Genomic DNA, 230,686 nt, shown 5'->3' with positions numbered 1-230,686 from the left:
GGGCATTCGTTGCTCGGGGCGGCCGTGGAGCTGGCCGACGAGAGTTCCTGCCTGTTGACCGGGCGGCTGTCCGCACAGTCGCCGTCGTGGCTGGCCGAGCACGTCGTTGCCGGCAGCGTGTTGGTGCCCGGGGTGGCGCTGGTGGAGTGGGCGCTGCGGGCCGCGGACGAGGTGGGCAGCGGTGGGTTGGACGAGTTGGCGCTCCAGGTGCCCCTGGTGTTGCCCGCCTCCGGTGGCGTTCGGGTGCAGGTCGTGGTGGGGGAGGCCGGCGCCGACGCGCGGCGGGACGTACGGATCTACTCGCGTCCGGACGGTGAATCCGCCGACCCCTGGCTGTGCCACGCCGAGGGTGTGCTCGGCCCGCCGGCGGATACGGCGGCGCGGGGCGAGGGCCTGGGCGGCGTCTGGCCGCCGGCCGGCGCCGAACCGGTGGACCTGACCGACTTCTACGAGCGGTCGGCGGCTGCTGGCTACGCCTACGGCCCGGCGTTCCAGGGACTGCGGGCCGCGTGGCGGATGGGGGAGGACCTGTACGCGGAGGTGGAGCTGCCCGAGGCGGCGGGGGAGCGCGACGGGTTCAACATTCACCCGGCGCTGCTCGACGCCGTCATGCAGCCGACTCTCCTGTTCGACGCCGCCGATACCGCCCCCGACGCCGCTGCCGGAGAAGGTCAGGTGTGGATGCCCTTCTCCTGGAGCGCGGCGTCCCTGTGGGCCGCCGAGGCCAGCTCCGTACGGGTGCGTCTCTCGCCGCGCCCGGGCGGCGCGCCGGGGGAGCGGTCGCTGGGCCTGACCGTGGCCGACGCCGTGGGCGCGCCCGTGCTCAGCGCCGACTCCGTGGTGCTGCGGCACGCCGACGTCGGCCAGGTGCGCGCCGCGCGCGACCGTGGCGCGGACGACCTGTACGCGCTGGAGTGGACCCCGCTGCCGGTGCCGTCCGGGACACGGCCGGAGGCTCCCGCGCTGGCCGTACTCGGTGACGACCCGTACCAACTCGCCAACCTGCGCTTGCCCGACGGCGGGTTGCCCGTGGCGTACGACGACGTCGCGGCACTGGTGGCGCGGTGCGAGGCCGGCACGCCGGTGCCCACGGTCGCGCTGCTCAGCGTCCCCGCCTCCGGCGCGGAGGGCGTGAAGGGCGCGGATGGCCTGGAAGGCGCTGACGCGGGGCTGGCCGCGACGCGCCGGGTCCTGGAGGTCGCGCAGGAGTGGCTGGCCGCGCCGCGACTCGCCAACGCGCACCTGGTCGTGGTGACGCGGGGCGCGGTCACCGAAGGTGAGCCGGGCGGCGGCAGCGGGGCCGTGGACGAGCGGTGGGTGGACGCGGCCGGCGCCGCCGTGTGGGGCCTGGTGCGCAGCGCGCAGGCCGAGAACCCCGGCCGACTGCTCCTGCTCGACCTGGCTCCGGACGTCGCGGTGGCCCCGGACGCCGTGGCGGGCGCCGTGCGGGACGCGGCGGCCGGTGGCGAGTGGCAGGTGGCGCTGCGCGCCGGCCGCGTGCTCGTGCCCCGCCTCGTACGGGCCGACGCGGCCAGCGAACTGGTGCCGCCGGCCGGCGAGCGGGCCTGGCGGCTGGCCGCCCACACCACCGGCACGGTGGAACACGTGACGGCGGCGGCCTGCCCCGAGGCGCTGGCGCCGCTCGCGCCGGGACAGGTGCGCATCGACGTACGCGCCGCCGGCGTCAACTTCCGTGACGCGCTGATCGCGCTGGGCATGTACCCCGGCGGCGCGACCTTCGCGGGCAGCGAGGGCGCGGGCGTCGTGGTCGAGGTCGGCGACGGCGTCACCGGGTTGGCCGTGGGCGACCGGGTGCTCGGCCTGTTCGAGGGCGCGTTCGGCTCACTGGCCGTGGCCGACGCCCGCACGGTGGCGGCCATGCCCGACGAGTGGAGCTTCCCGCAGGCGGCCTCGGTACCGGTCGCGTTCCTCACGGCCTGGTACGGGTTGGTGGAGTTGGGTGGGTTGGCCGCGGGTGAGTCGGTGTTGGTGCACGCCGCGGCTGGTGGGGTGGGGATGGCGGCGGTGCAGGTGGCGCGGCATGTGGGGGCGGAGGTGTACGCGACGGCCAGTCCTGGCAAGCACGAGGTGTTGGCGGGGATGGGTATCGACGCGACGCATCGTGCCAACTCGCGCTCGTTGGACTTCGAGTCGGCCATCCGGGACGCGACGGGTGGTCGGGGTGTCGATGTCGTCCTGAACAGTCTGGCCGGCGAGTTCGTGGACGCCTCGCTGCGGCTGCTCGCCGACGGCGGGCGGTTCGTGGAGATGGGCAAGACCGACCTCCGCGACCCCGAGCAACTCGCCGCGGACCACCCTGGCGTGCGCTACACCCCCTTCGACCTGCTGGCCGACGCGGGCCCGGACCGCATCGCCGCGATGCTGGGCACCCTGCGCAAGCTGTTCGCCGACGGCGCGCTGTCCCCGTTGCCGTCGCGGGTGTGGCCGTTGGCGCGGGCTCGGCAGGCGTTGCGGCATCTGAGCCAGGCCAAGCACACGGGCAAGCTGGTGTTGGACGTGCCGGCCACTCTGGACCCCGAGGGCACGGTCCTGATCACCGGCGGCACGGGCACCCTCGGCGCGCACGTCGCGGAGCATCTGGCGCGTACGGGTCGGGCTCGGCACCTGTTGCTGGTCAGCCGTAGTGGCCCGGAGGCGCCGGGCGCCGGTGAACTGGTCGAGCGGTTGGCCGCCGCCGGTGCATCGGCCCAGGTGGTGGCGGCCGACGTCACGGACCGGGAAACGGTCGAGAGCCTGGTCGCTGGCGTCGACCCGGCCCACCCCCTCACCGGCGTCATCCATGCGGCGGGCGTCCTCGACGACGCGATGTTCCCGTCCCAGGACGCGCAGCGACTGGCCCGCGTCTGGGCGGCCAAGGCCGCCGCCGCGGCCCACCTGCACGCCGCGACCCGGGATCTGCGGCTGGGCATGTTCGTCCTCTTCTCCTCCTTCGCCTCCGCCCTGGGCACACCCGGGCAGGCCAACTACGCCGCGGCCAATGCCTTCTGCGACGCGCTGGCCGCCCACCGCAGGGCCGTCGGGCTGCCCGGCCTCTCGGTCGCCTGGGGCCTGTGGGCCGATGCCAGTGGGCTGACCGCCCGGCTCGACGCCGCCGACCACGCCAGGATCGGCCGCCTCGGCATCAAGGCCAACAGCACCGAGCAGGGCCTGACCATGCTGGACGCCGCCTGTGCGCACGGGCAGCCGCAGCTCCTCGCGCTCCGCCTGGATCGGCGGGCCCTGGCCGGCCAGCCGATCGAGGGGTTGCCGACCCCGTTGCGGGCGCTGGCCGCGGCCGGCGCCGGCACCCCGCGCCGGGCAGCCGCCGCCGCCCACGCCTCCGCCGACCTGGCCGGCCAGCTCCGTGGACTGCCCGCCAGCGAACAGCACCGCACACTGCTCGGCCTGGTCCGTACGCACGCCGCCACGGTCCTCGGGCACGCCGACTCCGGAACGGTGCGGCCGGACACCTCCTTCAAGGAACTGGGCTTCGACTCGCTGACCGCCGTGGAACTGCGCAACCGCCTGGCAGCCGCCACCGGCCTGCGGCTGCCCGCCGCCCTCGTCTTCGACCACCCCGAGCCCGCCGCGCTGGCCCGCCACCTGCTCGACCAGCTCGACCTGGGCGGCGCGCCACCCACCACGGGCGACGCGGGCGACGCGGGAGGCCCGCTGTTCGCCGAACTCGCCCGGCTGGAGGGCGCGTTGACCGGCGCGGCCGTCGCGGGCCTGGACGCGGGCGCGGTCACGGCCCGCCTGGAGACGCTGCTGGCGAAGTGGAAGGCCAGGAGCGCTCCCGTCGAGGAGGAGGCCGCGGCGGACATGCTGCACACCGCGTCGGCGGACGAGTTGGTGAACTTCATCGACAACGAACTTGGCCTGTCATGAATTACTTGGGCGCGCATATCGCTGAAAGCCGGGTGACCCTCCGTGGTGAATGAAGAAAAGCTGGTCGACTATCTGCGCCGGGTGACCAGTGACCTGCACAGCACGCGCACTCGCCTGCGCGAGGTGGAGGAGCGGTCCCAGGAGCCGGTGGCCGTGGTCAGCATGGCCTGCCGCTATCCGGGCGGGGTCGCGTCACCGGAGGACCTGTGGCGCCTGGTGCGCGCCGCCAAGAACGCGATCGGGGAATTCCCCACCGACCGCGGCTGGGACCTGGACGGCCTTTTCCACCCGGACCCGGACCACGCCGGTACGAGCTATGCCAGGCAGGGCGGATTCCTCTACGACGCGGCCGAATTCGACCCGGAGTTCTTCGGCATCAGCCCGCGCGAGGCGCTGGCGATCGACCCGCAGCAGCGGTTGCTGCTGGAAACGTCGTGGGAGCTGTTCGAGCGGGCCGGCATCGACCCGCAGACGTTGAAGGGCTCACCCACCGGCGTGTACGCGGGCGTCGCCCTGCCCGGTTTCGGCACCCCGCACATCGAGAAGGACGCCGAGGGCTACCTCGTCACCGGCAACGCGCCGAGCGTGCTGTCCGGGCGGGTCGCCTACACCCTGGGCCTCGAAGGCCCGGCGGTGACGGTGGACACCGCCTGTTCCTCGTCGCTGGTGGCCATGCACCTCGCCGCGCAGGCGCTGCGGCAGGGCGAGTGCACCCTCGCGCTGGCCGGCGGCGTCACGGTGATGAGCATCCCCAACGTGTTCACCGAGTTCGCCCGGCAGCGCGGCCTGGCCGCCGACAGCCGCTGCAAGGCGTTCGCCGCCGCGGCCGACGGCACCGCGTTCTCCGAGGGCGTGGGCCTGGTGCTGCTGGAGCGGCTCTCGGACGCCCGGCGCAACGGGCACGAGGTGCTCGCCGTGATCCGTGGCTCCGCCGTCAACCAGGACGGCGCGAGCAACGGTCTCACCGCCCCCAACGGGCCGTCCCAGCAGCGGGTCATCAGCCAGGCGCTGACCAACGCCAGGCTCGCGCCGGGCGACATCGACGCGGTGGAGGCGCACGGCACCGGCACCCGGCTCGGCGACCCCATCGAGGCCCACGCCCTGCTCACCACCTACGGGCCCGACCGCCCCGTGGACCGGCCCCTGTGGCTGGGCTCGGTCAAGTCCAACATCGGACACACCCAGGGCGCGGCCGGCGCCGCCGGCGTCATCAAGATGATCATGGCGTTGCGGCACGAGGAGCTTCCCCGCACCCTGCACGTCGACGCGCCCACGCCCCACGTGGACTGGTCCGGCGACGCCGTACGCCTGCTCACCGAGCCCGTGCCGTGGCCACGCGGCGAACGCCCGCGCCGGGCGGCCGTCTCCTCCTTCGGCATCTCGGGCACCAACGCCCACCTGATCCTGGAACAGCCACCCGCCACCGAGCCCGCCGAGCCCCAGAGCGCCCCCACCGCGCCCCGGTCCGACGGCGCCCCGCTGGCCTGGGCGCTCTCCGGCCGCACCGAACAAGCCCTGCGCGACCAGGCCCAGGCGCTGGCCGCCCACCTGGCCGCCCACCCCGACCTGTCCGCGTCCGACGTCGGCTGGTCGCTGGCCACCACCCGCTCCGCCTTCGAGCATCGGGCCGTGCTCATCGACGTACACCGCGAGCGGCTCACCGACGCCCTGCGCGCGCTCGCCGACGGCCGCTCACACCCCGGCCTGTTCCGAGCGGAGTCACCCGCGCGGCCCGGCGGGACCGCCTTCCTGTTCACCGGGCAGGGCAGCCAGTACCCGGGCATGGGACGCGAACTCTACGAGCACTACCCGGTGTTCGCCGCCGCCGTCGACGCGGCCTGCGCCCACTTCGACCCGCTGCTCGACCGCCCGCTGCGCCCGGTCCTCTTCGCCGACGAGACACCAGCCGGACCCGAGGGTGACGGCGCCCAGGACCACCCCCTGCACCAGACGGGCATCACCCAGGCGGCGCTGTTCACCCTGGAAACCGCGCTGTACCGGCTCGTCACCTCCTTCGGCGTCACCCCCGACTACCTCACCGGGCACTCCGTGGGCGAACTGGTCGCCGCGCACGTCGCGGGCGTCCTGTCGCTGGCCGACGCCTGCACCCTGGTCGCCGCCAGGGGGCGGCTGATGCAGGCGCTGCCGGCCGGCGGCGCGATGATCGCCGTCGAGGCCACCGAGGAACAGGTGAGCGAACTGCTCGCCGGGCACACCGACCGGGCCGCGCTGGCCGCGATCAACGGCCCCACCGCCGTCGTCGTCTCCGGCGACCTGGAGGTCGTCCACGAGATCGCCGCGACCCTGCGCGAGCGGGGCCACAAGACCAAGCGGTTGCGCGTCAGCCACGCCTTCCACTCGCCCCGCCTGGACCCGATGCTCGCCGACTTCCGCGCGGTCGCCAGCGGCCTGACGTACCACGCCCCGCAGGTCCCGGTGATCTCCAACCTGACCGGGGAACTCGTCGGCGCCGAGCACCTGACCGACCCCGAGTACTGGGTGCGCCACGTGCGCGAGCCCGTACGGTTCCACGACGGCCTGCGCACCCTCCAGGGCGAGGGCGTCGTCCGCTACCTCGAACTGGGCCCCGACGCCGTCCTCGGCACCATGGCCCGGGCCGCCATCGACGGCGAGGCGGGCCAGGGCGAGCCCGTGTTCGCCGCCGTGCTGCGCAAGGGCCGCGACGAGCCGCGCACCCTGCTCACCGCGCTCGCCCACACCCACATCGACGGCGCCACCGTCGACTTCGGCGCCACCGTGCCCGGCGGTGGCCGCACGGTGCCCCTGCCCACCTACCGCTTCCAGCGGCAGCGCTACTGGCGGCCGATCCCCGCCACCACCGGCGACGTGCGCGCCGCCGGCCTCGGCAGCACCGCGCACCCCCTGCTCGGCGCCCTGGTCGAGCCCGCCGACGGCGGCCTCCTGCTCACCGGGCGGCTCTCCCTGCACACCCACCCCTGGCTGGCCGACCACGCCATCCAGGAAACGGTCCCCCTGCCCGGCACCGCCTTCCTCGAACTGGCCCTGCTGGCCGCCGCGCAGGCGGGCTGCGACGTGGTCGAGGACCTCACCCTGGAGGCGCCGCTCATCCTGCCCGCCACCGGCGCGGTGCAGGTCCAACTCGCCGTCGGCGCCCCGGACGCCACCGGCCGCCGCACGGTCACCATCCACTCGCGGCCGGCCGACGACGACGCCACCGGAGGCAGCGGCCCCGACTCCTGGCACCAGCACGCCGCCGGCCTCATCGCCGAGGCGGCCAACGCCACCCCGCCCCACACCGCGCCGACCAGCACCGCCCCGGCAGAGCCGTGGCCGCCCACCGGCGCCGAGCCCATCGACGTGGCCGACCTGTACGCCCGCCTGACCGACCAGGGTTACGCCTACGGGCCCGCGTTCCGCGGCCTGCACGCGGCCTGGCGGGACGGCGACGACATCGTCGCCGACGTGCGCCTGAGCACCGAGCAGCGCGCCGACGCCACCGGCTACGGGCTGCACCCCGCCCTCCTGGACAGCGTCCTGCACCCGCTCGAGGAGCTGTGGGGCACCGGCCGCGACCAGGCCACCGACCCCACCGGGGAACAGCCGCCGCGCACCGTGCGCCTGCCCTTCACCTTCGGCGGCGTACGGCTGCACGCCACCGGCGCCACCCGGCTGCGGGTACGCATCACCCAGACCGCTGCCGACCAGGTCAGCCTGGAGCTGACCGACACCGGCGGCGCCCCCGTCGCCACCGTGCGCCACCTCGGCGTGCGGGAGATCCCCGCCGAGCAGTGGCGGGCCCAGCGCGCCGCCGTCGACGACACGCTCTACCGACTCGACTGGCAGGCCCACGCGGAGGGCGCCGACCAACCCGAGGCAACCGGCCACTGGGCCGTCGTCGGAGCGACCGACCTCGGCCTGCCCGCCGCGACCAGCGACGCGGTCAGCGTCAGCGCCCACCGCGACCTGGCCGAGCTGCGCGCGGCCGTCGCCGCCGGCACCGCCGCCCCGGACACGATCGTGCTCGCCGCACTCGACCGGGCCGACGGCGACGACGTACCCACCCAGGTGCGCGGCAGCGCCCACCGCCTCCTCGCCGACCTCCAAGGCTGGCTCGCCGACGACGCGTTGGCCGCCGCCCGGCTCGCCATCGTCACCCGCGGCGCGGTCAGCACCGACGCCAGCGAACCGCCCGCCGACCTGGCCGGCGCGCCCCTGTGGGGCCTGGCCCGCTCCGCGCAGGCCGAACACCCCGGCCGCGTCCTGCTGCTCGACACCGACGGCAGCCCCGCATCCCAGCAGGCCCTGCCCGCCGCCGTGGCCACCGCCCTGGCGGGCGACGAGGAGGAACTCGCTCTGCGCGTCGGCACGTTGCGCGTGCCGCGACTGGCCAGGTTCCGCCCCGACCCGCAGGCCACCGCGCCGGCGCTCGACCCGCGGGGCACCGTACTCATCACCGGCGGCACCGGCGCGCTCGGCCGCCAGATCGCCCGGCACCTGCTCACCGCCCACGACGCCCGGCACCTCCTGCTGGTCAGCCGTACCGGCCGGGAAGCCCCGGGCGCCGCCGAACTCGCCGCCGAGCTGACCGACCTCGCCGAGCAGACCGGACACCCGGCCCAGATCACCATCGCCGCCTGCGACACCAGCGACCCGCGAGCCCTGGCCGCCCTGCTCGACGCCATCCCGCCGGCCCACCCGCTGACCGGCGTCGTCCACACCGCCGGCGTCCTCGACGACGGCGTGGTCAGCGCGCTGACCCCCGCCAGGCTCGACGCCGTACTCGCCCCCAAGCTGGACGCCGCCTGGCACCTGCACCAGCTCACCCGCGAGCTGGACCTGGCCGTCTTCGCCGTCTTCTCCTCCGCCGCCTCCCTGGTCCGCAGCGCCGGCCAGGCCAACTACGCGGCGGCCAACGCCTTCCTCAACGCGCTCGCCGAACACCGCCGCGCCCAGGGCCAGGCCGCCACCTCCCTCGCCTGGGGCCTGTGGGGCCACTCCGGCGGTATGACCGACCACCTCAGCGACGCCGACCTGGCCCGCATGACCCGCTCCGGCGTCGCCCCCGTCCCCCCGGACCAGGCGCTCGCCCTGTTCGACGCGGGGCTCGCCGCCCCGTACGCCACCGTGCTCCCCGCCCGCTTCGACCTGGCCGTCCTGCGCGCCCAGGCCCACACCGGACCGCTGCCACCCGCGCTGCGTCGCCTGGTGCCGGCCGCGCCCCGCGCCGGGCAGGCGCCGGCCGACGCCGCCGCGTGGAGCACCCGACTGGCCGGACTGCCGCCAGCCGAACAGGAGGCCGCGGTCGCCGACCTGGTACGGGAGCAGGTCGGCACGGTCATCGCGCACCCCGCGCCGGAGACCATCGACCTCGGCCGGGCCTTCCAGGACCTGGGCTTCGACTCGCTCACCGCGCTCGACCTGCGCAACCGGCTCAGCGCCAGCACCGGAATCCGGGTCCCGGCCACCGTCATCTTCGACTACCCGACCCCCGACGCCCTCGTCCGCCACCTGCGCGACGAACTCATCGGCGCGGCCCCGAGGCGCCCGGCCCCCACCCCGGCCCCGACGGTCACCGACGACGACCCGATCGTCATCGTCGGCATGGCCTGCCAGTACCCGGGCGGCGTCGGTTCGCCCGACGACCTGTGGGACCTGGTCTCCTCAGGGACCGACGCCATCGGCGCCTTTCCCACCGGCCGCGGCTGGCCGCTGGGCGAACTCTTCGACCCGGACCCCGACCACGTCGGCACCAGCTACGCCAGCGAGGGCGGCTTCCTGCACGACGCCGACCGCTTCGACGCCGCGTTCTTCGGCATCAGCCCGCGCGAGGCCGTCGCCACCGACCCCCAGCAACGGCTGCTCCTGGAGACCGCCTGGCAGACCTTCGAGTCCGCCGGCATCGACCCCGCCAGCGTGCGCGGCAGCCGGTGCGCGGTCATCACGGGCGTGATGTACGACGACTACGGCAGCCGCTTCCTCGGCCGCACCCCCGAGGGCGTCGAGGGGCGCCTGATGACCGGCAGCACCCCGAGCATCGCCTCCGGCCGCGTCGCCTTCACCTTCGGCCTCGAAGGCCCGGCGCTGACCGTGGACACCGCCTGCTCGTCCTCGCTGGTGGCCATGCACCTGGCCGCCCAGGCGCTGCGCCAGGGCGAGTGCACCCTGGCCCTGGCCGGCGGCGTCACCGTCATGGCCACCCCCAACACCTTCGTGGAGTTCTCCCGGCAGCGCGGCCTGGCCGCCGACGGCCGCTGCAAGCCCTTCTCGGCAGCCGCCGACGGCACCGGCTGGGGCGAGGGCGTGGGCCTGCTGCTGCTGGAGCGGCTCTCGGACGCCCGGCGCAACGGGCACCGTCCGCTGGCCGTCGTGCGCGGCTCGGCCATCAACCAGGACGGCGCCAGCAACGGCCTCACCGCCCCCAACGGCCCCGCCCAACAGCGCGTCATCGCCCAGGCACTGGCCAGCGCCGGCCTGACCACCGCCGACGTGGACGCGGTCGAGGCCCACGGCACCGGCACCACCCTGGGCGACCCGATCGAGGCCCAGGCCCTGCTCGCCACGTACGGCCAGGACCGACCCGACGACCAGCCCCTGTGGCTGGGCTCCGTCAAGTCCAACATCGGCCACACCCAGGCCGCCGCCGGCGTCGCCGGCGTGATCAAGATGGTGCAGGCCATGCGGCACGGGGTGCTGCCCGCCTCGCTGCACGTCGACACCCCGTCGCCGCACGTCGACTGGGAGTCCGGCAGCGTCCGCGTACTGACCGAGCAGGTCGAGTGGCCCGGTCGGGAGCGCCCGCGCCGCGCGGGCGTGTCGTCCTTCGGCATCAGCGGCACCAACGCCCACATCATCCTGGAGCAGGCACCGCCAGAGGCGCGGCGACAGCCCACCGAGCCCGTCCCCGCCGGCGAAGCCGGCCAGGCCCAGACCCCCGCCGAGGCCATCGTGCCCTGGGTCGTCTCGGCCCGTGGCCCCCAGGCACTGCGCGACCAGGCCGCCGCACTCGCCCGCCGGGTGATCGCCGACCCCGCACTCGACCTGGCCGACGTCGGCTGGTCGCTGGCCACCACCCGCGCGCTCTTCGAGCACCGCGCCGTCATCGTCGGCCAGGACCGCGACGAACTCCTGGTCGGCCTCCAGGCACTGGCCGCCGGCGAGACCTACCCCGGCGTCATCGGCCCCGACACACCCCCGACCGGCGCCACCGCCGGCGGCCCCGTACTCGTCTTCCCGGGTCAGGGTTCGCAGTGGGTGGGCATGGGCGCCGGGTTGTTGGAGTCGTCTCCGGTGTTCGCGGCGCGAGTGGGTGAGTGTGAGCGGGCGCTCGCGCCGTACGTGGACTGGTCGCTGGCCGAGGTGTTGCGGGGTGGGGTGGGCGCCGCCGACCTGGGCCGGGTCGATGTGGTGCAGCCGGTGCTGTGGGCGGTGATGGTGTCGTTGGCCGCGGTGTGGGCTGATCAGGGTGTGACGCCCGCCGCCGTGGTGGGTCACAGCCAGGGTGAGATCGCGGCTGCCGTCGTCGCCGGCGCGTTGTCCCTGGAGGACGGCGCGAAGGTGGTGGCGTTGCGGAGCAAGGCGCTGCGCCGGCTCGCCGGTGGCGGTGCCATGGCCTCGTTGGCGCTGCGCGAGGACGCGGTCGTCGAACTCCTGGCCGTCCTGGGCGAGGCGACGGCGGGCGTGGGCATCGCCGCCGTCAACGGCCCCGGTTCCGTCGTCATCTCCGGCCCCGCCGAACAGGTACGGCACGCCGTCACCCACTGCGAGGAGAGCGGCGGCCGGGCGCGGCTGATCGACGTGGACTACGCCTCCCACAGCCCACAGGTCGACGAGATCGCCGACGAACTCCGCGACCTGCTCGCCGGCATCGAGCCCGGCCCGGCCAGCGTGCCGTTCTACTCGACCGTCACCGCGGAACGCCTGGACACGACCGAGCTGACCGCCGCGTACTGGGTGACCAACCTCCGCGAACGGGTCCGCTTCGCCGACGCCGCGGGGCGGCTCCTCGCGGCGGGCCACCGGGTGTTCATCGAGGCCAGCACCCACCCCGTGCTCACCGTCGGGCTCCAGGAAGCCTTCGAGGAGGCCGGCCTCACGGGCGTCACGGTGCCCACACTCCGCCGCGACCAGGGCGGTCCCGCCCAGCTCGTGCGCGCGGTCGCGCAGGCGTTCACGGCGGGTGTCGCGGTGGACTGGACCCGCTGGTTCGCCACCGACCCCACGCCCCGCGTCGTCAACCTGCCCACGTACGCCTTCCAGCGCGAACGGTACTGGCTCGACGGCGACACCGGCCGCGGCACCGATCCCACCGACCTGGGCCTGACCACCGCGGACCACCCCCTGCTCGGCGCGGCCATGGAACTCGCCGACGGCAGCACCCACGTGCTCACCGGCCGCGTCACCGCCCACGCGCACCCCTGGCTGGCCGAGCACGTGGTGGCCGGAGCCGTCCTGGTGCCGGGCGCCGCGCTGGCCGAGTGGGCGCTGCGCGCCGCCGACGAGGCCGGCTGCGCCGGCGTCGAGGAACTGGCGCTCCAGGCGCCGCTGGTACTCCCCACGGACGGCGGCGTCCGCGTCCAGGTCGTCATCGACGCAGCGGCGGACGACGGCCGGCGCGAGGTACGGATCTACGCACGCCCCGACCACGACGCCGGCACCTGGACCCGCCACGCCGAAGGCGTCCTCGGCCCATCGGCCCCCGCCGGGCCGGACCTCGGCACGAACTGGCCCCCGGCCGGCGCCGAACCCGTGCCCGTCGACGCCTTCTACGAGCAGGTCGACGCCGCCGGCTACGCCTACGGGCCGGCGTTCCAGGGCCTGCGGGCCGCCTGGCGGCACGGGCCCGACGTGCTCGCCGAGGTCACCCTGCCCGACGCCGCCGGCGCCCCCGACGGCTTCGGACTCCACCCGGCCCTCCTCGACGCCGCCCTGCACCCCGCCCGACTCGTCGACTGGCCCGCCGAAACCCCGGACGCCGAGGCGGACCCGGCCGACCAGTTGTGGCTGCCCTTCTCCTGGCAGGGCCTCGCCCTGTGGGCCGCCGACGCCCGCACGCTCCGCGTCCGGCTCACCCCGCTCCCGTCGAACAGCGCGGGCGAACGCGCGCTGCGGGTCGCGGTGGCCGACGCGGCGGGCCAACCCGTACTCAGCGCCGACGCCCTCGTTCTGCGCCCCGCCCGCGCGGACCAACTCCGCGCCGCGGACGCCCCCGGCGTCGACGGCCTCTACACGCTGGAGTGGACGCCCGTCTCCGCGCCGGCCGACGCCGACACCCCCACCCGGCGGTCGGCAGCCGGCGGCTGGGCCGTACTCGGCGACGACGCCTTCCAACTCGCCGGGCTCCCGGTGCCGGACGGCACCACCGTCGCCCGCTACCCGGACGTCGCCGCGCTGTCGGCCGCCCTGGACGCGGGCGCGCCCGCCCCGACCACCGCCCTGCTCAGTGTCGTACGCACCACACCCGCGACCGAGACGGCCCACGACGACCCGGCCGGCGCCGGCCTCGCCCTGGCCCAGCACGTGCTGGCCGTGGCGCGCGACTGGCTGGCCGAGCCCCGCACCAACGACTCCCGGCTCATCGTCGTCACCCGCGGCGCCGTCACCACCGACGACGCCGACCCCGGCCGCGTGGGAGCCGCACCGACCACCCGCGACACCGACGTGGCCGCGGCCGGCGTCTGGGGCCTGATCCGCAGCGCGGAGGCCGAGAACCCGGGCCGCTTCGTCCTCCTCGACCTCGACCCCGCGCCGGAGCAGCCCGCCAAGGCACCGGTGGAGACCGTGCTACGCGCCGTGGACCTGAACGAGCCGCAGCTCGCGGTGCGCGCCGGCCGCGTCCTGGTGCCCCGCATGCGACGGGCCGGCGCGCTCGGCGGCGAACTCGTCGGCCCGGTCGCCGCCCCCGCCTGGCGGCTGGCGTCCGAAGGCACCGCCACCCTCGACAGCGTCGTCCCCCGCCCCTACCCGGAGGCCCTGGAGCCGCTCGCCGATGGCCAGGTTCGCGTCGAGGTGCACACCGCGGGCATCAACTTCCGCGACGTACTGATCGCCCTCGGCATGTACCCGGGCAACGGCGTCTTCCGGGGCAGCGAGGGCGCCGGAGTCGTACGGGAGACCGGGCCCGGGGTGACCGAACTGGCGCCGGGTGACACCGTGTTCGGCCTCTTCGAGGGTGCCTTCGGGCCGCTCGCCATCGCCGACGCCCGCCTCGTCACCCCACTGCCGGACGGGCTCGACCCGCGCGAACTCGCGGCCGTGCCCACCGTCTTCCTCACCGCCTGGTACGGCCTGGTGGACCTGGGCGGCCTGGCCCCGGGCGAGTCGGTACTCATCCACGCGGCCACCGGCGGCGTGGGCATGGCCGCCGTGCAGATCGCGCGGCACCTGGGCGCCGAGGTGTACGCGACGGCCAGCCCCGGCAAGCACGGCGTGCTGGAGGAGATGGGCATCGACGCGGCCCACCGGGCCAACTCCCGCGACCTGGACTTCGAGACCACGATCCGGGAGGCCACCGGCGGGCGGGGCGTCGACGTCGTACTCAACAGCCTGGCCGGCGAGTTCGTGGACGCCTCGCTACGCCTGCTCGGCGACGGCGGACGGTTCGTCGAGATGGGCAAGACCGACATCCGCGACCAGGACGCCATCGCCGCCGCCCACCCCGGCGTGCGCTACCGGGCCTTCGACCTGGTGCCCGACGCGGGCCCCGACCGCGTCGGACAGATCCTGCGCACCGTACGCGACCTGCTGGTCTCCCACGACCTGCGGCCCGCCCCGGTCCGCCGGTGGCCCCTGGCCCGGGCCCGGCAGGCGCTGCGCCACCTCAGCCAGGCCAAGCACACCGGCAAGCTGGTCCTCGACGTACCCGCCGCGGTGAACCCCGACGGCACGGTCCTGATCACCGGCGGCACCGGCACCCTCGGCGCCCTGGTCGCCGAACACCTGGTACGCACCTGGGGCCTGCGCCACCTGCTCCTCGTGAGCCGCCGTGGGGCCGAGGCACCCGGCGCCGACGAACTCGCCGACCACCTCGCCGGCCTCGGCGCCGACGTGCGCGTCGCCGGCGCCGACGTCACCGACGCGGCAGCCGTCCGCGACCTCGTCGCCGGCATCGACCCGGCCCACCCACTCACCGGCGTCATCCACGCCACCGGAGTCCTGGACGACGCCGTACTCGCCGCCCAGACACCGCAGCGGCTGGCCAGGGTGTGGCAGGCCAAGGCGACGGGCGCGGCCCACCTGCACGCCGCGACGAAGGACCTGCGACTCGGCATGTTCGTCGTCTTCTCCTCGGCCGCGGGCACCCTGGGCGGCCCCGGGCAGGCCAACTACTCGGCCGCCAACGCCTTCTGCGACGCGCTCGTCGCCCACCGCCGCGACCTCGGCCTGCCCGGCGTGTCCATCGCCTGGGGCCTGTGGGCCGACGCCAGCGGCATGACCGGCCACCTCGACGCCGCGGACCTGGCCCGCATGGCACGCTCGGGTGTCAACGCCCTCACCACCACCCACGGCCTCACCCTCCTCGACGCCGCCACCCAACACGGCGCCCCCCACCTGATCGCCGCCGACCTCGACCCACGCACCCTGTCGGCCCAGCCGAGCGACACCCTGGCCGCCCCCCTGCGCGGCCTGACCAGCCCGGCCACGACGAGCCGCCGACAGCGCCGCACGGCCAGCGCCACGAGCGAGCCACACACCGTCGACTGGGCCACCCGCCTCGCCGGCCTGACCGCGGCCGAACAACACCGCACGCTGCTCACCCTGGTCCGCACGCACGCCGCGACCGTGCTCGGCCACCCCGACGTGGACGCGGTACCCGCCGACGCCAGTTTCAAGGAACTCGGGTTCGACTCGCTGACCGCGGTGGAACTACGCAACCGCCTGTCGGCCGCCACCGGCCTGCGGCTGCCCGCCGCCCTCGTCTTCGACTACCCCGAGGCGACCGTACTCGCCGACCACCTGCTGCAACGCGTCGCCCCCGGCGAGGCCGAGGCCCCCGGGCCGGACGCGGCAGACCCCGTACTGGGCGAACTGGCCCGACTGGAACACACCCTCGGCGTACTGACCCTGGACGACGAGGGCCGCCAACGCGTCGCCAAGCGCCTGACCGGGCTGCTCAGCAAGGTCAACGAACGGACCAGCGAGCGCACCGGCGGACACGACTTCAGCGACCTCGACACCGCGTCGGACGACGAGATGTTCGCCCTGATCGACCGCGAACTGCCCTGATGGAGGAGCAAGAACTGATGTCGGACACGGAAGACAAGCTCCGCCAGTACCTGAAGCGGGTCACGGTCGACCTGGGCGAGACCCGGCAGCGGCTGCGCGACGTGGAAGAGCGCCTCAACGAGCCGATCGCCGTGGTCAGCATGGCCTGCCGCTTCCCGGGCGGCATCGACTCGCCGGAGGACTTCTGGGAACTGGTCGCCACGGGCGGCGACGCCATCGGCGAGTTCCCCACCAACCGAGGGTGGGACCTGGAAAGCCTGTACCACCCCGACCCCGACCACCCCGGCACCAGCTACGTCCGCCGCGGCGGATTCCTGGACGACGCCGACCAGTTCGACGCCCCCTTCTTCGGGATCAGCCCGCGCGAGGCGCTGGCCATGGACCCCCAGCAACGACTGCTGCTCGAAGTCGCCTGGGAGACCCTGGAACGCGCCGGCATCGACGCCGCCACGCTCAAGGGCACACCCACCGGCGTGTACGCCGGCGCCGGCATCCTCGGCTTCGGCACCCCGCACATCGAGCGCAGCGCCGAGGGTTACCTGCTGACCGGCAACACGCTCAGCGTCGTATCGGGCCGCGTCGCCTTCACCCTCGGCCTTGAGGGTCCCGCGGTCACCGTGGACACGGCCTGCTCCTCGTCCCTGGTCGCCATGCACCTGGCGGCCCAGTCGCTGCGCCAGGGGGAGTGCACGCTCGCGCTGGCCGGCGGCGTCACGGTCATGCCCAACGCCAACCTGTTCACCGAGTTCTCGCGCCAGCGCGGCCTGGCCCCCGACGGCCGGTGCAAGCCGTTCGCCGCCGCGGCCGACGGCACCGGCTTCTCCGAGGGCGCCGGCATGGTGCTCCTGGAACGGCTGTCCGACGCCCGCCGCAACGGCCACCGCGTGCTGGCCGTACTCCGCGGCTCGGCGGTCAACCAGGATGGCGCGAGCAACGGGCTCACCGCTCCCAACGGGCCGTCCCAGCAGCGCGTCATCCGCCAGGCGCTGGCCAACGCCGAACTCTCCACCTCCGAGGTGGACGCCGTCGAGGCACACGGCACCGGCACCACGCTCGGCGACCCCATCGAGGCCGACGCCCTCCTCGCCACCTACGGCCAGGACCGCCCCGACGACCAGCCACTGTGGCTCGGCTCGGCCAAGTCCAACATCGGCCACACCCAGGGCGCGTCCGGCGTCGCCAGCGTCATCAAGATGGTGCTGGCCATGCAGCACGGCGTCCTGCCGGCCTCCCTGCACATCGACGCGCCCACCCCGCACGTCGACTGGAGCGGCGGTGGCGTACGCCTGCTGACCGAGCCCGTCGACTGGCACCCCGGGCGCCCCCGCCGGGCCGGCGTCTCCGCCTTCGGCATCTCCGGCACCAACGCCCACCTCATCCTGGAACAGGCCCCCGAGCCCACCCACGACGACCCCGCGACCACCCCGGCCGACGCGACGCCGGCCGCCAACGCCGTGGTGCCCTGGGTGGTCTCGGCCCACAGCGACGACGCACTGCGCGCCCAGGCCCAGGCCCTGACCACGCGCCTGACGGCACACCCCGAACTGACCCCCACCGACGTGGGCTGGTCCCTGACCACCACCCGCACCACGCTCGACCGCCGCGCCGTCGTGACCGGCCAAACCCGCGACGACCTCCTCGCCGGCCTCACCTCCCTGGCCGCCGGCGAGCCCCACGCCCACGTCGTGGACCCCGGCCGCCCCACCACACCGACCGGTGTGGGCCCGGTGTTGGTGTTCCCGGGTCAGGGTTCGCAGTGGGTCGGGATGGGTGCGGGGTTGTTGGAAGCCTCGCCGGTGTTCGCGGCGCGGGTGGCGGAGTGTGAGCGGGCGTTGGCTCCGTATGTGGACTGGTCTCTGAGCGAGGTGCTGCGCGGTGGGGTGGACGCCGCCGACCTGGGCCGCGTGGATGTGGTGCAGCCGGTGCTGTGGGCGGTGATGGTGTCGTTGGCTGCGGTGTGGGCTGATCAGGGTGTGACGCCTGCCGCTGTGGTGGGGCACAGTCAGGGCGAGATCGCCGCTGCTGTCGTCGCTGGCGCGCTGTCGTTGGAGGACGGGGCGAAGGTGGTGGCGCTACGGAGCAAGGCACTGCGCCGCCTTGCCGGCGGCGGGGCGATGGCTTCGCTGGCGTTGAGTCAGGACAAGGCCGAGGAGTTCCTGGCCGGGCTTGGTGACAGCGCGGCGGGCGTGGGGATCGCGGCCGTCAACGGGCCCGGCTCCGCCGTGGTCTCCGGACCGCCCGAGCAGGTTCAGCACGCCGTCTCCGCACTGGAGGAATCAGGCGGCAGGGCCCGGTTGATCGATGTGGACTACGCCTCCCACAGCTCACAGGTTGATGAGATCGCCGACGAGTTGCACGAGGTGTTGGCCGGTATCAGTCCGACCCAGGGTGAGGTGGCGTTCTACTCCACCGTCACCGCTGAACGTATCGACACCAGCACCTTGGACACCGCGTACTGGGTGACCAACCTGCGCGAACAGGTCCGCTTCGCCGAGGCCGTACGCCACCTCCTGGCCGACGGCCACCGCGTGTTCATCGAGGCCAGTACCCACCCCGTCCTCACCGTCGGACTCCAGGAAGCCTTCGACGAAGCCGGAATCGAAGCCGCTGCGGTGCCGACCCTTCGCCGGGAGCATGGCGGGTTGGAGCAGTTGGCGCAGTCCGTGGCGGCGGCCTTCGCCGCCGGGGCCCCGGTGGACTGGACGCGCTGGTTCCCCAGCGACCCCACGCCCCGCGTCGTGGACCTGCCCACCTACGCCTTCCAACGCCAGCGCTACTGGATGAACGGAACCGGTGGGCACGGTGGCGACCCCACACACCTGGGGTTGACCGCGCCGGGGCATCCGCTGCTCGGGGCCGCGGTCGAGATCGCCGACGGCAGCGTGCACCTGCTCACCGGGCGACTGTCGGCCCAGTCGCACTCCTGGCTCGCGGAGCACGTGGTGGGTGGCACGATCCTGGTGCCGGGCGCGGCGCTGGTGGAGTGGGCGTTGCGCGCGGCCGACGAGGCGGGCTGCGGTGGCGTCGAGGAGCTGGCGCTCCAGGTGCCGCTGGTGTTGCCGGCGACCGGGGCGGTACGCGTACAGGTGGTTGTCGGGGCCGCCAGCGATGACGGACGACGCGATGTGCGGGTCTACTCGCACCCGGAGCGGGACGCGGCCGACGAGGACTGGGTGTGCCATGCCGAAGGCGTGCTGAGCCCGCCCGCGACGGACGTCGAGCGGGCCGGGGAACTCTCCGGCACCTGGCCGCCGGCCGGGGCTGATCCGGTGGACCTCTCGGAGTTCTATGACCGGACCACCGCCGCCGGCTACGGCTACGGGCCGGCCTTCCAGGGACTGCGGGCGGCCTGGTGGCACGGTTCCGACGTGTACGCCGAGGTGGAGTTGCCCGACGCGGCGGGGGAGCGGGCCGGCTACGGCATCCATCCCGCCCTGCTCGACGCCGCCCTACAGCCCGCGCTGTTGTTGACCGAGCCCGATCCCGTGGCCGGCGAGGGGCGGGTGTGGCTGCCGTTCGCGTGGAACGGGGTGGCGCTGTGGGCCGCCGAGGCCGGCACGGTCCGGGTCAGGCTCTCCGCGTACCAACAGGACGCAGCCGACGAACGCGCCGTGCGGGTGACCGTGGCCGATGCCGTCGGAGCCCCCGTACTCACGGTGGACTCGGTGGTCACCCGACCGGCCGCTGCCGACCAGTTGGGAGCCGCCGAGCGCGCGGCCGACGGGCTGTTCACCATGGAGTGGGTCCCGGCGCCCGACGGCGCACGGGACACCGGTGCCACTACCGGGCCGGCCGACTGGGCGGTCGTGGGCCCCGACGTGTGGGATCTGGCCGACGCGCTGCCGGGCTCGGGTCGGGTGTGGAGCGACCTCGAAGCGCTGGCGGCGTCGGTGGGGGAGGACGGCTCGGTGCCGTCGGTGGTGTTGGCTGGCGTGCGCCCGGAGGGCGACGGAGGGCCGGCGGCTGCTGGGCTGCGGGCGGTCGAGGGTGTGTTGGGGTTGGTGCAGGGTTGGTTGGCGGAGCCGCGGTGGGCGGACGCGCGGCTGGTGGTGGTGACGCGCGGCGCGGTGGTGGCCGGCGAAGCCGCCGCGACGGACGGGCCGGGTGTGGACGTGGCGGCGTCCGGCGCGGGGGTGTGGGGCCTGGTGCGCAGCGCCGAGTCGGAGAACCCGGGGCGCTTCCTCCTGCTCGACCTGGAGCCGACGGGCACCGAGCCGGGTGCCGGGAGCGTGGCGGACGGGCTGCGCGCGGCGCTGGCCGTCGACGAGGCGCAGGTCGCCCTGCGGGGTGGCCGGGTGCTGGTGCCGCGGCTGGCGCGGGCGCGGGGCGAGGCGCGCACGGCGGCCCACCCCCCGCTCGACCCCGAGGGCACGGTCGTGATCGTCGGCGGCACCGGGATGCTGGGTGGCCTGGTCGCCGAGCACCTGGTACGGAACTGGCGGGTGGGGCATCTCGTACTCGCCAGCCGGCGCGGCACCGAGGCCCCCGGTGCCGACGAACTCGCCGCACGCATCGAAGAGTTGGGCGCGACCGTACGCATCGTCGCGTCCGATGTGACCCGCGCCGACGACGTGGCCGAACTGATCGCCGGCGTGGACCCCGAGCACCCGTTGACCGGTGTGGTGCACGCGGCGGGCGTTCTGGACGACGCCGTTCTGACCTCGCTGACACCGGAGCGGCTGGCGCCGGTGTGGGCGGCGAAGGCCGCGGTCGCGGCGCATCTGCACGCCGCGACCGAGGGGCTGGACCTGGGCCTCTTCGTCACCTTCTCCTCGGCCGCCGCCGCCTTCGGCAGCGCCGGGCAGGGGAACTACGCGGCGGCCAACGCCTTCTGCGACGCGCTGGCCGCGCACCGCCGCGCCCGCGGACTGCCCGGTGTCTCCATCGCCTGGGGCCTGTGGGCCGACGCCAGCGGCATGACCGGCCATCTGACCGAAGCCGACCTGGCGCGCATGACGCGCTCCGGCATCCGCGCGATGCCCAGCGAGCATGCGCTGCGACTCTTCGACGCGGCCTGTGGTCTCGCCGACCCGCAGCCGGTCGCCGTGGACCTGGACCTCGGCGCGCTCTCCCGGGCCGACGACGTGCCCCCCGTGCTGCGCGGGCTGGTCGCCCGCACCCGCCGCAGGGCCGCCGACGCCGATGCCCAGGGGCCGGCCCTGGCGTCGCGGCTGACTGGCCTGGACGCGGCCGAGCGGCTCGACGCGGTGGTGGGTGTGGTCCGCGAGGCCGTCGCGGTGGTCCTGGGCTTCGCGTCCGCGTCCGACGTGCGGGCCGGGGCGACGTTCAAGGAGTTGGGCTTCGACTCGCTGACGGCGGTGGAGCTGCGCAATCGCCTGTCGGCGGCCAGCGGCTTGCGGCTGCCGGCGACGATGGTCTTCGACTACCCGACGCCGCGCGTGCTGGCGGAGTTCGTCCTCGCGCGGCTCGGCGGCGAGGCGGCCGGACCGGCGCGGGTGTTGGACGTGACGGGCTCGGACGAACCGGTGGCCATCGTCGGGATGGCGTGCCGCTTCCCGGGAGGCGCGAACTCGCCGGAGGGCCTGTGGGACGTGGTGGCCGGCGGGCGCGCGGTGCTGGGGGAGTTCCCGGAGACCCGGGGCTGGGACCTGGCCGGGCTGTTCCACTCGGACCCTGACCACCCGGGGACGAGCTACGCGCGGCAGGGCGCGTTCCTGTACGACGCGGACCGCTTCGACGCGGGGTTCTTCGGGGTGAACCCGCGAGAAGCCCTGGCCACCGACCCGCAGCAGCGGTTGCTGTTGGAGGCGTCCTGGGAGGTGTTGGAGCGGGCCGGCATCGACCCGGTGTCGCTCAAGGGTTCCGCGACGGGTGTGTACGCGGGCGTCATGTACCACGACTACGCCGCGGGCCTGTCGAGCGCGGGGGACGCGAAGCTGGAGGGTTACGCGATGCTGGCCGGCTCGGGCAGCGTCGTCTCGGGACGCGTCGCCTACGCGCTGGGCCTTGAGGGACCGGCCGTGACCGTCGACACCGCGTGCTCGTCGTCGCTGGTGGCGATGCACCTGGCCGCCCAGGCACTGCGCCAGGGTGAGTGCACCCTGGCGTTGGCCGGCGGCGTGACGGTGATGGCGACCCCGGAGGTGTTCACGGGCTTCTCGCGGCAGCGCGGCCTGGCCCCCGACGGGCGGTGCAAGCCGTTCGCCGCGGCGGCCGACGGCACCGGCTGGGGCGAGGGCGTGGGAGTGCTGCTGCTGGAGCGGCTGTCGGACGCGCGGCGCAACGGGCACCGCGTCCTGGCGATGGTACGGGGCTCCGCGGTGAACCAGGACGGCGCGTCCAACGGCCTGACCGCTCCCAACGGCCCGTCCCAACAGCGCGTTATCCGGCAGGCGTTGGCCAACGCGGGCGTCTCCCCGGCCGAGGTGGATGCCGTGGAGGCACACGGCACGGGAACCACCCTCGGCGACCCGATCGAGGCCCAGGCGCTCCTCGCGACGTACGGCCAGGAGCGCCAGGGAACCGAACCGCTGTGGCTGGGCTCCATCAAGTCCAACATCGGACACACCCAGGCGGCAGCCGGTGTGGCCGGCGTCATCAAGATGGTCAAGGCCATGCAACACGGCGTACTCCCGCCGTCCTTGCACATCGACGAGCCCACACCCCACGTGGACTGGGAAGCCGGCGCCGTACGGCTGCTCACGGAGCCGGTGCGGTGGCCGCAACACACCCACCCGCGGCGGGTGGGCGTATCGTCCTTCGGTGCCTCGGGCACCAACGCCCACGTCATCCTGGAACAGGCCCCCGACCTGCCGGAACCCGCCGCCGGGCCGGAAGCCGAGGGCCCGCTGCCCTGGGTGCTGTCAGCCCGTGGCACCGAGGCGTTGCGCGGCCAGGCGGCGGCCCTGGCCGACCACTTGACGACCACACCTGACCTCACCCTCACCGAAGTGGGTTGGTCCCTGCTGACCACCCGCACGCTCTTCGAGCACCGGGCCGTTGTCGTGGGTGACGACCGCGATGCGCTCCTGGCCAGCCTGCGCGCGCTCGCCGAGGGCGACACCCACCCCGCGCTCATCACGCCCACCCCCCGGCCCACCACCGGCGACACGGTGTTCCTCTTCAGTGGCCAGGGCAGCCAGCGCCCGGGCATGGGCCGCGAGCTGTACGACCGCTTCCCCGCCTACGCCGAGACCTTCGACCAGGTCTGCGATCTCCTCGACCCCTACCTGGACCACCCCCTGCGCGACGTGGTCTTCACCGGTGGGCCTGACGACCTGCTGAACCACACCACCTACGCGCAGGCAGGGCTGTTCGCGCTCCAGGTCGCCATGGCACGACTGCTGGAGACGCTGGGTGTACGGCCGGACGCGGTGATCGGGCACTCCATCGGCGAGGTCGCCGCAGCCCACATTGCCGGCATCCTCGACCTCCCCGATGCCTGCCACCTGGTCGCTCAACGCGCCACCCTCATGGGCAGCCTCCCACCCGGCGGCGCCATGGCCACCCTCAACGCCACCCCCGAAGAACTCCAACCCCACCTCACCACGTACGAGAATCAGGTCAGCATCGCGGCCCTGAACACCCCCGGGAACACGGTCATCTCCGGGCCCACCGAAGCCGTCGAAGCCATCCGCACCCACTGGGCCGAACAAGGACGCAAAACACGGTCCCTGACCGTCAGCCACGCCTTCCACTCACCCCAGATGGACCCCATCCTCGACCCCTTCACCCAGTCCATCAGCACCCTGACGTTCCACGCGCCCGTCATCCCGCTGATCAGCAACCTCACCGGACAGCCAGCCGATCCGGACTTCATCACCACGCCCACCTACTGGGCGCAGCACATCCGCCAACCCGTCCACTTCCACCAAGCCATCACCCACACCGCCCCCACCACCCACACCTACCTCGAACTCGGCCCCGACCCCACCCTCACCACCGCCACCCAACACACCCTGGACCAGGGGGACGGCGAGGCGGACGCGGCGGGTGGCGCGCAACCGTTGACCGTCGCGGCGCTGTCCCGCAAGCAACCGGAGGCGCAGGCGTTCGCCCAGGCGCTGGGCAGGTTGCACGTCGCGGGGGCCGAGGTGGACTGGGCGCACTGGTTCCCGGCCGACCCGCCGCCGCGCACCGTCGACCTGCCGACGTACGCCTTCCAGGGCGAGCGCTACTGGCTGATTCTGGGCGACAGGGTCGGGGACGTGGGGGCCGCCGGCCTGCAGCGGGTCGAGCACGCGCTGCTGCCCGCCGCCGTGGCGTTGGCCGACGGCGGGTTGCTGCTGACCGGGCGGCTCGCGCCGGGGGGCGCCGATCGAGACTGGTTGGCGCAGCACGTGGTGGCCGGGTCGGCGCTGTTGCCGGGCGCGGCGTTGGCCGAGTGGGCGCTGCGCGCCGCCGACGAGGCGGGCTGCGCGGGGGTGGAGGAGTTGTCGCTCCAGGTGCCACTGGTGCTGCCGGCCAGCGGCGGCCTACGCATCCAGCTCACCGTCAGCGCGGCCTTCGACGACGGGCGCCGCGACGTACGGATCTACTCCCGGCCCGATCGCGACGCCGACCTCGGCGCTGACGCGGACTGGGTGTGCCATGCGGAGGGTGTGCTGAGCCCGCCCCCGCAGGACGCCGAGCAGCCCGCCGGGCTGGGCGGTGCCTGGCCGCCGGCCGGCGCGGAGCCGGTGGACGTCGAAGGGTTCTACGCACGGGTGGGCGCGGAGGGTTACGCCTACGGCCCGGCGTTCCAGGGGCTGCGGGCCGCCTGGCGCGACGGCGAGGACGTGTACGCGGAGGTGGAGCTGCCCGAGGCGGCGGGGGAGCGGGACGGGTTCGGCATTCACCCGGCCCTCCTCGACGCCTCGCTGCACGCGGCACTGTTGCTCGCACCGGACGCGCGGCCCGAGGCCGCGGCCGAGCGCGTCTGGCTGCCGTACGCCTGGCACGGCGTGACCCTGTGGGCCGCGCAGGCCGCCACCGTACGCGTGCGCATCTCCCCGAACCCGCAGGTGGCGACGGACGAGCGGGGACTGCGGGTGACCGTGGTCGACGCGGTCGGCGCGCCGGTGCTGACGGTGGAGTCGCTGGCGATGCGGGCCGCCACCGCCGATCAGTTGCGGGCCGTGGGTGGCCAGGGCGCGGACGGCCTGTTCGCGCTGGAGTGGACCAACCTCGCTGCGCCCGCGTCCGAGGCGCCCGGTGGCGCCTGGGCCGTGTTGGGCCAGGACGATCCGTACGGACTGCGCGACGCGCGCCTGTCCGACGGTGCTCCGCAGCCCTTCGCCGACGTGGCCGCGCTGGTCGTCGCCCTGGACGACGGCGCGCCGGCGCCCTCCGTCGCGCTGCTCCCGGTGGTGGGCGGCGACGCGGGAGAGGACGCGGCCGACGCGGGGCGCGTGGTGGCGGAGTGGTTGCTGCGCCAGGCGCAGGAGTGGCTGGCCGAACCGCGGCTGACCGACGCCAAGCTCGTCGTCGTCACCCGTGGGGCCGTTCCGGCGGCGGAGTCGCCCGACGACGGCGCCGTCACCGACGCCTGGGTGCGGCTGCCGGCCGCCGGCGCGTGGGGCCTGATCCGCAGCGCGCAGGCGGAGAACCCCGGGCGCTTCCTGCTGCTCGACCTCGACCCCGTGGCCGAGAGCGCGGACGCGCCGGCACCCGACGGCACCGACGTCGCGCAGGCCGTGGCGCTGGCCGTCACGGCCGACGAACCGCAGGTGGCGCTGCGTACCGGGCGGGTCCTGGTGCCCCGCCTGGTGCGCTCGGGCGCGGACGGCGGCGGGATCGTCGGACCGGTCGGGGAGCGGGCCTGGCGCCTGGAGCTCCAAGGCGCGGCCACCGTCGACAACGTCGTTCCGGTGCCCTGCCCGGAGATCCTTGAGCCGTTGGCCCCGGGGCAGGTGCGCGTCGAGGTGCGCGCCGCCGGCGTCAACTTCCGGGACGCCCTGCTGAGCCTGGGCATGGTCCCGGGCCAGGTGGGGCTCGGCGGTGAGGGCGCGGGCGTCGTGACGGCCGTCGGTGCCGGTGTCACCCACGTCGCCGTCGGCGACCGGGTGCTGGGCATCTTCGACCGCGCCTTCGGGCCGATCGCCCTGACCGACGCCCGCATGGTGGCGCCGATGCCCGAGGGTTGGACCTTCCACGAGGCGGCTGCCGTCCCCACGGTCTTCCTCACGGCCTGGTACGGGTTGGTGGAGTTGGGTGGGTTGGCCGCGGGTGAGTCGGTGTTGGTGCACGCCGCGGCTGGTGGGGTGGGGATGGCGGCGGTGCAGGTGGCGCGGCATGTGGGGGCGGAGGTGTACGCGACGGCCAGTCCTGGCAAGCACGAGGTGTTGGCGGGGATGAGTATCGACGCGGCGCATCGTGCCAACTCGCGGTCGTTGGACTTCGAGTCGGCCATCCGGGACGCGACGGGTGGTCGGGGTGTCGATGTCGTCCTGAACAGTCTGGCCGGCGAGTTCGTGGACGCCTCGCTGCGGCTGCTCGCCGACGGCGGACGCCTGCTGGAGATGGGCAAGACCGACCTCCGCGACCCGGAGGCTGTCTCGGCCGCGTACCCCGGAACCCGCTACCAGGTCTACGACCTGGTCACCGACGCGGGCCCGGAGCTCATCGGGCAGATGCTGGCCACCCTCAGCGACCTGTTCAGCCGCGGTGTGCTGACTCCGTTGCCGTCGCGGGTGTGGCCGTTGGCGCGGGCGCGGCAGGCGTTGCGGCATCTGAGCCAGGCCAAGCACACGGGCAAGCTGGTGTTGGACGTGCCGGCCACCCTGGACCCCGAGGGCACGGTTCTGATCACCGGCGGCACCGGCACCCTCGGTGCCCTCGTCGCGGGGGATCTGGTGCGTACGGGTCGGGCTCGGCACCTGTTGCTGGTCAGCCGTAGTGGCCCGGAGGCGCCGGGCGCCGGTGAACTGGTCGAGCGGTTGGCCGCCGCCGGTGCATCGGCCCAGGTGGTGGCGGCCGACGTCACGGACCGGGAAACGGTCGAGAGCCTGGTCGCCGGCGTCGACCCGGCCCACCCCCTCACCGGCGTCATCCACACCGCCGGCGTCCTCGACGACGCGGTCCTCACCTCGCAGACCCCGGACGGACTGGCCCGGGTGTGGGCGGCCAAGGCCACGGCCGCCGCCCACCTGCACGCCGCGACCAGGGACCTGCGGCTCGGCATGTTCGTCCTCTTCTCCTCGTCGGCCGCCACCCTCGGCAGCCCGGGGCAGGCCAACTACGCCGCCGCCAACGCGTTCTGCGACGCGCTGGCCGCCCACCGACAGGCGCTCGGCCTGCCCGGCGTCTCCATCGCCTGGGGCCTGTGGGCCAACGCCAGCGGCATGACCGGCAACCTGGCCGACGCGGACCTGGCCCGCATGGCCCGCTCCGGCATCGGCGCCATGACCAGCGAACACGCCCTGAGCCTGCTGGACGCGGCCATCCAACACGGCGGCCACCACCTGGTAGCCGCCGACATCAACCCCCGGGCCCTGGCCGCGCAACCCGCCGACACCCTGCCCGCCTCGCTGCGCACCCTGGTCGCCACCAGCGGCGGCAGCACCCGCGCCCGGCGCACCGCGACGACCGGCGGCGGCCAACCCGAGAACTGGGCGAGCCGACTGGCCGGACTCTCCCCCGACGAGCAGCTACGCACCCTGGTCACCCTGGTGCGCGGCAACGCGGCCACCGTGCTCGGGCACGCCGACGCGGACGCGGTCCACGCCGAGGCCAACTTCAAGGACCTCGGCTTCGACTCGCTGACGGCAGTGGAACTGCGCAACCGCCTGGCAGCCGCCACCGGCCTGCGGCTGCCCGCCGCCCTCGTCTTCGACCACCCCGAGCCCACCGCGCTGGCGGAGTTCCTGCTCCAGCGGATCGCGCCCGCGGGGGCACCGGCCAGCGGACCGGACGCCGTCGATCCGGTGCTCAACGATTTGGCCCGGCTTGAGAGCACCTTGATACAGCTTGATCTGGAGGACGGCGATTCCGGTGCGGTGACGGCTCGGCTGGAGAGCCTGCTGGCGAAGTGGAAGGCGGCACGCAAGCCCGCGCACGAGGGCAGCGCCGTGGAGCGACTGGACTCCGCGTCAGCGGACCAGGTCCTCGACTTTATCGACAACGAACTTGGCGTGTCCTGAATGCACGGGACCACACCATCGCTCAGGCCGGGGGATACCTCATGGTGAACGAAGAGAAGCTGGTCGAGTATCTCAAGCGCGTCTCCAAGGACCTGCACGAAACGCGGCTGCGCCTGCGCGAGGTGGAGGAGCGCTCCCAGGAGCCGGTGGCCGTGGTCAGCATGGCCTGCCGGTTCCCGGGCGGCGTCGCCTCGCCCGAGCAGTTGTGGGAACTGGTCACCTCGCGCACCGACGCCATCGGGGACTTCCCCACCGACCGGGGCTGGGACCTGGACGGCCTGTACCACCCGGACCCGGACCACCCGGGCACCAGCTACGTCACCCAGGGCGGGTTCCTCTACGACGCCGACCAGTTCGACCCCGCCTTCTTCGGGATAAGCCCGCGCGAGGCACTCGCCACCGGCCCCCAACAGCGCCTCCTCCTGGAGACCGCGTGGGAGGCCATCGAACGCGCCGGCATCGACCCGGTCTCCCTCAAGGGCAGCCAGACCGGGGTGTACGCCGGCACCGCCACCACCGGGGGAACCTCACAGGGCGAGGCCCCCCAGCAGGGCTCGGAGGGTTACGCGGGCAACGCCCCCAGCCTGCTGTCCGGCCGGGTCTCCTACACCCTTGGCCTCGAAGGCCCGGCCGTCACCGTGGAGACCGCCTGCTCCTCGTCGCTGGTGGCCATGCACCTCGCGGCCCAGGCGCTGCGCCAGGGTGAATGCTCACTGGCCCTGGCCGGCGGCGTCACCGTCATGGCCACCCCCGAGGTCTTCACCGGTTTCTCCCGACAGCGCGGCCTCTCGCCCGACGGCCGCTGCAAGGCGTTCGCGGCCGACGCCGACGGCACCGGCTGGGGCGAGGGCGTCGGGCTCGTCCTGTTGGAGCGCCTGTCGGACGCGCGGCGCAACGGACACCGGGTGCTCGCGGTGCTCCGCGGCTCGGCCATCAACCAGGACGGTGCCAGCAACGGCTTCGCCGCCCCCAACGGGCCGTCCCAGCAGCGCGTGATCCGCCAGGCCCTGGCCAGCGCCCGGCTGTCGCCGTCCGAGGTGGACGCGGTCGAGGCGCACGGCACCGGCACCCGGCTCGGCGACCCCATCGAGGCCGACGCGCTGCTTGCCACCTACGGTCAGGACCGAGCCGAGGACCAACCGCTGTGGCTCGGCTCGGTCAAGTCCAACATCGGCCACACCCAGGGCGCCGCCGGCGTGGCCGGCGTCATCAAGATGGTGATGGCGCTCCAACGCCAACACCTGCCGGCCTCCCTGCACCTGGCCGAGCCCACCCCGCACGTGGACTGGAGCAGCGGCGGCGTCCGGCTCCTGACCGACCCCGTGCCCTGGCCGGCCGGTGCCCGCACCCGGCGCGCGGGCGTCTCGTCGTTCGGGATCTCGGGAACCAACGCACACGTCATCCTCGAAGAGGCGCCGGCGCCCGTGGACGAGGCACAGTCCGCGACCCAGCCGCCACACCACCCCACGACCCACCCAGTCCCCGCCGCCACCCACGTACTGCCCTGGGTGGTCTCCGGCCGCGGCGCGGACGCGCTGCGCGGCCAGGCGGCGGCCCTGCTCGCCCGCCTCACCGACGCCCCCCGACACTCACCCGCCGAGATCGGTTGGTCCCTGGTGACCACCCGCTCGACCTTCGAGCACCGCGCCGTCGTCGTCGGCCAGAGCGAGGACGAACTGCTGGGCGGCCTCCGGGCGTTGGCGGACGGTGCGGACCACCCGCACGTCATCGCCCCGGGCACCCCCGCCGCCACGACCACCGGCCCCGGTGGCGTGGGCCCGGTACTCGTCTTCCCGGGTCAGGGTTCGCAGTGGGTGGGGATGGGTGCGGGGTTGTTGGAGTCGTCTCCGGTGTTCGCGGCGCGGGTGGCGGAGTGTGAGCGGGCGCTCGCGCCGTACGTGGACTGGTCGCTGAGCGAGGTGCTGCGGGGCGGGGTGGACGCCGCCGACCTGGGTCGGGTCGATGTGGTGCAGCCGGTGTTGTGGGCGGTGATGGTCTCCCTGGCCGCGGTGTGGGCTGATCAGGGTGTGACGCCTGCCGCTGTGGTGGGTCACAGTCAGGGTGAGATCGCGGCTGCCGTCGTCGCCGGCGCGTTGTCCCTGGAGGACGGGGCGAAGGTGGTGGCGTTGCGGAGCAAGGCGCTGCGCCGCCTCGCCGGCGGCGGGGCGATGGCCTCGTTGGCGATGCGTGAGGAAGAGGTCGCCGCGTTCCTGGCCGGCCTGGGTGAGGCCGCGGCGGGCGTGAGCGTCGCGGCGGTCAACGGGCCCGGCTCCGTGGTGGTGTCCGGACCGCCGGAGCAGGTACGACACGCCGTGGCCGCGCGCGAGGAGGCCGGTGGGCGAGCCCGGCTGATCGACGTGGACTACGCCTCGCACAGCCCACAGGTTGACGAGATCGCCGACGAGTTGCACCAGGCACTCGCCGGGATCAAGCCCACCCGTGCCCCGGTGGCCTTCTACTCCACGGTGACGGCCGAGCGCATCGACACGGCTACCCTCGACACCCCGTACTGGGTGACCAACCTGCGCGAACGCGTACGCTTCGCCGACACCATGGGCCGCCTCCTGGCCGACGGGCACCGCGTGTTCATCGAGGCCAGCACCCACCCCGTGCTCACCGTGGGCATGCAGGAGTCCTTCGACGAGGCCGGCATCCAGGCCACCGCGGTGCCGACCCTTCGCCGAGAGCACGGCGGGTTGGAGCAGTTGGCGCAGTCCGTGGCACTGGCGTTCACCGCCGGCGCCGACGTGGACTGGGCCCGCTGGTTCCCGAGCGACCCCACGCCCGGCGTGGTGGACCTGCCCACGTACGCCTTCCAGCGCCAGCGCTACTGGCCCGCGCCGAGCGCCGCCGTGGGCGACGTCGGCGCGGCCGGCCTCCAGCGGGTGGAGCACGCGCTGCTCCCCGCGGCCGTCGGGCTCGCCGACGGCGGCCTGGTGCTGACCGGCCGCGTCGCGGCGCAGGCGCAACCCTGGCTCGCGGAGCACGTGGTGGGCGGCACCGTCATCGCGCCCGGCGCCGCCCTCGTGGAGTGGGCGCTGCGCGCGGCCGACGAGGTGGGCTGCGGCGGCGTCGAGGAGCTGACGCTCCAGGTGCCGCTCGCGCTGCCCGCCACCGGTGGCGTACGCGCCCAGGTGGTCGTCGGCGCCGCCGCCGAGGACGGCCGGCGCACCCTGCGCGTCTACTCGCGGCCCGACCACGACACCGACCTCGGCGCCGACGCGGGCTGGGTGTGCCACGCCGAAGGCACCCTGAGCCCGCCCACCCCCCACCCCGACACACCCGGGCCACTCGACGGCACCTGGCCGCCCGCCGGGGCCCAGGCCGTGGACCTCACCGGCTTCTACGAGCGGGCCACCGAGGCGGGATACGGATACGGCCCGGCCTTCCAAGGTCTCAAGGCCGCCTGGCGGCACGGCTCGCACGTCTACGCCGAACTCGAACTCCCCGAGGCTGCCGGCGATCGTGAAGGGTTCGGCATCCACCCCGCGCTGCTCGACGCCGCCCTGCACCCGGCGCTGCTGACCGAGGAGCCCGCAGCGGCGTCCGAAGCGGAACAGGTGTGGCTGCCCTTCGCCTGGAGCGGCGTCGCGCTGTGGGCCGCCGAGGCCGGCTCCGTCCGCGTCCGCGTCTCCTCCGACCAGGCCGCCACCAGCGGAGAACGCTCGCTCCAGGTCACGGTGGCCGACGCCGTCGGCGCCCCGGTGCTCACGGCCGAGGCGGTCACCATGCGCCCCGCCTCCACCGAGCGGCTCAAGGCCGCCGGACACGGGGCGGCCGGGCTGTTCGCGGTGGAGTGGACACCGCTGACCGGCGTCACGTCGGGCAGCGGCGCGGTCACGGAAGCGGCGGACTGGGCGGTGCTGGGCACCGATGTGTGGGGTCTGGCCGAAGAGTTGCCGGGTTCGGGACGGGTCTTCGGGGACGTGGACGCGTTGCTGGACGCGGTGGGTGAGGACGGCGAGGTGCCGTCGGTGGTGTTGCTCGGCGTCGCGACCCCCGACGGCGAGGGCGCGGGGCTGGCGGAGGCCGGCCTGAGCGCGACCGTGGGCGTGTTGGACGTGATGCGGGACTGGTTGACACGGGAACGGCTGGCGTCGTCGCGGCTGGTGGTCGTGACGCGCGGCGCGGTGGCCACCGAAGGCGCGGACGTGGCGACGCCGGGCGCCGGCGTGTGGGGCCTGGTACGCAGCGCCGAGTCGGAGAACCCGGGGCGCTTCCTCCTGCTGGACCTCGACGCGGCGGCCGAGACGCCAGTGGGCGGGCTGACGGCCGGGGTGCTGGCGGCCCTGGCGGCCGACGAGTCGCAGGTTGCGCTCCGGGACGAGCGCGCGCTGGTGCCCCGGCTCGTACGGGCCCCGGCCACCGCACCCGACAGCGCGTCGGACGCACCAGGCCAGGAGGGCGAGGCGAGTGGGCTCGACCCGGACGGCACGGTGATGATCGTGGGCGGCACCGGCATGCTCGGCGCCTTGGTGGCGACACACCTCGTGCGGACGTGGCGGGTCAGGCACCTGGTACTGGCCAGCAGGCGCGGCCCGGAAGCGCCGGGGGCCGCCGAACTCGCCGAGCACCTCGGCGAGTTCGGCGCCCAGGTGCGCGTCGTGGCGGCGGACGTCACGAACGCCGACGAGGCCAACGAACTCATCGCGGGCATCGACCCGGAGCACCCGCTGACGGGCGTGGTGCACGCGGCGGGCACGCTGGCCGACGGCGTGGTGACCTCGCAGACGGCGGAACAGGTTGGGCGGGTATGGGCGGCCAAGGCCACCGTCGCGGCACACCTGCACACCGCCACGGCCGGCCTGGACCTGCGCATGTTCCTCATGTTCTCCTCGGCCGCCGGCGTCGTGGGCAACGCGGGCCAGGCCGGCTACGCGGCGGCCAACGCGTTCGTCGACGCCCTGGTCGCCCACCGGCGCGGCCTCGGACTCCCGGGACAGTCGGTGGCCTGGGGCCTGTGGGAACAGGCCAGCGAGATGACCGGCCACATGGGCCAGGCCGAGCTGGCCCGGCTGCGCGGCATGCGCCCGCTCACGGCCGAGCGCGGCCTGAGCCTCCTCGACGCCGCCCACCGGTCGACGCGACCGCTGCTCGTGGCCGTCGACCTGGACGTGCACGGCCTCGCCGGCGCCACCGACCTGCCGCCCGTGCTGCGCGGCCTCGCCGGACGCACGCGGCGCAGGGCGACCGACGCCGACGCCTCGGGCGCGGCGGGCCTGACGGCACGGCTGACGGGCCTGGACGCGGACGGGCAGCGGGCCGAGATCCTCGACGTCGTGCGCGGCGGCGTGGCCGCCGTGCTCGGCTTCGCCTCGGCCGCCGACGTGCGACCCGACTCCGCGTTCAAGGAGCTGGGGTTCGACTCGCTGACGGCGGTGGAACTGCGGAACCGCCTGTCGGCGGTGAGCGGTCTACGACTGCCGGCGACCCTGGTCTTCGACTACCCGACGCCGCGCCTGCTGGCGGCCTACGTACTGTCGCGGTGGAGCGGCGGCGCGGGCACGGACGCCGCGCGGACCTCGGCGCGGGCGTCGGTGGGTGTGGGTGCGGACGAGCCGGTCGCGATCGTCGGCATGGCCTGCCGGTTCCCCGGGGGAGCGGAGTCGCCGGAGGGCCTGTGGGACCTGGTGGCGAGCGGGCGCGCGGTGCTGGGGGAGTTCCCGACCACGCGAGGCTGGGACGTGGACGGCCTCTTCCACGCGGACCCGGACCACTCGGGGACGAGCTACGCGCGTGAGGGGGCCTTCCTGTACGACGCGGACCAGTTCGACGCGGGCTTCTTCGGCGTGAACCCACGAGAGGCGCTGGCAACAGACCCGCAGCAACGGTTGTTGCTGGAGGCGTCCTGGGAGGCGCTGGAACGGGCCGGGATCGATCCGGTCTCGCTGCGGGGTTCGGCGACGGGTGTGTACGCGGGCGTGATGTACCACGACTACGCGGCGGGACTGTCGCGCGGCGGCGACCCGAAACTGGAGGGTTACGCCATGCTGGCCGGCTCGGGCAGCGTCGTCTCCGGCCGCGTGGCGTACACGCTGGGCCTGGAGGGCCCGGCGGTGACGGTCGACACGGCATGCTCGTCGTCGCTGGTGGCCATGCACCTGGCGGCGCAGGCACTGCGCTCGGGCGAATGCGCGTTGGCGCTCGCCGGCGGTGTGACGGTGATGGCCACCCCGGACGTGTTCACCGGGTTCTCGCGCCAGCGCGGCCTGGCACCGGACGGGCGGTGCAAGCCCTTCGCGGCGGCGGCCGACGGCACCGGGTGGGGCGAAGGCGTGGGAGTGCTGCTCCTTGAGCGGCTCTCGGACGCCAGGCGCCAGGGACACCGGGTGCTCGCGCTGGTACGCGGCTCCGCCGTGAACCAGGACGGCGCGTCGAACGGGATGACGGCCCCCAACGGGCCGTCGCAGCAGCGCGTGATTCGGCAGGCATTGGCCAATGCCGGGCTCAGCGCCTCCGAGGTGGACGCGGTGGAGGGCCACGGTACGGGAACGCGACTGGGCGACCCGATCGAGGCACAGGCGCTGATCGCCACGTACGGGCAGGAACGGGAGGAGAACGACCCGCTGTGGCTGGGCTCGGTGAAGTCGAACATCGGCCATACGCAGGCCGCCGCGGGAGTGGCGGGCGTCATCAAGATGGTGCAGGCCATGCACCACGGCGTCCTGCCCCAGTCCCTGCACATCGACGAACCGACGCCCCATGTGGACTGGGACGCGGGAGCGGTGCGACTGCTGTCGGAGCCGGTGGAATGGCCACGGAAGGACCGCCCCAGGCGAGCGGGCATCTCGTCCTTCGGCGCCTCGGGCACCAACGCGCACGTGATCCTCGAGCAGGCGGCTCCGGAGGTCGCCGACACTTCCGAGGCGCCCGAGGTCTCCGCGGGGTCCGAGGCCGGCGGCGTGGTGCCGTGGGTGTTGTCGGGGCGGGGCGAGGAGGCGCTGCGGGGCCAGGCGGTGGCGTTGGCCGAGTGGGTGGAGAGCCGGCCCGGGTTGTCGTCGGGCGAGGTCGGTTGGTCGTTGGTGAGGTCACGCTCGTTGTTCGAGCGGCGTGCGGTGGTGGTGGGACGCGATCGGGAGTCGCTCCACGCGGGATTGTTGGCGTTGGGGGCGGGCGAGGCGCATCCGGGTGTGGTGACGTCGGACGCGGCCCCGGGTCTCGATGGCGATGGTCCGGTGCTGGTCTTCCCGGGTCAGGGTTCGCAGTGGGTGGGGATGGGCGCGGGGTTGTTGGAAGCCTCGCCGGTGTTCGCGGCGCGGGTGGCCGAGTGCGAACAGGCACTCGCTCAGTATGTGGACTGGTCGCTGAGCGAGGTGCTGCGGGGTGGGGTGGGCGCCGCCGACCTGGGGCGGGTTGATGTGGTGCAACCGGTGCTGTGGGCCGTGATGGTGTCGTTGGCCGCGGTGTGGGCTGATCAGGGTGTGACGCCTGCCGCCGTGGTGGGTCACAGTCAGGGTGAGATCGCGGCTGCTGTCGTCGCGGGTGCGCTGTCGTTGGATGATGGTGCGAAGGTGGTGGCGTTGCGGAGCAAGGCGCTACGCCGGTTGGCTGGTGGCGGGGCGATGGCTTCGCTGGCGTTGAGTCAGGACAAGGCCGAGGAGTTCCTGGCTGGGCTTGGTGAGAGTGCGGCGGGTGTGGGCATCGCGGCCGTCAACGGGCCCGGCTCCGCCGTGGTCTCCGGACCGCCCGAGCAGGTCCAACACGCCGTCTCCGCGCTGGAGGAAAGTGGCGGCAGGGCTCGCCTGATCGACGTGGACTACGCCTCCCACAGCTCACAGGTTGATGAGATCGCCGACGAACTCCACGAGGTGCTAGCCGGTATCAGTCCGACCCAGGGTGAGGTGGCGTTCTACTCCACCGTCACCGCCGAACGCATCGACACCAGCACCCTGGACACCGCCTACTGGGTCACCAACCTGCGCGAACAGGTCCGCTTCGCTGAGGCCGCACGCCACCTCCTGGCTGATGGCCACCGCGTGTTCATCGAGGCCAGCACCCACCCCGTCCTGACCGTCGGACTCCAGGAATCCTTCGACGAAGCCGGGATCGAGGCTGCCGCGGTGCCGACCCTTCGCCGGGAGCATGGCGGGTTGGAGCAGTTGGCGCGGTCCGTAGCCCGGGCGTTCACCGCCGGCGTGAGCGTGGACTGGACCCGTTGGTTCCCCGACGACCCCACGCCCCGCGTCGTGGACCTACCCACCTACGCCTTCCAGCGTGAGCCCTACTGGCTCGTCTCGCAGAGCAGCGTCGGTGACGTGGGCGCCGCGGGGTTGCAACAGGTCTCGCATGCGCTGTTGCCGGCCGCCGTGGAGTTGGCCGATGGTGGCCTTTTGCTGACCGGTCGGCTTTCGGCGGGGAGTGGCCGGGGTTGGTTGGCCGAGCATGTGGTGGCGGGCTCGGCGTTGTTGCCGGGCGCGGCGCTGGCCGAGTGGGCGTTGCGGGCCGCCGACGAGGCCGGGTGTGCGGGCGTGGAGGAGTTGGCGCTTCAGGTGCCGCTGAAGCTTCCGGCCTCCGGGGCGCTGCGCGTACAGGTGGTCGTCGGAGCGCCCGCGGCTGACGGTTCGCGGGACGTACGGATCCACTCGCGCCCCGAGGACGAGCCCGGCGCGGACGCCACCTGGGTGTGCCACGCGGAGGGTGTGCTGAGCCCGCCGTCCGACACGGCCGACCAGCCCACGGGGCTGCTGGGCGCGTGGCCGCCGGCGGGGGCCGAGTCCGTGGACGTCGACGGGTTCTACGCGCGGGCTGCCGCCGAGGGGTACGGCTACGGCCCGGCGTTCCAGGGGCTGCGGGCCGTGTGGCGACAGGGCGAGAACGTGTACGCCGAGGTGGAGTTGCCGCAGGCGGCGGGGGAGCGGGACGGATACGGCATCCACCCCGCCCTCCTCGACGCGGCGCTGCACCCGGCGCTCCTGATCGACCAGACCGATGCCGAGGCCGCTGCCCCGAACAGCGACACCGATACCGACACCGACGCCAGCGGTGAGGGGCGCGCCGGTGAGGGCGCTGCGGGGTCCGGGGCGCGGTCGGCGGCTTCCCGGGCGGACCGGGTGTGGCTGCCCTTCGCGTGGAACGGTGTGTCGCTGTGGGCCACCCAGGCCGGCAGCGTGCGGGTTCGCATCTCTCCCGGGCCGCGGGGTGGAGACGACGAGCGGGCGCTGCGGCTCACCGTGGCCGACGCCGTGGGCGCGCCCGTGCTGACGGTCGACGCGGTGGCGATGCGTGCCGCCGCGCCCGACCAGTTGCGCGCGGCCGGCGGCCGTGGGGTGGACGGACTGTTCGCGCTCGACTGGACCCCGTTGCCCCGGCCTGTCGTCGGCGACGCGGACGGGTCGGCGGACGGCGCGGGTGACTGGGCCGTGCTCGGCCAGGACCCGTTCCGACTCGCCGGGTTGGAGCTGCCGGACGGCGCGAGCCCCGAGTCGTACGCCGGCGTCTCCGCGCTGGTCGAGGCGTTGGAGGCCGGAACCGCGCCGCCGGCCGTGGCGTGCGTCGGCGTGTCACCCACGGTCGTCGGCGAAGGAATCACGGCGGGTGAAGGGTTGGCGGACGCCGGCCGGCGCGCCGTCGAGCACGTGCTCGACCTGGTGCGGAGCTGGCTGGCCGAACCACGGCTGGCCGCGAGCCGACTGGTGGTCGTCACCCGGGGCGCGGTCGCGGCCGGTGAGGGCGAGGACGGCACGGTGGAGCTGGCCGGAGCCGGCGTATGGGGGTTGCTGCGGAGCGCGGAGTCCGAGAACCCCGACCGCTTCCTCCTGCTCGACCTCGACCCGGACGTCGCGGCCGACGCCGCTCACCCGGGTCTCGTGGCCGGTGTACGGCAGGCGATCAGCGCGGCTGAGACACAGGTCGCGGTGCGCGGCGGTCAACTCCTCGTCCCCCGGCTGGTGCGCGGCGGGACCGCGGTCGGCGGCGTGGTCGGCCCGGACGGGCGCTCCGCCTGGCGCCTGGACACCGACGGCAGCGGCACCCTCGAAGGCGTCGCTCCCGTGCCGTGCCCGGAGGTCATGGAGCCGCTCGCCGAGGGGCGGATTCGGGTCCAGGTGCACGCTGCGGGCGTCAACTTCCGGGACGTGGTCGTCAGCCTGGGCATGGTGCCCGGACAGACCGGACTCGGCGGCGAGGGCGCGGGCACCGTCGTGGCGGTGGGGCCCGGGGTGAGTGGCGTGTCCGTCGGCGACCGGGTGATGGGCGTCTTCGACCGCGCCTTCGGGCCGATCACCCAGACCGACGCCCGACTCGTCACACCCATCCCCGAGGGTTGGACCGATCAGCAGGCCGCCGCCGTACCGATCGCCTACCTCACCGCCTGGTACGGGCTCGTCGAACTCGGCCGAGTACAGCGGGGTGAGCGGGTGCTCATCCACGCGGCCACCGGTGGCGTCGGCACGGCCGCCGTCCAGATCGCCCGCCACCTGGGCGCCGAGGTGTACGCCACGGCCAGCCCGGGCAAGCACCCGGTCCTCGGCGCGTTGGGCATCGACCAGGCACACCGGGCCAACTCCCGGGACCTGGACTTCGAGGCGACCATCCGGGAAGCGACCGGGGGGCGCGGCGTGGACGTCATACTCAACAGCCTCTCCGGCCCGTTCGTGGACGCCTCGATGCGCCTGCTCGGCGAGGGCGGCCGGTTACTGGAGATGGGCAAGACCGACATCCGGGACGCCGACCACCTGGCCACCGCCTACCCGGGCGTCAGCTACCAGGCGTACGACCTGATCACCCATGCCGGGGCCGACCGGATCGGCGACATGCTCGACACCCTGCGGGAGATGTTCCGCGCCGGCACGCTGCAACCGCCACCCGTCAGGAGCTGGCCGCTGGCCCGGGCCCGGCAGGCGCTGCGCCACCTCAGCCAGGCCAAGCACACCGGCAAGCTCGTCCTCGACGTGCCCGGCACGGTGGACGCCAACGGCACGGTCCTGATCACCGGCGGCACCGGCACCCTCGGCGGTCACGTCGCCGAACACCTCGCTCGGGCCTGGGGCATCCGGCACCTGGTGCTGGTCAGCCGGCGTGGCGCGGAGGCGCCCGGCGCGGACGCCCTGCTGGCACGACTGGCCGACGCGGGGGCCGACGCGCGCGTCGTCGCGGCCGACGTCACCGACGGGGCCGCGGTCGCCGACCTGGTCGCGGGCATCGACCCCGCGCACCCGCTCACCGGCGTCGTTCACGCCGCGGGTGTGCTCGACGACGCCATGGTCACCTCCCAGTCCGCCGAGCGACTGGCGCCCGTGTGGGCCGCCAAGGCCAACGCCGCGGCCCACCTGCACGCCGCGACGAAGGATCTGCGGCTCGGGATGTTCGTCCTCTTCTCCTCCGCGGCGGCCACTCTCGGCAGCCCCGGGCAGGCCAACTACGCGGCGGCCAACGCCTTCTGCGACGCGCTGGCCGCCCACCGTCGCGCGCTCGGCCTGCCCGGCGTGTCCATCGCCTGGGGCCTGTGGGCCGACGCGAGCGGCATGACCGGCCACCTCGACGCGGCGGACCTGGCCCGGATGAGCCGCTCGGGCATCAAGGCCATGCCGAACGAACACGCCCTGCGCCTGCTGGACGCCGCCTGCCGGCACGGCCACGCCCAACTCGCCGCCGCACACCTGGACCTGCGCGCCCTGGGCGCGCAACCCGCCGACACTCTGCCCGCGCAGCTCCGGGCGCTGGTCGGCACCGCCACCGCGCGCCGCGGCGCGGCCACCGACCAGGCGGCGGCCACCAACTGGGCCAGCCAACTCGCCACCCTGCCCCCCGAGGAGCAGCAGCGCACGCTGCTCAACCTGGTACGCGGCAACGCGGCGGCCGTCCTCGGCCACGCCGACCCCAACGCGGTGCACAGCGACGCCCCGTTCAAGGACCTCGGGTTCGACTCGCTGACCGCCGTCGAACTCCGTAACCGGCTCTCGGCCGCCACCGGGCTGCGGCTGCCCGCCACCTTCATCTTCACCTACCCCACCCCGGCGGCCATCGCCGAGGAACTGCGCGAACAGCTCTGCCCCGCGGCGGCCGACCCAGCGGCGCCCCTCTTCGAGGAGTTGGAGAGGCTGGAGGCGGCGATGGCTCGGGTCGACGCCGGCGACGACGCGCGCGGCAAGCTCACCAAGCGGCTGGAGACGCTGCTGTGGCGCCTCAACGACAGCGGGCCGGACCACGACACGCCCGGCGCGGAGACCGCGGACAGCACCGCGGTGGACGCGGCGTCGGACGACGAGCTGTTCGCCCTCATCGACCGCGAACTGCCTTCCTGATCAGGAGCGAGAACTGATGTCGGACACCGAAGAGAAGCTCCGCCAGTATCTGAAGCGGGTCACGGTGGACCTCGGCCAGGCGCGCCAGCGGCTGCGCGAGGTGACGGAGCGGTCCCAGGAGCCGGTGGCCGTCGTCGGCATGGCCTGCCGCTACCCGGGCGGCGTACGAGGCCCCGAGGACCTGTGGAACCTCGTCGCCTCGGGCACCGACGCCATCACGCCGTTCCCCACCGACCGCGGCTGGGACCTGGAGAGCCTGTACCACCCGGACCCGGACCACCCCGGGACCAGCTACGTGCGCGACGGTGGCTTCCTCGACGGAGCCGACCGGTTCGACGCGGAGTTCTTCGGGATCAGCCCGCGCGAGGCGCTGGCCATGGACCCGCAACAGCGCCTGCTCCTCGAAGTCGCCTGGGAACTCCTCGAACGGGCCGGCCTCGACCCCGCCCAGCTCAGGGGCTCGGCCACCGGCGTGTACGCGGGCGTGTCCAGCCAGGACTACCTCTCGCGCACCCCGCACATTCCCGAGGGCTTCGAGGGGTACGCGACCACCGGCAGCCTCACCAGCGTCGTCTCGGGGCGCGTCGCGTACTCCTTCGGGTTCGAGGGGCCCGCGGTGACCGTGGACACGGCCTGCTCGTCGTCGTTGGTGGCCATGCACCTGGCGGCCCAGGCCCTGCGCCAGGGCGAGTGCGCGATGGCGCTGGCCGGCGGCGTCACCTCGCTCACCACCCCGACCGCCTACGCGGAGTTCTCCCGGCAGCGCGGCCTGGCCCCCGACGGGCGGTGCAAGTCCTTCGCGGCCTCCGCCGACGGCACCGGCTTCTCCGAGGGCGTCGGCCTGGTCCTCCTGGAACGCCTCTCGGACGCCCGGCGCAACGGCCATCGCGTGCTCGCCGTCCTCCGTGGCTCGGCCATCAACCAGGACGGCGCCAGCAACGGCCTCACCGCCCCCAACGACGCGGCCCAGGAACGGGTGATCAGGCAGGCGCTGGAGAACGCGCGCCTCGCCCCCGACCAGGTGGACGCCGTCGAGGCGCACGGCACCGGTACGTCGTTGGGTGACCCGATCGAGGCACAGGCGCTGCTCGCGACGTACGGTCAGGACCGTCCCGATGACCGGCCGCTGTGGCTGGGCTCCGTCAAGTCCAACATCGGACACACCCAGGCCGCCGCCGGCGTGGGCGGCGTTATCAAGATGATCATGGCGCTGCAACGGGAAACGCTCCCCGCGACCCTGCACGTCGACCACCCGACCCCGCACGTGGACTGGGAGGCCGGCGGCGTACGCCTGCTGACGGAGCCCGTCACCTGGCCGAACGGCGAGCGCCCCCGCAGGGCGGGCATCTCGTCCTTCGGCATCTCGGGTACGAACGCGCACGTCATCCTGGAGCAGGCGCCGGAGGCGCCCGTGGAGGAGTCGGCGCCTGTCGCTCCCGGGCCGGTGATGGCCACCGGTGGTTACGTCCCGTGGGTGCTGTCGGCCCGCAGCCACGCCGCGCTACGCGGTCAGGCCCAAGCGCTGCTCGAACACCTGGCGACGGCCCCGGCTGCCTCGATCACCGACATCGGCTGGTCCCTGACCACCACCCGCACCATCTTCGACCACCGAGCAGTCCTCACAGGCCAAGACCACGACACGCTCCTCGCCGGCCTCCACGCACTGGCCACCGACACAACCCACCCCACCCTCACCAGCCCCGGCACCCCAACACTGCCCGGCGACCTCGGCCCGGTACTGGTCTTCCCAGGCCAGGGCTCGCAGTGGCTGGGGATGGGCGCGGGGTTGTTGGAAGCCTCGCCGGTGTTCGCGGCGCGGGTGGCGGAGTGTGAGCGGGCGTTGGCTCCGTATGTGGACTGGTCGCTTGCCGAGGTGTTGCGGGGTGGGGTGGACGCCGCCGACCTGAGCCGCGTGGATGTGGTGCAACCGGTGCTGTGGGCGGTCATGGTCTCGCTTGCCGCCGTGTGGGCGGACCAGGGAGTCAAGCCGGCTGCCGTGGTAGGTCACAGTCAGGGCGAGATCGCGGCTGCTGTCGTCGCCGGAGCGCTGTCCCTGGAGGACGGCGCGAAGGTGGTGGCGCTACGGAGCAAGGCACTCCGCCGCCTTGCCGGCGGCGGCGCCATGGCTTCGCTCGCGTTGAGTCAGGACAAGGCCGAGGAGTTTCTGGCCGGGCTTGGCGACAGCGCGGCGGGTGTGGGCATCGCTGCCGTCAACGGGCCTGGGTCAGCGGTGGTCTCCGGCCCGCCTGAGCAGGTGCAACACGCCGTCTCCGCACTGGAGGAAAGTGGCGGCAGGGCTCGCCTGATCGATGTGGACTACGCCTCTCACAGCTCACAGGTTGACGAGATCGCCGACGAACTCCACGAGGTGTTGGCCGGTATCAGTCCGACCCAGGGTGAGGTGGCGTTCTACTCCACCGTCACCGCCGAACGTATCGACACCAGCACCCTGGACACCGCCTACTGGGTCACCAACCTGCGCGAACAAGTCCGCTTCGCCGACGCCGTACGCCACCTCCTGGCTGATGGCCACCGCGTGTTCATCGAAGCCAGTACCCACCCGGTCCTGACCGTCGGACTCCAGGAATCCTTCGACGAAACAGGGATCGACGCTGCCGCGGTGCCGACCCTTCGCCGGGAACACGGCGGGTTGGAGCAGTTGGCGCAGTCCGTAGCCCAGGCGTTCACCGCCGGCGTGAGCGTCGACTGGACCCGTTGGTACCCCAACGACCCCACGCCCCACGTCGTGGACCTACCCACCTACGCCTTCCAACGTCAGCGCTACTGGCTCCCCGACATGCTGCCCGATCTTGCCGCTCCCGGTGGGCAGGACGGCGAGGCCGCGTTCTGGGCCGCCGTCGAGCGGCAGGATCTGGGAGCCCTCGCGGAAACCTTGCGGGTTGGCGATGGCGATGGCGATGGTGGGGGCGCGGCCGGTGAGGGTGCGCGTGCGTCGCTCGGTGCCGTGCTGCCGCTGTTGTCGGCGTGGCGGCAGGCGGGGCATGCGCGGTCGGTCGTGGACGGCTGGCGGTACCGGGTGGAGTGGCATCGGCGTACGGACCTCGGGACGCTGTCGGGGCCGGCGGAATCGTGGCTCGTGGTGTGCCCGACGGGGGCCGCCGACAAGTGGGTTGAGCTGTGCACCCGTACGTTGGGGGCGGCCGGTGACCAGGTGCGTCGGTTGGCGGTCGGGGAGTCCTGCGGGCGCGCCGAGCTGGCCGCCGCGCTGCGGGACGCGTACGCGGACGAGGCCACCGCACCGACCCATATCCTCTCGCTCCTCGGGCTCGATGAGCGCCCGTACGCAGATCACGAGGGTCTGACCAGCGGCGTTGCCGGGACCCTCGCGCTGGTGCAGGCGCTGGTAGACGCCGAGGTGCACAGCCCCCTGTGGTGTGTCACCCGGGGCGCCGTGGCCGTCTCAGCCGACGAGAGCGTGGTCTCGCCCACGCAGGCCCAGATCTGGGGGCTTGGCCGGGTGGCGGCGTTGGAACACCCCGCGCTGTGGGGTGGGCTCGTGGACCTGCCACTCGCGCCGGACGACGTCGACCCTGGCCCGCTGCGCGCCGTTCTCGGCGGAGCGTCCGGCGAGGACCAGGTGGCGCTGCGCGAGGGCGGGGTGTGGGGCCGCCGACTCGTACCGGCAGGGCTCGGCGAACGAGAGCCGGAGCACCCCTGGCAGCCCCGTGGCACCGTGCTGATCACCGGCGACGCCGATGGGCCCGCCGCGTACACCGCCCGTTGGGCGGCCGAGCGCGGCGCCGAACGTGTGTTGCTGCTGGGACGCGGCGGGGCCGACGCCGCCGGCGTGGCGGAGCTGTCGGCCGAGCTGGAGGAACGCGGGGCCGTCCTGGAGGTGGCTGACTGTGCGCCGATCGACCGGACGGCCGTCGCACGCCTCGCGGCCCGCCTTGCGGACGAGGGGGCCAGGATCGGCACGGTCATCCACACCTCGGCCACCGGGGACCTGGCGCCGCTGACCGACCTCTCGCCCGCCGACCTCGCCGAGGTCGTCGCCGCCAACCTGGTGGACGGCGGGCCACATCTGGACGAGCTGTGCGGCCTGGGGCCGGACGACACGGTGGTGTTCTTCTCCACGGTGGCCGCCTCCTGGGGCAGCAAGGACCACGGCGCCTACGCCGCGGCCACCGCCCACCTGGACTCGCTCGCGCGGCAACGCCGTGCGGCGGGCCGCCGGGTCACGTCGGTGACCTGGGGGCTCTGGGACCTGGCCGCGCCCGGTGCGGCTGCCGGGTCGAGCCCTGAACTCGGCCAGTACACGGAGCGGCTGCGCCGACAGGGCCTGACCCCGCTCGACCCCGTGCTGGCCACCGCCGCCCTCGGCCGGCTGCTCGACCACGACGACCCGCACCTGGCCGTGGCCGACGTGGCGTGGGACCGGTTCGCGCCGCTGTTCACGATGGCTCGGCCGAGCGCGCTGCTCGACGGCGTGCCACAGGCGAGGCGCGCGCTCGACGCCGCCCGCGAACCGGATGCCGGCGCGCCGGGCGACGGCGCGGCTGCCCTACGTGAGGAGTTGACCGCCCTGCCCGCGCCGGACCGCACCGAGCGGCTGCTGACGGTCGTACGCGCCCAGGTGGCGTCCGTACTGCACTATCCGTCGCCGGACGCGGTGGACCCCGACCGACCCTTCAAGGAGCTGGGGTTCGATTCCATCGCGGCCGTGGAACTACGCAACCGGTTGCGTGGCGCGACGGGACTCACCCTGTCCACGACGCTGGTCTTCGACTACCCGACCCCCAGCACGCTGACCGAGTACCTGCTCAGCCAACTCCTGCCCACCGACGCGGACCAGGCACACCCGGCGCTCGGCCGCATCGACGAGGTGGAGGCCGCGCTCGCCGAACTGCCCGCGGCCGACCCGCGCCGTACGGGGCTGGTGAACCGACTCCAGGCGCTGCTGTGGAAGTACTCGACCACGACGACCGACGCGACACCTCAGAACACGGCCGACAAGGACCTCGCCGGCGCCACGGCCGACGAGGTCTTCGCCCTCATCGACGAGTTGGGCGCGTAGTAACCCTCGCCGCCCCTGCCGCCGGTTGGCCGTGGCCTGGCGTGCGCCGTCCGGCGCCCGGATGATCCGGTGGCAGGGGGCGGGACCGCAGGAGCCTTGTCCTCGGCGAGGGTTCGCCGGTCGCGGACCGATAGCTGGCGCTGTGATCGGGAACGGGCCCCGGGGCCAGCTTGGTCAGTCCGATCGTGCTGCTTCCCACCTCCACGAGGTCCGGCGAGGGATGCCGTCGAGTTCTCCGCGGCCGGTGCACCAGAGGAGCACCTGGGTGGGGTCTCCGGGCGGGGCGGCGGGGAAGAGCCGGTTGAGTACTGCAGCGCTCAGCTGTGCTGGTGGCAGCCAGTCCACGGACAGTCCCCGTGCGATGTCGTAGGTGTGCAGCAGCGTTTCGGCAACGCCCATCGCCGCGAACCCTTCGGGGTCGCACGGGCCCCAGTGCCAGGCACGCAGGGTCGGCTTGGCTGTGACCAGGGCGCTGCTGAGCAGTCCGCCGCAGGCGGTGACGGCCTGGAGTACTTCGGCCGGCGAGGCAGCGGGGCGAACGTTCAGATCGATGGGAAGGTAGGCGTTGACGGGCTGAGCTGCCAGCTGCCCTGCGTAGGCCAGCAGGTCGTGGCCGATGTGGGCTGCTGTTTGCCAGCAGGTCCATTCGAGCGACCCCGCCGGCACCATCCAGTCCTCGGCGGTATGGGGGCCAAGCACCCGCAGCATCTCTGCCACGGCGGCGTCGACGTCCTGGCGGTCCATGAAAACTCCTCGCGGTCCGTGTTGTGAGGCGGGGCCGGTTGTCAACCCTTCACGCCGCCGGGCATCCGGCACGTCCGCCCCGTCGGCTTGGACCAGCTGGGCGATCACCGGAACCCGGTTGCCGCCGGCGGTTGCCAGCAACGTCATCGCTCACCGGTAGCGCACCGAGCTGGTACTGCCCCGGCGCACCACCTGCTGCAGCTTCTGCACTTCCTGATCGGTCAGTCTGCGCATCCGCACAGGCTCAACCACCACACCTCCAGCGATCGGAACGGACGTCACCGCCCACCCGACCGCCCGACCACCAACCCGGCGAACCTTCCCGGTCACAGCATGCGGCGAACGCGTGCAGACCGGCCACCGCGAGGGTCTGCTCCGCGCCATGGGCCTCGAACGTGCCGACGGGTTGGAAGCCGAGGCGGGTGGCGAGCCTGCGGGAACGCTCGTTGGCCGTCTGGGTGACCACCAGGACCGGCTGCTCCGGCAGTTCGTCGGCGGCGGCACGCAGCAGGCCCGTGGTGGCCTCGAACGCCAGCCCCGCCCCCCAACCGCTGCGTCGGAGCAGGTAGGTGAGCTCCAACTCCCCGCCTTCCTCGGTGACGTGGCCGGGGAGGTCGGCGGAGCGCCGGTCGAGCACCAGCGTCCCGACGCACGCGTCGGATTCCCGGTCGGCGATGACGTACGTGCCGGCCTTTCCCGCGATGGCGCTGACGCCGTTCGCGGCGAAGTACCGCACGACGGCGTCGCGGGGCCGCGCCCCGCCAAGGTGCGCGCGGACCCGCGGGTCTGTCTGGAGTTCGATCAGGCCGTCGATATCCGCGTCGTGTGCCGTGCGCAGCCGGAGGCGGGCGGTGGTGATCTCCGGGGCGGAGAGCGTGGGCCATGCGTTCATGCGCTCCATTGTCCCTGGTCACCGCGGTGGAACGGTGGGCTCAGCGGCGGCGTGCGGGCACCAGGCGCGGACGCCTCCCGGGCAAGGCCGCGTAATGGTCGCGGCTTTCGTCCCTCGCGGGGGGCCTGCCCGTGCCCCCGCGCCCGCCGTCCGCGCTCGTGGCTGGCAAAGCCTTTGCGTACGTCACCGCCGGATGTTGGGCTGGCCCGGTGACCAAGCACGACGAGGCGGCGACCGTCCGGCCCTTGACACGGGCCTGAGTGAGCGGGCACCTGGAGGCGGGGGAGCGGATCACCAGGGTCGAGGCGCTACGCGGCGGCATCACGGCCGAAACGCGGAGGCTGACCGTGGGCAGGCGTGCTGGCGGTACCCGCGCCCTGGTGCTGCGGAGCTTCGTCTCCCCGTACGCCGTGGAGCGCGCCGATGACTGGCTCGGGAGGGAGGCCGGCGCCCTGACCCAGCTCGCGGGGACCGGTGTGGCGGCTCCCGAGTTGGTCGCGGTTGACCCGACCGCCGCGCACGGTGAGTATCCGTCGCTCCTCATGACACACCTGGCCGGCCGGACCGTCCTCGCCGATGAGGGGGTGGAGACCCGCGTCCGGCTGCTGGCCCGCCGACTCGTGGTGATCCACGCGGTGCGACCCGCCGAGCGGCCCCCGGCGTACGTGGCGTTGACGACCGCCGACAGCGTCGTGGTCCCACGGGGCGCCGACCCGGCGGCGTGGGCAGCGGCGATCGACGTGATCCGCAGGCCGCCACCGCCGTACGAGGGATGCTTCCTGCACGGGGACTTCCAGCCCGGCAACGTGCTGTTCGACATGGACCCCGCACGGCCGGCAGCCGCCCGGATCACGGGGGTGGTCGACTGGGCAGCGGCCTCCTGGGGCCCGGCGGACCTCGACGTGGCGCACTGCTCGACCAACCTCGCGCTCCTGCACGGACCAGCGTGGGGTACGCGGTTCGCCGAGGCGTACGAGGAGGCCGGTGGGGTGCTGGCCGCGGACGCGGGCGAGCGGCTGTACTGGCGGGTGCGGGACGGGCTGGCGGCCTCCGAGGAAGTGCGGCAGGTGTCGCGGCCGTGGCGGGAGGCGGGCAGGACCGACCTGACACCGCGCGTGGTGGAGGAGCGGTTGGCTGACTACGTCGCCGCCGTGATGGCCGGGCCGGGATGACGACTCGGAGCGGCCGGCACGCGATCACGGTGGTCGGCGCTGGGCCGGCCGCCCGCGGTCGTCGGCCTGGAGGAGGGTGGCTCGATCACCAGGAAGCGGACGCGGTGTCGCCTGCCGCCGGCTCACCCCGCGTCGCGTGCCAACTTCAGGAGATCCGCGGCTACTTGGCCGGGGCGCTGCACGTGCAGGTCGTGCTCGGAGTCGGGGTACTCGCGCAGCGTGGCGTGGCGTAGGGGGGCCGTGGTGTTCTGCACGCGGGTGCGGATGCGGTTCGCCAGCGGGGGCAGCGCGCCCTTGGGGATGGCGACCATCAGCAGCGTGGGCACGTCGACGTCGGCGTACCAGGGGACCGGGGGCTCGCCCCAGATGCTACGCAGGATCGACATGTGCTGGTCGTGTGTCATGCGCTGGGTGAGCGTGCCGTCCGGGTGGACGCGCATGGTGGCGACCGCCGCGTCGATGGCCGCCGGTGACCAGTCGGGGTGGATGGTGCGGAAGTAGGAGCTGATGCTGTCCACGGTGGCCCCGTCGAGAGCGCCGGGGCGCAGGGCCGCCACGAACGCCTCCCAGGAGGCGAATGCCGCCGACGGTTCGAGCCAGCCGCCGTCCACCAGGGCGAGGGCGGAGACCAGGTGCGGGTTCTCGGCGGCGAAGCGCACCGAGACGTTGCCACCCCAGGAGTGCCCCGCGACCACCACCCGCTCCAACCCCAGGAACGCGCAGGACGCGACCAGGTCGGCCACGGCCGTGCGGGTGTCGTAGCCGGTTTCGGGTGTGTCGGATTCGCCGTGGCCGCGCAGGTCCACCGCGTACACCGGATGGCCCGCGGCGGCCAGGTGGTCGGCGACCTCGTCCCAGAGCTGTGCGTTGGAGGCCATGCCGTGCACCAGGAGGAACGCCGTGGCCGCGGTTCCCGGCCGGTGCCGGAAATGCAATTTCACGTCATCGGTTACGGGGACGGAGAGATCCATGACAGAAAGCCTAGCGTGCGAATAGGCCGCCATTCGAGCCCCGTTGGCATTACGGTTCCCTAAATTACCGGCAAATTAGCCGCGCTTAAGCGAGAGAGGCGATGCTGTTCCCTGCTGGACCGCCGAACGCAGCAGGTTCCGTGACGACGGTGTAAGTAGCTCCACCCGGAGTCTATCGGAATTCCCAACCGCAGACATAGTGTCGGCATTCCCCTTCCCGAGTGCTCGGAAAGCAAGGCAGGGCTTTCCGGTCGGAGCGATGACGTCGCAGTGCGCTTCCCCGCCTGCGGCGATTTCGTGTTTCCGGCGACTTTCTTTGCAAGCGGTGCGTGCGCGCCGGAGGCTGGGAAAACGCGCCCCTTCTCCCGCGCGATCTGGTCGTCCTTCCCCGACCTTTCACTTCGCGCGAAACGAGGCGCCATGTATCCACCCGTCTCCAGGTTCGACGACGTCGCCAAGATCAACCTCACGGACCTCGCCTTCTGGTCGCAGCCGTTCGGTGACCGCGACGCGGCCTTCGCTGCGCTCCGCAGGGCGCCGGGTCCGATGCACTTCCGTGAGCCCGCGATGCCGGGGTATCCGCACGGGGCCGGCTATTACGCGCTGGTGCACCACGCCGACATCGCTGAGGTGAGTCGACGGCCGCAGGACTTCTGCTCGGCGCCGACCGGGATCAGCATCGTGGACCTGCCGCAGGAGTTCAACAACTTCTTCGGCTCGATGATCAACATGGACAATCCGCAGCACGCCCGACTACGCCGGATCGTCTCCCGGGCCTTCGGACGCGGCATGGCAGCGGAGTTCGAGGCGGCCTCGCGGAAGGCGGCCCGGCAGATCGTCGACGACCTCATAGCCACCGGCCCGTGTGACTTCGTACGTCAGGCCGCCGCCATCATGCCCATCGCCGTACTGAGCGGAATGATGGGCATTCCGCCCAGTGACTACGAGTTCATCTACGACCGCTCGAACATCATCGTCGGCACCTTCGACCCGGAGTACGTCCCCCGCCTCGACCAGGCGACGCCGGCCCTGCTGCGCACCTCGCGGGAGCTCGGCAGCTACATCGCCCGGCTCGCCGCCGACCGGGTGAAGAACCCCACCGACGACCTCATCACCCGCCTGGTGCACGCCGAGATCGACGGCGAGCGGCTGACGCCCGAGGAACTGTCCTCCTTCTTCATCCTCCTGGTCATCGCGGGCATGGAGACCACCCGCAACGCGCTCTCCCGTGGCCTGGTGCTGCTGACCGAACACCCGGAGCAGCGGGAGTTGCTGCTCTCCGACTTCGACGCGTACGCGCCGCGCGCCGTCGAGGAGATCCTGCGCATGGCGACCCCCATCAACTGGATGCGCCGGACGGCGGCCCGCGACTGCGAGGTGGGCGGACACACCTTCGCCAAGGGTGACAAGGTCCTGCTCTTCTACTGCTCGGCCAACAGGGACGAGAAGGTGTTCGCGGACCCGTACACGTTCGACATCACCCGGGACCCCAACCCCCACCTGACCTTCGGCTCCGTCGGGCCGCACTTCTGCCTCGGCGCCCACCTGGCCCGCATGGAGGTCACCGTCTTCTTCCGCGAACTCTTCGGCCGGCTGCCGCACATCCGCAGCGAAGGCGAGCCCCGGCGGCTGGTCGCCAGCTTCGTGGAGGCCATCAAGCACGTGCAGTGCGTGTTCTAGGCGCCGCCGCGCGGGCCCGGCGCCACGCGGCGGCGCCGGGCGGCCGACGGCAGGCGTGCGGCGGGTCGCGCGCGGTGGGACGCGCGCGTGGGTGGCTCCTGGCCGCGTCGAGTGCTGGTGGCGGGATGGCGACGCGGGCAGCGCCGTGACGGCCCGGAGCCGATCGCGAGGCACCCGCGGCGCCAGGACCCGTACGGGGAGCGGCCCGCCGGCCTGGCTTCCTCAAGCGTCCGGCGCGGCCTCGCCGCCCAGCAACTGGTCCGCGAGCGGCGTGCGCCGGTACAACACCTGCCGCCCGTGGCGGGCCCTGGTGACGAGCCCCGTCGCGAAGAGAACGCGCAGGTGTTGGGAGACCGCGCTCGGCGTGACCCGGAAGCGGCGCGCGAGTTCCACCGTGGCCAGCGGCTCGGCCAACTGCGCGAGCAGCCGCGCCCGCACCGCCCCGACCAGCTCCGCGAGGGCCCCCGGCGGCGCGGCGGGCGGGGCCTCGGCCCACAGCGTCGCCACCCCGCGACTCGGGTAGGCCAGCACCGGTGCGACGTGCTCCGTCACGGGTGGCGCGGGCTTGTGCGCGAACACCAGGGGGACCAGCAACAGCCCCCGCCCGGCGGCCCGGGTGCGGAAGCCGTCGCCGATCATGCCGCGCATCTCCAGCACGCCGTCCCGCCAGCGCACGTCGGGGTGGAGGTCGGCGAACAACAGCCGCGCCCCACCGGTGGCCAGTTGGCGCGCCCGGTAGGTCATGTCAGCTTCCAGCACGAGTCGGATGCGCGGCCACCACGGCTCGACGGCCGCGCTCCAGTAGCCGTCGAGCAGGTCGCAGACTGCCTCGCGGAGGGCGACCACCTCGGCGTCGGTGCCGTTCGCCGCGGCCCGCAGCGGCGCGGGCAGCGGATCGGGAGCGTGCGTGTCGCGCAGGTCGCGGCGTACGAGGGCGGGGGGAGTGCGCCGTACGACGGCCAGTTCGTCGGCGAAGGACGCGAAGTGGGTGGCCGGCCGTGGGGTGAGGAAGTCCGGCAGGGTGTGCCGCCGCGCGACCAGCGACAGCAGCAACTCCGTGTCCAGCGCGCCCAAACCGTCGATGACCGCCCGGCGCCAGGGCAGGTGCAGCGCGGACAGCCCGGGCTCGCGCAGCACGCGCAGGCTGCACACCGTCTCGGCCAGCGGCGACAGCGCGAACCGGGTGTCGGCGAGGTCCTCGACCCCCATCACGAAGCTGATCATTAAGGCATACGCTACGTCGTTTCCGCCCGGCCCCACAGGGCCGTGGAATGCCCGACATGACAGCAGCGCCGACGCCCCCGCCCGACCCCGTCCTGAGCCGGCGGTTCCTCCTCCTGCTCGCGCTCACCTGCGCGGCGGCGGTGGGCAATCTCTACTTCGCGCAGGCACTGACCCCGCTGGCGGCCGAGGGGCTCGGCGTCTCCACGGGCGCCGCGACGCTCGCGGTCACCGCCACCCAGGTGGGGTACGCGGCCGGCAACTACCTCCTCGTACCGCTGGGCGACCGGTTTCCACACCGACGCCTGCTGACGGTCCTGCTCTGCCTGACCGGCCTCGGACTGCTCGTGGCTGGCCTGGCCCCCGGGTTGCCGGTGCTCGTCACCGCATCCGCCGCCGTGGGCCTGACCAGCGTCGCCGCGTCCGTGGTGGGCCCGCTCGCGGCCGGGTTGGTCGCGCCCGGCCGGCGCGGCGAGGTGTCCGGGATGCTGGCCAGCGGCGCCATCGGCGGGATGCTGCTGTCGCGCGCGTTCGGCGGCTCGCTCGCCGAGGCGTGGGGCTGGCGGACCCCCTACCTGGTCGCCGCGGCCGTGATGCTGCTGCTGGCCTGGGTGCTCGCGGCGGCGTTGCCCGTCAGGCCCGCCCCGGCGGCCGGCCGACCGTACCGCGCCCTGCTCGCCGAACCGCTGCGGCTGCTGCGCACCGAGCCGGAGCTGCGGCGCTCGAGCTTCTACCAGGCGACGGTGTTCGCCGGGTTCTCGGCGGTGTGGACGGGCGTCGTCCTGCTGCTGACCGGCCCGGCCTACGGCCTGGGCGCCCCGGCCGCGGGCCTGCTCGCCCTGGTGGGGGCGGCCACCATGGTGTGTACGCCGCTGGCCGGCCGGCTCACCGACCGGCGCGGCCCCGACCTGGTGAACCTGGTCTGCCTGCTGGGCACGCTCGCCTCCGCCGTGGTGCTGGCGGCCGGGGCGCTGGGTGGGGCGGCGGGCATGGCGGCGCTTGTCGTCGGCACGCTGCTGCTCGACGTGGCGATGCAGTGCGGGATGGTCGCCAACACGACCCGGGTCTACGCGCTGCGCGCCGACGCCCGCAGCCGACTCACCACGGCCTACATGACCTGCGCCTACCTGGGCGGCAGCGCCGGCTCCTGGCTGGGCGCGCGGGCCTTCGGCGCGGCGGGTTGGCCGGGGGTGTGCGTGCTGTTGGCGCTGTGCGCGGCGGCGGCCCTGGCCCGACACCTGGCGGCCGTCGCGCGGCAGCGGACCGGACCGCGCGCCGGACGGGCCGCGTCCTCCGCACCGGACTCCGGCCGGAAGAGTCGGCGGGGGTCCCGTTGACGGTGGGGCGCCAGCACGCCGCGCCCTCGCCGTGGCCTCCGCCCGCCACCGAGCGGGCGAACCGCGTCCCAGCCAGCCGGCTCGCGGCACGGCGCCGCACCGGGGCGTGCCAGGCCCCGGTGCGGCGTGGACGCGACCGTCAGCCGGCTGTGCGGCGCCTGCCCGTCGCGGTGCGCGCGGGCCGTGCAGCGTACGTGTCCACCCGGCTACTCCGCCGTGGTGCCGGCGGGAGCCGCGTCGCCCTCGGCCACCGCCGCGAACGCCTCGGCCAGGTAGTGGCCCAGGGTGGCCGGGGTCGGGTACTCCAGGACGGCGACGAGGGGGATCTCCACGTCGGTGAGCGTCATCAGGTTGCGGGTCAGCTCCAGCGCGGTGAGCGAGGTGAGCCCGTTCTCCAGGAAGTTGCTGTCGTCCTCGATGGTGGCCTCGGGCAGGATGCTCGCGAGCTGAGCGCGCACCGTCTCGCGCAACAGGGCCTCGCGCTCCTCTGGGGTGGCGGCGGCGAGGTCCTCGCGGAGCTTGGCGCCGTCGAGGTTGGCCTCGCTGTTTTCGGTGTCCATCACTTTCTCCCGTCTCGTTGGGGCTTCGGGACGCGGCCGTCGGCGGCGCCGACGGCGGTGAGCGTCCCGGAGAACTCGTGGCCGGCGGCGGGCCGCCGTGGGCCGCGCGCACCCGGGCAGCGGCGGCCCGCGTCCCCTCGCGCGGACCGGGCCCCGGCCGGCATGGCGTACGTGGTCACGACGGTCCCGGCGCGACAGCGGCGGGCACGGCGGGCGGCGCCGCCCGGTCGGTGGGCCGGAACTCCGGGAGGTCGGTGAAGAGGCGGCGTACGCCCAACTCCGTCGCGTGGTCGGCCACCCAGGCCCAGTCGATGTCCGCGACCACCGCGGCCGGTGCCTGGGCCGCGACGGCGTCGCGGAGGGCCTGGACCACCGCCTGCCCGGGCAGCGCCGCCATCCCGTTGCCCCGCAACTGCTTGGCGGCGCCGACGACCGCGTCCGGCTCGCCGACGGGGCCCAGGGCCACCGACACGGCGGGCACACCGCGTGCCCGGCACTCCTGGGCGAGGGCGCTGACGTAGGCGTGCGTCGGAGCCTGGTTGCCGAGCCCCGGGCCGCGGCAGACGCCGGCGACCGACGAGCACAGCACCAGGGCCGTCAGGTCGTGCCGCTGGGCCAGCGCGCACACCTGGCGCGCCGCGGCCACCGCGCCCGCCCCCTCGCCGCGCAGCCGCTCGGCGTCCAACGGGCCCGCCTCGTAGCCGAGTTCGCAGGCGAGGTGGACCACCGCGGTCAGCGGAAGCTCGGGCGCGACGCTTTCGGCGACCCGGTCCAGCTCACCCGGTTCGGCCACGTCGGCGACGGCGGTCGCCACGCGCACGCCGGTCGCGGACAACTCCGCCACCAGCGCCTCGTCCGGCGCCGTCGCGTCCACCAGCAGCACCTGCTCGGCGCCGGCCTCGGCCGCCCAGCGCGCCGCGTGCGCGCCCGCTCCGGTGTTCGCGCCGCTGATCAGCGCCGTGCCACGCAGGGTGCCACCGTCGGCGGTGCCGGCCGCCGTCTCCCGCACCAGGCGCCGTGCGAACGCGCCGTCGGGGCGTACGGCCACCTCGCTCTCGCCCTCATCGGCGAGCAGCGCCGCTGCCAGCCGGCGCCACGTCCGGGCGCCGCACCGGGCCGGCAGGTCGATCAGGCCGCCCCAGCGTTCCTGCCGCTCGGCGGCCAACGCGCCGCCGAGGCCCCAGAGCTGGGCCTGTTCGGGGCGTGGGGCGGAGTCGCCGACGCCGATACTGACGGCGCCCTGGGTGACCACCCACAGCGGCGCCTCGATCCGGGCCCGCTCCAAGGCGTCGGCCAGCGCGACCGTCGGCGCCAGCGCCGAACCGCCGTCCTCGCTCGGCGCGCCAGCGTCACCACCGGCGCGGCGCGGCCCGGGCAGCGCCAGCAGCGACAGCACGCCGGCCACCGGCCGGCCCGCGCCCGCTCGCGCCAGCCGCTCGGACAGCGGCGCGTCCGACGCGGCGGCCGGCTCCACGTCCACCGGCACGACCTCGGCGCCCCGCGCGCGCAGCGCCGCGACCACCGCCGTCGCGCTGCCCGTGGCCCCGTCCTCCGCCGGCTTCGCGTCCGCTGCCACCGGGGAAGCCGGTGAGGGACCGGTCACCACCAGCCAGCGCCCGGACAGCCGGGGCTCGCCCGCCTCGGCGACGGGCCGCCAACTCACGCGGTACCGCCACTGGCGCTGTCGCCGCCATGTCGCCAGGGCCGGCAGCACCTCGCGGAGCAGCGCGCCGCGCTCGCCGCTGACCCCGATGGCGCGGGCCACCGCGTCCGGGTCCGCGCGCTCCACGGCCGCCCAGAACTCGGCGTCGGCCCGCGACTCGACGGCCGGCGCACCGGGCGCCGGCTCGTTCTCCAGCCAGTAGCGACGCCGCTGGAAGGCGTACGTCGGCAGGCGTACGGTGCTCGGCGTCGGGCCGCCGGCGAAGAAGGCCCGCCAGTCCACGCCCGGGCCGCCAGCCAGGTGCAGCCGCGCCACGGCGTGCGTCAGCGCGCGTACCTCGGGCTCCCCGGGGGCCACGGCCGACACCGCCAGCGGCGCCCGCCCGGCCGGCTCCGACGGCGCGGCGAGCAGCGCGTCGGGCCCGAGTTCCACCCAGGCGCTCGCGCCGGCCGCGGCGCCGGCCACACCACCGGACGCCCCACCCCGGCCGCGCTCGGCCCAGTACGCGACGGTGGCCAGCGACTCGCCCACGGGTTCACCGGTGCGCGCGCTCAGCACCGGCAGGTCGGGCTGTCGTACGTCCAGTCCGCCCGCCACCTGCCGTACCCGTTCCGGGCCGGCGGCGTCGGCGAGGACCAGCGCGCACGCGTCGGGCAGCGGCAACGCACCGGCCACGTGCGCGGCGGCGACCTCCCCGCCGCCCGCGCCGATGACCGCACCGGCCCTGACGCCGAGGGCTCGCACGAGCGCGGCCAGCGCGACGTGCCCCGCGAACCGCGCCGCGGCGGCCTCCGGCGCCGCCAGCGAGGCGGCCCCGGCGTCGAACGCCAACTCCCGCAGCGGACGGTCGAGCCGCCCGTCGAACGCCTCCGCCACCGCGTCGAAGGCCGTGGCGAAGGCCGGGAAGCGCGCGTACAGCTCGGCGCCGAAGCCCGGGGGCCGCTCGCCGCCGCCGAACGCGAACACCGTGGTGCCCGCGGCGACCGCGGCCCCGGGCCGCAGCACGGCCGGCCCCACCACGGCCGGATGCGCCCGACCGGCGGCCAGCGCCGCCAGGCCGTCCGCCAACTCCGCGCGGTCCGCGCCGACCACCACCGCCTGGTGCTCGAAGGGCGACCGGGTCGTCACCAGGGACCACCCCACGTCGGTGGGCGAACCCTCGCCGGCCCCGTCCAGGTGGTCGAGCAGCGCGCGGGCCTGTCCCGCCAACGCCCGCTCACCGCGCGCCGAGACCAGCCACGGCACCACCGGGCCCGCCGTCGACGAACCGACGTCCGGCACCGACCGCGTCGACCGCTCAGGCCCGTCCGGCCGCGTGGTCGCCGGTGGCTGCTCGACGATCAGGTGCGCGTTGGTGCCGCTCGCGCTGAACGAGGAGACCGCGGCCCGCAGCGGGCGCTCCCGAGCCGGCCACGTGGTGCGCTCGGTGACCAGCCGCACCGCGCCCGACCGCCAACTCACCAGCCGCGTGGGCCGGTCCACGTGCAGCGACGGCGGCAGACTGCGGTGGCGCATCGCCGCCACCATCTTGATGACGCTGGCGACCCCGGCCGCCGCCTGGGTGTGCCCGATGTTGGACTTGACGCAACCCAGCAGCAGCGGATCGTCCGCCGGCCGCTCCTTGCCGTACGTGGACAGCAGCGCCTGCAACTCGATGGAGTCACCGAACGCGGTACCCGTGCCGTGCGCCTCCACCGCGTCCACGTCGGACGGCGAGAGGCGGGCCTGCGCCAGCGCGTCCCGGATCAACTGCTGTTGGGCCGGGCCGTTCGGCGCGGCCATTCCGGTGCTCGCGCCGTCCTGGTTGATCGCCGAGCCGCGGATGACCGCGAGCACCTGGTGCCCGGCCCGTCGCGCGTCCGAGAGCCGCTCCAACAGGACCAGGCCCACGCCCTCGGCGTACACCATGCCGTCGGCCGCGTCGGCGAACGACTTGCAGCGCGCGTCGGGCGCCAACTGGCGTTGGCTGGAGGCGACCTGGAAGGCGCTGGCGGTGTAGTTGATGGCCGCGCCGCCGGCCAGCGCGAGCGAACACTCACCCTGGCGCAGCGCGCGGGCGGCCAGGTGCATGGCCACCAGCGACGAGGAGCACGCGGTGTCCAGGGCGACGGCCGCGCCCTGCAGGCCCAGGGTGTAGGCCACCCGGCCCGGGGCGAGGCTGGCCGCGTTGCCGTTGCCGACGTAGCCCAGCATGCCCTCGGGAATCCGGTCCAGCCGCGAGGCGTAGTCGTGGTACATCACACCCGCGTACACGCTGGTGTCCGAGCCGCGCAGGGTGTGCGGCGCGATGCCCGCGCTCTCCACCGCCTCCCAGGCCACCTCGAGCAGCAGCCGCTGCTGCGGCTCCATCGCCGGTGCCTCGCGGTCACTGATGTCGAAGAACGCCGCGTCGAAGTCCGCCGCGTCGTGGACGAACCCACCCGAGCGCACGTACGAGGTGCCGTGGTGGTCCGGATCGGGGTGGTACAGGCTCTCCAGGTCCCAGCCGCGGTCGGTGGGGAAGCCCGAGATGACGTCGCGCTCGTCGGCGACCACGTCCCACAACTGTTCCGGCGTCCGCACGCCCCCGGGGAAGCGGCACCCCATCCCCACGATGGCGATGGGCTCGGGCCGCTGCTCCTTGAGGTCCTGCAACTGCTGCCGCGTCTGGTGAAGCTCGGCCGTAGTCCACTTGAGGTAGTCGACGAGCTTTTCTTCGTTCGTCATGAGAAGAGCGGGCCTTTCTCGCCTGAGCCGTCGTGCCTGAGCCGTCGTGGTGGGCCGGGCCGGGTGCGGCGCCGACTAGCGGGGGACACCCTTGACGCCGGCCAGGCTGCTCGGGCTCAGCTTCACCAGGGACAGCTCGTCGGGGGTCAAGGGGGGAGCCGTCAACTCCGGCAACATCCGGTCCTGGTGCATGAGCGACAGGAAGCGGCTGGAGGCCAGCTCCGACTGCGGCGCCGTCAGGCTGATGACGTCGGTGACCACGTCACACACCGCCGAGGACCTGATCGCCCGGTCGGCGATCAGATCGGAGAAACGCTGGCGCGCCGTGGCCCCGCCCGTCAGGCGCGGGTCCTTGGCGTTCATCCGGCAACCCACGTACTCCACGTCCTTGGACGCCGCCATGATCCACGGATCGTCGACGGACGCGCTGATCGCCCGCTGGACGCGGCGCGCCGACCCGGCCTCGTCCACGCCCAGCGCCAACTGCTCGTCCAGCGCTGTGGCGGCGCGGGCCGCGGCGCTCATGCCGTGCCCGTAGATCGGGTTGAACGCGGCCAGCGCGTCACCGACCACGACCAGCCCCTCCGGCCACCGCTCAAGCCGCTCCGGATAGAGCCTGCGGTTGGCGCCCACCCGGGACACGGCCACCGGCGTCAACGGCTCGGCCCCGCTGATCAGGTCCGCGACCAGCGGGTGCCGCAGGGTCCTGGCGTACGGCAGGAACTCCTCCTCGGTCGTCGGCAGCCCCGCGCCCCGCGTGCAGGACAGCGTCACCATCCACGTGCCGTCCTCCTGCGGGTAGACCACCCCGAAGCGGCCCGGCTCGCGCACCCGGTGGTCGGCGGCCACGTTGATGGCGGGGAAGCCCTCGGTCGCCCCGGGCGGCGCCTGGTAGATCCGGGTGGAGTAGGCGATGCCCGCGTCCACGACGTCCTCCTCGACCGGCGGCAGGTCCAACGCCGACAGCCAGTGCCGCAGCCGCGAACCGCGCCCCGAGGCGTCCACCACCAGATCGGCGCCCAGCGTCTGGGTGTCGCCGCTGTCCATGTCACGCACCCGCACCCCGCTGATCCGGGTGCCGTCACCGACCAGGTCGAGGATCTCCGTGCGCTGGCGCACCGTGACCCGCCCACCGGCCAGGATCTGGTCGCGCACGTGCCAGTCCAGGAACGGCCTGGTGCACATGAGGGCGTACTGCCGGGGCGGGAAACGGTGCTGCCAGCCGTGCGAGGTCAATGTCACCAGGTCCTGGTGGAAGTTGACCTTGCGGGCCCCCGCCTTCAGCAGCCGGTCGACCATGCCGGGCAACAGCCCGTCGATGAGCCGCGCCCCGCTGGACCACAGCACGTGCACGTGGCGGCCCTGCGGCGAGCCCTTGCGGTGCCGCGGCGCGTCGGGCAGCACGTCGCGCTCTATCACGGTGACGGTCTCCGCGTGGCGGGCCAGCACGTGGGCCGCCAGCATTCCGGCCCAGCCGCCGCCCAGAACGATTCCATGTTTCGGTGTGGTCATGGTGATGCTTTCGTCCCTTCCCCGAGCCCGGCCCGCGGTGGCCCGCCCGCGCGGAGCGCGAGGGGGCCACGGCACGAGCGGCCGACGGGAGAGTTGTGAGGGCGGCGAACACGTGGGGGAGGGACCCCGGCACCCGGCCCGGCCGGCGTCCGCTCCGCGCGAACCCCGGCCGGCGGTAGGCCCCGGGCCGTTGGTACGACGCGGAAGTCCCCGGCTTCCCTGGCGATCGACGCGGGCCGGCTGCCGGTCCGCCCGGCACCGCGCCAGGCACGACGCGGCGACGCTGCGATGATGTCCGGCACCGCTTAAGTCGGGCTAGGGCTGCCCTTGGCCTGCACCATCTTGGCGAGGTTCTGCGTCACGGCCATGAAGTGCGCCACGCCGGACAGCTCCGGACCATCGCCGACCTTGGTGTCGGTGATGCCCCAGTAGGCCCGCGCGTGCCGCACCAGATCGTCGTCACCCAGCTCGATGATGCCGACGATCTGGAACGTCAGCTTGGTCGGCGCGTACACCGTCACCGTCGTCGGCACGGCCACGCTCCTGCCGTCCATCGAGACCACGGGCCGGCCCGGTTCCTCGTGCACCTGGCACTCGATGGACCAGGCGATGTGCCCGCGCAGCGCCTCCTTGCCGATCAGCGGCGGCGCGCCCACCGGGTCCTCGAAGACGATGTCGTCCGAGAAGAGTTCCAGTACGGCTTCGACGTCGCCGTCGTTCATGCGCCGGGCGTACTCCAGCGCCAGGTGTTTCAGGGTCGCCTCATCGGCCATGGGTGCCTCCTCGCTGGGTGCGGGCGGGTGGGGGGTCAGTCCGTGACGGCAAGGTCCGACCTTCCCCACAGGGCCTTCAGCTCCGTGATGGCCCCGCCCTTGCCGGTACGCAGCATCAGCACGTAGTTCCAGGTGATGCGCTTGCCCGTGGGGTCCTCCGGGGCCGTGATCCAGCCCCGCTCGGCGAACCCCGGGCCCTTGGGCAGGTAGTCCATGACGGCGCTGGCCGGGGCCAGTACGTGCTTGCCGTCCTGTCCCGCCACCGGGTCGCCGAGGGTCTCCCGCACCCCGGCCCGGACGAACTCCTCGAAGTGCGTCCGCAGCGCGTCGCGGCCCGACCGCTGGTCGGCGCCGACCGGGTCCTCGAAGGTGACCTCGTCCGCGTACAGGCCAAGGAGCCCGTCGACGTCCGCGGCGTTCAGCAGGCGGCTGTGTTCCACCATGAGCTTCTTGCGGCTTCGCTCGTCAATCAACGCGTGCTCCCCATGTGCTCTCCGTTGTCGCTCCGGCCCAGGTCCTGGTCGATGAACTGGAAGATCTCGTCAGCGGTGGCCTCCTGGATCTTGCCGCTGACGGCCGCCTCCGCCGCGGGGTCCGTCGGCTCCGCCGAACCGCCGCCCAGCGCCTCCAGCCTGGTCAGCGTGGTACGCAGCCGCTCGTGCAGCGCCTCGCGCGCCGCCGCGTCCCGCGCGAGGGCCAGCAGCGCGCCCTCCATCCGCTCCAACTCGCCGAGCAGCGGCGGCAGCGGGTCCGCGGCAGGCGGCGCCAGCTCGGCGTGCAGGTGCGCGGCCAGCGCCACCGGGTTCGGGTGGTCGAAGATGAGCGTGGTCGGCAGCCGCAGCCCGGTGACACTGCCCAACCGGTTGCGCAGCTCGATCGCGGTCAGCGAGTCGAACCCCACCTCAAGGAAGCCGCGCTCGACATGCAGCCGACTGGGATCGGCGTGGCCGAGCGCGGCAGCCGCGTGCGTGAGCACCAGGTTGAGCAGCACCCGGTGCTGCTCGTCCGCCGGCAACGCCGCCAGGTGCCCGGCCCAGTCCGTCAGCGGCTGGCCGGCCGCCGCCGTACGGCGCGCGGGCCCGCTCGCGGTGAGGCCGCGCAACGGGGCGGGCAGCGTCAGCGCCGGCTGGCCGGCCAGCGCGCGCACGTCCAGGTCCATGGCCACCAGGTGCGGCGCCCCATGGCGTACGGCGGCGTCCAGCAGGCCAAGTCCCCGCTCGGCCGACATCGGATGGATGCCCGAACGGGCCATGCGCTCCAGCGCCGCCTCGTCCAGGTGCCCGGTCATGCCACTCGCGTCGCCCCACAGGCCCCACGCGACGGACACCCCGGGCAACCCGAGCGCCTGCCGGTGCGCAGCCAGCGCGTCACAGAAGGAGTTCGCCGCCGCGTAGTTGGCCTGCCCCGACGAGCCCAGCGTGGCCGCCGTCGAGGAGAACAGCGCGAACAGCCCCAGATCGAGCCCCTCGGTCGCCGCGTGCAACACCGCCGCGGCCCCCGCCTTCGGGCCCCACACCCGGGCCAACCGCTCCGCGGACTGCGAGGTGAGCACCGCGTCCTCCAACACGCCGGCCGCGTGCACCACGCCGGTCAACGGATGCTCGGGAGCCACACCCGCGAGCACGGTGGCGACGGCCTCCGGATCGGCCACGTCGGCCGCCACGATCCGCACCCGCGCGCCCAACTCCGTCAGCCGAGCGGAGAGTTCGTCCGCGCCCGCCGCCCGCGGGCCGCTGCGGCTGACCAGCAGCAGGTGCACGCTCTGCCCCGTACGCACCAGGTGCTCGGCCACCAGGGCCCCCAGCGTGCCGGTGCCCCCCGTGATGAGAACCGTGCCCTCGGGATCGAGCCGCCCCGCGACACCCTCGTCCGCCGCGACCCCGCCCCGCGCCCGCGCGAGCCTCGGCGCCCACACACGCCCCGCCCGCAGCGCGAGCTGCGGCTCACCCAGCTCCACGCCCCGCGCCACGGCCTGCGGCAACTCCGCCACGTCCGCGTCCACGTCGAGCAGGAGGAAGCGCCCCGGATTCTCCGACTGCGCGCTGCGCAGCAGCCCCCAGGCACCGGCCCCGGCGAGGTCCAGCTCGGCCGCCGCACCACCGGTGTGTACGGCGCCCCGAGTGACGACCACGAGATGGGCATCGGCCAGCGCCGGACGCAGCAACCAACTCTGCACCAGGCCCAGCAACTCCTGCGCCACCCGCAACCCGTCGTCGGCCGAGCCCACCGCCTCGGCCAGCACCACCGACGGGGCGGGCTCACCCTCGTCCAACGCGGTGACCAGCGCCTCCAGATCCGCGTACCGCACCGGCCGCGACCCGTCGGGCCCCGGGCCCGGCACCGACAGCTCGCCAAGGGTGAGCGTGTCGGCACCCAGCACGGCCCAACTGCCGTCGCCGAGCACGGCCTGCGCCGACTGCGCGGCGGTGGGGGCCGGCAACGCGGTCCACTCCGGGGCGAACAACCCGTCCACGCCCCGCGCGGCGGTCGCCGCCTGGAGCTGCCCACTCTCGGCGGGCCGGGTCACCAACGAGTCCACGGTGAGCACCGGCGCGCCCACGGCATCGGCCACCGTCACGTGCAGGGCGTCCCGCTCCGCGTCCCGCCCGACCCGGACCCGCACCGTGCTGGCCTCGGCCGCCCACAGGCGCACCCCGGTCCACGCGAACGGCAGCCGCAGCCCGCCGTCGTCCCCCTCGGGCTGCTCCATCAGCAGCGAGGGCTGCAACGCGGCATCGAGCAGGGCCGGATGGATGCCGTACCCGTCGCGCTTGCCAGCCGCCTCCGGCAGCGTGATCTCCGCGAACACCTCGGACCCCTGCCGCCAGGCCGCCTCCAGCCCCTGGAACGCGGGCCCGTAGCCATACCCGGCCGCCTCGGCCTGGGCGTAGAACTCCGTGACGTCCACCGGCTCCGCACCGGCCGGCGGCCAGACGCCCGCGAGCCCGACACCCGGCTCGTCACCCGCCGACGGCGGGCTCAGCACACCGACGGCGTGCGTCACCCACGGGGCGTCGTCCTCCTGCTCGGACCGCGAGAAGACCCGCACCTCGCGCCGACCATCCGCGCCCGCGGCGGCCACCGCCACCTGCACCCGCAACCCACCGGAGGCGGGCAACACCAGCGGCGCCTGGAGCGCCAGCTCCTCGACGCCACCGCACCCCACCTCGTCGGCCGCCCGCAACGCCCACTCCACCAGCGCGGCACCCGGCAGCAGCGCCGTACCCGCCACGACGTGCTCGGCCAGCCACGACGGGGAGGCGACGGACAGCCGCCCCGTCAGCAACCGGCCCCCGCCATCAGCCAGCTCCACGGCCGCCCCGAGCAGCGGATGCCCCGCGGCCGTCAACCCGAGCTGCGTGGCATCGCCACCCCGCCCACTGGTGTCCTCCAACCAGTACCGCTCACGCTGGAAGGCGTAGGTGGGTAGGTCCACGACGTGGGGTGGGGGGTCGTTGGGGTACCAGCGGGTCCAGTCCACGCTCACGCCGGCGGTGAACGCCTGGGCTACGGACTGCGCCAACTGTTCCAACCCGCCATGTTCCCGGCGGAGGGTCGGCACCGCGGCAGCGTCGATGCCTGCTTCGTCGAAGGATTCCTGGAGTCCGACGGTGAGGACGGGGTGGGTGCTGGCCTCGATGAAGACGCGGTGACCGTCGGCCAGGAGCTGGTGTACGGCATCAGCGAAGCGGACTTGTTCGCGCAGGTTGGTGACCCAGTAGGCGGTGTCCAGGGTGCTGGTGTCGATGCGTTCGGCGGTGACGGTGGAGTAGAACGCCACCTCACCCTGGGTCGGACTGATACCAGCTAGCACCTTGTGGAGTTCGTCGGCGATCTCGTCAACTTGTGGGCTGTGGGAGGCGTAGTCCACGTCGACCAGCCGGGCCCTGCCGCCTGATTCTTCCAGTGCGGAGACGGCGTGTTGGACCTGCTCGGGCGGGCCGGAGACCACGGCGGAGCCGGGTCCGTTGACGGCCGCGATGCCCACACCCGCCGCGCTCTCACCAAGCCCGGCCAGGAACTCTTCAGCCTTGTCCTGACTCAGCGCGAGCGATGCCATGGCGCCGCCACCGGCCAGTCGGCGTAGCGCCTTGCTCCGCAACGCCACCACCTTCGCCCCGTCCTCCAGGGTCAGCGCACCAGCGACGACAGCAGCCGCGATCTCACCCTGACTGTGACCCACCACAGCAGCCGGCTTGACCCCCTGGTCCGCCCACACGGCGGCAAGCGAGACCATGACTGCCCACAGCACCGGCTGGACCACATCGACGCGGCCCAGGTCGGCGGCGTCCACCCCGCCCCGCAGCACCTCGCTCAGCGACCAGTCCACGTACGGAGCCAACGCCCGCTCGCACTCGGCCACTCGCGTGGCGAACACCGGCGAGGCTTCCAACAACCCCGCGCCCATCCCCACCCACTGCGAGCCCTGGCCTGGGAAGACCAGTACCGGGCCGAGGTCGCCGGTCAGGGTCGGGGTGCCGGGGCTGGTGAGGGTGGGGTGGGTCGTGTCGGTGGCCAGTGCGTGGAGGCCGGCGAGGAGCGTGTCGTGGTCTTGGCCTGTGAGGACTGCTCGGTGGTCGAAGGTGGTGCGGGTGGTGGTCAGGGACCAGCCGATGTCGGTGATCGAGGCAGCGGGGGCCGTTGCCAGGTGGTCGATCAGTGCCTGAGCCTGACCGCGTAGCGCGGCGCGGCTGCGGGCCGACAGCACCCACGGGACGTAGCCACCGGTGGCCATCACCGGCCCGGGAGCGACAGGCGCCGACTCCTCCACGGGCGCCTCCGGCGCCTGCTCCAGGATGAGGTGGGCGTTGGTGCCCGAGACGCCGAAGGAGGAGACGCCGGCGCGCAGCGGGTGCCCGTCGGGTACCCAGTCGATCTGTTCGGTCAGCAGCCGCACCGCGCCCGCGTCCCAGTCCACGTGCGGCGTCGGCGCGTCGATGTGGAGCGAGGCGGGCAGCACACCGTGCTGCATGGCCTGCACCATCTTGATGACGCTGGCGACGCCGGCGGCGGCCTGGGTGTGTCCGATGTTGGACTTGATGGAACCCAGCCACAGCGGCCGGTCATCGGGCCGGTCCTGACCGTACGTAGCAAGCAGCGCCTGCGCCTCGATCGGGTCACCCAACGACGTACCGGTGCCGTGTGCCTCGACGGCGTCCACCTCGGCCGGGGTGAGCCGCGCGTTGGCCAGTGCCTGCCGGATGACGCGCTGTTGGGACGGGCCATTGGGGGCCGTGAGCCCGTTGCTGGCGCCGTCCTGGTTGACCGCCGAGCCGCGGATGACGGCGAGCACCCGGCGGCCGTTGCGCTGCGCGTCCGACAGCCGCTCCAGCAGGACGAGGCCCGAGCCCTCGGAGAACCCGGTGCCGTCGGCCGCCGCCGCGAACGCCTTGCAGCGCCCGTCCGGCGACAGCGCGCCCTGCCGCGAGAACTCGGTGAACCCGCCGGGTGTGGCCATCACCGTCACCCCGCCGGCCAGCGCCAGCGAGCACTCGTCCTGCCGTAGTGCCTGGCAGGCCAGGTGCATGGCGACCAGGGACGAGGAGCAGGCCGTGTCCACCGTCACCGCGGGCCCCTCAAGGCCGAACGAGTACGAGACCCGGCCGGAGACCACGCTGCCCAGGTTGCCGGTGGCCACGTACCCCGCCGACTCGTCGGTCGTCTCACCGATCAGCGACAGGTAGTGGTAGGAGTCCACGCCGGCGAACACGCCCGTTGCGCTGCCGACCAGGGACTCGCGGTCGATGCCGGCCCGCTCGAACGCCTCCCAGGCGTTCTCCAGGAGCAGCCGCTGCTGCGGGTCCATGGCCAGCGCCTCGCGCGGGCTGATCCCGAAGAAGTCGGCGTCGAAGTCGGCGACGTTCTCCAGGAAACCGCCCTCGCGGGCGCTGCTGGTACCCGCGTTGCCCGGGTCCGGGTGGTAGAGCTTCTCCAGGTCCCAGCCGCGGTCGTCGGGGAAGCCGGAGATGACGTCCGCGCCGTCGCTGACCAGTTGCCACAGCCGCTCCGGGGTCGTCGCGTGGCCGGGGAAGTCACAGGCCATGGCGACGATGGCGATGGGCTCCCGCGCGCGGTCCGCCACCTCGCGCAACTGCCGCTTCGCCGAACGCAGATCGGCGGTCGCGCGCTTTAGATAGCTGCGTAGCTTCTCGTCATCCGTCATGTCACATCCACCCGATCGTTGCGGCCTTCGTGGTTCACAGGGCGTACGGAGTGCGCGGGGTGCCCAGCGGACTCTGTGGGCTCAAGGGGTCCGGCGGTGCCGGTGACGCCAGCGGGTCCGGCGGTGCCAGCCGTGCCGGCGGGCAGGGGGCGCGCCGGGCGTGGGGCCCGCGCGGGGGCGCTCACCGGAGCCCGCCGTCCGTGGGGACGTGCAACTCGTTGTCGAGCACGTCGAACAACTCCTCGTCGGTCGCCGATTCCAGGTCCCCGGCGTCGTCCGCCGCGTCCGCGCCGCCCACCGCGCGCAGCAGTTCCTGAAGCCGCGCGGCGATCCGCGCGCGCTGCTCGCGGTCCGCGACGGCAGCGGGCAGGGCGGCTCCCACCCGGTCGAGGTCGGCGAGGACCGCGCCGGACCGCGTCGCACTCCCCGCGGCGCCCTCCGGTACGAGCAACTCCCGCAGCAGGTGGACGACCGCCGCCGGCGTCGGGTGGTCGAAGACCAACGTGGCGGGAAGCCGTACGCCGGTCGCGGCCGAGAGCCGGTTGCGTAGCTCGACCGCGGTCAGCGAGTCGAACCCGAGCTCGCGGAAGTTCTGCGTGGCCTGCACCGCGTCGCCCGCCTCGTGCCCGAGGACCGTCCCCACGTGGGAGCGCACCAGGTCGAGCAGCGCCTGCTGCCGGTCCTCCTCGGTGAGCTCGGCCAGGGTGGCGGCCAGCGCGGGCGCCGACGCGTCGGGCACGCCGGTCGCGGCCTGCGGCGCCGCCGCGCGCACCAGGCCGCGCAGGAGGGCGGGCGGGTCCGCGTCACCAGCCCGGGCCCGGCGCCGCATCGACGCCAGGTCGAGCGGCATCGGCGCCAGCAGTGGCTGCCCGCTGCCCAGCGCGACGTCGAGCAGTGCCATGCCCTGCTCGGTCTCCAGGGCCACCATGCCGGCGCGCTCCACGCGGGCCCGGTCGGCGTCGGTCATCGTCCCCGTCATGCCGGTCGCCTGCGCCCAGTAACCCCAGGCCAGCGACGTGGCGGGCAATCCGTGCGCCTGCCGGTGCTGGGCCAGCGCGTCCAGGAACGTGTTGCCCGCCGCGTAGTTGCCCTGGCCCGCGCCACCGAGCAACCCGGCCGCCGCGGAGAACAGCACGAACGCCGACAGCTCCGCGTCGCGGGTCAGGTCGTGCAGGTGCCAGGCCGCGTCGGCCTTGGCCCGCAACACCTCGGCGACCTGCTCCGGGGTGAGCGCCTGTACCGTCGCGTCCCGCAGCAACCCCGCCGCGTGCACCACGGCCGTCAGCGGGTGCTCGGCCGGTACGGAGCGCAGCAACTCGGCCAGCGCGTCCCGGTCGCCCGCGTCACACGCGGCGACGCGCACCCGCGCCCCGAGCGCGGTCAGCTCACCGACCAACCGATCCGCCCCGGGCGCCTCCGCGCCGCGCCGGCTGACCAGCAGCAACCGCCGTACGCCGTGCGCGGTGACCAGGTGGCGGGCGGTGGCGGCGCCTAGCGTGCCGGTGCCGCCGGTGATCAGGACCGTGCCGTCGGGGTCGAGCGCGGCCGGAAGGGACAGCACGATCTTGCCGATGTGGCGGGCCTGGCTGAAGAACCGGAACGCCTCGGGCGCGCGCCGGATGTCCCAGACGGTGGTCGGCAGCGGCTGTAGCGCCCCGCTGTCGAACAGCGTCGACAGGTCGGCCAGCATCTCCCCGATACGGTCCGGGCCCGCGCCGGTGACCAGGTCGAAGGCCCGGTACGTCACGCCGGGGTGCGTGGCGCCGACCTCCTCTGGGTCGCGGACGTCGGTCCGGCCCATGTCGATGAAGCGACCGCCCGGCGTCAGCAGCCGCAGCGAGGCGTCCACGAAGTCGGCGGCCAGCGAGTTGAGCACCACGTCGACCGAACCGGCCGCCGCCCGCACACGCTCCTCGAAGTCCAGCGAGCGCGAGGACGCGATGTGCCGCTCGTCGAAGCCCCGCTCGCGCAGCGCGTGCCACTTGCCGGGGCTCGCCGTCGCGTACACCTCCGCGCCCCAGTGCCGGGCCAACTGCACGGCCGCCAACCCGACGCCACCCGTCGCCGCGTGCAACAGCAACCGCTCGCCGGCCCGCAGCCCCGCCAGGTCGGCGAGGCCGTAGTACGCGGTGAGGAACGCCGACGGCACGGTCGCCGCCTGCGCGAACGTCCACCCGTCCGGCATCCTGGTGATCATGCGCTGATCCGTGATGACCTGCGGCCCGGTGCCGTTGAAGAGGCCGAGCACCCGATCACCCACCGCGTACCCGGACACGCCGGCACCCACCTCGGTGACCACGCCGGCGCCGTCGCCGCCGAGCGGGCGCGGGTCCTCGACCATGCCGAGCGCCACCACCACGTCGTGGAAGTTCACGCCACCGGCCCGCAGCCGCACCCGTACTTCGCCCGGGCCCAACGGCCGCCCGTTCTCCGGCGACTCGACCAGGGCCAGGTTCTCCAGGCTGCCGCTGCCCACCAGGCCCAGTCGCCACGCGTCCCCCGCGCCCGCCGGCGGAGTGAGCTGCCTGGCACCGTCCTCGTGCGCGAGCCGTGGCACGTACGCCTGCCCGTCGCGCAACGCCACCTGCGGCTCGTCCAGCGCGAGCGCCGCCGCCACGGACCCGAACGAGGCGTCCCGCCCGTCGACGTCCAGCAGCACACACCGCCCGGGGTTCTCGGACTGCGCGCTCCGCGCCAGGCCCCATACGGCCGCGCCCGGCAGCGATGCGACGTCCTCGTGGCCGGAGGCGGCGACGGCCCGCCGCGTGACCACGACCAGCCGGCTGTCGGCGAACTCCGGGGCGATCAGGAACTCCTGCAACAGCGCGAGCAGGGCGCCGGTCGCCTCGTGCGTCGCCGCCACCGTGTCTCCCGGGTCGTTGCCGGCCGCCTCGTCCGATCCCGCGCCGACGAGCGAGGTGAAGCAGGCGAGCACCGTATCGGGGGCGACGCCCCCGGAGGCCACCATGGCCCGCAACCCCACCAAGCCCACGTACTGATCGACCCCGGGCAACGCGTCGGCCAGCGCGGCGGCTCCCACCTCATCGCCCAGCGCGACGATCGCCCGCTCGGCGGGCGACACCTCCCGCTCCAGCGCGACCTGCGGCCACGCGAGCTGGAACAGCGCGTTCCGCCCGGCGGAGCGGGCCCGGTCGAGCTGGTCGCCCGCGACGGGCCGCAGGATCAGGTTCGCCACCGTGGCCACCGGGGCGCCCGTCGGGTCGGCCACCGTCAACGCCAACCGATCGGCGGCCGTGGGCACGATCCGCACACGCAGCGCGCTCGCACCCGTCGCGTGCAACCGCACCCCCGCCCAGGCGAACGGCAACAACACCTGCTCCGCCTCCTCCGACCCGGGAGCCACCGCCAGCGCGCGGGCGTGCAGGGCGGCGTCGAGCAACGCGGGGTGAACGCCGTAGTCGGCCGCCCGCTCCCGCTCCTGCTCGGGCAGCACCACCTCGGCGTAGATCGCTTCGCCGAGCCGCCACGCCGCGGTGAGACCCTGGAAGGCCGGGCCGTACCGGTAGCCATGCTCGGACAACTGTGCGTAGAAGCCCTTGACCGGCAGGCTGCCGGCGCCGGGCGGCGGCCACGCGCCGCGCAACGTCTCGGCCTCGGGCGCGGCGGACACCTCCAGCGCACCGGTGGCGTGCCGCATCCAGGCCGAGTCCATGTCACCGGCCGGGCGCGAGTGGACCGTCACGGGCCGCTGCCCCGTGGCATCGGGCCCCGCGACGGCGATCTGCACGTCCACGGCCGCGCCATCCGGGATGACCAGCGGCGCGTGCAGGGTCAGCTCGGCCACGTGGTCACAGCCCACCCGCCGCGCCGCGTGCAGCGCCCACTCGGCGAAGGCGGTACCCGGCAGCAGCACCGTGTCCAACACCGTGTGATCCGCCAACCACCCCTGCGTACGCGACGAAAGCCGCCCGGTCAGCAGGTACGAGCCCCCCTCGGCCAGCTCCACGGCCGCCCCGAGCAGCGGATGCCCAGCAGCCACGAGACCCAACCCGGCCGGATCGCCATCCTGCCCACCGCTGCCCTCGACCCAGTAGCGCTGGCGTTGGAAGGCGTAGGTGGGTAGGTCCACGACGTGGGGTGGGGGGTCGTTGGGGTACCAGCGGGTCCAGTCGACGCTCACGCCGGCGGTGAACGCCTGGGCTACGGACTGCGCCAGCTGTTCCAACCCGCCATGTTCCCGGCGGAGGGTTGGCACTGCGGCAGCGTCGATCCCGGCTTCGTCGAAGGATTCCTGGAGTCCGACGGTGAGGACGGGGTGGGTACTGGCTTCGATGAAGACGCGGTGGCCGTCGGCCAGGAGTTGGCGTACGGCGTCGGCGAAGCGGACTTGTTCGCGCAGGTTGGTGACCCAGTAGGCGGTGTCCAGGGTGCTGGTGTCGATGCGTTCGGCGGTGACGGTGGAGTAGAACGCCACTTCGCCCTGGGTCGGACTGATACCGGCCAACACCTCGTGCAACTCGTCGGCGATCTCATCAACCTGTGAGCTGTGAGAGGCGTAGTCCACGTCGATCAGGCGAGCCCTGCCGCCTGATTCCTCCAACGCGGAGACCGCGTGTTGGACCTGCTCGGGCGGGCCGGAGACCACGGCGGAGCCGGGCCCGTTGACGGCCGCGATCCCCACACCCGCCGCGCTCTCACCAAGCCCGGCCAGGAACTCCTCGGCCTTGTCCTGACTCAACGCGAGCGAAGCCATCGCCCCACCACCGGCAAGGCGGCGTAGCGCCTTGCTCCGCAACGCCACCACCTTCGCACCATCCTCCAACGACAGCGCACCCGCGACGACAGCAGCCGCGATCTCACCCTGACTGTGACCCACCACAGCAGCCGGCTCAACACCCTGATCAGCCCACACGGCAGCAAGCGACACCATCACCGCCCACAACACCGGCTGCACCACATCGACCCGACCCAGGTCGGCGGCGTCCACACCGCCCCGCAGCACCTCGCTCAGCGACCAGTCCACATACGGCGCCAACGCCCGCTCACACTCCGCCACCCGCGCCGCGAACACCGGAGACGACTCCAACAACCCCGCGCCCATCCCGACCCACTGCGAACCCTGACCCGGGAAGACAAGGGTGGGGTGGGGGTTGCTGGGGAGGGGGGTGGTGGTGTGGGTGAGGGCGGGGTGGGGCTGGGAGGTGGCGAGGGCCTTCAGAGCGGTGCGGAGGGTGTCCGGGGAGGTGGCCGTGATGACGGCGCGGTGGTCGAAGGTGGTGCGCGTGGTGGCCAGGGACCAGCCCACGTAGACGGGGGAGAGGCCGGGGTGTTCGGCGAGGTGGTCGGTCAGGGCCTGGGCCTGGGCACGCAGGGCCTGGGGGGTGCGGGCCGACACCACCCAGGGCAGCAGGCCGGCGGAGTCCGGTGTGGGCGGGGCGGCCTCGGCCTCGGGCGCCTCCTCCAGCACCAGGTGGGCGTTGGTCCCGGAGATGCCGAACGCGGAGACGCCCGCCCGGCGCGGTCGGTCCGGACGCGGCCACGCGGTCGTCTCGGTGAGCAGCCGCACCTCGCCGGCGGTCCAGTCGACGTGCGGGCTCGGCTCGTCGATGTGCAGGGACTCCGGCAGTTCCCCGTGCCGCATGGCCATCACCATCTTGATGACGCTCGCGGCGCCGGCGGCGGCCTGAGTGTGTCCGATGTTGGACTTGATGGAGCCCAGCCACAGCGGTCGGCCTTCGGGCCGTCCCTGGCCGTAGGTGGCGAGCAGGGCCTGTGCCTCGATCGGGTCGCCGAGGGTGGTGCCGGTGCCGTGCCCCTCCACCACGTCCACGTCCGCCGTGGACAGCCGGGAGTTGGCGAGCGCCTGCCGGATGACGCGCTGCTGGGACGGTCCGTTGGGGGCGGTGAGCCCGTTGCTCGCGCCGTCCTGGTTGATGGCCGAGCCACGGATGACGCCGAGGATCGTACGGCCGTTGCGCTGTGCCTCCGACAGCCGCTCCAGCACCACAAGCCCCGCGCCCTCGCCCCAGCCCGTGCCGTCGGCGGCGGCGGCGAACGGCTTGCACCGCCCGTTCGGCGCGATCCCGCGCTGTCGGGAGAACTCGATGAACGCGCCGGGCGTGGCCATCACCGCGACCCCACCCGCGAGCGCGAGGTCACACTCGTTCTGCCGCAGGGCCTGGGCCGCGAGGTGCATCGCCACCAGCGACGACGAACACGCCGTGTCCACCGTGACGGCCGGCCCCTCGAGCCCCAGAGTGTACGCCACGCGGCCCGACACGACGCTGCCCAGGTTGCCGGCGCCGACGTACCCTTCCACCTCGCTGGTGATGTTCCCGATGACCGACAGGTAGTCGTGCGCGCCGACCCCGGCGAAGACGCCCGTGTTGCTACCGCTCAGCGCCGCGCGGCTGAGCCCGGCGCGCTCGAACGCCTCCCAGGCTGTCTCCAGGAGCAGTCGCTGTTGCGGGTCCATGGCCAGCGCCTCGCGCGGGCTGATGTCGAAGAACGCCGCGTCGAAGGTGGTCGCGTCGTAGCAGAAACTCCCCTGGTCCACATACGACTTGCCGTACGCGTCCGGGTCCGGGTCGAACAGCTCGTCGGTGTTCCAGCCACGGTCGGTGGGGAAGCCGGAGATGGCGTCGCCGCCGCCTCGTACGAGGTCCCACAGGTCCTCGGGCGACCGCACGCCGCCCGGGTAGCGGCAGGCCATGCCCACGATGGCGATGGGTTCCGGCTCCGCGGACTCCGCCGCGCGTAGCCGCTGGCGCGTCTCGCGCAGTTCCGCGGTCACCCACTTGAGGTGATCGAGCAGCTTTTCCTCGTTCGACATCTGGCTCAGGCTCCTTGGCACGGCACGGAGAAGGGGGTCATCGGGCTCACGACTTTCCGAACTCGTCGGAGATGAGGTCGAAAATGTCTTCCGCGGACGCGGCCTCCAGATCGCTGTGTGCCGCCGAGCGGTCCGTCTCCCGCCCGGTGTCGCTCCACTTCGCCAGCAGCAGTTGCAGCCGGCCGGTGATGCGCCGCCTGGCGGCCTCGTCCACGTCGGCCGACTCGGACGCCGCGTCCCAGCGGTCGAGCTCCGTCAGCAACCGGCCCTCGGACGCCACGTCCTCGTCGGCGAGCTGCTCGCGGAGGAAATCGGCCAGCTCCTTGGGCGTGGGGTGGTCGAAGATGAGCGCCGGGGTCAGGTCGAGCCCCGTGGAGCTGGCGAGCTGGTTCCGGAGTTCCACCGCCGTCAGCGAGTCGAACCCGAGGTCCTGGAAGGGCTGGGTGGCCGGGACGGCGTCGATGCTGGCGTGGCCGAGGATCTGCGCGGCCGTGGTCTGGATGTGGTGCAGCACGATCTGCTGCTGTTGGCCCGGCGTGCTGTCGGCGAGCTGTTGTGCCAGGGCGCTGGTCGCGGCGGGTTGGCCGCTGGCCACCTCGGCCGCCGGGGCGGGGGCGGGGGCGAGGTGGGCGAGGAGGGGGCTGGGGCGTTGGGCGGTGAAGCTGGCGGGGAACGTGTGCCAGTCGATGTCGGCGATGGTGATGGTGGTGTCGTTGTGGGTGAGTGCTTGGTGCAGGGCCTTGACGGCCAGCTCAGGAGGCAGCGGGTGCATGCCGCGGCGGCTGTAGTACGCGCTGGCGGCATCGTCCGCCGCCATGCCGGACTCCGCCCAGGGGGCCCAGGCGATGCTGGTGGCGGGCAGGCCGTGGGCGCGGCGGTGTTCGGCGAGGGCGTCGAGGTAGGTGTTGGCGGCGGCGTAGGCACCTTGGCGGCTGCCGCCCCAGGTGGCGGCGCCGGAGGAGAAGAGGACGAACGCGCTGACGTCCTTCATCTCCCGCGTCAACTCGTGCAGGTGCAGGGCCCCCAGGGACTTCGGCCGCAACACGGCGTCGAGGTGCGGCAGGTCCAACTCCTCGAACGGCGTGTTCTCCGCGATCCCCGCGGTGTGGATGATGGTGGTGAGTGGTTGGTGGGTGGGGATGGTGTTGAGGAGTTGTTGGAGTTGGTTGCGGTTGGAGATGTCGCAGGTGGTGATGGTGATGGTGGTGTTGAGGTGGTTGAGTTCTTGGGTGAGGGTTTGGGTGTGGGGTGCGTTGGGTCCGGTGCGGCTGGTGAGGATGATGTGGGGTGCGTCTTGGTGGGCGAGCCAGCGGGTGATGTGGGTGGCGAGGGCGCCGGTGCCGCCGGTGATGAGGGTGGTTCCGGTGGGTTTCCAGGGTGTGGAGATTGGATTGTTGGGGGTGGGTGTGTGGTGGAGGCGGCGGGTGAGGGGTGTGGTGCGGATGGCTGTTTGGTCGTGGGTGGGGTGTGTTTGGTTGTGGGTTTGGGCGAGGAGGGTGGCGAGGTGGTGGGTGGTGTGGTGGTTGGGGTTGGTGGGGAGGTCGATGAGTCCGGCGATGTGGTGGGGGTGTTCGAGGGCTGCGACGCGTCCGAGTCCCCAGGTGTGTGCTTGGTGGGGGTTGGGGAGTGGGTCGGTGGTGTGGGTGGTGGTGGCTCCTTGGGTGAGGGTCCATAGGGGTGCGGTGATGGTGGTGGTGTTGAGTGCTTGGATGAGGGTGGTGGTGGCGGCGAGTCCGGTGGGTACGGCGGGGTAGTCGGGGTGGGGCTCCTCGTCCAACGCCAACAAACTCACCACACCATCCAGCGACCCCGCGGAACCGGCCGCCCGCTCCAACTGCCCCGCGACCACCTGCCGTTCGGCCACCGCACAGTCGATCACCACATCGGTACGCAACGCCCCGTGGTCGTCCAGCGCTTCGCGTGCCAGCCGTACGGCCGGATGCTCCTCGAATCCCGACGGCAGCACCAGCAACCACGGACCGGCCAGGACGGGGGAAGTGGATTCCGGAATCGGCTCCCAAGTGATCCCGTACCGCCAGGAGTCGATGGTCGACTGCTCACGGTGCTCACGCCGCCAGGTGGAGAGCACGGGGAGCGCGGGCATCAGGGCCTCGACGGTGGGACTGTCCCGCTGCACGTTCAGGGTGCTGCTCAACGTGTCGACGTCAAGCTCCTCGATCGCCTGCCACAGCCGCTCCTCGACCACATCCGCACCGTGTCCGCCGCCCGCTCGTGGCGCCGGCGGTTCGACCCAGAACCGCTGCCGCTGGAAGGCGTACGTCGGCAGCGCGACCACCCGTGGCTGCGGAGCGGCCGGGAACCACTCGGCCCACTCCACCCCCACCCCGTTCGCGTGCAACTGCCCCAGCGCACGTCCGAAGCCCTGCACGTCCGACTGCTTGCGGGACAGCGTCGCGATGGTCAGCGGCTGGGCCTCCAGCGCCGGCTCCGCCTCGGTGGCGAGGTGGTGGACGGTGTGTTGGGTGGCGGTGGTGAGGGTGGGGTCGGGTCCGAGTTCGAGGTAGGTGTGGGTGGTGGGGGCGGTGTGGGTGATGGCTTGGTGGAAGTGGACGGGCTGACGGATGTGCTGGGCCCAGTAGGTGGGGGTGGTGATGAAGTCCGGGTCGGCTGGCTGTCCGGTGAGGTTGCTGATGAGGGGGATGGTGGGTGGGTGGAAGGTGAGGGTGGTGAGGGCTTGGGTGAAGGGGTCGAGGATGGGGTCCATCTGGGGTGAGTGGAAGGCGTGGCTGACGGTCAGGGACCGTGTTTTGCGTCCTTGTTCGGCCCAGTGGGTGCGGATGGCCTCGACGGCTTCGGTGGGCCCGGAGATGACCGTGTTGCCGGGGGTGTTCAATGCCGCGATGCTGACTTGGCCGTCGTGGGCGGTGAGGTGGGGTTGGAGTTCTTCGGGGGTGGTGTTGAGGGTGGCCATGGCGCCGCCGGGTGGGAGGCTGCCCATGAGGGTGGCGCGTTGGGCGACCAGGTGGCAGGCGTCGGGGAGGTCGAGGATGCCGGCGATGTGGGCTGCGGCGACTTCGCCGATGGAGTGTCCGATCACCGCGTCCGGTCGTACGCCCAGCGTCTCCAGCAGTCGTGCCATGGCGACCTGGAGCGCGAACAGCCCGGCCTGCGCGTAGGTGGTGTGGTTCAGCAGATCGTCGGGTCCGCCGGTGAAGACCACGTCGCGCAGAGGGTGGTCCAGATAGGGGTCGAGGAGGTCGCAGACCTGGTCGAAGGTCTCGGCGTAGGCGGGGAAGCGGTCGTACAGCTCGCGTCCCATCCCCGGGCGCTGACTGCCCTGACCACTGAAGAGGAACACCGTGTTACCCGTACCAGTGGTCGCGGTGGCTGGCGCGGGGCTGACCAGTGCGCGGTGAGTCTCGCCGCGGGCCAGCGCGGTGAGCCCGGCGAGCAGCTCTTCGCGGTCCTCGCCCACCACCACGGCCCGGTGCTCGAACGACGTGCGTGCGGTGAGGAGCGTCCAGCCCACGTCGACGGGGGACAGGCCCGGGTCGGCCGTCAGGCGCTCGACCAGGGCCTCGGCCTGTCCGCGCAGCGCGGCGTCACCGCGGGCCGACACCAGCCACGGCACGGCACCACCCACCTGGTGTCGGGCCGGCTCGGGTGGCTGCGGCGGCTGCTCCAGGATCAGGTGCGCGTTGGTGCCGCTGATGCCGAACGAGGAGACACCGGCCCGGCGCGGGCGGTCCGCCTGGGGCCAGGCGGTTGGCTCGGCGAGCAGGCGTACGTCCCCGAGACCCCAGTCCACCTTCGTGGACGGCGCGTCGATGTGGAGCGAGGCGGGCAGTACGCCGTGGCGCATGGCCTGCACCATCTTGATGACGCTGGCGACGCCGGCGGCGGCCTGGGTGTGTCCGATGTTGGACTTGATGGAACCCAGCAACAGCGGCCGGTCGTCGGGCCGGTCCTGGCCGTACGTCGCGAGGAGGGCCTGTGCCTCGATCGGATCGCCCAGCGTGGTGCCGGTGCCGTGTGCCTCCACCGCGTCCACGTCGGACGCCGCAAGCCGGGCGTTGGCCAGCGCCTGCCGGATCACCCGCTGCTGCGACGGGCCGTTTGGTGCGGAGAGCCCGTTGCTCGTACCGTCCTGGTTGACGGCGGAGCCGCGTACCACCGCGAGGACCTCGTGCCCGTTGCGTCGCGCGTCCGACAGCCGCTCCAGCAGCACCAGGCCCGCGCCCTCACCCCACACCATGCCGTCGGCGGCGTCCGCGAACGGCTTGCACCGGGCGTTGGCCGCCAGCCCGCGCTGCCGCGAGAACTCGATGAAGGCACCGGGCGTGGCCATGACGGTGACGCCACCGGCGAGGGCCAGACTGCACTCACCCTGGCGCAGGGCCTGGGCCGCGAGATGCATGGCCACCAGCGACGACGAGCATGCCGTGTCCACCGTCATCGCCGGGCCCTCAAGCCCGAAGGAGTACGCGACGCGCCCCGAGACGACGCTGCCGATGTTGCCCGTGGCCACGTACCCCTCGACGTCGCTGGCCGTGTCGCCGGTCAGCGACAGGTAGTCCTGTGACGTCACACCGGCGAACACGCCCGTGTCGCTGCCGTTGAGCGCGTCGCGGTCGAGGCCGGCGCTCTCGAAGGTCTCCCAGGCTGTTTCGAGGAGCAGTCGTTGTTGTGGGTCCATGGCCAGCGCCTCGCGCGGGCTGATCCCGAAGAAGGCGGCGTCGAACTCGGGCGCGTCGTGCAGGAAGCCGCCCTCGCGCACGTAGCTGGTGCCCTGGTGGTCGGGGTCCGGGTGGAAGAGGGCCCCCAGGTCCCAGTTGCGGTTGGTCGGCATCTCGCTGATGGCGTCCCGCTGTGCCATCACGAGATCCCACAGCCCCTGCGGGGTGTCGATGTCGCCGGGGTAACGGCAGGCCATGCCCACGATCGCGATCGGCTCGTCCTGTGCCACCGCCGTGACCGCCGGCTCGTCCGCCGCCTCCTGCCGCCCGGTGAGTTCGGCCCGCAGGTACCGGGCAAGGGCAGTCGGCGTCGGGTGGTCGAAGACGAGCGAGGGAGGCAGGTTGAGGCCGGTGGAGCTGGCGAGCTGGTTCCTCAGCTCGACCGCCGTCAGCGAGTCGAACCCCATCTCCTGGAACGGCTGGGCCGCCGGGATGGCCTCCGCGTGCGGGTGTCCCAGAATGGCCGCGGCCAGCGCCTGCACGTGCTGGACGAGCACCTGCTGTTGCTCGCTCGGTGGCGTGTCGGCGAGCTGCCGTGCCAGGGCGCTGCCGGCGGAAGCGGGCTGGTCACCGGGCGTGTCGGCCGTGCCAGCGGGGGTGAGGTCGGCCAGCAGGGGGCTGGGGCGTTGGGCGGTGAAGCTGGCGGGGAACGTGTGCCAGTCGATGTCGGCGATGGTGATGGTGGTGTCGTTGTGGGTGAGTGCCTGGTGCAGGGCCTTGACGGCCAGCTCCGGGGGGAGCGGGTGCATGCCGCGGCGGCTGTAGAAGTCGACCGCCGCGTCGTCCGCCGCCATGCCGGCCTCACCCCACGGACCCCAGGCGATGCTGGTGGCGGGGAGGCCGTGGGCGCGGCGGTGTTCGGCGAGGGCGTCGAGGTAGGTGTTGGCGGCGGCGTAGGCCCCCTGGTGGCTGCCGCCCCAGGTCGCGGCGCCGGAGGAGAAGAGGACGAAGGCGCTGAGGCTGCTCATCTCTCGCGTCAGCTCGTGCAAATGCAGTGCGCCGAGCGCCTTGGGTCGCAACACGTGCTGCAACCGATCCAGTCCCAGGTCAGCGATGTACTCGGTGTCCGTCGCCCCCGCGGTGTGGATGATGGTGGTGAGTGGTTGGTGGGTGGGGATGGTGTTGAGGAGTTGTTGGAGTTGGTTGCGGTTGGAGATGTCGCAGGTGGTGATGGTGATGGTGGTGTTGAGGTGGTTGAGTTCTTGGGTGAGGGTTTGGGTGTGGGGTGCGTTGGGTCCGGTGCGGCTGGTGAGGATGATGTGGGGTGCGTCTTGGTGGGCGAGCCAGCGGGTGATGTGGGTGGCGAGGGCGCCGGTGCCGCCGGTGATGAGGGTGGTTCCGGTGGGTTTCCAGGGTGAGGGGGGTGTGTTGTTGGGGGTTGTTGTGGGGGTGGGTGTGTGGTGGAGGCGGCGGGTGAGGGGTGTGGTGCGGATGGCTGTTTGATCGTGGGTGGTGGTGTGGTTAGGGGTTTGGGTGAGGAGGGTGGCGAGGTGGTGGGTGGTGTGGTGGTTGGGGTTGGTGGGGAGGTCGATGAGTCCGGCGAATTGGTGGGGGTGTTCGAGGGCTGCGACGCGTCCGAGTCCCCAGGTGTGTGCTTGGTGGGGGTTGGGGAGTGGGTCGGTGGTGTGGGTGGTGGTGGCTCCTTGGGTGAGGGTCCATAGGGGTGCGGTGATGGTGGTGGTGTTGAGTGCTTGGATGAGGGTGGTGGTGGCGGCGAGTCCGGTGGGTACGGCGGGGTAGTCGGGGTGGGGTTCCTCGTCCAACGCCAACAAACTCACCACGCCGGAGAACGTCACCCCAACGGCCAACTCATCGAGCCCGTCGGTCACTTCGTCGCGCTCGCTCGTGCCCGTCACGAGGTAGCGCACCACACTGGCGCCGTACCCGGACAGGGCCTGGGTGGCGATGTGCGTGACGGGGTGATCCTCGAAGCCAACAGGCACCACGAGCAGCCACGAGCCGTCCAACGCGGCTGGGGGCAGATCCGTGATCGGCGTCCACACGGCCCGGTACCGCCAGGAGTCGATGACCGACCGCTCGCGGTGCTGCCGTCGCCAGGCCGACAGCGTCGGCAGCACGGCATCGAGCATCGGTTGCTGCTCTTCGGGCGAGCCCAGCGTCCTGGCCAGCGCCGCCAGGTCCCCGCGCTCCACCGCGTCCCACAGCTCGACCTCGGCCGCACTCTGCCCAGCCCCACCCACGGCTTCGACCGGGTCGGCCGCGGCCAGCCAGAACCGCTGGTGCTGGAAGGCGTACGTCGGCAGCTCCACCACCCGAGGCGCCGGGCTCACCGGGAACCAACCCGTCCAGTCCACCCGTACGCCATGGGTGTGCAGTGCCCCCAGCGCCTGGGCGAACGCCTGCGCCTCGGGCTTCTTACGGGACAGCGTCGCGGCCACTACCACCGCGGGCCGCTCGGTGTCCTCGTCATCGACGATGAGGCTCTGGAGGTGGTGGAGGGTGTGTTGGGTGGCGGTGGTGAGGGTGGGGTCGGGTCCGAGTTCGAGGTAGGTGTGGGTGGTGGGGGCGGTGTGGGTGATGGCCTGGTGGAAGTGGACGGGCTGACGGATGTGTTGGGCCCAGTAGGTGGGGGTGGTGATGAAGTCCGGATCGGCGGGTTGGCCCGTGAGGTTGCTGATCAGCGGGATGACGGGCGCGTGGAACGTCAGGGTGCTGATGGACTGGGTGAAGGCGTCGAGGATGGGGTCCATCTGGGGGGAGTGGAAGGCGTGGCTGACGGCCAGCGACCGCGCCTTACGCCCTTGCTCAACCCAGTGGGTGCGGATGGCTTCGACGGCTTCGGTGGGCCCGGAGATGACCGTGTTGCCGGGGGTGTTCAGGGCGGCGATGCTGACTTGGCCCTCGTAGGTGGTGAGGTGGGGTTGGAGTTCTTCGGGCGTGGCGTTGAGGGTGGCCATGGCGCCGCCGGGTGGGAGGCTGCCCATGAGGGTGGCGCGTTGGGCGACCAGGTGACAGGCGTCGGGCAGGTCGAGGATGCCGGCGATGTGGGCTGCGGCGACCTCGCCGATGGAGTGCCCGATCACCGCGTCCGGTCGTACGCCCAGCGTCTCCAGCAGTCGTGCCATGGCGACCTGGAGCGCGAACAGGCCCGCCTGCGCGTAGGTGGTGTGATCCAGAAGAGCATCGGGCTCGCCGGTGAAGACCACGTCGCGCAGGGGGTGGTCCAGGTAGGGGTCGAGGAGATCGCAGACCTGGTCGAAGGTCTGGGCGTAGGCGGGGAAGCGGTCGTACAGTTCGCGGCCCATGCCCGGGCGCTGACTGCCCTGACCACTGAAGAGGAACACCGTGTCACCCGTGCCGGCGGTGGCTTCCGTGTCCGGGTGGGTGAGGTGGGGGTGCGTGTCGCCGTTGGCCAGTGCGGTGAGGGCGGGCAGCAGTTGTTCGTGGTTCTCGCCGACGGCAACGGCCCGGTGTTCGAAGTGGGCTCGGGTGGTGGCCAGTGACCAGCCGACGTCCAGGGGTGACAGGTCGGGGTCGGCCGTGACGCGTTCGGCCAGGGCCTTGGCCTGCCCGCGCAACGCCGTCGCGCTACGGGCCGAGACGAGCCAGGGCACGGGCCCGCCCACCGCGGACCCGGTGGTCGACTCGGCCGTGACGGGCGCGGGTGACGTGACCGCGGCCGGTTCCGGCGCGGCCGGCGGCTGCTCCAGGATCAGGTGCGCGTTGGTGCCGCTGATGCCGAACGAGGAGACGCCGGCCCGGCGTGGACGGTCGGCCTGCGGCCACGCGGCCCGCTCGGTCAGCAGTCGCACCTCGCCCGCGTCCCAGTCGACGTGCGGCGTCGGCGCGTCGATGTGCAGCGAGGCGGGCAGCACCCCGTGCCGCATGGCCTCGACCATCTTGATGACACCCGCCACACCGGATGCGGCCTGGGTGTGTCCGATGTTGGACTTGATGGAACCCAGCCACAGCGGCTGGCCCTCGGGCCGGTCCTGGCCGTACGTCGCGAGGAGGGCCTGTGCCTCGATCGGGTCGCCGAGGGTCGTACCGGTGCCGTGTGCCTCCACCACGTCCACCTCGGCGGGGGAGAGCCGGGCGTTGGCCAGCGCCTGGCCGATGACGCGCTGCTGCGACGGGCCGTTCGGTGCCGTCAGCCCGTTGCTCGTACCGTCCTGGTTGATCGCCGAGCCGCGCAGCACCGCGAGGACCCGGCGACCGTTGCGTCGCGCGTCCGACAGCCGCTCCAGCAGCACCAGGCCCGCGCCCTCGCCCCAGCCGGTGCCGTCGGCAGCGGCGGCGAACGGCTTGCAGCGCCCGTCGGCGGCCAGGCCGCGCTGCCGGGAGAACTCCACGAACGTCGTGGGCGTGGCCATGACAGTGACGCCACCGGCGAGGGCCAGGCCGCACTCACCCTGGCGCAGGGCCTGGGCCGCGAGGTGCATGGCCACCAGCGACGACGAGCATGCCGTGTCCACCGTCATCGCCGGGCCCTCAAGCCCGAAGGAGTACGCGAGCCGGCCGGACAGCACGCTCGGCGTGCCGCCCGCCAACAGGTACCCCTCGACCTCCTGCGCGGAGGCGGTGCCGGTGGCCCCGTAACCCTGGAACGTACCCCCGGCGAACACGCCCGTGTCGCTGCCGTTGAGCGCGTCGCGGTCGAGGCCGGCGCTCTCGAAGGTCTCCCAGGCTGTTTCGAGGAGAAGTCGTTGTTGTGGGTCCATGGCCAGCGCCTCGCGCGGGCTGATCCCGAAGAAGGCCGCGTCGAACTCGGCCGCCTCGTAGAGGAACCCGCCCTCGTTGGCGTAGCTGGTGCCCAGGTGCTCCGGGTCGGGGTGGAACAGGGTGTCGAGGTCCCAGTTCCGGTCGGTCGGCATGCCCGCGATGGCGTCCCGGCCCTCGACGACCAGCTCCCACAGGTCCCTCGGGGAGCGGACACCACCGGGATACCGGCAGGCCATGCCGACGATGGCGATCAGCTCGTCGCTGCCGACCACACTCGCCGGCCGCGCGGCGGCCGTCGCGCGCTGCCCGGTGAGCTGGCCGCGCAGGTACGTCGCGACGGCGTGTGGGGTCGGGTGGTCGAAGACCAGCGTCGGCGCGATGGTGATGCCGGTGCTCGTGGCGAGCTGGTTGCGCAGCTCGACGGCGGTGATCGAGTCGAACCCGAGCTCCTGGAAGGGCACCGTGGGGGAGACCGCGTCCGGGCTCGGATGCCCGAGGATCGTCGCGGCATGGCGTTGCACGTGCTCCAGCAGGACCCGGTGCTGGTCGGCCGGCGTCCCCTCCGCGAGTTGCTGCCGCAGCGGGCTGGCGGCCATGGCGTCCACGGCTTCGGCCACCACCGGCGCCGCGGGGGCCACGTCACTCAGCAGGGGGCTCGGCCGCTGGGCCGTGAACCCGGTGGTGAACTTCTCCCAGTCGACGTCGGCCACCGTGATGGTCGTGTCGCCACGCCCCAGTGCGGCCTGGAGCGACGCGATGCCGAGACGCGGATCGAGCGGGGAGAGGCCACGCCGCTTGAGGTAGGCGATCCCGGCCTCGTCGGCGGCCATCCCGGTGCCACCCCACGGACCCCAGGCGATGCTGGTGGCGGGCAGGCCGTGGGCGCGGCGGTGTTCGGCCAGGGCGTCGAGATAGGCGTTGGCGGCGGCGTACCCGGCCTGCCGCCCGCTGCCCCAGGTGGCCGCGTTGGACGAGAACAGCACGAACGCGCTCAAATCCAGGTCACGGGTCAGCTCGTGCAGGTGTGCCGCGGCCACGGCCTTGGCGCCGAGGGTCCGGTCCAACGCCGCCAGGTCCAGCTCCGCGAGCGTGTCCACCTCCAGGACGCCGGCCGTGTGCACGACGGCGGACAGCGGCTGGTCCGCGGGGATGTCGGCGAGCAGGCGCTGAAGCTGGTCACGGTCCGCGACGTCACAGGAGACGATGTCGACCGCCGCGCCCAGAGCCGTGAGCTGCGTGGCGAGTTCACCGGCCCCGGCGGCGTCCGGTCCGCTGCGGCTGGCCAGCAGCAGCCGCGGCGCGCCGTTCTCGGCGAGCCAGCGGGCGACCCGGGCCCCCAGGCCCCCCGTGCCGCCGGTGATCAGGGTGGTGCCGGTGGGCTGCCAGGGGGTGTCGTCGGCGGCTCCGGGCGCCTGGCGAAGCCGGCGTGCGAACACCGCGCCACGGATGGCCACCTGGTCCTCGGCCTGACCCGGCGCGAGGAGGGTGGCGAGACGGCGTGCGGTGTGGTGATCGATGGTCGTCGGGAGGTCGATGAGCCCGCCCCAGCGATCGGCGTGCTCCAGGGCCGCGACCCGCCCGAGCCCCCACACCTGCGCCTGCCTCGGGTGGGGGAGCGGGTCAGCGGCGCCGGTGGCCACCGCGCCCTGCGTCAGGCACCACAGCGGAGCCGACACCGCCGCGTCCCCGAGCGCCCGCACCAACGCGATGGTCGCCGCCAGCCCGGCCGGCACGCCAGGGTGGGCCGGGTGCGCTGTCTCGTCCAGGGCCAACAGGCTGAGTACGCCGGCTGGTCGGCCGCCCGCTACCCGCTCCCCGATCTCGCCGGCCAACCCCGAGCGATCCGCGTCGCCCGCCGCCACCACCAGGTGGTCAACGGCGCTGACACCGTGCCCCGTCAGGGCCTGCGCGGCGGTCTGTACGGCAGGATGGTCCGCGAACCCGGCGGGCACCACCAGCAGCCAGGCGCCAGACAGCGCGGCCGGAGCCGCGTCGGCGAGCCGCTTCCAACTGACCTCGTAACGCCAGGAATCCACCACGGACCGCTCACGGTGCTGCCGCCGCCAGGCGGACAACACCGGCAGCGCGGGCAGCAGCGCGTCAAAGCCCGGACTGCCCTGGTCCAGCTTGAGCGTGCTGGAGAGCGCCTCGACGTCCAACTCCTCGATCGCGTGCCACAACTGGCTCTCCGCGGCATCCACCCCGGTACCGCCCGCACGTCGCGGCACCGGGGACTCCAGCCAGAACCGCTGGTGCTGGAAGGCGTACGTCGGCAGCCCGACCACCCGTGGTGCCGGGTCAGCCGGGAACCAGCCGGGCCAGTTCAACGGCGCGCCCGCCGCGTGGAGTTGGGCCAGCGCACGCGTGAACGCGTGCACGTCACCCTGCTTGCGCTGGAGAGCCGCCACCACCAGCGGCTCGGTCCGCTCCTGCTCCGCCTCACCCTCAGAGTGCCCCTCCCCAACCAGGACCTCCGCTACGTCCCCGGTGGCCTGGCTGTCGGGGCTGTGGGTGGGGTGGGTGGTGGGGTGGCTCTGGAGGTGGTGGAGGGTGTGTTGGGTGGCGGTGGTGAGGGTGGGGTCGGGTCCGAGTTCGAGGTAGGTGTGGGTGGTGGGGGCGGTGTGGGTGATGGCTTGGTGGAAGTGGACGGGTTGGCGGATGTGCTGGGCCCAGTAGGTGGGGGTGGTGATGTGGTCCGGGTCGGCGGGTTGTCCGGTGAGGTTGCTGATCAGGGGGATGGTGGGTGGGTGGAAGGTGAGGGTGGTGAGGGCTTGGGTGAAGGGGTCGAGGATGGGGTCCATCTGGGGTGAGTGGAAGGCGTGGCTGACGGCCAGCGACCGCGCTTTACGCCCTTGCTCAACCCAGTGGGTGCGGATGGCTTCGACGGCTTCGGTGGGCCCGGAGATGACGGTGTTGCCGGGGGTGTTCAGGGCCGCGATGCTGACTTGGCCCTCGTGGGTGGTGAGGTGGGGTTGGAGTTCTTCGGGGGTGGCGTTGAGGGTGGCCATGGCGCCGCCGGGTGGGAGGCTGCCCATGAGGGTGGCGCGTTGGGCGACCAGGTGGCAGGCGTCGGGGAGGTCGAGGATGCCGGCGATGTGGGCTGCGGCGACTTCGCCGATGGAGTGTCCGATCACCGCGTCCGGTCGTACGCCCAGCGATTCCAGCAGTCGTGCCATGGCGACCTGGAGGGCGAACAGCCCTGCCTGTGCGTAGGTGGTGTGGTTCAGGAGGTCGTCGGGTCCGCCGGTGAAGACCACGTCGCGCAGGGGATGGTCCAGGTAGGGGTCGAGGAGATCGCAGACCTGGTCGAAGGTCTGGGCGTAGGCGGGGAAGCGGTCGTACAGCTCGCGGCCCATGCCCGGGCGCTGGCTGCCCTGGCCGCTGAAGAGGAACACCGTGTCGCCGGTGGTGGGCCGGGGGGTGGGCGTGATGAGCGCGGGGTGGGTGTCGCCCTCGGCGAGCGCGCGCAGGCTGGCCAGGAGCGCATCGCGGTCGTCACCCACGACAACGGCCCGGTGCTCGAAGTGGGCTCGGGTGGTGGCCAGTGACCAGCCGACGTCCAGGGGTGACAGGTCGGGGTCGGCCGTGACGCGTTCGGCCAGGGCCCTGGCCTGCCCGCGCAACGCCGCCGCGCTACGGGCCGAGACGAGCCAGGGCACGAGTCCACCCACCGCGGACCGGGCGGGCGACTCCTCCGTCACCGCCGCGGGTTCCGCGTCGGCCGTCCGGTCTCCGGCCGGCTCGCCGTCCGCCGCGTCGGGATCGTCGGGTGAGAACTCCGCCGCCAGCGGGGCCTGCTCCAGGACCACGTGGGCGTTGGTGCCGCTGATGCCGAACGAGGACACGCCCGCCCGGCGCGGGTGGTCCGCCTCGGGCCAGGCGACCGCCTCGGTCAGGAGTTGAATGGCCCCCGACGACCAGTCGACGTGCTGCGTCGGCTCGTCGATGTGGAGCGAGGCCGGCAGCGTCTGGTGCCGCATCGCCAGCACCATCTTGATGACACCAGCCGCACCCGCCGCCATCTGCGAGTGCCCGATGTTCGACTTGATGGAGCCCAGCCACAGCGGCCGGTCGGCGGGCCGGTCCTGGCCGTACGTGGCGAGCAGGGCCTGCGCCTCGATCGGGTCGCCGAGCGCGGTGCCGGTGCCGTGCGCCTCCACCGCGTCCACGTCGGCCGCCGTGAGTCGGGCGTTGGCCAGCGCCTGTCGGATCACGCGCTGCTGCGCGGGCCCGTTCGGTGCGGTCAGGCCGTTGCTCGCGCCGTCCTGGTTGACCGCCGTGCCCCGGATGACCGCGAGCACCTGGTGTCCGTTGCGCCGCGCGTCCGACAGCCGCTGCAGCAGCAGCACGCCGACGCCCTCGGCCATCGAGATGCCGTCGGCGCTCTGGGAGAACGGCTTGGACCGGCCGTCGGGAGCCAGCCCGCGCAGCTCGCTGAAGCCGATGAACGGCGCCGTGGACGACATGACGGCAGCCCCGCCCGCCAGCGCCATGTCGCACTCACCCTGCCGGATCGCCTGGCAGGCCAGGTGCATGGCCACCAGCGACGAGGAGCACGCCGTGTCCACCGTGACGGCGGCGCCCTCGAGTCCCAGCGTGTAGGCGACGCGACCGGAGACCACGCTCGCCGAGTTGCCGATGGTGAAGTACCCGGCCGAACCCTCGGGGACCTGCGACTCGTCCGAGACGTAGTCCAGGTGGTCGCAGCCGATGAACGTGCCGGTCTGGCTGCCGCGCAGCGACTCGGGGTTGATCCCGGCGTGCTCGATGGCCTCCCACGACGCCTCAAGCGCCAACCGCTGCTGCGGCGCCATGCCCAGGGCCTCGCGGGGGCTGATGCCGAAGAACGCAGCGTCGAACCCGGCCGGGTCGTCCAGGAACCCGCCCTCGCGCGCGTAGCTGGTGCCCGGGTGCTCCGGGTCGGGGTCGTAGAAGTGGTCGAGGTCCCAGTTACGGTCCGTCGGCATCTCCGAGACGGCGTCCCGACCCTCGGCCACCAGCTCCCACAGCTCCTCGGGGGAGCGCACGCCGCCCGGGAAGCGGCAGGCCATGCCCACGATCGCCACTGGCTCGTGGCTGGCGGACTCCACGTCCTTGAGGCGGCGCTGGGTCTGTCGCAGATCCGCCGTCACGCGCTTGAGGTAGTCGAGAAGTTTCTCTTCATTGTTCGCCATTGGCGGCGTACCCACTTCCCTCGGCGATCACCGGCGGCCTGCTTTCGCTGAACACGACGGGCGCCAGGTGCGAACGGCTGTGGGTGAGGAGAAGGGCGGCTTCGCCCAATCCAGAAGATCGTGCTGGGCGTCGTTCGCTGGCCCCGCCTGGTTGCCAGCGTCGTGGACGACCCTAAAGTCGACCTAATCCAGCGACGCGCCGATTACGCGCCCTGCCACGACAACGCGCGACCGGCCGACCCCATACGTCGAACTCCGCGCGTTTCGGCCGCCGCACGCAAAGCGAATACCGCCCGGACACACAACGCGGCGTACCGGCCCGGCCGTTATGGGGTGGCCGGACCGGTACGCCGCACAAAGCGCCACAGCGGTTTATGCGCGGCGACAGTCGTATGTGCCCTTCAAAACCGTGCCATCCGAGAAGGTCATGGTCTGATGGTTGGTGAAGTGGTTCCTGTTCACCACCTGGTAATCGTCGTGCAGGCTGATCGGGACGCCCGTGGTCTCCCCGCTGGGGTCGGGCTTCACCACCTGGCTGAGCGAGCCGGTGAAGACGAGGTGCCCGTCCTTCCAGGGAGCGGCGGCGTAATTCCCGTTGCTTCCCCAGTTGTCGTGGTACTGGTTGATGAACTTCTTCGCCACCGGGTCCCAGCCGAACGTCGCTCGGCCGACCACGTCACCGGGCTGCATCCTGGCGTCGGTGTAGAGGTAGTGCCCGCCCATGGCACGCTTCGTGGTCATCGTCATCGTCGCCGGCTTGGAGCCGGGCGGCGGCGCGTAGTCGCACGTGAACGTGCCGAGCAGGAAGTCAAGGCCCCGGATCTGCGGAGGCGCGGGCAGGGTGCGCGGCTTGTGCGGCCTGGTGTGCTGCTGCTGCGCGGAGTCGGCCGCGCTCCGGGGGGCCGGTTCCGCGCCCACCGGTGCCACGGCGAACAGGGCCAGGCCCAGGGCCGACGCGCCCGCTATGCCGAGCGGGGCGCCTCGCCACCGCACCGGGACCAGCCTGCGCCGCTCCCGCCCCTCTGGTTTCTGGGTACTCACACTCAACTCCTGCGATTCGTACGGTACCCGCGGCTCACGCAGCGGGCGGCCCACCGGCCGGCGCGGTGACGCGGTGGTTGCCGGACGCCGAATCCGCTGCGGGCTGGGCGTCCGGACCGGTGTGCGCCACCCTCCGGGCAGGCAGGTGCCGCCCATCGTTCGCGTCGACGCTAAAGGTGGGCTAAGGCGTGGCGTGAACCATGCGCTGCCGCGGGCCCTGGCCCGAGAGCGCGGGCCCCGAGGCCCAGACCGGATGGGGCGGCCGGCGGGTGGGCGGCGTACGCGTGTCGTCGGCGGGAGCGTACGAGACCAGGGCGTACGTCAGGCGCGCGGCGTCGCGTCGGGCCGCGCCGCGTTGGCCAACTCGTCCGCGACGAGCCGGATGACCTCGCCGCTGCGCTCGCTGAGATAGAAGTGCCCGCCAGGAAAGACGCGCAGGTCAACCGGGCCGGTGGTGTGCTCGGACCAGGCCCTGGCCTCGTCCAGCGTCACCTGCGGGTCGCTGTCGCCGACGAGCACGCTGAGCGGGGCGTGCACCATGGAGCCCGGGATGACGCGGTAGGTCTCGATGGCGCGGTAGTCGCCGCGGATCGCGGGCAGGATCATCGCCCGCGTCTCCGGATCGTCCAACAACCCCGCGTCCGTCCCGCTCAACCGCTGAAGTTCGGCCACGATCCCCTGGTCGTCCCGCTCGTGCACCGACTCGGCGCGCACCCGCGAGGGCGCCCGCCGCCCCGAGACGAACAGCCTGACCAGCGGCGGCGCACCGGCCGCGGCCAGCCGCAGGGCCACCTCGTACGCGACGACCGCGCCCATGCTGTGTCCGAAGAACGCCAACGGACGGTCAGCCAGCGGGCGCAAGGCGGGAACGAGCGCGTCGGCCAGTCGGTGCAGGTCGTCGATGGTGGGCTCGGCACGGCGGTCCTGCCGGCCCGGGTACTGCACGGCGCGTACGTCCACGGCGGGGGAGAGCTGCGCCGAGACCGGGAAGTAGAAGCTCGCCGAGCCACCCGCGTGCGGAAAGCACACGAGTCGAACGGCGTCGTCCGCCGCCGGGTGGAATTGCCTGATCCAGGTCCGCGGGTCGGTCGTCGGTGCTGTCATCGCGCTGTGCCATCCCTTCGGCCGCTCGGCCTCGCCTGCCGGTCGACACTCCGCCGACCCTCGCTTCCGGTTCTGGTTCCGGTTCTGGTGGTGCTTCCGGTTCAGCGCCCGCTTCCGCGACGGGAGCGAGCGTGTGGCCCGCCGTCCCATTCGTCGTTGTTCGAGAACGTGCGCGTCGCCTTTGGCGTATTGCGCGCCCCCCGCGCTCCTCACGCGGTGGTGCGCCGCACTTGCAATGGAGTGGTCCTAGCCGAAACGTAGCACCGACTCCTTTGTGCCCAGGGCCTTTTCGGACAGCCCAGCCGCCTTAGTTCAGCTTTAGTCGCATCGCGCACCATGAGCCGAACGCGGAGTCGGCGCGCCCCAGCAGCGTGGTGCCGGTGCTTTCCAGTGGATGTGCGTGACAAGGAGGATGATGATGGGCGAGGTTGACGGAGTTGGGGAGTCCTCTCTCACGAGCAACTGGTCTGCGGTGGAGAAGTATTTCGAGCAGGCGCCCACCTCGCGGGAGATGATGGGCTGGATCGAGAACATCTACAACCAGGGAATTCGGCGGGCGGGATATCCCGCCGACAGCTGGATCGAGGAATGGGCCGCCGAACAGTTCCGGCAGACGGGGCTCGAGGACGTCCGGCTCGAACCGCTGAACACCCCCATCTGGCGCCCCAGGTCCGCGCACTTCGAGATCTGGCCCACCGGCAGGCCCGACGAGGTCACCCGCTTCTCCGGCCTGGCCCTGCCGTACTCGACCCCCACCGAGGGAACCGAGGGGCGGCTGGCGCGCATGGAGGACGGCGAGGTGAGTGGCGGGATCGCGGTTCAGGAGATCACGTTCTCGCAGGTGCCGCAGTCGCAGATGGCCGAGCGCGCCACCGACTCGTACGACCCGGAGGGCGTGCTGCCCGACCTCGTGCAGACCGTGCCCTTCGACCTGCCGCACGTGCTCGACTTCGACGTGGCGGCCAAGAACGGCGCCACGGCCTACGTCGGCCTGCTGACCGGCGTGCCCTGGGAGACCAGCGACTTCTACTGGCCCTACGACGCGGAGCGGCGCCCCATCCCCGGCATCTGGCTCAGCGGCAACGACGGCCGCGAGGTCCGCGAGCTGATGGCCTCCGGTGAGTGCGAGGGCCGCATCGTCTCCGACGCCACCCTCACCGAGGAGACCACCCACAACGTCGTCGGCACCCTGCCCGGCGCCTCCGACCACTGGGTGATCATCGGCTCGCACCACGACGGCCCGTGGGCCTCGGCGGTCGAGGACGCCTCCGGCGTCTCACTCGTCCTGGCGCAGGCCAGGTTCTGGGCGTCGGTGCCGCGGGAACTGCGCCCGCACAACATGCTGTTCCTGCTGACGTCCGGCCACATGGCGGGGGCGGCGGGAACGCAGGCGTTCATCGCGGACCACCAGGAGCTGTTCCCGAAGGTCGTCCTGGAGATGCACCTGGAGCACGTCGCCCGCCGCGCCGACGTGATCGACGGCGAGGTCGTCGCCAGCGACGACCCCGAGGTGCGCTGGTGGTTCGCGACCCAGGCGCCCGCGCTGGAACACCTGGTCCTCGACTCGCTCGCCGCGGAGGACATCAAGCGCTCCTGGCTGCTGTCCCCGACCGCGCTCGCCCCCAACCCGGCGACGGACGGCGCGTACTTCTACTACACGGGCGTCCCGCTCGTGCAGTACATCTGCACCCCGATCTACATCTTCGACCCGCGGGACACCCCCGACAAGGTGGACGAGCCGAGCCTGGTGCCGATCTCCAAGGCGGCGGCCCGCATCATCGCCGGCACCGCCGGCTGCGACCCGGACACCCTGCGCGTCCCGCTGGAGAACGCGGCGGCGGCCACCCCGAGCGAGGCCGACGCGGCGGCGCCGGAGAGCTGACAGCCGCGTTCCCGCGAACGGGTCACCACCCCGCGCCGGCGCTCCGAGCGCCGCGCGGGGTGGTGCGTCGTACGGTGGCGGTGTCGCTCAGCGAGGTCACAGCTCCAGCACCCCCACCGTCTCGTCCCCACTGGTCTCGCCGGTGGGACGGAAACCGAGCCGTAGGTAGAAGTCCGCTGGACCGCCCGCCCCCGGGTCCCAGGTGGTCGTCATGCGGGTGCCACCGCGACGCCGAACCTCGGCGGCCACGGACTCCACCGCGAAGCGCCCGTACCCCCGCCCCTGCTGGCCGGCAGCGATGTTGAGCCGCCAGAGCCCGGAGCGCAGGTCCGTGCCGTCGCCGGTCCAGTCCACGCCGAAGAAGCCCATGAGAAAGCCCACGGCCTCGTCCCCCGCGTAGATGAGCCGAGGCCAGGCGATGCCGGGATGGACGTACGCCTCGGCGAGGGACTTCACCACCGGGGTCACCAGACGCTCCTGGTCGGGGCGAACTCGCAGGCCGAGCGCGGCCTCGATGTTGTCCGGGGTGATCTCCCGCAGATGGGGTGAGCCAGTCATGGCCGCACCCTACGCAGGCCGACCGGGCGCCCAGACGGCGGCCTACCCAATCCGTCCCGACGCGAACCGACGGGCGCGGCGCGGGGGTCGGCTGCTCGGTGTGAGGCCACGGGCGGGCTACGGTGCTCGGGTGCGACTGCTGCTGACCTCGGACACCCATCTGCCCCGCCGCGCCAAGGCGCTGCCGCCGCCGCTGCTCGCTGAGGTGGAACGGGCGGACGTCGTCATCCACGCGGGGGACTGGGTCGACGTCGCGACGCTCGACCTGCTGGAGGAGCGCGCCGAGCGGCTGATCGGCGTCTGGGGCAACAACGACGGGCCGGCGCTGCGGGAGCGGCTGCCCGAAGTGGCGTACGCGGAACTCGGCGGGTTGCGGTTCGGGGTGGTGCACGAGACCGGGCCGGCCCAGGGGCGCGAGCGGCGCTGCGCCGAGCGCTTTCCCGACCTCGACGTGCTGGTCTTCGGGCACAGCCACATCCCGTGGGACACCGTGAGTCCGGACGGCCGGCTGCGGTTGCTCAACCCGGGCTCACCGACCGATCGGCGACGACAGCCGTACTGCACCTACCTGACGGCGACCGCGTCGGCCGGCCGGCTGACCGACGTGGAGCTGCACCGCCTCCCCAGGAACCGGTAGCACCGGGCGCGTAATCGCGTCCGCATCGGGTGGGCTGGCGCCCCCGCCACGGGTGTGTCGTGGCGGGGGCGCCGCTTGGTGCGGGTGGGGCGGGATCAGCCGCTCACGGTGATCTGCGACCCGGGGTCGGTCACGTCGGTGACCAGGTAGGTCGCGTTGAACGTGGAGCTGGTGGAGCTGGTCGGGCAGCCGAACCCACCCTCCACCTTGACCGGCACCGCCGCGTTGGTGAACGCCAGCCGGGAGGGCGCGCCGTTGGTCCACGCGCCGGAGATCGACGCCTCGGCGGTGGGTGCCGCGGTGACCGTGCACGTGGCCAGGCCGCTGGTCTTGAGGACGAAGCCACCGGTCGGCATGGTGAGCTTGGCGCTCACCGCGTCCCCGTGCTGCACGGCGATGCCCCAGGACCCGGAGGTGGCGATGGTCGCGCTGACCCCGGGCATGCTGGTGGTGCAGGAGCTGTAGGTGGGCGGGTTGAGCGGCCCGCCGACCGGTCCGGCGGGGTTGGTGTTGTTGGGCGCGGCCGGCACCTGGTTGGCGGCGCCGCTCGCCGGGTTCGTCGGCTGTGTGGTGGAGACCGCACAGGTGACCGTCACGGACCCGGCCTTGAAGGTGGCCTTGCCGGAGAGGGTGGCCTTGAAGTAGTGACCGGCCGGGGTCACCGTCGTCGGGCCCGCCGCGACGTCGGGGCGGGCGTTCGCCGTTCCGGCGAGCGAGAGGGCGGCGACGCTGGCGAGCCCGGCGCTCGCCGCGAGGACGGCGCGCAGAGACATGGATCGAGACATCGTGCGGCTCCTTGTGTGGGAGGAATCGATGACATCGTGCGTGTGCTGTGCAGCGCGAACCACAGGGCCGGACAAGGGAGTTGAGGGTTGGGGTTGGAGAACCGGCGACCGTGGTCGTGCGGGTGCGGTGCGGGTGGTGCGCGTTACGGCGTCGACGGGTCGGCGGTCGGTCCCTGGGCGCCGGTCGCGCCGCCCGCCCCCGCCAGCCGGTCCGCTCCACGCGGGGGTGCGGCGTCCGCGTCGCGGCTGGCGGGAGCGTCGTACGTACGGGGTGAGGGCGTCCCGTCGGGTTCGACGTCGGGTCCGGCATCGGGATCACCGTCCGGCGCGGCGTCGGGCTCGGCCGGCGGGTCCGACCGCGCCGCGGGCGGCAGGGGCTGCCACGCGAAGATGAGGCTGCCACCCACGACGCCGACGACCGTGCCGACGAAGAACCCACCGAGGTTGGACAGGACCAGGGCTCCGGCCGCGACCAGCACGGCCAGCACACCCGCGAGCCCGCGGTAATAGGGCGCGAACCAGGCGCTGAGTCCCATCAGCACCAGGACGAGCCCCATCATGACGGACACCACGCCGGTGACGCCCTGGAGCACCATGACCTTGAGGGGCGCCAGCGGAATCGCGGCGATCTCCGCCCCCGCGCCGATGGTGATCAGTCCGCCCCAGAACGGCCGGCCCCTGCGCCACCTCCGGAAGGTCAGAAGCATTCCTTCTTGCCCTTGCTGATCTTCATGCTCAGTCCGTTGAGCTTGAAGGTGCCCGCGGTGGTGGCCCAGGCGACCGTGCGGAGCTTGGCGATGCGGATGTCGTCGGCCTGCTGGGAGAACGCGTCCTGCATGCCTTGGGCGCCGTCCGGCCCCTTGTCGAGCGTGGAGGCGTCGCGACCGATCTCGATGTTGTTGAAGCTCGCGTCTCCGGCGATGCCGGTGGCGTCCATGTACAGGTCCGTGGCCTGGACCGGCTTGGAGCCCGTGCCCGCCGACAGCTTGAGCGAGATCGACCCGACGATCGGCAGCTTGGTGACCACCGACTGGCACAGGTTGCTGATCTCGGCCTTCTTGATGGCCGTCACCGCCACCGGCAGCAGGTCGCCGCGCGCGTTGGTGTCCACGCTGCCGTACTGGGCGAAGCCGTCCCCCTTGAGGTCGTCGGCCGCCACCTTGAACTGCTGACCGGAGACGGCGAACGACGCGGCGAGCGCGCCGTTGGCCAGGGCGACGGCCAACGCGGCCGTCGTGGCGAACCCCGGCACCGAGAGCACGGCGAATCTTCGCCATCTCACCCGGCCTACTACATGTCTTCCTTGCTCATCTCTCATGGCGATATATCCCCTTCGAAGAGCAGGGCGGCGCGCACGGCGATGTGCGGGAGAGGAACGGGCTCGGGGTCCCCAGCGGCTCGGCCTGACGCCCCGCATGCATGACCCGTGCATGCCAACTTCACTTTGGCTTACTAGAGAGTAAGTAAGCTCCGTCGCACTGACAAGACGCCGAGCAGCGCGCGTTTCCGCGAGTTTCGCGGCCCCGCGACCGGCACCCCCGACACGGCCACGTCAGCGACGAAAGTCCCACGCGCGACGCGCCGTTGACGCCGGGTGGGCCCGAGACCGTCGGGCGGCGGCCCGCCCGGCCGCCCGGCGCGTGGACCCCGGAGCGGGCGCCGCCGACATCCGGCCCGGGGCCGGCGCGCGCCACACCCCGGCGGCCACGCGGGCGCGGCTCAGCGCTTGGCGAAGGCGAGCACGGCGACGAGGGTGTGTGGCTGGCGGGTCGAGAGGTACAGGTACGGGGCGCGGTAGTCGGGCGCGGTGATCTCGATGCGCAGCGCCGTCGGCACGTGGCTGCGCAGCAGCATCAGCGCATGGGCGTCGGCCCGCCGGGTACGCCAGGCCAGCGCCTCCTCGGGGTCCAGGATCTCGGGCATGCCGAGCACGTCGATGGGTAGCCGGATCTTGCCCGCGGTGAGGGACCCGATGGTCACCTTGATGCGGGAGCGGCCGTACGCGAACGTCCCGGCCGCAGCCGCGCACGAGACCAGCAGCAGCGCGCCGAGCGCTGCCGGCACTCCGAAGGGGAGCAGCACCAACGCCAGAGCAAGGCCGGGCAACGGCACCCACAGCCACCAGGCGGGGGGCACGCTCAGCCGCTCGTCGTAAAGAGACATGAACCCAGAATGACAGTTCCGATCAGTTCGATGATCTCCGGGCCACGGGCGTGGCGTACGGGGACGGCGGTCGCGGCGCCCGCCACGGCGGCGTGCCGTACGACCGCGACGTGCCGCGGCGCGGCTCGGGCGCATGATGGAAGGAGCGGGTCCCCATCCCCACCGCGAGCGCGACAGCAATCCGACAGCACACCGTGGAGGAAGCATGAGCGACGAGATGGCGGATGACGTGTACCAGCCCACGGGCAGCAACGAGGAGCAGGAGGACGCGGCGCCGCTGGACACGCAGAACGCGCTCGGCGGGCGGAGCTACGACGAGACCCTCGACGAGGGGTACTCGCCGCCCGAGAAACCGCTGGGCGTCAACAAGGTCGGCACGACGGCCGAGGAGCAGTACCACGGGGAGACCCTGGACGAGCGGCTGCGGCAGGAGGTCTCCGACGTCGGTGTCCCGGAGGGTGACGGCCGCGGTGACCTGGCCGGCGGCGACGGTGAGCTGATCGACGACGAGGTGGGCGACGACCGGGCGGGGCGCCTGCTGGCCCCCGACGAGGGCGCCCACCCCGACCGGACCAAGGATCTGACCGCCCGCGACGTGGGCATCGACGGCGGCGCGGCCGGGGCCGAGGAGGCCGCCGTGCACCTCGTGGAGCCGGAGGAGTACGCCGACGAGGAGCCGGACGTCGACCCCCGGCCCTGAGCGTCTCACGGCCCCCGTCCGTCACCCGTTTGCCGGAGTCCCGGCTCCTCGCCACGGACGCGCCGGCCCGGTCGGCGGTGGTGTCAGCCTGTTGTCCGGCCGACACAGTGGTGGGAGGGCTGGCCCGACGCGCCGCAACCCTTCGGGCCGACCGGCCTCTCGGAGAGTTCGGGAGGGCGGGTGCCGCGCGGAGCGGCTGGGGCGCACCGGCAGGCTGACTCAGTCGGGGGGTGTGATGCCCCAGGCCACGGCCCGGGCCGCGGCGGCGGCGCGGTTGGGGAGGTCGAGCTTGGCGAGGATGTGCTCGATGTGCGTGCCGACCGTGCGCGGGGTGACGTACAGCCGCTCGGCGATCTCCCGGTTGGTGCGGCCGGTGGTGAGGTGGGCCAGCACTTCGAGCTCCCGTGGCGAGAGGCCGCCGGGGCGCCGCGGACGTGCCGCGCCCCGCTCCGACGGCTCGTCGGCGTGGGGGAGGGCGACGGCAGCGGCCAGTGCCTCGGTGAGCAGGGTGACCGCGGCGCGCGCCGCGTCGGGCGCGGGCCGCGGTCGGCGGGTGCTCAGGTTGAGCATGCCGACGTAGCGACCGTCGGCGGCGAACAGACACTGGGCCACCCCACCCTCGATGCCGAGCGGACGCAGCACCTCGCGGAAGCCCGGGGAGGCGGCCAGCAGGTGCCAGGGCACCTCCCCGAGCCACAGTCCGCCCCGGTTCGGGTCGCGCAGGACGGCGAAGACCGGGTCGCGGTGGAGGCGGTTTTCGATGTACGCCGTGGCGTCGGCCGGGTAGCAGCCGGCCAGGGTGGTGTGGCGTTCGCGGAGCGGGTCCCACCGGGCCAGCGACGCGTGGTCGTACTCCGCGACCTCCGACAGCGCCGCAAGCACCGCGTCGACACCGGTCGCGCCCCGCGCCGCGCTCCTGGCCGCCTGGCGTACCTGGACGGCCGCGTTCAGGATGTCCGCCGTGCTCCGCTCCGCTGCCACCCCGCAAGCATGATCACGTCCCCGGAGTCACGTCAATCGCCGAGGGTGTCGTGCACGACCCGGCCGTCCACCACGGTGAGGGTGACCGGGAGGTGGGGGATGTCGTGCGGGTCGACGGTGAGCAGGTCCCCGTCGAGCACGCACAGGTCGGCGACCTTGCCTGTCTCCAGGGAACCCTTCCAACCGTCGGCGAAGTCCTGCCAGGCGGCGTCGATGGTGTACGTACGGATCGCCTCGGCCAGGCTGATGCGCTGCTCAGGACCGCTGACCCGACCGGCGGCCTTCGACTCGCGCAGCACCATGGTGGCGATGCCCTGGCGCCAGTCCGGGGCGGTGACGGGGGCGTCGGACCCGCTCGCGACCCGTACGCCGGCGTCGAGGGCCGCGCGGTAGGGCCACGCGTACGCGGCCCGCTCCGCGCCGACGAACTCCTCCTCCAGGTCGGCGACGGTCCACTTGATGGTCGGGTTCATGTTGACGCCGAAGCCGTGCGCGGCCAGCACCCGCATGCTGTGGTCGGTGAGGAAGTCGCCGTGGATGAGGTAGTGCCGGGCGTCGGGCCGCGGGTGTTCGGCGACGGCCGCGGAGAAGGCGTCCGCGACGGTGTCGATGGCCCGGTCACCGGTGACGTGCACGCCCACCTGGTGTCCGGCGGCGTGGGCGTGCCGGATCATGACGCCGAGTTCGGCGGCCCGCTCGTGGTCGGTGTCGCCGCCGACGCACAGGGAGCCGCAGCCGCCGCCGACGTACGGCTCGTTCATCCAGGCCGTCTTGTTGGGGACGATGCCGTCGGCGAAGAGTTTGACCCCGTGGATCGCCAGGCGGCGCGGGTCGGCGGTATGCGGGACGTCGACGGCGGTGAGGTTGCGGGCGAACTCCTCGGCGGTGCTCGCCATGCCCGTGGGCAGCAGCAGGACGCCGACCCGGGCGGTGAGTTCGCCGTCGGCCAGCAGCTCGCGGTAGACGTCGAGGGTGAGTGCCCCGAGCGCGCCGCGCATGATGCCGTCCCCGCCGGGGCCGAGCCCGGGCTCGGTGTAGCTGGTTACGCCGAGGCGGGCGAGCGTGGCGAGGGTGGACCTGATGGCGTCGGCCCGCTCCCGCCGGCTGAGCGGCGGCAGCGCGTTCTGGACCAGGGCCTGGGCCCCCTCGTGGAGCAACCCGGTCGGCTCTCCGGCCTCGTCCACGACGATGGTTCCGCCGGGCGGCGCGACGGTGTGCCGGTCGATCCCGATGAGTTCCAGCGCCCTGGAGTTGACCCAGGTGGCGTGCCCGGAGAAGGAGTACAGGACGACGGGGTGGTCGGGGCTGACGGCGTCGAGGTCGTGCCGCGACGGCAGCCGCGACGCGTCCCGCAGGCACTCGTCCAGGTACCCGGTGTCCCAGCCGTGCCCGGTGACCCACTGCCCGTCCGGCACCCGCCCGACGGCCTCGCCCACCGCCCGTGCCACCTCGGCGAGGGAGGCCACGGCGGGATGGCCCAGGTCGAGGGAGAGCGGCGGGGACGCCATGCCGAAGGCGCATCCGTGCAGGTGGGAATCGTTGATACCGGGTAGCAACGTCGCTCCCCGCAGGTCGATGACCCGGGTGTCGGGACCGACGAGCGGCGTGACGTCGTCGCGCCCACCCACGGCACTGATGGTTCCGCCGGTCACCGCCAGGGCCGAGGCGACGGAGAACTCCGCGTCCACCGTGACCACCCGCCCACCGACGAACACCAGGTCCGCATACGTGTCCACTGAAAGGTCCTCTCGGAAACCGGGCGCGCCACGGCCGCCCGCGAACGATCTCCCCGGACTATGTCCGCCCCGCCACCCCTCGCGCATCGGTCATCCCACCGATGCGCGCTCCGCGCCTCCCGGGAGGCGGCCCGGCCCACAACCCGCGATCCGGGCCCCGTCGGGCCGCACGGGGACGGCCCCGGAGGGGCTGCCACCGTCGTCGGATGAACGATGACCCGCGCACCCACCCGTCCGAGGTGGCCGACGACCGCGCGTCGCTGACGGCGTTCCTCGACTACCAACGCGCCACGTCGGCCATGAAGTGTGCCGGCCTGACCGGCGCGCAAATGAGACAACGGGCGATTCCCACCTCGACCCTGACTCTGCTGGGGCTGGTCCGACACGCCGTCGAGGTCGAGCGGAGTTGGTTCCAGACGGTGCTGAACGGGAAATCCCCGCCCGCCCTGTGGCCGCGCGTGAACGGCGCGTTCGGCGAATGGCAGGGAGCGGACGCCGACGTCGACGAGGCGTTTACCCTGTGGCGCGCGACATGCGAGGACTCCCGCGCGGTGGTGAACGCCTTCCCCACACTGGACCGCCCGGGTGGAATTCCGGGGCGAGAGCATCTCGCCGCGCTATGTCCTCACCCACATGCTGGAGGAATACGCGCGCCACAACGGCCACGCCGACCTCCTGCGGGAAGCGATCGACGGCACGGTGGGGGAGTAGGCGCGGGAGCGCGGACGGCGGCGCGCAGTGGCCCGCTCGGGGCGCGCGGGCCTCGCCGGCCCGGCTCCCGGAGCGCGGTCGCGCCCGTCACGCCGGAGCAAGCCGCCGCCGACCGCCCGCAGCAACCCGCAGCAACCCGCAGCCCCCAACCACCTACGGCGCACAGGGAGGCCCCTGGAGCGCGTACCGCTGGCCCTGCGCGTACGCCCCGCAGGCGGCGGCCGTGCGAGGGCCCTTGGGCGTGAGGCGCAGGACCACCAGGGTCTTGTCCCGGGGCGGGGCGTTGCTGCCGGAGGCGTAGGTGACCGCGCCGGTCGCCCCGTCGAAGGAGACGCCGGACCTGAGGGCGGTGGTGACCGCGCTCCTGCCCACGCTGTGGTCGGCCCGGGCCAGGTCGACCGCCTGGGACAGGACGTGCAGGGCGTCGTAGGTGACGGCCGCCTGGCCGTCGTCGCGCCACGGGTCCCGGCCCCGCTCGCTCGCGACGAAGGCGTTGTAGGCGGCCACGAACTGCTGGGTCTTGCGGCTCGCCAGCGGGTCGGCGTCGGGCAGCCGGTGCGCCACGTAGTACAGCCGCAGCCAGCCCCTGCCCTCGAACTCGCCGGTCTGGGCCACGTTCGTCAGCTCGTTGCCGGCCAGTACGGTGACGGCGCGCTGGCCACAGGCGTTGCGCGCGTCCAACGCGTCCACGAAGGCCGCGAAGTCCCGGGTGCGGCCGGCCCAGTAGACCACCGTACGGCTGTCGGTACCCAACACCTCGCACACCTTGTCGGCGAGGTCGCGCGGGCGTGAGTAGCCGAACACACCGGGGTCGGAGAGGTCGAAGTCGCCCTCCTGGGAGAAGTTGACCAACTCCGCCACGCCGTCCGGGCCGTCGCCCTCCGCGCCGCTGACGAAGTCCCCCTTGAACAGGCTGGCCAGGCTGCGGCTGTAGAGGTCGTCCGGGCTCTGCACCACGATCGCGCGCCGGGCCGGGGTGCACCCGGCGCCGCTCGGCCGCGCCACCAGCCTCTTGGTGCGGGCGAAGGAGGCCACCACCCGCGCCTCGGTGCTGTTGACCGGCGTGAGGGGCCAGTAGTAGTCGCCGACCTGCATCTCGTCGGCGGTCGCCGTCGTCCCCACGGCCGGGATACGCGCCCGCGCCAGGACGCGCAGGGCCTCGCGGGTCGAGTCGCGGCTCTGCGCGAAGCCCAGGACGCCCACGACCTCCCGGGCGCCCGTACGGTCGCCGGCCGCCACCTCCGCGACCAGCTTCCGGGCCTCCTCGGCGGCGCGGACGAAGCCGCGCCCGGTGTTGCGCACCTCCACCCGCAACGGCACCCGCGAATCGTCCGAGAACGCCTCGCTGTTGAGCCGCTGCTGCCACAGGGTGATACCACGCAACTCCGGCACGATCCCGTCGAACAGCGTGCCCGCCGCGCTCTCCGGGCCGGCGGAGGCGAAGTAGACGATGGTGCGCACCGTCCGGCCGCGCGCGGCGAGTTCCTCCGCCCGCCGGTTCTCCCCTTCGATCGCCCGCAGCGCGGTCCGGTACCACTCCGCGGGGTGCACCTCGCCGGGCGCGGCGCGGTTCGGCGCGGTGCTGTCCCCCGCCACACAGCCGGTCTCCGGGGCGGGTTCGAGCCAGGTGGCGCCGCCCGACACGCCGCCCAGGGTGACGGCCAGGGCCGTAGTGCCGGAGGCCAGCGCCGTCTGGGTGCGCCAGTGCAGCCGGTAGCGGCGCGGCGGCCGGCAGCGGATGGGCAGCCCGCGCCGTTCGAACGGCTCCTCCTGGAGGTCGACCAGGACCGGCCGGTCGGCGCCGAGCCGGAGCGCCCGCCCCGCCTGGGCCGCGTCGAGGCGCTCCGGGTCGAGTTCGGCCACGAGCGCCTCCGAGAAGCGCCCCACGGCGACCACCAGCGGGCCGAGGGTGGGCGACTGGGCCTGAGCCTTGGCGTACACGCACAGGAAGCGCTCCGCGGCCCGCGCTCCCGGCTCGTCCGGATGCGGTACGTGGACGAGCACCACCGGGCGGGCGGTGCGTCGGCGCCGCTTGGGCAGCAGACCGCCCACCCGTGGCAGCGCGAGGTCGGCCAGCAGGGCCAGGGTCAGCAGTTGTTCCAGGACCGTGCGGGCGTCCTCGCGCTGCTGCTTGCCCTCCCGCAGCCGGAGCCGGCTGACCTGCCGGTCCGCGACCCCGTCCATCACCTGGAACAGGTCCTCCCGCCCCCGGGCGACGTTCAACTCGGCACCGAGCCAGCCTCGTCGGCCGCCGGCGCGCCGACGCGAGCGCCGGATCAGTCTGCGCGTGACCCGGTGGGACCACCACCAGCGCGGCAGCGTGTGCGTGAAGGACAGCCAGAACGTGCGCAGCAGCCAGCCGCCGAACCCCGCGTTGTCCGGCACGCCCTTGCCGCCCAACGCCCACAGCAGCTTCGGCAACCCACCCCGGTGCACCCGCCGCTCGTACGCGTGGTTCCGCAGGGCCACCGCGTCGTCGGGGGCGGGTACGGACATGCCCGCCGGGCCCTGGGGCGCCGGCTCCGCGGCGGCGGCCTCCGTAGGGGCCCCGGCCGAGGGCCCGTCGGCGGGCGTCGTCTCGGCGCGCGCCCGGATCGCGGTCACCAGGTCGAGCATGAGCGCGACGTCGGCGAACCGGTCCGGGGTCATCCGGGACGGGATACCGAAGGCGAGTTCCTGGCTCGCCTGCTCGGCGACGAGGTCGTCGTCGGCGGTGGGGTGTGCCACCGCGTGGGGGATGAGTTTCTCGCCCTGGCCCTCCAGCGGCGCCCGCAACGCCGCCACCACGCGCTTGACCTGCGCGCGGTACGTCGCCACCGTGGCCGTGCCCTGCCGCCGCCCCGGCACCTGGAGCAACAGCAGCGGAAGTCCGATCGCCAACTGCCCGCGCCTGGCGGGAACGAGAGCCACCGGATATTCACGGGCGAATTCGTCGGCTCCCAGATCGTCGGGAAATGTCGAATCGATCATGGCGTCCCCCCGAACCGAATGCGCCACTCGCAATGACGGGAACCAGGCTACACCCGGCGCTTCGGGACCCCTCCCCAGTAATGCGCGTGCGAGAATTACTGGGACCGCGAGTCAGGTTCTCCGTTGTTTCGGGTGAGCAGAATGTGATTACCGGTGCGCCGCGAATTTCCGCCCCGCATTCCCTTATGCGGGAAAACCCTGCCTTTCCGGGCGGGCTGCTCGGGAGCGGGCGAGCGCCTTGCGTGGGCTCATCGGATGGCATGGGTGCTCTGATGTGAGGTGGATGGGAGGCTTCTGGATCATGGAGTTCTCCGCACTTCAAGATCCATAAAGGTTGCCGGGACCGCCGTTTCGCCATCCCGGGCTCTCCGGCGATGGGTGGCGCTCTCTCTCGTCCGCCTGCCGGTTCGCGGTCGGGTTCTCCGGGGCCCTGGCCGGTCGGCCGGGGTGCTCGGTCGCCCGCCCGGGGCTCGGCTGCCTGGCCGTGCTGGGCTCGCCGGGAGCCCGGCGTCGGGGGCGGGCGGCGGCCTGGGTGCCGCCGGCCGCGACGCCCGAGCCGCCGCGGTCGCGCCGGATCCGCCGCGTCTCCGGCGTCAAGTGGCCGGGCGGCGAACGCCGTTGGGGGAGCGGCGTCAGGGGCTCCCGTCCACCTTCCGGAGGGGATTCGCGCGTCCGCCGAGAGGGCGGTGCGAAGAATGTCGGGGTCGCCGCCTTCCGGCCCTCCTCTCCGGTCGCCGGGGACGGGTATGCCCTTATCGCAACCGTCGGCACTTTCAAACCTCGCGGCACTCCATAACCATGTAAATAATGCGTCCACTTAACGAGACGCTTAGTGGCGCCGGTGCGCGCGGATCTCCGAATCAGTCATTCCGGATTGATGTCCGATTTATTGCATTCACTCGGTTGGTTGGGGTTTATCCAATGGTTTTGCATTAATGGTCTTGACCAATGCCCAACAGGCTTGGCATGCTTCCAATGGCCGTAACCGGTAATGCGCTCTCGCAGAGCGAGGCGTTCCATCGGGTATGTGCCGCATCTTGGCGCCGGTAGTTCACGTCATTTGTCTCGCGATACGAGAACGCATCAACCCTGGTTGTAGGGAAGCTCCAAACCCCGTATGGGGAGCTTTATCACCACCCATGGTGTGCCCTCACATTCCCCCCATGGTGCATGAAGGTCCGCAACATCAGTGCGGAGGGCGCTGCCTGCTTTCATGCGTATTCCATGGGCTGTCAGAGAATAGGAGGTTTGCGTCAGACGTGCCAGGAAACCTGATAAAACAGAAAGCCGCATCCGTCGCATACGCGCCCGAGCGCGAATCCTCGGGCCGCACCGTTGATCTGTGGGCCCGCGTGGCCCTGCCCGCGGCGTTACCCGAGCCGCCCGCCGGACCCGTGGTCGCGCCCGGCCTCCGCCTCGCGCTGTCCCTGCTGGACGAAGGCGTGCTGACGAGCCGCGCCAACCGGTCCTGCGGGTCGTACGCCGCGCGGGCGGTACCGTCGGCCGGGGCCGTGTACCCGTACGAATTCGCCGTCCTCGCCCTGGAGGACGGCCAGCCGACGGCGTTTCGCATTGACGCCGATCGCCGCACCTGCGCCCGACTGGCCGTCGGGCCCCGCGTCGCCGCCGCCCTCACCGCGTCCCTGTTGGCCATTCCAGAAGATGGCGGAGCGCTCGTGGTCACGCTCACCCGCCCCTGGCTTTCGATGCGCAAGTACGGCGACCGCGGCTATCTCTACACCCAGCTCGACGCGGGACACGCGGCCGGGAACCTCATGCTGGCCGTCGCCGGCCGTGGCGCCACGGGGGCGCTACGGCTGCGCTTCCCGCGCCAATCCCTGTCGGAATTGCTGGAGGCCGGCGAGAACTGCCGGGAAATTCACTCCGCCGTTCAGGTGCCGGCCAGTTCGATGGGCGAGTCGTGGGCCCGCTGGACCGTGCACGACGACACCGACCGGGAACGGCGCGGGGCCACCTGGCGATCGTGGCTGGAAGGCGCCTGCTGGGACTCGCTCGCCGGCTGGTCCGCCACCTCCGGCTCACCCTTCCTGCCGGCCGCGCCGGCGCCACTCGCCCACGTGCACGCCAACCGTCAACTCGTCTCCGCGACCGCGGGGTTGGGGGACCCGTCCGGCTGGCCGGGGCTGATCGGGACGCGCGTGTCCAGCAAGGCGTTCACGGGCGAACCCGTTCCCGCCGCCGCCGTCTGGAAGGCGGTCGCGGCCCTGTGCACACCGCTGGAGACCGACCTCCCCGCCGCCTCGCCCCTGGCCGCCACCCTGGTTCTGCGCTCGACCACCGAGCCCGCACAGGACGCGGTCTACCGACTGCGCACCGGCGAACGGCAACCGGTGCCGCTGCCGTCCACCGACGAGGTGGCCCGTGCCTGCATGCAGCAGCGCCCCCTCGCCGGGGCCGCCGCCATCGTGCTGCTGCACGTGCCGCGCGCCTCGCTCGCCGGGGCCGGCTCGGCCGGCGACGCCGAGAGCCTGCGCGAACTCGCCTTCCGCTGCGGCGCGTTGGGTCAACTCCTCTACCTGGGGGCGAACCGCGCGGGGATCGGGGTGACCGCCATCGGCGGCTTCGACTCGCCGCTGTGGCGCACGCTGGCAGGGCTGCCGGAGGGTGACGAGACCCTGTACGCCCTGCTGCTCGGCCGCCCGGACGACTCGGGCATCAAGTTCGACCGGCTTGCCATGGCGCACGCCCAGAACGAGCGGTGAGCCCGATGCGCGCTGTCCTTCCCGACCTCTTCACCGACGTGCTCACCCGGCACGGCGAGCGCCTCGCGGTGAGCGACGCGGCCGGTTCGCTCGGGTACGCCGAACTCCTCCAGCGAGCCCGCGCCGCGTCGGACACCCTGGCCCGCCACGAGGAGCCGGGCGAACGGTTGCGGGTGGCCCTGTACGCCACCAACTCCGTGGACTACGTCGTCAGTTACCTGGCCACGCTGTTCGCCGGCGGGGTGCCCTTCCTGGTCGACTCGGCCTTCAGCCCGTTCGACCTCTCCCGCATCGCCGAGGACTGCGGGCTGGACCTGCTGGTCCACGCCCCGGGCGCCGAGGTGCGCGCCATCGCGGACGAGGCCCACGCGGCGGGCGGCGAGTTCGGCGTCCTCGCCGTCAGCCGGGTACGGCCGTTCGACACACCCCGCCCGCACCTGCTGGACGCCACCGAGGTGTGCCGCTTCACCTCCGGCTCCACCGGCCGGCCCAACTGCATCGAGTTCTCCGGCGCGGCCGTCTCGGCGGCGGCAGCCAACTGGGCCAAGGGCACCGGACTCTCGGCGGACGACCGCATCGCCTGCTTCGCCGCGCTCTCCAACGGGCTGGCCTTCAACACCTCCCTGCTCGCCGCCTTCCTGCCCGGCGCGTCCCTGCACCTGTCGAGCGGGCTGCCCACCGCCACCCGCGTGGTGCGGCTCCTGGAGAGCACCGAGGCCACCCGCCTCGTGGCGTTTCCGGCGCTCTACGAGTCGATCGTGCGACGCGCCCCGAAGGAGGGGTTCGCCGCCGTCCGGACCGCCATCTCGTCCGGCGCCCCCCTGCGCGAGACCGTGCGCGAGGAGTTCACCCGGCTCACCGGCGTGCCGATCCACAACTACTACGGCGTTGCCGAGGCCGGACCCCTGACGTACGCCGCCGACGGGGCCGGCAGCGGGCTCGGCGCCCCCCTGCCCGGTGTGCACCTGCTCGCCACGGAGCAGGGCATCCGGGTCAGGAGCGAGTCGATGGGCTCGCGCTACCTCAACGCCCCCGGCGTGTTCGAGGAACGCGTCGACGCCGAGGGTTACTACCACACCGGCGACCAGGGCCACCTGCGCGACGGCACGCTCCACCTGACCGGGCGCACCAGCCGGCTGGTCAACGTGGGCGGGCGCAAGATCGACCCGATCGAGATCGCGGACGTGCTGCGCACGGCCCCGGGAGTGCTGGACGCGGTCGCCTTCGAGGCCGACAACCAACACGGCGATCCCACCCTGGCCGCCGTCGTCGCCGTCGAGGCAGGCGTCAGCGCGCAGTCCCTGCGCACCCACTGCGCGGCGACGCTCCCGTCGTTCAAGGTGCCCGGCATCCTCCGCCTGGTGGACCGGATTCCGGCGAACTCGATCGGCAAGCCGTCCATCGAACGCCTGCGGCGCCTGCTCAGCGAGCCCCAGAGCACCAGCGATCCCCAGAGCAACTGACCCTCTTCGAGACACAGGATTCCCCATGGACAGCAGCGCACTTCGTACCAAGATCCTCGACCTGGCCATCGCGGCGGGCGACGGCAGCGTCACGGCCGACGAACTCGCCGGCGCCAACTACTCGCTGCGCGACGTCGGCTACTCCTCGCTCTCCTACATGCGCCTGATCGACAGCATCGAGAACGAGGTCGGCGTCTACCTGGACCCGGAGGCCCCCACCGAGCACTACGAGACCATCGACTCCGTCACGGCCCTGGTGGTCGCCAGCGGAATAGGTGCCGATGCCTGAGGCGCCGACCAGCGGCGGCCCGACGATCGGGATCGTCGGCCTCGGGCGCCTCGGTTCGGCGGTGCGGGCGGCCTGCCAGGCGAGCGGGACGAGGGTCACCCTCACCGCCTCCCGCCGCGGCGGCTGGTCCGTCGGCGCCGTTCCCGACGTGCTCGTCGACGCCAGCGCGCCCGAGGCGCACCCGGACGTCCTCGACTACTGCGCCACGCACCGGCTGCCGCTGGTCGCCTGCGTCTCCAACCTGTCGGACACCCAGTGGACGGCGCTCGAAGGGTTGGCGGAGGGGGTGCCGGTGGTCCGCGCCACCAACCTCTCCTTCGCCCACTACCTCCAGGTGCGCATCGCCGAGTTCACCGCCGCCCACGCCACCGGCCGGTTCGACGCGACCACCACCGTCCGCGAACGCCACCCGCTCGGCAAGGCACACCGCCCGAGCGCCACCGCGCTGGCGCTGGCGGACACCTGGCACCGGGCGAGCGGCCGAGCCGTGGCCGACATCGCCGACGAGCGGGCCGGACTGCCGGTCAGCGAACACGAGGTGACCCACACCTGGGACGGCGAGGCACTGCACGTGCGCCACCACGTCGGCAGTTGGGCGGTGCCGGCCCGTGGCGCGCTGGCAGCCGCCGACTGGGCCCGTACCGCGGCACCCGGACTGGTCACCATGCGGACCGTCTACGACGACCTGACTGTGAGGAGAGTGACATGAGTACCGACGAAGCGCAGCCGCTGAACCCGGCCGAGCGCCGGCTCGTGCTCCAGGTGGCGATCGGCGCCCGGATGCTGTCCCTCGACGGGCACGACGACTTCAACCAGGGCCAGATCTCCGCCCGGATACCCGGCCGCGACGAGTTCTTCATCAAGGGCGCGCTGGTCGGCTTCGACGAGGCGACCCCGGCGGACGTGGTCCGCTGCTCGGTGGACCACACCCTGCCCGCGCCGTCGCTCGCGCCGCCGGAGCTGCCGCTGCACCAGGCCATCTACCGGGCCCGCCCGGACGTCAACGGCATCGTGCACAGCCACGCCCCGCACACCCTGCTGTTCGGCGCCACCGACCTGCCGATGCGCCCGATCTCGCACGACGGCGCCTACTTCCGCGACCGGATCGGCCTGTTCACCGAGACCAGCAACACCGTCCTGGACATCGAGACCGGCGAGCACATCGCCAAGGACCTCGGCGAGCACCCGGCCGTCCTGCTGCGCAACCACGGCGGCGTCATCGTCGGCAAGAGCGTGCGGCACGCCGCCGTCTTCGCCCAGGTCCTGGAGCGGGCCTGCCGGCTCCAGCTCATGGCCGAGGGCACCGGCGTCCCGTACACCTGGTCCACCGACCAGGACGTGGCGGCCAAGCAGGACTTCATCTACGCCGACCTCTCCGTCCGCTCGTACTGGGACTACGCCGTCCGTCGGGTGGAGAGGAACTGGCCGCAGGCCGCCGACTGGGGACGCGGCTGACCGCGCCCACCGCGCGGTCAGCGCACCGGAACACCCCTCGCCACCCAGCCCCACCGCACTCACGGAGGTCGTCCGATGAAGGTCCAGCGCATCCTGCCCACGGAGGAGGCGGCCGAGCTACTCGGCCTGGTCCGCGAGATCGCGACCGGCGAACTCGCGCCCCGGGTCGCCCAGTTCGAGGCGGACCACGAGTTCCCCCGGGAGGTCGTGCGCACCCTGGGCAAGGCCGGGCTGCTGAGCCTGCCCTACCCCGAGGAGTACGGCGGCGGTGGCCAGCCGTACGAGGTCTACCTCCAGGCGCTGGAGGAGATCGCCTACCACTGGTTCGCGGTGGCCGAGGCCGTCAACGTGCACAACCTGGCCTGCTTCGGGACCGCCACCTACGGCACCCCGGCCCAGCGCGAGGAGTTGCTGCCCGGCATGCTGGGCGGCGAACTCCTCGGCGCGTACTGCCTCTCCGAGGCGGAGGCCGGCTCGGACGCGGCCTCGCTGACCACCCGCGCGGTGCGCGAGGGCGACGACTACCGCATCACGGGCACCAAGTCCTGGGTCACCCACGCCGGCCACGCCGACTTCTACAACGTGTTCAGCCGCACCGGCGGGCCCGGCGCCCGCGGGCTGTCCTGTCTGGTGGTCCCCAGCGGCACACCGGGCATGGTGGTGCACGAGCCGGAGCGCAAGCTGGGTGTCTGGTCCAACCCCACCGCTCAGGTCGGCTTCGAGGACGTCCGGGTGCCGGCCGAGCGGCTGATCGGCCGCGAGGGCAAGGGCTTCCTGATCGCCATGGGCGCCCTCGACTGCGGCCGGCTCGGCATCGCCGCCTGCGCGGTCGGCATCGCCCAGGCCGCCGCCGACTACGCGGTGCGGTACGCGAAGGAACGCCGCCAGTTCGGCCAGCGGATCATCTCCTTCCAGGGCGTCGGCTTCCTGCTGGCCGACATGGCCACCCAGATCGCCGCGGCCCGTGCGCTCACCCTGGCAGCCGCCCGACTCAAGGACGCCGGCCTGCCCTACTCGCTGGAGGCGGCCAAGGCCAAGCTGTTCGCCACCGACATGGCGATGAAGGTGACCACCGACGCGGTGCAGGTGCTCGGCGGCGCCGGCTACGTCGCCGACCACCCGGTCGAACGCTGGATGCGCGAGGCCAAGCTGTTGCAGATCGTCGAGGGCACCAACCAGATCCAACGCCTGGTCATCTCACAGGGACTGGACTAGCCAAACCGCCGCGGCAGCAGGGCGAATCGCCGCGGGCGTCGTACGAGGCAACCGAAGGGAAAGTGGGGAACACGATGACCACGGTCGAGGAGCGGACCATCACACTGGAGTCCGCGCGGGCGGGGACGGGCCCGGCCACCTGGGGGCAGCGGGCGATCTGGGGGGTCGTCACCCGGCTCGGCGACGACGCCCCCCGGTACAACCTGCGGCTCGACCTCCCCCTCACCCCGCCGCGCCCCGCCACCCGGGTCCTCGCGGACCTGACGGAGCTGCTGCGGATGCACGACAGCCTGCACACCAGGCTGCTGCCCGACGGCGCGGACGGCCTGGAACAGGTCGTGGACGGGGCCGGCGAACTTCCCGTGGCGGTGCGGACCTGCCAGGTGGCTCAGGCGCCCGAAGTCGGTGCGGCGCTGATGGAGGAGCTGGCGGGACGCTCCTTCGACCACGCGCGGGAGTGGCCGTTCCGGGTCGGCCTCGTGGAGTGCGAGAACCAGGTCCACCGGCTCGTACTGGCGGCCTCGCACACCGCGATGGACCTGTGGGGCGAGGGGCGCATGCTGCGCGACCTGGAACTCATCTCAGCGGGCGAGAGCGCCGAGGCCCTGCTCAAGGCCCGCCCCGCGCTCCAACCCCTGGAGGCCGCGGCACACCAGACGTCCGCGCTCGGCCGGCGCAAGGACGCGGGAGCCCGGCGCTACTGGTGCGAGCGCCTGGCCGCCGGCCCCCGACGAATCTTCCGCAACCCCGCGGCGCCGGAACTGGCGGAGACCGAACCCGGCCGGCTGTTCCCCAACGCGCTGCTGCGCTCACCCGCGCTGGCGGTCGCCGCCGAGCGGGTCGCGACGGAGCTGGGCGTGAGCGACGCCGCCGTGCTGCTGGGAGCGGCGTCGCACCAGTTGGCCAGGATGTCCGGGAGCAGCGACGTGCTGTTCCAGGTGGTGGTGAGCAACCGCTTCCAGCCGGCCGCCGCCGAGTCGGTCAGCACGATGGCACAGGAGGCCGTGTTCCTGCTGACCGACGCGGACAAGGACTTCGAGGAGGCGGTACGGCGGACGCGGTCCGTCTCGTTCAGCGCGTTCCGGCACGCCGGGTACGACAAGTGGGCGCTGGACCGCGAGGTGGCGCGACTGGTCGAACGGGGCGAGGCGGCCGACCACTCGTGCTGGTGGAACGACACCCGGGACCCGAGCGACGGGCCGTTCGACACGGTGGAACGCCCGTCGGCCCCGCCGCGTGAACTGCTCGGCCAGACCGAACTGACCTGGCCGACCGAGTTCCTGCCCCGGGCGAACGTCTCGATCGCCGTGGACGCGCTGACCGCCCCCGGCGCCCTGGAACTCGCCATGACCGCCGACCCGGCGGTCATCTCCCGCGAGGGGATGGAACGCTTCCTGCGCGGGGTCGAGGAGTTGGTGGTCGCCGAGGCGACAGCGCGGGGTGAGGGATGAGCACGCGGTACGCGGGGATCGCCTGGGCGGGCACGGGGTACCAGGTCGAGGTCCTGGACGGGGCCGGGCAGCGGGTGGTCGAGCCGAGCGACTGGGGAGCCGCCCAGGTCGCGCAGCTCATGGCCTGGCTGACGGAACTGGGCGAGGAAGCGCCCGTGGCCGTGGTCCTGGAGAGCACCAACGGCCTGCTCGACGGGCCCATGACGGCGGCCGGCCTCGACGTCTACCGCGCCGACCCCTGGCTGCTCCCGGCCCGGCCGTCGTTCGGCTCCGTCACGGCCGGCGAACTCGCCGAGCGGGCCCGCAGCGCACCCGACGCGCTGGCCCGGGTGACCGCCGAGGGCGGCAGCCTGACCGGCCGCGCCGAGGAGTACGACGACAGCGTGCGGCGCAGCGAGCCGATGCGGACGGCGCTGATGGCCTCCGGACGCTGCGTCGAGCACGGCCGCCGGGACGCCCCCCGGGTCGCGCTCACCTTCGACGACGGCCCCGACCCGGTCTACACCCGCCAGGTCCTGGGGATCCTGGCCCGCTACGACGCCCGGGCGACCTTCTTCTGCGTGGGGCACCACGTCGCGGCGCTGCCCGACGAGGTCCGCCGGATCGCCGCGGCCGGCCACGAGGTGGGCAACCACTCCTGGTCGCACCCCTTCCTCCCGGACCTCACCCCGGACCAACTGCGCGAACAACTCGACCGGACGGCGACCGAGGTGGCCCGGGTGACCGGCGAGGCCCCCACCCGCTTCCGACCCCCGTACGGCGGCCTCAGCCCCGAGGTGCTGGCCACCCTGGCCGACCATCCGACCACCCTCACGCTGTGGGACGTGGACTCCCGCGACTGGTCCAGGCCCGGGCCGGAGCGGATCGCCGCGTCCGTCCTGGCGACCGCCCGGCCGGGCTCGGTGGTGCTCATGCACGAGGGCGCCGGCGACCGCAGCCAGACCGTACGGGCCCTCCCCTCGATCATCGAGGGCCTGCTGGACCGCGGCCTGGAACCGGTCACCCTGCACGACCTGCTCGCACCGCCCACCCAGGCCGAAGCCAGCCGCCCGTCGGCAGCCGCCGGCGCCTGACGTACGGCGACCATGCCCGGAGCGCCGCCACCCCGACGGCCCGTCCCATCCGACCCCGAAGACCACGAGACACGAACTACGGCTGGAGAACTGAAGAGTCATGAAAGATCGCTCGGCAGACCACACCGCGGCGGCTACGTCCTCGCAGACCCAGGACCGGCCCGCCGAGGCGCCGCAGGCCGGGGAACCGGCGATCTGGACCCGTAACTTCCAGTTCTACTTCACCGCCCGCAGCGCGGGCCTCCTCGGCTGGGCCATGCTCCCCGTCGCGGTCACGGCCGGGCTGCTCAGCTCCGGCTACAGCCTGAGCACCGCCGGATACGCGATGGCCTTCCTGGTCGGCCCGTTCGCCGGCCTGGTGATCTTCGGCGGGGTGCTGGCCGACCGCTTCACCGCGCGCCGCATGATGATCGCCGCCGACCTGTTCAACCTGACCGCCCACGTGCTGCTGGCCCTCCTCTTCGCCTACGGCATCGACCACCTGTGGCACCTGTACACGCTGCTGGTGGTGGCCGGCGTCGCCAACGCGATGTTCCAGCCGGGCGCCTCGTCGACCGTCCCGCTGGTCTCCCGCGACGTGCAGGGCGCCAACGGCGTGCTGCGCATATCCGAGGCGTTCACCGCACTCGGCGGCCCGGCGCTGGCCGGCGTGCTGGTGGGCACCGCCGCCACCGAGTGGGTGATGGTGATCTCCGCCGTCTCCTACGGCACCAGCGCCTGCTGCCTGTTCGCGCTCCGGCTCGGGGCGGTGCCCGCCCCGCCGGCCGACGAGAGCTTCGTCCGCAACCTGGTGGTCGGCTGGCAGGAGTTCCGCTCGCGCAACTGGCTGTGGGGCGTGATCGCGATCTGGATGGTCTTCGCCGTGCTCTCCTGGGGCCCGCAACTCTCCATCGCCGCCGGCGTGATCGTGCCCGAGCACGGCGCCACCGCCTTCGGCCTGCTCAACTGCGCGTTCGGCGCGGGCACCGTGGCCGGCGGCGTGCTGGCGATGCGCTACAAGCCCGACCGGCCGCTGGCCGCCGGCGCCGTGGCGATGCTGGCCTACCCGCTCTACCCGCTCGGCATCGTGCTCGACTGGCCGGTCTGGCTGTTGGCCGTCGCCCAGGTCGTGGTCGGTGTCGGCATCACCTTCTGGGGCGTCATGTGGGCCACCAGCGTGCAGACCCAGGTGCCGGGCGAGGTGCTCAACCGGGTGCACGCCTACGAGGTCGCGGGCTCCGTCGGCATGTTCCCGGTCGGCAGCGCGTTGGCCGGCCCGGCTGTCGGGGCGTTCGGCACCGACGAGGTGCTCCTGGTGGGCGTCGTGGTCGCCCTCCTCACCGCGGCGGCCCTGCTGGCGGCCCGCCCGATCCGCACCCTGGGCCGGGTACCGGGCCGCGCCTGAGCCCGGGCGGTCGGGGACCCGCGGGGCCGACGCGGTGCGTCCGCGTCGGCCCCGCGCGCGGCGCGCCCCACAGCCAACCCGCCAACCCTCCATCCCGATAAGCGGTCACCCCGACTCCCGGGCCCCCTCACGGCAACGTGCGGGTCAACCAGGCCACTTCGCCGTTCTTCTCCACGGTGACGCGGTCCCGAGCGAACCCGAGCTTCGCCAGCACGCGGAGCGAGGGGGTGTTCCACGTGCCGACGGTCGCCCAGAGCCTTGTCCGCCCGGTCGCCGCCGCGGCGTCGAGCACCGCCCGTGCCGCCTCGGTGGCGTAACCGTGCCCGTGCACGCGCTGGAACAGCTCGTACGCGATCTCGGGCTCCTCCAGCGTGGTGCGGCCGATGATCAGTCCGCAGTAGCCGATGAAGTCGCCCTCGGCGCGGCGCTGGATGGGCAACAGGGCGATGCCCGTGGTCGTCGTCGCGGCGAGTTGCTCGGCGATGTCCGCCCGCACGTACTCGACCGTGTGCGTCCCGGTGCCGCGTTCGGAGTGCAGGGCGCGGAGTCCGGCGGCGTCCGACTCGTCCCACGGCCGCAGTATCAGCCGCTCGGTCTCCAGGTGGAACGGCATCGTCTCGTACGTCGTCATGCCCCCACCCTGCCGCACCGACCCACACGCATCACGGCCGGAGTGCCACGACGTGCCCGCTCGGCCCGAGGGGCCGTCGGTTGCGTCGTCGTTCCCGGTCCCGAGGTGGTCGGCCCGGGGCCTCAGACGTGGTCGGGCTTGCGGGCCTCGATGAGGGTCCGGGAGGAGTGGGCGATGAACGGGCCATCGGCCTCGATCCGCTCGTGCAGGGCGCGCAACTGGTCGCGGTAGCGGTCGACGGTGAAGCCGGGCACCGTCCAGACCACCTTGCGGAGGAAGTAGACGACGGCGCCGACGTCGAGGAACTCCATCCGCAGCCGCTCCGTGCGCACGTCCACGATCTCCAGGCCGGCGGCCCGCGCCGCGGCGCTCTCGTCATCGGGATGACGCTTGCGGCGCGCCTCGGGCTGCGGCCCCAGGAAGTACTCCACCAGCTCCCACACGCTGGCGGGCCCGACGTGCTGGGCGAGGTACGTGCCGCCCGGCCGTAGCACCCGGGCGATCTCCTCCCACCACACGGTGGCGGGATGGCGGCTGGTCACCAGGTCGAACGCGTCGTCGGCGAACGGCAGCGGCGGCTCGTCCGGATCGGCGAGGACCACCACCCCGCGCGGGTGCAGCAGCCTGGTCGCCTTGGCCACGTTGGGAGGCCAGGACTCCGTGGCGGCCATCGTGGGTGGCAACGTCTCCGCCTTGGCCAGGACTTCGCCGCCGCCGGTCTGCACGTCCAACCCCGCCGCCACGGTCGCCAGCCGCCGGCTCATCAACCGCTGGTACCCCCACGACGGGCGCTCCTCGCTGGCCCGCCCCGCCAACCAGGAGAAGTCCCACCCGTCCACGGACACGGACGCCGCCTCGGCGACAAGATCCTCGAAAGAACGCGACATGCCCGCATTGTGCCGTCAGGGGGCCCGCGCGGTGCGCAGGGTGTTCCCGTGGTCGGGCGTGGCGAGGCCCCGCGAGGTGGGGCGGCGGGTCAGGCACCCTCCAGCCGCGCGCGCTACCGACCGCGCTCGGCGACCCCGGGTTCGCCGAGCGCCTGGCTGATGGTGACGGCCGCGACGACCAGCCCGCCGCGCACGTGCCACCGTCCGGCCATCCGGGAGAGCGGAACGCCCGCCACCACGGGGCCGACCTGCCGCAACTCGGCGGTGAAGCCGTCGGAGGCCGGGTCGAACGCGAGCCGCGCCTCCTGGAACCCGAGCCAGCGCCGCGCCAGCGGATACCACGCCTTGTAGACGGCCTCCTTGGCGCTGAAGAGCAGTCGGTCCCAGTGGACTTCGGGGCGCGCGGCCGTGAGCTGGGCCAGGTGCGGTACCTCGTCGGGGTGGGCGACCTTCGTGAGCAACCCCTCGGGGAGGGGAGCATGCGGCTCGGCGTCGATGCCGATCGAGGCGTGGTGGGCGTCGAAGCTCAACGCTGCGGCCCGGTAGCCCGCGCAGTGCGTCATGCTGCCCACGACCCCGGACGGCCACAGCGGCTCACGCCGAGCGCCGGACAGGATGGCGACGGCCGGTATCCCCAGGTCCCTCATGGCCTGCCGGGCGAGGTGGCGAACGGTGGCGTACTCGCGACGCCGCCTGTCGATGGCGCTGCGCACCCCCGCCTCCTCCTCCGGAAACAGTCGGGCGTCCGGGAGGTCGCCGAAGGAGTCCGCCACGGCGACCCCCGCCGGCACGATGTCGCCGATCATCGGGCCAGCCTACGAGAGCCGTAACCCGGCGAGGAAGGGCCCCGGCGCGGGTGGCTGGCCGGTGCCCGACGGTGGCGTGGCCGGGGCCGCCATCGCCAAGGGCGTGGGCATGATCGAGCCGGACACGGTGACGCTGCTGGCCCGTGCTGTACCAGGCGGCCCTGCACCTGGTGCGCGCGATCGCCGCCGACGGTGAGGGCGCCGGCAAGCTGATCGAGGTGCGGGTGACCGGCGCCCGCGACGACGCTCAGGCACTGACGCCCGCCCCGCCTGCTCGGGCGGGGCGGGGCGGGGCGCGGCGCTAGCGCGGCAGGGGCAGTCCCGTGTAGTTGTCCGCGAGGTCGGCCGCGGCGTGCGGCGAGGTGGCCAGCCGTGCCAACTGCGCCAGTTGCAGGCGGGTGTCGAAGGGTGAGTGGGCCGGGTCGGTGTGCAGCGTGGTGGTCATGAGGTACGAGAAGTGCTCGGCCCGCCACACCCGGCGCAGGCACGTGTCGGAGTAGGCGTCCAGCAGGTCGGCGGAGCCGGTGTCGCGCTGGTGGATCAACGCCCGGGCCAGGACGGTCACGTCGGCCGCCGCGAGGTTGAGGCCCTTGGCGCCCGTCGGCGGGACGATGTGCGCCGCGTCGCCCGCCAGGAAGAGGCGGCCGTGGCGCATGGGCTCCGTCACGTGGCTGCGCATCGGCAACACCGCCTTGGCCGTGACCGGGCCGCGCTCCAGCTTCCAGGTGGGGTCGTCGTCCAGGGCGAAGCGGGCGTCCAACTCGTCCCAGACGCGCTCGTCGGGCCACGCGGCCGGATCGGTGCCGTTGGGGACCTGGAGGTAGAGCCTGCTGACGGTGGGGGAGCGCACGCTCGCCAGGGCGAAGCCGCGCGCGGAGTGGGCGTAGATCAACTCGTCGTACACCGGCGCGGCCTGGGCCAGGATGCCGAGCCAGGAGTACGGGTAGTCGCGCTCGTAGGTGGTGCGCACGCTCGCCGGTACGGCCTCGCGGGCCACGCCGTGGAAGCCGTCGCAGCCCACCACGTAGTCACAGGTCAGCGTCCGGTCCTCGGCCTCGTGCCGGTAGTGGATGACCGGCCGGTCGCTGGTGGCGCCCTCGACGGCGCGCACCTCGGCGTCGAAGCACAGCGGGCCGCCGTCGGCGAGCCGCAGCGCGATCAGGTCCTTGACCACCTCGGTCTGCGCGTACACCACCACCCCACGGCCGCCGGTGAGCGAGGGGAAGTCGACGCGGTGCGCGCCCCGGTCGAAGCGCAGCTCGATGCCGTGGTGCACCAGCCCCTCGCGGTCCATGCGCGCGCCCGCACCCGCCGCGCGCAGCGTGTCCGCGGTCTGCTGCTCCAGGATGCCCGCCCGCTGGCGCTGCTCGACGTACGCGCGGTCGCGGCGCTCAAGCACCACGTTGTCGATGCCCGCGTTGTCCAGCAGCCGGCCCAGCAGCAGTCCTGCCGGGCCGCCGCCGATGATGCCGACGGTGGTACGCATCAGGGGGTCTCCTCGTCGTCGCCGAAGGGCTTGGTCTCCGGGCCCGCGGGCGGCGCGGGGGGGTGAGGTGGGCGCGCCGGGCCGCTCCTCGGCCAGCACGCGGTCGGCCACCTTGAAGGCCGAGTTGGCGGCGGGCACGCCGCAGTACACGGCCGTCTGCAACAGCACCGCGCCGATCTCCTCGGGGCTGAGTCCGTTGCGCAGCGCGGCGCGGACGTGCATGGCCAGCTCCTCGTCGTGGCCGCCGGCCACCAGCGCGGTGAGCGTGACGCAGCTCCGGGTGCGGCGGTCCAGCGCGTCGCTGGTCCAGATCTCGCCCCAGGCGTAGCGGGTGATGAAGTCCTGGAAGCGGGCGGTGAAGGCGGTGGTGTGCGCGATGGCGCGGTCCACGTGCGCGTCGCCGAGTACGGCGCGGCGTACGGCCATGGCCTGGGCGCGCGAGAACGCCCCCGAGCTGTCGGGCGCCTGGTCCCGGGCCGGGTGCGGTTCGCTCGGGTCGGTGGTCAGGTGTGCCCGCAGGGCGGCGAGCACCGCTCGGGGCTGCTCGACGCAGGCCAGGTGGCCGGCGCGGGCGATCTCGACCAGGTGCGCGTCGGGGATGCCGTCCGCGAGCGCGCGGGCGTGCGCCGGCGGCGTCGCGGCGTCGTCCCGGCCGCCGATGACGAGGGTGGGCGCGGTGATCCGGGCCAGCTCGTCCCGCAGGTCGAGGCGGGCGATCAGCTCGCAGCACGCCGCGTACGCCGCGGGGTTGACCGCGCGGTGGTCGGCCACCAGCGCCGCCACCGTCTCGGCGTGGCGGGCGGCGAAGCCGGGCGCGAACCAGCGGTCCGGGGCGCTGTCGGCCAGCGGCCCGACGCCGCGGGCGCGCACCGCGTCGGCCCGCTCGTGCCACGTCTCGGGCGGGCCGAACCGGGCCGAGGTGCACAGCAGGGCCAGCGCGCTGACGCGGCGCGGGTGGTGGGCGGCGAGCCAGGCGCCGACGGCGCCGCCGAGCGAGACGCCGGCGTAGGCGAAGGTCTCGACGCCGAGCGCGTCGGCGAGGGCGATGACCCGCTCGGCCAGGTCGGCCACGGTCGGTTCGGCGGGCAGCGCGTCGGCGGGCGAACCGCCGTGGCCCGGCAGGTCCCAGCGGACCACCCGGTGGTCGTGGGCCAGTGCGGCGGCCTGCCGGTCCCAGACGGACAGCGAGGTGCCGAGCGAGGGCCCGAGGAGGAGGGCGGGGGCGTGCGCCGGGCCTTCGACGCGGTGGTGGAGGAGGGTCATCGGGGGTCCTGCCCAGGGTGCGGGGAGCGGGGGTCGCGCCGGAGCGCGCGGTCGGTGAGGGCGCCGGCCGAGCCCAGGTAGTCGGCGGGCTCGGCGAGTTCGCGCAGCCGGGCCGCCGGCAGCGCGCCGGTCACGTCGGGCTCGGCGCGCAGCGCGTCGAACAGGTCGGTGCCCTGCTCGGTGGCCCGCCGCGCGGCCCGGGTGAGCGCGGCCTTGGCCGGGCCGCGACCCAGGCGCGGGGCCAACTCGGCGACCAGCCGTTCGCTGAGCAGCGCGCCGCCGGTCAGCCCCAGGTTGGCGCGCATCCGGTCGGCGTCGACCGTCAGCGACGCGCCGAGTTCGGCCGCCGTGTGGGCGGCCCCGCCCAGCAGGCGCAGGGCGTCGCGCAGCGGCTGCCACTCGGCGTGCCAGGGCCCGGCCGCCCGCTCGTCCGGCGCGGCCAGCGCGCCCAGCAGTACCGAGGCGAGCGCCGGGACCTGTCGGGCCGCCGCCGCGATGAGCGTGGCCCGCACCGGGTTGGCCTTGTGCGGCATGGCCGACGAGCCGCCGCCCGAGCCCTCGCCCAACTCGCCGATCTCGGTGCGGGCCAGCACCAGCACGTCGCCGGCGACCTTGCCGAGGGCGCCCGCGCCGAAGGCGAGCGCGGCGCCCGTGTCCGCGATCGGGGTGCGCAGCGCGTGCCAGGGCAACTCGGGTGCGACCAGGCCCAGTTCGGCGGCGTACGCGGCGACCAGGGTCAGGCCCGGATCGCCGCCGTCGGGCCCCGGCGCGGCGTTCGGCGCCTCGGCGTAGGCGTGAAAGGCGGCCAGCGTGCCGGCCGCGCCGCCGAGTTGCACCGGCAGCGCGGCGCGCACGCGGGTGATCCGCTCGTACGCGTCCAGCACCAGCGCGCGCCATCCGGCCACCTTGAGCCCCACGGTGGTGGGCACCGCGTGCTGCGTCAGCGTGCGGCCGGCCAGCGGCGTGTCGCGGTGCCGGGCGGCCAGCGCGCCGAACGCGTCGGCCGCCCGCCCGAGGTCGGCGGCGATCAGGTCCAGGCTCGCGGCGGTGACCAGCATGCACGCCGTGTCCATGATGTCCTGGCTGGTGGGCCCGCGGTGCACGTACGCGGCGTGCTCGGCGTGGGCGTCGGCCACCGCCTGGGTGAGGTCGGCGACCAGCGGGATGACCGGGTTGCCGCCCGCGCGGGCCCGGTCGGCCAGCGACGCCAGGTCGAACCGGTCCGCGCGGGCCACTGCCGTCACGGTGGCCGCGGCCTCCGGTGGCGCGAGCCCCACGGCGGCCTGGGCCCGGGTCACGGCGGCCTCGGCGTCGAGCATCGCCCGCACGAAGGCGTGGTCACTGGTGACCTCGTCGACGGGGCTCGTCGCCCGCACCGGGGCCAACAGGCCGACGTCGCGCTGGTGCACGGGGTACGGGCCGGTCGCGGTCGCCGCTTCGGGGCCCGGAGGTGGCCCGGTGCGCGGGTCGGGGGCGGGGTGGGGCCGGCCGGGGTCAGCGGGCGAAGTCAAGGAAGACCGTCTCCTTCTCCCCCTGGAGGTGGATGTCGAAGCGATGCACGCCCGCGCCCTCGTCGCGGGCGACCAGCGTCGCCCTGCGCCGCGCCGGCAGCGCGTCGAGCAGCGCGTCCGCGGCCGGCTCGGCCAGGTAGGCGCGGGTGTACAGATGGTGCATCAGGCCGCGGGCGAACACGCACACCGACAGGTACGGCGCGCTGGCCGGCGGCCGGAGGGTGTGCACGCGCCAGTGGCCGTCCGCGTCGGTGGGCACCCGCGCGAAGCCGGTGAAGTGCACGCCGTCGCGGCCCAGGAAGCCGCCGGTGACCGGGTCGCGGCGCAGCGAGCCGGGGTGGCCGTCGAGCGAGCCGTCCGGGGCGGCCTGCCAGAACTCGAGCAGCGCGTCGGGTATGGGCTGGCCGGCCCCGTCGCGCACCACGCCGTGCAGCGTGACCGCGTCCGGGTGGCCGGGCGGCGCGGGGCGCGCGCCGTCGGCGAAGGGCAGCGCGTAGCCGTAGAAGGGGCCGACGGTCTGCGAGGGGGTGGGGCGCGGCATCAGGAACCCTCCTCGGGGTCGGGGAGCGTGGCGGCCGGACCGTCGAGCACGATGTCCCAGCGGTAGCCCAGCGACCACTCGGGAACCGACAGCGCGTGGTCGTACGCGGCGACCAGACGCTCGCGCGCGGCCTGGTCGGTGACCGACTGGAGGATCGGGTCGTACGGGAACAGCGGGTCGCCCGGGAAGTACATCTGCGTCACCAGGCGCTGTGTGAAGGCCGTGCCGAACAGCGAGAAGTGGATGTGCGCGGGCCGCCAGGCGTTGTCGTGGTTGCGCCAGGGGTAGGCACCCGGCTTGATGGTGGTGAAGCGGTACCGGCCCAGGTCGTCGGTCAGGCACCGGCCGACGCCGGTGAAGTGCGGGTCGAGCGGCGCCGGGTGCTGGTCGCGCTGGTGCGCGTACCGGCCGGAGGCGTTGGCCTGCCAGATCTCCACCAGTTGGCCGCGTACCGGCCGGCCGGCCCGGTCGGTGACCCGGCCGCTGACGGTGATGCGCTCGCCGAGCGGCTCGCCCAGGTGCTGCCGGGTGAGGTCGGCGTCGGTCTCGGTGACGTCGGTGACGCCGAAGACCGGGCCGCGCAACTCGGCGGCCTCCGGATCGCCGACGCTTATCAGCGGCTGGCGCGGGTGGCGCGACACGCTGCTGCGGTACGGGGCGAAGTCGCGCGGGGGGTGGTCGGGCGGGGCCGCGCCGGCGGCCACGGCCGCGGCGGCGCGGGCGTGCGCGGCGGCGATCTCCGCGCTGATGTCCTGCTGGGTGGGCGGGGTCGATGGGGTCGGTGGGGTTGGCGGGGTCGCGCCGGCGCCGGCCGGTCCCGGGTTCGGGGCGGCTGCGCCGGTGCGCTGGGACGGCAGGGATGCGGGGGACATGGGACGGATCACCTCTCCAGGACGAGGGCCAGGCCCTGGCCGACGCCGATGCACAGCGCGGCGAGGCCGGTTCCGGAGCCCGCGGCGGCGAGCTGGTGGGCGACGGCGCCGGCGATGCGGGCCCCGGAGGCACCGAGCGGGTGCCCGATGGCGATGGCGCCGCCGTACGGGTTGACCACGGCCGGGTCCAGGTCCGGCCACTGGCCGAGACAGGCCAACGCCTGGGCGGCGAACGCCTCGTTGAGCTCGACGGTGCGCAGCTCGGCCAGGCCGCGGCCGGCCCGGTCGAGGGCCCGCTCCACCGCCGTGACCGGGCCGATGCCGAAGTACTGCGGCTCCACGCCGGTGACGGCCGAGGCGGCGATGCGAGCCAGCGGCTGGCGCCCGGTGGCCCGCAGCCCCGCCTCGTCGGTGAGCAGCAGCGCCGCCGCGCCGTCGTTGAGCGGCGAGGAGTTGCCCGCCGTCACGGTGCCGTCCGTGCGGAAGGCGGGCTTGAGCCGCGCCAACGCGGCGGCGCTGGTGTCGGCTCGGATGGTCTCGTCGCGGTCGAGGTCGACGCCGGCCACCGGGACGACCTCGGCGGCGTAGTGCCCCTGCTGCCAGGCGCGCGCCGCCTTCTCGTGGCTGGCCAGCGCGAACGCGTCCTGCGCCGCGCGGTCGACGCCGTACCGGTCGGCGACCAGTTCGGCGCCCTCGCCCAGCGCGACCGTCCACTCCTCGGGTATCCGCGGGTTGACCATCCGCCAGCCCAGCGTCGTGGAGTACAGCTCCTGGTGGCCGGCGGGGAAGGCGCGGGAGGGCTTGGGCAGCACCCAGGGGGCGCGGCTCATCGACTCGACGCCGCCGGCCACCGCGACGGACGCGTCGCCGACCGCCACGGCGCGGGCCGCCTGGATGACGGCCTCCATGCCCGAGCCACACAGCCGGTTGACCGTCGTGCCGGGCACGGTGACCGGCAACCCGGCCAGGAGTACGGCCATCCGGGCCACGTCGCGGTTCTCCTCGCCGGCGCCGTTGGCGTTGCCGAAGAACACGTCGTCGACGCGGGCCGGGTCCAGGTCGGGCGCGCGGTCCACAAGGGCCCGCAGCACCGTGGCGGCGAGGTCGTCGGGGCGTACGCCGGACAGGGCGCCGCCGTACTTGCCGATCGGGGTGCGTACGGCGTCGACGACGTACACGTCGCGTAGGCGGTCGGTCATGTCAGCTCCTGGTACGAGCGGTCGGCGGGCACGGGTGCCGGCGCGGTGGGCGGGTGGTCACGGTGCGGTGGCGGGAACGTGCACGGGCGCGGCCGTGTGGCGCACGATCTCCGCCGTGGTGGTGCCGGGCGCGGTCTCCACCAGGACCAGGCCCGCGTCGGTCACGTCGAGCACGCCGAGGTCGGTGATGACGCGGTGCACGCACCGCGCGCCGGTCAGCGGCAGGGTGCAGCGCTCGACGATCTTCGGGCTGCCGTCCTTGGCGAGGTGGTCGGTGAGCGCGATGACCCGGCGGGCACCGTGCACCAGGTCCATCGCCCCGCCCATGCCCTTGACCAGCTTGCCGGGGACCGACCAGTTGGCCAGGTCGCCCGCGGCCGAGACCTGCATGGCGCCGAGCACGGCCACGTCGATGTGCCCGCCACGGATCATGCCGAAGGAGAGTGCGGAGTCGAAGAAGGCGGCGCCCGGCAACACCGTCACCGTCTCCTTGCCCGCGTTGACCAGATCGGGGTCGACGTCGTCGGGCGCGGGGTAGGGCCCCACACCCAGGATTCCGTTCTCCGAGTGGATCACCACGTCCACACCGGCCGGCAACAGGCCGGGGATGAGCGTGGGCAGCCCGATCCCGAGGTTGACGTACGCCCCGTCACTCAGCTCGGCGGCGGCTCGCGCCGCCATCTGTTCGCGCGTCCAGGCCATGCGCCTCACACCGTCCCTTGCGTCACCGGCGCGGAGGTCGTGCGCCGCTCGATCCCCTTGGCCGCCGCCTGTTCCGGCGTCAGCTCCAGCACCCGCTGGACGAACACGCCGGGCACGTGCACCGCGTCCGGGTCGAGCACGCCGGGCTCCACCAGCTCTTCCACCTCGGCGATGGTGATCCGGCCGGCCATCGCCGCCAGCGGGTTGAAGTTACGGGCGGCGCGGCGGAAGACCAGGTTGCCGTGCCGGTCCCCGCGGGCGGCCCGTACCAGCGCGAAGTCCGTCCGGATGCCGCGTTCGAGCACGTAGTCGCGTCCGTCGAAGGCGCGCACCTCCTTGGCGGGCGAGGGCACGGCCACGGCGCGGGCCGCGCCCTCGGGCGCGCCCGGGTCGGCCGGCGGCGCGTACCGCCACGGCAGGCCGCCGTCGGCGACCTGGGTGCCGACGCCGGCCGGCGTGTAGAACGCGGGGATGCCGCAGCCGCCGGCGCGCAACCGCTCCGCGAGCGTGCCCTGCGGCACCAGCTCCACCTCCAGTTCGCCGCCGAGGTACTGGCGGGCGAACTCCCGGTTGTCGCCGATGTAGGAGCCGGTGACCCGGGCGATGCGGCCCGTGGCGAGCAGGACGCCGAGTCCGCCACCGTCCACGCCGCAGTTGTTGGAGACGACGCTGAGGCCGCTGACGCCGCGCGCGTGCACCGCCTCGATCAGCACGTTCGGCACGCCGCTGAGCCCGAATCCGCCCACCGCCAGGGAGGCGTTGTCCGCGATGTCCGCGACCGCGTCGGCGGCGGTCGCGCTGACTTTGTCCATGCAGGGCTTCCTTGTCCCGAGCTGGCGCCGCGACGGGGACACCGGGCTCCGGGCCTCGGCCTCGCCTGCGTTCGCCAGATGAACTAAAGTTCATTGATGTGGCGACAGCTTGCATCCCCCCGCCACGCGTGTCAACGCCCCGCCACCCCCGACCACCCCGAACGCGGCTACGCTCCGCTACCGCACCCGCCGCCCTGGCGCCCGCCCCCGCGCGGGCGCGCGACCACCACCCCGATCCGCCCGGAGAGCCCGATGTCAGCCCAGCGCCCCACCGGCCCGACCGACCCCGCACCACCGGCCGAGGCGGTCGGCCCGCTGCTGCGGGGCATCGCCGTGCTGCGCGCCATCAGCGACGCGGGCGGCCGGCTGAGCCTCGGCGAACTGGCCCGCGAGACCGGGTTCGCCCGCTCCACCGTCGACCGCGTCGCCGCCACCCTGGCCCGCATGGGCTACCTGCGCCTGGACCAGTACGCGGCCACCCTCGCCCCCCGCCTGATGGAACTCGGCAACGCCTACCTGGCCGCCACCGGACTGCCAGGACCGCTCGGCCCGCTGGCCGAGGAACTCGCCGAGGAACTGGACGAGTCGGTCTCGCTCGCCGTGCCCGACGGCGACGGCATCCGCTTCGTGCACCAGACCACCCGCCGCCGCGCCATGTCGCTCACCTTCCGCATCGGCGACCTGCTGCCGGTCGAGCGCACCGCGCCCGGGCCGCTGTTCGCCGCCGAGTGGTCCGCCGAGCGCTGGGCCGACTGGCGAGCGGCCCAGGCGGCCGGCGGCCACGGCACCGACTTCCCCGCCGTGCTCCCGCCCCGGGCCGGCGACCAGGGCCGACGCCCGACGTTCGAGGAGCGCGCCGCCCACGCCGGCCAGTGCGGCTGGGCCGAGGACGACCAGCGCATCGAGCCCGGCCTGATCGCGCTCGGCCTGCTGGTGCGAGCCCCGGACGGGCGGGCCGCCTGCGCGCTCAGCGTCGTCAGCCACACCAGCCGACACAGCGTCGCCTCGCTGCGCCGCGCGGTGCTGCCCCGCGCCCGCGCCACGGCCCGGGCCATGGAGCGGGCGCTCCGGGAGGCACCGCAGACCCCACCCGCCCCGGCCGCCGGCCTCGCCGACTGGACGCACGCGTCCAAGCAGGAACTCGGCGCCGAGTTCGTCGAGTCCCTGGCCCGTGGACTGACCGTCCTCACCGCATTCGACCAGGGCCGGGACCAGTTGACGCTGGCCGCCATCGCGAGCGCCACCGGCCTCGCGCGCGCCACCGCCCGGCGCGCGCTCATCACCCTGGAACACCTGGGCTACGTCGCCGCGGAGGCCGGCCGGTTCCGCCCCACCCCCCGCGTGCTGGCCCTCGGCTACCCGCCGCTCTCGCGCACCACCCTCGCCGAGATCGCCGCGCCCCACCTGAAGACCCTCGTACAGCGCGTGCACGACTCGGCGTCGCTGGCCGTGCTCGACGGCGACGACATCCGCTACACGGCCCGGGTCGCCACCGGCCGCGTGATGAGCGTGAACATCACCCTCGGCACCCGGTTCCCGGCGTACGCCACCTCCATGGGGCGGGTCCTGCTCGCCGACCTGCCGGCCGACGAGCGCCACGGCCACCTCGCCCGCGCCCGGCCCAGGGCCCTGACCCCGCACACCCGCACCGACCCGGCCGACCTGGCCGCGTGCCTGGAACAGGTGGCGCGCGAGGGGTACGCGCTGGTCAGCGAGGAGTTGGAGGAGGGGCTGCGCTCGCTGGCCGTGCCGGTGCGTGACCGGTCCGGCCGGGCGGTGGCCGCGGTCAACGTCGGCATGCACACCAGCCGCCGCACCCCGGACGCCTGCCTGGAGGAGGTCCTGCCCGCGCTGCGCGCGACGGCGCACGCGATCGAGGCCGACCTGCACGTCGCCCAGCGCTTCGTCCGCGTCCCGGCGCTGTGAGCCACCCCCGCCGCGCCACCGGCCGGGGACGACGCGCGCGGGCGGCCCCACCGACGTGGGGCCGCCCGGCGCTCGCTCACCCGGCTCAGATCGGGTAGGTGGCCTCCTGCGCGCGCACCGTGATCCAGCGCGTCTCGGTGAACGCCTCAAGGCTGGCCGTGCCGCCGAACCGGACGCCGGTGCCGGAGGCGCCGACGCCGCCCATGGGGGCGAGCGCCTCGTCGTTGACCGTCTGGTCGTTGATGTGCACCAGGCCGGCCGGGATGCGTTCGGCCACCTCCAGCCCGCGCATCACGTCCCGGGTCAGGACGCTCAGGGCGAGCCCGTACGTGCTCGCCGTGGCCAGCGCCACCGCCTCGTCCACGTCGGAGAACGCGCGGATCGGGGCGACCGGGCCGAAGACCTCCTCGGCGTACGCGGGGGAGGCGTCGGTGACCTCGGTGAGGACCGTGGGCCGGTAGAACAACTCCTCGTGGGTGCCGCCGGCGGCCAGTCGGGCGCCGCCCTCCACGCTCGCCGTCACCAGGGCGTGGATCTTGTCGCGCTGCGGGGCGTCGATGATCGGCCCGAGGGCCACCTCCTCCCTGGCCGGGTCGCCGACGGTGAGCTGCTCCGCCTTGTGCGCGAGGCGCTCGGCGTACTCGTCGGCGATCGAGGCGTGCACCAGGTGGCGCCCGGTGGTCATGCAGATCTGGCCCTGGTGGAAGTAGGACCCGAAGGCGGCGGTGGACACCGCGCGCTCCAGGTCGGCGTCGGGCAGCACGATCATGGCGGAGTTGCCGCCCAGCTCCAGGTGCACCCGCTTGAGGTGCTCCGCCGCCGTCGCCCCCACCGTGCGGCCGGCCGCGGTCGAGCCGGTGAACGAGACGACATGGGTGTGCGGATCGACGACCAGTTGGTGCCCGGCGTCGGCGCCACCGGGCACCACCGCCAACACGCCCTCGGGCAGCCCGGCCTCCTCGAAGACCCGCATCACCGCCACGCCGCCGCACACCGCCGTGCGCGGGTCCGGCTTGAGCACCACGGCGTTGCCCAGGGCCAGCGCCGGCGCCACCGAGCGGGTGGCCAGCACCAGGGGCGCGTTGAACGGCGCGATGACGCCCACCACCCCGGCCGGCAGGCGCCGGGCCATGCTCAGCCGTGGCTCGGCCGACGGCAGCAGCTCACCGAGCGGACGGGAGGCCAGGGCAGCCGCCTCGTAGCACTCCTGGGCCGCCAGGTTGGTCTCGAACGCGGCCTTGCCCGGTACGCAACCCGCCTCGCGGATCAGCCAGTGGTGGATCTCGTCGGCGTGCCGGGTGAACAGGTCGCCCGCCCGGCGCAGCACCGCGGCCCGCTCGGTGTAGGGCGTCCTGGCCCACTGACGCTGGGCCTCGGCGGCGCGCTCACTCGCGCGCGCGACGTCCTCGGGGTTGGCGGAGCCGACGCGCTCCAGGGTGTCGCCGGTGGCCGGCTCGACGACGGAGGTCTGGCCGCCGGCGGCCGGGGTCCAGCCGCCGATGGCGACCTTGCCGGACCAGTGGGACGGGTCGAGAAGGGACATCACGTTCTCCAAGCTGAGCGGTCGAGTGCGGGGGCGGGCAGGTGGGGCCTCACGGCTGGAAGGCCGTCTCGGCTTCGACGGCGACCTCCAGGACGAGCGGCTCCGTGCGCGTCTCGAACGTGGCGACCAGGGAGCCCAGCTCGCTGACCAACTCGTCGTAACGGGTGACCCGGCGAGCGGGGCAGCCCAGGGACTCGGCGAGCGAGCGGACGCTTACCTGGTCGAACGCGGGCCAGGGTGCCTTGCCACCGTGCTTTTCGGCAAGCCTGTCCATCACCGCGTACCGGCCGTTGGCCAGCACGATGAAGACGGCGCCGACCTCGTAGTGTACGGCCGTCCACAGCGCCTGGATCTGGTAGAGCGACGAGCCGTCGCCGACGACGGCCACCACCGGGCGGCGCGGCGCGGCCATCCGGATGCCGATGGCGGCGGGCAGCGCGAACCCCAGGCCCCCCATGGCGGCGCTGACGAAGTCGAGCGGCTGCCGGGCCGGCACCAGCGCGTGCAGCTCCGGGCGGCTCGACGGGGTCTCCTCGACGACCACCGCGTCGGCGGGCAGGCGCTCGGCGAGCGCGGACAGCACGTGCGCGGCCCGCAGCGGCTCGCCCGGCCGGGGTGGCGCGGGCGGCGCGGTCCGCGCGGGGATGGCCGGGGCCTGCGCGCGGGCCGGGACCCGCTCGGCAAGGGCCGCGCAGAACGCCGGCAGCGGGGCCAGGACCGCGAGCTCGACCGGCGCGCGGTGGGCCTCGTCGGCGTCGTCGGTCAGCAGCGCCAGCCGGGTGCCGGCCGGTGCCAGGGGCCCCTCCCCGTAGGCGTACTGGCGCAGCACCGGGGCGCCCACCGCGAGCACCAGGTCGTACGGCGCGAGGGTCTCGCGCAGTCGGGCGCGGTCGCCGGGCAGGTGGCCGGCGAACAGCCGGTGGTCCTGCGGGAAGCCGGCGCGCGCGCCGAAGGACTCCTGCCACACCGGGCAGTTCAGCCGCTCGGCCAGCGCGGTGAGCGCGGCCCAGCCCGCCTCGGTGTCGGCGGCCGACCCGGCGACCAGCGCGGGGGAGCGCGCCTCCGCCAGCAGGTCGGCCAGGTGCGCCACCGCCTCAGGGTCGGCCCCGGTGGCCTGCCGGAGGGTGGCCGGCGCGGGCACCGGCAGGTCGTCGGCCGGCTCGGCCCAGTCGTTCATGGGCACGATCACCAGCGCCGGGCCGCGCCGGGTGGTCGCGGCGTGCGCGGCCCGGCCGATGGCCCCCGGCACGTCCTGGGCGCGGATCGGGGTCTCCACGCGCACCGGGTACTCGCCGCACAGTCCCTCCAGGTTGCCGGCGAGGAAGGGTTCCTGGGCCAGGTGGCGGCGGTCCTGCTGGCCGACCAGCACCACCAGCGGCGCGCGGTTGACCCGGGCGGTGGCCAGGGCCCCCACGGCGTTGCCGAGCCCGGCGGTGGTGTGCAGCAGGACCAGCGCGGGCTGGTCGCACGCGATGGCCCAGCCGGTGGCGGCGCCGACCACCGAGCCCTCGTGGAGGGCGAGGACGAACGCGAGGTCGTCGGGGAGGTCGGCGAGCAGGGCCACCTCGGTCGAGCCCGGGTTGGCGAAGAGGGTCGTCAGGCCGTGTTGACGCATGACGTCGAAGGCGGCGTCGCGGACGGTGCGCATCGTGATGGTTCCTTCGTTCTGTGAGGGTGGTTCCCGGGCTTCGCCCGCCGGCCCCCGGCGCCCGGGGTGTTTCGCGCCGGGGCGGGGCGTCCCCGGCGGGGTGTCCGGGGTGGGGCGGGCGGTTCGCACGGTGGGGGAGGGTGCTTCACGGGGGAGTGGGGCGCCGGCCACGGACGCCGACCAACAGGCAGAACCCGACGGCGACGATCGCCGCGTCGAGCCACACGGCCGCGGTCCAACTCCCGGTGGAGTCACGCAGCACGCCGCCCACGGCCGGCGAGAGCACGGCGCCCGTCTCGCCGATGAGGTTCTGCATGCCGAAGGCGGAGCCGCGCAGCTCGGGTGGGGCCAGGTCGGCGGTGAGCGCGTGGCCCACCGGTTGCAGGGCGTTGAAGAACAGGCTGGCGAAGAAGAGCAGCACGCCCATCACCCACAGCGAGGGCCGGTCGGTCGCACTGAGGTACCAGGCGAACGCGACGGTGAGCACGGCCTGGATGCCGGTGAACGTGAGCATGATCGACTTCCGGCTCCAGCCGCGCCGTACGCCGTGGTCCGAGAGCCAGCCGCCAGCGGGGAAGCCGAGGATGCCGGCGCCCGCGTTGAACCCCGCGGTGAGCGCGGCGCTCGCGAACGACGAGTGCGCGGCGCCCGCGACGATCGACACGGACCAGAAGCTGAAGAACCACAGGTTCCACAGGATCGCGATGTTGGCGAGGTAGATGAGGAACAGGTCACGGTTCCTGAGCACCGGGCCGAGCTCCTCACCCTTGCGGGTCAGCGCGAACAGCACGAGCCCGGCGGCGAGCACGACCTCCAGGAGCGCGATCCACAGGTCGGACAGGCCGGAGCGGTCGCCGATCAGGTAGACGGCCATGATCAGCACCAGGGACACCAACGAGTACGCGCCCAGGTGAGCGGTCGCCCGGCACACCGTGCGCCACTGGAGGTGGGCACGGAAGTACCAGGTCGTGGCGGTGCCGACGAGGAGCGTCGCGGCGCCGAGGATCCAGAACGCCATCCGCCACGCCTCGACGTCGGGCAGGAACACCTTGCCCACGTCGATGAAGTGCGGGGTGCCGACGATGGCGATGGTGATGCCGAAGGCGAGCCCGGTGATGACCACGCCCATGCCCAGGCTGCGGTCCCGCTCGGGCGTCGCGGCGGTGATCAGGGTGCGGTCGTTGGAGTAGAACGCCCCCTCGCCGAGCCCGGTCACCACGCGGACGACGATGAACGCGATCAGCCCGCCGAGGAAGCCGGTCAGGATGGTGGCGACGCCGGCCCACAGCAGGCTCACCACGATCAGCGTGCGGTGTCCGTAGCGGTCGCCGAGGTAGCCGCCGGGGAACTGGGTGAGCATGTAACCCGCGAAGAAGAGGCCGCCGATGAGCCCGCCCAGGGCGTGCGGGTTGTCCGCCTCGGCGAGGAAGCCCACGCCGTTGTCGATCATCCAGGAGACCACGGGCCCGGTGACGGCGCGGTCGGCCGCGCTGACCGTCCAACCCAGCAGCAACAGGAACCACAGGGTGTGCCACGGCCGCAGTCGCCCCCGCGTCTGCTCCGCGTCCGGCTCGGCCCCCGCACCCACCACCGGGCCCGGGGCCTCGTCCGGTACAGCCTTCATGGGATCTCCTTGGCTCAAGGGGCGGACCACGGCCGCGTGCGCGATGCTCGGGGCGCTCGGGCCCGGCCGTGCCGCCCCGCGCGTACGGTGCTCGCCGAAGCGCCGTGGGGTTCGTACCCCGCGGTCCGTTCCGTACGGCGGTACGCGCGCCCACCGTGACCTCGGCCGCCTCCGCGGGGCCAGGAGCCTCAATGTAGGCAAGTGATCTGTAGAGCGGAATGGTTGAAGGCATGTGTTCTGCTATGTGGAATCTATGGTTTCCGTGGGGCGGACGGTCGGCCTCCGCGATGTGGTTCACGCGGACCACGCGATCACCGGTCGGCGGACTCGCGCGCGAAGACGATGTCCCCGTCGAAGACGGTCAGGTCGATGGGCAGGTCGACGATGTCGTGCGGGTCGGTGGCGCGCAGGTCGCCGCCCACGACGCACAGATCGGCGACCTTGCCCGGCTCGACGGTGCCCTTCCACTCCTCGGCGAAGTCCTGCCTGGCGGGGTTGACGGTGTAGGCGCGCAGCGCCGTCTCCAGCGAAACCCGCTGGTCGGGGCCGCTCACCCGGCCGGTGGCCTTGGACTCGCGGAGCAGCATGGCGGCGACGCCCTGCCGCCAGTTGGGCATCGTGATCGGCGCGTCGGAACCCACGCACACGGCGATCCCCGCCTCGACCGCGGAGCGCACCGGCCACTGGTAGTCCGACCGTTCGCGGCCGACGACGTCGTCCATCAGGTCCGCGATGGTCCACTTGATGGCGGGGTTCATGTTGATGCCGTAGCCGTGCGCGGCGAGCTTGGCCAGGCTCCCGGGCGAGGCGAAGTCGCCGTGGATGACGTAGTGCCGCGCGTCCGGGCGCGGGTGCGCCCGCTGGGCGGCCACGAAGGCGTCGACCACGGCGTCGATCGCCCGGTCGCCGGTGACGTGCACCCCCAGTTGGTACCCGGCCGTGTGCGCCACCCGAATCATCTCGGCGAGTTCGGCCTGCTTGAGGCCGGCGTCGGCGCCGTGCACGCACAGCGCCCCGTGGCCGCCCCCGGGGTAGGGCTCGTGCATCCAGGCCGTCTCGTTCGGCGGCACCCCGTCGGCGAACACCTTGACCCCGATCGCGGCGAGCCGCCGTTCGTCCACGTCACGCGGCAGGGCGAGCCCGCGCAGGCCCTGGGTCACGTCGGCCGCCGAGCCGCCCATGGGCGCGGGCAGCAACAACACCCGTACCCGCGAGGCCAGTTGACCGGCCCTGGCCAACTCGACGTAGGCGTGCAGGGTGCCGGTGTCGAGCCCGCCGCCGAGGATCTCGGCGCCGCCCGGGCCGAGCCCGGGCTCCGTGAAGCTGGTGATGCCCTCGGCGTGCAGCGCCGCCACGGCCGACCGGATCGCCTCCTTGCGCTGGGCCACGGTCGCGGGCGGCACCAGCCGCTGGACGAGCGCCTGCGCCGTCTCCTTCAGGATGCCGGTGGGTTCCCCCGCGCCGTCGGTCTCGATCACCCCGCCCGAGGGTGACTCCGTGTCGCGGGCGATCCCGGCGCGTGCGAGCGCCGCCGAGTTCACCCAGACCATGTGGCCGGAGAAGTCGGTCAGGCAGACCGGGTGCTCGGGGGCGGCGGCGTCCAGGTCACCCCGGTGCGGCCGGCGGGCCTGGTCGGCCAGGCACTCCGCCAGGTAGCCGACGTCCCAGCCGAGACCGGTGATCCACTCGCCCCGAGGGGTACGGGCCGCGGCCTCCCGTACCGCCTGGGTGACGTCGTGGATCGAGCGCACCGTCGGGTGGCCCACGTCCAGCGCGAACGGTGGCCTGGTCAGCGCCCACGCCGCGGCGTGCAGGTGGGAGTCGTTGATGCCCGGCAGTACCGTCCGGCCGGCCAGGTCGATGACCCGCGTGGCGGGCCCGGCGAGCGCGGTGATCTCTGCGTCGGTGCCGACGGCGACGACGCGATCGGCCGTGACGGCGACCGCCTGGGCGACGGTGAACGCGTCGTCCATGGTCAGCACGGAGCCGCCGGTCAGGATGAGGTCCGCTGTCTCCGACATCGATGGCCTTTCTGGCTGGTGGTCGGTGGGGTGGGGAGAGATCTGCGAGGGGGCGAGGAGGTGAGGGGGGCCAGGCAGGTCGGCCGTCGAGTGGGTCTCGTTTGAGGCCAAACCTTATGCTCGGCGTACGGGCCCGGCAAGGGACGCGTGGCGGGGTGAGAGCGTGGGCGGTGTCGGGGCGTCGCCGCGCCTCAGCGGTCGAGCACGCGGCGCAGCCAGGACAGGCGGGTGGCCAGCGCGGCGCGCGTCACCTCGTGGTCCGGGGCGAAGACGTCGAAGCCGTGGAAGGCGCCCTGCCAGATGTGCAGCTCCGCCTGACCCCCCGCCGCCCAGATGCGGGACGCGTACGCCACGTCCTCGTCCCGGAACAGTTCGGCGCTGCCGGCCTCGACGAACGCCGGCGGCAGGTTCGACAGGTCGCCGGCCCGGGCCGGGGCGGCGTAGGGCGACACCCGCGCCGCCGTGCCGCCCGCCCGGTCGCCGAGCAGCGCCCGCCACCCCAGCAGGTTCATCGACCGCTGCCAGGTGCCGCTGCCGTCGTACTGGTGGCTGGAGACCGTCGTGTTCCGGTCGTCGAGCATCGGGCACAACAGCAACTGCCCCGCCAGAGCCGGCCCCTCGCGGTCCCGGGCGAGCAGCGCGACCCCGGCCGCCAGGCCGCCGCCGGCGCTGCCGCCCATGACGACGACGCGGCCGGGGTCGACGCCCAGGTCGGCGGCGGCGCGCGCCATCCACACCAGGCCCGCGTAGCAGTCCTCCACGGGCGCCGGGTCCGGATGCTCCGGCGCGAGCCGGTACTCGACGCTGACGGCGACCGCCCCCAACTCCTCCACCAGATCGGCCAGGCGCGCCGCGTCCTGGTGGCGATGGCCGCTGATCATGCCGCCACCGTGCATGTTGTACAGGCCAGGGGCCGGCGCCGGCAGGCGGCGCGGGCGCAGCACGGTGACGGCGAGGTCGGGCGGGCCGTCGGGGCCGGGAACCGTCAGCTCCTCGGCGTCGATCTCCCGGTCGCCGATGACCTCGGCGATCGGCGGGGTGGGGAACGCCGTGGCGGCCTCGCGCAGCTTCGGAACGTCCGCCAGGGACAACTCCGGGCCCGAGGTACGGGGCAGCGCGTCGAGCACCGCGCTCAGCGTGGGGTCGAAGGGGACGGGACGAAGGCGCATGGGTGCTCCCTCACGGGCGGTGGGATGGGTGGCGAGGGCGGTCGGTCACCGCGGCCTGGCGAACGCGAGGGCGCGCGCCGGGTTCTCGACCATGATCGTGTGCAGCGCCCGCTCGCTCACCCCCAGCCGGCGCAGGGCGGGCAGGAAGTGGCGTGGAATGTAGTCGTAACCCTGCCCGCCGTACCGCTTGAGCTGGATCTTCTGGCACACGTCGTGGCCGAGCAGGAGTTGGCGCGCGTACCCGCGCTCGACGAGTTCGGCGACGCCCCGGGCCACCTTGTGGTCGCTGGTCAGGACGAGGTGTCCCCACGGGCTGCCGGGCGAGGCGAGGAAGTCGAACTCCACGAAGACGCCGCGCGCCAGGACGCGTTCGCCGAGCGACGGGTTGGCGATGACCTCCATGGCGTGGCCCAGGACGATGTTGGACGCGGCCACGCCCTCCTCGGCGAGGATGTCGAGCACCCGGAGCTTGTCCTCGCCGACGCCGCCGACGTGGAAGGTGACCGGCGCGCCGGTCACCCTGCTCGCCCGGCCGCTGGCGCGCACGCTCTTGAGTTCGTTCTCCGTCAACGGGGCCGTCTCCGCGCCCACTTCGCCGATGACGCCCGAGCGGATGCCGGTGTCGCCGACCCCGACGGCGATGTCGCGCACGATGCTGTCGGCCAGCGCGTCGACGTTGCGCTCGGCCATGTCCGCCGGGTGGAAGGTGGGGGTGTACCAGCCGCCACCCATGACGACGTGCAGCCCGCTGGCGCGGGACAGCCGCAGCAGCGACTCGGGGTCCCGGCCCAGGCCCATGGGGGAGACTTCCACCACCGTGCCGCCCCCGGCGTGGGCGAAGGCGCTGACCTCCGACAGCATCTCGTCGAAGTCGGCCAACCGGTCGTTGTCGGCGTTGGGGTGGCCGTGCCGGGTGCGGGCCAGATTGGCGAGGGTGAGCGGCTCGGCGGCCTCGGGCGAGTCCTCGCCGGGGCGGTGGAAGCCGGGTGGCCGTCGCAGGTCCACGAAGATGTGCTCGTGCATGAGCGTCTGGCCGAGGAGTGACGGGTCCACGGGCCCCGCGACGGTGAGCGCCTTGCCGGCGATGTCCGGGATCGCGAACGGGTAGCGGCTCACGAGGCGGCCCTCCGGTGGGTGAGGGTGAGCAGGCGCCGGGGGTTGTCCACGGTGAGGGTGGTGACGAGCGCGTCGTCGGCGCCGAGCATCCTCAGGTACGGGACGAACTGCGTCAGGACGAAGCCGTAACCGCCCCCGCCGTAGGCGAGCAACTGGGCCTTGGTGCTGACGTCCTGGGAGAGCAGGACGCGTTCGGCGTGGCCCCGCCCGGCGAGCTCCAGCACGGCGGCGGCGACGTCCTGGTCATCGCTGACGCTGTGCACCGACGGCAGCCGGCCGAGCTGGTCGAACTGCACGAACACCCCGCGCTCCAGGAGGGGTTCGAGGTCGTCCGGGCGCGGCGCGAGCCCGTCACAGCGCCCGACGGCGACCCGCGCGAGGTCCGCGCCCTCGGCCGCGAGCACGTCGAGCACGCGCTGCTGGGTGGCGGCGTCGGGGGAGCGGCTGAGCGAGATGGCGGCGCCCGTGGCCGCCGACGCCCGTGCCGCCGCGACCAGGACGGCGCGCTCGGCGGGGGCGGTGGGGTCGAGCGCGGCCAGGTGGCCGATGACGCCCGCCCGGACCCCGTGCACCCCCTCGGTGAGATCGCAGACGATCTCCTCGGCCAGGCGCTCGGCGCTCAGGTCGGCCGGTCCCGCGGGCCACGCCGGGTGGTAGCGGCCCGAGCCCATCACCAGGTGCAGGCCGGTCGCCTCGGCGACGCGGCGCAGCGCGGCCGGCCGCCGACCCAGGCCCGGCGCCGTGGCGTCCACCAGGGTGCCGCCGCCGGCGCGCCGCAGCGCGGCGGCCTCCGCCGTGGCCAACTCCTCGTCGTGGAGCCGCCAGTTGTCCCGGTTGACGGTGCCCACGCCGATGTCGCCGAGCAACTCCATCGTCAGGGGCGCCTGGTAGGGCTGCCAACTCGCGGCCGTGGGGCGGGCGCGCCCGACGGCCGCCCAGGACTCCGCCGTGTCGTGCGGCGTGGCGTAGTCACTCAGAAGGTGTTCGTGGGGGAGTACCACGCCGAGCGCGGCCGGCGAGATCTCGCCGGTGACGGTGACGACGGTGCCCCCGGATTCCTGCGCGGCCTGGGCCGCGCCGACCGCACCCGCAGTCGAGTCGGTGGTGGACATACGACTCAACCTAACAGGCGAGATACCTCATCGTATACGATCGTGCGCCAGTGATCCCGGGAAAACCCTCTGCCCCCGGACGAGGGGGCGGCCGGTCGCGGTCAGTAGACGATGGACACGATCTGACAGGCCGCCTCGGCCAGGTCGCGGTCGCCCTCGACGCCGGCCCGGGCCAGGGCGGCGTCGGGCTGGATGTCGCGGGCGCACAGGCGCCAGGCGGTGTCCGCGTCCAGGCGTACGACCGAGGCGGGGCGTCCCGCGTCCGGCTCGGCGAGCGACCAGCGCGGGCCGGTGGCCGTCGCGGTCCAGGTGCCGCCGGCGGGGCCGTCGATCCGTACCCGGACCTGCGTGCCCACCGGCGCGGCGACCTCGCGCAGGGTGTGGGGCAGGGCCCGCATGAAGGTGTCCAGGACCACGGCGAGCGGGGCGGGGTCGGGGTCGACGCCCTGGCCGACGGCGCGGCGGATCTGCTGGCGGTGGGTCCAGAACTCGGTGAAGTCGCGGGCGCTGTCCAGCCACATCGGGGCCGGGTCCACACCGGCCCAGGACACGCCGAGCGACGGCGCGTGGAGGTCGCTGGCCGCGAAGAGTTCGGCGACCTGCCGGCCGATCAGGTCGAGGGTGTCGGTGAGCGCGGCGGGGCTCACCCGGGAGAAGGCGGTCACCCACTCCTGGTTGATGCGGTGGAGGAAGGTCTCCAACGTCTCGCCCGGCGCGGGGGCCGGCCCCTCCCGGTGGCCGTCGCGGTCCCGGGCGAGGCGCCCGTAGAAGTCGCCCAGGACGTGCGCGGCGAGGTCGCGCACGGTCCATCCCGGCACCGCCTCCCTGGCCCAGTCGGCGGGCGCCAGGCCGCGCAACGTGGCCATCAGCGCGGCCTGTTCCGGGGCGAACAGGGGGCGGGCGTCGATCGGGGCGCCGAGCCAGGAGAGGCCGGGCGCGTCGTTGAGCTGCGAGTCCATGGCGCAAGCCTGCCAACCCCACGCCTCGCCCACTACCGGATATCCGCCCCCGGGCGAGCGCGCGCACCCCCGGCCCGGCAGGGCTCGGCAGGACACAGCCGGGCCCTGCCGGGCCCGCGCGCCTCAGGGCGCGGCCTGCGACTGGCGCAGCGCGTCGGCGGTGGCGATCTTGTGGGCGCAGGCGACCTGCTCGATCTCCTGGGGCGGCGCCCCCGCCGCGATCAGCTCCAGCATCCGCTCGTGCTCCGCGACGGAGCGCCGGGCCCGCCCGGGGACGTAGCTGAAGGTCGAGCGGCGCATGTGGTCCAGCCGGGCCCACTCCGCCTCCAGGAGGGCGACCAGGTGCGCGTCGGGGCAGTGCGCGTAGAGGGAGAAGTGGAACTCGCGGTTGAGCGCGGTGAAGGCCGTGGGGTCGAAGTCCTCCAGCGCCGTGGTCATGCGGGCGTTGACCTGCCGGGACCGCTTGATGTCCGTGGCCGACATGTGGGCGGCGGAGATCGCGGTGGCGTACCCCTCCAAGCGGGCCAGGACCTGGAGCGAGTGCTCGACCTGCGTGGCGTCGAAGACCGCCACCCGGGCGCCGATGTTGCGCACCACCTCGACCAGCCCGTCGGACTGGAGCCTGCGCAGCGCCTCGCGCAGCGGGATCGTGCTGACCCCGGTCTCCCGCGCGAGCTGGCTGAGGACCAGCCGGTAGCCGGGCCCGTAGGTGCCGTCGAGGATGCGCGAGCGCAGCAGGTCGTAGCTGAGCTCGGCCTTCGACCCCTTGGCGGCCGTCCGCTTCTCCGTCGTACTCATCGCCGCTTCCCTACCCCGGGCCGGCCGGCCGCACCGCGACCCCGGCTGTCCACTCCCACGTTCACCCCGCGAGCACCTCCAGGACTGTACGGCGGAACGCGTCCCCCGCGAGAGCCCCCTGGTGGTCGCCCGGGACCGAGACCCACCGCGCACCGTCGACCGACTGGGCGACCTGTTCCGTGCCACGGGTCATCACGTCGTCCGCTCCGGCGACGAAGACCGGTGGCGTGCCGCCGGCCCAGGACCGGGGCGCGAAGGGCGTGGCGCGCAGCCCTTCCACGCACCGGGCCAGGCCGGTGGCCCGGGGCCCGTGGGCGCGCACCATGCCGGCGATCATCGCGGTGAACGGGTCGGCGGGCTCGACGCCGTCGGCGACCGCGCGGCGCAGCGCCACCACGTCCACCGCCGCGAACGGCTCGACGGGGCTCAGCCCGCCGAGCACCGCCCGCCCCAACCGACCGGGCGCCGCCGCGGGCAACTCCCAGGCGAGCCGGGCGCCCAGCGAGTACCCGACCACGTCGAACGCCTCCGCGCCCGCCTCGTCCACCACCGTGACCAGGTCGGCGACCAGGGCCGGCACGGCGACCTCGGCGACCGTCGCGGGGGCCGGGCTGTCCCCGTGGCCGCGCAGGTCGGGCGCGATCACCACGCGCCCGGTCGCGGTCAGCGCCCGGGCTATCCCGGTGTCCACCCAGTCCCGGCCACCGTCCGAGCCGAAGCCGTGCACGAGGAGCACGGGCGGCTGGCCGGCGGTCTGGGCGGGGGCGAACGTTCGGACCGTCAGACCGGTTCGACTCTGCATCGGTCGCACATCCTCACATCGAGTGTCGGCGGTGAACTTCGATTCTGTACGCGAACGGTGGTCCGCTGGCGCGCGGGGTGGGCCGCGCCCGCGCCACTGGCGGGGCGCACCATCTTCCCCGACCTGCCATGCATGATATCGTATACGATTATTCCACCGTGGTACCTGCCCGGTCGTCTCAGCAAGGCCGCCCGCGGTCCGCGCCGGACCCCTTCGCCACCGCCCGCGCGGACCGTCGCCCCTCCTCCTCGACCAGCGCCTCGCGCCGCACACGCCCAGGAGAACTCCCATGCCGCACCCGCTGGGAACCCAGCCCTCGAAGATCATCGCAGTCCACCTCAACTACCCCTGCCGGGCCAGGGAACGCGGACGCGTCCCCGACCAGCCGTCCTACTTCCTCAAGCCCCCCTCGTCGCTGGCCGGCACGGGCGACGCCATCGCGCGGCCCAGCGGCTGTGAACTGATGGCCTTCGAGGGCGAGATCGCCCTGGTCATCGGCCGCCGCGCGCACCGGGTCAGCCCCGAGCGGGGGTGGAGCCACGTCGCCTGGGTGACGGCTGCCAACGACGCCGGCGCGTACGACCTGCGCTACGCCGACCGCGGCTCCAACCTGCGGTCCAAGGGCGCCGACGGCTTCACCCCCGTCGGCCCCCGGCTGCTCGACGCCACCGCGCTCGACCCCGCCGCCCTGCGGCTGCGCACCTGGGTGGGCGGCGAACTGGTCCAGGACGCCGACACCGCGACCCTGCTCTTTCCCTTCGGCACCCTGATAGCCGACCTGTCGCGGCTGGTCACCCTGGAGCCCGGCGACGTGATCCTCACTGGCACCCCGGCCGGCGCCTCCGTGGTCTCGCCCGGCGACACCGTCGAGGTCGAGGTCAGCGCCCCGGACCAGGGACTGACCAGCGGCCGGCTGCGCAACCAGGTCACCGAGGCCGAACACACCCTGGCGGAGTGGGGCGCCATGCCGCGCGTCGACGCCGCGCTGCGGGCCGACGCCTGGGGCCCGGCCCACGTCGAGCAGCCCACCCTCGACAAGGGCGTCGCCGAGGCGCTGCGCGGCCTGGCCACCGCCACCCTCAGCTCCCAGTTGCGCAAGCGCGGCCTCCAGCACATGACGATCGACGGGCTGCGCCCCACCAAGCCGGGCGGCAGACTCGTCGGCACCGCCCACACCCTGCGCTACCTGCCGCTGCGCGAGGACCTCTTCGCGCGGTACGGCAACGGCATGAACGCGCAGAAGCGCGCCGTCGAGGAGCTGCGCCCGGGCCAGGTGCTGGTGATGGACGCCCGCCGCGACCCCACCTCCGGCACCATCGGCGACATCCTGGCGCTGCGGGCCCAGATGCGCGGCGCCGCCGGCATCGTCACCGACGGCGGGCTGCGCGACAGCGCCGCAGTGGCCGACCTGGACCTTCCCACGTACTACGCCGCCGAACACCCCGCCGTCCTCGGGCGCCGGCACGTCCCCTGGGACACCGGCGTGCCCATCGCCTGCGGCGGGGCGCTCGTACAGCCCGGCGACATCCTCGTCGGCGACGCCGACGGCGTCGTCATCGTCCCGCCCGACCTGGCCGGCGAACTCATCGCCGACAGCGTCGAACAGGAAGCGCGGGAGCGGTTCATCGCCGAACAGGTGGCGGCGGGCGAGGCCATCGAGGGCCTGTACCCGCTCGGGCCCACCTGGCAGCCGGCCTACCAGCAGTGGCGCGACACCCGACCGTGAATCCGCTCGCACCCACCCACCCACGGAGCACCCCATGAAGTTCCGCACCGACCCCGCCACCATCCGCGGGTCCATCGCCCCCCTCGTCACGCCGTTCACCGCCGACGGCGCGGTCGACCACGACAGCCTGCGGGGCCTGATCCGCTGGCAGTTGGAGTCCGGCTCGCACGGCATCTCGCTGGGCGGCTCGACCGGCGAACCCTCCGCGCAGAGCGCCGCCGAGCGCATCGCCGCCATGCGCACCGCCGCCACCGAGATCGACGACCGGGTGCCGTTCCTGCCCGGCACCGGCTCGCACAAGCTGGACGAGACGCTGGAGATCACCGCGGCGGCCCGGGAGCTGGGCGCGGACGCCGCCCTGGTCATCACCCCGTACTACGCGCGCCCCACCCAGGAAGCGCTGTACCAGTGGTACGCCACCGTGGCCCGCGAGTTCCCCGACCTGCCGCTGGTCGCCTACAACGTGCCCTCGCGCACCGCCGTGGACATCGCGCCGGACACGGTGCGGCGGCTGTTCACCGACTTCGACAACTTCGTCGGCGTCAAGGAGACCACCAAGGACTTCGAGCACTTCTCCCGCGTCCTGCACGCCTGCGGCCGTGAGCTGCTCGTGTGGTCCGGCATCGAGTTGCTGTGCCTGCCGCTGCTCGCGCTCGGCGGAGCCGGCTTCGTCTCCGCCGTGGCCAACCTGGCACCCACCGCCGTGGCCCGGATGTACGAACTGTGGGAGGCCGGCGACCACGAGGCCGCGCGAGAGCTGCACTACCGCCTGCACCCCCTGGTCGACCTGCTGTTCGTCGAGACCAACCCGGCCCCGGCCAAGTGGGTGCTGGCGCAGCAGGGCCGCATCGCCTCACACCACGTACGCCCCCCGCTCACCCCGCCCACCGAGGACGGCCTCGCCCGCGTCCGCGCCCTGCTCGCCGAGGGCGGCGACCTCACCCAGCAGCTCTGACCCTCCGCTACGGGAAGAGACACCCATGTCCACGAACCCCACCCCGGGCCGCCCGGCCGACCTGCCCACCCGGATCCGCCACTGGATCGGTGGCGAACTCACCGACAGCGCCGACGGCCGCACGTTCCCCGTCAGCGACCCCGTCTCCAACGCCCCCTACGCCACCGCGGCGGCCGGCACCACCGACGACGTGGACCGCGCCGTCGCCGCCGCCTCGGCCGCCTTCCCCGCCTGGTCGAAGCTGGGCAACCGGGAGCGCGCCCGCATCCTGTACCGGATCGCCGACGGCGTCGAGGCGCGCGAGGAGCGCCTGGCCGCCTTCGAGACCTTCGACTCCGGCCTGCCCATCACCCAGGCCCGCGGCCAGGCCCGGCGGGCGGCCGAGAACTTCCGCTACTTCGCCGACGTCATCGTCGCCATCGGCGAGGAGGCGTTCCGCGCCGGCGACCAGCAGATCAACTACGTCGTGCGCACCCCCGTCGGCGTCGCCGGCCTGATCACCCCCTGGAACACCCCGTTCATGCTGGAGAGCTGGAAGCTGGCCCCGGCGCTGGCCTCCGGCTGCACCCTGGTGCTCAAGCCCGCCGAGTGGACGCCCCTGTCCGCGAGCCTGTGGCCGGAGATCCTGGACGAGGCCGGCGTACCGTCCGGCGTGGTCAACATCGTGCACGGCATCGGCGAGGAGGCCGGCCAGGCGCTGGTGGACCACCCCGGCGTGCCGCTGATCTCCTTCACCGGCTCCACCGACACCGGCCGACACATCGTCCGCAGCTCGGCGGCGCACCTGAAGACCACGTCGATGGAGCTGGGCGGCAAGTCCCCGGTCGTGCTCTTCGCCGACGCCGACCTGGACGCGGCGCTGGACTCGGTCGTCTTCGGCGTCTTCTCGCTCAACGGCGAACGCTGCACCGCCGGCTCCCGCGTCCTGGTGGAGCGCCCGATCTACGAGGAGTTCACCCGCCGCCTGGCCGAGCGCGCCGAGCGTGTGAAGGTCGGCCTTCCGTCGGACCCGGCCACCGAGGTCGGCGCCCTGGTACACGCCGAGCACTACGCGCGCGTCCTCGGCTACGTCGAGATCGGGCAGCAGGAGGCGAAGCTGGTGGCCGGCGGCGGACGCCCCGCGCACCTGCCGGAGGGCAACTACCTCCAGCCCACCGTCTTCGCCGACGTCCCCCGCGACGCCCGCATCTTCCAGGAGGAGATCTTCGGCCCGGTCGTGGCCGTGGCCCCCTTCGACGACGAGGCCGAGGCCGTCGAGCTGGCCAACGCCACCGAGTACGGGCTCGCCGCCTACGTGTGGACCTCCGACCTCAAGCGCGGGCACCGCGTCGCGCACGCCGTCGAGTCCGGCATGGTCTGGATCAACTCCCACAACGTCCGTGACCTGCGCACTCCCTTCGGCGGGGTCAAGTCATCCGGCCTCGGCCGCGAGGGCGGTGCGCATAGTATCGACTTCTACACCGAGTCGAAGATCGTCCACGTCATGCTCGACCAGGCCCACACCCCCCGCTTCGGCGCGTGACCGTCAAGGAGCGACCTCCCATGACCCTCACCCCTCCTGACGTCGTCCGCTCCGCCTACGCCCAGCTCGTCGTCACCGACCTGGCCAAGGCCCGCTGGTTCTGGGTCGACATGCTCGGCTTCCACCTCCAGTACGAGGACGAGTCCCTGCTGTGCCTGCGCGGCACCGACGAGCTCACCCACCACTCCCTGGTGCTCCGCAAGGGCGGGACGGCGGCCCTGGACCACCTCTCCTACCGGGTGCGCACCAGCGAGGACGTCGACCGCGCCGAGGCGTACTTCACCGCGCTCGGCCGGCCCGTGCGCCGCGTGCCCAAGGGAGCGGGCACGCCGGGGGTCGGCGACGCCGTGCGCGTCATCGACCCGCTCGGCTTCCCGGTGGAGTTCTTCCACGACATCGAGCGCGCCGAGCGCCTCATCCAGCGCTACGACCTGCGCCGCGGCGCCGAGATAGCGCGCCTGGACCACTTCAACATCTGCACCCCCGACATCCCCGCCGCCTACGCCCACTACGAGGCGCTCGGCTTCGGCTGCTCGGAGACGATCGAGGGCGACGAGCACGAGCTGTACGCGGCCTGGATGTACCGCAAGCAGACCGTCCACGACGTGGCCTTCACCGGAGGCGCGGGCCCGCGCCTGCACCACGTGGGCGTGGCCACCCACGAGTCGCACCAGGTGCTGCGCACCGCCGACCTCTTCGGCTCGCTGCGCCAGGAGCACCACATCGAGCGGGGCCCGGGCCGGCACGGCGTCTCCAACGCCTTCTACCTCTACCTGCGCGACCCGGACGGCCACCGGGTGGAGATCTACACCTCCGACTACTACACCGGCGACCCGGACCACGAGACCTACCGGTGGAACGTCCGCGACGACCGCCGCCGGGACTTCTGGGGCAACGCGGTGATCGAGTCCTGGTACAAGGAGGCGTCCCCGGTCCTCGACCTGGACGGCCGCCCGGTGCCCGTCACCGAGTCCGTCCTGGACGAGTCCGCCGTCCAGGTCGGCGCCGACGGCCTCGGGATCGTCGAACCGGCCAGGCAGGGCGACTGACCCACCACCGAGTGACCCAGCAACGGGTGACCCACCGGGTGACGGCTTCGGCCGTCACCCGGTTTCGTCCGTCCCGCGCTGACCGCGCGCTTCCCGCTGGGCCGTGGTCGGAGGCCGCCCACGGCGTGGGCCGCCGCGCACGAGAGCCGCCGCCGGCGAGGGGTGCCGGCGGCGGCTCTAACGTGTGCGACGGGGCGTACGCGAGGGGAAAACGGCGTGAGGCGATCAGTGCAGGGCCCCGCGCTGGGCGCCGGCGTCGTCGGCGTGGTGTGCGCCGGCGGGTGGGGCGTCCTGGGACCGGCGCAGGCGGGGGCGCACCGTGGCCCACACCAGGACGCAGGCCAGGGTGGTGGCGACGGCCATGGTGCAGGCCATGGTCAGCTCCGGGCTGCCGCCGAGCGCGACGAGCGGGGCGACGACGGGGCCGACGGCGAAGCTCGACATGCCGAGCAGGGCCGCCGCGGTCCCGGCACGCTCGCCGTGGCCCGTGAGCGCGAGGGTCGAGCTGTTCGGGCTGATCACCCCGTAGCAGAACAGCACCAGCGCGAGGACGACGAGCAGCGGGCCGAGGCCGAGCCCGAGGACGACCGTGCCGAGCAGGGCCAGGGCGGCGACCGCCGTCGCCGTCGTACCCAGCACGTACATGCGCGCGGGGCCGGCCCGGCGTACGACGGCGCGGTTGGACAGCGACCCGAACACCGCGACGACCGCGTTCATCGCGAAGACGAGGCCGAACGCCTGCGGGCTGAGGTGGAAGCCGTCCTGCAGGACGAAGCTGATGGACGCCAGGTAGGTGAAGAACGCCGTACCGGTGCACGCCCCCACCAGCAGGTAGCAGACGAACAGCCGGTCACGCAGGACCACGCCGAACCGGCGGCCCGTCTCGGCGAACCCGCCCGCGTGCCGCAGCGGGGGCGGCAGGGTCTCGGGCAGCAGCGTGGCCGAGACGACCAGCAGGGCGACGCCCACGCCGGCCAGGACCACGAACAGGCCCCGCCAGTCGAGGACGGCCGCGAGCTGCCCGCCGGCCACCGGCGCCAGGATCGGGGCCAGCGCCCCGACCAGACCGAGCAGGCTGAGCAGCCGCGCCAACTCGGCGCCGGAGGCGATGTCCCGGGCCGCGGCGAGCGCGATGACCACGCCCGCCGACCCGGCGACGCCCTGCAGGAACCGCAGGACGAGCAGGATCTCGATGGTCGGCGCGAACGCGCACAGCAGCGAGAACACCGTGAACAGCGCCACGCCCCACAGCAGGGGCCGCCGCCTGCCGAACCGGTCGCTGAGCGGTCCCGTCACGAGCTGCCCGAGCGCGAGCCCGAGCATGCACACCGACATGGACGCCTGGGCGAGGCTGTCGCTGGTGTGCAGGTCCCTGGCGAGGTGCGGCAGCAGCGGCATGGACAGGTCCATCGACAGCGGCCCGAACACCTCGAGCGAGCCCAGGACGAACGCGGCGCGGCGCGCGCTCATCACGCGCGCGCCGCGCGGTGCGGCCGTCGTCACCGCGACCGGCCGGTACTGCCCAGGACGCGCCGTATCCACGACGCGCGGGTGGCCGCCGCGGCCCGGGAGACCCCGGCGTCCGGCGAGAAGCCGGTGAAGCCGTGGTACGCGCCGGCCCACACGTGCAGTTCGGCCTGGCCGCCGGTGGCCCAGATGCGGGTGGCGTACTCGACGGCCTCGTCGCGGAAGACCTCGGCCGCGCCGACCGTGACCAAGGCGGGCGGCAGCCCGGACAGGTCGGCCGCGCGCGCGGGCGCCGCGTAGGGCGAGACGCCTTCGGTGCCCCGGTCCGCGCCCAGCACGGCGTTCCAGGCGGTGTCGTTGTTGTGCCGGTCCCAGATGCCGATGCCGTCGTACTGCCGACTGGAGACCGACTCGTTGCGGTCGTCCAGCATCGGGCAGTCCAGGAGTTGCCCGGCCAGGGCGGGGCCGCCGCGGTCGCGGGCCATCAGCGCGACCGCGGCGCTCAGGCCGCCGCCCGCGCTCGCGCCGCTGACCAGGATGCGGGACGGGTCGACGCCCAGGTCGCGGGCGTGTTCGGCGAACCAGACCAACCCGGCGTAGCAGTCCTCGGCGGCGGCTGGCGCGGGGTACTCGGGCGCGAGCCGGTACTCGACGGTCGCGGCGACGGCGCCGTACCGCACCACCTCGTCGACCAGGCCCGCCGCGCCGAAGAACCGGTTGCCCAGGATCATGCCGCCACCGTGGATGGCGTAGATCCCGGGCGCCCCGCGCACCCCGCCACGGGGCCGCAGGACGGTCAGTTCCACCTCCGGCGCGCCCGCCGGGCCGGCCACGGTGACGTGTTCGAAGTCCACCGGGCTGGCGCCGATCGCCGTCTCCAGCGACGGCACGATCGTGGCGAAGTGGGCGCGGTTGGCGTGGATGGTGTGGGCCCGCAGCGGGATGCCCTCGATGAGCTCGCGGCACGCGGCCAGGCCCGGCTCCAGGTGCGGGTCGTAGGGGACGGGGCGCGGGCGCGGCATGCCGGTCACCACCGCGGGCCCGGACGCGGGCGCGCGACCTGCCGCGCGCGCACGGGCCGGCTGGCGGCGGGCGCGGCGCCGCCGGCACCCGCGCCGCGGACGCCGGGCCCGCCACGCGGGTCGGATATGCGGGTCACCGGTTGCTCCTGGTTCGGTCGGCGGGGCGGGGCCGTCATCGGTCAGGGGCCTTCCGGGTCGACGATGCCGCGGTCCACCCAGAACGGTTCGACCAGGGTGCGCAGTTCGTCGGCGCCGACCCGCTCCAGCAGGTCCAGGGCCTCGATGTTCTGCCGTACCTGCGCCAGCTTGGTGGCGCCGACCAGCGTCGTGACGTTGGCCGGGTGGCTGAGCGTGAACGCGATCGCGAGCTGGGCCGGCGTGGCGCCGAGCTTCTCGGCGAGCTCGGTGACGGCCGGCACGGTCGCCACGATGGCCTCGCGGATCGAGCCGGGGTCGCGGCCGATCTCCCGGTCGGGCGCGGTCCGACCGGCCAGGATGCCGCCCTCCAGGACGTCCGACGACTGCATGCTGAGGCCGGAGTTGAACAGTTCGGCGAAGGGCTGCCCGTCGGGGATGGACCGGCGCGCGAGGCTGTACTTGAGCTGCGCGATCTGCGGCCCGGGCACGCCGCGCTCGGCGGCGATGCGGCGCAGGGCGTGGATGCTGGAGGCCGACCAGTTGTTCACGCCCCAGGCGCGGATCAGCCCGGCGTCGGTGAGCGCCGCGAGGTCGCCGACCAGGTCCTCCAGGCGTACGTCGTCGCGCCGCAGGTCGCCGAGGATCACCAGGTCCGCGTGGTCGAGGCCGGTGCGCAGGAACGCGTTCTTCAACTGGGGCGCGAAGCCCCGCGCGTCGAAGCCCTCGATCCACAGCTTCACCGAGGCCAGGTACGCGTCCCGGGGAACCCCGACCGCGCGCATGATGGCGCCCCACAGCACGTCGGTGAAGACGGGGGGCTTGCCGGGCAGGCCGTAGACGCCCACGTCGAACAGGGTGACGCCGCGGTCGAGCGCGTAGCGGACCAGGTCCACCGCGTCGGCGAAGTCCATCCGGTCGAAGGTGTGCCACGAGCCGAGGGAGAGCGCCGACGCCGCGAGTTCGCTGGTGCCGATGGGGTGCCGGGGGAGCTGTGTGGTGGTCACGTGTCGTTCCTCAATCTCTGGGTCTCTCCAGGTATCACCGGGCGGCACCGGGTAGCACCCGGTGCCCACGGGTGTGGCCGGCCGATCAGGGGAGCCGGGGGTCGATGACGGCCTTGATCTCCTCGTGCCGGCTCATCGCGGCGATGCGCGCGGAGGCCGACGAGAGCCCGACGGGCGTGCCGAAGAGGCGGTCCCAGGGCATGCGGTCGGCGAAGGAGGTGAAGAAGCCGATCGCGTCGTGGTAGTCGGCGATGTCGCCGTTGAGCGAGCCGACGATGGTCAGCTCCTTGCCCATCACCGTGCCGAGCGCCAGCGGTTCGGCCGTCGGCCCGGTGGAGCCCACGACGACGACGCGCCCGCGCTGCGCGGCCATCTCCACGGCCTCCCGGCCGACCGAGGGGGCGCCGGCGAAGTCGAGTACCAGGTCCGCGCCCTGACCACCGGTCAGCTCCCGCACCCGGGCGACGGTGGCCTCGGACCCGTGGGCGATGTCCACCGTCTCCTGGGCGCCGAAGGCGTGGGCCAGTTCCAGGCGCGCCGGGGGAGCGCCGACGGTGATCACCGTTCCCGCGCCGCTGAGGTGGGCGACCGCGGTCGCGAAGAGGCCGAGCGCCCCCGAGCCCTGCACGACCACGCGCGAGCCCGGGCGTACGCCGCCGACCCGGGAGAAGGCCCGCAGCACGGTCTTCGCCGCGCAGCCGGCCATCGCGGCCCAGGTGTCGGGGATGGCCGCGGGCAGCAGGAGTTTGGCCGCGCCCGGGACCACGTAGGCGTACTCGCACAGACCCGCCGTCGCGTACGGGGGCACGTCCGCGCGTTGCAGGAAGCCGTAGCCGCGGGTGGAGCAGGCGACCGGCTCGCGCAGCACCGTGCAGCCGTGGCAGGCGCCGCACGTCGACTCGGACCAGCCGATGCGGTCGCCGACGGACAACTCGCGGCCGAGGGCGTCCCGGGTGCCCTCGCCGACGGCGACGATCTCGCCGACCATCTCGTGGCCGAGCACCATCGGCAGCATGCCGGGAAAGGTCATCTTGCCCGACCAGATCTCGATGTCGGTGCCGCACAGCGTCGTGCACACGATGCGCACCACGGCCGCGCCCGGTTCGGGTTTCGCCGGAAGCGGCAGGTCAGTGAGGTCAAGGCCGGCGCCGTGGGCGCTGAGGACGGCGGCGCGGGTCGAGGAGGGGAAGTCCATCGAAGCTCCTTCGGATCGAGCTAACGGGGGCTCGATGATGCGTTAGTCTACGGATGTTGACTCAAATGTCGAGACCCTGAGAGCAACGAGGAGCACCCGTGCGCACAGCCGACGGCGACGCCCGCAATGCATCGGCCGACCTGATCCTGCGAGGCGGTGTGGTCCACGCCCTGTGCCCGGGAGGCGGGGGAGTGACCGCGATCGCGCTGCGCGCCGGACACGTCGCCCGCATCGGCGACGAGCGCGAGGTGATGGCACTCGCCGGCCCCGCGACCCGCGTCGTCGACCTCGCCGGACGCACCGTCCTCCCGGGCATCAACGACGCCCACCTGCACGCCACTTGGCTCGGCGCCATGTGGCCCGACACGCTCTTCGGCGGCCAGGCGGGCCCCGGCCCCGCGCCGCAGCGCCCGCTGCTCGACGCCGCCGAGCGCCGCCACGCGATCCTGCGCGCCGGCGAACTCGTCGCCTCGCTCGGCATCACCAGCTACACCGAACCGGGCCTCGGACCCGGCGAGGACCACGGCGCCACCGGAGCCTTCGGCACCTCGGTCGCCGAGCAGTACCGCGCGCTCGCCGCCGAGGGGCTGCTCAGAGCCAGGGTCACCGCCCTGTGGCTGTTCGGCGAGCTGGACGGGCCCAGCGACCTGGAGAGCTTCCTCGCCGGCCTCGCCGCCACCGACGGCACCACCAACGACCCGCGCTGGCTCCGCTTCGCCGGCGTCAAGATATTCGCCGACGGCATCCCGCCGATGCACTCCGCCTACACGCACCACTGCTACGCCGACGGCGTCAGCCCATCCCTCCTGGTGGCCGGCGCCGACGACGCCGAGCGCGAGGCCAACCTGGCCCAGATGATCATCGCCGCGCACCGCGCCGGCCACCAGGTCGGCGTGCACGCCACCGGGGACCGCTCCATCGACGTCACGCTCGACGCGATCGAACGCGCCCGCGCCGAGCGCGACACCGACCTGGGTCACTACGTCATCCACGGCGACCTGGTGACCCGGCCGCAGTTGCGCCGGATGGCCGCCCTCGGCGTGGGCCTGGACACCCAGCCCGAGATCGCGGTCCGCACCCGCACCCTGGTGGACGCCGCGCTCGGCCCCGGATCGGCGGCAGCGGCGTGGCCCCTCCAGGCGGCGCTCGACGAGGGCGTCCCCCTGTGTCTGACCTCCGACGCGCCCGTGCTCTCCCCGGACTGGCGCCGCCAGATCGCCGCCGCCGACGAGTGGATGGGACCCGCTCCCGACCCGCGCCGCCGGATGGGCCGCCTGCTGCGCTGCTACACGGTCGAGCCCGCCCGCCAGGACCACGCCCTGGCGTGGAAGGGCACCCTCGCCCCCGGCATGGTCGCCGACCTGTGCGTACTCGAAGCCGATCCGCTGGCCGTGACTCCGGCCGAGCTGCCGGACGTCAACGTGGAACTCACCGTGGTGGACGGCGAGATCGTCTACGACCGCGACGCGCGCGTCGCGGTCCCGGAGACGGCCTGACGCCACCGACCCCGCCCGGTCCGCCGAAGCGCACCGGGCGAGGCCGACCGGCCACGAGCACGGGGAAGCCCAAGCGACCCGGCTCGCCGCCTACCGCGTACGGCCAGACCCCGACGGCGCACGCCCCCGGCCTGGGCCCCCCTACCCCGCCGCCACCGTCACCGGCCGACGCCGCAACGCCCAGGCCGCGCTGAGCGCCGCGCACGGAGCCGCGACCAGCACGCACGCGCCCGTGACCAGGGCGACGGGGCGCCACGGCACGGTCAGCGGCGCGTCCACCGCGAGCATCGCCAAGCCGGCGTGCATGGTGCCGAGTTGGACGCCGGCCACCGCGCAGCCCAGTACCGCGCCGACCACCACCACCAGCACCGACTCGGCGGTCACCAGACGGATCACCTGCGCCCGGGTGGCGCCGGCCAGCCGCAGCAGGGCCAGTTCGCGGCGCCGGTCGGCGGTCGCCATGGCCAGGGTGTTGGCGAGCGCGATCCCGGTGTACACCAGGGCGAGACCCAGCACCAGGACGGTGCGCAGCCAGGCCACGCGGCTGGCGGCGGGGGAGGTGGCCGCCAACCACTCCTCGCGGGTGTCGACGCTCGCGTCGAACCGGGCAGCCGCGGCGTCCAGCCGCCGCACCGTGGTGGCGTCGGCCGCGCCGGTCAGCCTGATCTCGACGCGGTCGACGCGGGCGCCCGGGCCGTTGGGCGGCGTGACGTACAGGCCGTTGTCGCCCAGGCCGTCGCGCAGCACGGCGGCCACCCGCAGCGTCACCCGACTGCCGTCCGCGCGGATCACCGGCACCGGGTCCCCGACGGTGGTGCGCCCCCACTCCTCGGGCAACACGATGCCGCCATCGTCCAGCGCCGACACCGCCCCCGCGCGCACCGGCAGCCTGGCCAGCGCCGCCAGAGCGGCCGGCTCGGCGGTCCTCGCCTCGGAGTCCACCACCGTGCCGTCCGGCTCGACCAGCGACAGCGGGGTCGGCGCCGTCGCCGAGACGGTCACCCCCGGCACCGCGCGCAGCGCGTCGACCAGCGCGTCGGGGGAGGCGGTGGTCGGCACGACGACGAAGTCGGCGGCGGTCCGGGAACGGGCCTCGACGGTACGAGCCGCGCTCACCGTCTCCAGCGCCCCGGCCAGCGACCCCGTCAGCGCCACCGCCACCAGCACGGGCGCGGCCACGGCGCCCGTGCGGCGCACCGCGGCCGACGCGTTCGCCCGCACCAGGCGCCCGGCGTACGCGGTGTGCCGGGCCGGCCACCAGGTCAGGGCGCGCAGCAGGGGCCGCGCCAGGACGGGCGAGAGCAGCCCGCAGGCGGAGATCAGCACCATCGGGCGCACGGTGTACGTCTTGCGGCGCAGCAGTTCGGCGGGGTCGGTGCACAGGGCCGCACCGACCAGGACGGCCGCGGCGGTGAGCAACCCCAGGCCCCACAGCCAACGACCGGCGGTCATCACCCCGGTGTCCACCTCGGCATCGCGCAACGCGTCCAGCGGCCCCAGCCGCCCCGCCCGCCGGGCGGCCACCGCCACCCCGCCCAGGGCCACCAACAGGCCGGTCCAGAAGGCGGCGTACAGGGGCCAGTGCTGCGAACCGAGCGCGAGGTCGCGCGGCGCCATGTCGACGTCGCCGAGCCAGCGCACCATCGAGGGCGCCGCGAGCCGGCCGAGCACACACCCCACGGCCGAGGCCGCGACGCCCAGGATCAGGGCCTCGGCCAGGACGGCCCGGCGCACCTGCGCCCGGGTGGCACCGGCCAGGCGCAGCAGGCCCAGTTCACGCCGGCGCTGCGCCACCGCGTACGAGAAGGTGGAGGCGACCACGAACGCCGACACGAAGGCGCTCACCCCGCCCGCCGTGCCGAGCGCCGCCACCAGCGACACCACGGCCTCCCCGCCGGGCAACGCCAGGGCGGTGGCCAGCCCGAGCAGCATCACCGTCGTCATCGCGACGCCGAGCGCCAGGGCCGTGAACGCCCCGATGAGACCAACCCAGCGGGCCCGTAGGGACTTCCAAGCAATCGGCAACATCCTCATGCCACAAGCCAACCGGCCCGGGCGGTCCCGATCAGTGGGGCACGGGTCACCGTGCGGGGTAGGGCCCGCCCTACCGCGCGCGGCGGCAACGGCGCCTAGGGTGGGTCGACTGGCTGGCACGGTGGCTGGTTGGGTCGGGTGGGGTTGGACGAGCGGGGCGAGGGGTTGGGCGCATGAGGGAGGGCGGCGTGTGGCGCGCGATGCTGCGCCCGGGGTTCGCGTGTTCGGCGCTGCCGTGGCGGGCGGCCGGCTACCTGCTGGTGAGCGGGGTGACGGGGGCCCTGCTGTGCGCGGGGTTGCTGGTGGCGGTGGTGGTCTTCGGGGCACTGGCCGTCGTGCTCGTGGGGTTGCCGCTGCTGGCGGCGTTGGGGCTGGTGGGAGTGGCGTACGCGCCCTGGGAGCGCGGGCTGCTGCGGCTGCTCGACGGCACGCGGGTGGCCGACCCACACCAGGTGCCGGTCCGCCCGGGCCTGTCCGCCTGGTTGCGGCTGCGCTACCGGGAGCAGGCGACCTGGCGGGAGCTGGGCTTCACCGTGCTGGCCGCCTTCCTGCTGTGGCCGGTGGACCTGATCGTGGTGGGTGGCGCCCTGGTGGTGCCGGCCTATCTGCTGGGCGCGCTGCCGCTGCTGCTGGCCGACGGCGAGCAGGTCAACGTCCTCAAGGTGTGGGTGGTCCACTCGCCGGCCGTGGCCGGCGCGCTGGGGGTCGCGGGCCTCGCGGCGGCGGCGCTGTGCGCGTATCCGCTGACCGCGGTGGCGGCCGGCCGCGCCGCGCTGGCCCGGTTGTTGCTGTCACCGACCGGCCAGGAGGTACGGATCGGCGAACTGGTCAGCTCACGGGCCCGCCTCGTGGACGCCTTCGAGGCCGAGCGGCGCCGGATCGAGCGCGATCTGCACGACGGCGCCCAGCAGCGCCTGGTGGCCCTGTCGATGGCGCTGGGGCTCGCCCGCCTGGACGCCCCGGCCGGCAGCGAGCTCGCCACCCGACTGGCCGCCGCGCAGCGCGAGGCGGGGGCGGCCCTCGCCGAGCTGCGCGAGCTGATCCACGGCATCCACCCCCAGGTGCTCACCGACCGCGGCCTGCCGGACGCCTGCGCGGACGCCGCCGACCGCTCGCCCGTGCCCGTCGAGGTCCGCCTCGACCTGCCGGGACGGTTCGCGCCCGCGGTCGAGTCGGCCGGCTACTTCGCCGTCTGCGAGGCGCTGGCCAACATCGCCCGGCACAGCGGCGCCGAGGCCGCCCGGATCGAGGGACGCTACGCTGACGGGCTGTTGACCATCGACGTGTGGGACGACGGGGGAGGCGGCGCCGATCCGGCGGGCGGCACCGGCCTGACCGGGCTGGCCGACCGGGTCTCCGTGGTGGACGGCGCACTGACGCTGGACAGCCCGCCCGGCGGCCCGACCCTGTTGCGCGTGGAGATCCCTTGCACCCCGCTGAGCCCGACCCCACCGAGCCCGACCCGCAGCGCATAGTCCTGGCCGAGGACAGCGTGCTGCTGCGCGAGGGGCTGATCGGCCTGCTCGCCCGCTTCGGCCACCAGGTGGTGGCCGCGGTGGGGGACGCCGAGGCGTTGCACGCCGCCGTCGCCGAGCACGTACCGGACATCGTCATCACCGACGTGCGCATGCCCCCGGGCCAGACCGACGAGGGGCTGCGGGCCGCCGTCGCGCTGCGCGAGCGGCGCCCCGGCCTGCCGGTGCTGGTCCTCAGCCAGTACGTGCAGCGCTCCTACGCCGCGGACATGCTGGACTCCGGCGACGGCTCGGGCGTCGGCTACCTGCTCAAGGACCGGATCGGCCAGGTCGACGACTTCGTGGCGGCGGTCGGCGCCGTGGCGGCCGGCGGCACGGTGGTCGACCCGGAGGTGGTGCGCCAGTTGCTGCGCCGCCGCCGGGACCCGCTGGAGCGGCTGACCCCGCGCGAGCGCGAGGTGTTGGCGCTGATGGCCGAGGGGCGGTCCAACGCGGCGATCTGTCGCGCGCTGGTGGTCTCGGACGCCGCGGTGGGCAAGCACGTCGGCAACATCCTGATGAAGCTGGACCTGCCACCGGCCGAGGAGACCCACCGCAGGGTGATGGCGGTCCTTGAGTTCCTGCGCGCCTGAGCCCGCCCGCCACCGGGCCGGGCAGGTCGCCGGCCGCCGAGGATCGGCCGCACGTGGAGAGGGGCCCCGGCCCGGTACGTGCGGCCGGGACCCCTCCGGTCAGTCGCCCGGGCGATCCGCCCGAGCCCCCGCCGTCACACCCTTCACGGCGCGCCCCACGTGCCCGTGTGGCGCACCGCGCCCACGCCTGCCACGGGAGACGAGCCCGTGGCAGGCGCGCTCAGGCCGCCGGCACCGGCACCGGCACTGTCGACGCTGTGGGCGCGAGGGTTAGCAGGCCCGCCACGAGGAGATTCTGTCGTTGGCCGTCGGGCCGATGTTGCCACGGGACTCCCCGGGGCTCACGATGGCTAACACGGAGCCGCCGTAGTTGGAGTGGTCGTAGAAGCACACCCGCGAACCAGTGCGGTTCCACAGGGCGGTGGTCAGGTCGTTCATGTGGTCGCCCACGTTCGACCGGGAGGTGCCGGGCACGAACAGGAAGCGCCCTTCGTAGTTGCTGTCACCCCACACGCACACGTAACCGCCGGGGCAGTCGTTGGGGTTGGCGCTGGCCTGGGTGGCGCCGGCGAGGACGGTGGTAGCGGCCATGCAGGTCGCCGCTACGGCGCCGGCGATGAGGGACTTCTTCATGGCGTCATGCCTTTCTCTCGTCAGGTCGTCGCGCGTCGGAATATCGCGCGCCACGTTCCGTGCGTCGCTTTCCGTGTGTTGCCCCCGCACGCCGAATCGCGGGTCGCCTACGTGTGTCGAAGTCACGCGCCGCATGCGCAGGTGGAATCCACATCTGGTGTCCGTGCGTTCGACGTCGCGTGTCCGTCGTGCCTGTCGGCGTGGGTGTCGATCGTGGAACGGGTGGTTCGGCGGTGACCGGCCGGGCGGCGGGCCGCCCCGTGCCTGTCGCGCCGTGGTCGCGAGTCCGCAACCGCGCCATGGCCGCACCGTGACCGTTTCGGTTGCCCGCCAAGGGCTTCCGGGAGTCCGTGTGCTGTGGCTCTGGCCATGCCGTATGTTTCAGGACTTCGGCTACGAATTCCGTTTCCGAGGTACGTGCACAAGCTTGGCACACTGGTTCGGCCTATCGACGCGCCAACCCCGACTTATCCGTCAAATCCCCTTGGAGCGCGCCCGTTGCCGCTTTCTGGCGGCCCGAGCGATGCGGCTTTGGCGCCCCACGTGTGCAGGTGGGAAGAGTGCGACGAGCCTGGAGAGAGAGGTTCCGTGTCCGAGTGGGAGCGGAACGTGCCCGAGCGGGCCCGGGTGACGGGAGCGGCGTGGGGCCGGCGTCCGCTGCCCGGAGCCGGAAGCCCGGAAGGGGAGCCCAACCGGCCGATTCCCAGGCTGAGTTCTCCTCGTCGGGCGCCCGGCCCGGGCCGGCGGTCCCGCCACGTGCCGCCCGGCCTCCTCGCCGGGGCCGGGGGTGACGTGGGCCTGCTGGAACGCGCCGCCCTTCCGTACGCGGGCGGCACGCCGCAGTGGCTAGGTCAGCAGTTGGCCGCCGTCCACCGGCAGGCTGGTGCCGGTGATGTGCGCCGCCGCGTCGCTGGCGAGGAAGACGGTCGCCGCGGCGACGTCGTCCACGGCGGCGAGCTTGCGCAGCGGGATGCGTCCCTCCCACGCCTGGCGTTGCGGTGACCCCTCGGGCATGCCGGCCGCCAGCATCTCGGTGAGGACGGGGCCGGGCGCGACGGCGTTGACGCGTATGCCGTGCTCGGCCAGTTCGATCGCGGCCCAACGGGTGACCGCGTCCACGGCCGCCTTGCTGCTCTCGTAACCGCCCATGCCCGGCGTGGGCTGCCGGCCGCCGATCGAGGAGATGTTGACGATCGTGCCGGCGACGCGGGCCGCGACCATGCGGCGCGCGACGTGCTGGGTCATCAGGAAGGTGCCCACCACGTTGGTGCGCAGGATGGTGTCGAGATCGCTGCCGGGCAACTCCATGAGCGTGCCGTGCGTCGTGAGCAGGCCCGCGTTGTTCACCAGCACCTCGACGGGGCCCAACTCGTCCTGTAGCGCGTCCAGTTCGCGCTCGATCGACGCCTCGTCGGTAATGTCGAGAACCCGGCCGTGGACGCCCAGGGCGCGGGCTGTCTCCGTGACGCGCTCGGCGTCCCGGTCGGCGATCACCACGGTCTCGCCCGCGGTGGCGAAGGCCCGGGCCACCGCCTGGCCGATCCCCCCGGCTCCGCCGGTGACGAGGACGGTGCGTGTGCGCTTCATTGTCACTCCCCTCCGCCGAGACCCCTGTCGCGGCGTGGGCCGTATAGTATACAAGTGTAGACGAAAAAGCCGAGGCTTCCGGGAGGAGCTTTGAGCACTACGCAGTCCGTGCCCCGCCGTCGGTTGGGGCCTGGTGGCCCCGACGTACCGGTGCTGGCACTGGGGTCCTGGAACACCTGGGACCGAATGGAATTCGATGACGCGGTGTCGCTGATCGCCCGGGCCGCGGAGCTCGACTGCGCCTTCTTCGACGTCGCGCACTACAACATGGGACCGCACGCGGAGAACGCGCGCACCGACCTGATCTTCGGCCGCGCCGTGCGGGAGGCCGGACTCGCCCGCTCCGACTGGCAGTTCTGCGGCAAGCTCTGGCTCTGGGACTACCCGGGCACCGGGTTCACCCAGCAGATGGAGACGTCCCTGGAGCGGGTGGGCGTCGACCGGGCCGACATGGTGGTCGTGGGCGACTACCTCGGCGACCTGGACGTCGAGCGCGTCGTCACCGACGTCGCCGAGCAGATCGAGGCCGGCCGGTTCGCCACCTGGGGTGTGAACAACTGGCGGTACGCGGACCTGCGCGCGGCCCTCGACATCGCCCGCGAGCGGGGCCTCGTACCGCCCTCGTTCGCGCAGCTCAAGTACGGCCTGGCGCGCAGGTCCATGGCCGAGGGCCGCTACTACGCGCCCCTGTTCGACTCCGGGGAGCTGGCCCTCCAGGCATCCGACGTCTTCGAGGGCGGCCTGCTGGTCGGCAACCTCCGCCCGAACCGCAAGATCGGCGCCGACGTCGGCGGCATCCGCGAGCGCGTCGCCGCCTCGTACGACCAGGTGCGCCGCGTAGCCGAGGAGTTCGGCGCGTCCCCCGCCCAGTTGGGCATCGCCTTCTGCCTGGCCAACCCCGGCACCGCGAACGTGCTGGTCGGCGTGAGCCGGCGGGCGCAGTGGGAGGACAACGTCGGCGCCATCGCCCTGCTCGACAGGGTGGGAGCGGCGGCGCTGCGCGAGGCGGTGGCGGACCTGTGGCTCGATCGCGACGTGGCCGCGGACGGCACCTGGTGAGGCACGGCGCCGCCCGCGGGCGGGCGCGCACCCGTTCAACAGTCGTAGGACAACCCTTCAGGAGGACACCATGACCGCACCCAGCACGCCCGCCTCGCCCGACCGCATCGTGGAGATCGCCGCCGGCTACATGGGCGCCAAGCAACTCTTCGCCGCCGCGCGCGTCGGACTCTTCCGGGCCCTGGCCGAGGGCGAGCGCGACGTGGCCGAACTGGCCTCGGCGACCGGTGTCAGCGAGCGCATGGCGCGGATACTCGCCGACGCCATGAACGGACTGGGGCTGCTCGAGCGCCGGGCGGGCCGCTACGCCCTGGCGCCGGACGCCGCCGCCCATCTGACCGGCGAGGGCGACCTCGACCTGCACCCCTTCCTCGCCTTCCTGAACGAGATCAGCTACGGCCACTGGCTCCAGTTCGACACCACCGTCGACACGACCAAGCCCGGCGAGTTGGCGATGGACGAGGAGCGCTGGAAGTCGTTCATGGCGGGGGTGATGCGCTACAACGCGCTGCACGCCGCCATGCTCGCCAGGTCCTTCGACTTCGGCCCCTACCGCGACCTGCTCGACCTCGGCGGCCTCTCCCCGGCCTTCGCCATCGGCGCCCTCCAGGCCAACCCGGAGCTGTCGGCGCGCTTCGTCTTCGACCCGCAGTCATCGGAGGCCATCGCCGAGGCGCTGGCGGCGGCCGGCCTGACCGGCCGGGCCCGCATCGATCCCGCGGCCACCGCCGAGGCCGACCCGGGCGGGGAGCACGACCTGGTCATGGTCAACCACGTGATCCACCGCTTCACCGCCGAGCAGAACCGCGCCATCCTGGCCAACGCCCGGGCCGCCGCGCGCGCGGGCGCCACCCTGCTGCTGCTCGACTTCCTGCTGGACGACGACGATCGCCAGCGCCCGATCGACGCGCTGCACGCGGGGGAGTACCTGGTCATCGACGGTACGGTCGTCTACCCGGAGTCCGAGGTCACGGCCTGGCTCACGGCGGCCGGCTGGCGTCAGCGCGAGGTGCTGGCCCTGCCCGGAAGCCCGCGCGTCATCGTCGCCGAGGCCGTCTGACCGGCCCCTTTCCACCCCCCGCGGCACCTGGCTGAACAACGGCCCCGCCCCTGCCAAATTGGCTGTGGCGGGGCCATTGCCTTTTTTGCCGACGACCGTAGACTAACGGCCACGACACGTGAGATGGCGGGCAGGGGAACTCCTTCAGGCACCCGCCCCCGTCTTTGGGCCGAGCGTTGCGACGGCCAAGAGGACCTGCGGTTTCCTCTCCCGGCTCGATCTGGCATCAGCGCCCCTCTTACTTGAGAGAAGATTCCATGCAGAGGATCTGGAGAGCCACACTTGTCGCGGTCGTCGCCCTCGCGCTGGCCGCCTGTACGAACGCCGGAGCCAACTCCGGCGACGGACCCGTCGAGAAGATCAGGATCGGCACCCTCCTCGACGTCACCTCCTGGGACCCGGCACAGGCCGACATCGGCTTCGACGGCCCCTACCTGTCAGCCGTCTACGACCCGCTGGTCGCCCTGGACGAGAAGTCCCAGCCCATCCCGGCACTCGCCACCTCCTGGACGTACTCCCCGGACCGCCTGACGCTCACCATGCGGCTACGCTCCGGAGTCACCTTCACCGACGGCCAGTCCTTCGACGCCGCCGCCGCGGTGGCCAACCTCAACCACCTCAAGGCCGGCGTCCGCTCCGGCCAGACCTACGCCAACGTCGCCGACGTCCGCCGGGTCAACGCGGACACCATCGCCCTTCGCCTGAAGAAGAAGGACGACGCCCTGCTGTACAACATGGGCCTGGGACGCAGTTGGATGGCGTCCCCGGCCGCGATCAAGGCCAAGTCGCTCGTCGCCCGGCCCGTCGGATCGGGCCCGTACACCTACGACCAGGGTGACTCGACCCCCGGATCGCAGTACACCTTCACCCGCAAGCCGCAACACTGGGACCGCCGCACCTACCCGTTCGAGTCCGTGCGCGTCCTGCCGATCGCCGACCCGACCGCGAGCTTCAACGCCATGCTCTCGGGACAACTGGACGTCGCCTACGCCAACGCCGCGGACACCCCGCACGCCAAGCGCAACGGCTGGAACATCGCGTCCAAGGTCGCCACCTGGGTGGGCATCCAGTTCACCGACCGCACGGGAAAACAACTCAAGCCGCTGGGTGACGTACGGGTGCGGCGCGCCATCAACCACGCCTTCGACGGCGCGGCCATCCTCAAGTCGGTGGGCCAGGGCGCGGGGGTGGCCACCAACCAGGTCTTCCCCGCTGGCGATCCGGCCTATGACGCCTCGCTCAACGACCGGTACGCCTTCGACCTGGAGAAGGCCAAGCAACTCATGGCCGACGCGGGTTACGCCGACGGGTTCCGTGTCACCATGCCGATGTCATCGATCTTCCAACCCTGGCAGCCCGCCGTCCAGCAGATCCTCGGCCAGATCGGCATCAAGGTGACCTGGAAGAACCTGTCGCCCGCCGACTACCAGAAGAACGCCGCGACCTACCCGATGTTCGTCGCGGTCGTGGCCCTGGACTCCAACGCCGCGGCGTCGGTGGACGGCCGGATCGCCTCCCAGCAGTGGTTCAACCCCAACCCCTCGACCGAGGCGTTCCCCAAGCTCCACGGGCTGCTCGGCGAGATCGGCGCCACGACCGGCAAGGAGCAACTCGCGCTGATCCGCCGGCTCAACGCGGAAGTCACCGATCAGGCATGGCAGGACGTCTGGTACCAGGCGGACAACACCTACTTCAGCAAGAAGGGCATCACGGTGACCCCCATCACCGGGATGATGTTCCCGACCCTGCGGTTCCTCCAGCGCGGCTAGTTCCCGTTCCGGCGGCGGACGCCCGGCGTGCGGGCGACGCCGCCCCCAGAGGGGTCTTCACATGATCAGATTCACGCTTCGGCGCCTGCTGTCAGGGGCCGTCCTCCTGGTGGTCGTCACGTCCGCCTCCTTCTTCCTGGCCCACCTGGCCATCGGCGATCCCACCCCCGGCCTGCTCGGCGACAGCGCCACCCCCGCCCAGCGGGCGGCGCTGCGGGAGCAACTCGGCCTGGACCGCCCGCTCATGACGCAGTTCTGGGACTGGCTCTCGCACGCGGTGCGCGGCGACTTCGGGACCTCATGGCGCAACTTCCAACCCGTCTCGGACCAGATCGAACTGCGCGTGCCCGTCACCCTGTCGATCGTGGTCGCCGCCACGCTGCTCGCGGCCGTCGTCGGACTCGTCGTCGGCGTGGCCACCGGACTGAACCCCGGCGGCGTCCTGGCCCGCGTCCTCAAGCTCGCCTCGGTGGTCCTGTTCGCTCTCCCCGGCTTCTGGGTGAGCCTCATGCTCGTCATGGCCTTCGCGATCAAGCTCCAGTGGTTCCCCGCCGTCGGCTACGTGCCGCTGTCCCACTCCGGCACGCAGTGGCTGCGCTCCATCACCCTGCCCTCGATCGCCCTGGCGCTCGGCGCGATCGTGATGATCGCCGAACAGCTCCGCAACGGCTTCCAGGAGGTCAACAACCAGGACTTCGTCCGCACGCTGCGGGCCCGCGGACTCTCCGCCCGGCGCGTGACCGTGCACGTGCTGCGCAACGCCTCGCCCGCGGCGCTCACCGTGCTCGCGGTGATGTTCGTGGGACTGCTCGGCGGCGCCATCGTCGTCGAGATCATCTTCAACCTGCCGGGCATCGGCAGCCTCACCCAGTCGGCCTCCCAGATCGGCGACATCCCGGTCCTGCTCGGGCTGACCGTCGTGACGGTCGTGTTCGTCGTCGTCGTCAACTTCCTACTCGACCTCGTGCTCGGGTGGGTCAACCCGAAGGTGCGCGAGAAATGATCGATGCCGTAACCCCCGCAGAGGGGACCGCGCCCGCCCCGGCGGGGCGAGGACTGTGGTCCCGGTACCTGCGCCGCCCCGTCGGGGTCGCCGCGCTGGCGGTCTTCCTCCTGGTGGTCATCGCCGGGCTGCTGGCCCCGCTGCTCGCCCCGCACGACCCCAACTACGTCGACTTCGCCCTCACCCAGGCACCACCCGACTCCAGCCACTGGATGGGCGGCGACTCGGCCGGCCGGGACATCCTCAGCCGACTGCTGTTCGGGGCGCGCACGACCCTGTACGGGGCGGCCGTCGCCTGCCTGACGGGGATCGCGCTCGGGGTGCCGGCCGGAGTGGCGGCCGGCTACTTCGGCGGCCTCACCGACCGGGTCTTCTCCTGGATCAGCGACGGCGTGCAGTCCGTCCCCGGCATGATCGTGCTGCTCATCGTCGCCGCCGGCACGGGAGCGGACTTCACGGTGCTGATGGTGACGGTCGGCGCGTTCATGGCGCCGGGCTACTACCGCATCTCCCGCTCCAGGGCGCTGGCCGTGCGCAAGGAGCCCTACATCGACGCCGCCCGCGTCGCCGGGCTCACCCACGTCAAGATCCTCCACACCCACGTGCTGCGGGCCGTGCACGCGCCGGTGATCATCCAGTCCGCCCTCACCGCGGGCATCGCCATGGGCATGCAGACCGGCCTGCAGTTCCTCGGCATCGGCACCGCGTCGGAGGCCAACTGGGGCCAGATGATGAACGACGGGTTCCGCACCATGCTGACCCACCCGCTCATCCTGTTGTGGCCGTCGGCGGCGCTGGGCATCACGATCGCCGCCCTCGCCTTCATGGGCTCGACCCTGGCCGACCTGGTGAGCGTACGCGGCGAGCCGGCACCCCGCCGCCGGCGCTCCGCCGAGCAGGTGCCCGAGGAGGCCACCGACAGGACCGGCGCACTCGTGCACCCCGTCGAGGCCAGCGCGCTGCGCATCGACAACCTCCGGGTCAGCTACCGCACACCGCACGGCGACAAGCGGGTCGTACGCGGCGTCTGCCTGGACGTCGCCCCCGGAGAGGTGCTGGGCATCGTCGGCGAGTCGGGCTCCGGCAAGTCGCAGACCGTCTTCTCCGCCCTCGACCTGCTCCCGGCCGACGGCCGGGCCACGGCCGACGGCATCTGGATCGGCGGCCAGCCGGTCGGCGACCTGTCACGGGCCGGTCGGCACGCGCTGCTCGGCACCCAGATCGGCTACGTGCCCCAGGAACCGATGAGCAACCTCGACCCCTGCTACACCGTCGGCCACCAACTCATGGAACCCCTGCGGGCGGTACACAAGCTGACCAGGGCACAGGCCCGGGAGCGGGCCCGCGAGGTGCTGCTGCGGGTCGGCATCACCGACCCCGACCGCGTACTGGCCTGCCACCCACACCAGATCTCCGGCGGCATGGCCCAGCGCGTCCTGATCGCGGGAGCCGTCGCCGGCAACCCCAGCCTGCTGGTCGCCGACGAACCCACCACGGCGCTCGACGTCACGGTCCAGGCCGAGGTGCTCGAACTCCTGCGCGAGCTACAGCGGGAGTACGGAATGGCGCTCGTCATCGTCACCCACAACTTCGGCGTGGTCGCCGACATCTGCGACCGGGTCGCCGTCATGAAGGACGGCCGGGTCATCGAGACCGGCGCGGTCGAGCAGATCTTCGCCCACCCCGGCGACCCGTACACCGCGGAGCTCATCAAAGCCTCGCAGGACGACACCGAGAGCCGCGCCGAACTGGACGCGGCCTGGAACAAGGCCGGACGGACGGTGCGCGCATGAACACGGACACCAACGGCGACGCCCCGCTGCTCGACGTGGCCGACCTGGTCGTGGACTACCGACGCGGACGCACCACCTTCCGCGCGCTCAAGGGTGTCTCCATGACGATCGCGCCCGGCGAGTGCGTGGGGTTGGTCGGCGAGAGCGGCTCGGGCAAGTCCACCCTCGGCAAGGCCATCCTGGGCCTGGCCGACGTCACCTCCGGCCGGATCACGTTCGCCGGCAGCGACATCACCCACGCCAGGGGAGCCGCCCGGCGCAAGCTCGCGGCCGACCTCCAGGTCGTCTTCCAGGACCCCTACGGCTCGCTGGACCCGACGCTGACCGTCGGACAGATCCTCGCCGAACCGCTCACGGCCTCGGGCACCAGCCGGGCCGCCGCGCGGACCGCGGTGGCCGAGATGCTCGACCACGTCCGACTGCCGGCCGACACCGTGACCCGCTACCCCAGCGAGTTCTCCGGCGGCCAGCGCCAACGCATCGCCATCGCCCGCGCGCTGGTGCGCCGGCCACGCCTGATCGTCTGCGACGAACCGGTCAGCGCCCTCGACCTGACCACCCAGGCGGCGGTGATCGACCTGTTCATCGACATCCAGCGCGAGACCGGCGTCTCCTACCTCTTCGTCTCGCATGACCTGGGCGTGGTGCGCCGCATCTGCCACCGCGTCTCGGTGATGTACCAGGGGGAGTGCGTGGAGACCGGGCCGAACGAGACGATCACCCGCAACCCCGGACACACCTACACCCAGCGGCTGCTGCTGGCCTCCCCGGTGGCCGATCCGGCCCGCCAGGCCGAGCGCCGGCGAAGCTGGCTCGGGCTTCGTACGGCGGCTGGATCGCCAGTACCGTAGGGACAACTATGCCGAAGATTATCGACCACGATCAGCGACGGCGAGAGATCGTCGCCGTCGCGAAGAAGCTCATCATCCAGGGCGGCTTCGAGGCCGCGACCATGAGGAGCATCGTCGCTGAGGCGGGATTCGCCAATGGCGCGCTCAAGCGCTACTTCCCCAGCAAGGACAGCATCGTGGCCGCCACGTTCCAGAGCGTGCTCGCGGAGATGAACGAGCGGATCAACGACGGCGATCCCTCGCTCGACCCGAAGGAGGCGCTGCGGCACGACATCGAGGTGACGCTGCCGCTGGACACGTACCGCATCGACTCCGCCCGCGTGCTGCTCTCCCTGTGGGAGCACTCGGTGGCCAACGAGGAACTCGCCACCCTCTACCGCGAGCACCTCAGGGAGTGGCGCAGGCGGCTCGCGGTGCGGATCGCCGAGGCGCGCGACAGGGGCGAGTCACCCGAGGCGCCGACCGTGACCGCGCTGGCCGGCGAGGTCATCAGCATGTCCATCGGGGCCAACGTCACCTGCCTCATGTTCCCCAGCGGCGAGCTGATCCCCGAACACCGCGCCCATGTCGACCGGCTGATGCGCAACATCACCGACTGATCCACCTCCCGCGGGCGCGCTCCTGGAGCGCGCCCCAGGCCAAGAAAGGGATCCCTTATGGACGTGCGAGGTCGGCTCTTCATCGCGGGCGAGTGGACGGCCGCCGCCAACGGGGCGGAGTTCACCACCCTGGACCCCGCCACCGGATCGGTCATCGGAACCTGCGCCGAGGCCGCGGAGGCCGACGTGGACGCCGCCGTGGGGGCCGCGCGGCAGGCGCTGGCGGACCCCGCGTGGGCCAGGCTGCCCGCCGCCGAACGCGCCAAACTGCTCTGGCGGGTCGCCGAGTTGATCGACCGCGACGCGACGCGGCTCGCGGAGTGGGAGACCCGCGACCAGGGCCAGCCACTGGGGGTGGCCCGTACGGTCAGCGTCGCGGGGGCCGCGGAGCACTTCCGCTACTACGCGGGCTGGGTCACCAAGATCGAGGGAGCGGTCAGCCCGGTCTCCTTCCCGGACACCACGCACTTCACGCGGCGCGAGCCGGTCGGGGTGTGCGCGCTGATCACCCCCTGGAACTTCCCGCTCATGATCGCCTCGTGGAAGATGGCACCCGCGCTGGCCTGCGGAAACACCGTGATCCTCAAGCCGGCCGAGCAGACGCCGCTGTCCAGCCTGCACCTGGCGCGGCTGTGCGAGGAGGCCGGGTTCCCGCCGGGCGTGGTGAACGTGCTCACCGGCGCCCCCGCGACGGGCCGGGCCCTGGTGGAGCACCCCCGGGTGGACAAGGTCTCCTTCACCGGCTCCACCGAAGTGGGTCAGGGCATCGTCCGGGCGTCGGCCAACGACCTCAAGCGGGTCACCCTGGAACTGGGCGGCAAGGCGCCCAGCATCATCGCCAGGGACGCCGACATCGACGCCGCCGTGCAAGGCAACGTCCAGGGCGCGCTGCTCAACAGCGGACAGGTCTGCGCCGCCTACGCGCGCTTCTACGTCGACCGGCGCCGGGCCGAGGAGTTCACCGAGAAGCTCGCGGCGGCCGTCGCCGCCCTGCGCCTGGGGCCCGGCCTGGCCCCGGAGACCGAGCTGGGACCGCTGGTGAGCGACGAGCACCTGCGACGGGTTGACGCCCTGGTCAAGGAGGGCGTGGCCGAGGGAGCCGAACTGGTCACCGGCGGGACGCGCGCCGACGGCGACCTGGAGAGCGGCAACTTCTACCGGCCCACCGTCTTCGCCGGCGTACGCGACGAGATGGCCATCGCCCGCCAGGAGGTCTTCGGTCCCGTGCTGCCCGTGCTCAGCTACGAGGACGAGGACGAGTTGGCGGCGCGGGCCAACGACACCCGGTACGGGCTGGCGGCGGCGATCTGGACCAGGGACCTGTCCACGGCCCACCGGCTCGCCGCGGACATCCGCGCGGGTGCCGTGTTCGTCAACATGCCGCCGGTCCCCGACCCCGCGGCGCCCTGGGGCGGCTTCGGGGCCAGCGGGTGGGGGCGGGAGATGGGTTCGCAGGCGCTGGACGTGTTCACCGAGACCAAGGGCGTGTGGATGCACCACGGCTGATCCCGCCAACCCGCCAACCCGTCACCCCCATGAGGAGAGTCAGATGAGTCAGCACAAGACAACCCACGACGACGTGCGGGCCGCGGTGGAGGCGTACGTGTCGGCGGTGAGCGCCGCCGACCCGAAGGCCGTGCGAGCCGCCTTCCGCGCGGACGCGCACATGTGGGGCTACCTCGGCGAGCAGTTCGTCTCCGCGCCGATCGAGGCGTTCAGCGAGGTCGTCGCGGCCGACGAGGACGCCCCCAGGTGGTCCCGCGACTACACGTACAGCATCCGCGCGGTGGAGGTCAGCGGTGACGTGGCGGTGGCCGTGCTCGACGAGTACGGCTACCAGGGCCACGACTTCACCAACCACTTCTCGCTGGTACGCCAGGACGGCGCGTGGCTGATCGCCAGCAAGACGTTCTTCCGCCGCGACCCGGAGTCTTCCGACCCGGCCGGGGCGGCGGGGACCGGCGCCGAGTCCGGCGACCAGACGGCTGACTGAGTACGCCCCACCGGCGCACGCGCATCGGCCCCGCGGCGACGCCGCGGGGCCGATGCGCGTGCGCGCCGCCGGGTCAGGCCAGGGTGACCGTCACGGGCAGGCGCTTGATGCCGTTGACGAAGTTGGACCGCACCCGTGGCACGTCGCCGGCCAGGCGCGCGTCGGCGAGGCGCGGGACGAGCTCCTCGAACAGGATGCGGATCTCGGTGCGGGCCAACTGGTTGCCCAGACACAGGTGCGGGCCGCCCTTGCCGAAGGTGAGGTGGTCGTTGTCCCGGCGGGCCACGTCGAAGGCGTACGGGTCGCCGAAGACCTCCTCGTCGCGGTTGCCGGAGGCGAACCACATGACGACCTTCTCGCCGGCCCGGACGCGCTTGCCGCCCAGCTCGGTGTCGCGGGTGGCGGTGCGGCGGAAGTGGTAGACGGGGGAGGCCCAGCGCAGGAACTCCTCGACCGCGGTGGGGATGAGGGAGGGATCGTCGCGCAGCCGGGCGAGTTGCTCGGGGTGTTGGAGGAGCGCCAGCATCGCGTGGCTGATGGTGTGCCGGGTGGTCTCGTTGCCGGCGACGACCAGCAGCAGGAAGTAGTTGTCGAAGTCCCGGTCGGACAGCGGCACGCCGTCCCGTGGCACCTCGTTGACCAGTCGGGACACCAGGTCGGTGCCCGCGCCGCCGCGTCGCTGCCGCGCCAACTCCCGCCCGTAGGCGAAGACCTCGAGCGACGCGGGGGAGCGGAAGGGGAGGTCGCGGTACCGCTCGCTCTCCGCGCTGTCCAGGAGGACGTCGGCGTAGTCGGGGTCGGTGTGGCCGATGATGCGGTTGCCCCAGTCGATGAGCCGCTGGTTGTCCTCGGGCGGCACGTCGAGCAGGCGGGCGAGGACGTTGATGGGGAAGTCGGCCGACACCTCCTTGACGAAGTCGAAGGTGCCCCTGGCCAGGGCCGCGTCCAGGGTGGTGGCGGTCAGGCCGCGCAGGAAGTCGGCGTAGCCGCTGATGACGCGCGCGCCGAACTGGCGCTGGAGCAACCCGCGCAGGGCCCGGTGGCGCAGGCCGTCGAGTTCGAGCAGCGAGGCGCGCCGCCTGATCTGGTCGTCGTCGACCTCCTCCAGGTTGACGAACCTGGTGGAGGTGAACGTCTCGGAGTCGCGGTCCACGCGGGCGATGTCGGCGTGTCGGGTCACCGCCCAGAAGCCGGAGTTCGGGGCGTCCTCCGGCTGCCAGTGGACGGGGTCCTGGTGGCGCAGGGTGTGGAACATCCGCCAGGGTGTGACGCCGTCGGTGAACCGGTCCAGGTCGGCGAGGTCCACCTCGGCCAGGGGCATCGGTTCGCGCGCGGCGTCGGTGGTGGCGGGCGGGGGTGGCACGCGGCTCATGGCTGTCGCCTCCTCGGCGTCACAGGTGGTAGGCGTACTCGGTGAACTCCCAGTCGGTGACGTGCCGTTGGAAGCGGGTGACCTCGTCGCGCTTGTAGGCGAGGTAGGACGCGGTGAAGTCCTTGCCCAGCGTCTCGGTCAGCGCGGTGTCCGCCTCCAGTGCGTCGAGGGCGGCGGACAGGGTGGCCGGTAGTGGCTCGGCCCGCGCGGCGTCGTAGCCGTAACCCTCCAGCGGGGCCGGCGGCTCCTCGCGGGCCAGGATGCCGAGCAGGGACGCGGCCAGGGTGGCGGCGATCAGGAGGTACGGGTTGGCGCTCGCGTCGCCGAGGCGCAGTTCGAGGCGGGAACCGGCGCCGCGCTCGGGCGGGACGCGCACCATGGCGCTGCGGTTGTCCAGGCCCCAGTCGATCAGCCAGGGCGCCAGGGTGTCGGGCCCGATCCGCTTGTAGGAGTTGACGGTCGGGTTGGCCAGGGCGCTGAGCGCCGGCGCGTGCGCGAGGATGCCCGCCAGCGCGTGCCGCGCGGTGGCCGAGAGGCCGTACGGCGCGGCGGGGTCCGCGAAGACGTTCGCGCCCTCCGCGTCCACGCAGGACAGGTGGAGGTGGAAGCCGGAGCCGCCGGCGTCGTTGAAGGGCTTGGCCATGAAGGTGGCCAGGCGCCCCTCCTTGCGAGCCAGCTCCTTGATCGCGGACTTGAAGCGGAAGGCCCGGTCGGCGGCGCGCGCCGCGTCGCCGTGGGTCAGGTTGATCTCGAACTGGGAGCCGTCGTACTCGTGGTTGCCGCCGCTGACGCCGATGTCCAGGTCGCGCAGCAGGCGCAGGGTGCGCAGCAGGTGGTTGTCCCGGTCCGCGCGCAGCCCGGCCGTGTAGACGACGCCGTCGGCGTCGCTGTAGCGGCGCCAACCCTGTGGCCGGTCGGGCGCCTCGTCGCACAGGAAGTACTCCAACTCCGGCCCCACCACGGGCCGCAGGCCGTGTTCGGCGCACCGGTCGAGGACGGCGCGCAGCAGGTCGCGGGGTGACTCCGGCGCGGGCAGCCCGGTGGCCGGGTCGGTGACGTCGCCCAGGCAGGTGGCGACCCCGGGTTCCCAGGGCAGTGCCGTCAGGGTGTCCAGGTCGGGGGTGACGCGGATGTCGGGCAGGCCGGCGTCGAGGCCGCCGGCGACGTCGACTGTGTCCCCCTGTGGGCTGGTGTGGTAGACGGCGCGGCAGAAGGTCAGGCCGTGGTCGCAGGCCGAGGGGAGGTGGTCCAGGAGGACGTCCCGGGCCCGTTCGGTGCCGATGAGGTCGGGATAGGTCACCCGGACCACGTCGATGCCGGCGGCGGCCAACTGCTCCATGCGCCGGTGGACGGGTGAGGTGTCGGATGCGCTCACCGGTGTCTCCTCTGGGGAAGGGGGCGCCTCCCAGGGCCGTGGGGCGCGAGGGGAAGGGCCGGGGGAGTGGGCCGGGGGGAGGGGAATGCCAGGGGCCGTGCCTCGTACCGCGGTGTGCGGGAGGCGCTGTTGTTTGACGTCAAACGGTAGGGAGGTCGCCGGTCGCCGGCAAGGGGTTGGCGGCAGAAATTTATCCATCCGGATAGCTATTGACCCGAGGGTGGCCGCTTCCTATCTTGTTTGAAGCCAAACGAGTTACGGTGTGCCCGCCGTCCCGCTGGCTGGGGCCCGACCCCCGGGGTCGGGCCCCGCATCTCCCCTCCGACGCCCCCTCACGTACCCGTACCAGGAGGACCCGCCATGAAGGTCGTCGTCGACATGAGCAAGTGCCAGGACCACGGCCAGTGCGTCTTCGCCGCGCCCGAGGTGTTCCGCTTCGATGACGCCGGGCGCCTGACCCACCTGCCGAACCCCGACGACGCCCTGAGCGACGCGGTGGAGGAGGCGGCCGACGTGTGCCCGCTGCAGGCCATCCGGATCGAGCACTGAGCCGTGCGCGCCCCCGTCGTCGTGGTCGGTGCGTCCCTGGCCGGCCTGCGCGCCGCCGAGCAACTGCGCGCCGCCGGCTGGGACGGGCCGATCACCCTCGTCGGGGACGAGCCCCACCCGCCGTACAACCGGCCGCCGTTGTCCAAGGCGTTCCTCGCCGGCACGGCGTCCTCGGCCTCCCTCACCCTGCGACCGCGACCCAGCGTGGCCGACGCGACCTGGCTGCTGGGCACCCGGGCCGTCCGAGCCGACCTCGACCGCCGCACCGTCGACCTGGCCGACGGCCGCACACTGCCCTACCGCGCGCTGGTCATCGCCACCGGCACGCGCCCACGCCGGCTGACCTGCCCCGGCCCGTCGGTTGGCCGACACACCCTGCGCACCCTCGCCGACGCGCGGAGGCTGCGCGCCGCACTGGCCGAGCCGGGCGCGCGCGTCGTCGTGGTGGGGGCCGGCTTCATCGGCTGCGAGGTCGCCGCCACCGTCAGCGCGCTCGGCGCGGCCGACGTCACGGTCGTCGACCCACTGCCACTGCCCCTGCTCGGCCCCCTGGGCGAGTTGCTCGCCACGGAGCTACGCCACCGCCACGAACGGCGCGGCGTGCGCTTCGCCCTCGGCAGGCACGTGACCGGCTTCGCGGGCCGGGACCGCGTCACCGGCGTACGCCTGGACGACGGCGGCACGCTGGCCGCGGACGTGGTGGTGGAGTCGGTGGGCTCGCTCGCCAACACCGAGTGGCTGGCCGGCAACGGGCTCGACCTGACCGACGGCGTACTCACCGACGCCCACCTGCGCGTCGGCGGGCGACCCGACGTGGTCGCCGTCGGCGACATCGCCCGCTTCCCCGGCCTGCGCTACGACGGCGTACCCCGTCGCGTCGAGCACTGGTCGATCCCCACCGACACCGCCAAGCACGCCGCCAGGGTGCTCGCCGCCCACCTCGCCGGAGCCGGAGCCGAGGCCGAAGCCGACGCCGGAACCGAAGCCGACTCCGAGGTGGGCGTCGGCGGCGAGCTGGCGCCCTTCGCGCCGCTGCCGACCTTCTGGAGCGACCAGCACGACGTCCGGTTGCAGTCCTTCGGCGCCCCGGCCCTCGGCACGGCGGACGCCAGGGTCCTGTACGGCGAGCCCGGCGCGGACGTCGTCGTCGGCTACCACCGCGAGGGCCGCCTGGTCGGCGTGGTCGCCCTCGGGGGCCGGGTGGCCGTGGCGGCTGCCGCCCGGCACCGCGCCGACCTCCTCCAGCAGTCCCCGACCACCTAGCCCCATGGAGAGCCAAGTGACCGTGACCAGGGTGCGTGGATACTTCCACCCCAAGACCGCGACGGGCGACGCGTCGCTGATCCCCCCGCCGCCGTGGCGCTACTCGGGCGACCTGCTGACCGTCGAGTACCGCACCGACCCCGCCCGGGTGCGCGAACTGCTGCCCCAGCCGCTGGAGCTCGCCGACGAGGACCCCGGCGCGGTGGCGCTGATCTGGGCCGACTGGCAGTCCTGCGCCGCCTCGGGGCGGGAGCTGCTCGACCCGGTGCTCGCCCAGTACAAGGAGGCGTTCGCCGTCGTCCGCTGCAAGTTGGGCGAGCGGACCTACACCCGCTGCGTCTACATCTGGGTCGACAAGGACTTCGCCATCGCCCGCGGGCTGCACCAGGGTTACCCGAAGAAGCTCGGCTCCATCCACCAGACCCGCCCCCACCCCTACGGGCCCGCCCCGCGGATCGAGGCCGGCGCCCGGTTCGGCGCCACCCTGGCCGCCGCGGACCGGCGCCTGGCCCAGGCCGTCGTCACCCTGCGCGAACCCTCCCCGACGAACGGGTTCGTCAACGGCCACCCCATGGCCCACCACCGCTGGCTGCCCTCCATCGAGAAGGGCGGCGGCCTGGCCCTGGACGAGTTGGTCGAGTCCGGCGCCGCCGCCTTCGAGGGCGGGCAGCCCTGGGTGGGGGAGGCCGAGCTGGAACTGTTCGACGCGCCCACGGAGGAACTGGCCCGCCTGGAGATCCACGAGCCGATCGCCGCCTACTACCAGCAGGTCGGCGTGGTCTGGGACGGCGGCCGACTCCTGGCGACCCACACCTCGGGCGCCCAGTGACCGCGCCCCGCCCCACTCACGCCTTGACCGTCAGGAGCAACAGGCCATGAGCGCACACCGCACCACCGTCGCCGGGGTCGCCGTCGACACCCGGCACTGGATCGGCGGCCAGCGGGTCGCCTCCCCGCGGACCTTCACCGACGCCTCACCCATCGACGGCGCCCCCATCGGGGAGATCTCCCGGGGCACCGCCGACGAGGCCCGCGCGGCCGTGGCCGCCGCCAAGGCCGCCTTCCCCGGCTGGGCCGCCACCCCGCGCGCCGAACGCGCCCGCCTCCTGCACGCCATCGCCGACGGCGTGGAGAGGCGCACCGAAGAGTTGGCCAACGTCGAAACCGTGGACAACGGCGCGCTGCTGCGCTCCCACCGGCGCGGTGTCATGCCGCGCGTCGCCCACAACTTCCGCTTCTTCGCGGACTGGCTGCTCACCCTGGAGCACGAGGACTTCGCCACCCGAGGCCACACCAACCACGTCACCTGGGACCCGGCGGGCCCGTGCGTACTGATCACCCCCTGGAACGCGCCGCTGATGCTGGCGACCTGGAAGGTCGCCCCGGCCCTGGCCGCCGGCAACACGGTCGTGCTCAAACCCGCCGAGTGGTCGCCGCTGACCGCCTCGCTGCTCGCCGACATCGCCGCCGAGGCCGGCCTGCCGGCGGGCGTGCTCAACGTCGTACAGGGTTACGGCTCGGAGGTCGGCGACGCGCTGACCAGCCACCCGGACGTGCGCCGCATCAGCTTCACGGGCTCCGTGCCCACCGCCCAGCACATCGCCGCCTCGGCAGCCGCGAACCTCACCCCGCTCAGCCTCGAACTCGGCGGCAAGTCACCGCTGCTGGTCTTCGCCGACGCGGACCTGGACCTGGCCGTCGACCTCGCCGTCGAGCAGTACGACAACGCCGGTCAGGTGTGCCTGGCCGCCACCCGTCTCCTGGTGGAGGAGGCCGTGGCCGAGGAGTTCGCCCGCCGCCTCGTCGCCAAGGCGTCCGGGTTGCGGCAGGGCGACCCACGGGACGAGTCCACCGACATCGGGCCCACCATCCACCCCCGCCAGGTGGCCAAGATCGACGGCTTCGTACGGCGGGCCCTGGCGGCCGGCGCGCGCGCCGTCATCGGCGGGCATCCGGGCGAGGGCCAGTACTACGCGCCCACCCTGCTGACCGACGTACGACAGGACTCCGAGATCGTGCAGGAGGAGGTCTTCGGCCCGGTCCTGACCCTGCAGACCTTCACCAGCGAGGACGAGGCCGTCCACCTGGCCAACGACACCCGCTTCGGCCTGGCCGCCACGCTCGCCACCGGCGACCCCGAGCGCGCCGAACGCGTCGCCGCCCGCCTGGTCGCCGGCACCGTCTGGGTCAACTGCTTCTTCGTCCGCGACCTCAAGGCACCCTTCGGCGGCTCCCGCCACTCCGGCATCGGCCGCGAGGGTGGCACCTGGAGCTTCGACTTCTACTGCGACCTCAAGAACACGGTCACCGCGCCGAAGGGTTGGAAGGACCATGGGTGAGATCGTCGGGGCGGGCCTGCTCGCCCACGTGCCCACCATCGTGCTCCCCCGGGAGACCCGGCTCGAACTCAACGAGGGCAAGGAGGTCACCCTCGTCACCGGTCTCCAGCAGCTCCGCCGGGACGTCTTCGAGCGGGACGACTACGACACCGTCCTGGTGATGGACTCGCACTGGGCCACCACCGTCGAGTTCGTGGTGGCCGCCCAGCACCGTCGGGCCGGCCTGTACACCTCCGAGGAACTGCCGCGCGGCATGTGCCGGATGCCGTACGACTTCCCCGGCGACCCCGAACTCGCCCACCACATCGCCTCGTTCGCCGACAAGCACGGCACCTGGATCACCCCGATCGAGGACGTGCACCTGCCGATCTACTACGCCACGATCAACCTGTGGAAGTTCCTCGGCGAAGGGCTGCCCGACAAGCGCTGGCTGTCCATCGGCGTGTGCCAGACCGGCGACATGGAGGACCACCTGCGCCTCGGCCGCGCGGTGGCCGACGGCATCGCCGCGACCCCGGGCCGACGCGTCCTGCTGATCGCCTCCGGCGCCCTCTCCCACACCTTCTGGCCGCTGCGCGAACTACGCGACCACGAGGCCAGCGATCCGGTACACATCTTCTCGCCGCGGGCGCGGGCGGCCGACCTGGAGCGCATCGACTGGCTCAGCCAGGGCCGCCACGACCGGGTCATCGACACCATGGACGCGTTCTGGCAGGTCAAGCCGGAGGCGAAGTTCTTCCACTACCTGATGATGGCCGGCGCCCTCGGCGAGCGGGCGTGCACCGCGAGGGGACGCCAGTACGGCGAGTACGAGAACTCGGTGGGCACCGGACAGGTACACCTCTGGTTCGACCGCCCCGCCGACGGCTGGACCGGCACCGGCCAACCCGCCTCGCCCGCCGCACCCCGCCCCGCCTAGAAAGGCCACCCGCCATGCCCGAGTACCGCCGCATCCTCCTCGACGGCGCAGCCGTCCAGGCCGTCCGCGACGGCGACTACCTGATCGCCGGCGACGGCCGCCGCGTCAGCGTCGAGGACGCCCACCACCTCCCGCCGGTCACCCCCTCCAAGGTGATCGCGGTCCACCTCAACCACCGCAGCCGGGTGGAGGAGTTCCAACTCGACCTGCCCGACACCCCCACGTACTTCCACAAGCCCACCTCGGCGCTCAACAGCCACCGGGGCGCGGTCGTCCGCCCCGAGGGTTGCACCTGGCTCAACTACGAGGGCGAGGTCGCCATCGTCATCGGGAAGACCGCCCGCAACATCGCGCCGGCGCAGGCCGGCGACCATATCGCGGGCTACACCGTGGCCAACGACTACGGCCTGCACGACTTCCGGGACACCGACGCGGGCTCCATGCTGCGGGTGAAGGGTTCGGACACCCTGTGCCCGCTCGGCCCCGGCCTGGTCACCGACTGGGACTTCCACGGCAAGCGGCTGCGGACCCGGGTCAACGGACAGGTCGTCCAGGACGGCTCCACCGACGAGATGACCTGGGACATGCACTACCTCGTCGCCGACATCGCCCGCACCATCACCCTGTACCCCGGCGACGTGCTGCTCTCCGGCACCCCGGCCAACTCCCGGCCGGTGCGTCCCGGCGACGTCGTCGAGGTGGAGGTCGAGGGACTCGGCTGCCTCACCAACCACATCGTCACCGGCCCCACGGCCGTCCGCACCGACGTGGGGGCCCAGCCGACCGAGTCCGAGGAGGTGCGCTCCACCGCACTCGGCGGGGACTGGGAGTTCCGTGGCATCAGGCCGCCGCGGCGCTGACCGGCCGGCCGCCGGTAGGGTCGGTGCCATGAGCGACCCCGCCCGACCCGCCGACGAGTGCGGCTCCCGCAAGCGCGTGACGAACTACGGGACGGGCCGGACCGCCCTGTTGGACGCGGCCGTACGCGTGGTGGCGCGCGGCGGTCTGCGCAAGCTGACGTACCGGGCCGTCGCCGAGGAGGCCGGTGTCACCCACGGGCTCGTCGTCCACCACTTCGGCTCCCGCGACGCGCTCATCGAGGAGTCCGTCAACCACGCCGTCCGCTCCTCGCTCCGCGTCAACGCCCTCGACACCGGCACCGGCACGGCGCGGGACTTCGCCGCCGACCTCGGGGCGATGGTGGCCTCGGGACCGGACGTCCAGGCGTTCCAGTACGAACTGCTGCTGGAGGCCAGGCGGCGGCCGGAGCTGATGCCCCAGTTGCGCGCCCTGTACGAGGAGTACTTCGACGCCGCCCAGCGCGAACTCTCCCGAGCCCTGGCCCGCCCGGTGGAGCGAGGGCTGTCCCGACTGGTCTTCGCCGCGCTCGAAGGGCTCGTGCTCCACCAACTCGTCTTCGGCGAGCGAGAGGTCACCGAAGAGGCGCTGACGGAGCTTCGAGCGCTGCTGGCCAGGCTGAGCGACGAGGACCCCGACCACCCAGCCGAAAGCTGACCCACCCGGCCACGACCAACCCTTCACATCGCCCAACCCCGGCCACCCGGCCGGGTGCCCGTACCCGACGGCGCCGCACCGGCCCGCTCCACACCGCCGGCCCCGCCGCCACCCACACCCGTACCACCCAGGCGCCCGACCCCGCCCGCGCGCGCCACAGGCCAGGCCGACGCGCGCCGTACGCACCGGCCTGCCGCGCGCCCATGTCGGCGCACCCCCAGGCCGCTGCGAAGCACCCCGACGCACGGCCCGCCCCTTCCCGCGCACTCTCCACGAAACGAGGACCCACGGTGGATGCCACCCACGACGACTGGATACGCCGCGCGCAGACGCTCGACCTGCCAGGGACGCACCACATCGACGGCTCCCCGCACGCGGGAGGCGGCACGTTCACCGTGGTGTCGCCGCGGGACGGCCGGCCGCTGGCCGACGTGGCCGACGGGGGAGCGGCCGAGGTGGACCTGGCCGTCGCCGCCGCCCGCCGGGCCTTCGACAGCGGCCCGTGGCCACGGCTCGCGCCCGCCGAACGCGGCCGGCTCCTGCTGCGCGTCGCCGACCTCATCGAGGCCGAGCGGGCTGACTTCGCCCTCACCGTGAGCCTGGAGATGGGCAAGCCCATCTCCGACGCGTACGACATCGAACTACGGGCCCTGATCAACACCTTCCGTTGGTACGGCCAACTCGCCGACAAGCTCACCGACGAGTCCCCGCACACCACCCCCGACGCCCTCGCCCTCGTCACCCGCGAGCCGGCCGGCGTCGTGGGGGCCGTCGTGCCGTGGAACTTCCCCCTCACGCTCGCCGGCTGGAAGGTCGCCCCGGCCCTCGCCGCCGGCTGCACGGTCGTCCTCAAGCCCGCGGAGAACTCGCCCCTGTCCGCCCTGCGGCTGGCCAGGGTGGCCAGCGCGGCCGGCCTGCCGCCCGGCGTCCTGAACGTGGTCAGCGGCAGCGGCCCGGTCGCCGGACGCGCCCTCGGCCTCCACCCCGACGTCGACGTCCTCGCCTTCACCGGCTCCACCGCCGTGGGCCGCCACTTCCTGCGCTACGCCGCCGACTCCAACCTCAAGCGCGTCTGGCTCGAACTGGGCGGCAAGTCACCCAACATCATCCTCCCCGACGCCCCCGACATCGAGCAGGCCGCCGCCACCGCCGCCTGGGGCATCTTCTTCAACCAGGGTGAGATGTGCACCGCCCCCTCCCGGCTGCTCGTCCACTCCTCCATCGCCGAACGCGTCACCCAGGCCGTCATCGACCGGGCCCGCGCCCTGCGCGTCGGCGACCCGCTCGACCCCGCCACCGCGATGGGCCCGCTGGTCAGCGGCGACCACCTGGACCGGGTGCTGGGCCACGTCCACGCCGCCATCGACACCGGCGCCCGGCTGCGTACCGGCGGCGAGCGCGTCCTGACCCAGACCGGGGGCACCTACCTCCAACCCACCGTCTTCGACCGCGTGGCCCAGGACTCCGCACTGGCGCGCGACGAGGTCTTCGGACCCGTGCTGTCCGTCTTCACCTTCGACGACCTCGACGAGGCGGTGGCCCTGGCCAACGCCACCGACTACGGGCTGGCCGCCGGCGTGTGGACCGCCGACCTGTCCACGGCGCACCAGGTGTCGCGCGCCCTGCGCGCCGGCACCGTCTGGGTCAACTGCTACGAGGAGGGTGACCTCACGGTGCCCTTCGGCGGCATGAAGCAGTCCGGCAACGGACGCGACAAGTCCGCCCACGCGCTGGAGAAGTACACCGAACTCAAGACCACCTGGATCCAGTTGTGACCCGCGCCCGCGACCGCCGCCGCGCTCACCGGCCCCTGATCGCCGTCCCGGCCCGCTTCGCCGCCACCACCTCCGCGCTGCGCTACGCCGCCGAGGTCAACGCCCGGGCGCTGGTCGAGGCGGTGTGGCGGGCGGGCGGCGAACCCGCCACCATCCACCCGCACGCTCCCGCCGGCGTCTGCGACCCGGCCGAGACCGCCGCCCGCCTCGCCCGCTTCGACGGTGTTCTGCTCCCCGGCGGCGGCGACCTCTCACCGCACCGCTACGGAGCCGACGAGGCACACGAGGCGGTGTACGACGTGGACCACGAACAGGACGCGTTCGACCTCGAAGTGGCCTGCCAGGCAAGGGAGTCGGGCCTGCCCCTGTTGGCCGTCTGTCGCGGTCTACAGGTCGTCAACACGGCGTCGGGTGGCACCCTCCACCAGGACATGGGGGGACCGGGCCGAGAGCACCGGCACGTGCGACACCCCGTCACCCTCACCCCGGGGTCCGCCGTCGCGCTCGCCACCGGGGCCACCACCGTCGACGCGTCCTGCTTCCACCACCAGCACGTCGATCGGCTGGGCGAGGGCCTGACCGTCACCGCGCGCGCCGCCGACGGCACGATCGAGGCCGTCGAGGCGGCCGGGGGAGCCGGCTGGTTCCTGGCCGTGCAGTGGCACCCCGAGGACACCGCCCGTACCGACCCGGCCCAGCAACGCCTGTTCGACGCGCTCGTGCGCGCCGCGTCCGCGTACCGCTGAGCCGGGCGGGGTGGGCTCAGCCCTTGGGGCGTCGGCCGCTGCGCCGGGGCGCGGGCTCGGCTCCGTTCAGCAGCGTCCTGCGGCGCTCCTCCCCGTGCTGCTCCACCTGGAGGACCACGCGCCGCAACCCGTCCGCGAGCGTGCGGCACTCGGCCTCGCTCAACTGCGACGTCACGAACACCTCCTCCTCGTTGAACTCGGGGAAGACGCGCCGCATGAACTCCTCACCCTGCTCCGTCACGGACAGCAAGACGAGCCGGCCGTCGGTGGGGTGGCCGGCGCGGCGCAACAGCCCGCGCGACTCCAGGGTGCGGGCGACACCGGTCAGCGTCCCCTTCGAGATGCCGGCCTCCTCCGCGACGTGCCGGGTCTCCGACTCGCCCCCGACCCACACCACCCACAGCACGACGAACGCCGTCCACGTCAGGTCCGAGCTGCGCAGCACGGAGTTCTCCAGGTGGTGCCGCACGGTGGAGGCGGCCCGGTGGATGTTGGCCACGGCCACCATCTGCTCCCGCCGGATGGGTATCCCACCCAGCTTCGCCTCCGCGAGCTTCTCCGCTTCTGTGATGGACCGCTGGCCGGGCAAGAGTGCTCCCAATGTCGCCGGTACGGACCCGGACGGCCCGACGGCCCCTCCGGTCGTTCGGGACCAGATTGTACGGGCGGGGCCCCGTTTCACCGGCCCTGGCGCCCGGATGACCCCAGCTCACCGGCCCCGCTGGCCGGCGACCACGGCGGCGGGACACCACCCGGCCCCGCCGGCGGTCCGCCGCGGCGTGCCGGGGCGACCTGACCACGGCACACAAGAGGACTTCTACATTCCAGAACATCGGCGCCTAAGCTTTCCGCTATGTCGAATGCGATGGATGACGATGTCTACGGCGCGAGCTCGGTCGCGAACGCGCTGCGCACCCTGGTCTACCTGGGAGGTCGGGACACCGTCCGGGTGACGGACGTGAGCGAGCACCTCGGCGTGGCTCGTTCGACCGCGCACCGACTGCTGTCCACGCTGCGCGGCCACGGCTTCGTCGAACAGGTTCCCGACGGTCGGCAGTACCGCCTCGGGCCCGTACTCCTCGGCCTGGCCCACGGCCGGGTCGCGGTGGAATCGCGTAGACGCATCGGCACCCGCGAACTCGTCCGCATCGCCCGCCCCCACCTGGAGCGGCTGCGCGACGCGGCGGCCGAGACCAGCAACCTGCTCCAACTCGACGGCCCCGACGCGGTCTTCCTGGACGGCGTCGAGGGCCCGCACCCGCTGCGGGTCGCACCCCGGACGGGGGACCGGCTCCCCGCGTACACCACCGCCGGCGGCAAGGCGCAGTTGGCGGAGCTGCCCTGGGAGACGGTGCGCATGACCTACGCCCAGGGCCTGGAACAGCTCACCCCCACGACGGTGCGCGACCTGGCGGCACTGGAACAGGATCTCGCCGCGTGCCGTGGCAGGGGCTACGCGCTCAACATCGACGAGAGCGTGACCGACGTGCACGGCATCGGGGTGAGCGTACGGGACCGGGACGGCGTCTGCGTGGCCGCCGTGACGATCTCCGCCCCCAGCACCCGCCTCGGCGCCACCCGCGCCGCCGACCTGGCCCCCCTGCTCCACACGGCGGCCGAGGCCATCGGCGCCGAGCTCTAGCGGCACCCGTCCGGACCCGCCTGGGCCACACACCGACCAGGTCGCGCCGGGCCCCGCCCGCGCACGGGCCACGGATGGCGGTGCGGTCAATGCGCCGGGACGCGACGGCGGCGACGCAGGATGGCGATGGGTCACACCGGGCCGGTGGGGCCGGTGGGCGTGGTGACGCCGGTGCGGGGTACCCGAGCCGCGCCCCGCGACCGCACGCGCCCACCCGGCGAGCGACCGCCGTCGCCGGGCGGGGCGCCGCGGTCAGGCGGCGGCGCACTGCCGGGCACCGACCACCCGTCGGGGCCCGACCCCACCCGGCACGGCGAGCGACCAGGAGAGGCGTGATGGGCGAGAACGAGAACGAGCGGGGCAACAGCGCGTACGGCAGGAAACCGTTCCGGCGCTCGCCGAGCCACTTCACCGACCGCATCACCGCGAACGGAGCCGAGGGCTGGCCCGTCGAGGCCGGCCGCTACCGGCTGATCGCCAGCCGCGCCTGCCCGTGGGCCAGCCGGGCGGTGATCGCCCGCAGGCTGCTCGGCCTGGAGGACGCCCTGTCCCTGGGCATCGCCGACCCCCTCCAGGACGACCGCAGTTGGCGGTTCACGCTCGACCCGGACGGCCGCGACCCGGTGCTCGGCATCCGCTTCCTCAGCCAGGCGTACGACGCCCGCGCCAGCGAGTACCCAGGCGGCGTGAGCGTGCCCGCCGTGGTCGACGTGCCCAGCGGCCAACTGGTCACCAACGACTACCAGCAGCTCACGCTCGACCTGGCCACCGAGTGGACGGCGCTGCACCGCCCCGGCGCCCCCGATATCTACCCCGCCGCGCTGCGCGCCGAGATGGACCAGCTCATGGCCACCATCGGCCGCGACCTGAACAACGGCGTCTACAAGGCGGGCTTCGCCACCGAACAGGCCGACTACGAACGCGCCTGCCGGGCGCTCTTCCAGTGCTGGGAACAGGTGTCACAGCGGCTCGCCGGCCGCCGCTACCTCATGGGCGACACCATCACGGAGGCCGACATCCGGCTGTTCACCACGCTGGTGCGGTTCGACGTCGTCTACCACGGCCACTTCAAGTGCAACCGCTGGAAGCTGGCCGAGGACCCGGTGCTCTGGGCCTACGCCCGCGACCTGTTCCAGACCCCCGGCTTCGGCGACACGGTGGACTTCGACCACATCAAGCGCCACTACTACCAGGTGCACACCGGCATCAACCCCACCCGTATCGTCGCGCTCGGGCCCGACCTCGCCGACTGGCTGACGCCCCACCACCGCGAGGAGCTGGGCGGCCGGCCCTTCGGCGACGGCACGCCCCCGGGCCCGGTGCCCCCGGGCGAGGAGGTCAGCGCGGCCGGCCGGCCCTGACCCGCCCCGCACCGGCCCTGACCATGCCCCGCACCGGCCCGCGGCCGACCGTCCCGACCGGCATCCCGGCCACCGGGAGCCGCCACCACCCGCCACCGCCACCGCCGGCGCGAACGCGGGCGCACCCGGCGCCCGCCCGCGCCACCCGCGCACCCCGGGCGCACGGGTGGAGCCCGGCCGTGCCACAGACGGGGAATCGGCCACGTTCCACGGCCCCGGAGCGGCCCCGCCGGGCCGTCCCCGGCCGCGTGCGGCGGCTCAGCCGCTGGTGGCGGGCCCGGCGCCGGCCCCCGGCGCGCGCCGCGCGACCGGCTCACGCCCGGCGGATACGAGGCCCCTTCCCGCGCCCGACCACCCGCACGCGCGGCGCAGCCGCAGACAACCCGCCAGCCCAGGTGGCACGCTGACGTGGCGGGCCGAGCACCACCGTACGAGCCGACAGCCACCCCTGCCGCACGCCAGCCGGCCGAGCCATCCGGGCCAGTCCGGACGCCCGCCAGGACCCGGCCCCGCCAAGCCCGCCCCGAGCCCACCCTCTCCGGCGTACGGCACCCGCTCCACCGACACCCCGGCACGCCGCGCCACCACGACCAGCCTCCTCGCGCTGAAGGGACCCATGACGGCCATGGCCGACCACGACGCCGCACCCGACACGGACGCCACCACCGCGACCAACGCCCCCGACCAGCCCGCCGCGCCGACCCCGGACGAGGTCGGCGCGATGTACGACGAGTTCGGCGACATGCTCGCCATGACGCTCGGCGGAGCCGCCGTCCACGTGGGCATGTTCGTACCGCACGACACCCCCCTCCGCACGCCCTCCCTGGTCGACCTGGCCGACCTCGCGCAGGACCGGCAGACCGACTTCTACATCGACACCCTCGACGCCGCGGGCGCCACCGCCCTGCTCGACATCGGCTGCGGCACCGGCGGGCCGGCCGTCCGCCTGGCCCAGCGCACCGGCGCGCACGTCACGGGCATCACCGTCAGCCACCAACAACTGGCCCGGTGCGAGGAGCGGGCGAGCGCGGCGGGCCCGGACGCGAGAGTCACCTTCGAGCGCGGCAACGCCATGGACCTGACGTACGCGGACGCCTCGTTCGACGCCGCCTGGTCCATCGACTGCTTCGCCCACCTCACGGACCGACCGGCCGGCCTGCGCGAGGCACGGCGGGTGATCCGCCCGGGCGGGCGCTTCCTGCTCACGGAGTTCTCCCGTCGCGGCACACCCCCCGCCGACGAGGAGGCCGCCTTCACCAGGCTGTGGGCCAGCCCGCCGCCGACGCCGTTCGCCACCCTGCTCACCGAGGTGCAGGAGGCGGGCTACGAGATCCTGACGGTGCGGAACATGACGCCGAACTCGATGCTCGCCGGCGAGCTGATGGCCCTCCTCTACCAGGACCGGCGCGCGGAGATCGAGGAGCGCTACGGCGAGGAGCTGACGGCTCAGACGGACGCGCTGATCGGCCCCTACCGTCGCTTCTGTCGCCGCTACCTGGAGTACCACGTACTCGTGCTGCGCACCCCCGAGGCGTGAGACCGCGCGCCCACCACGCGGGCCGGCCGGCCACGACACGGCCTGCCGGCCCGTGCCCGGCACCGTCTGGCCGCGCGGCCCCCGGCCGGGAGCGCCGGGCCGTCGCGGGTCGCCGGTCACTACCCTGGGCGGCGTACCGGCCCCGACCACGGTGGTGAGGCGAGCGCTGATGGACCACGAGCCCTACGACTACAGTCCCATCGTCGACCGCGAGCCGATCCGCTGGCCGTCGGGCGCCCGCGTCGCCTTCTACGTCGGGCTGAACGTCGAGCACTACCCCGTGGACCGCTCCGGGCTCAGCATCGCGCCCCACACGGCGGGCCTGTCACCCGATCCGCTCAACCACGGCTGGCGCGACTACGGTCCGCGGGTGGGCATCTGGCGCATGATGGACTGCCTCGACCACCTCGGCCTGCGCCCCAGCGTCATGCTGAACTCCGACGTCTGCGCGCGCTACCCGCGGATCATCGAGGCCGGCCGGGCCCGGGACTGGACCTGGGTCGCGCACGGCAAGGACAACTCCCGCTACCAGGCCGACATGGAGCCCGACGTGGAGCTGGCCTACGTGCGCGAGATCGTCGACACCATCGAGCGGGCCACCGGGCGCCGGCCACGCGGCTGGCTGGGCCCGGCGCTCACCGAGACCTTCCACACCCCGTACGTGCTGGCCGAACTGGGACTGGACTACGTCCTCGACTGGGCCAACGACGACCAGCCGTACTGGCTGAACGTGCCGGGGATGATGAGCGTCCCGTACCCCATCGAGGTCAACGACATCACCCTGTTCGTCGGAAAGAGCCTGAGCGGACCGGAGTTCGTGCGGATCGTCAGGGACCAACTCGACCAACTCCACGCCGATTCGGCGCACAGCGGGCGAGTGATGTCGCTGGCCCTGCACCCCTTCGTCGTCAACCAACCCTTCCGTCACAAATACGTGGCCCAGGCCCTGGAGTACGTCGCCCGCCACCCGGGCGTCTGGCTGACGACCACCGACGAGATCGCCGCCCACTACGCGCGCCACCACGCGCCCGGCCCGACCTGACCCCGAGCCCGCCGCGCGGCCGGCCACGGCCCAGGGCGCACCGGAGCCCGCCGGACGCCAGCCGGCCCGGCCGCGCACGCGCGCGACCGGGCCGGCGTCCTGCCGAGCGGGACCCACCCGCTCCCGCGAGGGCGGCGCCGCGCGCGTCAGCGGAGCGCGCGCACGGACTTGCCCTCGGGGGCGTGCGGCGGACCGGAGCCCGCCGTCGCTACTCCAGTCCCTTGTCGATGGCGGACATGAGACTGCCGTTGGGAGTGTCACCCGACATCTCCCAGATCATGGCCCCGAGCAGGTTCTTCGACTTCATCCAGGCGGTCTTCTTCTGGATCGACCAGGCGTCGTCGAAGGACCACCACTGGCCGCCCGGCCCCGTGTAGCCGTAGGTGGAGATGGACTGTTCGTCGTGGTAGACGGTCATGTTCGGCACGCTGGCCAACATGTTCTGGTAGCCGCGAATACCGGCCTCCTCGGCGAACTGCCCCGGCGCCGCGCCGTTCGCCGACTGCCACTCACCCTTCTTCCCGCCCTCGGCGACGCCCTGCCAGCCACGGCCGTAGAACGGGAAGCCGATGGTGAGCTTGCGTGGGTTGACCCCGGCATCGGTGTAGATCTTGAGGGCGCTCTCGATGCTGAAGTGCGTCGGATAGGGGTCGTCGGTGTCGGTGTAGAGGTTGCCCTGGTGGCCGGTGCGGTTGGGCTCCCAGGAGTTGTCGCTGCCCGAGCCGTGGAAGTCGTAGCCCTGGATGTTGGCGAAGTCCAGGTAGTTGAAGATCTTCGACAGGTCCCAGCCCTGCTCGACCTTGACCGGGTCGGCCGGCGTGAAGGCGGTCAGCAGCTTGCGCTCGCCGCCGGTCGCGTCGAGCTGCTTGCGGAACTCGGCGAGCAGCGCCGTCAGGTTGTCCTTGTCCTTGGCGCTGTAGTGGTTGCCCGGGTGGCCGTCGGGCGAGCCGGGCCACTCCCAGTCCAGGTCGATGCCGTCGAAGACGCCGGCACCCGTGCCCGGGCCGCCGGCGCCGTTGTAGGCGGGCAGGTCGCCCTTGATCCACACGTCGATGCAGGACTTGACGAGCTTCTCCCGCGACTCCGGGGTCGCCGCCGCGTCCGAGAAGAACTTCGAGAACGTCCAACCACCCAGCGAGACCAGGACCTTGAGATGCGGGTGCTTGGCCTTGAGCTTCTTGATCTGGTTGAAGTTGCCGCGCAGCTTGCCCCAGCCGTCGTCGGCCACGCCGTCCACCGACTGGGCGGCCGACATGGGTCGGGCGTAGTCGGCGTCCGCGTCTCCGGCGCCGGTGCCCTGGTCCGGGTCCTGCGGGTCGCTGGTGGTGCCCTTGGTGACCCCGGCCATGCAGGTCAGGTTCTTCGGGTCGAGGTTCTCGAAGGCGTAGTTGATGACGTCCAGCTTGGCGGCGGCGCCCGAGGTGTCCAGGTTCTTGACGAAGTACTGGCGCCCGTAGATGCCCCACTGGACGAAGTAGCCGACGTTCAGGTGCTTGCCGGAGCCGGCCAGGTCGTCGGTGGTGACCTTCACGGCGCCGGAGGCGGGGGAGGAGTTCTCCGCCGCGTCGCGGGCCTTGACGGTGAAGGTGTACTCGGTGACGGGGGACAGGCCACTGATCACCGCGGTCGTGGTGTCAGCGGCGACGGTCCTGGCCAGCGCGCCGTCCCGGTAGACGTCGTACGCGGCGACGCCGACGTTGTCCGTCGACTTCTCCCAGGCCAGGCTGACCGTGGAGGCGGTCTTGGCGGTGGAGCGCAGTCCGCCCGGGGCGGTCGGCGGGGTCGGGTCGGTGGCCGGGTCCACGGTGGTGGCGCTGACCGGCGCGCTGAGCGGGCTGAGGTTGCCCCGCGTGTCCTTGGCCCGCACCGCGTACTGGTACGTGGTGGCCGGGGTGAGTCCGGTGATCGTCGCGGACGTGGCGTCCGTGGTGGCCACCGTGGCCCCGTCGCTGACCACCTCGTAGGACTTCACGGGGTAGTCACCCGCCGTGGCGGCGGTCCAGTTCAGCGAGATGCTGCGGGCCGTGGCGGTGGTGACCTTGGGAGTGCCGGGCGCCGACGGCGGGACGTCCGGGGTGCCGTCGCACTTGTCGCCGTTGATGGTGCACGTCGTCGGCGCCTTCGCCGGCCCGTTGCCGATGAACCAGTAGCTGAACGGGTCGCTCGTGCCGCCGGCCCGGACGGTGCCGTTGTAGTGGGCGTTCTTGACCGACACGTGGTTTCCGGTGACGGTGGCGTCGCCGTAGTAGTGTCCGTTGGTCGTCGTGCCCGGCGGCAGGTCGAACTCCAACTGCCAGCCGGTGACGTCGGTTGAGCCGCTGTTGTGCAGCGTGTACGTACCCTTCCACCAGGAGCCGTTGTCCTGGATGGAGAAGGTCGCGGTCAGCTTTCCGGCCGCCTGGGCAGAGCTCGACAGGCCCGTCAACAGGGCGAGTGGCAGGAGGAGTGCGGTGAGCAGAGCCGCGGCTCTGCCCCTGAATCTGCGGTGGTGTCGAAACATGGCTCTCTCCCTGTGGGGGGTTGTACAGGGGAAGTGCGGAACCGTGCACACGTACGCATCACCTGGGGGCCGTGGTGCGCGAAACCTGGGGCTCGGCGGCCAGGAGCAGTCGTACGGTAAATGGTCTGGACCAAGCCGTCAACGGTTCGGGCCGCACCGGCACCGGCCGGCCGCGCGGGTGGGCCGAGCGCTCACGAAGCCACCGGGAGGCGGTGGTTGCCGCGCCCCACGCCCGAATTTCCGCCCGGCCCATGAGCGCTCCGCCGGTCCCGCTCGGGCGGGTGGATCGAATGGGGTGAGGTGGCGAGCCGACCTCGCCCGACCGCGGGCGTGACCGCCCCTGGCGTCGGATCGCGTCGGTCGGGCGCACGCTGCGGCGGTCGCGTGGGCTGCCGCCGGGTGGGCGTCGTTCGGCGGTCCCCGGCCGGTCGGCCGGCGGGGGAGCGCCGGGCCCTGCGCGGAGAAGTCGCCTGGCCCGGCGGGTGCGGAGACCCGGCCGAGCCCGGTGGGTCGGGGGCTTCCTTGCTCGAAGCAGGGCGGTCGGGCGCGCGCCGGGGCGCGCGAAGGTCGGAGCCTGCGTCCGAGCGGACCGCTTTGGGCGGCAAGGGTGAACGTTTTTGATCGAGTGCGACCGAGGCGGTTTCGGCTTTTGCAGAAGCGAATATTCGAGAACCGCAAGCAGCCCATTAACGGACCGTAGTGATGGTGATCGTATGAGTGAACGGGTAGCGTCGCGCACGCCACGGAGGTCCCGGCCCGGCGCCAACCATGAACCGGGACCGTCCGCTCTCAACTGACCCATACGATCGAGGAGGGCGCGATGCCTCCTGACCATGTCCGCGACCAGGCCGCGATGAGCGACCGCCCGCAGGAGTCCGAAATTAGCATCCCGCGCGGCCGGGGGTTCGAAACCCGCGGATGGCTTGACGCCCTTGGCAACAAGCGTGAACTGCCGTGGCCGAACGCCCCCTTGGCGCGCGTCGTGCCACAGCGGCTCGCTGACGCGGGCGGCGGGGCCATCGCGTGCCACGCCCGGCCGACGCCCGCCGAGCGCCGCCCGCTCCCGCGCTACCGGCGCCTTCGTGTCTCCCGCCGGCCCCGGCCGTCCGTCGCTCGTTGTTGACAGCCGCGCGAACCGCGTCGGTGTGGCCGCCACGCGCCCCCGCTCGTGGCCCCGGCCGGCCGGCGATTTCCATCCCACGACACGGGAAACTCCCCGTTTCCGTAGCGGGTTTCCTCCCGCACACTCCCGAAAGGGCGACACGACATGACCACGAAGGCGTCAGGTAGCAGCCTGCCCTGCCCCAACCCGGGCTGCCCCAACATCGTCGACCAGAGCGCCGGCGTCGGCCGCCCGCGGCAGTACTGCAGCGAGGCGTGCGGCCGTGCCTATCGCAAACTCCGCAGCAGCCAGCCGGAGACCGCCGACATCGACGACTACGCCGTGCAGGTCGCCGAACAGGCGGCCCACCACCTGCAGGACATCGTCCGCCTGGTCCGCGACGGCCAGGCCCTGAACGTCCTGGAGAAGATCACGGAAAGCCAGCTGTTCACGGGCGACCTGACCGCGGCCGTCGTCCAGCAGGCCCGCGCCCGCAAGCACAAGGCCGCCGACATCGCCGGCGCGATGAACATCAGCGTCGACAAGCTCAGCCGCGACTACTCCGCCGAGGCGTGCGCCCGGCGCCAGGACCGCCGCCAGCGCAAGGCCGCCCCCAGCGCCGCCCGCTCCCGCAAGCCCCCCTCGCCGCGCGGGAAGCCGGGCGGTAGGGGACGTGCCGGCGGGGCCGACGGGCGCGCCGGATTAGCCCCGCCGGACGACCCCGGGACCACGCTGGCCAACGCCCTGGCCCACCTCCACCGCGCCAGCGGCAAGACCCTGCGCGTCGCCGGCGGGGAGAGCCAGGTCACCGCCTCGTACCTGTGCCGCGTCCTGGCCGGCGAGCGCCTGCCGTCATGGACGGTCACCCACCAGCTCGGACTGGCCTACGGTGCCGACCCGGCGGACCTGCGCCCCCTGTGGGAGGCGGCGCGCGGCTACGAGATGACGGCGCCGCTCACCCTGCACGCCGCGCTGCGCGGCCTCCACCTCTCCGCGGCCTGTCCGACCTATTCCGCTATTCGCACGCTGAGCCGCGACGGCCTGTCGGTGGCGGACATCCGCGGCATGCTGGACGGTTCGCGGGTGCCCGAATGGGAGCGGGTGGGCCAACTGGTCGAGGCGCTGCGCGGGCGCGCGGACACCATCCGCCCCCTGTGGCACATGGCCAAGCTCGCCGCCGACGCCGGCCACCCCCCGCACGCGCCCGCGTCCACCGGCCCGCACCGACTGCCGGCCCAGGCGTTCGGGTGACCGTGTCCGCCTCCTGGTGCCCCGCCCGCCGCGCGCGGGGGGCCGTGGTCTTCGAGGGCTTCCGCACCCTGTACGCGGGCCCCTACCTCGCGTACGCCCGCGTGCACCTGGGACCACGGCGTGGTCCGGACGCCGTGGAACGGGCCTTCGGCGCGCTCGTCCGCCACTGGTTGAGGATCGTCGGCAGCAGCAACCCCGCGGTGGCCGCCTGGGAGCAGTTGGTCGCGCACACCGGCAGCCGCGTCCGGCCGCTGCCCCTGGCGGCGCGCTCGCCCCTGGAATACGACGCGATCGTGCTGCACCACCTCCTCGGCTACAGCGTCGCGCGGACCGCCGACATCACCGGCCACCACCCCAGCAAGATCGGCTACCTGGCCCGCACCCGCCCCCCGACCGCCGCGCGCCCGGCCCGGCCCGCCGCCGAGTCGGCACCGGACGAGCCATCACCCGACGGCTCATGAGCTGGCAGGGCCGCGGGTCAGCCCCTGCGCCGCGGCCGGAGGGCGGCGGGGTCGGGGGCCGGGCGCGCGTCGCCGGGCGTGTGCCCGAAGTGGTCCCGGAAGACCCGGGTGAAGTGCGCCTGACTCGCGAAGCCCCACTGGTGGGCGACGTCGGCGACCGTCAGGTGCCGGGAGCGGGGATCGGTGAGTTGCTCGCGGGCCCCCGCCAGCCGCTGTTCCAGGATGTACCGCGACGGGCTCACCCCCGTCGTGGCGAAGATGCGGCTCAGGTGGCGGGTGGAGACCCCGACCGCGTCGGCGACGTGCTCGGCGCACAGCCGTGGGTCGCACAGGTGGCGGGCGACGTACTCCTTGGCCACCATCAACTGCGACGGCCTGGCCGGCGCCGGGCTCTGGCCGTCGACGCGGGGCGCGGCCAGCGACCTGACCAGGTCCAACACGGTGGCCTCGGTGCTCACCGCATCGCCGCTCCCGCGCCCGGCGGTCCAGTCGGTCAGGACCGAGCGCAGCGTGGAGACCAGCGCCCCCTCGGTCGCCGACTCCCCGCCGAACAGGAGTGGCGTCGCCACCCCGCCGGCGGCGCAGTGCTCGCTGAACGTCCGGCTGGGAATGTCCACCAGGAGTTGCCGCATGGTGGAGGGGAACCCGAACAGGTACGACTGACGCGTGTCGTAGAGCACCAGGTCACCGGCGCGCACGCTGAGACAGCCACCCGCGTGGAAGAAGACGGCCTGCCCCGCGGTGAGGAGGGTGGCGAACACCGAGTCCTTCGGCAGCGCGCGACAGGTACGCGGGGTGCGCTCGATCACGTGCTCGTTGCCGGCGATGTCGGCGAGCCGGAGATCGCGCAACTGGACGTTGGTCTGCGAGGCCAGCAGCCCCTGCTCGGAGTAGGGGGAGCAGGTCAGGCCGACGAGCGCCTTGCGGTTGTACTCCTCCCAGAAGTCGACCCGGTCGGCCGGGTCGACGCACCGCGTGGAGACGTGGGAGGCCGCGGGGGCGGCGGGTGTGGTCATCTGAGCCTCCTTGCCGGTGGGCGTACCCGTGGCGGGGAAAGGTACCGGCATCCGCTGGGTAGCGCTACCGCCGGGACCCGTCCAGAGGCTGGCTCGCCGTGGGGAGGGCGGGCGACCCCGGTCGACGCGGGTGCGCGGCACCTGTCTGTGCCGCGGCCCGTTGTCAGCGTGCCGACAGGCGCAGCGTACCTCCGTGCGCCCGGCGGTCGAAGGGTTGCGCGGGGTCGGAGTCAGACGGCCAGGTAACCCCCGTCCACCGGGACGACGGCCCCGTTGACGTACGTCGCGGCCGGCGAGCACAGGAAGGCGATCGCCGCCGCGATCTCGGCCGGGCGGCCGAGCCGGCCGAGCGGGACCCGGGCCAGCACCGACCGGGTGGCGGCCGGGTCGTCGAGGATGCCGCGGGCCAGCGAGGTGGTGACGAAGCCGGGGGCCACCGCGTTGACGCGGATGCCGTCGGCGGCGTACTCGGCCGCGAGCGACCGGGTCAACTGGGCGATGCCCCCCTTGCTCGCGCTGTACGCCGGCCGGTCGCGGCTGCCGAAGAAGCCGAACATCGAGGAGACGGTGACGATGCTGCCGCCGCCCCGGGCCAGCGCGGGCCGCGCCGCCTGGCAGGCCACCATCGTGGCGGTGAGGTTGACCGCGAGTACGTGCTCCCAGCTCGCCGGCTCGTACTCGGCCCGGTCCCGGCTCAGGCCGGCACAGGTGACCAGGTGGTCGAGCGGGCCGGCCGCGGTGATCTGGTGGGTGAGACCGGCGTGGTCGGTGACGTCGAGTTCGGTGACCCTCACCCGGGGGTGTCGGGGCAACTCCTCGCTCTGGACCGGTGGCAGGCCGAGCGCGTGCACCTCGGCGCCGAGTTCCGCGAGCAGGGTGGCCGTCGCGGCGCCGATGCCGGAGGTCCCCCCGGTGATCACGACGGTGTGGCGGGCGAAGGCGTCGGGGGCGAAACCAGTGGTCATCGGGCGGCCTCCGCTCGGTGGGTGGCTGGCGCGGTGGTGACCGCGTCGGGTGCGGGGTCCACCAGCACCTTGATCTGCCCGCCCCCGCCCAACAGCGCCTCGAAACCCTGGTCCACCACGTCCTCGAGGGCCACCGTCGAGGTGACCACGGGCCGCAGGTCCACGCCCTCGTCGGCCACCAGCCGGATCAGCTCCGGGTAGGTGTCGCGGTAGCCGACGGTGGAGATGATCGACTGCTCGTTGTTGACGAGGGCGAAGGCGTCGAGGCGCACCTGCTGGGCCAACCCGACCAGGACCACCCGCCCGCCGCGCCGGGTCGCCCCCAGACAGGTGTCCAGGGCCGCCTGAGACCCCACCACCTCGAACGCCACGTCGACCCCCTCGCCGCCGGTCAACCCACGGACCGCCGCCGCCGCGTCGGCCCCGCCCGAGGCGTCCACCAGGTCGGTGGCGCCGAGCCGGGCCGCGATCTCCAACCGGGCCGGCGCGACGTCCACGGCGATGATCCTGGTCGCGCCGCGCCGCCCGGCGAGCAGGACGGCCAGCAGGCCGATGGGCCCGAGCCCGACGACCGCCAGCGACCCGCGCAGGGGCTCGGCGCGCCGCAGCGCGTGCAGGGCGACCGAGGCCGGCTCGAACAGCGCGGCCTGCTCCAGCGGAACGGCGGCGGGTAGCGGGTGCGCCATGTAGCGCGGGACCGCGGCGTACTCGGCCAACCCGCCGTGCCCCATCAGGCCGGCGAAGCCGAAGTGGCGGCAGATGTGGTAGTCGCCGGCCTGGCAGCGCGGGCAGGTGCCGCAGCGGTAGTTCGGCTCGATGGCCACCGGGTCGCCCACGGCGAGGTCGGCGACCGAGGACCCGAGCGCGGCCACGGTCCCGCAGAACTCGTGCCCCAGGATCAGGGGCGCCGTGACCCCGGAGGCCGGGTGCGGGGCGGTGGTCGGGATGGTGTGCGGCCCGTTCGCGTACTCGTGCAGATCGCTGCCGCAGATCCCGCAGTACGCCACCCGTATCAGCACCTCGTCGGGTCCGGGGGTGGGCACGTCGGTCTCCGCGATGCGTACGTCGCGGGCTCCGTGCCAGACGGCGGCCTTCACGGGGTCGCTCCTGTCTTGGTCGGGGTGGGGGCTCCGGTGCGCTCGGCCCGGCGTCGCAGCACCCTGGGGGCGGTCTCGCGCAGGCCGAAGGAGAGCAGGACGACGGCGACCGCGCCACCGGCGGAGATGTACATGGCCGTCTGCAACCCCCAGGTGTCGGAGGCCCAGCCGGCGGCCAGCGGGGCGAGGACGCCACCGGTCAACTCGCCGACGCCCATGACCAGGCCGAGCGCGGTGGCCAGCGCGCCCCGGGGACGGTCTCGGCGGGAATGGTGGCCATGATCAGGGTGAAGCAGCCCAGTCCGGTGTAGGTGAGCACGACGACGGCGCCGAGCAGCAGCGGGTTGTCCACGTACACCACCGCGAGCGGGCACAGGACGGCGACCGAGGTGAAGGCGATCATGGTGGTGCGGCGGCCGACGCGGTCCGAGATCGCCGGCGTGAGGAACCCCCACAGCACCCAGGCGACGCCGAAGCAGGTCATCACCGCACTCATGGTGCCGGAGGAGTAGCCCTTCTCGTCCTTGAGGTAGACGGGGGTGAAGGTGATGATGACGACGAACCAGGTGAGGTAGCAGCAGGCCGCGAGCGTGCACAGGACGATGTTGCGGTGCGCCCACACCTCCCGCAGCGGCGTCGAGGCGCCGGCGGGCGTGGCCGCGACCCTGCCACGGGCCGGGTCGCGCTCCACCCCGGGCGGCACCTCACGCACCGACCTGGCCATCCAGGCCGCGATGAGCAGGCCGGGCACGATCGTCAGGAGCAGGACCGTGCGCCAGCCGAAGTGCTCGGCCACCCACACCACCACCAGCGGGGCGGCGATCCCGCCCAGCAGGCCGGCCGCCGAACCCTGCAACAGTCCCATGTTCAGGCCGCGGCGGTGTTCCTGGGACGCCTCCACCATCAGGGACTGGGACAGGGGCAACACCGCCCCCTCGGCCACTCCCATCAGCGCGCGGGCGGCGAGCAACCCGAAGAACCCGGTCATCAGCCCGCCCGCCGCGGAGAAGACGGAGAAGAGCACGACGGCGCCGATCAGCAGCGGCTTGCGCCGCCCGAGTCGGTCCGAGACGCGCCCGATGACCATCCCGGACAGTGCCCAGGTGAACGCCAACGCGCCCGAGAGCACGCCGAGTTCGGTGTTGGACAGGTCGAAGTCGTCGTCGATGAACGGTGCGAGGAAGGACAGCGCCTGGCGGTCGAAGAAGACGAATCCGAAGGCCAGGAAGAGGACCAGCAACAGCCGGTTCTCGTAGGCGAGCGCCGCGTCGCTGACGGGGGCCGGGGGCGGCGCACTGGTCTGGGTGGGTGGCTCGGTCATGGGGACCTCGGGTCGGTGCGGTGGGCCAAGGTCAGCGGAACAGGGAGTTGACGTAGTCGGCGCCGATGCCCACCTGCTCGTAGTGGTTGCGGCACATCTCGATGTAGTCGTGGACGTCGAAGTAGCCGGCCGTCTCGCCGTTCTCGTCCAGCCAGATCAGCGGGCCCTTGACGATGAAGAACGTCTTCATCGGCTCGCCGCTGTCGTACGCCACCAGGGTGTGCCCCTCGCCCGGCGCCTCGTAGACGAAGTCGCCCGCGCTCGCCGTCCAGGGCCGCTCCAGGTAGCCCCACTTGCCGGAGATCGTGTACGCGAACACCTCGTGCGGGTGGTAGTGGCGGTTGACCAGCCCCGCCTCCTTGGCGCGCAGGATGTCGGCCCAGGAGTTGTCCTTGACGTTGATCCACAGCGGGCGCGAGCCCACGGTTTCGGTGAACGGCACGTAGTACCGGTCGTCGTCGGTGGCCACCTGGGAGAGGTAGACCTCGGGCAGGGCGTCGGGCTTGAAGGAGTTCTGGATCGGCTTGAGGGTCTTCCAGAACTCGCTGTTGGCTGCCTCGGGCATGATCGGGCTCCCTTTCGTCGGTAGGTGGCCGCAGTGAACCCCGGGGCGCGGACGCGCGTCTTTCCCAGGGCGGACGCCGCGCTTTGCCCGTTTCGGACACGCCCGCCCCACGCCGGCGGAGCCCCGGCCCGCCCCCGCGGCTCGGCGAGCACGCCAGCGATCAGAGGCCCTGCGCCGGGCGGTGGCGCTTCGGATGACGACCAACCCCGCGCGCGGGCGGCGAGGCCCGGCGATTGCCGCGCCGGTGGGTGTGGGGTGGGCCGCCGGGCCGGTGAGGCGGCGATCCCCTGGCTGTGACTCTGTGGCTCTGTGACCGGCCGGGGTGGAGCCCTCACATCGCGGGCCAGCCCCCGCGCGCCACGGGTGACGACATGACGGCCGCGCGCCACGGGCCGCTGACCAGCTCGGTCAGCGGCCCGTGGCGCGCGGGAGTACGGCTCGTGGAGTGGCGGCCGGTCCTACGGGCCGGCGAGGGTGACGCGGGCACACTCACGGCAGGCACGCGCCGAGGCGGCGATCCGGGTGTGGAAGGCGATGGTCACGACGCCCGCGACGGCGCTCAGCGGCCAGTTCGTCGCCAGGACCGAGGCCAGCGTGAGGGTGAGCGCGCTGATGGCGAGGGCGACCGCCGCCGTCGTACCCGCCCAGGCGACCATGAGCGGCAGTTGGTGCGGGGTGGGCAGCCAGCGCGCGAGGGCGCCGGTGGCGGCCAGCGCCGCCGCCGCGAGGAAGGCGGCCGACGCCGCGATGCCACCCAGGTGAGCCACGAACAACTGGACCAGATCAGGCAGTTGGTGGCCCGTCGAGCCGTCCCACGTCTCCGCCAGGTACCAGCACAGGAACAGGAAGGGGACGATCAACATCACCGCGCGGGCGGTGTGTCGGGCCTGGGCGATGGTGAGTTCGCGCTGGAAGCTCGGGGCGATCTCGGCGACGGTGCCGAACTCGTACACCGCCTGCCGCGCGGCATGGTGGTCCGGCTCGCGCCCGCACGACAGGTCCCGGGCCGCGTCGATGAGGCCATCCCGCAGGTCCATCACCATCCGGGACTTGACCCGGACCGGCCCGTGCAACGCCGCCGACAGGTCCGCGACGTGGGCCTCGATGGGGTCCGCGTCGGTCGTGGGCGCGCTCATGTCGCCTGTCCGGGTTGGGGTGCCGGCTCCAACACGGCGCCGATCGCGGTGGTGAACTCGCGCCACACCGACCGCTCGGTCGCCAGGCTGCGCCGGCCGGCGTCGGTGAGTTCGTAACACCGTCGCCGCCGCTCGCCCTCGGACTCCCAGACGCTGCGCAGCAGTCCGAGCCGCTCCAGCTTGTTCAACGCCGGGTAGATCGTGCCCTTGCGCAGCTCCAGGACCCCGTTGCTGCGTTCCTGCACCGCGGTGATGACCGCGTATCCGTGCAGCGGGCCGGATTCCAGTACGGACAGCAAGAGCCCGTCCAGATGCCCGCGTACCGCGCTCGCCTTCATGGTTAGGCAGCCTACCCAAAGGGCATGCGGACGTGCTACCTATAGTTCGACAGCCAACCTATTGGCAGCCAATCCAGAAGGGCTCTGCGGTGACGAAATTCCTGCTGTCCGTGCACGTCTTGGCGGCGATCCTGGCGATCGGGCCGATCACGGTCGCGGCCTCGATGTTCCCCCGCTACGTCCGCTCCCCAGCGGCCGACGGCGACGGCTCGGACCAAGCCCGTACGGCGGCGCTCCTGCACCGCGTGTGCCGCGGCTACACCGTCGTCGGCATAGCGGTCCCGGTCTTCGGGGTCGCCACGGGGGCCCAACTCGGCGTGCTCACGGACGCCTGGCTGCTGACCTCGATCGTGCTGACCGCCGCCGCGGCGGCGCTGCTGTTGCTGGCAATCCTGCCCGGGCAACAACGCCTGCTCGTCCAGCCGGCGGGCGCTGCCTCGGGCGCGGGCGCGGACGCCGGTGTCGCGGAGACGGCCCGCTCGGCTGCCGCGCGCCTGGCCATGGTCACGGGCACGTTCAACCTGCTGTGGGCGGTGGTCGTCGTCCTGATGATCGTGCGCCCCGGCTCCACGACGGGGGCCTGAGCATCGTGCGCGTACTTCGCATCGCGGCCGTGGTGGAGGCCGTTTCCCTGGTGTTCCTGCTGGTCAACGTCTTCACCGTGCACGTCGGCGTGATCACCTCGCTCGGAGGCCCGACGCACGGGACGGCCTACCTGGTCATCATTGTCATCGCCTGGCATACCCCGCCGGCCCTGGCTCCGGGCGCCCGCCCGCGCGCCCTCGTCCCCGGCATCGGCGGGTTGCTCGTCCTGCGGCGCATGCCCCAGGAGGCGTCGGCGGCCCAGCGGCCTCGCCTCGTCGAGGAGGAGTGAGGCACGGACCACGCGCCCGGCCACGTCGTCCCCGACTCCGCGCCCTCGGCGACCGGGAGTCGGGGACGGGTGTGTGTCCGGGGCTACTGGTGAAGGGCGATGAGGCGCGCGAGGTGTTTGCCCGCGATCCGCAGCGGCTCCTTGCTCTGCGCGACCTGGGCCGCCAACTCGGCGCCCTCCATCGTGCTGATCACGGTGTGGGCCAGGTCGTGCGCGTCGCCCTCGCTCATGCCGGAGGCGCGCAACCTGTCGTGCACCAGCCCGCGCCAGCGGGCGAACGCCTGCGCCGCGGCCGTCTGGATGTCGGGGGCGCGGCCCGCCGTGCCGAGCGAGGTCGTGGTGATGGGGCAGCCGTCCACCCACTGTGAGGCGTGCAGGCCATCGGCGAGCTCGTCGCACAGGTCGGCGATGGCCCGCGCGGTGTCCTCCTCGCGCTCCAGCGCCTCGCGCAACACGTCGAAGAACTCCTGGTCGCCGTGGTGAATGGCGGCGACGGCCAGCTCCTGCTTGCCACCGGGGAAGAAGTGGTACACGGAGCCGAGCGTGGCCCGCGCCTCCTGGGCGATCTGCTTGATCCCGGTGCCGTCGTAGCCCTGTCGCTGCATCAGCAGGGACGCCGCGCGGACGATACGGGTGCGGGTGTCGGGGGTCGCCGCTGTCTTCGTCTCCGTGTTCACGCGAGCCAGCTTATCGGATAGAGCGTTCGTTCCAGTGGTGTGCTACGTTGCGTCGCAGCGCTAAATAGAGCGTTCGTTTTAGAGAGCGACGGAGGAATTCTGATGGGTACGAATGGACGGTCTGTGACGGTGATCGGTCTGGGCCCGATGGGGCGTGCCATGGTGCGTGCCTATCTGGCGCGGGACTACGAGGTGACCGTGTGGAACCGGACCGCGAGCAAGGCCGATGACCTGGTGGCGGCCGGCGCGCGGCTCGCTCCCTCGGTCGAAGAGGCCCTGGGCGCCAACGAGTTGGTGATCCTCAGCCTGACGGACTACGCCGCGATGTACGCGCTCCTCGAACCGGTGACGGCCGCGCTCTCGGGCAGGGTCCTCGCCAACCTCAGCTCCGACACCCCGGAGCGGGCCCGCGAGGCGGCGGCTTGGGCGGCCCGACACGGGGCGCGCTACCTCACCGCCGGGGTGGCGGTCTCGCCGGACCTGGTGGGAACGCCGGACGGTTTCACGTACTACAGCGGGCCCGAGGACCTCGTCGAGGAGCACCGGGGCGCCCTGGAGGTGATCAGCAGGGTCGAGTACCGGGGCGAGGACCCGGGGCTCGCGGCGCTGTACTACCAGATCCAGATGGACCTGTTCTGGACGAGCCTGACCGCCTGGCTGCACTCGGTGGCCGTGGCCGAGGCGCACGGCATCTCGGTCGAGGACATCCTGCCGTACTCGGTGGACGTGGCCGACTCGCTGTCGACCTTCTTCCGGTTCTACGCGCCACGGCTCAGCGCCGGGGACGACACGGGTGACGTGGACCGGCTCGCCATGGGGGTGGCCAGCATGGAGCACGTGGTGGACACGGTGCGGGCGGGGGGAGTGGCGACGGGCCTGCCCGAGGCGGTGCTCGACGTGTTCCGACGCGGCGTCGCGGCGGGCCACGCGAACGACAGCCTCACCAGCCTGCGCTCCCTCCTGCGGGCGGGCACGGTCCCGGCCTGACGCGCCGAACGCGGGCTGAGCCACGCGACCCCCGTACGGCACGGGTGCCCGGAGCCGCGGGAACCTCCCCGCGGCTCCGGGCCGTACGGCGCACTCCTTCACCCTCTTCGCGGAGGCGCCGTGCCGCGCCTGACATCGCGCGGGGAGCGCGTGGGCCGGTCAGCGCTGTGGGGTCGGGAAGGCCACCGGGCTGCGTAGCCCCGCCCGGTTGACCGCGCGGACGCCGAAGAACACGTTGTCCTTGGACAGGCCGACGGTGTGGCGGGTGGTGTCACCCACCGGCCGCGCGTGGGTCCACTGCGCGGCGGTGGTCTCGCGCCAGACCACCTCGTAGCCCGCCAGGTCCGGCTCGGGGCCCCGCTCCCACACCAGTTCCGTCTCGTTGGTCAGGGCCGCGGTGAGGATCTTCACGCCGCGCGGCGTACCGGGGGCCTGGGCCAGGTTCCACAGGGCCGCGGCGTTGACGCGGGCCACGCGGGCGATGTAGGGGAAGTCGCAGAACTCGGGCAGGTCCCCGTACTGCTTGCCGTCGACGACGCGCACGTCCTGGTGCTGGTGGGCGTAGTCCTCGGCGGGCTCGGTGAACCGGGCCGCGGGGTAGGCGCGCTCGAGGAACGGGATGTGGTCGCCGCCGCGCAGATAGCGGTCACGGCGGTAGATGACCCGGACCTTCATCCCGGTCACCCCCGGTCCCGCGACGTCCTGCACGAACCGGGCGAGCTGGCGCGAGGGCGAGTCGTTCTCGCCGCCCACGGAGCGCCGTACCTCGCCCTCCTGCGGGGTCTCGGAGGTGGGCACACCCTCGGCGAACAGCCTGATGCTGTGGGGGTCGCGGCTGCCGTCGTCGGCGGTGGAGCTGCCGACGATGTCGTTGGTGAACATCCCCTGCACGTCGGCCTGCCGCTCCCGGTAGCTCTGCGCGAGGTGGGCCGCGCCGTACAGGCCCTGCTCCTCGCCCGCCACGGCGGCGAAGACCAGCGTGGCGCCGGTGCGCCGGGTGGCCATGACGCGGGCCAGTTCCATCACGACGGCCACCCCGGAGGCGTCGTCGTCGGCTCCCGGGGCGTCGCTGGTGTGGTCCATGACGTCGCTGGCGCGGGAGTCGTAGTGCCCGGAGACGACGTAGACGCGGTCGGGTGAGGTCGTGCCGCGCAGGGTGGCGACGACGTTGGAGATCCGGGTCGGAACCGGGATACGGGGTGCCGGCTGCTGCACGTACGACTGGAGCTCGACCGTCATCCGGCCGCCGGACGCCCGCGCGTACTCGCGCATCCGCGCCAGGATCCAGTCGCGGGCCGCGCCGATGCCGCGCTCGGGGTCGTCCTGGGTGGAGAGGGTGTGCCGGGTGCCGAAGGCGGCCAGGCGCCGCACGGTCGCCTCGATGCGGCGGTGGTCGATCTCCCGGAGCAGGGTCCGTAGTTCCGGCGGGGGCGGCTGCGGAACGAGCCGGCCCCGTTCGCCCGCGACCGCGACGCCGGTGGTCGTGGCGGCAGCGGCGGCGGTGGCCGCGGTGGTAGCGAGCAGGGTGCGCCGAGAAGCGCCCGTCGGATTCACCATGCGGGTATCGTCATGCACGCAACAACCGGCTCGCAAGACGCGTACACCCCGCGGATGCCCGACGGCGTCCTCCCACCTCGTTCAGCCGGTCCTCCGCCACGGGGACGCACACGCCCTGTCGGGTCCCGCGTTCCCCTCCCGTTCCCCGCCGCGGACTCCCCGGCCCGGGACCGACCCCGGTCTCCCGGACCCGGCCCACCCGCTCGCCGTCGCCTCTCAGCCTCGGCAACGATGGAAGCCGGTCAGAACGTGGGGCCCTGGGTCTGGGACGTCACCATCTCCACGGCCTCCTCGTGCGTGGCGACCGAGGGCTGGGACCCCTCCAGCGGCTGGCGGGCCGTCTCCTTGATGAACGCCACGGCGACCAGGCCGACCGAGGCCGCCACGATCGCGTACACGGCGGGCATCATGTCGCTGCCGGTCAGGCTGATCAGGCCGGTGATGACCAGCGGAGTCGTGCCGCCGAACAGGGACGCGGCGAGGTTGTAGCCGATGGACAGCGAGCCGTAGCGGACGTTCGTCGCGAACAGGGCGGGCAGGACGGCGGACATCGTGCCCAGCAGGCAGACGAGCGGCAGGCCCAGCATCAGCATCCCTGCGGTGACGGCCGCGAAGCTGCCCTCCTGCAGCAGCCAGAAGGCGGGCACGGAGAGCAGGATGAAGCCGCCCATGCCCGCCGCCAGCAGCGGTTTGCGGCCGATGCGGTCGTTGAGCCGGCCGACCTGGTTGACCAGGCACATCAGCACGACCATGGTGCCGACCAGGATGAGCAGACCGTGCGAGTCGTCGTAGTCCAGCTCGTCCGTGAGGTAGGTGGGCATGTAGGAGAGCAGCATGTAGTGGCAGATGTTGTACGCCGCCACGAGCACCACGCACAGCAGCAGGCGCTGCCACTGCGCCACGAAGATCTCCTTGAGCTCGGTCCCCTCGCTCGTGATGTGCTCGTCCGCCATCTCCTCCTCAAGCCGCTGGAACGCCGGCGTCTCCTCCAGCTTGAGCCGCAGGTACAGGCCCACCAGGCCCAGCGGCCCGGCGACCAGGAACGGCACCCGCCAGCCCCAGTCCTCCATCGTGCCGTCGCCCAACCACTCGGTCAGCCCGACCACCAGGGCCGCCGCACTCGCGTAACCGGCCAGGGTGCCGAGTTCGAGGAAGCTGCCGAAGTAGCCGCGCTTCTTGTCGGGCGCGTACTCGGCGATGAAGGTCGAGGCACCCCCGTACTCGCCACCCGTCGAGAAGCCCTGGAGCAGCCGGAAGAAGATCAGCAGCACCGGCGCCCAGAAGCCGATCGAGGCGTACGAGGGGATGAGCCCGATACAGAAGGTGCCGAGCGCCATGAGGATCATGGTGAGCGCGAGTACCTTCTTGCGGCCCACCCGGTCGCCGAGCGGCCCGAAGTAGAGCCCGCCGAGCGGCCGTACCAGGAAGGCCACGGCGAAGGTCGCGAACGACGACAGGAGCTGCATCGTGTCGTTGCCGGACGGGAAGAACACGTGCCCGATGGTGACGGCGAGGTAGCTGTAGATGCCGAAGTCGAACCACTCCATGGCGTTGCCGAGTGACGCCGCCTTCACCGCGCGCCGCACGGTCTTCTCGTCAGTGACCGTGATGTCGGTCCGCCGCAGCCTGGGGTTCTTCCGGCGGGCGATGGCCCGGAACAGCGGCCGGTGGCGTCTGACGGCCTCGGGGTCCAGCGCGGCGTCATCGGGGGGTGTGCCAGTGGTCACGACTCGCCCTTCCCTTCCTGTGTTGCGAACCGCGTGGGGAGCGGTCTCGTACGACTCAAGCTGCTGCGCCCGATCACGGGTGATCAAACCTCTTGTGGCAGATATGAGGAGATTGGTCACATCCAGCGAGCCATCCGGGTGCGCGCCGCCTGTCCATGACCCGGCGCGTGCTGCCCGCCCGTCCGGTACGCGAGGGTGTCCTGGTGCGCCGGTGCCTCCCCGTGGCCGAAGGTGCGGTCCCGGACACGTACCCCGAAACACCCGTCCCTCCCGCGCGGCCCCTCGCACGGGTGTCGGCGCCGGGCTCGGTCCAGGCGTGGGGGAGCCGCTCGTCGCTCCCGTCATGACAGCTCACCCCGCGATCTTTCGCGTGGCCGGATCGTCACACGCGCGGTTACGGTATGTCGCGTTATGGGCACCCACACTGTGGCGACATGCGGTGGCGAGGAGGCCGAGCGGGCGCGACGGTGAGGGTTACAGCAGGGAGGCGTCCTCCAGCACCCTGTCGACCTGCTCCCGTCCCTGCTGTTCGGTGAGGCCGAGGAGGAATGCCGAGCGGCTGTCGTCCAGCGAGATGAGGGTCATGCGGAGATGGAGGGTGCCGCAGTCGGGATGGGTGACCTTCAGCACCGCCGTGTGCGCCGGCCGGTCGCCCACCGTCGTCGCCTTGGACTCCTGGGGTGTCGACTTCCCGTCCGGGCAGAAGAACTCGGCGTTCGACGAGGCCGCGCGCTCCGCCTCGTACCGCAGCTCGGGTTGCGGTACGCCGCCGGCCCGGCCGGCCATGACCGAGCCGCCCTTGCCGTCACCGCTCTTGTTGCCGGCCGCCGAGGTGAAGGCGTCGATCAGGCCGTCCTTGCTGCGCTCCCAGCCCTCCGGTATCGCGTAGGAGATCCCGGCCTTCTCGTCCGTGACGCGCGGCTGATCGGCCAGCGGGGAGCGGTCCTCGTCGCGCGTCAACCACCATGCGGTGGTCCCGCCGACGAGAAGCAGGACCAGCGCGACGAGACCGGCGACCACCGCCCGGCGGTTCCCCGGCCGCCGGGCCGGGGGAGGGGCAGGGGCTGTAAAGCCGGGGCCGGGAGGAGGCGGAGTCCCGTACCCGGGGACGCCCGCAGGAGATCCGTATGCCGGGCCGGACGGACAGGCGTTTCCGTACGCGGCGGGCTCGGGCTGATACGGCGGTGGTCCGGCGGGAGGTGGCGTCGTCATGGACCCAGCCTTCCGGGACCGCCCCGGCCCTGTCCTGAGTAGGTGTACTCAGGCGGCCACCCACGGTGTTCAATCGCGTGGATCCGCCAGGCCGGGGCGGGGCCGTGGGTTGGTCGCACCACCAACCGACTCAGGGCGCGGGCGAGAGGGAGAAGACCTGGGCCGCGCTCCCGTCGCACGGCTGCTTCACCGCTGGCGCCCCGGCTGACTTCGCCGACCCGCCGATGGCCACACAGCCACCGCCGGCCACGCGCAACACGTACTGACCGCCACCACCGGACGCTGCGGGCTCCAGGTGGAACCTGCTCGTCTTCGCGCAGTCCTCCCAGGGCTCCAACAGAGCGGCACCCGCGCGAGCGGTCACCACGTTCAGGCAGCCCCTGCCGTGGTCGGGGTGGTACCACTGCACCCGGTACGTGCCACCTGCCGCCGGCACCAGCTCGGTCTCCTGCGGCGCGACGTCCTGGCACGGACGCTGCACCGCCACCAGCGAGTCGTATCCTTCCGCGTGCCCGTCGGTCAGGCACAGGCCGTCCGACAGGGCCGGCCGGATCTCCACGGGCCCTCGCGGCGGGACGGCCCGTTTCCCCGAGGGCGCGGGCGCATCGCCTCCGCCGCCACCGGAACCGCCCGGCTCACCCACGATGCCTGTGCCCCACACGGTGGCGACCCCGAGGGACACCACCGCGATCCCCAGCAACAGCGCGGGCACGCGGCGCTGGCGCATCCCACGCCGTGCGCGCTGAGTGGGCGCCCCCGCCTCAGCCTCGCTGTCGGCGCTGTCGGCTCGGCTCCCCCCACCGCTCACAGCCCTCTCCCGCGCCTCCAGCCACTCACTCACCCGCCCCTCGTCCCCGCAGACCCGTACGAAAGCGGCCACAAGCTCGGGACGCGGCGCGACCTTTCCGCCGAGGACGTCCGCCAGCGTGCTGCGCGCCAGCACCTCGCCGTGCTCGGCGGCCCGCTCCTCGATCTGGCGGTACGTCAGCCCAGAGCGTTCCTTGAGCTGTCGCATGGCAGTCGTGAACTCACGTACGTTCGCGGCCTGTTGCGGATGAATCTCCCCCACATTCGCCATGCGGACATCGTGAGCCATCCCGCGCCACGCGGACAATACCGATGCCGCCTCCTTCGCCACCGGTCCCGGACGGCGTCCGGACAGGTCTCTGACCAGCCCGGACAACCCACACCTGTCCGGGACAGCGGGTTGCCATTGCCTCGGCCTGTCCGCGGCCAGCAGTCTCAAAGGGCAAGAAGGCGCGAACCGCCACACGCAAACCACGGAGTGTTCTCATGCGTAAGACCGCAAGGCCCGCACACATCACGCCCCTCGCACTCGCTGCCGTCATCGTCGGCGGCCTGACGGTCACCACGGCTGTCCCGGCCCAGGCGCGTACCGAAACCCAGGCTTCCGTCCAGGCCACCGACGCCCATTACCTACGCTTCGACAAGGGCTCGGTCACGAACTCCCGCCTCGAACTCGTGAAGCGCACCGCCGGCCGTGACAAGGTGCTCAAGAAGTACAAGGCGGGCTCGGGCCAGACCAAGGACACCTGCGCCGTCGGCAAGGGCTGGCTGCCCAACGCGGAGAAGAAGCCGTACGCCGTGCAGTGGCATCGCAAGAACTTCGACGGCATCATCAACGGCCTCGTCATCAAGCTCTCCGACCGCAAGTGCCACAACGGCACCAAGCGCACCGAGCTGTTCATCCACAGCGAGATGAAGCCCAACGGTAAGCAGGGCTCCATCGAGTCCGAGCGGTGGACCAACAGCAACCCCAACGACTACTACTCCAACGGCTGCATCAAGCTCAACCCGACCGACATCAGGGACCTGTTCCAGCGCCTGGACCGCATCGGCTGGCCGAAGAAGCTGTACGTGGTGAGCTGACCCGCACCACTTCTCCTCGCGGTGCCCGCAGGGCCCGGCGGGGCCGGAGGACCAGGTCACCGCGCCAGCTGCCGGGGCACGACCGGCCCCCCGCCCGAGCCTCGTGAGGAAGAGGCGAGGGCGTGGGGGCCGCTTCTAGTTGGTGGTGCCCTTGCCTCACGCTTCGCGGTCGCGGTGGCAGTGGCGGCCGGGGGCGGGGGTCACACCATGACCGCACCCGCCACAGTCGTCGCCGCACACAGCGACAACGACACGATGACGAAGACGACGGACCGGACCCGGGAGCGTCGCGAAGCGGCGAGGTCCAGGGTGAAGACCTCGGGGTGGTCGGGCGCGTAGTGGACGGTGACCACGCGGCCGTACGCACGCGCCGGGTTCGTCAGTGCGGGCTGGGGGCGGGCGGTGACGAGCGTTCCCTCGCGGGTGGTGAAGGTGAGGACCGGGTGGTGGCTGGTCCACTGGGACTCGCCGTCCTCATGGGTGGTCTCCTGAACGGCGACGACGCGTCCCGGAACGCTGACCGCCCCGGCCAGGCGAGCCGCCTCGCGACGGGTCAGGCTGACCTCGTTGCGCAGGACGAACACCATGAGCACGGTCAGCGGCCCGCCCGCACACAGCAGCGCCCACGGGTAGCCGTGCCGGAGAGCCAGCCCGGTGACCAGCCCGGCGTACAGCAGGAAGACGGCGAAGTGCGGCCAGGCCCGCCCGTGCCGGCCGTCCGCGAGGTCGTAGGTGACCTGGAACCGTTGTGGCTGGCCGGGCGGGTGGAGCACGGCGACCTCGCGGCCGACCCAGACCGTGTCCAACCGCGGGCCGCCTTCGGCCGTGTACGGCAGAACGTGCTCCCGCCCGGTGGCGGGGTCGGGGAAGGCGATCACCACGGGTATCCCGGCCGTGCCCGGATCGCCGTGCGCGGGAGTCCGTACCGAGACGATCCGCCCCCACACCCGTACCGCCCGCTGCGCCCGGGTGACTCCGGCCAGCGACCGGCCGTACCCGACCAGCGCCCAGCCAGCGCACGCCGCGCACCACAGCAGCAGAACCCTGTGCCAGTCCACGCCCGCGCCCTCCCGTTTCTCACGGCTTCTCGCGCCCAACGTCCCGCACCTGGTAGCGAGTTGGTTGCGCGGACCGCCCCACCCGGCGGCGAGCGGTCAGCCGTTCGCGCCGCCTCGTCGTACGGTCTCCCCGGCGTGACGCCGGCCTCGCAACCCGGCTGACCGCTGCCCGGGGTTGGTCACACCCGAGCAGGCGCCTGATGGCGGATGGCGGCGCCGGCCAGCCGGCCCGGCTCGAAGACGGCCGCCGCCACGCGGAGTTCAGGGGGCAGCGCACCCCAGAGCTCGTCTAGGAGTTGGCCCTGGTCGGCGGCGCTGGTACGTGCTTCGAGGAAGGGCTCGCCGGTCGCGACCGTCCGCCCGTCGGAGCGGTACGTGGTCATCAGCACGGCGTCCCCGGGCTCCAGGTCCCTGACCGCCAGCGTCAGCACGTTGGCCGTCGACCGCGCGCCGCGGCTGCGCCGCGCGGCACCCAACCACGCGTCCCGCCCGGAGCGGAGGTCCGCCGCCACGGTGACGCGGGGCGTGAAGATGGGTGGGTCGGGCTCGTACTCCAACCCACCCAGCGCCGCGACGGCGCTCTCGCCTTGCCGCAGCCGGTCCGAGACCACGGCGACCTGTTCGCCGTTGCCGAAGACCAGCCACCCGTCCCGCTCACGGGCCGCGACGTAGTGCCGCAGCGGGTCGTGCTCGGACTCGCCGGTGGGCGAGACGATCAGTTCTCCGTCGCCCCGCCGTACGGCCCGAGCCCGGGAGGCGGCACTGCGCCCGGTCAGGAAGTAGCCGCCACACAGCGCGCCGTCGAGCGTCCTCGCCCACACCACGCCCCGCCCCGGATAGCGGTTTCCCGCCACGGCCGCACGCACGTCCTCCACCGGGCCGCACACCTTCCTCGTCGCTCCCACGCCCCAACCCGGGCCCGCACGCCACCCGCCCCACCGCGACGGCGCGGCATCGGGGTCAGGTGAGACGGCACTCCACCGAGTCGTCGATCCGCAGCGTCTCCAGGGTGCCGAGCCACTTGTCGACGATCGACTCGGGTTGGACGCACTCGGCCCCGCCCTTGGTGTCGCCGATCCAGATGCTCTCGTGACGCGTGTTGATGACCTGGACGGGCGCGGGCAGACGCTCCGGCAGGTACTGCCAGGGAATCACCTCGTCGTACGCGTAGACGACCTTGCCGTCCTTGACGAAGCAGACGGAGGGGTAGTCGCAGGGCGCCGCGGGCGTCGGCGGGTTCGTGGGCTCGGCCTGTGCCGTGGCGGTGGCGCCGCCGAGCAGCAGCAGGGTGGCCGCCAGCACGGCCGTGACGCCCCGTGGGCCGGAAACCGCCTTCATGTGAACCCCCCTTGTCGACAAGGTGTGTTCGAACACACCTTGATGCACACACTATCTCCATAGGTCGCGAGCCCGGTCAAGATCTCAACCGGCCCGACCACGGCCGCGATGGGGCACCGCCACGCGGACGGCGGCCCGGCGCTGGTCGGGCGACGCGCCGCTGCCCGAACGGGTGTTGGCCAGGTGGGAGGGGGAGGCGTTCGCCAAGCTGGGCCCGCGACACGCCCTGGCGTCACGGCCCCGTACGCCCGGACTCTCCCCGCGGCGCGGCCGGCTGGCCCGGCTGGGTCAGGGGGCCGCCTGGTCGGTGCGCGGCAGGCTTTCGAGCATCGCCGTCTCGTACGCGCGCAGGGTGTGCACGAACAACCGTCGCTCGCTGGGTGAGAGGGGAGCGAGGGCCTTCCGCCAGGCGGTAGCGCCGCGCGCCAGCCAGCCCTCGATCGCTGGCCGCATCCCGTCGGTGATGCTCACGATGCGCCGCCGCCGGTCCGTCGGGTCCTCGTGTCGCTCCAGGATCTCCTTCCGACTCAGTTCGCCGACCACCAGGCTGACGGTGGTCGGCGCGACGTCGAGCCGGGCCGCCAACTCGTTGACCGTCAGCGGTCCGTCGAAGAGCAGGTACGACAGCAGGGACAGGTGGCGGGGGGCGAGTTCGAGCGACTGGAGCTCGGCGGGGACCGGAATCCGCTTGGCCGCTCCGACCATGCGCGGCATGAGCACGAGCAGGGTGCGGACCGCGTCGTCCACGCCGGAGTCGACGTCGGGGTCGACTCCGGGGTCGGCGTCGGTCCGCGCGGTCGGTGTCTCCTCCGTTGACACTGAACCCTCCCGGATTTAGCTTTGTCGTCAAAGGTATTTTGCTTGCAAAGCAAAGCTGCCCCCAGGGTAGGCGAGCGACCAGCGACGGGAGACCAGATGCCGCACTTCCAGGTACGTGTGCACGAGGAGGAACTCGACGGGGAGGTCGAGGGCCGGTTGGTCCGGTCGCTCACGGAGGCGCTGGTCCAGGTGTACGGCGAGCGGGCGCGTGCCATGACGGTCGTGGAGATCTTCGGCGTTCCCCGGCAGCGCTGGGGCGTCGGCGGTGTCCCGGCCAGCGTGCACGCCCCCCTCGTCTCGCTCCACGTGCGCGAGGCCGCGCTGAGCCTGCCGGGGATCAGCGACGCGCCGGGACGGCTGATCCGGGCGATCACCGACGCGGTCGCCGATGCCTGCGGTCAATCCGTGCGGGACCACGTCAGCGTGCACCTCATCGGCGTGCCGGCCGGCCGCTCCGGCGTCGGCGGCGCGATCGACCCCCCTCCGCCCTCCTGACCGTCAACACCCGGCTGGGAGAAGCGGGCACGCTTCGGACGCCCGGTCCGGCTGCCGCGCGTCGGCGACTGTGGACGCTCGCGTCCCCCCGCTCCACCCGCCCGCCGTGTCGGCCACCCGGCTCCATCGCCGAGGCGCGCCGCCAGAGCCCGGCGGCTCAGCCGGCGGAGGGGGGTTTCTCCGGCAGCGTCCCGGCCGCCCGCTCGGCCGTGACGGGTGGCTCGCCGGCCCCCGGTGACGGAGGCTTGGCGCGGCTGAGGTCGGCCCGGTTGAACAGATACGAGGCCAGCAGAACGCCCGTGATCACCAGCAGGCCGCCCCACAACTCGTGGAAGGTCGGAGTACGCCCCTCCCACATCAGGTTGAAGGCCGCACCACAGACCGCCTCCATGCCGATCACCGGCCCCATCACGGTGGCCGGCAACCGCTTGGAGGCGCTGTTCCAGAACCAGGTGGCGCACCACGAGCCCAGCACCGCGAACGCCACCGACCACCCGACGAAGGACCACCAGGTACCCGCGTCCGCCACCGGCGCCCGACCGCCCCCCGCCAGCGCCAGGGGCAGCAGGAACAGCGACCCGCAGCAGGCCCCGAGCCCGATGCCGGTCGTCCAGGTCGTACCGTCGATGTTCGCTCCGACCCGCCCCAACGCCCGCCGGTTGGCGATCACGAAGTACGACCAGGCCGCGGCGGACAGGAAACCGAGCAGCGCGCCGAGGGCCAGGTCCGCGCTGCTGGACGCGCCGTCGGTGGGGGTGCCGGCGTTGACCAACAGCAGGCCGAGGGAGATCACCACGATCGGAGCCGCCAGCCTGCGCCAGGCCAGCACCTTCTCCAGGCGGTTGGAGACCAGCGTGACCATGAGCGGGATTAGCCCCGTCATGGTCGAGGCGAGCACCCCACCACCGAGTTCGGCGGACATCGCCAGCAGCAGGTAGAAGCCGATGTAACCCACGACGCCCAGGCGCATGGCCACCAGCAGGCGACGCCGACCCAGCGAGCGCAGGCTGCCACGACGCAGGAGCAGCACGGTCAGCGACAGCAACCCGAAGACGACGTAGCGCCCGAGAACCAGGTAGTAGATGTTGACCGGCTCGACGGCGGCCGGGCCGAGGAAGGTGAAGCCCCACAGGGCCGTCGCCACCAGGGCGGCCGGCAGACCCACGGTGTACGCGCGGGAGGCTTTCATCGCCATTGCCGCAGCCTAACTCGCCCGTCCCCGCCGGCCCCGGAGCCGCCACGCGCCGTGGCGTACGGACCGTACGGCCTACGGCACACCGCGACACGCCACCCCCGGGCGCCCCGCGTCCCACCGGTCGCCGGACCGCCGGCCCGCCTCACCGCTCGCCGTCGGCGGCGACCTGCTCGGCGCCCAACCGCTGTACCTGGCTGACCAGGTGGTCGAAGTCCGCGCTGATCGTGCGGTGGTTGTGGTGCGCGACGCGGAGCACGAAGGCGCCGTTCAGGACGGTGTGGGAGGGCATCGCGATGCCCTCGGTCTGTAGCCGCTCCAGCACGGCCCGGTTGACGCGGTTCAGGGCGTCGGGCGTAGCGCCCGGCCACACGTAGCGGAAGCAGACGATGTTGAGTTCGCTCCGGGAGACGAGTTCCAGGTCGGGCGCGGCCTCCACGAGCTTGGTCAGGTGCGCCACCTGGGCGATGTTCTCGGCGATCGCACCGGCGAAGCCGTCGACGCCGTACGTCTTGAGCGCGAACCACACCTTCAGCGCGCGGAAGCGCCGCGACTGCTCCACCCCGCGGTCGGCGAAGGACAGCGGGTGGGCGGCCGGGCCCCGCGCGGTCTTGCTGATGTAGTCCGCGCTGGAGCGGAAGGCACCTTCCAGGTCGCCTTCCCTGCGGGTGAGCACGCAGCTCACGTCGAACGGCAGATACAGCCACTTGTGCAGGTCACACACCAGCGAGTCGGCCTCGGACAGCCCCGCGAGCAGGGTCCGGTGCGAGGGCAGGAGCTGGGCGAAGGCGCCGAACGCGCCGTCCACGTGGTACCACAGGTCCTCCTGGCGGGCGACGGACAGCAACTCGGCGAGCGGGTCGACGGCGCCGGTGTTGACCGTTCCGGCATTGCCGACCAGACACAGCGGGTGCAGGCCGGCCTCCCGGTCGGCGCGCAGCGCGGCACGCAGTGCCGCCACGTCGATGCGGTGGTCGGCGTCCACCGGGACGCGCCGGAAGAACCGGCTCCCGATGCCCAGGAGTTCGACGGCCTTGTCGACGGAGTGGTGGGTCTCGGTGGACCCGTAGACGGTGAACTGGACGCCGGTGGCGGCGGCGCCCTCGGCGCGCACCCCGGGCGCCCGGTGGGTCCGGGCCGTGGCCAACGCGATGACCTGGCCCATCGACGCGCCGCTGGTCAGCAGCCCGGACCCGGACGCGGGCCAGCGCAACGCCTGCCCGAGCCAGTCGACCACCTGCTGCTCGACCAGCAACGCGGCGTTGGCCCCGGAGCCGACGGTGCAGTTGATGGCCGAGGCGAGCAGATCGCCGTACGCGGCGATCGGCACGCCCGAACCGTTGGCCCAGCCCCAGAACCGCGGATGGATGTTGCCCCGGGGATAGGGCAACACCGTGCGCCGGAACTCCTCGTACACCTCCTCCATCGGCCGCCCGGTGGTGGGCAGTTCGGTCTCGAAGGAGGCGGCGATCTCCTCGGGCACCGGCTGCCACACCGGCTGGTCCCGGATGCCGGACAGGTGGTCCGCGATGTCGTCGATCATCTGTTTCCCGAGGGCGCGGAAGGCGTCCCAGTCGGCGGGGTCGAGCGGCGGGTGCGGGCGCATCGGGTGACTCCTGATCTGGGGGCGCGGGGCGGGTGCCCGGCCGGTTGGCGAGCCGCGGGCTCACGCGGTGGGTCAGGCGGGGGAGGGAAGCGACAGGGGCGCGAACCGCGCGGCGGGTGCCGGGTGGCGCTCCGGGTGGTAGAGGGTGTGCATCGGGTGGCTGGTGCCGCACACCGAGGCGAGCACGGCGCGCCCGATGGCCGGTGACTGGGCGAAGCCGCCGGTGTTGTGCCCACCGGTGACGATGAACAAGCCACCCTGGTGCGGTGCCGTACGACCCATCTGGCGGGGTTCGACGTGGTAGAGGCCGAGCGAGGTGGCCGTCCACGGGCGCACGCAGTACTTGAACGCGTAATTGTCGTGCGTACGGGACGAAGGGGCCGGCGCGGCACTGCCGGGGAAGAGTTGGCTGATGGTGTTGGCGATCCCGGCGCGGATGGCGGCGAGTTGACGCTCGTCGGGGCTGTCCGAGGCGCCGATGTAGCCGTAACCGGAACCGACGATCAACACGCTCCGTCCGTCGCCGTCGCGGGCCACGGTGATGTTGGCGTCCTCGGTGACGTGGCCGCGCCGGGCGACCTTGAGCGAGGTCCGCAGGGCCGGATCACGGTTGTCGACGCGCATCCAACCCCCGAGCACCCCGTGGACGCGGCCCTCGCAGGGAGTGCAGCGCAGCAGCGCCGCGCCGGCCACGCCGGGGGAGGCGATGACGTGGGCGTGCTCGGGTACCGGCACGGCGCAGTCGAAGCCGACCAGCGCGCCGTGCGCATCGCGGCGCACACCCGTGACCGGCGTACGCCAGTGGAACCGCGCCCCGCGATCGACCAGATGGGCCACCAGGCGCTCGGTGAACCTGTGCACGTTGAGGGTGAAGCCGGGCACCAGCACGCCACCGGCTAGGGCGCCGGCCCCGGCGGCGCGAGCCAGAGCCGGGTGGTCGCGGGCGATGTCCGCGGGGGTGACCTCACCCAGCAGGGCCCCGATGGACCGGTGCCGCGCGGTGGCGGCCCGCAGGTGGTCCGGGTCGGTGTACACGCGCAGGATGCCGTCGGTCAGCACCACGTCCTCGAACAGGTGCGGCAACCGGGCGCGCAGCGCCGACCACTCCCGGCCGGCCTCGGCGCTGAGCGCGAAGACATCCGCGGTGTACGCCCGGGCCAGCCACGAGGGCACACTCTCGAACGCCTGAATCCAGGCGTGCTCCTGTGCCGTGAGCGACCAGGGCTCACGGGCCAACCAGCCGCAGTCGGTGACCGGTCGCCGGAACCAGGTGGGCACGCCACCGTGGAAGTCCGTGTTGTTGTAGCCGTCCATCTCGGTGAAGGTGAACATGCGGGCGTCGTCACCGCCGTGGGTGCAGCCGTACGCCCACCACTGCGCGGTGCCCGGCGCGGGCGAGCGGTCGACCAGGGTGAGCCGGTAGCCGGCGTCCGCCAGGTACACGGCCGTGACCAGGTTGACCAGGCCGGCGCCGATCAGGAACGCCTCGCGCGGGCCGCCGGCCGCGGGCGCCAGGCCGGCGGGTACGGTGCGGGCGCGCGCGACGGCGCGCTCGCAGTGGGCCAGGGCGGTGGCGATGGACTCCACGTCGGTGCCGCCCAGCGCGTGCTCGTACACGGTGGGCGCCGGTTGGTGCCGGCCGCCGGAGCGCGGCGGCGGGACGGTGCGCCCCGCATCGGCCGGAGCGCACGGACCGCTGGAGCGGCCGGTCGCGGGGACGGCGTAGGCGACCTGGACCGGGCCGGCGGTGTGCCGCGCCCAGGCGCGCAGCAGGGTGTCACTGGGCCGCTGGGTGGCGACCAACGCGGTGGCGCCGTGCCGGCACAGCGCGTCCAACAGCCGGTGTTCGTCCGCGTCGGCCACCTCGGGTACGTGGACCACGTCCCCCGAGCGCAGGAAGTCGGTACGGGCGAGATCGGGGTTGACCACGGTGAGCAGTGTCTTCATGGCGGTCTTCATGGCGCGGACGATCCTGTTCGAGCCGATGGGAACGAGGACGGTGACGCGGGCCGGCCCTCCGCCGCGGAGACTGACCGAAGCGCCGGGCCGGGCTAGTCATACGTACGGAGGGACACCGGCAGGCAGGAGCGCACCATGCGCAGGTCGGCAGCGCCCGACGCCGCGAACCGGACGCCGTCCCCCACCCAACCCTGACGGAAGGCGTCGACCAAGGCGGTCGTGTCCACGAGTGCGACACGCCGCCGCGCTGCCGCGACCGGCTGGGCACCGGTGGCAGGAGCCGCGGGCCAAGCCTGCGGATAGGGCCGGTAGAACAGCAGCCGGAGCTTGCCACCGAACTTCTCGACCACACCGATGGCACGCGCCCCGGCCTCCGTCAGCGCCCGAACGCCGTACGGGTTGGTCGGCGCGCTGGTGGCCAGGATGTGCCGGGTGCCGGTGTCGGCCAGGTCGGTCAGGGCGCGGGAGTTGAGGCGCCGGGCGAGCCCGTGACCCCGCCAGTCCGGCAGCACGCCGATGGTGTCGAAGTGGGCCACGGTGCCGTACTCGGCGGCGGGCACGGTGGTGTCGATGGCCAGGTTGAACGGCCGCTCACGCGGAAAGTAGACGATGCGGTACGCGGCCGTCTCGTCGCCGTGGACGGCCCGGTAGCAACGCCCGCCGTCCGCCAGGCAGTACGCCAGGAACTCGGGCGTGCTGCGCTGGAAGGTGTCGGGATCGGGCTGGGCGGCGTGGATCTTCTCCTGGAGATCGAGGAGGAGCCCGAGGTCGGCCGGGCCAAGACGCTGAATCCCGATGGTCATGACGTGCCGATCGCGGAGACGAAGGCGGCGATCAAGGGATCGGTCCGGTCCTCGCCGACGGGCAGCTCGGGATGCCACAGCACACCGACGGCCCAGGGCGCGGCAGCGTCCTCCCGTTCGAACGCCTCCACCATGCCGTCCTCGGCATGCCCGACCACCCGCCAGCGCAGATCGCCGGGTGTCTGTGGACCAAGCCCCTGGTGGTGCAGGGAGGCCACCTTGACCACCGGTTCGTCGTACGCCCGCGCCACCTTGCTGCCCGGCACGAGTCGGACACTGTGCTGAGCGGGCTCGGTGGGTGAGTGCCGGTGGAGCACCTGACCGCCGTTGACATCCGGGAGGTGGGGGATCAGCGGGTTACCCGTCACGGACCACAGAACCTGCGAGCCACGACAGATGCCGAGCACCGGCAGCCCACGGTCGAGCGCGCGGCGGCCGAGGCGGAACTCGAAGGCGTCGCGCCGCGGATGGTAGGTGTAGTCGCGCTGGCGGGGCGTCCCGGGACTGAATAGCGGGTCGATGTCTTCGCCCCCGGTCAACAACAGCCCGTCCACCGTATTCAGATAATCGTCACAGAATTCCGGTTCGACGGTGGGAATGGCGAGAGGCAAACCGCCGGACCGTGCCACCTGGTCGATATAGCCGCGATGAATGCTGTGGCTGACAAGAGCGGACCGAAAGCGCGTGGTCACGCCCACCCGGGGGAGACCTGGGGTCTTCTTCGCCATTACCCAACCTTCCGGTATGAGCGCATGAACCGGCGATACGCCTGGTCGACACGGCCTCTCGCACCCCGTGCATCCACACTCGCCGTATGACGACCACTCCGCACGCTAGCCCACCCCATACAACAATGGCAACAGCCTTCGACCGGAGCGCCGAACCCTCAACTCGCGTACGAAAGCAGGCGTTTCAGCGGTTCCACCTTGCCTGGTGAACACGGTTTCGTGGCGTGTGAGGCGCGGTGTTCCGGGGCGGGCGCGGGGAGTTTCGGGAGCGGTGATCAATCATGCTGTCGAGATGGGCAGTGGCCGAACCGGGGAATGCGGTGATGTGGAGGTCAACGGCTTTTGACGGGGCCGCGGTGACGCATGGGAAGGTGCTTTGGAGGTTGATGTGGGTGGCGGTGATAGAGGTGGTGGATCGGCGCTTGAGGCGGAAGATGCTTTCATGGCGAGCAGAGGTGATTGGCGAGGGAGTGAAGCTCGTTGGGGGAGGGGCGCTGCCCTACTCGCCACCGCCGCATGCCGCTTGTCGAGAAGTCCCGCACCTCACTGACCACAGGTGGCCCCTGACAGGATGTGAGGGTTTTACCGTCCTGAACATGTGTTGCCTCGCTGACGCGATGCACGAGGCGAAGACGCTGGTGGAGCATGTCCCGCTGCGGGGCGTGCCCGCGTCTGCCGGCAACCGGAGCGTTCGGGCCGGGGTGGCCTGCTGTGTCAGCGGGGCGAGTGGGGAAGCGCCGCCCCTTCCAGCCTCCGGTGTCCGGTAGTGGACGCCGAGGTATCGGTCAGCTTCTTGCGCAGAAGGCAGGTTGACGGGATCTGGTCCCGTTCAGGGGCGGCTAACCGATGTGTTCATGGCCCGGTACGGGTATTCGTAGGGCCATGGTGGCTTGGTGGGTGAGCCAGGGTTCGGCCTGGTCGTAGGGCCACCCGTTCTCGTCGACTAGCGCGGAGTATCCGTTGTATCCGAAATAGAACCACAGGATGCTGGTTGCTTGTTCTGTGGTCATTTCCGGGTGTGTGCCGCCGATTTTGTGCAGGTGGGTGGCGACGGTGGTGAGCGCGTCTCGATAGCGTCGGGTCCCGATCCCCAGGGCGTGGGCCGCGTCCCGGTTGTGGGGTGCTGTGGCGATCAGGATGTGCATGATGTCGCCGTAGCTCTCCCGCATGGTTCTCGTCACGGCGGAGAGTCGCCGTAGCAGCTCGTCCGGGTCGGTGAGGGACTCGAACTCGTCCATTGACGCGGCGACGATGGGGGCCTGGCTCCAGATGTCCACCAGGGTGCGCAGCAGACCCTGTTTGCCGCCGCCGACGGCGTAGACGGTGGTCGGGGCGACCCGGGCCTTGGCGGCGATCTCCTCGACCGTGGTCGCGAAGTAACCCTTGTGCGAGAAGAGCAGCCGCGCGGCCTCGACGATGGCCAGTCGGGTGGCCTCCGCGTAATCGCTCCGCCGGCTCTTGTGCGGTGTGGACATGCACGTACCTTGTCGTATCTTGGTCGCCGTTGCCAGGCTACGTTCACCGGAGTTAGACTCCGGTGAGCGGGTTGCTTCTTTGTTCGACGAGTTCTGCGGTAGCGCACGGACCACGCGAGGGAGAGGCACTGCGATGACGTATCCAAGGCGCACCACGCGGGGTACGAAGCTGGCCATCATCCACCTGTGCCGTACGCACCTTTCGGAGCGGCCGGTGACACCCGGACCCGGTTACGGCTCTCATCGCATGCTCTGGAGCGAGGCGAGTACCCGCCACCCCACCACCGTTCCGTGGTACGCGAACCCGGCTGACGTCCGGGCGTGTTCGCCCCGCACTTGTACCAGGGCCCAACTCAGGTGACCGGCCCCCGCTGAGCAGCGCACGACGGGCTGGCGAACGAGCCGGACCCCTGTCGCCCTCTCCCAGTGCCGTGAGAGGACTGACGCGCCCGGAACAGCCCAAGAACGACAACTTCCGCTTCCCGTCTGTGCGCCGTTCGCCGTGATGAAGCGGCGCCGGTCACGGACGTCCACACCGAGCAGAGCCCCATTCGCAGCCATTCGAAGGGTTCCCCTGTGTCGTATTCCCTGACGCCAGCCATGCCCAGGGCGTTACAGACTTCCGCACCCGCGGCACCATCCACGCCCACGCCCGCTACCGCGTCCGAACCGTTACCCGTGGCCGTAGCAGCCGGCGGCTACACCCCGCTCGCGTACACACCCAATTGCCGTCGGCTCCTGCGCGCGGCCGATCACCTGTTGATCGGGGTGAGCCCAGGCAACGGCTACTTCAACATCCCCACCCTCGCCCGTATGTTCCGCTGGGCGCATGCCACCTTCCAGCGAACAGACGTCATTGTCCCCGATCGCTCCCTGGCGTCCAACTACCGAGTTCAGGGCTATTCCGAGCAGGCGGCGCACAAGAAGGCGCGGAAAGAGGTGTCTTGTGTCCGCAGGCGAATCCGCCGCGCCTTCGAGCGCAGCGAGGTCCCCGTGGCGGACCAGCACACCCACCTGCTGTCCGACCTCGCGCAGTCCGTGGCCTACCAGCGACTGCACCTGCGCGTCCGGGACGCGCTGACCACCGACGAACGCACCCGTGCCATCTGCCAGAAGGTGTCCGCCCGCGCCCTCCCCATGGCGGCAGCCGGCTCCGGAACGGCAGGCGAACCCGGGACGGCGGCCAACTCCGGCCAGGGCGAAGGCCCCACGCCGGAAGGCCAGGGCGGCGCCGCCGCCACCCTGGCCCTGGAGTACCTCATCGACGAACTGCCTTTCTTCATGGACACCCCGAGCATCCTGGGTGTTTCCTCGTCGCTGGTCAGCTATCACGCGCCGGTGGGTTTCGCCGACCTGCTCTACACCGGGGCCGGTCCCCTGCACGCCGCGGCCAACCAGGGCTTCATCCTCCTCCAGGACCACGCGGCCCCGAACTGATCCCACCGCACCCGCACTGTTCCCAGCGGACCCGCGTTGCGCCCAGCGGATCCGGACCGGTCCCAGGAGACTCGTCCTGCTTCAAGAGGAGTGGGCCGCGCCTGCCGTATGTGAAGGAGTGTTTCACCGTGACCACTGCTCAAGGCCCTCTCACCTTTCCTTTTCATGATTGGAGTCAGGTTCTCTCTCCGTACCACCAACGCCTGCGTGAAGCTGACGCGCCGGTTTGTCCGGTGGTATCTGAGTACACCGGGGACCGGTTGTGGCTTGTCACTCGATACGCCACCGCCAGGCGGTTGTTGGAAGATCCGCGGTTCAGTTCGACCGCTGCGATGGCTCCCGGGGCGCCTCGCCAGGAGCCTGTGGAACTGCGTGCTCCTGGCACCACCGGTGATGGTGTGTCGGTGTTGCGTGAGGCGGGCATGCATTCGGTGTTCACCGAAGGTCTGGGAGCGCGCGCGGCTCGGCGCCACGAGGCGTGGCTGTGTGATCGGGCCGAGACGCTGCTGGGTGACCTCGCTGAGCGTGGGGGTCCCGTTGATCTAGCGGCGGGTTTCGCGGAGCCTTTGGCGGCGGCGATGACTTCTCGTGTCCTGCTTGGTGAGCTCAGCGTCGAAGAGGTTGCGCTGTTGCGTGAGCGTACCGACCTCGCTCTCCAGTTCTGTGGCGCCACGGCTGCTGAGCAGCGTGCTGGTCTCATCGATATCCATCAGTTCTTCACCGCTCATGCTCGCCGGTTGGTCGAGGGGCCTGGGGACCATCTGCTCAAGCGGCTCGCTCAAGCGTCGGCCGAGGCCGGTCCGTTGGATGATGCCGCGCTGTCCGAGATCGCCGCGCTGTTGTTGATCGCCGGTTTTCCCACCTCCTCGGGGTTCTTGTGCGGCGCTGTGATCACTTTGTTGCGGCACCCGGAAACCCTCGCTCGGCTGCACGGCGATCCCGCGCTGGTTCCGGAGACGGTGGAGGAACTCCTGCGCTATACCCCGCTGTCGACGGGAGCTGCCAAACGGATGGCCACCCAGGACGCTGACATCGATGGTGTTCCGATTCGGGCGGGCGAGGTGGCGATGGTCTCGCTGGAGGCCGCCAACCATGACCCGGACGCCTTCGAGGACCCCGACAGTTTCCTCCCCGAGCGCCAGGGCCCGGGGCACCTCGGCTTCGGCCACGGTCCCAACTTCTGTCCCGGCAACCGCTTGGCTCGCTGTCTGATCACTGCGATGGTGCTTGCGATGGCTCGCCGGCCCGGGCTGTGCCTGACCGTGGAGCCCGAGGAGGTCCGCTGGCACGAGGGTCTCTTCTTCCGTCGCCCGAAGGCGATCCCCGCCTCCTGGTGACACGCACGCGCCGGTGATACGCGTGCGGCGGCTCGTCGCACGTGCCTGCCTGTCATCGTGCCCGTCTCGTCGGGTAGGCGGGTGACGACCTGCGGTCGGGCTCTGTGGTCAGGGCCCGACCGCCTGGCCACGCGGCTGGCGCTCGCTGTGTGTGGGGTTTGCTGTTGGCCTCCCGCTTCCCGGCATGTTCCGGTTCCGGTTTTGGCTGTGATCGTGCGGTTCAGGAGTGTGGCCGCTTCCGGGGTGTTCCCGGGAGCGGCCGTGGGGAGTCGTGAGCCGGTGTGAGAGTTATATGGTTGGCCACAGCGGTAGCTGGCCTCTTACAAGGTGGTCGGCAAGAGGCCCTGGCTCGCAGCGGGCAGCACTCCGTGCAGCGGCGTGCACAGCACGTGTGGGCGGCCCGTGCTGTGGTGGCCCGTAGGCGGCCTGAATAGTCCGGCCGGCATCTTTATCAGTGCAAGTACAGGTGATGAGACCCGCGCGTCACACTGAGCCAGATGGTGGGCGCGTGCCTTGCGGGAGCTGGCCGCGCGCTCCGAACCCCGCAGGGCGAGGCTTGCGGCATGCCGGCCATCGATGACGTCGGCCGCGAGTTGCTCGTTGCTCTTCGGCGGCTGGTTGTCGGGTCTGGTTGGTGTCGGTGTGCGAGTACGTGGTGGGGAGAGCGGTCCGTGGGTGGTGTTCTGGCGGCCGGCCTCGTGGACCGTGCTGGTTGAGGTCCTGCTGTTCTGCCTGTGGCTGGCGTTTGAGCGTCTGTCGAGTTCATCACCGGTGTGATTCGGGTGTGGGTGTACGTGCGGGTCTGTGGTGGTGGTGAGCTGGTGTGCGCGGGCCTGCGGTGGGGGAGCGGGTGTCTGTGTGTTGGCTGTCGGGTCGCCGACGGTATCCGCCGGTCGGAGCGTGCAGAGTTGGTGTCGCTGCCCAAGCCATGCAAGTGGGGGGCGCCTCGGCGTTCCGCTTCTATGGCGTCGGTGTCGTTGACCGGTTGGTACAGCGGGCGTGGGCGGGCGGCAGAGCGCGGCGGTGCGGGCGCTGGTCTACATCGCTTCGGTGGTCGTCGCGGTGGTCGTCGCTGCGACGGTGTTTGTGATGAACGACGGCGGGGCTTCCACCGCCGGCACCTGCTTGCCGAAGTCCGACGTGACCTTTCCTACGTCCTGTGTGGCCGATCCCACCAGACGAGCCCGGACGAACAGATCGTGCAGAGGGCAGTCGCCGGCCCCCTCCGCTCAGTCGGCCGGACGGCTTTCCCCTTCGCTCAGTCGGCCGGACGACTTCCCCCTCGGCTCGGTCCGGCGGACGGTTTTCCCCTTCGCTCAGGCGGTTGGTGGATGATGGCCGCCGATCCAGGTGTCCTGTCGCTGCGTGAGTCTCAGGCCAGCTTTCCCCTTGGTGCTTGCCTGTTCTGGGGCAGGGAGGTTACGCGGGCGCGTGATCAGGACCGTTGAGGGTTAGCTTTGCGTGTGTGCTGGATAGCCTCGCGGGCCGTGTGGATGAGGGCGGCGTTGTTCTGGGCGGGGGTGCCGTCTGGGAGGTGGAGCACGTCTTCCAGGCCGATGCGGGTGTCCAGATGGAGGGAGGCCGCGAGGTGGAGCATGGGCCAGGCAGTGGCGTCCTGGCCGTGCAGGAGGATCGGTGGGGTGGCTGGTTCGAGGTCGTCGAGGAGGTCGGCAGCGGTGTGGGCCGCGTCCTGTGGGGTGGTCTCGGTGATCTCGGCCAGGATGCGTAGGGCTCGGTGGGCGTCGGGCCAGTCCAGGAATCGCTGTGCGGCGGGGGTGCCGGAGTAGATGCCGGCTTCGATACCGATCCCCTGGTCCAGCAAGGCCGTGGCGACTTCGGCGGCGCCGGCTTCGTGCCAGTTGACGGAGGCGTGGTCAGGGAGCACGGTCCAGGTGCGGACCTGCGCGGCGCGGAGTTGCGGGTCCGCCGTGGCCCACGCACCGGTGGTGACCCCAACGGGGACACCTGGGATCGCGGCTCGAACCGCGCTGACAGCGGCGGCGACAGCGTCAGCCTCCAACGTGTCTTGGCCGTCGCGGTCCTTGGGGTGCAGATGGATGTCCTGGGCGCCGGCGGTGACAGCTTCGCGGGCCGCCGCTGCTAGTTGGGCGGGGGTCACCGGGAGGTGGGGGCACTCGGCGCGGCTTCGAGCGCCGTTGAGACACACCTGCAGCATGACGCTATCCTCCCAGGCCGCGGCTGGGTGTCTCCAGGGTGCCGGCGTGCCAGGACGGCGACCTACGTCCGCACCTCCGCACACTCGCCTTGGGCCAGTGGAGTAGAGCGCCATGGTTGTACGTCCGAGCGCAGTGGAGCGCCACCGCTCCAAGCCGTAGATTCCAAGCCGTACATCCCGAGCCGTGAATCTTGATCGTCTTGTGAGCGGTGCTTAGGGTTCCCTGCTCATGGAGATGGGGGAGCCGGAGCGCGGTCGTAGGCCATGGCGCGACTGGTTGGCCAGGCATCGTACGATCACGGCCCTGTTCGCCGCGACTGTGGGGTTGGCGGTCTTGGGTGCGGTGCTCGTCGTGTTGCCGGGTGTGGTGGTGGATTATGACCTGGTTGGGGAGGGCGTGGCTGCGCGGGATCGGCTCAAGGCAGTGAACGACGTGCGTACGACACTTGTGCAGGCTGTGGGTGGCATGGTCGTGCTGTTCGGCGCGTATGCCACCTGGCGGCAACTGCGAGTGAGCCAGGCCGGCTTACGTGCCACTCAGGGAGGTTATGTTACCGACCGGTTCAGCACGGCCGTTGACCAGCTCGGTAGTGACAAGCTGGAAACACGTATCGGTGGACTCCACGCGCTGTGGCGTATCGCGGAGCACTCCGCTCGAGACCGTGAGGCTGTCATCTCCATCCAGGCCGCATACCTGCGTACGCACCTGCCGTGGCCGCCTACCGTACCGGGAGCTCCAGCGAGGGACGTGCCCATCAACGATGTCGTGCCACTGGAGGTACGTGCTGCCGATGCTCAGGTGGCGTTGACCGGGCTCGGTGTGCTGTTGCTGCGACCGCGACAGCAGTCTGGGATAAACCTCAGTGTGACGGATCTGCGCCGGGCCGATTGCGATGGCTGTGGTTGCACGAGGCCAACCTCGACCGGTCGTGTACGGAGGCGGCGGGCCTGTACCACGCCAACCTCACGCAGGCGTCTCTCGTCTCGGTCAACCTGCGGCACGCCGACCTCAAGACGGCGATCCTGTGCCGGGCTCGCTGCGTTCTGGCTGACCTGCGGGGCGCACGGCTGGTCGAAACCGACTTGCGTGCCGCGGACTTCACCGAGGCCGACCTGCGCGAGGCGAATCTGCGCAAGGCCGACGCGGGCGGCGCTGTCTTCCGCCGCGCCGACCTGCGCCTGGCCGACCTGCGGGGCTCCGACTTGAGCACGGCCGATCTCCTTCAGGCACGTCTGGCCGGCGCGTTGGCCAGCGAGCACACTCGCTGGCCAGCCGGTTTCGACCACACGGCGGCCGCCGTCGTGATCACCGAGGCCCCTGGCCCCGAACCTCCGCCGCTGCTCCAGCCCTCAGGGATGACGACACAACACCCACCCCTGCGATCCCTACCGTGACCGAGGAGCCCCGCCCCGAGCGAAGACCACTGCGCGCGAAAGACCGGGCCGACGTGAGACTTTCGCTGGGGTGTCCGGAGTTAGCTCGTGACAGTGCCTTGTCTGGTGGCGGCCTGGCTGTTGGTGTTGGCGAGCCGGGAAGGGGTGGTCCTGGGCTCGTTGATGTGTCACCGGGGGCGAGCCGGTCCACGGTGATCGCGCGAAGGGCAGATCGATGAAGAGCCTTCATCCCTAAACAACTCGTTCATGGTGATGGCGAGGTTGTTTTTCTCCTTTCCGCTGCTCGTATGGTTGGAGAGTCGCGCGCGCAGCAGGGCGTCGCGGAACGGAACGGTTCTCGCGTATGAGGACGGTCCGCACCGGTGACGTCTGGGCCCGGCCGCGGTCGGACGAAGTCGGCGGCACTCCCATAGCGGCCATGACCTGGTCGTGTTGGTCGAAGGTGCCGGCATCGCCGAACCCGAGACCATCCTGGACGACCGCCCGACCATTCTGGACGGCCGCCCGAGACTATTCTGGACGGCCGCCCGAGACTATTCTGGACGACCGCCCGAGGACATATTGGATGACTGGCAGCGGGTGGGATAGCGCGGTGGCCCCGCCCATCAGTTCAGCGTCGTCCGACATATTTCGAGCGGTGCCAGCTCTGCTGCTGCCCCTGTTGCCCCAAGGGTGTGACCCTTCCCGGGTCCGCCGTCCACGATGAAGGACGGGCCCGGGGACAGGCAGAGCAGTAGCACAACCACCGAGATGCCTCGCCGGTCACCAACCTGGCACGGACGTCTTCCAGGAAGTGATAACACCAACCCACAGTCCCGAAACAGCCGCCACCGCGCCTGCTCCACCAACCGGACAGACGGCTCGCTGCGCCCCGTGCCCCCGGCCAACACACCACCCCTTAGCCAGGCCACCAACTCAGGGGGGCACGAGATGGCTGCCTGCCTCATCGAGCTGCTGGTGTTCCGGGTGCGGGCATACGGCGAAGGTCGGGGTCAGTAGCCCAGGTCGAGGTAGTCGATGTCGTTGAGGGTGACGTCGGAGAGTCCGGTGGCGCGGGCTCCGCCGTCTTGGAAGTAGATCTCTTTGAATCCTTCGGCGATGATCGCGCGCATCTGCTGGTCGCTGGCGCCTGCGTCGCGGGCGTCGAACAGGCGCTGGGCGTACTGCGGGGGGAGATGCACGGTAAGTCGCCTAAACCGTCCGTCGTCGGTGGTGCCGATCGGTGCGGTGTAGCCGAAGCGGGCGCGGGTCTCCACCGTGATGCCGGTCATGGTGGCGGCCTGTCGTTGCCGACGTTTACGCACCTGCGGCTGCCAGCGCTTGGTACCGCGTCCTGGATCCTCACCGCGACATCGGCGCGGGTGCGCTGTACCAGCACGGCGCCGATAGCGGTTCACCGAGTCGGCGGTGACACCGATCTCGCGCGCGACAGCCTTCGCACTCCCCGACTGTCGCAACAGGAAGCCAGATCTGTCCCTTCAACGTCTTCGGCGGCTGACCGGGTGAAGGATCCCGATCGGCCCGCTCAATCGCCTCATCAACCTCCCCCACGCCCCTACTCACCTTCGTCCACGACGGCGTCGCCGCCCTTGATATGCCGGGCTGGGTTGAGACCCTTCTCCATCAGCTCCACCGCCCACAACATCGACTGAACACCCTCCAACTTCGCCAGCCCCGGGGTGGGCCCAAGACGAAAGGCGCCAGGCTGAGGCTTGCCGGACTCCGCGTAGGGCAGGAAGTCCAGCGGGCTCGCGCTCGGTGAGGGGTAGACGACGCAGTCAGGAGCACGGCAAGCGGGAACAGTCCGGTCATCCTCGCCATGTTGCCCAGCTTGCGGTGCATGTTCACCCGGGCCTTGCTGATGACGGCAGCGCGGATATCAGGGCGCCAAGTCGGCCGCTGCAAGGCCGGCCACCGCTCACCCTCCTTGTAGTGCCTGCCCTGCGGGCGCTCACGGAGCTTGCCCACGCCCCCCTTGACCGTGGCCTTGATAGCCGCGAGGACGGCGGCCAAGGCCGGATCAACCTGCTTGTGCTGCTCCATCGCCGTAGGAACTCGGCATCTGACAGGTCCTTGGTCACGCCGAGGTCGGCGAGGGTGTCCACGTACGCGCTCTTCAGCCGGTCATGCCAGGGGTCCAGGTACGCCCCGGTCTCCCGGCGCAGGTACGCCTCGATCGGGTGGACGTGAGCCGAGCTCCTGGGCGTAGGCGAGGGTGTGTGTCTGGTACCAGGCCGGGCCCGTCGGTCGGGAGCCGGTCGGCGTGAACGGCGAGGGCAGGCGCGGGTCCAACTCGATGTGGGACAGGTCGACCAGCCAGCTCCCGGGGATCTTCGGGTTGAACGTCGGGCCCACGAAGTGGTCGGGGGCGGACAGGCCGACGACCAGGCGGGCCGCGGCAGCCAGGAAGGCGGTATTGAGATCCAGGCCGACCGCGAAGGGCAGCATGCACTCCTCATCGGACAGCGTCTCCACCGGCCGCACCCACTGGTACGCCTCCTCATCGAGGAAGCCACCACTCCAGCCGGGACTGAACGAGCACCGGGTGCTCCTGCGGGTGGCCTCCGGCGGCGCCGGGTCGACCGGCTCCGTCCCCAACGAGCCCGGGTTGTAGCCGCTCACCCAGTTACCGGTCCCCTCATCGCGCTCCGGCCTCGTCGGCGGGCGCAACGCCGTCATCCAACTCCAGACCCGAGACAGCCGTCGACCCCCGCGGGGTGATGACCCGCTGGGCGTACACCCCCAGCACGCGGGCGATCTCAGCCGGCTCCATCTCGGCGACGCCAGGCCAAGACCGCTCATCAAGGACATCCCACGACAGAATCGCGAGCTGCACACACTGCCGCTCGCGGCCCTGCGCCTTACGGTAGATGCGCGCCCACGGGCCGAAGCCCCGCTGCGTGAGCTGCCACTTCGCGCGCCCCACCTGCTTGACCACCGGGTGATCCTCCGGCAAACGCAAAGAGCGGCGCTGCTCGTGACCCTCCAACCGCTCGGGCAGCCCAGACCCACGGCAGCCGCGGCGGTGAGCACGATCAGCGGGTGGAGTCCTTGCCGTGGCGGTTGAGCTTCGGCGCACCAAGGCCGGACTCGACCTAGCGTCCACTCCACGAGCTGGGGATGGTGGTCGCCGGACAGTCGAGCGCCGTCCATTCGACGCCATACGCGCAGCCCCCACCATCCAAAACCGCAAGCGGACCATGCGGGAAGCGCGGATCGGCAGAGGGCCGGGGTGTCTTTCTTCGCGACCGGGCGGCGCGACGCCGCGGTCGACCGGGGGACGGAACGTACCGGCCCGGTGGCCGCAACGCTGGGCGCCTGCGGGGCCTCAGCCGCCTCCCCCGAGAAGACGGCCAGCTCACCGAACACCGCCGGCGCCGTCACGGCAGCCGCTGCGCCGCGTACCAGATACTTCGCCGCCCACCCCTTCAACAGCCGCTGATATGCCTCCAGACGCGGCGACTTCGGCTGGAGCGGCCGTTCTCCCAGTTCTTCACCGACTGCGTCGTGGTCTTGAGGGCCGCCGCGAGGCGCGCCTGCGTGATGCCAGCGGCCTCACGCAACCGGGCACGCTCCACCGGAGGCGGCAGATGCGGCTCCTCATTCAACAGAGCGTCAACAGACACGAGCAGCTCTTCCTCAGACGCCATTCCCTGCACCCTCACATCAGGACCAGTACCGCTTAACCCGAAACTTATCCCATCCCTTAACCTTCCCGCGCCCATGTCAGTCCGAGGCTGGCGAGCGCGGCGAGTTTGTCGACGGTCAGCTTCGCCCGGCGACTCTTGCTGTTGGACAGGAACACCCCGAGCTTGATCTCCGTCCCGTCCGGCAACGCCTCTACGTGCCCCCTGGGGACCTTCACAGAGCCCGTGCGGGCCTTGTACTGCGCCAGGGCCGCAACGCCCCTCTCGAAGGCGCTCACAGGCGCCATGGACGGCTGCGGAGGCACGCCCGTCTCCACCGGGGCCGGCGCCGCGGCGAGCGGGGTGACGCCGACGGCTTCCAGGCGCTTGCGCTGCCCGTCGGCCAGGGTCGCCCACACCTCGGGTTTCCGCTGCCGGGCCAGCCACTTGCCCACGTCCATCCCGTGCACGGTGACGCCGGGCAGGACCTCGGCCGTACCTTCCTCGTCGCGCACCAGCTCGCGTAGCGCGGCGTAGTGCCGCTGCCACTCGGCGGGCCACGAGGGGTTCCAGTCCTCGTCTACGGCCAGGAGCGCGGCCTCCCACTCGGGGTGAGTGTCCAGCGCACCGGGACGGCGCAGGTTCGACAACCACTGTCCCACCGGCTTGCCCAGCGCGGCCGCCGATCGGGGAGCGCACAGCGTCCAGTGCTCCTGGAAGTACACCCGGGCCGCCGCCAGGTTCTCCTGGAACCGCACATCGGCCGCCGACCAGGCCATGCCCAGCCTCTCCAGCCGCGCCGCGCGCCGGCCGTTCATCTGCCCCGCCCCGTACGCCCGTCGCTGCTCCGCCACCCACTGCCCGAGCGGGAACGCTCCCTCCTTGTGCTCGTACGGAACCCGAGCGTGGCCCTCACGCTCGACGTACTCCTTGAGCTCGCCCAGCCGCGCGCCCAGTCCTGCCGTTCGGTGTCGATCACGTTGAAGGACACCCAGTTCGCGACCATCACCGGGTCACGCGGAGCCGCGAACCGGAGCAGCAGACGACTTTCTTCATCGTTATCATCGGGTGCAGCCCCGATGTATTCGGAGGGTTGCGCAACATCCTTCTGAGGCTCCTGTGGAATCGCCAGCAATTCCACGGCCTCTTCATCGTGAGCCCGCAGGCCTTCCAATACCTTCACCAAAGGCCGGTACGAACCCGAAGTAAACATATCCTCCGGCGTTTCATCGGGCTGGAGGAGTACCGGCACGATCAAAGAGGCGAGCTTGCCCTCTCCGGGTTTTTGACGCAGCGCGCGGCCAATCGCCTGCACGATGTCGTGCGGCGCGCCCTTGGGGTCCAGCAGGGCCACCGAGTCCACGGCCCGGATGCCACGCCCTCACCCAGGACACGGCAGTTGGAGAGCACCGCGCGCCGGGCGGTGGAGCCGAACTGGCCCAAAACGTCCCGCCGGCGCTCCGGGACGTGCTCGCCACACAGCCAGTCCGCCCAGATCTCCGACGGGTACTTCCCTGGCTCGCCTGCGTGCAGCTTGGCCGCCACGCGCTCCAAGCCCTCCGCATACGCCTGCGCCTCCATGGTCCGGTGGTGGAAGGTGATGCAGGTCTGGAGGTTGTGCTGCGCCATGGCGTGCAGCAGCGCGGCCTGGAGCGCTCCGAGGCGCTGCCCGCGGACCTCCTCGGTGTGCCGATCCTCGCCCATCAGCCGCTTGGGTGTGACGACCGGGTCCTGGAGTTCCAGGACGATGATCTGGTACCGCGCCAGCAGCTTCCGTGACACCGCCGACGCGAGCGAGAGCTTGTACAGGACGGGCCCGAAGACCTTCTCGTCGTCCATGGAGGCCGCCATCTCCGCGGCAGCGGGTGACGCACCCCTTCGGCGACCTCGCGGTTCAGCCGCTCCTCCAAGATCCGCGGCGTCGCCGTCAGGTACAGCCGGCGGCGCGCCGGGATCTTCGTCTGGTCGTGGATGTCCGCCCACGCCTTCCCCATCGACCCACTGGTCCAGGTGCGCCTCATCGACCACGGCCAGGTCCACCGGCGCGAGCTTCTGCCCATAGGCGCCCTCGAACGCCTCCGTGAGCACGCCCAAGGACGCATAGGTGGCGTAGATGGTCACCGGCCCCGTGGAGTGCCACAGCGCCAGCCGCACGGGGTTCGTGGTGCTCCGCACCCCAGGTGCCACAGCTCCGGATCATCCAGCGGCGAGCACACCATGACCGCCGGCCCTTTATGCCCAACCCCACTCCACACCTCGCGGTACTGCGCCAGGAGATCAGGGTCGGCACCACCACGAGAATTCGCCCCTTGGGCACAATCCGCTTCGCGGAGGCCGCCGCGATGATGGTCTTGCCCGTCCCGCACGCGGCGTGCACCTGCCCGCGCAGACCATTCCAGGGAATGCCACCCGGCGGGATGTCGAGGCCGCGCACGATAGCGGCTACGGCCTCAATCTGGTGTTCACGCAGTTTCACGGTCATGTGGTTTACTCGCCGTCCTGCTCGGGCGTGCACTCGTGATCGGATTTGAGAATGGTCCGTCGTCGACGGCCCAAATTCCCATGTTGTGCCGCAGCCGTTACAATATCCAGAACCGTAAAAACTTCACGTTCGCCATGCTTTTGAACCTTCCGGTTGAGCAGCGAAAAAGCCGAATCCGGCGCGGTGAGCAGCGGGCTGGAGTGGTGGTGTCTGCTTCCAGACTTTACACACTCAACACCGGTGATTCGTCGTTCAATGCGCGCAGCTCCCTCTGCAGGTTAACACTTGGTCAAATCTGGCCCGCTAGCACGGTTCATAAAGTACGTTGGTGAGGTCTCGCGAACGTGAGCGGGGCGGTTTGAGGGGGAGAGGAGGGGTTCGGGTGGAGCGCAGCGGAGCCCGTCACTGCGGTGGGCCGACACTCGATCGGGCCGACGACCCATCACTCTCGTTACACGAGTGGTGGGCGAAAAGCCCAAGTCCCACACAGGCCGCGCGTGATGCACCCCCTCGTAGCCAGCTCGGGTGATCGCGCTTTCGCGATCACCTCCAATTCGCGCTTGCGCGAATTTATTCGTCGGAATTGCAAGCGGAAAATCCGTCCGTTGCGGGGGAATTCGAATTGCGCTTGCGCAATTAGCTCTT

The 230,686-nt window shown here is 72.9% G+C and carries 138 protein-coding genes and 6 pseudogenes (1 of these 144 cut by a window edge); 62 read left to right on the top strand and 82 right to left on the bottom strand.

What is annotated here, in order from left to right:
• The 5 genes in view from AC3CHW_RS00720 to AC3CHW_RS00700 are tightly spaced (at most 42 nt apart) and all read left to right on the top strand, a layout consistent with a single transcriptional unit that may run on beyond the window.
• Positions 1-3,888: the 3' portion of an SDR family NAD(P)-dependent oxidoreductase gene (locus AC3CHW_RS00720; RefSeq protein WP_488469175.1), read on the top strand. 2,832 nt of this gene lie to the left of the window's left edge; only the last 3,888 of its 6,720 coding nucleotides appear in the window; the start codon falls outside the window, past its left edge; it ends in the stop codon at positions 3,886-3,888.
• A gap of 42 nt (positions 3,889-3,930) precedes the next feature.
• A complete protein-coding gene (locus AC3CHW_RS00715; protein WP_488469174.1) occupies positions 3,931-16,092 on the top strand; it encodes an SDR family NAD(P)-dependent oxidoreductase in 12,162 nt (4,053 codons plus the stop codon).
• Between the two features lie 14 nt (positions 16,093-16,106).
• Positions 16,107-28,172: an SDR family NAD(P)-dependent oxidoreductase gene (locus AC3CHW_RS00710; protein WP_488471268.1), complete on the top strand. Its 12,066-nt coding sequence runs from the start codon at positions 16,107-16,109 to the stop codon at positions 28,170-28,172.
• A 41-nt stretch (positions 28,173-28,213) separates the two neighbouring features.
• Complete coding sequence (locus AC3CHW_RS00705; RefSeq protein ID WP_488469173.1) at positions 28,214-40,414, top strand: SDR family NAD(P)-dependent oxidoreductase; 12,201 nt, start codon at positions 28,214-28,216, stop codon at positions 40,412-40,414.
• 16 nt (positions 40,415-40,430) lie between these two features.
• Positions 40,431-45,452, top strand: coding sequence for a type I polyketide synthase (locus tag AC3CHW_RS00700; RefSeq protein WP_488469172.1), 5,022 nt, complete (start codon positions 40,431-40,433; stop codon positions 45,450-45,452).
• Positions 45,453-45,626: 174 nt separating this feature from the next.
• Here AC3CHW_RS00700 and AC3CHW_RS00695 read toward each other — a convergent pair whose 3' ends face one another.
• The 3 genes and pseudogenes from AC3CHW_RS00695 to AC3CHW_RS00685 form a co-directional block, all read right to left on the bottom strand.
• The gene (locus tag AC3CHW_RS00695) at positions 45,627-46,196 is read right to left on the bottom strand and encodes a maleylpyruvate isomerase N-terminal domain-containing protein (protein WP_488471267.1); all 570 of its coding nucleotides are present in this window, start codon (positions 46,194-46,196) and stop codon (positions 45,627-45,629) included.
• Between the two features lie 68 nt (positions 46,197-46,264).
• Positions 46,265-46,448: pseudogene (locus tag AC3CHW_RS00690) on the bottom strand (IS630 family transposase); the annotation flags it as partial.
• On the bottom strand, positions 46,441-47,088 hold the full coding sequence (locus AC3CHW_RS00685) for a GNAT family N-acetyltransferase (protein ID WP_488469171.1): 648 nt from the start codon (positions 47,086-47,088) through the stop codon (positions 46,441-46,443). The pseudogene AC3CHW_RS00690 and the gene AC3CHW_RS00685, both read right to left, overlap by 8 nt.
• Before the next feature lie 260 nt (positions 47,089-47,348).
• Here AC3CHW_RS00685 and AC3CHW_RS00680 point away from each other — a divergent pair, with 260 nt between their 5' ends.
• Positions 47,349-48,260, top strand: a complete 912-nt coding sequence (locus AC3CHW_RS00680) for a phosphotransferase family protein (RefSeq protein WP_488469170.1) — start codon at positions 47,349-47,351, stop codon at positions 48,258-48,260.
• A gap of 122 nt (positions 48,261-48,382) precedes the next feature.
• On the opposite strand, the gene AC3CHW_RS00675 is transcribed toward AC3CHW_RS00680, so the two are convergent.
• Positions 48,383-49,231, bottom strand: coding sequence for an alpha/beta fold hydrolase (locus AC3CHW_RS00675; RefSeq protein ID WP_488469169.1), 849 nt, complete (start codon positions 49,229-49,231; stop codon positions 48,383-48,385).
• Between the two features lie 420 nt (positions 49,232-49,651).
• Here AC3CHW_RS00675 and AC3CHW_RS00670 point away from each other — a divergent pair, with 420 nt between their 5' ends.
• On the top strand, positions 49,652-50,911 hold the full coding sequence (locus AC3CHW_RS00670) for a cytochrome P450 (RefSeq protein WP_488469168.1): 1,260 nt from the start codon (positions 49,652-49,654) through the stop codon (positions 50,909-50,911).
• A 222-nt stretch (positions 50,912-51,133) separates the two neighbouring features.
• Here AC3CHW_RS00670 and AC3CHW_RS00665 read toward each other — a convergent pair whose 3' ends face one another.
• Positions 51,134-52,135 carry an ArsR/SmtB family transcription factor gene (locus tag AC3CHW_RS00665; protein ID WP_488469167.1) on the bottom strand — a complete coding sequence of 334 codons (1,002 nt, stop codon included), beginning with the start codon at positions 52,133-52,135 and terminating at the stop codon, positions 51,134-51,136.
• A 56-nt stretch (positions 52,136-52,191) separates the two neighbouring features.
• On the opposite strand from AC3CHW_RS00665, the gene AC3CHW_RS00660 reads away from it, so the two are divergent.
• Positions 52,192-53,469, top strand: coding sequence for an MFS transporter (locus AC3CHW_RS00660; RefSeq protein ID WP_488469166.1), 1,278 nt, complete (start codon positions 52,192-52,194; stop codon positions 53,467-53,469).
• Positions 53,470-53,675: 206 nt separating this feature from the next.
• Here AC3CHW_RS00660 and AC3CHW_RS00655 read toward each other — a convergent pair whose 3' ends face one another.
• The 10 genes from AC3CHW_RS00655 to AC3CHW_RS00610 form a co-directional block, all read right to left on the bottom strand.
• Positions 53,676-54,029, bottom strand: a complete 354-nt coding sequence (locus AC3CHW_RS00655) for an acyl carrier protein (RefSeq protein WP_488469165.1) — start codon at positions 54,027-54,029, stop codon at positions 53,676-53,678.
• A 175-nt stretch (positions 54,030-54,204) separates the two neighbouring features.
• Positions 54,205-58,398 (bottom strand): type I polyketide synthase, encoded by a 4,194-nt coding sequence (locus AC3CHW_RS00650; RefSeq protein ID WP_488469164.1) that lies wholly within the window; start codon positions 58,396-58,398, stop codon positions 54,205-54,207.
• Positions 58,399-58,473: 75 nt separating this feature from the next.
• Positions 58,474-59,910 (bottom strand): NAD(P)/FAD-dependent oxidoreductase, encoded by a 1,437-nt coding sequence (locus AC3CHW_RS00645; protein WP_488469163.1) that lies wholly within the window; start codon positions 59,908-59,910, stop codon positions 58,474-58,476.
• A gap of 305 nt (positions 59,911-60,215) precedes the next feature.
• Positions 60,216-60,683, bottom strand: coding sequence for a nuclear transport factor 2 family protein (locus AC3CHW_RS00640; protein WP_176165661.1), 468 nt, complete (start codon positions 60,681-60,683; stop codon positions 60,216-60,218).
• A gap of 35 nt (positions 60,684-60,718) precedes the next feature.
• Complete coding sequence (locus AC3CHW_RS00635; RefSeq protein WP_488469162.1) at positions 60,719-61,156, bottom strand: nuclear transport factor 2 family protein; 438 nt, start codon at positions 61,154-61,156, stop codon at positions 60,719-60,721.
• Complete coding sequence (locus AC3CHW_RS00630) at positions 61,153-66,846, bottom strand: type I polyketide synthase (protein ID WP_488469161.1); 5,694 nt, start codon at positions 66,844-66,846, stop codon at positions 61,153-61,155. The genes AC3CHW_RS00635 and AC3CHW_RS00630 overlap by 4 nt, the downstream gene beginning before the upstream one ends.
• Before the next feature lie 181 nt (positions 66,847-67,027).
• Positions 67,028-73,600 (bottom strand): type I polyketide synthase, encoded by a 6,573-nt coding sequence (locus AC3CHW_RS00625; RefSeq protein ID WP_488471266.1) that lies wholly within the window; start codon positions 73,598-73,600, stop codon positions 67,028-67,030.
• A gap of 85 nt (positions 73,601-73,685) precedes the next feature.
• On the bottom strand, positions 73,686-88,193 hold the full coding sequence (locus AC3CHW_RS00620) for a type I polyketide synthase (protein WP_488469160.1): 14,508 nt from the start codon (positions 88,191-88,193) through the stop codon (positions 73,686-73,688).
• Between the two features lie 372 nt (positions 88,194-88,565).
• On the bottom strand, positions 88,566-89,234 hold the full coding sequence (locus AC3CHW_RS00615; protein WP_488469159.1) for a DUF1579 family protein: 669 nt from the start codon (positions 89,232-89,234) through the stop codon (positions 88,566-88,568).
• A gap of 321 nt (positions 89,235-89,555) precedes the next feature.
• Positions 89,556-90,338: a thioesterase II family protein gene (locus AC3CHW_RS00610; protein ID WP_488469158.1), complete on the bottom strand. Its 783-nt coding sequence runs from the start codon at positions 90,336-90,338 to the stop codon at positions 89,556-89,558.
• A gap of 472 nt (positions 90,339-90,810) precedes the next feature.
• On the opposite strand from AC3CHW_RS00610, the gene AC3CHW_RS00605 reads away from it, so the two are divergent.
• Entirely contained in the window at positions 90,811-92,220 is a 1,410-nt protein-coding gene (locus tag AC3CHW_RS00605; RefSeq protein WP_488469157.1) for a M28 family peptidase, read from the top strand.
• 96 nt (positions 92,221-92,316) lie between these two features.
• Here the strand turns inward: AC3CHW_RS00605 and AC3CHW_RS00600 are convergent, their stop codons facing one another.
• Positions 92,317-92,778 (bottom strand): GNAT family N-acetyltransferase, encoded by a 462-nt coding sequence (locus tag AC3CHW_RS00600; RefSeq protein ID WP_488469156.1) that lies wholly within the window; start codon positions 92,776-92,778, stop codon positions 92,317-92,319.
• 130 nt (positions 92,779-92,908) lie between these two features.
• On the opposite strand from AC3CHW_RS00600, the gene AC3CHW_RS00595 reads away from it, so the two are divergent.
• The gene (locus AC3CHW_RS00595; protein WP_176165669.1) at positions 92,909-93,415 is read left to right on the top strand and encodes a metallophosphoesterase family protein; all 507 of its coding nucleotides are present in this window, start codon (positions 92,909-92,911) and stop codon (positions 93,413-93,415) included.
• A gap of 95 nt (positions 93,416-93,510) precedes the next feature.
• On the opposite strand, the gene AC3CHW_RS00590 is transcribed toward AC3CHW_RS00595, so the two are convergent.
• From AC3CHW_RS00590 to AC3CHW_RS00575, 4 genes are all read right to left on the bottom strand, one after another.
• The gene (locus AC3CHW_RS00590) at positions 93,511-94,200 is read right to left on the bottom strand and encodes a hypothetical protein (protein ID WP_381165090.1); all 690 of its coding nucleotides are present in this window, start codon (positions 94,198-94,200) and stop codon (positions 93,511-93,513) included.
• A gap of 143 nt (positions 94,201-94,343) precedes the next feature.
• Entirely contained in the window at positions 94,344-94,907 is a 564-nt protein-coding gene (locus AC3CHW_RS00585) for a DUF6114 domain-containing protein (RefSeq protein WP_488469155.1), read from the bottom strand.
• Positions 94,898-95,518 (bottom strand): DUF6230 family protein, encoded by a 621-nt coding sequence (locus AC3CHW_RS00580; protein ID WP_488469154.1) that lies wholly within the window; start codon positions 95,516-95,518, stop codon positions 94,898-94,900. The genes AC3CHW_RS00585 and AC3CHW_RS00580 overlap by 10 nt, the downstream gene beginning before the upstream one ends.
• A gap of 401 nt (positions 95,519-95,919) precedes the next feature.
• On the bottom strand, positions 95,920-96,363 hold the full coding sequence (locus AC3CHW_RS00575; RefSeq protein ID WP_488469153.1) for a DUF3093 domain-containing protein: 444 nt from the start codon (positions 96,361-96,363) through the stop codon (positions 95,920-95,922).
• A 205-nt stretch (positions 96,364-96,568) separates the two neighbouring features.
• Between AC3CHW_RS00575 and AC3CHW_RS00570 the strand changes: the two genes are divergently transcribed.
• Positions 96,569-97,063 carry a DUF5709 domain-containing protein gene (locus AC3CHW_RS00570; protein ID WP_176165674.1) on the top strand — a complete coding sequence of 165 codons (495 nt, stop codon included), beginning with the start codon at positions 96,569-96,571 and terminating at the stop codon, positions 97,061-97,063.
• A gap of 219 nt (positions 97,064-97,282) precedes the next feature.
• Here AC3CHW_RS00570 and AC3CHW_RS00565 read toward each other — a convergent pair whose 3' ends face one another.
• On the bottom strand, positions 97,283-98,044 hold the full coding sequence (locus tag AC3CHW_RS00565) for a helix-turn-helix transcriptional regulator (protein ID WP_488469152.1): 762 nt from the start codon (positions 98,042-98,044) through the stop codon (positions 97,283-97,285).
• A gap of 32 nt (positions 98,045-98,076) precedes the next feature.
• On the bottom strand, positions 98,077-99,780 hold the full coding sequence (locus AC3CHW_RS00560) for an amidohydrolase (RefSeq protein WP_488469151.1): 1,704 nt from the start codon (positions 99,778-99,780) through the stop codon (positions 98,077-98,079).
• A 101-nt stretch (positions 99,781-99,881) separates the two neighbouring features.
• Between AC3CHW_RS00560 and AC3CHW_RS00555 the strand changes: the two are divergent.
• Positions 99,882-100,491: pseudogene (locus AC3CHW_RS00555) on the top strand (DinB family protein).
• A gap of 153 nt (positions 100,492-100,644) precedes the next feature.
• On the opposite strand, the gene AC3CHW_RS00550 reads toward AC3CHW_RS00555, so the two are convergent.
• On the bottom strand, positions 100,645-103,461 hold the full coding sequence (locus tag AC3CHW_RS00550; RefSeq protein ID WP_488469150.1) for an ABC transporter substrate-binding protein: 2,817 nt from the start codon (positions 103,459-103,461) through the stop codon (positions 100,645-100,647).
• Positions 103,462-104,720: 1,259 nt separating this feature from the next.
• On the opposite strand from AC3CHW_RS00550, the gene AC3CHW_RS00545 reads away from it, so the two are divergent.
• From AC3CHW_RS00545 to AC3CHW_RS00505, 9 genes are all read left to right on the top strand, one after another.
• Positions 104,721-106,184 (top strand): nitroreductase family protein, encoded by a 1,464-nt coding sequence (locus AC3CHW_RS00545; protein ID WP_488469149.1) that lies wholly within the window; start codon positions 104,721-104,723, stop codon positions 106,182-106,184.
• A 5-nt stretch (positions 106,185-106,189) separates the two neighbouring features.
• Positions 106,190-107,647: a class I adenylate-forming enzyme family protein gene (locus AC3CHW_RS00540; protein WP_488469148.1), complete on the top strand. Its 1,458-nt coding sequence runs from the start codon at positions 106,190-106,192 to the stop codon at positions 107,645-107,647.
• A 25-nt stretch (positions 107,648-107,672) separates the two neighbouring features.
• Entirely contained in the window at positions 107,673-107,936 is a 264-nt protein-coding gene (locus tag AC3CHW_RS00535; protein ID WP_176165680.1) for a phosphopantetheine-binding protein, read from the top strand.
• Positions 107,929-108,645: a dihydrodipicolinate reductase C-terminal domain-containing protein gene (locus tag AC3CHW_RS00530; RefSeq protein WP_488469147.1), complete on the top strand. Its 717-nt coding sequence runs from the start codon at positions 107,929-107,931 to the stop codon at positions 108,643-108,645. Before AC3CHW_RS00535 ends, AC3CHW_RS00530 begins: the two co-directional genes overlap by 8 nt.
• Positions 108,642-109,391, top strand: a complete 750-nt coding sequence (locus AC3CHW_RS00525; RefSeq protein WP_176165682.1) for a class II aldolase/adducin family protein — start codon at positions 108,642-108,644, stop codon at positions 109,389-109,391. The genes AC3CHW_RS00530 and AC3CHW_RS00525 overlap by 4 nt, the downstream gene beginning before the upstream one ends.
• A gap of 75 nt (positions 109,392-109,466) precedes the next feature.
• Complete coding sequence (locus AC3CHW_RS00520; protein WP_398611089.1) at positions 109,467-110,606, top strand: acyl-CoA dehydrogenase family protein; 1,140 nt, start codon at positions 109,467-109,469, stop codon at positions 110,604-110,606.
• Between the two features lie 74 nt (positions 110,607-110,680).
• On the top strand, positions 110,681-112,057 hold the full coding sequence (locus AC3CHW_RS00515; RefSeq protein WP_488469146.1) for a condensation domain-containing protein: 1,377 nt from the start codon (positions 110,681-110,683) through the stop codon (positions 112,055-112,057).
• Positions 112,054-113,130, top strand: coding sequence for a polysaccharide deacetylase family protein (locus tag AC3CHW_RS00510; protein WP_488469145.1), 1,077 nt, complete (start codon positions 112,054-112,056; stop codon positions 113,128-113,130). Before AC3CHW_RS00515 ends, AC3CHW_RS00510 begins: the two co-directional genes overlap by 4 nt.
• 100 nt (positions 113,131-113,230) lie before the next feature.
• Positions 113,231-114,514 carry an MFS transporter gene (locus tag AC3CHW_RS00505; RefSeq protein ID WP_488469144.1) on the top strand — a complete coding sequence of 428 codons (1,284 nt, stop codon included), beginning with the start codon at positions 113,231-113,233 and terminating at the stop codon, positions 114,512-114,514.
• 127 nt (positions 114,515-114,641) lie between these two features.
• On the opposite strand, the gene AC3CHW_RS00500 is transcribed toward AC3CHW_RS00505, so the two are convergent.
• From AC3CHW_RS00500 to AC3CHW_RS00490, 3 genes are all read right to left on the bottom strand, one after another.
• Positions 114,642-115,145, bottom strand: coding sequence for a GNAT family N-acetyltransferase (locus tag AC3CHW_RS00500; RefSeq protein ID WP_488469143.1), 504 nt, complete (start codon positions 115,143-115,145; stop codon positions 114,642-114,644).
• 122 nt (positions 115,146-115,267) lie between these two features.
• Positions 115,268-116,032 carry a class I SAM-dependent methyltransferase gene (locus AC3CHW_RS00495; RefSeq protein WP_488469142.1) on the bottom strand — a complete coding sequence of 255 codons (765 nt, stop codon included), beginning with the start codon at positions 116,030-116,032 and terminating at the stop codon, positions 115,268-115,270.
• 113 nt (positions 116,033-116,145) lie between these two features.
• On the bottom strand, positions 116,146-116,838 hold the full coding sequence (locus AC3CHW_RS00490) for a 4'-phosphopantetheinyl transferase family protein (protein ID WP_488469141.1): 693 nt from the start codon (positions 116,836-116,838) through the stop codon (positions 116,146-116,148).
• Positions 116,839-116,984: 146 nt separating this feature from the next.
• On the opposite strand from AC3CHW_RS00490, the pseudogene AC3CHW_RS00485 reads away from it, so the two are divergent.
• Positions 116,985-117,092 (top strand): annotated as a pseudogene (locus tag AC3CHW_RS00485) (bifunctional ornithine acetyltransferase/N-acetylglutamate synthase); the annotation flags it as partial.
• Positions 117,093-117,139: 47 nt separating this feature from the next.
• Here AC3CHW_RS00485 and AC3CHW_RS00480 read toward each other — a convergent pair.
• The 8 genes and pseudogenes from AC3CHW_RS00480 to AC3CHW_RS00445 form a co-directional block, all read right to left on the bottom strand.
• On the bottom strand, positions 117,140-118,324 hold the full coding sequence (locus AC3CHW_RS00480) for a 4-hydroxybenzoate 3-monooxygenase (protein WP_488471265.1): 1,185 nt from the start codon (positions 118,322-118,324) through the stop codon (positions 117,140-117,142).
• Positions 118,325-118,408: 84 nt separating this feature from the next.
• Positions 118,409-119,587: pseudogene (gene pcaDC, locus AC3CHW_RS00475) on the bottom strand (bifunctional 3-oxoadipate enol-lactonase/4-carboxymuconolactone decarboxylase PcaDC); the annotation flags it as partial.
• The gene (gene pcaB, locus AC3CHW_RS00470; protein ID WP_488471264.1) at positions 119,584-120,996 is read right to left on the bottom strand and encodes a 3-carboxy-cis,cis-muconate cycloisomerase; all 1,413 of its coding nucleotides are present in this window, start codon (positions 120,994-120,996) and stop codon (positions 119,584-119,586) included. The pseudogene pcaDC and the gene pcaB, both read right to left, overlap by 4 nt.
• 85 nt (positions 120,997-121,081) lie before the next feature.
• Positions 121,082-121,639, bottom strand: a complete 558-nt coding sequence (gene pcaG / locus AC3CHW_RS00465; RefSeq protein WP_459249705.1) for a protocatechuate 3,4-dioxygenase subunit alpha — start codon at positions 121,637-121,639, stop codon at positions 121,082-121,084.
• Entirely contained in the window at positions 121,639-122,511 is an 873-nt protein-coding gene (gene pcaH / locus AC3CHW_RS00460) for a protocatechuate 3,4-dioxygenase subunit beta (RefSeq protein ID WP_488469140.1), read from the bottom strand. Before pcaH ends, pcaG begins: the two co-directional genes overlap by 1 nt.
• A gap of 8 nt (positions 122,512-122,519) precedes the next feature.
• Positions 122,520-123,710 (bottom strand): thiolase family protein, encoded by a 1,191-nt coding sequence (locus AC3CHW_RS00455; protein WP_488469139.1) that lies wholly within the window; start codon positions 123,708-123,710, stop codon positions 122,520-122,522.
• A 57-nt stretch (positions 123,711-123,767) separates the two neighbouring features.
• A complete protein-coding gene (locus tag AC3CHW_RS00450) occupies positions 123,768-124,412 on the bottom strand; it encodes a CoA transferase subunit B (RefSeq protein ID WP_459249702.1) in 645 nt (214 codons plus the stop codon).
• Between the two features lie 5 nt (positions 124,413-124,417).
• Positions 124,418-125,224, bottom strand: a complete 807-nt coding sequence (locus tag AC3CHW_RS00445) for a CoA transferase subunit A (protein ID WP_488469138.1) — start codon at positions 125,222-125,224, stop codon at positions 124,418-124,420.
• Between the two features lie 252 nt (positions 125,225-125,476).
• On the opposite strand from AC3CHW_RS00445, the gene AC3CHW_RS00440 reads away from it, so the two are divergent.
• Positions 125,477-127,150, top strand: coding sequence for an IclR family transcriptional regulator domain-containing protein (locus AC3CHW_RS00440; RefSeq protein WP_488469137.1), 1,674 nt, complete (start codon positions 125,477-125,479; stop codon positions 127,148-127,150).
• Between the two features lie 85 nt (positions 127,151-127,235).
• Here AC3CHW_RS00440 and AC3CHW_RS00435 read toward each other — a convergent pair whose 3' ends face one another.
• From AC3CHW_RS00435 to AC3CHW_RS00390, 10 genes are all read right to left on the bottom strand, one after another.
• The gene (locus AC3CHW_RS00435) at positions 127,236-128,693 is read right to left on the bottom strand and encodes a benzaldehyde dehydrogenase (RefSeq protein ID WP_488469136.1); all 1,458 of its coding nucleotides are present in this window, start codon (positions 128,691-128,693) and stop codon (positions 127,236-127,238) included.
• Between the two features lie 49 nt (positions 128,694-128,742).
• On the bottom strand, positions 128,743-130,341 hold the full coding sequence (locus AC3CHW_RS00430) for a thiamine pyrophosphate-dependent enzyme (protein WP_488469135.1): 1,599 nt from the start codon (positions 130,339-130,341) through the stop codon (positions 128,743-128,745).
• A gap of 145 nt (positions 130,342-130,486) precedes the next feature.
• A complete protein-coding gene (locus AC3CHW_RS00425) occupies positions 130,487-131,965 on the bottom strand; it encodes an MFS transporter (protein WP_488469134.1) in 1,479 nt (492 codons plus the stop codon).
• A gap of 311 nt (positions 131,966-132,276) precedes the next feature.
• The gene (locus AC3CHW_RS00420; protein WP_488469133.1) at positions 132,277-133,986 is read right to left on the bottom strand and encodes an amidohydrolase; all 1,710 of its coding nucleotides are present in this window, start codon (positions 133,984-133,986) and stop codon (positions 132,277-132,279) included.
• A gap of 191 nt (positions 133,987-134,177) precedes the next feature.
• Positions 134,178-135,155 carry an alpha/beta hydrolase gene (locus tag AC3CHW_RS00415; protein ID WP_488469132.1) on the bottom strand — a complete coding sequence of 326 codons (978 nt, stop codon included), beginning with the start codon at positions 135,153-135,155 and terminating at the stop codon, positions 134,178-134,180.
• A gap of 45 nt (positions 135,156-135,200) precedes the next feature.
• Positions 135,201-136,271, bottom strand: coding sequence for a phosphotriesterase family protein (locus AC3CHW_RS00410; RefSeq protein WP_488469131.1), 1,071 nt, complete (start codon positions 136,269-136,271; stop codon positions 135,201-135,203).
• Positions 136,268-137,383, bottom strand: a complete 1,116-nt coding sequence (locus AC3CHW_RS00405) for a phosphotriesterase family protein (protein WP_488469130.1) — start codon at positions 137,381-137,383, stop codon at positions 136,268-136,270. Before AC3CHW_RS00405 ends, AC3CHW_RS00410 begins: the two co-directional genes overlap by 4 nt.
• A 101-nt stretch (positions 137,384-137,484) precedes the next feature.
• Positions 137,485-138,342 carry a maleylpyruvate isomerase family mycothiol-dependent enzyme gene (locus AC3CHW_RS00400; protein WP_488469129.1) on the bottom strand — a complete coding sequence of 286 codons (858 nt, stop codon included), beginning with the start codon at positions 138,340-138,342 and terminating at the stop codon, positions 137,485-137,487.
• A gap of 123 nt (positions 138,343-138,465) precedes the next feature.
• On the bottom strand, positions 138,466-139,140 hold the full coding sequence (locus AC3CHW_RS00395; protein WP_398611112.1) for a GntR family transcriptional regulator: 675 nt from the start codon (positions 139,138-139,140) through the stop codon (positions 138,466-138,468).
• Positions 139,141-139,201: 61 nt separating this feature from the next.
• Complete coding sequence (locus tag AC3CHW_RS00390) at positions 139,202-139,942, bottom strand: alpha/beta fold hydrolase (protein WP_488469128.1); 741 nt, start codon at positions 139,940-139,942, stop codon at positions 139,202-139,204.
• Positions 139,943-140,231: 289 nt separating this feature from the next.
• On the opposite strand from AC3CHW_RS00390, the gene AC3CHW_RS00385 reads away from it, so the two are divergent.
• From AC3CHW_RS00385 to hpaD, 4 genes are read left to right on the top strand one after another with little or no spacing between them, the layout of a single operon-like run.
• Positions 140,232-141,668 (top strand): fumarylacetoacetate hydrolase family protein, encoded by a 1,437-nt coding sequence (locus tag AC3CHW_RS00385; RefSeq protein WP_488469127.1) that lies wholly within the window; start codon positions 140,232-140,234, stop codon positions 141,666-141,668.
• Between the two features lie 34 nt (positions 141,669-141,702).
• Entirely contained in the window at positions 141,703-142,623 is a 921-nt protein-coding gene (gene dapA, locus AC3CHW_RS00380; RefSeq protein ID WP_488469126.1) for a 4-hydroxy-tetrahydrodipicolinate synthase, read from the top strand.
• A 25-nt stretch (positions 142,624-142,648) separates the two neighbouring features.
• Positions 142,649-144,145, top strand: a complete 1,497-nt coding sequence (gene hpaE / locus AC3CHW_RS00375; RefSeq protein ID WP_398611116.1) for a 5-carboxymethyl-2-hydroxymuconate semialdehyde dehydrogenase — start codon at positions 142,649-142,651, stop codon at positions 144,143-144,145.
• Between the two features lie 20 nt (positions 144,146-144,165).
• A complete protein-coding gene (gene hpaD / locus AC3CHW_RS00370; protein ID WP_488469125.1) occupies positions 144,166-145,194 on the top strand; it encodes a 3,4-dihydroxyphenylacetate 2,3-dioxygenase in 1,029 nt (342 codons plus the stop codon).
• A gap of 225 nt (positions 145,195-145,419) precedes the next feature.
• On the opposite strand, the gene AC3CHW_RS00365 is transcribed toward hpaD, so the two are convergent.
• From AC3CHW_RS00365 to AC3CHW_RS00350, 4 genes are all read right to left on the bottom strand, one after another.
• Positions 145,420-146,664, bottom strand: coding sequence for a multidrug effflux MFS transporter (locus AC3CHW_RS00365; protein ID WP_398611117.1), 1,245 nt, complete (start codon positions 146,662-146,664; stop codon positions 145,420-145,422).
• Positions 146,665-146,693: 29 nt separating this feature from the next.
• The gene (locus AC3CHW_RS00360; protein ID WP_488469124.1) at positions 146,694-147,683 is read right to left on the bottom strand and encodes an alpha/beta hydrolase; all 990 of its coding nucleotides are present in this window, start codon (positions 147,681-147,683) and stop codon (positions 146,694-146,696) included.
• 179 nt (positions 147,684-147,862) lie between these two features.
• Positions 147,863-148,825 (bottom strand): aldo/keto reductase, encoded by a 963-nt coding sequence (locus AC3CHW_RS00355; RefSeq protein ID WP_459249687.1) that lies wholly within the window; start codon positions 148,823-148,825, stop codon positions 147,863-147,865.
• Positions 148,826-148,910: 85 nt separating this feature from the next.
• Positions 148,911-150,020 (bottom strand): zinc-binding dehydrogenase, encoded by a 1,110-nt coding sequence (locus AC3CHW_RS00350; RefSeq protein ID WP_187089685.1) that lies wholly within the window; start codon positions 150,018-150,020, stop codon positions 148,911-148,913.
• Between the two features lie 98 nt (positions 150,021-150,118).
• Between AC3CHW_RS00350 and AC3CHW_RS00345 the strand changes: the two genes are divergently transcribed.
• The gene (locus tag AC3CHW_RS00345; RefSeq protein WP_488469123.1) at positions 150,119-151,516 is read left to right on the top strand and encodes an amidohydrolase; all 1,398 of its coding nucleotides are present in this window, start codon (positions 150,119-150,121) and stop codon (positions 151,514-151,516) included.
• A gap of 141 nt (positions 151,517-151,657) precedes the next feature.
• Here AC3CHW_RS00345 and AC3CHW_RS00340 read toward each other — a convergent pair whose 3' ends face one another.
• On the bottom strand, positions 151,658-153,550 hold the full coding sequence (locus AC3CHW_RS00340) for an FtsX-like permease family protein (RefSeq protein WP_488469122.1): 1,893 nt from the start codon (positions 153,548-153,550) through the stop codon (positions 151,658-151,660).
• 173 nt (positions 153,551-153,723) lie between these two features.
• On the opposite strand from AC3CHW_RS00340, the gene AC3CHW_RS00335 reads away from it, so the two are divergent.
• Positions 153,724-155,025 carry a sensor histidine kinase gene (locus AC3CHW_RS00335; protein ID WP_488469121.1) on the top strand — a complete coding sequence of 434 codons (1,302 nt, stop codon included), beginning with the start codon at positions 153,724-153,726 and terminating at the stop codon, positions 155,023-155,025.
• The gene (locus tag AC3CHW_RS00330; RefSeq protein WP_488469120.1) at positions 154,977-155,657 is read left to right on the top strand and encodes a response regulator; all 681 of its coding nucleotides are present in this window, start codon (positions 154,977-154,979) and stop codon (positions 155,655-155,657) included. The genes AC3CHW_RS00335 and AC3CHW_RS00330 overlap by 49 nt, the downstream gene beginning before the upstream one ends.
• 270 nt (positions 155,658-155,927) lie before the next feature.
• Here the strand turns inward: AC3CHW_RS00330 and AC3CHW_RS00325 are convergent, their stop codons facing one another.
• Together AC3CHW_RS00325 and AC3CHW_RS00320 are read right to left on the bottom strand one after the other, a co-directional pair.
• Positions 155,928-156,290: a peptidase inhibitor family I36 protein gene (locus AC3CHW_RS00325; protein WP_187062750.1), complete on the bottom strand. Its 363-nt coding sequence runs from the start codon at positions 156,288-156,290 to the stop codon at positions 155,928-155,930.
• 846 nt (positions 156,291-157,136) lie between these two features.
• Positions 157,137-157,877, bottom strand: a complete 741-nt coding sequence (locus tag AC3CHW_RS00320) for an SDR family NAD(P)-dependent oxidoreductase (RefSeq protein ID WP_488469119.1) — start codon at positions 157,875-157,877, stop codon at positions 157,137-157,139.
• 108 nt (positions 157,878-157,985) lie between these two features.
• Here AC3CHW_RS00320 and AC3CHW_RS00315 point away from each other — a divergent pair, with 108 nt between their 5' ends.
• From AC3CHW_RS00315 to AC3CHW_RS00275, 9 genes are all read left to right on the top strand, one after another.
• Positions 157,986-158,936 (top strand): aldo/keto reductase, encoded by a 951-nt coding sequence (locus tag AC3CHW_RS00315; RefSeq protein ID WP_488471263.1) that lies wholly within the window; start codon positions 157,986-157,988, stop codon positions 158,934-158,936.
• A 70-nt stretch (positions 158,937-159,006) separates the two neighbouring features.
• Positions 159,007-159,996, top strand: a complete 990-nt coding sequence (locus tag AC3CHW_RS00310; RefSeq protein ID WP_488469118.1) for a methyltransferase — start codon at positions 159,007-159,009, stop codon at positions 159,994-159,996.
• 257 nt (positions 159,997-160,253) lie between these two features.
• A complete protein-coding gene (locus AC3CHW_RS00305) occupies positions 160,254-161,765 on the top strand; it encodes an ABC transporter substrate-binding protein (protein ID WP_488469117.1) in 1,512 nt (503 codons plus the stop codon).
• Positions 161,766-161,826: 61 nt separating this feature from the next.
• Positions 161,827-162,768, top strand: coding sequence for an ABC transporter permease (locus AC3CHW_RS00300; protein WP_176165722.1), 942 nt, complete (start codon positions 161,827-161,829; stop codon positions 162,766-162,768).
• Positions 162,765-164,561, top strand: a complete 1,797-nt coding sequence (locus AC3CHW_RS00295) for a dipeptide/oligopeptide/nickel ABC transporter permease/ATP-binding protein (RefSeq protein ID WP_488469116.1) — start codon at positions 162,765-162,767, stop codon at positions 164,559-164,561. The genes AC3CHW_RS00300 and AC3CHW_RS00295 overlap by 4 nt, the downstream gene beginning before the upstream one ends.
• The gene (locus AC3CHW_RS00290; protein ID WP_488469115.1) at positions 164,558-165,412 is read left to right on the top strand and encodes an ATP-binding cassette domain-containing protein; all 855 of its coding nucleotides are present in this window, start codon (positions 164,558-164,560) and stop codon (positions 165,410-165,412) included. Before AC3CHW_RS00295 ends, AC3CHW_RS00290 begins: the two co-directional genes overlap by 4 nt.
• An 8-nt stretch (positions 165,413-165,420) precedes the next feature.
• Positions 165,421-166,011, top strand: coding sequence for a TetR/AcrR family transcriptional regulator (locus AC3CHW_RS00285; RefSeq protein WP_176165725.1), 591 nt, complete (start codon positions 165,421-165,423; stop codon positions 166,009-166,011).
• 57 nt (positions 166,012-166,068) lie between these two features.
• Positions 166,069-167,517 (top strand): aldehyde dehydrogenase family protein, encoded by a 1,449-nt coding sequence (locus AC3CHW_RS00280; RefSeq protein WP_488469114.1) that lies wholly within the window; start codon positions 166,069-166,071, stop codon positions 167,515-167,517.
• Positions 167,518-167,560: 43 nt separating this feature from the next.
• Positions 167,561-168,004, top strand: a complete 444-nt coding sequence (locus AC3CHW_RS00275; RefSeq protein ID WP_488469113.1) for a nuclear transport factor 2 family protein — start codon at positions 167,561-167,563, stop codon at positions 168,002-168,004.
• A 73-nt stretch (positions 168,005-168,077) separates the two neighbouring features.
• Here the strand turns inward: AC3CHW_RS00275 and AC3CHW_RS00270 are convergent, their stop codons facing one another.
• Positions 168,078-169,376 (bottom strand): cytochrome P450, encoded by a 1,299-nt coding sequence (locus tag AC3CHW_RS00270; protein WP_488469112.1) that lies wholly within the window; start codon positions 169,374-169,376, stop codon positions 168,078-168,080.
• A 19-nt stretch (positions 169,377-169,395) separates the two neighbouring features.
• Entirely contained in the window at positions 169,396-170,751 is a 1,356-nt protein-coding gene (locus AC3CHW_RS00265) for a glutamine synthetase family protein (RefSeq protein WP_488469111.1), read from the bottom strand.
• 360 nt (positions 170,752-171,111) lie between these two features.
• Between AC3CHW_RS00265 and AC3CHW_RS00260 the strand changes: the two genes are divergently transcribed.
• The 9 genes from AC3CHW_RS00260 (at position 171,112) to AC3CHW_RS00220 (ending at position 179,857) form a co-directional block, all read left to right on the top strand.
• The gene (locus AC3CHW_RS00260) at positions 171,112-171,300 is read left to right on the top strand and encodes a ferredoxin (RefSeq protein ID WP_187086351.1); all 189 of its coding nucleotides are present in this window, start codon (positions 171,112-171,114) and stop codon (positions 171,298-171,300) included.
• 3 nt (positions 171,301-171,303) lie between these two features.
• Complete coding sequence (locus AC3CHW_RS00255) at positions 171,304-172,563, top strand: NAD(P)/FAD-dependent oxidoreductase (protein WP_488469110.1); 1,260 nt, start codon at positions 171,304-171,306, stop codon at positions 172,561-172,563.
• A gap of 22 nt (positions 172,564-172,585) precedes the next feature.
• On the top strand, positions 172,586-173,392 hold the full coding sequence (locus AC3CHW_RS00250; RefSeq protein ID WP_488471262.1) for an acetoacetate decarboxylase family protein: 807 nt from the start codon (positions 172,586-172,588) through the stop codon (positions 173,390-173,392).
• A gap of 46 nt (positions 173,393-173,438) precedes the next feature.
• The gene (locus tag AC3CHW_RS00245) at positions 173,439-174,902 is read left to right on the top strand and encodes an aldehyde dehydrogenase (RefSeq protein ID WP_488469109.1); all 1,464 of its coding nucleotides are present in this window, start codon (positions 173,439-173,441) and stop codon (positions 174,900-174,902) included.
• A complete protein-coding gene (locus AC3CHW_RS00240) occupies positions 174,895-175,821 on the top strand; it encodes a 3,4-dihydroxyphenylacetate 2,3-dioxygenase (protein WP_488469108.1) in 927 nt (308 codons plus the stop codon). Before AC3CHW_RS00245 ends, AC3CHW_RS00240 begins: the two co-directional genes overlap by 8 nt.
• Before the next feature lie 14 nt (positions 175,822-175,835).
• On the top strand, positions 175,836-176,681 hold the full coding sequence (locus AC3CHW_RS00235; RefSeq protein WP_488469107.1) for a fumarylacetoacetate hydrolase family protein: 846 nt from the start codon (positions 175,836-175,838) through the stop codon (positions 176,679-176,681).
• Between the two features lie 28 nt (positions 176,682-176,709).
• On the top strand, positions 176,710-177,336 hold the full coding sequence (locus AC3CHW_RS00230) for a TetR/AcrR family transcriptional regulator (protein WP_488469106.1): 627 nt from the start codon (positions 176,710-176,712) through the stop codon (positions 177,334-177,336).
• 290 nt (positions 177,337-177,626) lie between these two features.
• The gene (locus AC3CHW_RS00225; protein ID WP_488469105.1) at positions 177,627-179,111 is read left to right on the top strand and encodes an aldehyde dehydrogenase; all 1,485 of its coding nucleotides are present in this window, start codon (positions 177,627-177,629) and stop codon (positions 179,109-179,111) included.
• Positions 179,108-179,857: a gamma-glutamyl-gamma-aminobutyrate hydrolase family protein gene (locus tag AC3CHW_RS00220; RefSeq protein ID WP_488469104.1), complete on the top strand. Its 750-nt coding sequence runs from the start codon at positions 179,108-179,110 to the stop codon at positions 179,855-179,857. The genes AC3CHW_RS00225 and AC3CHW_RS00220 overlap by 4 nt, the downstream gene beginning before the upstream one ends.
• A gap of 16 nt (positions 179,858-179,873) precedes the next feature.
• Here the strand turns inward: AC3CHW_RS00220 and AC3CHW_RS00215 are convergent, their stop codons facing one another.
• Positions 179,874-180,446 carry a MarR family winged helix-turn-helix transcriptional regulator gene (locus AC3CHW_RS00215; RefSeq protein WP_187061520.1) on the bottom strand — a complete coding sequence of 191 codons (573 nt, stop codon included), beginning with the start codon at positions 180,444-180,446 and terminating at the stop codon, positions 179,874-179,876.
• Positions 180,447-180,710: 264 nt separating this feature from the next.
• Between AC3CHW_RS00215 and AC3CHW_RS00210 the strand changes: the two genes are divergently transcribed.
• The 4 genes from AC3CHW_RS00210 (at position 180,711) to AC3CHW_RS00195 (ending at position 185,439) form a co-directional block, all read left to right on the top strand.
• On the top strand, positions 180,711-181,499 hold the full coding sequence (locus AC3CHW_RS00210; protein ID WP_488469103.1) for an IclR family transcriptional regulator: 789 nt from the start codon (positions 180,711-180,713) through the stop codon (positions 181,497-181,499).
• Positions 181,500-181,834: 335 nt separating this feature from the next.
• A complete protein-coding gene (locus AC3CHW_RS00205) occupies positions 181,835-182,860 on the top strand; it encodes a glutathione S-transferase family protein (RefSeq protein WP_488469102.1) in 1,026 nt (341 codons plus the stop codon).
• 625 nt (positions 182,861-183,485) lie between these two features.
• Entirely contained in the window at positions 183,486-184,397 is a 912-nt protein-coding gene (locus AC3CHW_RS00200) for an SAM-dependent methyltransferase (protein ID WP_488469101.1), read from the top strand.
• A 169-nt stretch (positions 184,398-184,566) separates the two neighbouring features.
• Complete coding sequence (locus tag AC3CHW_RS00195) at positions 184,567-185,439, top strand: polysaccharide deacetylase family protein (protein ID WP_488469100.1); 873 nt, start codon at positions 184,567-184,569, stop codon at positions 185,437-185,439.
• A gap of 208 nt (positions 185,440-185,647) precedes the next feature.
• Here AC3CHW_RS00195 and AC3CHW_RS00190 read toward each other — a convergent pair whose 3' ends face one another.
• The gene (locus AC3CHW_RS00190; protein WP_488469099.1) at positions 185,648-187,939 is read right to left on the bottom strand and encodes a glycosyl hydrolase family 18 protein; all 2,292 of its coding nucleotides are present in this window, start codon (positions 187,937-187,939) and stop codon (positions 185,648-185,650) included.
• A gap of 1,267 nt (positions 187,940-189,206) precedes the next feature.
• Between AC3CHW_RS00190 and AC3CHW_RS00185 the strand changes: the two genes are divergently transcribed.
• Both AC3CHW_RS00185 and AC3CHW_RS00180 read left to right on the top strand, forming a co-directional pair.
• Entirely contained in the window at positions 189,207-190,292 is a 1,086-nt protein-coding gene (locus AC3CHW_RS00185; protein ID WP_488469098.1) for a helix-turn-helix domain-containing protein, read from the top strand.
• Positions 190,289-190,753: a hypothetical protein gene (locus AC3CHW_RS00180; RefSeq protein WP_488469097.1), complete on the top strand. Its 465-nt coding sequence runs from the start codon at positions 190,289-190,291 to the stop codon at positions 190,751-190,753. Before AC3CHW_RS00185 ends, AC3CHW_RS00180 begins: the two co-directional genes overlap by 4 nt.
• A gap of 17 nt (positions 190,754-190,770) precedes the next feature.
• Here the strand turns inward: AC3CHW_RS00180 and AC3CHW_RS00175 are convergent, their stop codons facing one another.
• The 8 genes from AC3CHW_RS00175 to AC3CHW_RS00140 form a co-directional block, all read right to left on the bottom strand.
• Positions 190,771-191,769, bottom strand: coding sequence for an AraC family transcriptional regulator (locus AC3CHW_RS00175; RefSeq protein WP_488469096.1), 999 nt, complete (start codon positions 191,767-191,769; stop codon positions 190,771-190,773).
• Between the two features lie 230 nt (positions 191,770-191,999).
• The gene (locus AC3CHW_RS00170; RefSeq protein WP_488469095.1) at positions 192,000-192,734 is read right to left on the bottom strand and encodes an SDR family NAD(P)-dependent oxidoreductase; all 735 of its coding nucleotides are present in this window, start codon (positions 192,732-192,734) and stop codon (positions 192,000-192,002) included.
• The gene (locus tag AC3CHW_RS00165) at positions 192,731-193,831 is read right to left on the bottom strand and encodes a 2,3-butanediol dehydrogenase (protein ID WP_488469094.1); all 1,101 of its coding nucleotides are present in this window, start codon (positions 193,829-193,831) and stop codon (positions 192,731-192,733) included. Before AC3CHW_RS00165 ends, AC3CHW_RS00170 begins: the two co-directional genes overlap by 4 nt.
• Complete coding sequence (locus AC3CHW_RS00160; RefSeq protein ID WP_488469093.1) at positions 193,828-194,049, bottom strand: hypothetical protein; 222 nt, start codon at positions 194,047-194,049, stop codon at positions 193,828-193,830. The genes AC3CHW_RS00165 and AC3CHW_RS00160 overlap by 4 nt, the downstream gene beginning before the upstream one ends.
• Positions 194,031-195,152, bottom strand: coding sequence for an MFS transporter (locus AC3CHW_RS00155; RefSeq protein ID WP_488469092.1), 1,122 nt, complete (start codon positions 195,150-195,152; stop codon positions 194,031-194,033). The genes AC3CHW_RS00160 and AC3CHW_RS00155 overlap by 19 nt, the downstream gene beginning before the upstream one ends.
• 31 nt (positions 195,153-195,183) lie before the next feature.
• Positions 195,184-195,717 carry a 2,4'-dihydroxyacetophenone dioxygenase family protein gene (locus AC3CHW_RS00150; RefSeq protein ID WP_176165748.1) on the bottom strand — a complete coding sequence of 178 codons (534 nt, stop codon included), beginning with the start codon at positions 195,715-195,717 and terminating at the stop codon, positions 195,184-195,186.
• 458 nt (positions 195,718-196,175) lie between these two features.
• On the bottom strand, positions 196,176-196,853 hold the full coding sequence (locus tag AC3CHW_RS00145) for a hypothetical protein (protein WP_488469091.1): 678 nt from the start codon (positions 196,851-196,853) through the stop codon (positions 196,176-196,178).
• Positions 196,850-197,191: a helix-turn-helix transcriptional regulator gene (locus tag AC3CHW_RS00140; RefSeq protein WP_187063385.1), complete on the bottom strand. Its 342-nt coding sequence runs from the start codon at positions 197,189-197,191 to the stop codon at positions 196,850-196,852. Before AC3CHW_RS00140 ends, AC3CHW_RS00145 begins: the two co-directional genes overlap by 4 nt.
• An 89-nt stretch (positions 197,192-197,280) precedes the next feature.
• On the opposite strand from AC3CHW_RS00140, the gene AC3CHW_RS00135 reads away from it, so the two are divergent.
• Both AC3CHW_RS00135 and AC3CHW_RS00130 read left to right on the top strand, forming a co-directional pair.
• Entirely contained in the window at positions 197,281-197,775 is a 495-nt protein-coding gene (locus AC3CHW_RS00135) for a hypothetical protein (RefSeq protein WP_398611155.1), read from the top strand.
• A gap of 5 nt (positions 197,776-197,780) precedes the next feature.
• A complete protein-coding gene (locus tag AC3CHW_RS00130) occupies positions 197,781-198,065 on the top strand; it encodes a hypothetical protein (RefSeq protein WP_488469090.1) in 285 nt (94 codons plus the stop codon).
• Between the two features lie 83 nt (positions 198,066-198,148).
• On the opposite strand, the gene AC3CHW_RS00125 is transcribed toward AC3CHW_RS00130, so the two are convergent.
• Entirely contained in the window at positions 198,149-198,742 is a 594-nt protein-coding gene (locus AC3CHW_RS00125; RefSeq protein WP_488469089.1) for a TetR/AcrR family transcriptional regulator, read from the bottom strand.
• Positions 198,743-198,844: 102 nt separating this feature from the next.
• Here AC3CHW_RS00125 and AC3CHW_RS00120 point away from each other — a divergent pair, with 102 nt between their 5' ends.
• On the top strand, positions 198,845-199,729 hold the full coding sequence (locus AC3CHW_RS00120; protein ID WP_488469088.1) for an NAD(P)-dependent oxidoreductase: 885 nt from the start codon (positions 198,845-198,847) through the stop codon (positions 199,727-199,729).
• A 159-nt stretch (positions 199,730-199,888) separates the two neighbouring features.
• Here AC3CHW_RS00120 and AC3CHW_RS00115 read toward each other — a convergent pair whose 3' ends face one another.
• The 4 genes from AC3CHW_RS00115 to AC3CHW_RS00100 all read right to left on the bottom strand — a co-directional run bounded on the left by AC3CHW_RS00115 (position 199,889) and on the right by AC3CHW_RS00100 (position 205,303).
• The gene (locus AC3CHW_RS00115) at positions 199,889-201,286 is read right to left on the bottom strand and encodes a M28 family metallopeptidase (RefSeq protein ID WP_488469087.1); all 1,398 of its coding nucleotides are present in this window, start codon (positions 201,284-201,286) and stop codon (positions 199,889-199,891) included.
• Between the two features lie 242 nt (positions 201,287-201,528).
• Positions 201,529-203,013 (bottom strand): MFS transporter, encoded by a 1,485-nt coding sequence (locus AC3CHW_RS00110; protein ID WP_488469086.1) that lies wholly within the window; start codon positions 203,011-203,013, stop codon positions 201,529-201,531.
• A gap of 474 nt (positions 203,014-203,487) precedes the next feature.
• Positions 203,488-204,033 (bottom strand): hypothetical protein, encoded by a 546-nt coding sequence (locus AC3CHW_RS00105; protein WP_488469085.1) that lies wholly within the window; start codon positions 204,031-204,033, stop codon positions 203,488-203,490.
• 322 nt (positions 204,034-204,355) lie between these two features.
• Entirely contained in the window at positions 204,356-205,303 is a 948-nt protein-coding gene (locus AC3CHW_RS00100) for a helix-turn-helix domain-containing protein (protein WP_488469084.1), read from the bottom strand.
• Between the two features lie 215 nt (positions 205,304-205,518).
• On the opposite strand from AC3CHW_RS00100, the gene AC3CHW_RS00095 reads away from it, so the two are divergent.
• Positions 205,519-206,115, top strand: coding sequence for a L,D-transpeptidase family protein (locus AC3CHW_RS00095; protein ID WP_398611162.1), 597 nt, complete (start codon positions 205,519-205,521; stop codon positions 206,113-206,115).
• Positions 206,116-206,315: 200 nt separating this feature from the next.
• On the opposite strand, the gene AC3CHW_RS00090 is transcribed toward AC3CHW_RS00095, so the two are convergent.
• The 4 genes from AC3CHW_RS00090 to AC3CHW_RS00075 all read right to left on the bottom strand — a co-directional run bounded on the left by AC3CHW_RS00090 (position 206,316) and on the right by AC3CHW_RS00075 (position 209,225).
• Complete coding sequence (locus AC3CHW_RS00090; protein WP_488469083.1) at positions 206,316-207,173, bottom strand: DUF3592 domain-containing protein; 858 nt, start codon at positions 207,171-207,173, stop codon at positions 206,316-206,318.
• 179 nt (positions 207,174-207,352) lie between these two features.
• Entirely contained in the window at positions 207,353-208,048 is a 696-nt protein-coding gene (locus AC3CHW_RS00085) for an IMP cyclohydrolase (protein WP_488469082.1), read from the bottom strand.
• Positions 208,049-208,133: 85 nt separating this feature from the next.
• A complete protein-coding gene (locus AC3CHW_RS00080; RefSeq protein ID WP_398611165.1) occupies positions 208,134-208,511 on the bottom strand; it encodes a hypothetical protein in 378 nt (125 codons plus the stop codon).
• A gap of 288 nt (positions 208,512-208,799) precedes the next feature.
• Positions 208,800-209,225, bottom strand: coding sequence for a MarR family winged helix-turn-helix transcriptional regulator (locus tag AC3CHW_RS00075; protein ID WP_488471261.1), 426 nt, complete (start codon positions 209,223-209,225; stop codon positions 208,800-208,802).
• 201 nt (positions 209,226-209,426) lie between these two features.
• Between AC3CHW_RS00075 and AC3CHW_RS00070 the strand changes: the two genes are divergently transcribed.
• Positions 209,427-209,825, top strand: a complete 399-nt coding sequence (locus AC3CHW_RS00070) for a tautomerase family protein (RefSeq protein WP_488469081.1) — start codon at positions 209,427-209,429, stop codon at positions 209,823-209,825.
• A gap of 157 nt (positions 209,826-209,982) precedes the next feature.
• Here AC3CHW_RS00070 and AC3CHW_RS00065 read toward each other — a convergent pair whose 3' ends face one another.
• From AC3CHW_RS00065 to AC3CHW_RS00040, 6 genes are all read right to left on the bottom strand, one after another.
• A complete protein-coding gene (locus AC3CHW_RS00065) occupies positions 209,983-211,020 on the bottom strand; it encodes a DMT family transporter (protein WP_488469080.1) in 1,038 nt (345 codons plus the stop codon).
• Positions 211,021-211,162: 142 nt separating this feature from the next.
• Positions 211,163-212,623 carry a pyridoxal phosphate-dependent decarboxylase family protein gene (locus AC3CHW_RS00060; protein ID WP_488469079.1) on the bottom strand — a complete coding sequence of 487 codons (1,461 nt, stop codon included), beginning with the start codon at positions 212,621-212,623 and terminating at the stop codon, positions 211,163-211,165.
• A 72-nt stretch (positions 212,624-212,695) separates the two neighbouring features.
• On the bottom strand, positions 212,696-214,582 hold the full coding sequence (locus AC3CHW_RS00055) for an NAD(P)/FAD-dependent oxidoreductase (protein WP_488469078.1): 1,887 nt from the start codon (positions 214,580-214,582) through the stop codon (positions 212,696-212,698).
• A gap of 92 nt (positions 214,583-214,674) precedes the next feature.
• Positions 214,675-215,385 (bottom strand): GNAT family N-acetyltransferase, encoded by a 711-nt coding sequence (locus tag AC3CHW_RS00050; RefSeq protein ID WP_488469077.1) that lies wholly within the window; start codon positions 215,383-215,385, stop codon positions 214,675-214,677.
• The gene (locus tag AC3CHW_RS00045; RefSeq protein ID WP_488469076.1) at positions 215,382-216,113 is read right to left on the bottom strand and encodes a gamma-glutamyl-gamma-aminobutyrate hydrolase family protein; all 732 of its coding nucleotides are present in this window, start codon (positions 216,111-216,113) and stop codon (positions 215,382-215,384) included. The genes AC3CHW_RS00050 and AC3CHW_RS00045 overlap by 4 nt, the downstream gene beginning before the upstream one ends.
• An 839-nt stretch (positions 216,114-216,952) precedes the next feature.
• Positions 216,953-217,588, bottom strand: a complete 636-nt coding sequence (locus AC3CHW_RS00040; protein ID WP_488469075.1) for a TetR/AcrR family transcriptional regulator — start codon at positions 217,586-217,588, stop codon at positions 216,953-216,955.
• A gap of 600 nt (positions 217,589-218,188) precedes the next feature.
• Between AC3CHW_RS00040 and AC3CHW_RS00035 the strand changes: the two genes are divergently transcribed.
• Both AC3CHW_RS00035 and AC3CHW_RS00030 read left to right on the top strand, forming a co-directional pair.
• The gene (locus AC3CHW_RS00035) at positions 218,189-219,025 is read left to right on the top strand and encodes a tRNA-dependent cyclodipeptide synthase (RefSeq protein ID WP_488471260.1); all 837 of its coding nucleotides are present in this window, start codon (positions 218,189-218,191) and stop codon (positions 219,023-219,025) included.
• A 362-nt stretch (positions 219,026-219,387) separates the two neighbouring features.
• Positions 219,388-220,362: a cytochrome P450 gene (locus tag AC3CHW_RS00030; RefSeq protein ID WP_488469074.1), complete on the top strand. Its 975-nt coding sequence runs from the start codon at positions 219,388-219,390 to the stop codon at positions 220,360-220,362.
• Positions 220,363-221,797: 1,435 nt separating this feature from the next.
• Here AC3CHW_RS00030 and AC3CHW_RS00025 read toward each other — a convergent pair.
• Entirely contained in the window at positions 221,798-222,538 is a 741-nt protein-coding gene (locus AC3CHW_RS00025) for a 3-keto-5-aminohexanoate cleavage protein (protein ID WP_488469068.1), read from the bottom strand.
• Positions 222,539-223,441: 903 nt separating this feature from the next.
• On the opposite strand from AC3CHW_RS00025, the gene AC3CHW_RS00020 reads away from it, so the two are divergent.
• Positions 223,442-223,933, top strand: a complete 492-nt coding sequence (locus AC3CHW_RS00020) for a pentapeptide repeat-containing protein (protein WP_488469069.1) — start codon at positions 223,442-223,444, stop codon at positions 223,931-223,933.
• 992 nt (positions 223,934-224,925) lie between these two features.
• Here AC3CHW_RS00020 and tpg read toward each other — a convergent pair.
• The 3 genes and pseudogenes from tpg to AC3CHW_RS00005 form a co-directional block, all read right to left on the bottom strand.
• Entirely contained in the window at positions 224,926-225,390 is a 465-nt protein-coding gene (gene tpg, locus AC3CHW_RS00015) for a telomere-protecting terminal protein Tpg (RefSeq protein ID WP_488469073.1), read from the bottom strand.
• A 98-nt stretch (positions 225,391-225,488) separates the two neighbouring features.
• A pseudogene (tap, locus tag AC3CHW_RS00010) lies at positions 225,489-227,583 on the bottom strand (telomere-associated protein Tap).
• A gap of 56 nt (positions 227,584-227,639) precedes the next feature.
• Positions 227,640-230,041 (bottom strand): annotated as a pseudogene (locus tag AC3CHW_RS00005) (helicase associated domain-containing protein).
• Positions 230,042-230,686: the final 645 nt, after the last annotated feature.

The organism is Streptomyces sp. MGP-BFMKR1, from assembly GCF_057766585.1.
Note: the sequence above shows the minus strand (reverse complement) of the source record. Positions and strands in the feature narration are given on the sequence as shown.

Bases quoted from the DNA above. Each gene is read 5' to 3' on its own strand.
- AC3CHW_RS00405 (WP_488469130.1), bottom strand. From the start codon at position 137,383: ATGTCCACCACCGACTCGACTGCGGGTGCGGTCGGCGCGGCCCAGGCC.
- AC3CHW_RS00530 (WP_488469147.1), top strand. From the start codon at position 107,929: ATGCCTGAGGCGCCGACCAGCGGCGGCCCGACGATCGGGATCGTCGGC.
- AC3CHW_RS00450 (WP_459249702.1), bottom strand. From the start codon at position 124,412: ATGGCCTGGACGCGCGAACAGATGGCGGCGCGAGCCGCCGCCGAGCTG.
- AC3CHW_RS00270 (WP_488469112.1), bottom strand. From the start codon at position 169,376: ATGAGCCGCGTGCCACCCCCGCCCGCCACCACCGACGCCGCGCGCGAA.
- AC3CHW_RS00025 (WP_488469068.1), bottom strand. From the start codon at position 222,538: ATGCTGCAGGTGTGTCTCAACGGCGCTCGAAGCCGCGCCGAGTGCCCC.
- AC3CHW_RS00630 (WP_488469161.1), bottom strand. From the start codon at position 66,846: ATGACGGATGACGAGAAGCTACGCAGCTATCTAAAGCGCGCGACCGCC.
- AC3CHW_RS00210 (WP_488469103.1), top strand. From the start codon at position 180,711: ATGTCGAATGCGATGGATGACGATGTCTACGGCGCGAGCTCGGTCGCG.
- hpaD (WP_488469125.1), top strand. From the start codon at position 144,166: ATGACCCTCACCCCTCCTGACGTCGTCCGCTCCGCCTACGCCCAGCTC.
- AC3CHW_RS00285 (WP_176165725.1), top strand. From the start codon at position 165,421: ATGCCGAAGATTATCGACCACGATCAGCGACGGCGAGAGATCGTCGCC.
- AC3CHW_RS00640 (WP_176165661.1), bottom strand. From the start codon at position 60,683: ATGGCCGATGAGGCGACCCTGAAACACCTGGCGCTGGAGTACGCCCGG.
- AC3CHW_RS00160 (WP_488469093.1), bottom strand. From the start codon at position 194,049: ATGGGCGTCGGCGAGTTGACCGGTGGCGTCCTCGCCCCGCTGGCCGCC.
- AC3CHW_RS00155 (WP_488469092.1), bottom strand. From the start codon at position 195,152: ATGACCGAGCCACCCACCCAGACCAGTGCGCCGCCCCCGGCCCCCGTC.
- pcaG (WP_459249705.1), bottom strand. From the start codon at position 121,639: ATGCCGCGCCCCACCCCCTCGCAGACCGTCGGCCCCTTCTACGGCTAC.
- AC3CHW_RS00140 (WP_187063385.1), bottom strand. From the start codon at position 197,191: ATGAAGGCGAGCGCGGTACGCGGGCATCTGGACGGGCTCTTGCTGTCC.
- AC3CHW_RS00695 (WP_488471267.1), bottom strand. From the start codon at position 46,196: ATGGACCGCCAGGACGTCGACGCCGCCGTGGCAGAGATGCTGCGGGTG.
- AC3CHW_RS00325 (WP_187062750.1), bottom strand. From the start codon at position 156,290: ATGAAGAAGTCCCTCATCGCCGGCGCCGTAGCGGCGACCTGCATGGCC.
- AC3CHW_RS00115 (WP_488469087.1), bottom strand. From the start codon at position 201,286: ATGGTGAATCCGACGGGCGCTTCTCGGCGCACCCTGCTCGCTACCACC.
- AC3CHW_RS00670 (WP_488469168.1), top strand. From the start codon at position 49,652: ATGTATCCACCCGTCTCCAGGTTCGACGACGTCGCCAAGATCAACCTC.
- AC3CHW_RS00235 (WP_488469107.1), top strand. From the start codon at position 175,836: ATGCCCGAGTACCGCCGCATCCTCCTCGACGGCGCAGCCGTCCAGGCC.
- AC3CHW_RS00260 (WP_187086351.1), top strand. From the start codon at position 171,112: ATGAAGGTCGTCGTCGACATGAGCAAGTGCCAGGACCACGGCCAGTGC.
- AC3CHW_RS00395 (WP_398611112.1), bottom strand. From the start codon at position 139,140: ATGAGTACGACGGAGAAGCGGACGGCCGCCAAGGGGTCGAAGGCCGAG.
- AC3CHW_RS00045 (WP_488469076.1), bottom strand. From the start codon at position 216,113: ATGGCGAAGAAGACCCCAGGTCTCCCCCGGGTGGGCGTGACCACGCGC.
- AC3CHW_RS00550 (WP_488469150.1), bottom strand. From the start codon at position 103,461: ATGATCGATTCGACATTTCCCGACGATCTGGGAGCCGACGAATTCGCC.
- AC3CHW_RS00620 (WP_488469160.1), bottom strand. From the start codon at position 88,193: ATGGCGAACAATGAAGAGAAACTTCTCGACTACCTCAAGCGCGTGACG.
- AC3CHW_RS00230 (WP_488469106.1), top strand. From the start codon at position 176,710: ATGAGCGACCCCGCCCGACCCGCCGACGAGTGCGGCTCCCGCAAGCGC.
- AC3CHW_RS00430 (WP_488469135.1), bottom strand. From the start codon at position 130,341: ATGCGCACCGTCCGCGACGCCGCCTTCGACGTCATGCGTCAACACGGC.
- hpaE (WP_398611116.1), top strand. From the start codon at position 142,649: ATGTCCACGAACCCCACCCCGGGCCGCCCGGCCGACCTGCCCACCCGG.
- AC3CHW_RS00060 (WP_488469079.1), bottom strand. From the start codon at position 212,623: ATGCGCCCGCACCCGCCGCTCGACCCCGCCGACTGGGACGCCTTCCGC.
- AC3CHW_RS00535 (WP_176165680.1), top strand. From the start codon at position 107,673: ATGGACAGCAGCGCACTTCGTACCAAGATCCTCGACCTGGCCATCGCG.
- AC3CHW_RS00500 (WP_488469143.1), bottom strand. From the start codon at position 115,145: ATGACGACGTACGAGACGATGCCGTTCCACCTGGAGACCGAGCGGCTG.
- AC3CHW_RS00580 (WP_488469154.1), bottom strand. From the start codon at position 95,518: ATGAGAGATGAGCAAGGAAGACATGTAGTAGGCCGGGTGAGATGGCGA.
- AC3CHW_RS00575 (WP_488469153.1), bottom strand. From the start codon at position 96,363: ATGTCTCTTTACGACGAGCGGCTGAGCGTGCCCCCCGCCTGGTGGCTG.
- AC3CHW_RS00645 (WP_488469163.1), bottom strand. From the start codon at position 59,910: ATGACCACACCGAAACATGGAATCGTTCTGGGCGGCGGCTGGGCCGGA.
- AC3CHW_RS00350 (WP_187089685.1), bottom strand. From the start codon at position 150,020: ATGGACTTCCCCTCCTCGACCCGCGCCGCCGTCCTCAGCGCCCACGGC.
- AC3CHW_RS00095 (WP_398611162.1), top strand. From the start codon at position 205,519: ATGCGTAAGACCGCAAGGCCCGCACACATCACGCCCCTCGCACTCGCT.
- AC3CHW_RS00035 (WP_488471260.1), top strand. From the start codon at position 218,189: ATGCCCAGGGCGTTACAGACTTCCGCACCCGCGGCACCATCCACGCCC.
- AC3CHW_RS00455 (WP_488469139.1), bottom strand. From the start codon at position 123,710: ATGACCGACCGCCTACGCGACGTGTACGTCGTCGACGCCGTACGCACC.
- AC3CHW_RS00440 (WP_488469137.1), top strand. From the start codon at position 125,477: ATGTCAGCCCAGCGCCCCACCGGCCCGACCGACCCCGCACCACCGGCC.
- AC3CHW_RS00515 (WP_488469146.1), top strand. From the start codon at position 110,681: ATGACCACGGTCGAGGAGCGGACCATCACACTGGAGTCCGCGCGGGCG.
- AC3CHW_RS00205 (WP_488469102.1), top strand. From the start codon at position 181,835: ATGGGCGAGAACGAGAACGAGCGGGGCAACAGCGCGTACGGCAGGAAA.
- pcaH (WP_488469140.1), bottom strand. From the start codon at position 122,511: ATGTCCCCCGCATCCCTGCCGTCCCAGCGCACCGGCGCAGCCGCCCCG.
- AC3CHW_RS00275 (WP_488469113.1), top strand. From the start codon at position 167,561: ATGAGTCAGCACAAGACAACCCACGACGACGTGCGGGCCGCGGTGGAG.
- AC3CHW_RS00195 (WP_488469100.1), top strand. From the start codon at position 184,567: ATGGACCACGAGCCCTACGACTACAGTCCCATCGTCGACCGCGAGCCG.
- AC3CHW_RS00570 (WP_176165674.1), top strand. From the start codon at position 96,569: ATGAGCGACGAGATGGCGGATGACGTGTACCAGCCCACGGGCAGCAAC.
- AC3CHW_RS00590 (WP_381165090.1), bottom strand. From the start codon at position 94,200: ATGTCTCGATCCATGTCTCTGCGCGCCGTCCTCGCGGCGAGCGCCGGG.
- AC3CHW_RS00505 (WP_488469144.1), top strand. From the start codon at position 113,231: ATGAAAGATCGCTCGGCAGACCACACCGCGGCGGCTACGTCCTCGCAG.
- AC3CHW_RS00245 (WP_488469109.1), top strand. From the start codon at position 173,439: ATGAGCGCACACCGCACCACCGTCGCCGGGGTCGCCGTCGACACCCGG.
- AC3CHW_RS00540 (WP_488469148.1), top strand. From the start codon at position 106,190: ATGCGCGCTGTCCTTCCCGACCTCTTCACCGACGTGCTCACCCGGCAC.
- AC3CHW_RS00700 (WP_488469172.1), top strand. From the start codon at position 40,431: ATGTCGGACACCGAAGAGAAGCTCCGCCAGTATCTGAAGCGGGTCACG.
- AC3CHW_RS00445 (WP_488469138.1), bottom strand. From the start codon at position 125,224: ATGGACAAAGTCAGCGCGACCGCCGCCGACGCGGTCGCGGACATCGCG.
- AC3CHW_RS00675 (WP_488469169.1), bottom strand. From the start codon at position 49,231: ATGGATCTCTCCGTCCCCGTAACCGATGACGTGAAATTGCATTTCCGG.
- AC3CHW_RS00295 (WP_488469116.1), top strand. From the start codon at position 162,765: ATGATCGATGCCGTAACCCCCGCAGAGGGGACCGCGCCCGCCCCGGCG.
- AC3CHW_RS00290 (WP_488469115.1), top strand. From the start codon at position 164,558: ATGAACACGGACACCAACGGCGACGCCCCGCTGCTCGACGTGGCCGAC.
- AC3CHW_RS00150 (WP_176165748.1), bottom strand. From the start codon at position 195,717: ATGCCCGAGGCAGCCAACAGCGAGTTCTGGAAGACCCTCAAGCCGATC.
- AC3CHW_RS00335 (WP_488469121.1), top strand. From the start codon at position 153,724: ATGAGGGAGGGCGGCGTGTGGCGCGCGATGCTGCGCCCGGGGTTCGCG.
- AC3CHW_RS00100 (WP_488469084.1), bottom strand. From the start codon at position 205,303: ATGGCGAATGTGGGGGAGATTCATCCGCAACAGGCCGCGAACGTACGT.
- AC3CHW_RS00610 (WP_488469158.1), bottom strand. From the start codon at position 90,338: ATGACAGCACCGACGACCGACCCGCGGACCTGGATCAGGCAATTCCAC.
- AC3CHW_RS00435 (WP_488469136.1), bottom strand. From the start codon at position 128,693: ATGTCCCTTCTCGACCCGTCCCACTGGTCCGGCAAGGTCGCCATCGGC.
- AC3CHW_RS00340 (WP_488469122.1), bottom strand. From the start codon at position 153,550: ATGAGGATGTTGCCGATTGCTTGGAAGTCCCTACGGGCCCGCTGGGTT.
- AC3CHW_RS00305 (WP_488469117.1), top strand. From the start codon at position 160,254: ATGCAGAGGATCTGGAGAGCCACACTTGTCGCGGTCGTCGCCCTCGCG.
- AC3CHW_RS00365 (WP_398611117.1), bottom strand. From the start codon at position 146,664: ATGAGCGCGCGCCGCGCCGCGTTCGTCCTGGGCTCGCTCGAGGTGTTC.
- AC3CHW_RS00280 (WP_488469114.1), top strand. From the start codon at position 166,069: ATGGACGTGCGAGGTCGGCTCTTCATCGCGGGCGAGTGGACGGCCGCC.
- AC3CHW_RS00600 (WP_488469156.1), bottom strand. From the start codon at position 92,778: ATGACTGGCTCACCCCATCTGCGGGAGATCACCCCGGACAACATCGAG.
- AC3CHW_RS00705 (WP_488469173.1), top strand. From the start codon at position 28,214: ATGGTGAACGAAGAGAAGCTGGTCGAGTATCTCAAGCGCGTCTCCAAG.
- AC3CHW_RS00320 (WP_488469119.1), bottom strand. From the start codon at position 157,877: ATGAAGCGCACACGCACCGTCCTCGTCACCGGCGGAGCCGGGGGGATC.
- AC3CHW_RS00655 (WP_488469165.1), bottom strand. From the start codon at position 54,029: ATGGACACCGAAAACAGCGAGGCCAACCTCGACGGCGCCAAGCTCCGC.
- AC3CHW_RS00420 (WP_488469133.1), bottom strand. From the start codon at position 133,986: ATGTCGGAGACAGCGGACCTCATCCTGACCGGCGGCTCCGTGCTGACC.
- AC3CHW_RS00585 (WP_488469155.1), bottom strand. From the start codon at position 94,907: ATGCTTCTGACCTTCCGGAGGTGGCGCAGGGGCCGGCCGTTCTGGGGC.
- AC3CHW_RS00665 (WP_488469167.1), bottom strand. From the start codon at position 52,135: ATGATCAGCTTCGTGATGGGGGTCGAGGACCTCGCCGACACCCGGTTC.
- AC3CHW_RS00080 (WP_398611165.1), bottom strand. From the start codon at position 208,511: ATGAAGGCGGTTTCCGGCCCACGGGGCGTCACGGCCGTGCTGGCGGCC.
- AC3CHW_RS00170 (WP_488469095.1), bottom strand. From the start codon at position 192,734: ATGACCACTGGTTTCGCCCCCGACGCCTTCGCCCGCCACACCGTCGTG.
- AC3CHW_RS00390 (WP_488469128.1), bottom strand. From the start codon at position 139,942: ATGCAGAGTCGAACCGGTCTGACGGTCCGAACGTTCGCCCCCGCCCAG.
- AC3CHW_RS00065 (WP_488469080.1), bottom strand. From the start codon at position 211,020: ATGGCGATGAAAGCCTCCCGCGCGTACACCGTGGGTCTGCCGGCCGCC.
- AC3CHW_RS00190 (WP_488469099.1), bottom strand. From the start codon at position 187,939: ATGTTTCGACACCACCGCAGATTCAGGGGCAGAGCCGCGGCTCTGCTC.
- AC3CHW_RS00050 (WP_488469077.1), bottom strand. From the start codon at position 215,385: ATGACCATCGGGATTCAGCGTCTTGGCCCGGCCGACCTCGGGCTCCTC.
- AC3CHW_RS00185 (WP_488469098.1), top strand. From the start codon at position 189,207: ATGACCACGAAGGCGTCAGGTAGCAGCCTGCCCTGCCCCAACCCGGGC.
- AC3CHW_RS00480 (WP_488471265.1), bottom strand. From the start codon at position 118,324: ATGCGTACCACCGTCGGCATCATCGGCGGCGGCCCGGCAGGACTGCTG.
- AC3CHW_RS00145 (WP_488469091.1), bottom strand. From the start codon at position 196,853: ATGAGCGCGCCCACGACCGACGCGGACCCCATCGAGGCCCACGTCGCG.
- AC3CHW_RS00075 (WP_488471261.1), bottom strand. From the start codon at position 209,225: ATGCCGCGCATGGTCGGAGCGGCCAAGCGGATTCCGGTCCCCGCCGAG.
- AC3CHW_RS00310 (WP_488469118.1), top strand. From the start codon at position 159,007: ATGACCGCACCCAGCACGCCCGCCTCGCCCGACCGCATCGTGGAGATC.
- AC3CHW_RS00525 (WP_176165682.1), top strand. From the start codon at position 108,642: ATGAGTACCGACGAAGCGCAGCCGCTGAACCCGGCCGAGCGCCGGCTC.
- AC3CHW_RS00385 (WP_488469127.1), top strand. From the start codon at position 140,232: ATGCCGCACCCGCTGGGAACCCAGCCCTCGAAGATCATCGCAGTCCAC.
- AC3CHW_RS00685 (WP_488469171.1), bottom strand. From the start codon at position 47,088: ATGAACGCATGGCCCACGCTCTCCGCCCCGGAGATCACCACCGCCCGC.
- AC3CHW_RS00400 (WP_488469129.1), bottom strand. From the start codon at position 138,342: ATGGACTCGCAGCTCAACGACGCGCCCGGCCTCTCCTGGCTCGGCGCC.
- AC3CHW_RS00510 (WP_488469145.1), top strand. From the start codon at position 112,054: ATGAGCACGCGGTACGCGGGGATCGCCTGGGCGGGCACGGGGTACCAG.
- AC3CHW_RS00120 (WP_488469088.1), top strand. From the start codon at position 198,845: ATGGGTACGAATGGACGGTCTGTGACGGTGATCGGTCTGGGCCCGATG.
- AC3CHW_RS00660 (WP_488469166.1), top strand. From the start codon at position 52,192: ATGACAGCAGCGCCGACGCCCCCGCCCGACCCCGTCCTGAGCCGGCGG.
- AC3CHW_RS00520 (WP_398611089.1), top strand. From the start codon at position 109,467: ATGAAGGTCCAGCGCATCCTGCCCACGGAGGAGGCGGCCGAGCTACTC.
- AC3CHW_RS00200 (WP_488469101.1), top strand. From the start codon at position 183,486: ATGGCCGACCACGACGCCGCACCCGACACGGACGCCACCACCGCGACC.
- AC3CHW_RS00240 (WP_488469108.1), top strand. From the start codon at position 174,895: ATGGGTGAGATCGTCGGGGCGGGCCTGCTCGCCCACGTGCCCACCATC.
- AC3CHW_RS00300 (WP_176165722.1), top strand. From the start codon at position 161,827: ATGATCAGATTCACGCTTCGGCGCCTGCTGTCAGGGGCCGTCCTCCTG.
- AC3CHW_RS00490 (WP_488469141.1), bottom strand. From the start codon at position 116,838: ATGATCGGCGACATCGTGCCGGCGGGGGTCGCCGTGGCGGACTCCTTC.
- AC3CHW_RS00495 (WP_488469142.1), bottom strand. From the start codon at position 116,032: ATGTCGCGTTCTTTCGAGGATCTTGTCGCCGAGGCGGCGTCCGTGTCC.
- dapA (WP_488469126.1), top strand. From the start codon at position 141,703: ATGAAGTTCCGCACCGACCCCGCCACCATCCGCGGGTCCATCGCCCCC.
- AC3CHW_RS00070 (WP_488469081.1), top strand. From the start codon at position 209,427: ATGCCGCACTTCCAGGTACGTGTGCACGAGGAGGAACTCGACGGGGAG.
- AC3CHW_RS00650 (WP_488469164.1), bottom strand. From the start codon at position 58,398: ATGACGAACGAAGAAAAGCTCGTCGACTACCTCAAGTGGACTACGGCC.
- AC3CHW_RS00040 (WP_488469075.1), bottom strand. From the start codon at position 217,588: ATGTCCACACCGCACAAGAGCCGGCGGAGCGATTACGCGGAGGCCACC.
- AC3CHW_RS00415 (WP_488469132.1), bottom strand. From the start codon at position 135,155: ATGCGCCTTCGTCCCGTCCCCTTCGACCCCACGCTGAGCGCGGTGCTC.
- AC3CHW_RS00175 (WP_488469096.1), bottom strand. From the start codon at position 191,769: ATGACCACACCCGCCGCCCCCGCGGCCTCCCACGTCTCCACGCGGTGC.
- AC3CHW_RS00425 (WP_488469134.1), bottom strand. From the start codon at position 131,965: ATGAAGGCTGTACCGGACGAGGCCCCGGGCCCGGTGGTGGGTGCGGGG.
- AC3CHW_RS00360 (WP_488469124.1), bottom strand. From the start codon at position 147,683: ATGCCGCGCCCGCGCCCCGTCCCCTACGACCCGCACCTGGAGCCGGGC.
- AC3CHW_RS00055 (WP_488469078.1), bottom strand. From the start codon at position 214,582: ATGAAGACCGCCATGAAGACACTGCTCACCGTGGTCAACCCCGATCTC.